Origin of the sequence: Actinoplanes sp. NPDC051411, from assembly GCF_040682075.1 — a bacterium.
Classification (GTDB): Bacteria; Actinomycetota; Actinomycetes; order Mycobacteriales; family Micromonosporaceae; genus Actinoplanes.
In genome coordinates this window covers 28,025-204,498 of the sequence record NZ_JBFBAD010000002.1, presented here as the reverse complement: position 1 = coordinate 204,498, position 176,474 = coordinate 28,025, and the positions used below count along the sequence as shown (strand labels likewise).

163 protein-coding genes, 3 tRNA genes and 1 pseudogene are annotated in these 176,474 nt (G+C 69.8%); 73 read left to right on the top strand and 94 right to left on the bottom strand.

Going from position 1 to position 176,474, the window contains the following annotated elements:
• The coding region (locus AB0M88_RS01915) for a polyprenyl synthetase family protein (RefSeq protein WP_364093980.1) at positions 1-913 on the bottom strand (913 nt) is incomplete at its 3' end.
• A gap of 98 nt (positions 914-1,011) precedes the next feature.
• Here AB0M88_RS01915 and AB0M88_RS01910 point away from each other — a divergent pair.
• Entirely contained in the window at positions 1,012-1,872 is an 861-nt protein-coding gene (locus AB0M88_RS01910; RefSeq protein WP_364093906.1) for a phytoene/squalene synthase family protein, read from the top strand.
• Positions 1,872-3,179 (top strand): deoxyribodipyrimidine photo-lyase, encoded by a 1,308-nt coding sequence (locus tag AB0M88_RS01905; protein ID WP_364093903.1) that lies wholly within the window; start codon positions 1,872-1,874, stop codon positions 3,177-3,179. Before AB0M88_RS01910 ends, AB0M88_RS01905 begins: the two co-directional genes overlap by 1 nt.
• A gap of 582 nt (positions 3,180-3,761) precedes the next feature.
• Here the strand turns inward: AB0M88_RS01905 and AB0M88_RS01900 are convergent.
• Both AB0M88_RS01900 and AB0M88_RS01895 read right to left on the bottom strand, forming a co-directional pair.
• The gene (locus tag AB0M88_RS01900; protein WP_364093901.1) at positions 3,762-4,973 is read right to left on the bottom strand and encodes a sigma-70 family RNA polymerase sigma factor; all 1,212 of its coding nucleotides are present in this window, start codon (positions 4,971-4,973) and stop codon (positions 3,762-3,764) included.
• Positions 4,961-5,332 carry a YciI family protein gene (locus AB0M88_RS01895; protein ID WP_364093898.1) on the bottom strand — a complete coding sequence of 124 codons (372 nt, stop codon included), beginning with the start codon at positions 5,330-5,332 and terminating at the stop codon, positions 4,961-4,963. The genes AB0M88_RS01900 and AB0M88_RS01895 overlap by 13 nt, the downstream gene beginning before the upstream one ends.
• 104 nt (positions 5,333-5,436) lie before the next feature.
• Between AB0M88_RS01895 and AB0M88_RS01890 the strand changes: the two genes are divergently transcribed.
• Positions 5,437-5,859, top strand: a complete 423-nt coding sequence (locus tag AB0M88_RS01890) for a nuclear transport factor 2 family protein (protein ID WP_364093896.1) — start codon at positions 5,437-5,439, stop codon at positions 5,857-5,859.
• Positions 5,860-5,870: 11 nt separating this feature from the next.
• On the opposite strand, the gene AB0M88_RS01885 is transcribed toward AB0M88_RS01890, so the two are convergent.
• From AB0M88_RS01885 to AB0M88_RS01870, 4 genes are all read right to left on the bottom strand, one after another.
• The gene (locus AB0M88_RS01885; RefSeq protein ID WP_364093893.1) at positions 5,871-6,578 is read right to left on the bottom strand and encodes a class I SAM-dependent methyltransferase; all 708 of its coding nucleotides are present in this window, start codon (positions 6,576-6,578) and stop codon (positions 5,871-5,873) included.
• 14 nt (positions 6,579-6,592) lie between these two features.
• On the bottom strand, positions 6,593-7,117 hold the full coding sequence (locus AB0M88_RS01880; RefSeq protein ID WP_364093890.1) for a hypothetical protein: 525 nt from the start codon (positions 7,115-7,117) through the stop codon (positions 6,593-6,595).
• Between the two features lie 116 nt (positions 7,118-7,233).
• Positions 7,234-7,731: a hypothetical protein gene (locus AB0M88_RS01875; protein WP_364093887.1), complete on the bottom strand. Its 498-nt coding sequence runs from the start codon at positions 7,729-7,731 to the stop codon at positions 7,234-7,236.
• A gap of 21 nt (positions 7,732-7,752) precedes the next feature.
• Positions 7,753-8,601, bottom strand: a complete 849-nt coding sequence (locus AB0M88_RS01870) for an alpha/beta hydrolase fold domain-containing protein (RefSeq protein ID WP_364093885.1) — start codon at positions 8,599-8,601, stop codon at positions 7,753-7,755.
• Between the two features lie 87 nt (positions 8,602-8,688).
• On the opposite strand from AB0M88_RS01870, the gene AB0M88_RS01865 reads away from it, so the two are divergent.
• Entirely contained in the window at positions 8,689-8,997 is a 309-nt protein-coding gene (locus tag AB0M88_RS01865; protein WP_364093882.1) for a hypothetical protein, read from the top strand.
• On the opposite strand, the gene AB0M88_RS01860 is transcribed toward AB0M88_RS01865, so the two are convergent.
• The 3 genes from AB0M88_RS01860 to AB0M88_RS01850 form a co-directional block, all read right to left on the bottom strand.
• Positions 8,984-9,661 (bottom strand): DUF2786 domain-containing protein, encoded by a 678-nt coding sequence (locus AB0M88_RS01860; RefSeq protein ID WP_364093881.1) that lies wholly within the window; start codon positions 9,659-9,661, stop codon positions 8,984-8,986. The genes AB0M88_RS01865 and AB0M88_RS01860 overlap by 14 nt on opposite strands.
• Positions 9,658-10,047 carry a hypothetical protein gene (locus AB0M88_RS01855; protein ID WP_364093879.1) on the bottom strand — a complete coding sequence of 130 codons (390 nt, stop codon included), beginning with the start codon at positions 10,045-10,047 and terminating at the stop codon, positions 9,658-9,660. Before AB0M88_RS01855 ends, AB0M88_RS01860 begins: the two co-directional genes overlap by 4 nt.
• A gap of 62 nt (positions 10,048-10,109) precedes the next feature.
• Positions 10,110-10,481, bottom strand: coding sequence for a hotdog fold thioesterase (locus AB0M88_RS01850; protein ID WP_364093977.1), 372 nt, complete (start codon positions 10,479-10,481; stop codon positions 10,110-10,112).
• A 138-nt stretch (positions 10,482-10,619) separates the two neighbouring features.
• Here AB0M88_RS01850 and AB0M88_RS01845 point away from each other — a divergent pair, with 138 nt between their 5' ends.
• Positions 10,620-10,868, top strand: a complete 249-nt coding sequence (locus AB0M88_RS01845; RefSeq protein ID WP_364093877.1) for a hypothetical protein — start codon at positions 10,620-10,622, stop codon at positions 10,866-10,868.
• Between the two features lie 4 nt (positions 10,869-10,872).
• Here the strand turns inward: AB0M88_RS01845 and AB0M88_RS01840 are convergent, their stop codons facing one another.
• The 5 genes from AB0M88_RS01840 to AB0M88_RS01820 all read right to left on the bottom strand — a co-directional run bounded on the left by AB0M88_RS01840 (position 10,873) and on the right by AB0M88_RS01820 (position 15,104).
• Positions 10,873-12,141, bottom strand: a complete 1,269-nt coding sequence (locus AB0M88_RS01840; protein WP_364093875.1) for a PrsW family intramembrane metalloprotease — start codon at positions 12,139-12,141, stop codon at positions 10,873-10,875.
• A complete protein-coding gene (locus tag AB0M88_RS01835) occupies positions 12,138-12,704 on the bottom strand; it encodes a hypothetical protein (protein WP_364093873.1) in 567 nt (188 codons plus the stop codon). The genes AB0M88_RS01840 and AB0M88_RS01835 overlap by 4 nt, the downstream gene beginning before the upstream one ends.
• 113 nt (positions 12,705-12,817) lie before the next feature.
• On the bottom strand, positions 12,818-13,594 hold the full coding sequence (locus tag AB0M88_RS01830) for a methyltransferase domain-containing protein (RefSeq protein ID WP_364093871.1): 777 nt from the start codon (positions 13,592-13,594) through the stop codon (positions 12,818-12,820).
• A 178-nt stretch (positions 13,595-13,772) separates the two neighbouring features.
• On the bottom strand, positions 13,773-13,982 hold the full coding sequence (locus AB0M88_RS01825) for a BldC family transcriptional regulator (RefSeq protein WP_014687221.1): 210 nt from the start codon (positions 13,980-13,982) through the stop codon (positions 13,773-13,775).
• A gap of 282 nt (positions 13,983-14,264) precedes the next feature.
• A complete protein-coding gene (locus tag AB0M88_RS01820) occupies positions 14,265-15,104 on the bottom strand; it encodes a hypothetical protein (protein WP_364093870.1) in 840 nt (279 codons plus the stop codon).
• 152 nt (positions 15,105-15,256) lie between these two features.
• Between AB0M88_RS01820 and AB0M88_RS01815 the strand changes: the two genes are divergently transcribed.
• Positions 15,257-16,336, top strand: a complete 1,080-nt coding sequence (locus tag AB0M88_RS01815) for a Glu/Leu/Phe/Val dehydrogenase dimerization domain-containing protein (protein ID WP_364093868.1) — start codon at positions 15,257-15,259, stop codon at positions 16,334-16,336.
• Positions 16,337-16,528: 192 nt separating this feature from the next.
• Positions 16,529-16,741, top strand: coding sequence for a DUF3073 domain-containing protein (locus AB0M88_RS01810; RefSeq protein ID WP_364093867.1), 213 nt, complete (start codon positions 16,529-16,531; stop codon positions 16,739-16,741).
• Between the two features lie 145 nt (positions 16,742-16,886).
• Here AB0M88_RS01810 and amcA read toward each other — a convergent pair whose 3' ends face one another.
• The 5 genes from amcA to AB0M88_RS01785 form a co-directional block, all read right to left on the bottom strand.
• Positions 16,887-17,141 carry a multiple cyclophane-containing RiPP AmcA gene (amcA, locus tag AB0M88_RS01805; protein ID WP_364093865.1) on the bottom strand — a complete coding sequence of 85 codons (255 nt, stop codon included), beginning with the start codon at positions 17,139-17,141 and terminating at the stop codon, positions 16,887-16,889.
• Positions 17,107-18,213 (bottom strand): cyclophane-forming radical SAM peptide maturase AmcB, encoded by a 1,107-nt coding sequence (amcB, locus tag AB0M88_RS01800; protein ID WP_364093975.1) that lies wholly within the window; start codon positions 18,211-18,213, stop codon positions 17,107-17,109. Before amcB ends, amcA begins: the two co-directional genes overlap by 35 nt.
• 163 nt (positions 18,214-18,376) lie before the next feature.
• Entirely contained in the window at positions 18,377-19,522 is a 1,146-nt protein-coding gene (purM, locus tag AB0M88_RS01795) for a phosphoribosylformylglycinamidine cyclo-ligase (protein ID WP_364093862.1), read from the bottom strand.
• Between the two features lie 34 nt (positions 19,523-19,556).
• A complete protein-coding gene (purF, locus tag AB0M88_RS01790; protein ID WP_364093974.1) occupies positions 19,557-21,146 on the bottom strand; it encodes an amidophosphoribosyltransferase in 1,590 nt (529 codons plus the stop codon).
• A gap of 81 nt (positions 21,147-21,227) precedes the next feature.
• On the bottom strand, positions 21,228-21,641 hold the full coding sequence (locus AB0M88_RS01785; RefSeq protein ID WP_364093859.1) for a sterol carrier family protein: 414 nt from the start codon (positions 21,639-21,641) through the stop codon (positions 21,228-21,230).
• Positions 21,642-21,798: 157 nt separating this feature from the next.
• Here AB0M88_RS01785 and AB0M88_RS01780 point away from each other — a divergent pair, with 157 nt between their 5' ends.
• Entirely contained in the window at positions 21,799-23,946 is a 2,148-nt protein-coding gene (locus tag AB0M88_RS01780; protein ID WP_364093856.1) for a carboxypeptidase-like regulatory domain-containing protein, read from the top strand.
• A 587-nt stretch (positions 23,947-24,533) separates the two neighbouring features.
• Here AB0M88_RS01780 and purL read toward each other — a convergent pair.
• The 6 genes from purL to AB0M88_RS01750 all read right to left on the bottom strand — a co-directional run bounded on the left by purL (position 24,534) and on the right by AB0M88_RS01750 (position 31,709).
• A complete protein-coding gene (gene purL, locus AB0M88_RS01775; RefSeq protein ID WP_364093854.1) occupies positions 24,534-27,266 on the bottom strand; it encodes a phosphoribosylformylglycinamidine synthase subunit PurL in 2,733 nt (910 codons plus the stop codon).
• Between the two features lie 2 nt (positions 27,267-27,268).
• Positions 27,269-27,976, bottom strand: a complete 708-nt coding sequence (gene purQ / locus AB0M88_RS01770) for a phosphoribosylformylglycinamidine synthase subunit PurQ (RefSeq protein ID WP_364093971.1) — start codon at positions 27,974-27,976, stop codon at positions 27,269-27,271.
• The gene (gene purS, locus AB0M88_RS01765; RefSeq protein WP_364093852.1) at positions 27,973-28,212 is read right to left on the bottom strand and encodes a phosphoribosylformylglycinamidine synthase subunit PurS; all 240 of its coding nucleotides are present in this window, start codon (positions 28,210-28,212) and stop codon (positions 27,973-27,975) included. The genes purQ and purS overlap by 4 nt, the downstream gene beginning before the upstream one ends.
• Positions 28,213-28,489: 277 nt before the next feature.
• Positions 28,490-29,911 carry an adenylosuccinate lyase gene (gene purB, locus AB0M88_RS01760; protein ID WP_364093849.1) on the bottom strand — a complete coding sequence of 474 codons (1,422 nt, stop codon included), beginning with the start codon at positions 29,909-29,911 and terminating at the stop codon, positions 28,490-28,492.
• Positions 29,908-31,158: an MFS transporter gene (locus tag AB0M88_RS01755; RefSeq protein WP_364093846.1), complete on the bottom strand. Its 1,251-nt coding sequence runs from the start codon at positions 31,156-31,158 to the stop codon at positions 29,908-29,910. Before AB0M88_RS01755 ends, purB begins: the two co-directional genes overlap by 4 nt.
• Positions 31,158-31,709, bottom strand: coding sequence for a helix-turn-helix domain-containing protein (locus AB0M88_RS01750; protein ID WP_364093844.1), 552 nt, complete (start codon positions 31,707-31,709; stop codon positions 31,158-31,160). The genes AB0M88_RS01755 and AB0M88_RS01750 overlap by 1 nt, the downstream gene beginning before the upstream one ends.
• A 126-nt stretch (positions 31,710-31,835) precedes the next feature.
• Between AB0M88_RS01750 and AB0M88_RS01745 the strand changes: the two genes are divergently transcribed.
• On the top strand, positions 31,836-32,288 hold the full coding sequence (locus tag AB0M88_RS01745) for an SCP2 sterol-binding domain-containing protein (RefSeq protein WP_364093842.1): 453 nt from the start codon (positions 31,836-31,838) through the stop codon (positions 32,286-32,288).
• A gap of 85 nt (positions 32,289-32,373) precedes the next feature.
• On the opposite strand, the gene purD is transcribed toward AB0M88_RS01745, so the two are convergent.
• A complete protein-coding gene (purD, locus tag AB0M88_RS01740; protein ID WP_364093840.1) occupies positions 32,374-33,615 on the bottom strand; it encodes a phosphoribosylamine--glycine ligase in 1,242 nt (413 codons plus the stop codon).
• Positions 33,616-33,733: 118 nt separating this feature from the next.
• On the opposite strand from purD, the gene AB0M88_RS01735 reads away from it, so the two are divergent.
• The 3 genes from AB0M88_RS01735 (at position 33,734) to AB0M88_RS01725 (ending at position 38,923) form a co-directional block, all read left to right on the top strand.
• On the top strand, positions 33,734-35,026 hold the full coding sequence (locus AB0M88_RS01735; RefSeq protein WP_364093837.1) for an adenylosuccinate synthase: 1,293 nt from the start codon (positions 33,734-33,736) through the stop codon (positions 35,024-35,026).
• A gap of 1 nt (position 35,027) precedes the next feature.
• Positions 35,028-35,981, top strand: coding sequence for a diacylglycerol kinase family protein (locus AB0M88_RS01730; protein WP_364093835.1), 954 nt, complete (start codon positions 35,028-35,030; stop codon positions 35,979-35,981).
• A gap of 794 nt (positions 35,982-36,775) precedes the next feature.
• The gene (locus AB0M88_RS01725; RefSeq protein WP_364093968.1) at positions 36,776-38,923 is read left to right on the top strand and encodes a chromosome partitioning protein; all 2,148 of its coding nucleotides are present in this window, start codon (positions 36,776-36,778) and stop codon (positions 38,921-38,923) included.
• Positions 38,924-38,929: 6 nt separating this feature from the next.
• Here the strand turns inward: AB0M88_RS01725 and AB0M88_RS01720 are convergent, their stop codons facing one another.
• Together AB0M88_RS01720 and AB0M88_RS01715 are read right to left on the bottom strand one after the other, a co-directional pair.
• Positions 38,930-39,352, bottom strand: coding sequence for a DUF3151 domain-containing protein (locus AB0M88_RS01720; protein WP_364093833.1), 423 nt, complete (start codon positions 39,350-39,352; stop codon positions 38,930-38,932).
• 58 nt (positions 39,353-39,410) lie between these two features.
• Positions 39,411-40,403: an ADP-ribosylglycohydrolase family protein gene (locus AB0M88_RS01715; RefSeq protein WP_364093832.1), complete on the bottom strand. Its 993-nt coding sequence runs from the start codon at positions 40,401-40,403 to the stop codon at positions 39,411-39,413.
• A gap of 18 nt (positions 40,404-40,421) precedes the next feature.
• Between AB0M88_RS01715 and AB0M88_RS01710 the strand changes: the two genes are divergently transcribed.
• Positions 40,422-41,594 carry a hypothetical protein gene (locus AB0M88_RS01710; protein ID WP_364093829.1) on the top strand — a complete coding sequence of 391 codons (1,173 nt, stop codon included), beginning with the start codon at positions 40,422-40,424 and terminating at the stop codon, positions 41,592-41,594.
• Here the strand turns inward: AB0M88_RS01710 and AB0M88_RS01705 are convergent.
• Complete coding sequence (locus AB0M88_RS01705) at positions 41,591-42,106, bottom strand: hypothetical protein (RefSeq protein WP_364093828.1); 516 nt, start codon at positions 42,104-42,106, stop codon at positions 41,591-41,593. The two genes, AB0M88_RS01710 and AB0M88_RS01705, sit on opposite strands and share 4 nt — an antisense overlap.
• A 111-nt stretch (positions 42,107-42,217) precedes the next feature.
• Entirely contained in the window at positions 42,218-43,243 is a 1,026-nt protein-coding gene (gene fbaA / locus AB0M88_RS01700; RefSeq protein WP_364093827.1) for a class II fructose-bisphosphate aldolase, read from the bottom strand.
• Positions 43,244-43,435: 192 nt separating this feature from the next.
• Here fbaA and AB0M88_RS01695 point away from each other — a divergent pair, with 192 nt between their 5' ends.
• From AB0M88_RS01695 to AB0M88_RS01680, 4 genes are all read left to right on the top strand, one after another.
• Complete coding sequence (locus tag AB0M88_RS01695) at positions 43,436-43,594, top strand: hypothetical protein (RefSeq protein WP_364093825.1); 159 nt, start codon at positions 43,436-43,438, stop codon at positions 43,592-43,594.
• 32 nt (positions 43,595-43,626) lie between these two features.
• Positions 43,627-44,997, top strand: coding sequence for a 3' terminal RNA ribose 2'-O-methyltransferase Hen1 (locus AB0M88_RS01690; RefSeq protein WP_364093824.1), 1,371 nt, complete (start codon positions 43,627-43,629; stop codon positions 44,995-44,997).
• A complete protein-coding gene (locus AB0M88_RS01685) occupies positions 44,994-47,525 on the top strand; it encodes a polynucleotide kinase-phosphatase (protein ID WP_364093821.1) in 2,532 nt (843 codons plus the stop codon). Before AB0M88_RS01690 ends, AB0M88_RS01685 begins: the two co-directional genes overlap by 4 nt.
• A 74-nt stretch (positions 47,526-47,599) precedes the next feature.
• Positions 47,600-48,439 carry a DedA family protein gene (locus AB0M88_RS01680; protein WP_364093966.1) on the top strand — a complete coding sequence of 280 codons (840 nt, stop codon included), beginning with the start codon at positions 47,600-47,602 and terminating at the stop codon, positions 48,437-48,439.
• Between the two features lie 10 nt (positions 48,440-48,449).
• On the opposite strand, the gene AB0M88_RS01675 is transcribed toward AB0M88_RS01680, so the two are convergent.
• The 4 genes from AB0M88_RS01675 to AB0M88_RS01660 form a co-directional block, all read right to left on the bottom strand.
• A complete protein-coding gene (locus tag AB0M88_RS01675) occupies positions 48,450-49,139 on the bottom strand; it encodes a class II aldolase/adducin family protein (protein WP_364093819.1) in 690 nt (229 codons plus the stop codon).
• A 100-nt stretch (positions 49,140-49,239) separates the two neighbouring features.
• A complete protein-coding gene (locus tag AB0M88_RS01670; protein ID WP_092549981.1) occupies positions 49,240-49,617 on the bottom strand; it encodes a metalloregulator ArsR/SmtB family transcription factor in 378 nt (125 codons plus the stop codon).
• Positions 49,618-50,451: 834 nt separating this feature from the next.
• Positions 50,452-52,056 carry a hypothetical protein gene (locus tag AB0M88_RS01665; protein ID WP_364093816.1) on the bottom strand — a complete coding sequence of 535 codons (1,605 nt, stop codon included), beginning with the start codon at positions 52,054-52,056 and terminating at the stop codon, positions 50,452-50,454.
• A gap of 82 nt (positions 52,057-52,138) precedes the next feature.
• On the bottom strand, positions 52,139-53,383 hold the full coding sequence (locus AB0M88_RS01660; protein WP_364093814.1) for a hypothetical protein: 1,245 nt from the start codon (positions 53,381-53,383) through the stop codon (positions 52,139-52,141).
• Positions 53,384-53,734: 351 nt separating this feature from the next.
• Here AB0M88_RS01660 and AB0M88_RS01655 point away from each other — a divergent pair, with 351 nt between their 5' ends.
• Complete coding sequence (locus tag AB0M88_RS01655; protein WP_364093812.1) at positions 53,735-53,911, top strand: hypothetical protein; 177 nt, start codon at positions 53,735-53,737, stop codon at positions 53,909-53,911.
• Positions 53,912-53,961: 50 nt separating this feature from the next.
• Here the strand turns inward: AB0M88_RS01655 and clpB are convergent, their stop codons facing one another.
• The gene (gene clpB, locus AB0M88_RS01650) at positions 53,962-56,550 is read right to left on the bottom strand and encodes an ATP-dependent chaperone ClpB (RefSeq protein WP_364093809.1); all 2,589 of its coding nucleotides are present in this window, start codon (positions 56,548-56,550) and stop codon (positions 53,962-53,964) included.
• Between the two features lie 110 nt (positions 56,551-56,660).
• On the opposite strand from clpB, the gene AB0M88_RS01645 reads away from it, so the two are divergent.
• The 4 genes from AB0M88_RS01645 (at position 56,661) to AB0M88_RS01630 (ending at position 60,133) form a co-directional block, all read left to right on the top strand.
• A complete protein-coding gene (locus AB0M88_RS01645) occupies positions 56,661-57,911 on the top strand; it encodes a sugar efflux transporter (protein WP_364093806.1) in 1,251 nt (416 codons plus the stop codon).
• Positions 57,859-58,347, top strand: coding sequence for a cation:proton antiporter regulatory subunit (locus AB0M88_RS01640; RefSeq protein ID WP_364093805.1), 489 nt, complete (start codon positions 57,859-57,861; stop codon positions 58,345-58,347). Before AB0M88_RS01645 ends, AB0M88_RS01640 begins: the two co-directional genes overlap by 53 nt.
• Before the next feature lie 8 nt (positions 58,348-58,355).
• Complete coding sequence (locus AB0M88_RS01635; protein ID WP_364093803.1) at positions 58,356-59,540, top strand: cation:proton antiporter; 1,185 nt, start codon at positions 58,356-58,358, stop codon at positions 59,538-59,540.
• Between the two features lie 149 nt (positions 59,541-59,689).
• Entirely contained in the window at positions 59,690-60,133 is a 444-nt protein-coding gene (locus tag AB0M88_RS01630; RefSeq protein ID WP_364093800.1) for a hypothetical protein, read from the top strand.
• A 137-nt stretch (positions 60,134-60,270) separates the two neighbouring features.
• On the opposite strand, the gene AB0M88_RS01625 is transcribed toward AB0M88_RS01630, so the two are convergent.
• The 5 genes from AB0M88_RS01625 to dnaK form a co-directional block, all read right to left on the bottom strand.
• Complete coding sequence (locus tag AB0M88_RS01625; RefSeq protein WP_364093797.1) at positions 60,271-61,371, bottom strand: NAD(P)/FAD-dependent oxidoreductase; 1,101 nt, start codon at positions 61,369-61,371, stop codon at positions 60,271-60,273.
• Between the two features lie 125 nt (positions 61,372-61,496).
• Entirely contained in the window at positions 61,497-61,934 is a 438-nt protein-coding gene (locus AB0M88_RS01620) for a MerR family transcriptional regulator (protein WP_364093796.1), read from the bottom strand.
• A 22-nt stretch (positions 61,935-61,956) separates the two neighbouring features.
• Positions 61,957-63,144, bottom strand: coding sequence for a molecular chaperone DnaJ (dnaJ, locus tag AB0M88_RS01615; protein WP_364093793.1), 1,188 nt, complete (start codon positions 63,142-63,144; stop codon positions 61,957-61,959).
• Positions 63,145-63,211: 67 nt separating this feature from the next.
• Positions 63,212-63,838 (bottom strand): nucleotide exchange factor GrpE, encoded by a 627-nt coding sequence (grpE, locus tag AB0M88_RS01610; protein ID WP_364093791.1) that lies wholly within the window; start codon positions 63,836-63,838, stop codon positions 63,212-63,214.
• Positions 63,835-65,730, bottom strand: a complete 1,896-nt coding sequence (gene dnaK, locus AB0M88_RS01605; RefSeq protein ID WP_364093789.1) for a molecular chaperone DnaK — start codon at positions 65,728-65,730, stop codon at positions 63,835-63,837. Before dnaK ends, grpE begins: the two co-directional genes overlap by 4 nt.
• Positions 65,731-66,153: 423 nt before the next feature.
• On the opposite strand from dnaK, the gene AB0M88_RS01600 reads away from it, so the two are divergent.
• Genes AB0M88_RS01600 through AB0M88_RS01590 form a run of 3 tightly spaced genes read left to right on the top strand, consistent with a single transcriptional unit; the run spans position 66,154 to position 70,789 of the window.
• The gene (locus tag AB0M88_RS01600) at positions 66,154-67,881 is read left to right on the top strand and encodes an ABC transporter (protein WP_364093964.1); all 1,728 of its coding nucleotides are present in this window, start codon (positions 66,154-66,156) and stop codon (positions 67,879-67,881) included.
• A complete protein-coding gene (locus tag AB0M88_RS01595; protein ID WP_364093786.1) occupies positions 67,878-69,548 on the top strand; it encodes a GTPase in 1,671 nt (556 codons plus the stop codon). Before AB0M88_RS01600 ends, AB0M88_RS01595 begins: the two co-directional genes overlap by 4 nt.
• 35 nt (positions 69,549-69,583) lie before the next feature.
• Positions 69,584-70,789 carry a hypothetical protein gene (locus AB0M88_RS01590; protein ID WP_364093783.1) on the top strand — a complete coding sequence of 402 codons (1,206 nt, stop codon included), beginning with the start codon at positions 69,584-69,586 and terminating at the stop codon, positions 70,787-70,789.
• Positions 70,790-70,798: 9 nt separating this feature from the next.
• Here AB0M88_RS01590 and AB0M88_RS01585 read toward each other — a convergent pair whose 3' ends face one another.
• Entirely contained in the window at positions 70,799-71,050 is a 252-nt protein-coding gene (locus AB0M88_RS01585) for a hypothetical protein (RefSeq protein WP_364093780.1), read from the bottom strand.
• Positions 71,051-72,712: 1,662 nt separating this feature from the next.
• Here AB0M88_RS01585 and pdhA point away from each other — a divergent pair.
• The 6 genes from pdhA to AB0M88_RS01555 all read left to right on the top strand — a co-directional run bounded on the left by pdhA (position 72,713) and on the right by AB0M88_RS01555 (position 82,554).
• Entirely contained in the window at positions 72,713-73,852 is a 1,140-nt protein-coding gene (gene pdhA, locus AB0M88_RS01580; RefSeq protein ID WP_364093777.1) for a pyruvate dehydrogenase (acetyl-transferring) E1 component subunit alpha, read from the top strand.
• Complete coding sequence (locus tag AB0M88_RS01575) at positions 73,849-74,838, top strand: alpha-ketoacid dehydrogenase subunit beta (RefSeq protein WP_364093962.1); 990 nt, start codon at positions 73,849-73,851, stop codon at positions 74,836-74,838. Before pdhA ends, AB0M88_RS01575 begins: the two co-directional genes overlap by 4 nt.
• A 5-nt stretch (positions 74,839-74,843) precedes the next feature.
• Complete coding sequence (locus tag AB0M88_RS01570; protein WP_364093775.1) at positions 74,844-76,373, top strand: dihydrolipoamide acetyltransferase family protein; 1,530 nt, start codon at positions 74,844-74,846, stop codon at positions 76,371-76,373.
• Positions 76,374-76,517: 144 nt separating this feature from the next.
• A complete protein-coding gene (locus AB0M88_RS01565; RefSeq protein ID WP_364093773.1) occupies positions 76,518-76,655 on the top strand; it encodes a hypothetical protein in 138 nt (45 codons plus the stop codon).
• Positions 76,656-76,961: 306 nt separating this feature from the next.
• The gene (locus AB0M88_RS01560) at positions 76,962-80,702 is read left to right on the top strand and encodes a hypothetical protein (protein ID WP_364093770.1); all 3,741 of its coding nucleotides are present in this window, start codon (positions 76,962-76,964) and stop codon (positions 80,700-80,702) included.
• Positions 80,703-80,763: 61 nt separating this feature from the next.
• The gene (locus AB0M88_RS01555) at positions 80,764-82,554 is read left to right on the top strand and encodes an NHL domain-containing thioredoxin family protein (RefSeq protein WP_364093767.1); all 1,791 of its coding nucleotides are present in this window, start codon (positions 80,764-80,766) and stop codon (positions 82,552-82,554) included.
• A gap of 24 nt (positions 82,555-82,578) precedes the next feature.
• Here AB0M88_RS01555 and AB0M88_RS01550 read toward each other — a convergent pair whose 3' ends face one another.
• From AB0M88_RS01550 to AB0M88_RS01540, 3 genes are read right to left on the bottom strand one after another with little or no spacing between them, the layout of a single operon-like run.
• Positions 82,579-83,328, bottom strand: coding sequence for a 5-oxoprolinase subunit PxpA (locus AB0M88_RS01550; RefSeq protein WP_364093959.1), 750 nt, complete (start codon positions 83,326-83,328; stop codon positions 82,579-82,581).
• Positions 83,324-84,364 carry a biotin-dependent carboxyltransferase family protein gene (locus AB0M88_RS01545; protein WP_364093766.1) on the bottom strand — a complete coding sequence of 347 codons (1,041 nt, stop codon included), beginning with the start codon at positions 84,362-84,364 and terminating at the stop codon, positions 83,324-83,326. Before AB0M88_RS01545 ends, AB0M88_RS01550 begins: the two co-directional genes overlap by 5 nt.
• Entirely contained in the window at positions 84,361-84,960 is a 600-nt protein-coding gene (locus tag AB0M88_RS01540; RefSeq protein WP_364093765.1) for an allophanate hydrolase subunit 1, read from the bottom strand. The genes AB0M88_RS01545 and AB0M88_RS01540 overlap by 4 nt, the downstream gene beginning before the upstream one ends.
• Before the next feature lie 62 nt (positions 84,961-85,022).
• Here AB0M88_RS01540 and AB0M88_RS01535 point away from each other — a divergent pair, with 62 nt between their 5' ends.
• Positions 85,023-85,700, top strand: coding sequence for a hemolysin III family protein (locus tag AB0M88_RS01535; protein WP_364093763.1), 678 nt, complete (start codon positions 85,023-85,025; stop codon positions 85,698-85,700).
• On the opposite strand, the gene AB0M88_RS01530 is transcribed toward AB0M88_RS01535, so the two are convergent.
• Complete coding sequence (locus AB0M88_RS01530; RefSeq protein WP_364093761.1) at positions 85,691-86,047, bottom strand: helix-turn-helix domain-containing protein; 357 nt, start codon at positions 86,045-86,047, stop codon at positions 85,691-85,693. The genes AB0M88_RS01535 and AB0M88_RS01530 overlap by 10 nt on opposite strands.
• 120 nt (positions 86,048-86,167) lie before the next feature.
• On the opposite strand from AB0M88_RS01530, the gene AB0M88_RS01525 reads away from it, so the two are divergent.
• The gene (locus AB0M88_RS01525) at positions 86,168-87,007 is read left to right on the top strand and encodes an SDR family oxidoreductase (RefSeq protein ID WP_364093759.1); all 840 of its coding nucleotides are present in this window, start codon (positions 86,168-86,170) and stop codon (positions 87,005-87,007) included.
• A gap of 65 nt (positions 87,008-87,072) precedes the next feature.
• Here AB0M88_RS01525 and AB0M88_RS01520 read toward each other — a convergent pair whose 3' ends face one another.
• Complete coding sequence (locus AB0M88_RS01520; RefSeq protein ID WP_364093957.1) at positions 87,073-87,357, bottom strand: DUF6458 family protein; 285 nt, start codon at positions 87,355-87,357, stop codon at positions 87,073-87,075.
• Between the two features lie 87 nt (positions 87,358-87,444).
• Between AB0M88_RS01520 and AB0M88_RS01515 the strand changes: the two genes are divergently transcribed.
• On the top strand, positions 87,445-87,963 hold the full coding sequence (locus AB0M88_RS01515) for a histidine phosphatase family protein (RefSeq protein ID WP_364093757.1): 519 nt from the start codon (positions 87,445-87,447) through the stop codon (positions 87,961-87,963).
• 57 nt (positions 87,964-88,020) lie between these two features.
• Here the strand turns inward: AB0M88_RS01515 and AB0M88_RS01510 are convergent, their stop codons facing one another.
• Entirely contained in the window at positions 88,021-89,877 is a 1,857-nt protein-coding gene (locus AB0M88_RS01510) for an acyl-CoA dehydrogenase (protein ID WP_364093754.1), read from the bottom strand.
• A 504-nt stretch (positions 89,878-90,381) separates the two neighbouring features.
• Complete coding sequence (locus tag AB0M88_RS01505; RefSeq protein ID WP_364093752.1) at positions 90,382-91,497, bottom strand: PP2C family protein-serine/threonine phosphatase; 1,116 nt, start codon at positions 91,495-91,497, stop codon at positions 90,382-90,384.
• Between the two features lie 120 nt (positions 91,498-91,617).
• Between AB0M88_RS01505 and AB0M88_RS01500 the strand changes: the two genes are divergently transcribed.
• Entirely contained in the window at positions 91,618-92,145 is a 528-nt protein-coding gene (locus AB0M88_RS01500) for a phosphoribosyltransferase (RefSeq protein ID WP_364093749.1), read from the top strand.
• On the opposite strand, the gene AB0M88_RS01495 is transcribed toward AB0M88_RS01500, so the two are convergent.
• A complete protein-coding gene (locus tag AB0M88_RS01495) occupies positions 92,142-92,420 on the bottom strand; it encodes a YciI family protein (protein ID WP_364093747.1) in 279 nt (92 codons plus the stop codon). The genes AB0M88_RS01500 and AB0M88_RS01495 overlap by 4 nt on opposite strands.
• A gap of 60 nt (positions 92,421-92,480) precedes the next feature.
• On the opposite strand from AB0M88_RS01495, the gene AB0M88_RS01490 reads away from it, so the two are divergent.
• From AB0M88_RS01490 to AB0M88_RS01470, 5 genes are all read left to right on the top strand, one after another.
• A complete protein-coding gene (locus tag AB0M88_RS01490) occupies positions 92,481-93,350 on the top strand; it encodes an LLM class F420-dependent oxidoreductase (RefSeq protein WP_364093744.1) in 870 nt (289 codons plus the stop codon).
• A gap of 1,255 nt (positions 93,351-94,605) precedes the next feature.
• Complete coding sequence (locus tag AB0M88_RS01485) at positions 94,606-95,001, top strand: hypothetical protein (RefSeq protein ID WP_364093741.1); 396 nt, start codon at positions 94,606-94,608, stop codon at positions 94,999-95,001.
• A 24-nt stretch (positions 95,002-95,025) separates the two neighbouring features.
• Entirely contained in the window at positions 95,026-97,083 is a 2,058-nt protein-coding gene (locus AB0M88_RS01480) for a hypothetical protein (protein WP_364093739.1), read from the top strand.
• Between the two features lie 552 nt (positions 97,084-97,635).
• Entirely contained in the window at positions 97,636-97,971 is a 336-nt protein-coding gene (locus AB0M88_RS01475; protein WP_364093736.1) for a helix-turn-helix domain-containing protein, read from the top strand.
• A gap of 222 nt (positions 97,972-98,193) precedes the next feature.
• Positions 98,194-98,532, top strand: a complete 339-nt coding sequence (locus tag AB0M88_RS01470) for a PIN domain-containing protein (RefSeq protein WP_364093955.1) — start codon at positions 98,194-98,196, stop codon at positions 98,530-98,532.
• A gap of 196 nt (positions 98,533-98,728) precedes the next feature.
• Here the strand turns inward: AB0M88_RS01470 and AB0M88_RS01465 are convergent.
• Positions 98,729-98,799: transfer RNA gene (locus tag AB0M88_RS01465), tRNA-Gly, on the bottom strand.
• Between the two features lie 54 nt (positions 98,800-98,853).
• Positions 98,854-99,354, bottom strand: coding sequence for a pyridoxamine 5'-phosphate oxidase family protein (locus AB0M88_RS01460; RefSeq protein WP_364093734.1), 501 nt, complete (start codon positions 99,352-99,354; stop codon positions 98,854-98,856).
• Positions 99,355-99,429: 75 nt separating this feature from the next.
• Here AB0M88_RS01460 and dcd point away from each other — a divergent pair, with 75 nt between their 5' ends.
• On the top strand, positions 99,430-100,008 hold the full coding sequence (dcd, locus tag AB0M88_RS01455; protein ID WP_364093731.1) for a dCTP deaminase: 579 nt from the start codon (positions 99,430-99,432) through the stop codon (positions 100,006-100,008).
• Between the two features lie 3 nt (positions 100,009-100,011).
• Here the strand turns inward: dcd and AB0M88_RS01450 are convergent, their stop codons facing one another.
• Positions 100,012-100,554 carry a DUF4240 domain-containing protein gene (locus tag AB0M88_RS01450; RefSeq protein WP_364093728.1) on the bottom strand — a complete coding sequence of 181 codons (543 nt, stop codon included), beginning with the start codon at positions 100,552-100,554 and terminating at the stop codon, positions 100,012-100,014.
• 191 nt (positions 100,555-100,745) lie between these two features.
• The gene (locus AB0M88_RS01445) at positions 100,746-101,630 is read right to left on the bottom strand and encodes a LamG domain-containing protein (protein WP_364093725.1); all 885 of its coding nucleotides are present in this window, start codon (positions 101,628-101,630) and stop codon (positions 100,746-100,748) included.
• A 261-nt stretch (positions 101,631-101,891) separates the two neighbouring features.
• On the opposite strand from AB0M88_RS01445, the gene AB0M88_RS01440 reads away from it, so the two are divergent.
• From AB0M88_RS01440 to AB0M88_RS01400, 9 genes are all read left to right on the top strand, one after another.
• Positions 101,892-102,602, top strand: coding sequence for a 4-carboxy-4-hydroxy-2-oxoadipate aldolase/oxaloacetate decarboxylase (locus AB0M88_RS01440; RefSeq protein WP_364093722.1), 711 nt, complete (start codon positions 101,892-101,894; stop codon positions 102,600-102,602).
• The gene (locus AB0M88_RS01435; protein WP_364093720.1) at positions 102,595-102,768 is read left to right on the top strand and encodes a hypothetical protein; all 174 of its coding nucleotides are present in this window, start codon (positions 102,595-102,597) and stop codon (positions 102,766-102,768) included. Before AB0M88_RS01440 ends, AB0M88_RS01435 begins: the two co-directional genes overlap by 8 nt.
• Before the next feature lie 18 nt (positions 102,769-102,786).
• Positions 102,787-103,725 (top strand): VOC family protein, encoded by a 939-nt coding sequence (locus AB0M88_RS01430; protein WP_364093952.1) that lies wholly within the window; start codon positions 102,787-102,789, stop codon positions 103,723-103,725.
• The gene (locus AB0M88_RS01425) at positions 103,722-104,726 is read left to right on the top strand and encodes an amidohydrolase family protein (protein ID WP_364093717.1); all 1,005 of its coding nucleotides are present in this window, start codon (positions 103,722-103,724) and stop codon (positions 104,724-104,726) included. The genes AB0M88_RS01430 and AB0M88_RS01425 overlap by 4 nt, the downstream gene beginning before the upstream one ends.
• Positions 104,716-105,342: a GntR family transcriptional regulator gene (locus tag AB0M88_RS01420; RefSeq protein WP_364093715.1), complete on the top strand. Its 627-nt coding sequence runs from the start codon at positions 104,716-104,718 to the stop codon at positions 105,340-105,342. Before AB0M88_RS01425 ends, AB0M88_RS01420 begins: the two co-directional genes overlap by 11 nt.
• A gap of 136 nt (positions 105,343-105,478) precedes the next feature.
• Entirely contained in the window at positions 105,479-106,441 is a 963-nt protein-coding gene (locus tag AB0M88_RS01415; protein ID WP_364093712.1) for an ABC transporter substrate-binding protein, read from the top strand.
• Positions 106,438-107,214 carry an ABC transporter permease gene (locus AB0M88_RS01410; protein ID WP_364093709.1) on the top strand — a complete coding sequence of 259 codons (777 nt, stop codon included), beginning with the start codon at positions 106,438-106,440 and terminating at the stop codon, positions 107,212-107,214. The genes AB0M88_RS01415 and AB0M88_RS01410 overlap by 4 nt, the downstream gene beginning before the upstream one ends.
• Positions 107,211-107,990, top strand: a complete 780-nt coding sequence (locus AB0M88_RS01405; RefSeq protein ID WP_364093706.1) for an ABC transporter permease — start codon at positions 107,211-107,213, stop codon at positions 107,988-107,990. The genes AB0M88_RS01410 and AB0M88_RS01405 overlap by 4 nt, the downstream gene beginning before the upstream one ends.
• A gap of 9 nt (positions 107,991-107,999) precedes the next feature.
• Complete coding sequence (locus tag AB0M88_RS01400) at positions 108,000-108,797, top strand: ABC transporter ATP-binding protein (protein ID WP_364093703.1); 798 nt, start codon at positions 108,000-108,002, stop codon at positions 108,795-108,797.
• A gap of 10 nt (positions 108,798-108,807) precedes the next feature.
• Here the strand turns inward: AB0M88_RS01400 and AB0M88_RS01395 are convergent, their stop codons facing one another.
• Both AB0M88_RS01395 and AB0M88_RS01390 read right to left on the bottom strand, forming a co-directional pair.
• Positions 108,808-109,860: a hemolysin family protein gene (locus AB0M88_RS01395; RefSeq protein WP_364093701.1), complete on the bottom strand. Its 1,053-nt coding sequence runs from the start codon at positions 109,858-109,860 to the stop codon at positions 108,808-108,810.
• On the bottom strand, positions 109,853-111,187 hold the full coding sequence (locus tag AB0M88_RS01390; protein ID WP_364093698.1) for a hemolysin family protein: 1,335 nt from the start codon (positions 111,185-111,187) through the stop codon (positions 109,853-109,855). Before AB0M88_RS01390 ends, AB0M88_RS01395 begins: the two co-directional genes overlap by 8 nt.
• Before the next feature lie 89 nt (positions 111,188-111,276).
• Here AB0M88_RS01390 and AB0M88_RS01385 point away from each other — a divergent pair, with 89 nt between their 5' ends.
• Positions 111,277-111,948, top strand: coding sequence for a GPP34 family phosphoprotein (locus tag AB0M88_RS01385; RefSeq protein ID WP_364093695.1), 672 nt, complete (start codon positions 111,277-111,279; stop codon positions 111,946-111,948).
• Positions 111,949-111,989: 41 nt separating this feature from the next.
• Here the strand turns inward: AB0M88_RS01385 and AB0M88_RS01380 are convergent, their stop codons facing one another.
• Both AB0M88_RS01380 and AB0M88_RS01375 read right to left on the bottom strand, forming a co-directional pair.
• A complete protein-coding gene (locus AB0M88_RS01380) occupies positions 111,990-114,110 on the bottom strand; it encodes a (Fe-S)-binding protein (RefSeq protein ID WP_364093693.1) in 2,121 nt (706 codons plus the stop codon).
• Between the two features lie 152 nt (positions 114,111-114,262).
• Positions 114,263-114,526 carry a cell division protein CrgA gene (locus AB0M88_RS01375; RefSeq protein WP_364093692.1) on the bottom strand — a complete coding sequence of 88 codons (264 nt, stop codon included), beginning with the start codon at positions 114,524-114,526 and terminating at the stop codon, positions 114,263-114,265.
• A gap of 180 nt (positions 114,527-114,706) precedes the next feature.
• Here AB0M88_RS01375 and AB0M88_RS01370 point away from each other — a divergent pair, with 180 nt between their 5' ends.
• From AB0M88_RS01370 to AB0M88_RS01355, 4 genes are read left to right on the top strand one after another with little or no spacing between them, the layout of a single operon-like run.
• Entirely contained in the window at positions 114,707-115,516 is an 810-nt protein-coding gene (locus AB0M88_RS01370) for a DUF881 domain-containing protein (protein ID WP_364093691.1), read from the top strand.
• Positions 115,516-118,605, top strand: a complete 3,090-nt coding sequence (locus AB0M88_RS01365) for a class E sortase (RefSeq protein ID WP_364093689.1) — start codon at positions 115,516-115,518, stop codon at positions 118,603-118,605. The genes AB0M88_RS01370 and AB0M88_RS01365 overlap by 1 nt, the downstream gene beginning before the upstream one ends.
• A gap of 3 nt (positions 118,606-118,608) precedes the next feature.
• The gene (locus AB0M88_RS01360) at positions 118,609-118,947 is read left to right on the top strand and encodes a hypothetical protein (RefSeq protein WP_364093688.1); all 339 of its coding nucleotides are present in this window, start codon (positions 118,609-118,611) and stop codon (positions 118,945-118,947) included.
• A 34-nt stretch (positions 118,948-118,981) separates the two neighbouring features.
• Complete coding sequence (locus AB0M88_RS01355; RefSeq protein ID WP_364093949.1) at positions 118,982-119,632, top strand: aminodeoxychorismate/anthranilate synthase component II; 651 nt, start codon at positions 118,982-118,984, stop codon at positions 119,630-119,632.
• A 57-nt stretch (positions 119,633-119,689) separates the two neighbouring features.
• On the opposite strand, the gene pknB is transcribed toward AB0M88_RS01355, so the two are convergent.
• From pknB to AB0M88_RS01320, 7 genes are all read right to left on the bottom strand, one after another.
• The gene (gene pknB, locus AB0M88_RS01350; RefSeq protein ID WP_364093685.1) at positions 119,690-121,534 is read right to left on the bottom strand and encodes a Stk1 family PASTA domain-containing Ser/Thr kinase; all 1,845 of its coding nucleotides are present in this window, start codon (positions 121,532-121,534) and stop codon (positions 119,690-119,692) included.
• Positions 121,531-122,892, bottom strand: coding sequence for a protein kinase (locus AB0M88_RS01345; RefSeq protein WP_364093682.1), 1,362 nt, complete (start codon positions 122,890-122,892; stop codon positions 121,531-121,533). Before AB0M88_RS01345 ends, pknB begins: the two co-directional genes overlap by 4 nt.
• Position 122,893: 1 nt before the next feature.
• Complete coding sequence (locus AB0M88_RS01340) at positions 122,894-124,393, bottom strand: penicillin-binding protein 2 (protein WP_364093679.1); 1,500 nt, start codon at positions 124,391-124,393, stop codon at positions 122,894-122,896.
• Complete coding sequence (locus AB0M88_RS01335) at positions 124,390-125,847, bottom strand: FtsW/RodA/SpoVE family cell cycle protein (RefSeq protein WP_364093677.1); 1,458 nt, start codon at positions 125,845-125,847, stop codon at positions 124,390-124,392. Before AB0M88_RS01335 ends, AB0M88_RS01340 begins: the two co-directional genes overlap by 4 nt.
• Positions 125,848-125,928: 81 nt before the next feature.
• A complete protein-coding gene (locus AB0M88_RS01330) occupies positions 125,929-127,305 on the bottom strand; it encodes a PP2C family serine/threonine-protein phosphatase (RefSeq protein WP_364093675.1) in 1,377 nt (458 codons plus the stop codon).
• The gene (locus AB0M88_RS01325; protein ID WP_364093672.1) at positions 127,302-127,787 is read right to left on the bottom strand and encodes an FHA domain-containing protein; all 486 of its coding nucleotides are present in this window, start codon (positions 127,785-127,787) and stop codon (positions 127,302-127,304) included. Before AB0M88_RS01325 ends, AB0M88_RS01330 begins: the two co-directional genes overlap by 4 nt.
• Before the next feature lie 5 nt (positions 127,788-127,792).
• On the bottom strand, positions 127,793-128,572 hold the full coding sequence (locus AB0M88_RS01320) for a DUF3662 and FHA domain-containing protein (protein ID WP_364093669.1): 780 nt from the start codon (positions 128,570-128,572) through the stop codon (positions 127,793-127,795).
• 208 nt (positions 128,573-128,780) lie between these two features.
• On the opposite strand from AB0M88_RS01320, the gene AB0M88_RS01315 reads away from it, so the two are divergent.
• The 3 genes from AB0M88_RS01315 (at position 128,781) to AB0M88_RS01305 (ending at position 130,867) form a co-directional block, all read left to right on the top strand.
• A tRNA-Leu gene (locus tag AB0M88_RS01315) sits at positions 128,781-128,863 on the top strand.
• Positions 128,864-129,308: 445 nt separating this feature from the next.
• Positions 129,309-130,112 (top strand): WecB/TagA/CpsF family glycosyltransferase, encoded by an 804-nt coding sequence (locus AB0M88_RS01310; RefSeq protein ID WP_364093947.1) that lies wholly within the window; start codon positions 129,309-129,311, stop codon positions 130,110-130,112.
• 161 nt (positions 130,113-130,273) lie between these two features.
• Positions 130,274-130,867, top strand: a complete 594-nt coding sequence (locus tag AB0M88_RS01305) for a hypothetical protein (protein WP_364093666.1) — start codon at positions 130,274-130,276, stop codon at positions 130,865-130,867.
• 4 nt (positions 130,868-130,871) lie between these two features.
• Here the strand turns inward: AB0M88_RS01305 and AB0M88_RS01300 are convergent, their stop codons facing one another.
• The 3 genes from AB0M88_RS01300 to AB0M88_RS01290 form a co-directional block, all read right to left on the bottom strand.
• A complete protein-coding gene (locus AB0M88_RS01300; RefSeq protein WP_364093665.1) occupies positions 130,872-131,324 on the bottom strand; it encodes a hypothetical protein in 453 nt (150 codons plus the stop codon).
• 152 nt (positions 131,325-131,476) lie between these two features.
• Entirely contained in the window at positions 131,477-131,701 is a 225-nt protein-coding gene (locus AB0M88_RS01295) for a DUF397 domain-containing protein (RefSeq protein WP_364093662.1), read from the bottom strand.
• Positions 131,665-132,546: a helix-turn-helix transcriptional regulator gene (locus AB0M88_RS01290; protein WP_364093660.1), complete on the bottom strand. Its 882-nt coding sequence runs from the start codon at positions 132,544-132,546 to the stop codon at positions 131,665-131,667. The genes AB0M88_RS01295 and AB0M88_RS01290 overlap by 37 nt, the downstream gene beginning before the upstream one ends.
• A 382-nt stretch (positions 132,547-132,928) precedes the next feature.
• Between AB0M88_RS01290 and AB0M88_RS01285 the strand changes: the two genes are divergently transcribed.
• A complete protein-coding gene (locus tag AB0M88_RS01285; RefSeq protein ID WP_364093659.1) occupies positions 132,929-133,225 on the top strand; it encodes a hypothetical protein in 297 nt (98 codons plus the stop codon).
• A 32-nt stretch (positions 133,226-133,257) separates the two neighbouring features.
• Here the strand turns inward: AB0M88_RS01285 and AB0M88_RS01280 are convergent, their stop codons facing one another.
• Entirely contained in the window at positions 133,258-133,893 is a 636-nt protein-coding gene (locus tag AB0M88_RS01280; RefSeq protein WP_364093656.1) for a PASTA domain-containing protein, read from the bottom strand.
• Positions 133,894-134,359: 466 nt separating this feature from the next.
• On the opposite strand from AB0M88_RS01280, the gene AB0M88_RS01275 reads away from it, so the two are divergent.
• From AB0M88_RS01275 to AB0M88_RS01265, 3 genes are all read left to right on the top strand, one after another.
• Positions 134,360-136,891 (top strand): hypothetical protein, encoded by a 2,532-nt coding sequence (locus AB0M88_RS01275; protein ID WP_364093653.1) that lies wholly within the window; start codon positions 134,360-134,362, stop codon positions 136,889-136,891.
• A 37-nt stretch (positions 136,892-136,928) separates the two neighbouring features.
• Positions 136,929-137,876: a helix-turn-helix domain-containing protein gene (locus AB0M88_RS01270; protein ID WP_364093650.1), complete on the top strand. Its 948-nt coding sequence runs from the start codon at positions 136,929-136,931 to the stop codon at positions 137,874-137,876.
• A 94-nt stretch (positions 137,877-137,970) separates the two neighbouring features.
• A complete protein-coding gene (locus AB0M88_RS01265) occupies positions 137,971-139,167 on the top strand; it encodes a hypothetical protein (protein ID WP_364093649.1) in 1,197 nt (398 codons plus the stop codon).
• 62 nt (positions 139,168-139,229) lie between these two features.
• Here AB0M88_RS01265 and AB0M88_RS01260 read toward each other — a convergent pair whose 3' ends face one another.
• Both AB0M88_RS01260 and AB0M88_RS01255 read right to left on the bottom strand, forming a co-directional pair.
• Positions 139,230-140,705, bottom strand: a complete 1,476-nt coding sequence (locus AB0M88_RS01260) for a glutamate--cysteine ligase (protein WP_364093646.1) — start codon at positions 140,703-140,705, stop codon at positions 139,230-139,232.
• A 187-nt stretch (positions 140,706-140,892) separates the two neighbouring features.
• Positions 140,893-141,471: a YceI family protein gene (locus tag AB0M88_RS01255; RefSeq protein ID WP_364093643.1), complete on the bottom strand. Its 579-nt coding sequence runs from the start codon at positions 141,469-141,471 to the stop codon at positions 140,893-140,895.
• A gap of 111 nt (positions 141,472-141,582) precedes the next feature.
• On the opposite strand from AB0M88_RS01255, the gene AB0M88_RS01250 reads away from it, so the two are divergent.
• The gene (locus AB0M88_RS01250; protein WP_364093640.1) at positions 141,583-142,074 is read left to right on the top strand and encodes a MarR family transcriptional regulator; all 492 of its coding nucleotides are present in this window, start codon (positions 141,583-141,585) and stop codon (positions 142,072-142,074) included.
• A gap of 290 nt (positions 142,075-142,364) precedes the next feature.
• On the opposite strand, the gene AB0M88_RS01245 is transcribed toward AB0M88_RS01250, so the two are convergent.
• From AB0M88_RS01245 to AB0M88_RS01190, 12 genes are all read right to left on the bottom strand, one after another.
• Positions 142,365-144,824 carry a tetratricopeptide repeat protein gene (locus AB0M88_RS01245; protein WP_364093637.1) on the bottom strand — a complete coding sequence of 820 codons (2,460 nt, stop codon included), beginning with the start codon at positions 144,822-144,824 and terminating at the stop codon, positions 142,365-142,367.
• Positions 144,825-144,918: 94 nt separating this feature from the next.
• Complete coding sequence (locus AB0M88_RS01240; protein ID WP_364093634.1) at positions 144,919-146,076, bottom strand: acyl-CoA dehydrogenase family protein; 1,158 nt, start codon at positions 146,074-146,076, stop codon at positions 144,919-144,921.
• Positions 146,077-146,100: 24 nt separating this feature from the next.
• Positions 146,101-147,630: an acyl-CoA carboxylase subunit beta gene (locus AB0M88_RS01235; RefSeq protein WP_364093632.1), complete on the bottom strand. Its 1,530-nt coding sequence runs from the start codon at positions 147,628-147,630 to the stop codon at positions 146,101-146,103.
• Positions 147,631-147,859: 229 nt separating this feature from the next.
• Positions 147,860-149,248 carry a chaplin family protein gene (locus AB0M88_RS01230; protein WP_364093629.1) on the bottom strand — a complete coding sequence of 463 codons (1,389 nt, stop codon included), beginning with the start codon at positions 149,246-149,248 and terminating at the stop codon, positions 147,860-147,862.
• A 324-nt stretch (positions 149,249-149,572) separates the two neighbouring features.
• Positions 149,573-150,643: a hypothetical protein gene (locus tag AB0M88_RS01225; RefSeq protein ID WP_364093626.1), complete on the bottom strand. Its 1,071-nt coding sequence runs from the start codon at positions 150,641-150,643 to the stop codon at positions 149,573-149,575.
• A gap of 153 nt (positions 150,644-150,796) precedes the next feature.
• Positions 150,797-151,678: a hydroxymethylglutaryl-CoA lyase gene (locus tag AB0M88_RS01220; RefSeq protein ID WP_364093624.1), complete on the bottom strand. Its 882-nt coding sequence runs from the start codon at positions 151,676-151,678 to the stop codon at positions 150,797-150,799.
• A 2-nt stretch (positions 151,679-151,680) separates the two neighbouring features.
• Positions 151,681-153,006, bottom strand: coding sequence for a biotin carboxylase N-terminal domain-containing protein (locus AB0M88_RS01215; protein ID WP_364093622.1), 1,326 nt, complete (start codon positions 153,004-153,006; stop codon positions 151,681-151,683).
• Positions 153,006-153,611: a TetR/AcrR family transcriptional regulator gene (locus AB0M88_RS01210; RefSeq protein WP_364093619.1), complete on the bottom strand. Its 606-nt coding sequence runs from the start codon at positions 153,609-153,611 to the stop codon at positions 153,006-153,008. The genes AB0M88_RS01215 and AB0M88_RS01210 overlap by 1 nt, the downstream gene beginning before the upstream one ends.
• A gap of 68 nt (positions 153,612-153,679) precedes the next feature.
• Positions 153,680-156,487, bottom strand: a complete 2,808-nt coding sequence (locus AB0M88_RS01205) for a tetratricopeptide repeat protein (protein WP_364093617.1) — start codon at positions 156,485-156,487, stop codon at positions 153,680-153,682.
• On the bottom strand, positions 156,484-158,226 hold the full coding sequence (locus tag AB0M88_RS01200) for an HSP90 family protein (protein WP_364093615.1): 1,743 nt from the start codon (positions 158,224-158,226) through the stop codon (positions 156,484-156,486). The genes AB0M88_RS01205 and AB0M88_RS01200 overlap by 4 nt, the downstream gene beginning before the upstream one ends.
• 88 nt (positions 158,227-158,314) lie before the next feature.
• Positions 158,315-159,214, bottom strand: a complete 900-nt coding sequence (locus tag AB0M88_RS01195; RefSeq protein ID WP_364093612.1) for a sulfurtransferase — start codon at positions 159,212-159,214, stop codon at positions 158,315-158,317.
• Between the two features lie 5 nt (positions 159,215-159,219).
• Positions 159,220-159,999: an SGNH/GDSL hydrolase family protein gene (locus AB0M88_RS01190; protein WP_364093611.1), complete on the bottom strand. Its 780-nt coding sequence runs from the start codon at positions 159,997-159,999 to the stop codon at positions 159,220-159,222.
• A 135-nt stretch (positions 160,000-160,134) separates the two neighbouring features.
• On the opposite strand from AB0M88_RS01190, the gene AB0M88_RS01185 reads away from it, so the two are divergent.
• The 4 genes from AB0M88_RS01185 to AB0M88_RS01170 all read left to right on the top strand — a co-directional run bounded on the left by AB0M88_RS01185 (position 160,135) and on the right by AB0M88_RS01170 (position 163,444).
• Positions 160,135-161,898, top strand: a complete 1,764-nt coding sequence (locus tag AB0M88_RS01185; protein WP_364093609.1) for a proline--tRNA ligase — start codon at positions 160,135-160,137, stop codon at positions 161,896-161,898.
• Positions 161,899-161,900: 2 nt separating this feature from the next.
• Positions 161,901-162,284: a CBS domain-containing protein gene (locus AB0M88_RS01180; protein ID WP_364093606.1), complete on the top strand. Its 384-nt coding sequence runs from the start codon at positions 161,901-161,903 to the stop codon at positions 162,282-162,284.
• Positions 162,285-162,349: 65 nt separating this feature from the next.
• On the top strand, positions 162,350-162,775 hold the full coding sequence (locus AB0M88_RS01175; RefSeq protein ID WP_364093603.1) for a SufE family protein: 426 nt from the start codon (positions 162,350-162,352) through the stop codon (positions 162,773-162,775).
• A gap of 27 nt (positions 162,776-162,802) precedes the next feature.
• Positions 162,803-163,444: a DsbA family oxidoreductase gene (locus AB0M88_RS01170; protein ID WP_364093600.1), complete on the top strand. Its 642-nt coding sequence runs from the start codon at positions 162,803-162,805 to the stop codon at positions 163,442-163,444.
• A gap of 54 nt (positions 163,445-163,498) precedes the next feature.
• Here the strand turns inward: AB0M88_RS01170 and AB0M88_RS01165 are convergent, their stop codons facing one another.
• Positions 163,499-164,050 carry a YbaK/EbsC family protein gene (locus tag AB0M88_RS01165; RefSeq protein ID WP_364093944.1) on the bottom strand — a complete coding sequence of 184 codons (552 nt, stop codon included), beginning with the start codon at positions 164,048-164,050 and terminating at the stop codon, positions 163,499-163,501.
• A 495-nt stretch (positions 164,051-164,545) separates the two neighbouring features.
• Between AB0M88_RS01165 and AB0M88_RS01160 the strand changes: the two genes are divergently transcribed.
• Positions 164,546-165,004: a hypothetical protein gene (locus AB0M88_RS01160; protein WP_364093597.1), complete on the top strand. Its 459-nt coding sequence runs from the start codon at positions 164,546-164,548 to the stop codon at positions 165,002-165,004.
• Positions 165,005-165,423: 419 nt separating this feature from the next.
• On the opposite strand, the gene AB0M88_RS01155 is transcribed toward AB0M88_RS01160, so the two are convergent.
• The 8 genes from AB0M88_RS01155 to AB0M88_RS01120 form a co-directional block, all read right to left on the bottom strand.
• A complete protein-coding gene (locus AB0M88_RS01155; protein ID WP_364093594.1) occupies positions 165,424-165,819 on the bottom strand; it encodes an NUDIX hydrolase in 396 nt (131 codons plus the stop codon).
• Between the two features lie 113 nt (positions 165,820-165,932).
• Positions 165,933-167,225 (bottom strand): cyclopropane-fatty-acyl-phospholipid synthase family protein, encoded by a 1,293-nt coding sequence (locus tag AB0M88_RS01150; RefSeq protein WP_364093591.1) that lies wholly within the window; start codon positions 167,223-167,225, stop codon positions 165,933-165,935.
• A 148-nt stretch (positions 167,226-167,373) separates the two neighbouring features.
• A complete protein-coding gene (locus AB0M88_RS01145) occupies positions 167,374-167,913 on the bottom strand; it encodes a helix-turn-helix domain-containing protein (protein ID WP_364093941.1) in 540 nt (179 codons plus the stop codon).
• A gap of 83 nt (positions 167,914-167,996) precedes the next feature.
• Positions 167,997-168,629 (bottom strand): DUF6461 domain-containing protein, encoded by a 633-nt coding sequence (locus tag AB0M88_RS01140; RefSeq protein ID WP_364093588.1) that lies wholly within the window; start codon positions 168,627-168,629, stop codon positions 167,997-167,999.
• Positions 168,630-169,500: 871 nt separating this feature from the next.
• Positions 169,501-169,626 (bottom strand): hypothetical protein, encoded by a 126-nt coding sequence (locus AB0M88_RS01135; protein ID WP_364093585.1) that lies wholly within the window; start codon positions 169,624-169,626, stop codon positions 169,501-169,503.
• A gap of 651 nt (positions 169,627-170,277) precedes the next feature.
• Positions 170,278-170,679 (bottom strand): VOC family protein, encoded by a 402-nt coding sequence (locus AB0M88_RS01130; RefSeq protein WP_364093582.1) that lies wholly within the window; start codon positions 170,677-170,679, stop codon positions 170,278-170,280.
• Between the two features lie 2 nt (positions 170,680-170,681).
• A complete protein-coding gene (cutA, locus tag AB0M88_RS01125; RefSeq protein ID WP_364093579.1) occupies positions 170,682-171,017 on the bottom strand; it encodes a divalent-cation tolerance protein CutA in 336 nt (111 codons plus the stop codon).
• A complete protein-coding gene (locus AB0M88_RS01120; protein ID WP_364093576.1) occupies positions 171,014-171,625 on the bottom strand; it encodes a helix-turn-helix transcriptional regulator in 612 nt (203 codons plus the stop codon). The genes cutA and AB0M88_RS01120 overlap by 4 nt, the downstream gene beginning before the upstream one ends.
• A gap of 508 nt (positions 171,626-172,133) precedes the next feature.
• Between AB0M88_RS01120 and AB0M88_RS01115 the strand changes: the two genes are divergently transcribed.
• From AB0M88_RS01115 to AB0M88_RS01095, 5 genes and pseudogenes are all read left to right on the top strand, one after another.
• Positions 172,134-172,439, top strand: a complete 306-nt coding sequence (locus AB0M88_RS01115) for a helix-turn-helix domain-containing protein (RefSeq protein ID WP_364093573.1) — start codon at positions 172,134-172,136, stop codon at positions 172,437-172,439.
• Positions 172,436-172,726 (top strand): hypothetical protein, encoded by a 291-nt coding sequence (locus AB0M88_RS01110; RefSeq protein WP_364093570.1) that lies wholly within the window; start codon positions 172,436-172,438, stop codon positions 172,724-172,726. The genes AB0M88_RS01115 and AB0M88_RS01110 overlap by 4 nt, the downstream gene beginning before the upstream one ends.
• Positions 172,727-172,840: 114 nt before the next feature.
• Positions 172,841-174,409 (top strand): annotated as a pseudogene (locus AB0M88_RS01105) (replication initiator); the annotation flags it as partial.
• Between the two features lie 107 nt (positions 174,410-174,516).
• A complete protein-coding gene (locus AB0M88_RS01100) occupies positions 174,517-174,726 on the top strand; it encodes a helix-turn-helix domain-containing protein (protein WP_364093938.1) in 210 nt (69 codons plus the stop codon).
• Between the two features lies 1 nt (position 174,727).
• A complete protein-coding gene (locus AB0M88_RS01095) occupies positions 174,728-175,954 on the top strand; it encodes a site-specific integrase (RefSeq protein WP_364093567.1) in 1,227 nt (408 codons plus the stop codon).
• Positions 175,955-176,018: 64 nt separating this feature from the next.
• Here AB0M88_RS01095 and AB0M88_RS01090 read toward each other — a convergent pair.
• Positions 176,019-176,091, bottom strand: a tRNA-Ala gene (locus tag AB0M88_RS01090).
• Between the two features lie 12 nt (positions 176,092-176,103).
• On the bottom strand, positions 176,104-176,232 hold the full coding sequence (locus tag AB0M88_RS01085; RefSeq protein ID WP_364093564.1) for a DLW-39 family protein: 129 nt from the start codon (positions 176,230-176,232) through the stop codon (positions 176,104-176,106).
• Positions 176,233-176,474 lie beyond the last annotated feature (242 nt).

Below are 176,474 nucleotides of genomic sequence, written 5' to 3'. Positions count from 1 at the left end.
CGTCGGCGGGGTTGACGGCTCCGGCGGGGTCGAGCGCCATCTCCGCCCGTTGGGCTGGAGTGGCGAGTTCGTGGGCGAGCATGAGCAGCGTGGTGGGCTTGCCTGTCCGCAGGTCGTCGCCGGCCGGTTTGCCGGTGACCGCCGGATCGCCGAACAAACCCAACAGGTCGTCGCGCAGCTGGAACGCTTCGCCGACCGCCCGCCCGTACCGGTCGAACGCGTCGCCGACCGCGGGCAGGGTGAGACCGGCCAGGGCGAGCCCGAACCGCAGCGGCCGCTGCACGGTGTAGCTGGCCGTCTTGTAGCGGGCGACCAGCAGCGCGCGCTCGACCGACCACGTCTCGGGTGTGGTCTCGCCGAGCACGTCGAGGTATTGCCCGGCGACCGCCTCGACCCGCATGCGGTCGTAGCCGGCGCGGACCTCGAGCAGGGTGGCGCTGGCCAGCGGCGTGCGGGCGATCAGCTGGTCGGCCCAGATCAGGCAGAGGTCGCCGACGAGAATCGCCGCTGTGTTGCCGAACCGGTCAGCGTCGCCGCGTCGCCCGGCCCGGGCGTGCTCGCCGGCGAAGAGGCGGTGCGCGGTCGGCCGGCCCCGCCGGGTGTCCGAGTCGTCCATGACGTCGTCGTGGACCAGGGCGAACGTGTGCAGCATCTCGAGGGCGGCGAGCGCCGGCAGCACATCTTCGACGGGTGCGCCGGGGTGGCACACCGAGCGCCAGCCCCAGTACGCGAAGGTCGGCCGCAGCCGCTTGCCACCCGCGAGCACCAGGTCACGGGTGGTGCGGGCGAAGCCGCCGAGCGCCGGGTCGACCGCCTCGAGGGCGACGATCTGGTCGGTCAGGAAGTCGGCCAGGGTTCCTTCGACCGCGTCGATGAGGGGACCGGTGGTGGCGGTCCCGGCTTGGCGGGGTATCCGGGTTCCCTCGAGGGTGTCGTTGACCACGAGCAATACCGTACCCTGGAACTGAAGTTGCGTCGATTCGTGCGTCGATTTTTCTTTGAGGGGCAGCTGTGGAACTGAACACGTCGTACGAGCACTGCCGCGCGCTGCACCGCCGGCACGGCCGCACCTATTACCTGGCCACCCGCCTGCTGCCGGCCTGGAAACGACGGCACGTGCACGCGCTCTACGGCTTCACCCGCTACGCCGACGAGATCGTCGACAACTTCCCGCCCAAGGAACGCGCCGCCCGGCTCGCCGAGTGGTCGTCCTACTTCATGGCCGGCCTGCGCGGCGAGCCGATCGACGACCCGCTGCTGCCGGCCGTGCTGCACACGATCGCGGTCTTCAACCTCGATCTTGACGACTTCGACAAGTTCCTGCGCAGCATGGCGATGGATCTCACGGTCACCCGCTACGCGACCTACGACGAGCTGCTCGAATACATGGAAGGGTCGGCGGCCGTGATCGGCACGATGATGCTGCCGATCCTCGGCTCCTCCGATCCCGCGCCGGCCCGCGAGCCGGCCCGCCAACTCGGGTTCGCCTTCCAGCTCACCAACTTCATCCGCGACGTGGCGGAGGACTTCGAGCGCGGCCGGATCTATCTGCCACTGTCCGATCTGGCGGACTTCGGGGTGACGCCCTCGGACTTCGCCGTCGGAAGCCCAAAGATCAAAAACCTGATCGCGTACGAGGTGGGCCGCGCCCGGGAACACTATGCCGCCGCCGCTCCCGGCATCACGATGCTCGAACCGGCGTCCCAGGCCTGCATGCGCACCGCGTACGCGCTGTACGGCGGCATACTCGACGAGGTCGAAGCGGCCGGTTTCGACGTCTTCGCCCGGCGGGCGACCGTACCGAATCGGCGCCGCGCCGCGGTCGCGGTGCGCAGCCTGCTCACCCGGCCCGGCACCCCGGTGGCCGCCTGATGAGGACGGCCGTCGTCCTGTTCACCCGTGACCTGCGCGTGCACGACCATCCGGCGCTGGCCGCGGCCTGCGCCAACGCCTCGCACGTGGTCCCGCTCTACGTCCTCGACCCCGCCCTGGCCGACATTTCGCCCAACCGCTCGCGCTTCCTCCACCAGAGCCTGGCCGACCTGCGCTCGGCGCTCCGCGACCGCGGCGGCGACCTGGTCATCCGCACCGGCGACCCGGTCGCCGAGACGATCAAGCTGGCCCGTTCCGTCGACGCCGAGGGCATCGGCTTGTCCGCCGACGTCAGCCTCTACGCCCGGCGGCGTGAACAGCGGCTTCGCTCGGCCTGCGAGGAGCATCGGATCGCCCTGAAACTCTTTCCCGGCCTCACGATCGTCGACCCGGGCGCCGTGACACCGGGCGGAGGCGGCTCGGCCTACCGCGTCTTCTCGCCCTATCACCGCGCCTGGCTGGCCGCGAAATGGCGCGACGAGGTGGCCACCCCACGCCAGATCACCCTGCCGGACGGCCTCTCGGTCGGGCACCTGCCGGCGATTCCCGCTGGTGAATCCCCCGATGCCGCCGGTGGCGGCGAAACCGAGGGCCGGCGCCGGCTGAGCGCCTGCAAACAGCACCTTGACGGGTACGCCGATGCGCACGACGACATGGCCGCCGACGCAACCAGCCGGCTCAGCCCGTACCTCCGCTGGGGCTGTCTCTCCCCGCTTTCCGTCGCCAACCAGGCCGAGTCGCACGAAGCCTTCGTCCGTCAGCTCTGCTGGCGGGATTTCTACTACCAGGTGGCGCTCGACTTCCCGCACCTGTCGACCCGCGCCTACCGCTCATCCGGCGACCTGACGTGGCGGGACGACGCCGACGCGCTCCGGCATTGGCAGGACGGGCTGACCGGGGTGCCGATCGTCGACGCCGGAATGCGCCAGCTGCGCGCCGAAGGCTGGATGCACAACCGGGCCCGGCTGATCACCGCCGCCTTCCTGACCAAACACCTCGGCATCGACTGGCGGCCCGGCCTGCAGTGGTTCTTCCGCTGGCTGATCGACGGGGACGTGCCCAACAATTCGGGCAATTGGCAGTGGGTCGCCGGCACCGGCAACGACACCCGCCCCTACCGTCGCTTCAATCCGATCCGGCAGGCGCAGCGCTTCGACCCCGACGGCGTGTACGTTCGGCGCTACATACCCGAGCTCAAGGCCATCGAGGGCGGCGGCGTCCACATGCCGTGGAAGCTGCCGCACAAACTCGATTACCCGGGCCCGCGGGAGTCACACCGGGACGAGGCGGTGTGGCTGCGGCCCTGATCCCCGCCCGGTACGCCCGGGCGGGTCCGGTGGGGTCCGTCGGCCCGGTTGCGTCCGTCAATACGTTTCGGGTCGGCGGACCCTCTCCAGCACGTCCTTGATCTCCACGATCCCCCGCTCGACCCGAGCCTCGACCGCACGTCACCGTCGATCCGCGCATCCTTGACCCGCCCCGGCAACAGCCGCCGGTGCACGGCCCCGACGTCAGCGACCGCCTCCCACACCTCGGCGGCGGGACGCCCCACCCCCACCTCAACCCGAACACTCGCCACACCACACCTCGCAGGTTGTCGTCCGCTCCTGATACGACCAGGCGCATCGCCGTGACCACGCAGAGGACCGACCCGGTCCGCTCGGAGTCCTCGCGTGAGCTATCGGCCTCCGCAGCCTTCACGATATTTTCCGGAACCGCCGGCGCAGCCCTATCCGGCACCGCCGCTCGCTGCACGCCGGCCAGGAACGCTCGGGGAAGATCGCCTTCGACACGGCCATGAGCAAGGGCACTGTGGAGTGTGACGCCCGGTGGACTCGGGGCTGACACGATCGAAGGTCGGCTGAGCCGCCTTGACACCGCGGTCGGGGTCAGCGGCCGTCGGGCTCGGTCAGGCGGGCGGCACGGGATTCCAGGTAGCGCTGTTCGGGCCGGCTCAGGGTGCGTTTCGCGGCCGCCTGGTAGTGCTCGCGTGCCGCCACCGGGTCGCCGGCCATCTCCAGCAGGTGGGCGCGCACCGCGGCGACCCGGTGGTGCTCGGCCAGCGCGGGCTCGGCTTTGGCCAGGGCGTCCAGGGCCACCTTCGGGCCGTCGACCATCGCGATCGCGACGATGCGGTTCAAGGTGACCATCGGGTTGGGGGCGAGCGCGTCGAGCAGCGCGTACAGCTCCTTGATCTGCGGCCAGTCGGTGAGCTCGGGCCGCGTCGCCTCGGCGTGGACCGCCGCGATCGCGGCCTGCAGTTGGAACGGGCCGAGGCGAGTGCTGCTCAGCGCCCGCGTGATGATCTCGATGCCCTCGACGATGGCCGTTTTGTCCCAGAGGGTGCGGTCCTGTTCGGCGAGGGGCACCAGGCCACCGTCGGGCCGGGTGCGGGCCGGGCGCCGCGCGTCGGTGAGCAGCATCAGGGCCAGCAGGCCGGCGGTCTCGCCGTCGTCGGGGCGGGTGGCGTGCAGCTGCCGGGTCAGGCGGATGGCCTCGCGCGTCAGCTCGACGCGGTGCAGGCGGCTGCCCGAGCTCGCGGTGTGACCTTCATTGAAGATCAAATACAACACCTGACGTACGCCGGTGAGCCGCGCCACAAGCTCATCGGGGTTCGGCAGGGCGAAGCGGGCGCCGCTGTCCCGTATCCGTTGTTTGGCCCGGCTGATGCGCTGGCCGACCGTCGGTTCGGGCACCAGCAGCGCCCGCGCGATCTCGGCCGTGGTCAGGCCGCCGACCGCGCGCAACGTGAGGGCCACCTGCGACACCGGGGTGAGCGCCGGATGGCAGCACAGGACGAGCAGGGTCAGCTCGTCGTCGCCGCGTACGTCGGGAAGCGGATCCGGCGGCAGCAGCTCGCGTTTGCGCCGGGCCGCATCGCTGCGAAGCAGCTCGATGCGTCGTCGCGAGGCCACCGTAATCAGCCAACTGCGCGGATTGTCGGGAACGCCGTCGACCGGCCACTGCTGGGTCGCGGCGAGCAGCGCCTCCTGAACCGCGTCCTCGCACGCGTCGAAATCGCCATAGCGGCGGGTCACAGCCGCGAGGACCTGCGGCGCCGCCGTACGCAGCAGATCCTCCAGCCCGGTCAGAACTCCCACCCGCTCATGTCGAGGACCGGCCGCACCTCCACCTCGGTGTTCGCGGCGTCGGGCACCTTGGCCGCCCACCCGATCGCGTCCTCCAGGGTCGGGCAGTCGACCAGATAAAACCCGGCCAGATGCTCCTTGACCTCGGCATACGGCCCGTCGGAGGCGATCGTCTCGCCGTCGCGCACCGAGACCCACTTGGACAGCGACGGGTCGGCCAGGCCCTCCGAGGCGACCAGCACGCCGGCCTCCTCCATCTCGGCGTCCAGCTTCAAGTGGTCGCGGCCGAAGTCCATCCGCTGCTGGTCGGTCATGCGCTCCCAGACCTCGAGGGACCGCGGGTTCGACTGGATGAGAATGAGGTATTTCATGGGTGTCCGCTCCTCCGCTGTTTTTCTCGCTGCTCACCGACATGTCGAAACGGCGGCCGCGACTTCGACGTCCCGGCTGAAAGTTTCTTCCTTAGGAGGGTCACGTGCAGGACATTCAAGATGTCATCGAGAGCCGCTACGAGCGGCTGGCAGCCGGAGATGTGGCGGGCATGCAGGCCTGCTACGCCCCCAAGGTCGTCCAGTTCAGCCTGGCACCGCCGCTGGGCGCCCTGATGGACGGCCGCGACCCGGGGCCGCTCAACGCGTGGCTGGCGACCTTCGAGGCACCGCCGAAGCGAACCGTGACGCAGTTGGAGATCACGACCTCGGGCGACGTCGCCTTCGCGACCAGCATCGACAGCATGACGGCGACCCCGAAGGGCGGCGACTCGCCGTTCACCCTGTGGTACCGGATGACGGTGGGCCTGAGCCGGGTCGACGGGCAGTGGCTGATCGTCCACGAGCACGCCTCGGTCCCGTTTTACATGGACGGGTCGTTCCGGGCCGCGGTCGATCTCGAGCCCTAGGAGGCTCGGGGTCAGAACTGGTGGAACTCTTCGAAGGGCGGCTCGACGAGAGAGTCCGGAAGGCGGACGGCCCGGCAGCGAGCGACCGTCTCGGCTGCCGGGTCGTCGCCGATGTTGCGCGGGGTTCCGCCGACGAAGGCCTCGGGAATCGCCGTCCAGCCCAGGTTCTTCTCGTAGTACCGCAATGCGGTGCGAACCGACGGCGTCCAGTCGTCGTCCAGCAGGATCAGCCCGCCCGGCCGGACGATCTTGCGCAGGAAGTAGAGATCCACGAAGACCTCGTGAAACCGGTGACTTCCGTCCACGAAAGCCGCATCGGCGACGAAACCTTCGGTGACAAGGTCGGGAAGCGCGATGGACGACCACGAGCGGATCAGCGTGGCGATCGAGTCCAGCCCGGCGTCGCGCATCAGCTCCCAGCCGACGTTGGAGTACGCCCGGTCCTGGAAGGGATCGATGATGACGTGCCGCGGGTTCGGTGGGTCGATGGTGATCAGGGCCTCGCCGATGGCCAGGGCCGAACTGGCGTAGGCGAGCCCGACCTCGACCACCGTTGCGACCCGCTCGGAGATCAGCAGATCCCGGAGCAGATCACAGTCCCGCTCCGGCAAGGTGACCGTCTCGAAGTCCCGCTCGTGGTCTCGCGTCCACGGCGGGCCGTCCTGCGCGAGCCGGCGGCGTACTTCCCGAACTCGCGCGCCCCGTTCGCCAGCGTTCATCCAGCCAGTCTGCGTCAGACCATGGGGCGCCAGCGGTTGCGGGGGTCGTCGACGCTGGGGCCGCAGCGGAGCACCTGGCCACGCCGCGTGATGCCGATCGCGCCGCGGGGTGAGCAGAACTGCCCCAGCCGTACGTTTTGCTGGATCCCGCCCGGCGTCGCCGACGTCGACGGCTTGGGTTTGGTCCTGGTCGGCTTGGCCGTGGTCGGCTTCGGCTTGTGGGTCGTCGGGTGCGTGGTCGGCGCCTTGCTGGTCGGCGGCGAACTGGGCGTCGGCGACGGCGTGGCCGTCGGCGCGGGCGGCTGGGGCGCCGCCGACGACGGGATGATCAGCGTCGGCGAGCCGGTCTTGGGGGTGTCACCGCGGAAGAACGACGTGGTCAGCGCGGCTCCGCCGCAGCAGAGCACCAGCAGCCCGACCACCGGCAGGAGCAGCACGACGAGGCGCCGGCGACCGGCCGGCTGGGCGGGCAGCTCGGTGGTCGGCTGGAGCCACGGCATGTCCTCCTCGGGAGGCTCGGCAGGCTCGGGCGTGGTCACCGGTACACCATGCGACAGATGGCCATCGGCGTCGAGGGCTGTCCGGGGACAAACTTCCGGTCGTCAGTGCGCGGGCGGTGACTTTCGGCGAGGCGAGCGGGCGGCCGGGCGTTCTTCTAACCGGCCACCCGAAGTCCGATCTTGGCCGAACCGGTCTTGCGCGTCGCCTGGATGGTCCAGCAGCCCGCGGCCGGGAACGTCCAGCCGGTGCCCCACTCGTCGCCCGGCCGGTGGTAGCTGCTTCCCGAGTGCGGCTCGGGCCCCCACACCGGGCGAAGTGTCCGGCCGCCCGGCCCGGTCGCCACCATGGACAGAGCGCCGTCGCCGGTCATCCGCCAGACCACCTTGATCTGCTCGCCGGCCGTGGCCTGCCCGCTGAAGAAGAGCCCGAACAATGTCGCGCCGCGGCCCACTCCCTGCATCTCGGGCATAGTGCTGTTTTGCGACGGGATGCGCGCGCTGGCCGGGCAGTCGGCCGTGGCCGGCGGGGTCGGGTCGCCCATCTGCGGCGCCGGCGACGACGACCCGGTGGGTTGCGGTGGCGCCGGGGCCGGTGACGAACAGCCCGCGACCAGCAGAAGAAGGCCCAGCGCTAACGCGACGCGACGCGACATGGCCACACCGTAAAGCGAAAGTCAACCGGCGTCGATCCACCTAGTAAGCCGATCTCGAAGGATCCGGCCGGTCGGGTTGTCGTCGTCGAGGGCGACCAGCGTGAAGGCGTGCGGCATCTCGTCGTAGACGTCCACCTGGGTCTTCACGCCGGCCGCGGTGGCCGCCTCGGCGAAACGCAGGGTGTCGTCGAGCAGGGCCTCCGCCCCGCCGGCGATCATCAGCAGCGGGGGCAGTGTGGACAGATCGCCGAGAATCGGCGACTGCGGCGCCCGGTCGGCCGGCGCACCGGCCAGGTATTGCCCGACCAGGAAGGCGAGCGTCTCGCGGTTGACGCCGGCGTCGGTCGGCGCGTTGCCGTCGATCGACGGGCTGGCCAGGCTGAGGTCGGTCACCGCCGACACGGAGACCACACCGGCCGGCACCTCGGCCGAGGCGAGCCCGAGCATCGCCGAGAGAGTCAGCGCGCCGCCGGAGGACTCGCAGTAGAAGACCACCCGGTCGGCCGCGATGTGCACGAGCAGTTCGCGATAGGTCGCGAGCACGGCGTCGAGCGGCGCCGGAAACGGCTCGGCCGGGGCCAGCGGGTAGTGCACGACCAGCACCGGGCGCCGGGTGTCGCGGGAGAGACGGTCGGCGATCAGGTTCATCAGCGGCGGGTTGCGATGACTGAAGCCGCCACCGTGCACGTAGACCACGACACCGTTGGCCACATCGGCGTCACCCGAGGTCACCCAGTGCTCGCCGGCCGGCAGCACCGGCACGGTCGAAGCATCGGCGGGCAGCGTGAGATCGAGCGACCCCAGACCGGTGAGCACGGCGAAGGCAGCGGCCCGATCGTCGGAGGCCGCGGGGATCCGGGTGATGTCCATGCCCGGGGTTTTATCCGGCCGGGCGCCGGTGGACAACCGGATTAACCGCGGTCAGAGTGTGATCCTGGCCGATGAGGAGGAACAGCCGTGCTGACATTCACCAACGCCGCCGAGCAGGCGGCCTGGTCGCTCGCGGAGGCGCTGAGCGAGAAAGGCTTCGCCTGCATGAAACAGGCGGAGGAAGCGGCCGAGGCGTTCCGCTCGGGCAAGATGGCGATGCGGCGGCAGTTCAAGGGCCGCGGACTCTCCGAGGTGGACGCCGACATCCGCTGGTCGGGCATGACGCAGGCGAAGAAGTCACTGGCCGACAACGGGTGGTACATGTCGCAGGCGGCGATGTACAACCAGGCCGCGGCCGCGCAATATGCCAAGGCGAACTATCTCAAGAACCGCTGACCGAGCGTCCGCCCAGGTCAGCGACCTGGCCGGCCCGATAGCCGTGCAGCCGGCCGCCGCCGCTGAGGCGACGTGGCCCGAGCCGGCCGAGCTTCGGATAGGTCTCGTCGCGCCGCCGCTCGACCATCGCCGTACGGTCGACCAGCACGAGCTCGGAGCCGGGCACCGCGGCGGAGGCCGACCGCTCGGCCTCCCACAGGCGAATCTGGATCGCCTCGGTGAAGCCGGCCAGCCACGACCGGCGGAAGGCCGCCGGGTGCTCACCCCACGGCACGTCGCGCGAGGCCAGGCCGTGCGCCGCCTGCACGAGCAGCGAGGTGAAGAGCAACTCGACCCGCTCCAGGTCGGCCGCGTGCCCGAAGAGATGACTCCGGGCCAGGCCCGGACGCGCGAGGTGGACGACACGACAGCGAAGCGGGGCAGCGACCGCCGCGAGCAACACGGCCTTGTCCCGGGCGTACGGCGGGACGACGGTCACCATGCGGTCGCCGATCGGGTCGACGGCCGGATCAGCGACGGCGAGCAGGGCCTGGTCGACGCCGTACTTCGCGATCAGCTCGGTGGCCTTGGCCGTGAACGCCTCCGCCTCGGACTCCGTGCAGGCCGGATCTTCGGCCATGGCGAGCAGCTTGCGTACGCGCTCGAGGAGGGAGTCGTCGCTCATGCCGCCCGGTGCCGCAGCGTCGCAACGGTCGAGCCGGCCAGCGCGAGCAGGCAGTCGGGAAGCTGCCCGTCGGCGGCCGCCGCGGCGAAGAGCGCCTCACCGGTCGAGACGTCGCCGTTGACATAGGCGCTGACGAACCGGGCCACCCAGCGCTTGTCATATCGCGCGTCGTCGATGCCGGGGAAGTCGAGCGTCCAGGCGCCTCCGCGCGGGATGCGGCCGACCATCGTGGCGGCCAGGCACCAGGCCACGTCGTAGGCGCCCACGACGCCGTTGCGGTCGACCACCGCGTCGAAGGTATCGATCACAGCGTCGCTGTCGTCGGTGAGCGCACTCTGAAGGACGAGCGCTGCGTCGTCGAAAGCGTGCTGGGGAACCTCCGTCACGTGTGAAAAGGTACGTGGATCGGTCAAGGTTCGCCCGTCGGCGCGGCAATCAATGCCGGAATTCACGCTCCACGCAGCAGACAGGTGATCCGCGCGGTGCAGACCCGCTCGCCCAGCTCGTCGGTGATGACCACCTCGTAGGTCGCCATCGTGCGGCCGCGGTGGACCGGAGTGGCCACGCCCGTGACCAGGCCCGACCGGGCGCTCTTGTGGTGGGTGGCGTTGATGTCGACCCCGACGCCGAACGGCCGGTCGACGGTGTGGCCGTGCATCACCGCGCCGGCCGAGCCCAGCGTCTCGGCGAGCACGCACGAGGCGCCGCCGTGCAGCAGCCCGAACGGCTGCGTATTTCCCTCGACCGGCATCGTGCCGACCACCCGCTCGGGTGAGGCCTCCAGGATCTGGATGCCCATGCGGGCCCCGAGCTCGCCCATCGCGCCCGTGGGGAGATCGGTGAGGTCGTCGGCTGCCGTATCCATGACGAAGAAGGTTACCGGCGGGGAAAGGTGGAGAGGTTGTGAGTTCGGCCCTACTGTGGGGCCGAATTCGGTTCCCAAGGAAAAGGACCCCTCATGACCGAGCCGCAGGACACCGTCGAGACCCGTGGCGACGACCGCGTCGAACTGATGACCAGCGACGCCAACGGCGACGGCCAGACGGACGTCTGGGTAGTTGACACCGACGGCGACGGCAAGCCCGACCTCTACCAGTTCGACACCGACGGCGACGGCAAGGTCGACGTCACGATGGTCGACCTCGACCAGGACGGCAACCCCGACACCGTGGTCGACGGCGACGGTGGCAGCACGCCGGCAGTCTGACGCCCTAGCCTCCGCCCAGGGCGGAGAGCGCGACGAAGAGCACCGCGATCGCCACTGCGGTGGTGATCGCGGTGGACGCGGTGTGCCGCCACGACCGCGGCCCGGTCACGGCCTCGGGATGCCCCAGGTCGACGAGCACCGCGCGCTGCCGGCGGATCTCGTCGCACGGATGGTCGGTCGACGCCGACTCCCGGCTCAACTCGACGGCCAGATGTGCCTGGGCACGTTGCAGACGGCGTACGGCAGCCTGGGCCGGACGCCCGGCCCGCACCCTCGCATGTCGCCGGGCCGCGGCCCGGCGGGCCCCCGAGCCCAGCACCGGAAGCTCGTCGTCGGTGATCAGCTCGGCGTCGCCGAGCGCGGCCAGCCGGCCGACGTAGTAGTCGGCCTCCCGGTCATGCACCCGGCGCACGATCAGCAGCACCAGCACCAGCGGCGGCAGACCCTTGAGCAGTAGCACCGCGAGCAGGCCGGGCAGGCCGTTGCCGAGCCCGTCGCTGAAGATCGGCGAGTTCCAGAGCACGTGCGAGGCCCAGGCGCCGAACACCGCGAGCAGGGCCACCCCGATCCGGTGGGCGCGGCTGCGGTCGCGATGCACCACCAGATAGCCGAGGCCGGCACCGCCCAGCGCGCCGAACAGGGTGTGGCTCCAGATCCCGGAGAGGAAGCCGCGCACCAGGAACGTCGCGATCACCGGCTGCACCCGGTCGCCCTGCCCGGCCAGCGAGACCGCGGCGAGCGAGAAGACGACGTCCTCGACGATCTGGAACCCGAGACCGACCATCGCGCCGTAGACGATGCCGTCCAGCACGCTGTTGATCTGGGCCCGCGCGATCAGCACGATCGCGACCACGCCGAGCGTCTTCGCGACCTCCTCGACCGTCGGCCCGGCCAGCGCGGCCCCCCAGTCGGCCGCCAGGTGCGGCGACCAGAGCTTGGCGACCAGGTCTTCCAGCGCGGCACTGCCCGGAATCGAGACCGAGGTGGCGACCAGGCCACCCCAGGCGAACGCCAGCACCAGCAGGCCGGTCGGCTCCCGCTCGAGAAAGTCCAGTTCGGTGACGAAAAACCAGAAGGGCACGGCGAGAAGGGCGAAGAGGGCGACCGAGGTCGCGGTCGCGATCGGGTACGCGGTGAAGAACCGTCCCGCGACCTGCGACACGCGCACGGCCGCCGCCGCCAGGGTGCCCAGCACGATCCAGAACGAGGGAACCCGGATCAGTGTGGCCGCCTCGGTGCCGTCGTTCGTCGGCCGCACCACCTCGGTCGTCACTCGGGTTCTCCGTCACGCCGGAGTGTCTTCGCGCTGTCCTCGATCGAGGGCAGGCTGCGGCCCAGGTCGAGGTCGGCGCCACTGACCGTGATCTCGATGGTCAGGCCGCCGGTGACGTAGACCGCGTAGCGCCCGCCGCGGCCCGGTGCGGTGTAGCTGCCCTGCACCCCGGCCAGGCCATCGGCCGTGGTGACGCCCAGCTGGGCGCCGGTCACCTGGTAGCCCGGCGTGCCGGTGATCCGTTTTCGGAACCGTTCGGCGGCCGACGTCAGGTTGCCCTCGAACGGGCGCACATCGATCTCGTATTGCACCGGGCCGAGCCGGAAGAGGGCCTTGCCCTCCTGCGTGCCGGGCCGGGTGCCGGTCAGGTCGACGGTGGAGCCGGCCGGCGGGATCACGGTCACGCCGGCCCCGATCGGATAGGGCTGATCGGACGGCACCGCCCGTTGCGAGGGCAGCGAACGGTCGAGCGCGGGCAGGCCGAACGCCAGTCCGGCGAGCATGACGACAACACCCAGTGCACCGAGGAGATTCGTCAGCTGACGCCGGGTAATCCTCGCCATGTCCCCACGCTAACGGCGAGGACGCCGGGATGCGCCAAAGGCCCACTTTGGAGAGTGGATCAACCAGGGAAATTACGGATTTGTGCGTTTTAGCGGCGACTGGCCCGCATGTCTCACGTCAGCTCCAGAAGCGCGACGAAATAAGGGTGGTCCTCGTCGTCGACCTCCTTGAGGCGCCACCGGGTGTCGGCGACCAGCGACTCCAGCTCGGCGATCGAACAGTTGAGATAGTCGAACCAGTCGGTGGCGACCAGGCGGTAACGCAGGCGCAGCCGCAGCTGGCCGCCCAGCCGGTCGCGCTCCCGATTGCGCTGGTGGTAGGAGACGTGGACCGGGTCCTTGGTGTTGTAGGGATCGGTGCTCTGGGCGATGATCCGGGCACCGGGGTTGGCCAGCCGGGCCAGCGCGTCGAGGAAGACCGGCGTGCGCTCACGGCTCTCGATCAGCCCGAGATTGTTGCCGAGCAGCAGAAACGTGTCATAGCGGGTCTCGGCGCGGGCGGCGAACGCGTCGACCGTCGCGACCACGGTGTCACGCAGGCCGCGGCGGCGGGCGATCTCGATCGCGCCGGCCGAGGTGTCGAGCCCGGTGACCGCCTGCCCGCGGCGCTGGATCTCGAGGGCGGTGCGGCCGGCGCCCACGCCGATGTCGAGAACCTGGCCCCGGCACAGCCGCAGGGCCCGGTGGTCGTGGGCCGGCCACTCGTCGGGCTCGCCCAGATAATGATCGGCCGGCGCGCCGTTGATCAGGCCGTCGTCGCGCTCGATGATCTCGATGACCGGGCGCGGAAGTCGACCGCCGACCAGGGGTCGCGGGCCGATGCCGGTGCGCACCGCATAGGCGTCCCGAACCATCTCGCCGAAGACGTCGCCGATGGGTGGCTCTTGCATGGCTACTACCCTCGGCTCATGTCCTCGCCGGAGCAACCCGGTTCCGAGAAGTACGTCCTACTGACGACCGGCGATACTTGGGGTCTCGGATCTTAGGTCTGGGAAACGACAAGGGGCGATCGCCTTCCCCGGCGCTCGCCCCTTGCAACGATCGTTTCGTGCCGACCGTGGTTCGTTTTCAGTCGCCCTGACGCTGCGTGGGAATCTGTCCCTGCAGCAGGGCACGAACCTCCGACTCCCGGTAACGGCGGTGGCCACCCAGCGTGCGAATTGCGCTGAGCTTGCCGGCCTTCGCCCACCGGGTGACGGTCTTCGGGTCGACGCGGAACATCGACGCCACCTCGGCCGGCGTTAGTAGCGGCTCAGGATCGTGCGTACGCGATGCCATCGGTCACTCCTCCACAGGTACCTAAAGACATCGGCCGGGGTCCCGCCGGCCGGTGCGTCTCTCATGGTCCGGCTAGTCCCCGATGTCCGACATGGGCCGAACGGACGAACGTCCCCAGATAGACGGATGAAGCATGCCCGATTTTTGCGTGTTTTCTACGCCAGATAGTGTCTCGTTTAGGCCGATTATCACGCTTCGACGGTCGCCGATTACGAAGAGTGTTCGCCTAGAAAGCGCTCTCCGGGCCGCGAATCCTGCCCGTCTGTCCCCTATTTCCGCAGCTCAGTTGCACCGCTCAAGAAGCTGGACGGAACGCCAGCGAGCGACCAGCTTTTCGTATGCCTCAGACGCCGCCTCGGCGTCTCCACGCGACAAAGCGGACAGCCCAGCGGCCACCAAACCGGGTGAATCGTCCTCTTCGAGGACGTCATCCGGGAGAAGGTTGACGAGGCCGCCATAGTCAAGTTCGACGATGGACCGGGGGTGGAACTCCTCCAGCCAGCGAGTGCCCTCCTCGACCGCCTCCGTGATCGGCGCGTCGCCGAGCGACTTGCGCAGCACCGAGACACCACGGTGCGCCCGCCGGCGGGCCTTCGAGATCTCCGTGCGGTAACGCAGCGTGCGCCGGCCGTCGGCCAGGTCGATCTCCCGCTCCTCCAGGTCGACGAAGACGAACCAGCGCAGCGGGACACCCCAGGTGGCGATCTGCTCGTGCACCCGCGGAACGCCGTGCTCGAGCACCTTGGCCCCGGAACGCCAGTCCTCGACGATCGCCTTCGCCTGGCCCGCCAGCACCGGCGGCACGAACGCGTCGGCCAGCACGGCGGGCACGCCGTCCCGCGCGTTGAGCGCCGCCTCGGCGACCCGCAGACGCAAATTCCACGGGCAGACCAGCAGCGTCTCGGCCCACTGCAACACGTACGCCTCGTCGGGCAGGTCGGGCAGTCGCGTCCAGCCCGCCCCGAGCGCCTCGAGCACGGCGGTGCGCTGCTTGACCGGGCCGTCGACCGGTCCGAGGGCACGACCCTCACGGGCGTACTTGCGCCAGAAGACCTGGCGGTCACGGTCGAAGGCGGTCAGCGGCTCGTAAACCCGTAGGTACGACGCGAACAGTGACGGCACGGCGCGATCCTTTCACGAAATCCGCGGTTCGGAACTTCCCGCGCGGGCGTAATCGCGTCACCCTTCGCGCGACTAGGGTGACAAATGTCCGGCCGACCCCGCCGGATGCGGCGGCCCCACGAAGGCCTCACCAATTTCAGAGGAGCACAGCGATGGGCGTGTTCGATTCCGACGGCACCGACGCCAGCGGTCACGAACAGGTCGTCTTCTGTCAGGACCGGCTCACCGGCCTGAAGGCGATCATCGGCATCTACTCGACGGCCCTCGGGCCGGCACTCGGCGGCACCCGCTTCTATCCGTACGAGAGCGAGGAGGCCGCTCTCGCCGACGTCCTCAAGCTCTCCCGTGGCATGGCCTACAAGAACGCGCTCGCCGGCCTCGACCTGGGCGGCGGCAAGGCGGTGATCTGGGGCGACCCGCAGCGGGTGAAGTCCGAGGCCCTCCTCCGGGCGTACGGGCGGTTCGTCGAGTCGCTGCACGGTCGCTACTACACGGCGTGCGACGTCGGCACGTACGTACCCGACATGGACCTGGTGGCCCGCGAGACCCGCTACGTGACCGGCCGCAGCGTCGAGCACGGCGGGGCCGGTGACTCCTCGATCCTGACTGCCTGGGGCGTCTTCCAGGGCATGCGGGCCGCGGCCGAGCACACCTGGGGCAGCCCGACCCTGCGCGGCCGCACGGTGGGCGTCGCCGGGCTCGGCAAGGTCGGCAAATATCTGGCCGGGCACCTGCTCGAGGACGGCGCCCGGGTGGTCGCGACCGACGTCAACCCGGCCGCCCGCGACTGGGCCCGCACCACGCACCCCGAGATCGAACTGGTCGACGACACCCACACGCTGATCACTTCCGACATCGACGTGTACGCGCCGTGCGCGCTGGGTGGCGCCCTCGACGACGGCACCGTGCAGGTGCTGCGGGCCAAGGTGGTGGCGGGTGGCGCCAACAACCAGCTGGCCCATCCCGGCATCGAGAAGGCGCTGGAGGAGCGGGGCATCCTCTACACGCCCGACTATCTGGTCAACGCCGGCGGCGTGATCCAGGTCGCCGACGAGATCGAGGGCTTCAACTTCGAGCGGGCCAAGCTGCGCGCGACCGGCATCTTCGACACCACCCGGCGCATCCTGAGCATGGCGGCCGAGGAGGGCGTCTCGCCGGCCGTCGCGGCCGACCGGCTCGCCGAGCACCGGATGGCCGAGGTCGGGCGGCTGCGGGCGATCTACCTCGGCTGAGACCGTTTGGTGACCTGCCGTGCGGCGCCGAAAGTCAGCCGTCAGAGAAAACCGCGACGCGCGGCAGTGTCACACGCAACCCGAGGTGCCGAAGGCGGCCTCGTCCATGTACCGTAAGACCCACGAGAGATGCCTGACGTCATCGGGGCCCGCCTTCGGGCTGCCCCGAATTCTGTGCGAGGGGGTCGAGCCATGGGGCGCGGCCGTGCTAAGGCCAAGCAGACAAAGGTGGCCCGGGAGCTGAAATACCACTCCCCTAACACCGACCTCACCGCCTTGCAGCGCGAGCTGGCGGGTGCTAGCCCGCCCGACCGTCACTTCGACGACGACAACGAAGAGTTCGTCGACGATGACGAGGATGACGCTGAGGACGACCAGGATTCCTGGTCGCCAACAAGGCGTTGACCCGCAACGCACAGAGCACGCGGCATAGCCGCGTGCTCGCGTGTGCCGGTAGTCACAATTTCCACGGTTGAATCGAAGCCCACGCGGGCTGTACCTCGCGTGGGCTTCAACCGGGCGACCGGTTAACCGGAGCAGTGCGCCACGTTCAGCGCGGCCGGTTGTTCCAGTTATAGAACGTGGGGATGTTCTCGAAGTGGTTCCAGGCGCACACCGCCGAGCCGTCCTCCGCGCTGCCCTCCTTACCCAGGCCCTCGTCACCGGGGCTCTCCTCGCGCCGCCGACGAGCCGTCTCGGCCTCCTCGAGGAGCGTGGCCAGCCCGGCCCGGGTTTCGTGCACCCGCGCCGTTACCGGATCGTTCCCCGGCTCATCGGATCGCTGCGGGTTCATGATCTCGGGCATGGTCCAGCACTCCCTCCAGTAGGCGAATCTTGCTGTTGCGGCAGTGGTCGGTTTCGGTCACATCGAACCGTCCGTGCTCGAAATACCGGTTGGCCGCGTGGGCCCCGCCGCAGAAGCCGAAATATGCGCAGGACGAGCGGCAGGCTTCCACCCCGCGCAGGAACTCGGCGATCCACGGCGTCTCGGCCGCCCCCGCCAGGATCTCACCCAAGCGGGTGGTCAGGACGTTTCCGCTGGTGAAGTCGCCGTACCGCGGATCTTTGAAGCCGGCCAGCTCGGGGGAGAGCAACACCACCGAGCCGTCCTGGGCGATGGTCGGAATCGGGTCAAGACGCCGGGGCAGCACCTCGTCGGCCGTGCCGTCGAGCACCGACGCGGCGAAGCGGAGCGACCACTCGACCTCGCGCAGATGAATGCGGGGATCGCTGCGCCAGGCCGACACCAGCTCGGCCCAGAACGCGGTCACGTCGGCCGCCTCATGCCGGTTCGTACGCCGGTTGACCCCCTCCAACTCCTCGACGTTGACGCCGAGCACCTCGCAGCCGAGGTCGAGAAAGTAGGAGTAGAGCTCGGTCGCCAGCCCCGGCCGCGGGTCACCGACCACGCAGAGCGCCGAGAACGGGATCTCGTGCCGGTGTAGCGCTTCGATGCCGCGCCGGATCCGGTCGTACGCCGGCTTGCCGCCCCGCGTGACCCGATCACCGTTGCGCTCCCGCGGCCCGTCGACGCTCACGCTGACCCGCACCCGGTGCTCGGTGAAGAACTCGCACCAGGCGTCGTCGATCAGCGTGGCGTTGGTCTGGACGTGGTGCTCGATCCCCGGCCCGAACGGCTCGATCAGGGCGGCGAGGTGATCACGACCGGCGGCGAGCGGCTCGCCACCGTGCCAGACGATCGAGAAGCGGCCGCCGCGGGCCCACGGCTGAACCGCCTCGGCGACGGCCGCGGCCACCTCGACCGGCATCCGGCGGTCGTCGCCCCGAAACGGGAGATAACAGTAAGCGCAGTCGAGGTTGCAGAGAGTGGTCGGCTGCATCACGACGTACGTCGGGGTCGTCGAGATGCCACGCATCCCGCTCCACCGGTCGGCCATCCTCCGCACCCCCGTCCGGCGTTCCCGTTCCACGCCTGGGGTCAGGCTAGGCCCGACGGTCCACCCGTAGACGAAAGATCCGCATGTGCCGGACATCGACACACGTGGATCATTTCACGTTTGCCCAATGATCAGCCAGCGGTCAGCCCCGGGTGTACTGCCCCATCATCTGGACCTGGCCGGTGCCGTCGATGACCTCGCCGACCTGCCACGCCTCGACACCGCGGCCGGTCAGGTAGGCCATCGCGCGGTCGGCGTCGTCGGAGGAGACGATCGCGAACATGCCCACGCCCATGTTGAACGTGGCCTCCATTTCCGAATCTTCGATCCGGCCCTTGGCCTGGATCAGGTCGAAGATCGGCTGCGGCCGCCAGGTCGCCCGGTCGACCACCGCGTCGAGGTGCTCGGGCAGGACCCGGACCAGGTTGCCCGGGATGCCGCCGCCGGTGACGTGCGAGAACGCCCGGACGTCGGTCTCCTCGATCAGGCCCAGGCAGTCCTTGGCGTAGATCTTGGTCGGGGTCAGCAGCTCTTCGCCCAGCGTGCGCTGGGTGCCGAAGTCGTCGACCACCGAGTCGAGCCGCATGCGGCCGGCGCCCAGCAGCACGTGCCGGACCAGCGAGTAACCGTTCGAGTGGAGGCCGGACGAGCGCATCGCGATCACCGCGTCACCCACCTCGACCCGCTCGCGGCCCAGGATCTCGGTCTCCTCGACCACACCGACGCCGGTCGCGGAAACGTCGTACTCGTCGGGGCGCAGGACACCGGGGTGCTCGGCGGTCTCGCCGCCGAGCAGGGCGCAGCCCGCGTAACGGCAGCCGTCGGCGATGCCGGCGCCGATCTCGGCGACCTTGTCCGGTACGACCTCGCCGCAGGCGATGTAGTCGAGCAGGAACAGCGGCTCGGCACCGCAGGCGACCAGATCGTCGACGACCATGGCGACCAGGTCGATGCCGATCGTGTCGTGGATGTCGAGCTGCTGGGCGATCACCAGCTTGGTGCCGACACCGTCGGTCGACGAGGCCAGGATCGGGCTCTTGTACTTCGCCGTGTTCAGCCGGAACAGCCCGGAGAAGCCGCCCAGGTCACCCATCACCTCGGGCCGGGTCGTCCTCTTCACTTTGGACTTGAGCAGCTCGACCGCCCGGTCACCGGCCTCGATCGAGACGCCGGCATCCGCGTACGTCGCCGTGCGCTTGCGGCCCCCGCGGCCGGAACCGGCCGTCCAGGGCAGCCGTTCTCCTTCCGCGCCGTTGGATCCGGCATTGCGCTCGGACACGTGCGTCACGGTTCTCCCCTTAGCGGTGTATTACGGCCGAAAGTCACGGGTGGTGCAGGGCGTTCAAGCCGCCCGGGCTGGCGACCAGCGGCTCGGCGGGACGCTCGTCCTCGCTGTATTCGCGAGCGTCGTAGTCGGTCTCAAGCTCGGCGACCGCGGCCTCGGTGGCCGATGCCGCGCGTTTCCCGACACCCTCCAGCAGATGCTTGCCGATGAGGTTGCCGGCCGGCAGTTCGATCGGGTAGTCGCCGTCGAAGCAGGCCATGCAGAGACGCGATTTCGGCTGCTCCGTCGCCTGGATCAGGCTGTCCATGGAAACATAGCCCAGACTGTCGGCCCCGATCGAGCGGCGGATGCCGTCGATTTCCAGGCCGTTCGCGATCAGCTCGGCCCGGGTGGCGAAGTCGATGCCATAGAAACAGGGCCACTGCACCGGGGGCGCCGAGATGCGCACGTGCACCTCGAGGGCTCCGGCCTCACGCAGCATGCGAACCAGCGCGCGCTGGGTGTTGCCGCGCACGATGGTGTCGTCGACGACCACCAGGCGCTTGCCCCGCACAACCTCGCGCAGCGGGTTGAGCTTGAGCCGGATGCCCAGCTGGCGAATCGTCTGCGAGGGCTGGATGAAGGTGCGGCCGACATAAGCGTTTTTGGTCAGACCGGCGCTGTAGGGGATGCCCGACGCCTCGGCGTAACCGATCGCGGCCGGGGTGCCCGACTCGGGAACCGGGATGACCAGGTCGGCGTCGACCGGGTGCTCCTTGGCCAGCCGGCGGCCGATCTCGACCCGGGCCGAATAGACGTTGCGCCCGGCGATCGTGGTGTCGGGACGGGCGAGGTAGACGTATTCGAACAGACAGCCCTTGGGCTCGGGCGCGGCGAACCGGGTCGACCGGAGGCCGTGCTCGTCGACCGCCAGCATCTCGCCGGGCTCGACCTCGCGCACGAAGCTGGCGCCGACGATGTCGAGCGCGGCCGTCTCGCTGGCGATCACCCAACCGCGCTCCATGCGGCCGAGCACCAGCGGGCGTACGCCCTGAGCGTCGCGGGCCGCGTAGAGCGTGCTCTCGTCCATGAAAACAAAGCTGAAGGCGCCCCGCAGGCGCGGCAGCACCTCGAGCGCCGCGGCCTCGACCGACAGGTCGGGATGGCTGGCGAGCAGCGTGGTCACCAGCGCGGTGTCCGAGGTTGCGCTGTCGGCCTCGAGGCCCCGCTCGGCGACCTCACGGGCCAGCTCGGCGGTGTTGACCAGGTTGCCGTTGTGGGCCAGCGCGATCGTGGTGCCGGCCGTCGTGGCGCGGATGGTCGGCTGGGCGTTTTCCCAGTTCGACCCGCCGGTCGTTGAGTAACGCGTGTGGCCGATCGCCAGGTAGCCGCGCAGGCTGGCCAGCGTCGGCTCGTCGAAGACCTGCGAGACGAGCCCGAGATCCTTGTAGACCACCACGCCCGAGCCGTCACTGACGGCGATGCCGGCGGCCTCCTGGCCGCGGTGCTGCAATGCGAAGAGGCCGAAGTAAGTAAGTTTCGCGACCTCTTCCTCCGGAGCCCAGACGCCGAAGACGCCGCAGGCATCCTGGGGGCCGCGCTCCTGGGGGTCGAGATCGTCGGTCAACCGGCCGTCGCCTCGGGGCACCTGTCGCTCCCTCATGCTGATCTGCTCGAACTTGCTGGTCTGCTCCGACCGCCCAGTGTACGCGAGCGGACAGGAGGCGGCTCAGTGCTCGGGCGTCGTGCCACCCTCGCCGGCTTCCCCCCGGTTGCCGCCGGGATCGCGATCTAGTGGAAGGAACTCGGTGAGGTCGGTCCGGATGCCGCTGGCTCGGAGACGTCCGTCACTCAGCGCATTCGCCCAGGTCACACGCTCCGTGGCGACGAGCAGCCAGGTGACCGGGTCCGTTTCGACCACATTGGGCGGTGTGCCGCGGGTGTGGCGCGGGCCCGCAACGCACTGAATCGCACCGAAAGGCGGAATTCGCACCTCCACCGATCGGCCAGGTGCACGACGGGACAACTCGGCCAGCAGTGCTCGCACAGCGTCACGCAGGTCCGTACGCTCTGGTTCCGCACCGCGATCCAGCGCGTCCAACGCTCGGGTGACCGACTCGGATTTAATGTGCGCAGGGGACACGTCGGGACGATACGACCCGCTCTGCCGAGATTGGTACGCGCCCCTGGGTCGCGCGATGGACGTTTGACAAGGCATAGTGGCCGACGGTGTTTTAGTCGCGGGATCTTTCCGGCACCAAACGAGACGGCCGGAACCGTGCGACCGGAAGGCGGTGGACGTGACGACGCACCTGAGAGCCCGGGCGGCACAAGCCGTAGGGCTCCTGGCCCTAGTGGTCGGCGGTATCGCCGTCGCGCCCGGAGTTGCCCTGGCCAACGCGCCAAATGTACAGGTCAACGGCGTGTCACCCGACAACGTCCTGTCCGGAGGCAAGGTCACTCTGCAATACACGGTGACCAACAACAACGGCGGCCTGGGCGGCGGCAACGACCAGAACAGCCTCACCGTCGACTTCGGTCTCCCCTCCGGTGTGCAATGCAGCGATTGTGGCCAGCAACATCAGGTCAACATCGCGCCCGGACAAAACCAGACTTTCACCGTTCATCTCACCATGCCGCAGGTCGGAGCCGGCCAGTCGCAGAAGTTGTCGGTGACCGTCACCGCCTCGTTCGGTAAGGAGGCGAACACCGACCAGGGGCAGGTCACGGTCCAGGGGCCGGACAAGCCGCAGAGCGTCCGCGCGATCACCGGCAAGGTCAAGGACACGGCCGGCAAGGGCGTCTCGGGCGCCACGGTCGCGGCCCAGGACAGCGCCGGCAAGCCCTTCCAGACGACGACCACGGGCTCCGGATCGTTCTCCATCCTGTCCAGCGACGCCAACCCGATCACACCCGGCCGGATCCAGGTCGGGGCGGGCAAGAACGGCTTCGCCGACGGCACCTATGTCTCCGTGCAGGGTGAGGCCGGCAAGACGGTCAACGTGACGCTGGTGCTCAAACCGGAGGCCGCGTCGTCGGCCTCGGCCAGCGCCTCGGCGACGCCCACGCCGTCGGACGGAGGCAGCCTCGACCCCGGCTCCATCCTCGACACCAACGCGCCCGCCGGCCCGTCCGCCAACCTGCAGAACGACGACGCGACCAAGAACGCGAGCCAGGACAGCGGCTCCGGCTCGCTGCTCTTCGTGGTCCTCGGCGGCCTGCTCGTGGCGGCCGGCATCGGCGCGATCGTGCTGGTGCTGATGCGCCGTAAGAACGCGTCCAAGACCCCCGGCGGCCCCGACGGCGGCGACCCGACCGCGATGGGCGGCGGGCCCGGCGTGGTGCCACCCAGCCAGGGCCGGTTCAACGACGCCACCCGGGTGGGCGGCGCCCCGATCGGCGGCATGGGCAACCCGGCGGCGGCGACCATGGTCGCGCCGCGCTCCGGTGCGCCGTCGATGTCCGACGCGCCGACCATGCTGCACCGCCCGGTGCCGGCGGTCGCGCCCGAGGACGAGTTCCCCGACCCCTACGGCGCTCCGCTGCCCCAGCCGGGCGGCTACGCCGGTGCGGCGGCGGGCGGCTGGGACGACCAGGACGCCGGGCAATACTCCCCGCCGAACCAGTACGGCGCGGCCGACGACTACGCCGGCACCGGGCAGTACGGCGGAGGCAACGGGCAATACGACGGCGGTCCGTACGGCGCCGGCGCGCCGGCCGGTGGCCAGCCGCGCTTCGACGAGCACACCAGCCTCTACCAGCCTGAGTCCGAGCCGGACGGTTACGGCGACTACGGCCAGGGTGGCTACGGCGGCGCGGCAGGCGGCGGCGCCTACGGCGGCGGCCAATACGGTGGCGCGGCGGCGGGTGCCGGCGCAGCCGGTGGTGCGGCGGGCGGCGGTGAGTACGGCGGCCAATACGGTGGCGGCGCGTACGGTGGCGGACGCCAGGACGACGACTACGGCACCGGCGGCGGCTACCAGAGTGGCGGCGGCTACGGTCAGGAGCAGCCCGAGCAGGGCGGCTACGGCTCGTGGGGCGCGCCGGCCGGCGGCGTCGACAGCGGCAACGGCTACGTCCCGCAGGGCGGCCCGGGCCAGGGTGCCGGCGGCCAGTACGGCGGCGGCGCCTATGGCGGCAACGGCGGCGCGGCTAACGGCGGCGCGGCTAACGGCGGCGGTGCCTATGGTGGTGGCCAGTACGGCGGCGCCGGCGGCTATGACCAGGGCGGCTACGAACAGGGCTACGAACAGCAGCCTGGTCCCGCTGCCGGCCAGTACGGCGGCGGCCAATACGGCGGCGCCGCGCGGCCCCCGCAGCAGCCGGGCGGCGGCCATGGCTACGAGCCGCAGGACGAGGAGAACGGCGGCTATGGCGGCCGGCGGGGCTACGAGGACGACCAGCAGCCCAGTCGTCGCGGAGGCCCTCGGCGCCCCGGCGGTTACTGACCCGACAGCTTGAACGAGAGCGGCCCCGCGCGACCAATTCGCGCGGGGCCGCTTCGTTTCTGTCCCCGCCCGCCAACAGCGCTTCCCGAGCCGCTCGGCGACCGCCAACGTCCCGAACCGCAATCGCTAGCGCCCCAAATGCCCGCGCGTCGACCTCCCGCCCGAGCGCCGACCTCCCGGCGGGGCGTGCGCCAACGTCCCGGCTGGCCGCGCGCCAACGTCCCGCCCGCGCGAGCGCCGACCTTCCGGCGGGGCGCGCGCCGACCTCTCGGCTGGGCGTGCGCCCAACGTCCCGGCGCGGCGCGCGCCCAACGTCCCGGCGCGGCGTACGCCCAACGTCCCGGCGCAGCGCGCGCCCAACGTCCCGGCGCAGCGCGCGCCCAACGTCCCGGCGCAGCGCGCGCCCAACGTCCCGGCGCAGCGTGCGCCCAACGTCCCGGCGCGGCGTACGCCCAACGTCCCGGCGCGGCGTACGCCCAACGTCCCGGCGCGGCGCGCGCCCAACGTCCCGGCGCAGCGTGCGCCCAACGTCCCGGATGTGAAAGAAGCCCGATCGCGGGCGACCGGGCTTCTTCACGTTCGGTGGATCAGTCTTCCGAGCGCTCCGCGTCGGTCGGGCCGCTCGCGGGCGGCTCGTCGGCGTCGGCGGCGGGCTCGGGCTCGGTGGCGGCGGGCTCGGTGGCGGCGAACTCGGTGGCGGCGAACTCGGTGGCGGCGGGCTCGGTGGCCGGCTCGGTGATTTCGAGCTCGACCGAGCGCACCTCGTCCTTCACCTCAGCCACCGCGGCCGCCGGGATGCCGTCGGCCTCGATCGGGGCCGACGACTCCATCGCCGCGCCGGCCGCTGCCGTCTCGAGCACCTCGTCGGCGTCGTCGCGGCCGGCCGGGGCGGTCGGGTCGGCCGCGTGCTCCGGGTCGCCGTGGCGGTTGGCCAGTTCGGCCGGGCCGCCGAAGAGGCCGGGCAGGGTGGCCGACCAGACCTCGCGCACCTCGTCGAGCGGGATCGAGAACTCGCCCCGCACGTCGAGGACCGGCTCGGCCGTGGTCGTGCCGACGGGGGTGCAGGCCACGCCGTATTCCGCGGCGAGAGCGGCGAACGCCTGCTCGTGCCCGCGCGGGATCGCGACCAGCACCCGCCCCGAAGACTCGCTGAACAGGTGCACGAACGCCGAGTTGTCGTCCTGCGGCAGCGTGATGTGCGCGCCCACGTTGTGCCGCAGGCAGCTCTCGACCAGCACCTGGGCGAGACCGCCGTCGGAGAGGTCGTGCGCCGCCGCGACGTGGCCGGCGACCGAGGCCCGGGCCATCAGGTGACCGAGGCGCTGCTCGGCAACGAGGTCGACCTTGGGCGGGCGGCCACCGAGGTGCCCGTGGGTCACCCAGGCCCATTCGGAGCCGGACAGCTCGGCGTGGGTCTCGCCGAGGAGGAACAGCTGGTCGCCTTCGGCGGAGGGGGAAAGCGACGGGAAGCCCATCGGAATCCGCCGGGCCACGTTGTCGAAGACGCCGAGCACGCCGACCACCGGGGTCGGGTGGATGGCGGCCGCGCCGGTCTGGTTGTAGAAGCTGACGTTACCGCCGGTCACCGGGGTTCCCAGCTGCTGGCAGCCGTCGGCGAGGCCACGGACGGCCTCGGCGAACTGCCACATCACGGCCGGGTCCTCCGGCGAGCCGAAGTTGAGGCAGTCGGTCACGGCCACCGGCTCGGCGCCGGTCACGGCCACGTTCCGGTACGCCTCGGCGAGCGCGAGCTTGGCCCCCTCGTACGGATCGAGGCGGGCGAATCGCCCGTTGCCGTCGACCGACAGGGCGACACCGAGGCCGGTCTGTTCGTCGATGCGCAGCACGCCGGAGTCTTCCGGCTGGGCCAGCACGGTGTTGCCGAGCACGTAGCGGTCGTATTGCTCGGTCACCCAGCTCTTGTCGCAGAGGTTGGGTGACCCGGCCATCCGCAGAAGCGTCGCGCGAAGCTCCTCGCCGGTCTGCGGCCGGGGCAGCGTCTCCGCCTTGTCGGCCTGCAGCAGGATCAGGTCGGCGGGCTCGCGGATCGGGCGGGCGTAGACCGGGCCGTCGTCGGCCAGCGAGCCGGGCGGCACGTCGACGACCATGTGATCGTTCCAGGTGATCACCAGGCGGCCGGGTGAGCCGTCGGCCTGGTGCGGGGTGACCTCGCCGATCGCGGTGGCCCAGACGCCCCACTTCTCGGCGACCGCGAGGACCGCCTCGAGGTTTTCCGGCGTCACGATGAGGAGCATCCGCTCCTGGGATTCGCTGGCCAGGATCTCGGTCGGCGACATCGAGGCCTCGCGCAGCGGCACCCGCTCGAGCCAGACCCGCATGCCGGTGCCGGCCGCCGCCGCGGTCTCGGTGAGCGCGCAGGTCAGGCCGGCCCCACCGAGGTCCTGGATGCCGGCGACGAGGCCGGCGTCGTAGAGCTCGAGGCAGCTCTCGATCAGCAGCTTCTCCATGAACGGGTCGCCGACCTGCACCGACGGGCGGCGCTGCTCGGCCTCCTCGTCGAAGGTCGCCGACGCGAGCACCGAGACACCGCCGATGCCGTCGCGCCCGGTGCGGGCACCGAGCAGCACGACGACGTTGCCGATGCCGGCCGCCTCCTTGTGCTGCAGGCGCTCGACCGGCAGCACGCCGATGCTGAGCGCGTTGACCAGCGGGTTGCCCTGGTACGTCGGGTCGAAGACGATCTCGCCGCCGATGTTGGGCAGGCCCAGGCAGTTGCCGTAGCCGCCGATGCCGGCGACCACGCCGGGCAGCACCCGGGCGGTGTCGGGGTGGTCGGCCGCGCCGAACCGCAGCGGGTCCATCACCGCGATCGGCCGCGCGCCCATCGCCAGGATGTCGCGCACGATGCCGCCGACGCCGGTGGCCGCGCCCTGGTAGGGCTCGACGAAGCTGGGGTGGTTGTGCGACTCGACCTTGAAGGTCACCGCGATGTCGTCGGAGATCTGGACGACGCCCGCGTTTTCGCCGATGCCGGCGAGCATGCGCGTGTTTTGCGGCACTTTCTCGCCGAACTGGCGCAGGTGCACCTTGCTCGATTTGTACGAGCAGTGCTCGCTCCACATGATCGAATACATCGCCAGTTCGGACGCCGTCGGACGCCGGCCGAGGATCTGACGGATGCGGTCGTACTCGTCGTCCTTGAGTCCGAGGTCGGTGTGCGGCTGCAGCTCCTCCGGCGTACTCAAAGCGCGCTGGACCGTGTCGGGCCCGCCGTCGAACTCATTGACCAGCACGTCCGTCGCGGCGAAGCCGGAAGGCTTCGCTTCTGGCGCCTCCGCCGTCTCCGGCTGGGTCGTCATTTTCAGTGTCCCCCTGCGTGCTGTCCACCCGCGGACGCCCCCGCCAGGGCCCGCAGGACGGAGGTGAAGAAGCCGAGGCCGTCGAGCGACGGACCGGTGAGCGCCTCCACCGCGTGTTCCGGGTGCGGCATGATGCCGACGACGTTGCCGGCCTCATTGGTGATCGCGGCGATGTCCCGCTGGGACCCGTTGGGGTTGCCGTTGATGTAGCGGGCGACGACGCGGCCCTCGGCCTCGAGCGCGTCGAGCGTGTGCTCGTCGGCCACGAAGCAGCCTTCGCCGTTCTTCACCGGGATCAGGATTTCCTGACCGGCCTGGTAACCGTTGGTCCAGGCGGTGTCGGTCGACTCGATGCGCAGCCACTGGTCGCGGTTGCGGAAGTGCAGATGCTGGTTGCGGGTGAGCGCGCCCGGCAGCAGGTGCGCCTCGCAGAGAATCTGGAAGCCGTTGCAGATGCCGAGGACCGGCATGCCGCCGCGGGCCGCGTCGACGATGGAGTCCATCGCCGGGGCGAACCGGGCGATCGCGCCGCAGCGCAGGGCATCGCCGTAGGAGAAGCCGCCGGGCAGGACGACCGCGTCGACCCGGTGCAGGTCGGCGTCGCCGTGCCAGAGACGGACGATGTCGGCGCCGGCGATGCGCGCGGCCCGGGCCGCGTCCCCGTCGTCGAGCGAACCCGGGAAAGTGACCACACCGATACGCATGGTCAGGCGTCCTCCACCTTGATCGAGAAGTCTTCGATCACCGGGTTGGCCAGGAGCTTGTCGGCGATCTCCCGAGCGCGCTCGGCATCCGGCTCACCGGTGAACTCGATCTCGATCCGGCGACCGATGCGGACCGAGGAGACATCGGTCACGCCGAGCCGGGGCAGTGCGTTTGCGACCGCTTGGCCCTGCGGATCGAGGATCTCCGGCTTGAGCATGACGTCGACCACGACGCGAGGCACGGGCACTCCTGACTGGTGAGGTGTGAGCACCGCGAAGCCTACCTTGTGAACCCGGCGCGGAAGGCATCGGCCGGTGTCGGCAGACCGACGCTCACGGCGCTGAGCAGGCAATCTCGGTGGTGATCTCAACCACCCGGTCGGTAAAGCCTTCAATAGTCATCACGTCAAGGGGATGGGGTAGTTGAGGTCTTGGCGGGCATCGACGCCCGCAATTACCGTCGAGAAAGCAGCTGGGGCGCGACGCGAGGGTCGAGCTCCGTCGTGCCCCGGCGGCCCATCACAGAATGGGTGCGGGCTGATATTTCGCCGCCGCCGGGTGCGCCGCCACGATCGCCGCGATCCGCTCCGCGAGCGCCCGCACCTGCGACGGCGCCGCCCCGACGAACGCGGCCCGGTCGGCGACGAGCGAGTCGATCTCGCTGCGGCTCAGCTGCAGCCGGCCGTCGGCCGCGAGCCGGTCGAACAGATCATTTTCCACCGCGCCCTTTTCCCGCATGGCGAGAGCGACGCCGACCGCGTGCTCCTTGATCACCTCGTGCGCGACCTCGCGGCCGACTCCCTTGCGGACCGCCGCCACCAGGATCTTGGTGGTCGCGAGGAACGGCAGGAAACGGTCGAGCTCGCGGGCGATCACCGCCGGGTACGCCCCGAACTCGTCGAGCACGGTGAGGAAGGTCTGGAACAGCCCGTCGGTGGCGAAGAACGCATCCGGAAGGGCGACCCGCCGCACCACCGAGCACGAGACGTCGCCCTCGTTCCACTGGTCGCCGGCCAGCTCGCCGACCATCGACAGGTAGCCGCGGACGATCACGGCCAGCCCGTTCACCCGCTCGGACGACCGGGTGTTCATCTTGTGCGGCATCGCCGACGACCCGACCTGGCCCGGCTTGAACCCCTCGGTGACCAGCTCCTGGCCGACCATCAGGCGGATCGTGGTGGCGAGCGAGGACGGTCCGGCGACGATCTGGGCCAGCGACGAGATCACGTCGAAGTCGAGCGACCGCGGATAGACCTGGCCGACGCTGGTCAGCACCCGGTTGAACCCGAGGTGGCCGGCCACCCGCTGCTCGAGCTGGCCGAGCGCCTCGAAGTCGCCGTCGAGCAGGTCGAGCTGGTCGGCCGCGGTGCCGACCGGGCCCTTGATGCCGCGAAGCGGGTAGCGCCCGATCAGGTCGTCGAGCCGCTCGTACGCGATGAGCAGTTCCTCGGCCGCCGAGGCGAACCGCTTGCCCAGCGTGGTCGCCTGCGCCGCGACGTTGTGCGAGCGGCCGGTGATCACCAGGTCGGAGTGCTCGACCGCGAGCGCCGCGAGCCGGGACAGGGTCGCCACGGCCCGGTCGCGGATCAGCACCAGCGACGCGCGGATCTGCAGCTGCTCGACGTTTTCGGTCAGATCGCGGGAGGTCATGCCTTTGTGGATCTGCTCGAAGCCGGCGAGCGCGCTGAACTCCTCGATGCGCGCCTTCACGTCGTGCCGGGTGACCCGTTCCCGCGCGGCGATCGACGCGAGGTCGACCTGGTCGAGAACCGACTCGTACGCCTCGATCGCCCCGTCCGGCACCACCACGCCCAGGTCGCGCTGGGCCCGGAGAACGGCGATCCAGAGGCGTCGCTCCATCCGGATCTTTTCCTCGGGCGACCAGAGGCCGACGAGTTCGGTGGAGGCGTAACGGGAAGCGAGGACGTTCGGGATGGTCACGCCAGTGATTCTTCCACGGGCTCGACGACCGGCTCCGACCGCTTGTGCGGCAGAGTGCGCACGTCACGGCTGCTCAGCATCCCGATCACGGCGAGCACGATGAGCACGCCCGCGCCGAACACCGTCGTCTCGACGCCGGCCAGCTTCGAGATCGGGCCGACCGTGACCTCACCGACCGGCATCGCGAGCAGCGAGCCGAGCATGTCGTAGGAGTAGACGCGGGCCAGCTTGTCGGCCGGGACGTGTTCCTGCATGGTCGTCTCCCAGGCGACCCCGAACTGCTCGATCATCAGGCCGGCCACGAAAGCGCACGGCACCAGCACGTAGACCCGGGGGTAGGTGCCGAGCGCGAGCAGCGGCAACGCGTACGGAAAGCAGCTGGCGACGCCGAAATAGAGCATGCGCCGCAGGCGCAGTCGCATCGCGATCAAGCCGCCGATGATCATGCCGGCGGTCTGCGCGCCGAGGATCAGGCCCCAGCCCTGACTGCCGAAGCTCTTGCTGGCGATCACCGGACCGAGCACGGCCACACCGCCACTCCAGGCGGCATTGCTGACGCAGAAGCCGACCACTACGACCCAGAGCCACTCCCGCGAGCGGAACTCGGACCATCCGGTCCGGAGATCGGCGAAGATGTGGGGTCGCTCGACCGGTCCGGTCACGGTCGGCTGAGGTACGCGAAGGAGCGCGAACGCCCCCGCGGCCAGCGCGAACGACGTGGCGTCGACGACGATGCCCCAGCCCGGTCCCACCGCCGCCACGACCACGCCGGCGATCGGCGCGCCGAAGATCTGCGCCGAGTTGAGCAGGATGCGGCTCAACGCGTTCGCCTGCTGGCGGATCTCCTCGGGCACCGTCCGTGGCAGCAGAGCCGAACTGGCCGGCATCGACAGCGCCGCGGCGGTGCCGTTGACCGCGGCCAGGCCGATCAGCATGGGGATGGTCGCCGTGTGACTGAGCACCAGAACGGCCGCGGCACCCTGCGAGAGCGCGGCGACCAGGTTGGAGCCGACCATCAGCAGGTGCTTGGGGAGACGGTCGGCGAGCACCCCGCCGAAGAGCAGGAAGATGACCATGAGCAGCGTGCGGGTGCCGACCACGAGGCCGAGGTCGCTGGCCGACCCGGTGATGTCGAGGACGGCGAAGGCGAGCGCGACGGCGGCGAACGAGTTGCCGAACGCGTTGATCGTGCGTCCGGCGACCAGCCACCGGAAGGCGTGGTGGCGCAGCGGGGCCAGGGCGGACATCACTTCTCCGTCTCGGGGGGCAGCATCTCGAACATGGCGACGGTCGTGCCGGTGCGGATCGTGCCGGGGGTGCGGGGCGGCTGGGCCGCGTCGTGCAGGTCCTGGATCGCCTCGTGGACCCGGGTGCGGATCGCGCGCCAGGTCTCCTGGTCGATCCAGAGCTCGGCGTCGGCGAGCAGCTTGCCCTCGGTCGCGACCCTGGCGATCCTCACCCGGCGGATCAGTTCCTCGGCGACGGCGCTGAAGTCGGCGCGCAGTTGCTCGTGGGGCACCGGGCCGAGGCCCTCCTCCCGGTGCGCGTCGTAGCGGTAGCGCTTGGCGATGCCACCGCGGATCTTCTCCTCGCCGGCCGAGACGATCAGGCCGCCGGTGAGCAGGTTGCGCAGGTGGTAGCTGGCGTTGGCGTGGCTGATGCCGAGCTCGCGGGCGACCTCGGCCGCGGTCAGCGGCGCACCGGTGAGCAGCGACATGATGCGCAGGCGGATCGGATGGGCCATCGCCCGCAGGGCCGCCGTCCTCTTCTTCGCCGCCTCACCATCTCCCAAAGACATGTTTGGGAGTGTGACACAGCGGGAGTCGACTGTCCAACGGTCATTTGGGAGTGGCAGACTGCTCGTCGAGGCGGCATTGTCGCTAGGGTTACCGACGAGTAGGTTCCACGCCTGAAAGGTCCACCGATGACTGATTTCAACGTTGAGTCGCTCTCCGCGATCGGCCCCAAGGAGTTCGCTCAGCTCGTCAAGACCACCCCCGACTCGAAGCTCGCCGAGGTCATGGCCGGCGACTCGCGCGGCAAAATCCTCGACGAGGTCTTCGGCCGCATGCCGACGCTCTTCCGCGCCGACAAGGCCGGCTCCACCTCGGCCGTGATCCACTGGATCCTCACCGGCGGCGCCGGCGGCACGAGCGACACCTACGAAACCGTGATCGAAAACGGCGCCTGCACGGTCACCAACCAGCCGGCCCGCGACCCCAAACTGGCCATGACCATGGACCCGGTCACGTTCCTCAAGGTCGTCTCGGGCGACGGCAACCCGATGATGATGTTCATGACCGGCAAGATCAAGGCCAAGGGCGACCTCGAGCTCGCCGCCCAGGTCGCCAAGCTCTTCGACATCCCGAAGGCCTGAGCCGCAAAGCCAAGAGGGAGCCGGCCCAGCGGGCCGGCTCCCTCTCACTTTTCCGTACGAAGTCAGCGACCTCGACGCCAGCGGGTCAGAGCTTGATTCGGTCCTCGACGGCGCCCAGGGCGATGTCGGTGCGGTAGTGGGCGCCGTCCAGGCGCACGCCGTCGACCAGGGCGTAAGCCGCCTCGCGTGCCTCGGCCAGGTCGGCGCCGGTGGCGGTCACGCTGAGCACCCGGCCGCCGGCCGAGATGAGCGCGCCGTCGGCGCGGCGGGCGGTGCCGGCGTGGATGATGCCCGGGCGCTCCGCGCCCTCGATGACGTCTCCCGTACGCGGCGTGCCCGGATAGTCCTTACTGGCCACCACGACCGTGACCGCCGCGCCCTCCTGCCAGCGCAGTGGCGGATGCGCGGCGAGCGTCCCGGTCGCGGCCGCCTTGAGCAACCCGCCCAGCGGCGTGTCGAGCAGCGCCAGCACCACCTGGGTCTCCGGGTCGCCGAACCGCGCGTTGAACTCGATCACCTTCGGCCCGTCCGGCGTGAGCGCGAGTCCCACGTAGAGCAGCCCCGCGAACGGCGTCTCCCGCTTGCGCATCTCGGCCAGCGTCGGCTCGACCACCTCGCGCATCACCTGCGGGACGAGGTCGTCGGGCGCCCAGTCGAGCGGCGCGTACGCCCCCATGCCGCCGGTGTTCGGCCCGGCGTCGCCGTCGGCGAGCCGTTTGAAGTCCTGCGCCGGCATCAGCGGCCGCGCCGTCGTGCCGTCAGTGACCACGAAGAGTGAGACCTCGGGGCCGGGCAGGTACTGCTCGATCACGACCTTGCCGCAGTCGGCGGCGTGTTTCTCGGCCGTCGCGCGGTCGTCGGTGACGACGACGCCCTTGCCGGCCGCGAGCCCGTCGTTCTTGACCACGTACGGCGTGCCGAGGTCGTCGAGCGCGCGCCGCACCGCCGCCTCGTCGGTGCACGCATAGGACAGTGCGGTCGGCACACCGGCCGCCGCCATCACGTCCTTGGCGAACGCCTTCGAGCCCTCGAGCCGGGCCGCGGCCGCGCTCGGCCCGAAACAGGCGATGCCCTTGGCCCGGACCGCGTCGGCCACCCCGGCGACCAGCGGCGCCTCCGGCCCGACGATGGCCAGGTCGGCCGCCACCTCGACCGCGAGGGCCGCCACGGCCGCCGGGTCGGTGGCGGTGACCTCGTGCAACTCGGCGACCCGGGCGATGCCCGGGTTGCCGGGCGCGGCGGCCAGGAAGTCGACGGACGGGTCGGCGGCGAGGCCGAGGGCGATGGCGTGCTCGCGGCCGCCGGAACCGATCAGAAGTACGCGCACGGCGAGGGATCCTACCGGCGGTGTCCTTCCGCACGTCGCACAGCAGGGCCTTCGCGTAAACTTCGGCAGTACCCGGGCTTCCCCTGGTACGAGCCGTTCGACGGAAGGCGTCACGGAAGTGCCGGTGATCGTGTTGGTCGGCGCCCAATGGGGCGACGAGGGCAAGGGCAAGGCCACTGACCTGCTGGGAGACCGGCTTGACTACGTGGTCAAGTTCAACGGTGGCAACAACGCGGGTCACACCGTGGTGATCAACGGCGAGAAGTACGCCTTGCATCTGCTGCCCAGCGGCATTCTCACCCCGGGTGTGACCCCGGTGATCGGCAACGGCGTGGTGGTCGATCTCGGTGTGCTGTTCCACGAGATCGACGGCCTCGAGGCCCGCGGCATCGACACGTCCCGCATGCGCATCAGCGCGAACGCGCACGTCATTCCGTCGTACAACCGCTCGCTCGACAAGGTCAGCGAGCGTTATCTGGGCGCCCGCCGCATCGGCACGACCGGCCGCGGCATCGGCCCGACCTACGCCGACAAGATGAACCGTCTCGGCGTCCGCGTCCAGGACCTCTTCGACGAGTCGATCCTGCGGCAGAAGGTCGAAGCGGCACTGAGCTTCAAGAACCAGGTCCTTTCGAAGATCTACAACCGCCAGGCGGTCAAGCCCGGCGACGTCGTGGCCGAGCTCCTTTCGTACGTGGAGCGCCTGCGGCCGTACGTCGGCGACACCGCGCTGGAGCTGTCCGAGGCGATCGACGCGGGCAAGGTCGTGCTCTGCGAGGCCGGCCAGGCCACCCTGCTCGACGTCGACCACGGCACCTACCCGTTCGTGACCAGCTCCAACGCGACGTCGGGCGGGGCGTGCACGGGTTCCGGCATCCCGCCGACCCGCATCGACCGGGTGGTGGCGGTGCTCAAGGCGTTCACGTCGCGGGTCGGCGAGGGCCCGTTCCCGACCGAGCTGCACGACAAGTTCGGCGACTACCTGCGGGAGGTCGGCCACGAGTACGGCACGACCACCGGCCGCCCGCGCCGCATCGGCTGGCTCGACCTGGTCATCGGGCGCTACGCGCAGCGCATCAACGGGGTCACCGACTTCGCACTGACCAAGTTGGACAATTACGACGGTCTGGACGAGATTCCGGTCTGCGTGGCCTACGAGGTCAACGGCGTCCGCCACGACGAGATGCCGATCAACCAGACCGACTTCCACCACGCCGTACCGATCTACGAGACGCTGCCCGGCTGGAAGTCCGACATCTCCGGCTGCCGCCGCTTCGAAGACCTGCCCAAGGACGCCCAGCGCTTCGTCGAGTTCGTCGAGGAACGCATCCGCGCCCGCGTCTCGATCGTCGGCGTCGGCCCCGGCCGCGAGGCGGTCATCGAGCGCCACTCGGTGCTGAGCGGCTCCTGACGTGTACGACGTCATCATCCTTTCGCTCGCCGAAGGTTCGTCCTGCGGTTCCTCGTGCGGAGGCGCTTGCTCGACTCTGGAGCGCGACCCTTGCGCTCCGAGGGTGCCGGTGCTGCGCTGCGCCGAGGCGCTGACCAAGGCCGGCGCGCGCGTCGAGACGATCACCGCTCAGTCGGACGCCGAGATCGACGAGGTGATCGCCCGCTTCGACGGCCCACCCCGCCCCGACGGCCTGAGCTGGCCCGACGCCGACAGCAAACTGCGGCTGATCGTCGCTTCCGCTTCCGACGGACAACTGCGGGCCGTCGTGCGACGGCTCGTTCGGAGGTACGCGCCCCCGCCGAGCAAGCGGCCGGCCGACCTGGCCGAGGACCGGACCGTTCCCGACCTCCCGGCACTGGCGATCCTTCCGCTCGACCCGTCGTCGACCGACGATCTGGCCGCTCAGCTGGGCCTGCCCCGCGATCCTTCCGCGGTTGCTTCCGCCGTCCTCAACGGTTCGGCCCGGCGCCTCGACCTGCTCCGCAACGACGGCGGCTCGGTCACTGTGGACGGCGCCCTGGTCGGCGGGGCGGGCGCCGACGGGCGGGCCCTGCCCTGGCGCGGGCGCGTCGAGGTCGACTCGACGGTGCTCTCCGACGGCAACGACCCGATCATGGCGTGCGCGATCGGCAACGGCGGCGCCTACGCCTCGGTCGACGGCTTCCGGCTGCTCGCCGAGGGCAACCCGACCGACGGCGAGGTCGAGGTCGCGGTGGCCGTCTCCCGCGTGGTCAAACAGCGCTTCCGCGGCACCAAAGTCCAGATGGAGGTGCGCCGCGCCCGCGGCCGCGCCGTGTCCGTACTCCCCCGCGACGGCGAACTGCCCTTCCTCGACGACGGGGTGGCCGGCTCCCTCAACCGCAAGCGCTCGTGGTGGACCGAACCCGGAGCCTGGGCGGTGTACGCAGGCTGACCGGCTGTGCCAGTCTGGAGATAGAGATATAGGTCTACGGGGAGGATCCATCCGTGGAGGACGAGCACGCCGACCGCGTCTACGTCCCGGGCAACAACCCCACACCGCCCGACCGTGACGTGGAACCGTTCTGGGCCGAGGACGAGCTGGAAGCGCCCGTGCACGGCCGGCCCGTACCCCACGAGGCGCCGCCCGCCATCCCCCTGCCCCCGCCGGGCGGGGTCTATCGACCGGGAGCGATCCCCCAGCAGCCGGCCCACCCGCCGATCCCGGTCCCGCCGCCGGCCGAGGCCCTGAGTTTTCCGCCGCAGCCGCCGTCGGCCCAGCCTTTCCCGTCGGCCCAGCCTTTCCCGCCGGCCCAGCCTTTCCCGCCGGCCCAGCCTTTCCCGCCGGCCCAGCCTTTCCCGCCGACCCAGGCTTGGCCCAACCTCGAGCCGGCCGCCAACGGCTTCGCCGACCCGTCGACGGGCTACGCCCCGCCCCAGCCCGCGCCGCCCGACCAGTCGGGCGCGCACAGCCGACGCGAGCTCGGCGCCGGTCATCCGACCGACCTCACCGCCGATCATTCGGGGGCGCACACCGTGCCTTCGTTTGCCGCCGCGCCCACCTCAGGCCCGTCGGCGCCGCCACCGCCCAGCCCCGGCGAGGGCGACCAGCCGAATGCCGGCCACAGTGATTCGCCCTGGTCGCAGCCTCCTCACCGCCCGTCACCGCCAGCCGGTCCCGCCGAAACACGGGCTACTGCCTCGGCCGCGGTTCCCGGCGGCGAGCGCCCCGGCTATTACCCGACGGTGATGCCGCGCGACGCCTCCGACGACGCCTCGAGCGACGGCGCCCACAACGGCGCGATCTACCGACCCGAGACGCCGCCGTCGGCACCGACCTCGAGTTCGGCTTCCGGCCCGATCTACCGCCCCGGAAATTCCACGGCCGCGCCGACCTCCGGTCCAACCGCCGCGCCCACCTCCGGTCCGGCGGTTGGATCAGCCGCCGCGCCCGGCCCGGCCGCCGCCCCTGCCTCCGGCTCGGCCACCGCACCCACCTCCGGTCCGGCCGGCGTTCCAACTTTCGGGTCCGCGACCACGCCAACTTCCGGACCGACGGCCGGCCCGGCTTCGGGCCGGGCGGGAGCCCCGGCTTTCGGCTCGGCGGCCGCTCCGACGTCGGGCCCGGCTAGCTCCCCGAGTTCGCGATCGGGTTCCTCCCCGACTTCCGGGCCAGGAGCTGGGCCGACCACCGGTTCCGCCCGCGGCAGCACCGCAGCGGGCCCGGCCACCGGGTCCGCCCAGGGCAGCACCCCAGCGGCCCCGACCACCGGGTCTGCCCACGGCAGTGCCCACGTGCCGACGCAGCCAGGCCCTCACCCGACCAGCGCCCTGCCGGCGCCTGCCGCTCCCGGTCACCCGGGCCACGTTCAGACCGCCGGGATGCACGCCAGCGCTTCGGGCACCTACTCGACCCAGCCGCACGGGGCCCAGCCCGGCCAAACCCAGCCCGGCCAAACGCAACCCGACCAGACGCAGGCCGGCCAAGCGCAGCCCGGCCAGACGCAGGCCGGCCAGACGCAGGCCGACCAAACGCAGCCCGGCATGCCGCCCCAACCCGGCCCCGCGCAGGCCAACCCCACAGCCGCGGGCTTGGCTCAACCGCACCCAACCCCGCCCGGCACCGCCCAGCCCCACCCGGGCGCAGCCCCGCAGCACCCCAACCAGCCCCACCCCACCCACCCACAAACAGCCCAACCGCACCCAGCACCCCCCGGCATCCCTCAGCCCCATCCCGCACCCCCCGGCACCCCCCAACCCCCCGGCCCCTACGGTTACGGCCAAGCTCCCTACGTCGGCGCCCCCACCCAGCAGCCCATCCCCGGTCAACGGCCGCCCGGCCCCTACCCGCCTACGGTCGACCCCCGGGCCCTGCCGCCTCATCCGCAGATCAACCAGGGCGCCGACCCGACCGCACCGCCCGGCCCGAGCGTCGACCCGTTCCAGGACCTGCCCTGGGTCTCCGACACCCCGACGGCCGAGGAGTTTGCCCGGCGGCGGATGGCCAAGCAGGCCGAACCGACCGCCACCATGGGTGCCCGTGCGCTGCTCCGGAAGGGCACGATGGGCCTGGTCAAGCTGGCCCCGGGCCGGCATGAGGTCGAGTTCAAGCAGGATGTCGAGATGGTCCGCCGTAACTTCGGTGGCCTGCGACAGGTGACCGTGGTCAACCCCAAGGGTGGCGCAGGCAAGACCATCGCCGTTCTGCTGCTGGCGATGACGTTCGGGCAGAAGCGGGGCGGCTATGTGCTGGCCTGGGACAACAACGAGACCCAGGGCACCCTCGGCATGCGGGCCCAGCAGGATTTCCACGCCCGTACGGTGCGGGACATGATGCGCGACCTGCACCTGTTCCGGGGCGCGCACGGCCGCGTGGGCGACTTGTCGCAATATGTTCGGGCGCAGGGCGAGGGCATGTTCGACGTGCTGGCGAGCGACGAAAGCGCTACCGCCGGCGAGATGCTCACGGCCAGCGCGTTCGCCGAGATCCGGGAGATTGTGAGCCGGTTCTACAAACTGATCTTTGTGGACACCGGCAACAACGTTCGGGCCCAGAACTGGCAGGCGGCCATGGACGCCACCGATCAACTGGTGATCACGATGTCGGCCCGTAACGACTCGGCCGAGACCGCCGCCCGGATGCTCGACCACCTGGAGCAGAGCGGCCGCCAGCGGCTCGTACGCCAGGCGGTCAGCATCGTCTCGATGCCGCCGACCCGCAAAGACATCGACCTGCCGGCGATCCAGCGGCACTTCGCGGCCCGCACCCGGGCGGTGCTGCTCGCGCCCTACGAGAAGATGATCGACTCCGGCGAGCCGCTGCGCTACGGCCAGTTGTCCGCCGGCACGAAGGACGCGTGGCTCAAGATCGCGGCAGCGGTCGCCGAAGGTCTGTAAGCGAGATCAGGCGAGGGCGTCGGCCGCCGCGGGGTCGCTGTCGCGCAGGAACTGGGCACACCGGGCCGCCTCGTCCGCCTCGCCGATCTCGGCCGCGGCCTTCGACAGTGCGTACAGGCAGCGCAGGAAACCCTGGTTGGGCTCGTGCGACCACGGGATCGGCCCGTGGCCCTTCCAACCGTTGCGGCGCAGCGCGTCGAGGCCGCGGTGGTAACCGGTCCGCGCGTACGCATAGGCGGTGACCGGCTCGCCGGCCTCGAGTGACCCGGCGGCGAGGGCGCCCCAGGCGCCGCTGAAAGCGGGATAGGCCGCCGCGACGGCCTTGAGTGCGTCGGTGGTGCCGGCCGCCTCGGCGTCGGCGAGGGCCTGGTCGGCAGCCTGGTCTGCGGGAAGCAGGGTGGCAGGAGGCTCGGGAAGGAGGTTCTGCATGCCCCCATTCAACCGGTCCGACCGGCGTGAATTCCCCCGGGGCCGGAAACGGATGATCTCAGTCCCAGGTGCTCCCGAGACGGGTCAACCGATCCCGATATTCGATCCGCTGCGACCACGAATCGGGCCAGGCCGGCATTCCGAGCGCCGCTCCCGCGAATGACCCGGCGAGGCACGCGATCGAATCTGAATCACCCGACGATGCCGCCCCACGGGCCACCACCGCAACCGGGTCGCCGGGCGAGATCAGGTAGCAGTACAGCGCGGTCGCCAACGCCTCCTCGGCCACCCAGCCGGCCCCGGTGACCAGGCACGGGTCGCCCTCGAAGGGCCCGGCCGCCAGCCCTTCGGCGACCCGCTCCAGCGCCGCCGCCGACTCGTCCCAGCCGAGCGCGATGAACTCCTCCGCCGACCGCTCCCGCGAACGCTTCCACAGGTCACCGAGCCAGTCGCCGCGGTAGACGGTCCGCTGCTGGGCGCTGCGCGCCCGCAACGCGGCGATCAGGTCGTTCGGCGCCAGGCCGTCACGCAACAGCTTGATCGCGTACGCGGTGAGCTCGCTCGCCGCCAGCCCGGTCGGATGCCCATGGGTGAGCCCGGCCTGCAGTTGGGCCCCGCCGGCGAGCTCGTCGTCGCTCAGCCCGGGCACCAGCGCGACCGGCGCCACCCGCATGTTGGCCCCGCAGCCGTTGGACCCGATCTGGCTCGCCTCGACCCAGCCGCGGCCCTCGGCGAGCATCCCGCACGCCCGCAGGCAGGTCATCCCCGGCGCCCGGTTGTTGTCGGGGCTGGACGCCCAGGCCACGAACGCGTCCCGCCAGGCCGGCGCCAGAGCCTCGGGTGTGAACGCGCCGGCGGCCAGGATGCCCTCGCCGACCGCGAGCGTCATCTGGGTGTCGTCGGTGACGAGCGCCGGCTCGCCGGTCAACTCGCGCGGACCCTGCGGGCCGTATTCGGCGACGATCTCGGCGTACGTCTGGAATTCGGTGGGCTTGCCCAGCGCATCGCCGTAGGCGAGGCCGAAGAGCGCGCCCGAGGCGGTGTTTTTCATGGTGGCTACCCTACGGGCATGCCCGTGGATCTCCCTTTTGACGACACTGCCTTCGAAGTCGAGTCGCGGGCCGAATTCGATCTGCACCTGGCCCGGCACTCGCTGGCCGGCCTGGTCATCCTCGGGCTCCGCCTCGACCTGGAGCCGCCCGACTTCACCGGCGTCGACGTCTCCGACACGCTCTTCGTCGGCTGTCGTCTGTCGACCGCCGAGGTCGAGATCGACCTGCTCCGCCGCGGCGCGCACCTGGTGCCTCCGTTCGACACGCGGCCCTATCCGACCCACCCGGCGACCCTCTACACGCCCGAGGATCTCTCGTTCGGCTTCGCCCAGGGCGGCTTCGCCGGCATGTACGACAGCCAGGTCTACCAGCACTTCCTCGAGCACGGCGGCGCCACTCCGGACATCCGCGAGGCGCTCGCCCAGCGACTGCACGACGCCGGCATCGACAACGCGCTCGGCAAGGCGGTCGACGCGTGGGTCCACACCCACGGGGCGAAGCGCGCGGTCGGTATCATGGGCGGGCACGCGGCGCGGCGCGGCTCCGACGCCTACCGGATGGCGGCCACGCTGGCCTGGCGGCTGGCCACGGTGGGCCGGCTCATCGTGACCGGTGGCGGCCCGGGCGTGATGGAGGCGGCCAACCTCGGCTCCTACTTCGCCGCCCGCCCGGCGACCCAGTTGCAGGCGGCGATCGACCGGCTGGCCGCGGCACCGCACTTCGACGACCACGACCCGTACACGGCGGCGGCCCTCGATGTGCGCGCGGCCTTTCCGGCCCCGCCGACCGCGGCCACCGATGTGCTGGGCAAGCTGCGGCACGGCGGCCTGGCGCTGCCGACCTGGTTGTACGGCCACGAGCCGGCCAACCTGTTCGCCGGGCAGATCGGCAAGTATTTCTCGAACGCGGTGCGCGAGGACTCGATCCTGCGCCTGGCCCGCGGCGGCATCGTGTTCGCGCCCGGCTGGGCCGGCACGGTCCAGGAGGTCTTCCAGGCCGCGACGAAGACCTTCTACCAGACCGACGGCCCGTCCGGCGCCTTCGTCTTCCTCGACCGGGCACACTGGCGCGACCTGCCGGTGGAGGCCCTGCTGCGGCCGCTGCTGGCCAAGTCACCCCACGGCGACCAGTCCCACCTCGTCGTCGTCACCGACTCCCTCGACGAGGCCATGGCGGCGCTGTCCACCTAGGCGACGTGGACGCGGCGCCAGTTGGTGACCGGCAGTTCGTCCTCGGGCACGTCGGTGAGGCCGTTCTCGTCCATCGCGTTGTAGATCGCCAGCCGGGCGTCCTCGAAGAGGAACTCGACCGCGTGCAGGATCCGCGGCCGCCAGTCGGCCACGGTGATCAGTTCGATGATGTTGACCGCGCGCAGGATCTGGCCGCGCGCGTTGCGCAGCGCCGGGTGCGGGTCGGGCCGCCAGTCGAAATGCTCGTACCAGTCGATGGGGACGTTCATGTCGATCTGGTCCCACGTGATCGCGCACTCGTCGAACTTGCGGTGGGTGATTTCGACGTTCGTGTTTCCGAAGTCGAGAATGACCGGGCCGTCGGCGAACCAGCCCCGCTCGGCCATGTCCCACATCAGCCAGCCGGAACGCAGTCGGCGGCCGATGAGCCGCACGAACCGGGTGCGATGGACGGCGGCGAGAGCCTCGGCGTCGTGGTGCCACGCCGGTTCATAGCCCTCGATACCGAGCACGATCTTGAACCTCCGTTTACGGGGAGGGACGATCGTACCCACGGGTATCAGTGGTCCGGCAACACGAACAGGGTCGGTCCCCGCGAACGAGGACCGACCCTGACGTGGCGTTTACTTCGAGAGGGTGGTGCCGGTCGAGCGGAGGTTTTCGCACGCCTCGACAACGCGCTTGGCCAGGCCGTTCTCGGCCAGCTTGCCCCACGCCCGCGGGTCGTACGCCTTCTTGTTGCCGACCTCGCCGTCGATCTTCAGCACGCCGTCGTAGTTCTTCAGCATGTGGTCGGCGACCGGGCGGGTGAACGCGTACTGCGTGTCCGTGTCGATGTTCATCTTGACCACGCCGAAGTCCAGCGCGCCCTGGATCTCCGACAGCAGCGAGCCCGAACCACCGTGGAAGACCAGGTCGAACGGCTTCTCCTTGCCGTACTTGGCGCCGACCGCGTCCTGGATCTCCTTGAGGATCTCGGGGCGCAGCTTGACGTTGCCCGGCTTGTAGACGCCGTGCACGTTGCCGAAGGTCAGGGCGGTCATGTAACGGCCCTTTTCGCCCAGCCCGAGCACGGCGGCGGTGGCCAGGCCGTCCTCGACCGTCGAGTAGAGCTTGTCGTCGATCGCGCCGACGACGCCGTCCTCCTCGCCGCCCACGACGCCGACCTCGATCTCGAGGATGATGTGCGCCGCCGCCGCGTCACGCAGCAGCTCCTCGGCGATCCGCAGGTTCTCGTCGATCGGCACGGCCGAGCCGTCCCACATGTGCGACTGGAACAGCGGCGCGCGGCCGTTGGCGACGCGCTCCTTGCTGAGCGCGAGCAGCGGGCGGACGTACCCGTCGAGCTTGTTCTTGGGGCAGTGGTCGGTGTGGAGAGCGACGTTGACCGGGTAGTTCTTGGCGACCTCGGTCGCGTACTCGGCCAGGGCGACCGCGCCGGTGATCATGTTTTTGACGGTCGGGCCGGACGCGTACTCGGCGCCGCCGGTGGAGATCTGGACGATGCCGTCGCTGCCGGCCTCGGTGAAGCCCTGCAGGGCCGCGTTGAGAGTCTGCGAGGACGTCACGTTGATCGCCGGGTAGGCGAACGCGCCGGCCTTGGCGCGGTCGAGCATCTCGGCGTAGACCTCGGGAGAAGCGATGGGCATCGGTGCGCTCCTTGCTCAGTTGCGTCTTTAAAAAAGATCTAGAGGGCCAGGACCGCGCTGTCCTCCTTCCGGCAGTATTCCGCAGTCGCCGGCGGGGGTGGAAACCGCCCCGAAACTCGCGGCCGGAATTCCCGGACCCTCCCGGAGGACGCCCGGTTTGTGCTACTGAGGGACGGGGGAAGGAGTCAGGACATGACCTACCCGGAGAACGACGACCTGGAGACACCGCTCGAAGATGCGGCCGAGCAGGCGACCAGCGCCGTCCCGGACCGGCCCGACGACGACGAGGCCGACGAGGCGGCGGGCGACGACGAGGCGCGGGTGGTCGAGTTGGACGATGAATACCGTTGAGCGGTAGGACGGCCCGGGTTGATCATTAGCCCGTGCTGCTTACCGTATCGACCACTCATCGACCGGCGACCGATCTCGGCTATCTGCTGGTCAAGCACCCCGACAAGGTGCACGCCTTCGACGTGCCGACCGGCACGGCGTACGTCATGTACCCGGAGGCGGGCGAGGAGCGCTGCACCGCGGCGCTGCTGCTCGACGTCGATCCACAGCGGCTGCGCGCCCAGCAGGACACCTTCGAGCTCGGGCAGTACGTCAACGACCGCCCGTACGCGGCGTCCAGCCTGCTCGCCGGCGCGATCGCCAAGGTCTTCCGCACCGCGCTGCGCGGCGCCTCCCGGGACCGTCCCGAGTTGGCGTCCGAGCGCATCCCGCTGGAGATCGGCGTACCCGTGCTCCGCGGCACCGAGAGTCTGACCGTCCGGCTCTTCGAGCCTCTCGGCTGGCAGGTCGAGGCCACCCCGATTCCGTTCGAGCCGGAAATCGGCGGCGACAGCCGCTACGTCGAACTCCGGCTCACCGGTCACCTCAAGCTTTCCGACGCGCTCAACCACCTGTACGTCCTCCTGCCCGTCCTGGACGACGCCAAGCACTACTGGGTCGCGCCCGACGAGATCGACAAGCTCCTGCGGTCGGGCGCGGGCTGGCTCGCCGGCCACCCCGAGAAGGTGCTGATCGCCCGCCGCTATCTCGCGCACCGCAAGGCGTACGCGACGAGCGCCCTGGCCCAGCTGGAGGCGGCCGAGCCGGCGACCGAGGAGGAGGCCGAGCTGCCGGTCGCCCGCAAGGTCACGCTGGCCGAGCAGCGACGCGACGCGGTGCTGGCCGCGCTGGCCGAGGTCGACGCGGCCCGGGTGCTCGACCTCGGGTGCGGCGGCGGGGCGCTGCTGACCGCGCTGGTCAAGGACCGCCGGTTCACCGAGATCGTCGGGGCCGACGTCTCGTCCCGGGCGCTCGAGATGGCCGGCCGCCGGCTGCGGCTCGACCGCCTGCCCGACCGGGAGCGCGACCGCATCACGCTGCGCCAGTCCGCGCTGACCTACCGGGACGACCGGCTGCGCGGCTACGACGCGGCCGTGCTGATGGAGGTCATCGAGCACGTCGACCCACCGCGGCTGCCCGCCCTGGAGGCCAACGTCTTCGGGCACGCCCGTCCGCGGGCCGTCGTCGTGACCACGCCCAACTCCGAATACAACGTGCACTACGAGGGCCTGGCCGGCATGCGGCACTCGGACCACCGCTTCGAGTGGACCCGGGCCGAGTTCGAGGCGTGGGCACAGCGGGTCGCCGCCGAGCACGGTTACGCGGTGTCGTTCCGCGGGGTCGGCGAGGCGCACGACGACACCGGCGCCCCGACCCAGCTCGCCCTTTTCACCGAAAGCACCGAAAGTGACGTGACAGCATGATCGACATCCCGGAACTCGCGCTCGTCGCGCTGGTCGGCATCTCCGGCTCGGGCAAGTCGACCTTCGCGCGCGCCCACTTCGCCCCGACCCAGGTGCTCTCCTCGGACTTCTTCCGCGGCCTGATCGCTGACGACGAGAACGACCAGTCCGCCTCGGCCGACGCCTTCGACGCGCTGCACTACGTGGCCGGCAAGCGGCTCGCCGCCGGCCGGCTGACCGTGGTCGACGCGACCAACCTCCAGCCGCACGGCCGGGCCGCCCTGGTCAAACTGGCGCGCGAGCACGACGTACTGCCGGTGGCGGTCGTCCTCGACGTACCGGAATCGGTGGCCTGGGAACGCACCCAGGCGCGACCGGACCGCCTGTTCGACCGCCGGGTTCTCACCCGGATGCACGGCGACCTGCGCCGTTCGCTGCGCTCGCTGTCCCGCGAGGGCTTCCGCAAGGTGCACGTGCTGCGCGGCGTGGAAGAGATCGAAGCGGCCGAGATCCGCTACGAGAAGCTCTTCAACGACCGGCGCGACGAGACCGGGCCGTTCGACATCATCGGCGACGTGCACGGCTGCCGCCAGGAATTGGAGACCCTCCTGCAGAGGCTCGGCTACCACCTCGTACGGGATGAAGCCGCCCGCCCGGTCGGCGGCACGCATCCGGAGGGCCGCAAGGCCGTCTTCGTCGGTGACCTGGTCGACCGCGGTCCCGACTCGCCGGGCGTGCTGCGCCTGGTCATGGGCATGGTCGCGGCCGGCACCGCGATCTGTGTGCCCGGCAACCACGAGCAGAAGCTGGCTCGCAAGCTGAACGGCCGCAACGTGCAGCTCACCCACGGCCTGCCGGAGACCCTGGCCCAGCTCGAGGCCGAGCCGCCCTCGTTCACCGAGGAGGTGCGCGTCTTCATCGAGGGCCTGGTCAGCCACTACGTGCTCGACGAGGGCCGGCTGGTGGTGGCGCACGCCGGCCTCAAGGAGGCCTATCAGGGCCGCACCTCGGGCCGGGTGCGCAGCTTCGCGCTGTACGGCGAGACCACCGGCGAGACCGACGAGTACGGCCTGCCGGTCCGCTACCCGTGGGCCCGCGACTACCGGGGCCCGGCCGCGGTCGTCTACGGCCACACCCCGACGCCCAAGCCGGAGTGGATCAACAACACGATCTGTCTCGACACCGGTTGCGTGTTCGGCGGCTCGCTGACCGCGCTGCGCTGGCCGTCCCGCGAGCTGGTCTCGGTGCCCGCGGCCCGCGAGTACTACGAGCCGGTCCGGCCACTGGCTGAGCCCGCGCGCGTCGACGAGGGCCTCGACCTGGCCGACGTGGTCGGGCGCAAGCATCTCGACTACGGCTACGGCCGCACCACGGTCGCGGCCGAGAACGCGGCGGCGGCGCTCGAGGTGATGAGCCGGTTCGCGCTCGACCCGGCGACGCTGGTCTGGCTGCCGCCGACCATGGCGCCCTGCTCCCATCCAACCGCCCCGCCCACCGCCCTCGATCAGACTAAAGGCTCGCCTTTCCTCGACGGCTTCCTCGAGCACCCGGCCTCGGCCTTCGCCGACCTGCGCCACGCCGGAATCGACCGGGTGGTGTGCGAGGAGAAGCACATGGGCTCGCGGGCGGTCGTCCGTGTCTCGCGCGACGGCACCGGGGACGCGATCTGGACCCGGACCGGGCGGCCGTTCTTCGGTCCGGCCCTGGACCAGCCGCTGCTCGCCCGGGTCCGGAAGGCGGCCTCTTCGTTGTTCGCCGACCTCGACACCGACTGGCTGCTGCTCGACACCGAGCTGCTGCCCTGGTCGGCCAAGGCGGGCGGCCTCATCCGCGACCAGTACGCGAGCGTCGGCGCGGCCGGCCGCAGCGCACTCCCGGCGGCCCTGGGCGTACTCGACCGGGCGGCCGCCCGCGGGCTCGACGTGGCCGCCCTGCGCGACCGCATCGAGCTGCGCTCGTCCGAGATCGACAGCTACTCGGCCGCCTACCGGGCGTACGTGAAGCCGACCGACGGCCTCGCCGGGGTGACCCTGGCCCCGTTCGCCGTACTGGCCGGCGCCGGCGTCTCCTACGCCGACCGCGACCACGGCTGGCACCTGACCCTCGCCGACCGGCTGGTCACCACCGACCCGGGCCTGTTCACCCCGACCCGGCGGATGGTCGTCGAGCTGGCCGACCCGGCGTCCGAGGCGGCGGCCACCGACTGGTGGCTGGCGCTGACCGCGGCCGGTGGCGAGGGCATGGTCGTCAAGCCGTACGCGGGCCTGGCCGTCACCAACGACAAGGGCCGCCTCGTGCAGCCCGGCGTCAAGTGCCGTGGCCGCGAGTACCTGCGGATCATCTACGGACCCGAGTACACCCGCCCGGAGCAGCTGGAACGCCTGCGCAACCGGCGTCTCGGCCGCAAGCGCTCGCTGGCCCTGCTCGAGCACGGGCTCGGCCTGGCCGCGCTCGACCGGCTGGCCGAGGGCGCACCGACCTGGCGCGTCCACGAGCTGGTGTTCGCGATCCTGGCGGCCGAGTCGGAGCCGGTCGACCCCCGCCTCTGACGCGGTGTCGGTGTTTCCACAGGAATCGAACAGGTACCGGCCGGTGTCCGGCCGGTACCCTGCTCTCCGTGGACATGCGTACGGTCGCCGAGCAGCTCGCCTTCAACCCGCTGAACGCGAAGGATCTGCTACACACCTTCGGTCTGTTCGGCGTCTGGGCGATCATGTTCGCCGAGACCGGCCTACTGGTCGGGTTCTTCTTCCCCGGCGACTCGCTGCTGTTCCTGGCCGGGGTCGCGGCCTCGCCGGTCGCCGACTCGATCTTCGGTCCGGGCACCCAGATCTCCTACACCGGTCTGCTGATCGGCGCACCGATCTGCGCGATCCTCGGCGCTCAGCTCGGGCACTGGCTGGGCGCGCGCTACGGCCGGCGCATGTTCGAGAAGCCCGACTCCAAGCTCTTCAAGCGGGAGTACGTGGAGAAGGCCGAGTACTACTTCGAGAAGTTCGGCCCGGCCAAGGCGGTGGTGCTGGCCCGGTTCATCCCGATCGTCCGCACGTTCCTCAACCCGGTCGCGGGCACGCTGGGCATGTCGGCCGGCAAGTTCCTCCTGTGGAACGCGGTCGGCGGCATCATCTGGGCCGACGGCGTGTTGATCATCGGGCACTCGCTGGCCCAGCAGATCTACGACGCCATCGGCGACAAGATCGACCACTACATCCTGCCGGTGGTCGCGCTGATCGTGCTGATCTCGCTGCTCCCGATCCTCATCGAGATCATTCGAGAGCGCCGGGCGAAGAAGCGCGGCGGCGATGCCTCTAGCCTGCAGAGCAGCAGCGCGGCCTCCGGCGGGCCGGACGCCGCCGCCGCGATCGGTGTGGTCGCCGCGGCCAGCATCGCCGGCCTGGCCGAGGCCGTACGCGATGAGGACGATGAAGACGACCGGCAGCCGCCGAGGTCACACCGCCGTTGAGCGGTCGTGCTCAGACCGTGACGCGGTCGAGCCGGTTCACGAATTCGTCCGGGCAGTCCCGCAGGTTTTCCAGCCGGCCGGCCTGAACGGCACGATAGGTCAGCTGGGCGGCTTCCTCGAGGTTGCGGGCCCGCTTGTGGGCCATCTCGACCGAGTCGCCGAGGACCACGCTTCCGTGGTGGCTGAGCACCAGGCAGTCGGTGCCGTCGGCCGCCATCGCCGCGGCCAGGCTCGCCAGCTCGATGCTGCCCGGCAGGCGGAACGGCACCGTCGACACCCGTCGCAGATAGAAGGCGTGATCGGTGGTCACGATCCGGATGTGTTCGCCCAGGGCGTCGAGCAGCAGCGCCGTCTGCGGGTGCAGGTGGACGATCGCGTTGACGTCGGGCCGGGCCCGGTAGAGGGCGAGGTGCAGCGCGAGCTCACTGGTCGGCTCGATCCGCGGCGCCGTCTGCTGGGCCGTCTGCTGGGCCGGGACGTTGCCGACCGTGGTCGGCGCGCCGTCGGAGGCCCGCACAGCGGTGAAGGTGGTGCGGCTCAGCCGGTCGAGCCAGCTGCCGGCGGCCGTGACCCAGATGGCGTCCTCGTCGGGGATCCGGGCGGACAGATTGCCACCGGAACCACAGACGAGACCGGCCTGGACCACGTCGTACCCCACGTGCGCGAGTTGATCGCGCAGGTCGCCGGGAACGTAATTCACCCGTTTCTCCTCGGGTCCTGGGGGTGGACTGGAGACGGAGTCGTCGGCCTGGCGTCACGCGGTCTTCAGGTGACGCCAGGCGTTCCCTTTACGGGTGCGGTCAGCGCGCCTTCTTCGTAGCCCGCTTGCGCGGCGGGGTAAGCAGGTCGGCGATCGTCGCGATGGCCGACGGGACCAGGCGGTAGTACGCCCAGACACCCCGCTTTTCGCGCTCCAGCAGACCGGCCTCGGTGAGGATGCGCAGGTGATGGCTGACCGTCGGCTGCGAGAGCCCGAGAGGAGCGGTCAGGTCACACACACAGGCTTCGCCGTCCGTTGCGGACTGAATAAGGCTGAGCAGCCGCAGCCGGGCCGGATCGGCGAGTGCCTTCAGCACTCCCGCGAGCCGCTCGGCGTCGGCACGTTCAATTGGCTCGCCGGCAAGCGGCGAGATCTGAGGCATTGTCATTTCCGCCAACGCAGTTCCCACGATCTCCATCCTTCCACCAACTGCATCGATTCTCCTGCATGTGCGCAGGAACGAACCGGCTAACTTTCAGGCCGTAAGGCCGAGATCAACTGCCGTCTCGGTCGATCGATGGACAGCCGGTAACCCGGCCCCCTGACCAACCTTTACGGCGACACCGACTTCGGTCTCTGCCTCCTGCAACGCCTCAGCCGCCGTCTGGTCGCTGCCCATCCGTGTCGAGCTCTCGATCCCCGCCCCCGGAGTGAGACGCCCCACATTGTCAATTCGTCGATCTGTTTCGAGCCACTGATCCGGTTTTCCGGTGACTCTTACCACCTAGCGGTTGTCGTGCCACCACCCTGCGCGATCTTCTAGACCGGGTACCTCGGACCCAGAAGTTCACGACCCGATGAAAGCACGGCGCCACGCTCTGCGACGGTCAATTCAGTGATGAATTTACCCAGGTCGTGGCGTGCTTCCATGTATCGAGCGTACTGGCTGGAACGAAACCGGAACCTTTCGCCCCACCGGGCCCGAAGGGAACGATTGACCCGCAAGCCTGAGAGGATCTGAAAACAAAGTTTACGGTTCAGGCGGTCCCTTTCGCCCGTTCCGGAAAGCATCGATGCAGCTCAAAGCCCGTATGTCTCGCGTCACATGAGGCGGGCGCGACAGATCACCCGGACGGGGGGCTGAGAAGGTCCTGTGAATCGTGTGACGGGACGTTTACCCATCCAGCAAAAAAACCCCTCCGACCGGCCAGGGCAGAGATATCCGGACGACCGAAAGGGGGACAACTTGGGGGGTCAAACGTACCCGTTCGGGTGACCCACGATCGTCTATGTGTTACCACTCGACCGGGGACTAGTCGGACGGCCGCTTCCAGTACTCGTCCTCCGAGGCCGGAGCCTTGCCGACGGCCGGCGGGGCCTCCGATGGGATCGCTCCCGGGCCGGCGTCGCCGACCACCGGCCGACCGTTATCGGCCGCCGTCGCGCCATGGTAGCTCGCCTCATCCGACCCCGAAGCCGCCCCGGACGGCGCCGAAACGGCCTCCCCGGCGGTCATTTCGGAAGCCGTCGGTGCCGCATTCTCATCACCGGAATCACTCTCCCGGGGTGCCTCGACCCCAGTTTCCGAAACCCCGGCGGCCGCCGACCGCTCCTGATTACCGCCATCGCCCGCACCGAAGGCGCCGCCGACGGGCCCTGAAGCAGCCGCACCGCTCCCGCCGACCGGCCCCTGGTCGACACCGCCGGCCTGGCCCGGATGGCTGCCGGGGGCCGCGTATTCGCTCGGCTGACCCGGGTAGCCACCCGGATAGCCGGGCTGCCCAGGGTAGGTGCCGGCGTGGCCCGGCTGGCCCGGGTAGGCGGCGTAGCCGGGCTGCCCGGCGGCGTTACCCGGCCCGGGGAACCCCGGCTGCCCTTCCCCCGGCCCAGCCGGCTGACCCGGCGCCGCGTATCCAGCGTGATCCGGCGCCGCATGGCCAGGCTGGCCGGGCACGGCATGGCCAGGCTGGCCGGGCACGGCATAGCCAGGCTGGCCGGGCACGGCATAGCCAGGCTGGCCGGGCACGGCATAGCCAGGCTGACCCGGCGCCGCGTATCCAGGCTGACCCGGCGTCGGCGCGGCGTAACCCAGTTGCTCGGGGGCCGAGGGCGGGTAGCCAGGCTGGCCGGGAGCCGGCGCGGAGTAGCCGGACTGACCCGGCGCCGAAGCCGCGTAACCCGGCAGGCCGGACGTCGGGGCCGCGTAGCCGGACAGGCCGGACGTGGGGGCGGGATAGCCGGGCTGGCCCGGAGCCGGATAGCCGGGCTGCGCCACCCCCGGATAGCCGGGCTGAGCGGGATAGCCGGGCGGATATGACCCGCCGTAGACCGGCGGCATCTGCGCGCCGGCCGGCATGCCGAGGAAGAAGGCGCGCGGTGCGCGCAACACCAGGACCAGAACGATCGCGTACGCCACGATCTGCGCCACCGCGAGCCCGACGTTGGTGCTGATCCACCCGCCGGGGTACGCACCGCTCAACCGCTCGCCCAGCGACCCGGCCGGCTCGTTCCCGCTCCGCTCCAGGCCCACCGTGATCGCCGCGATCGCGCCGCCGAGCACTCCGAGCGCGCTGATCACCAGCGTCGCGATGCGGGCGCCGTTGCTGCCGCGGCGCAATCCCACCCCGAGCACGACGTAGAGCGCGAACAGGATGACCGCCACGGCCAGCGCGACCGCGGCCCCGAGCCAGATCACCGACACGTAGGTGTCGATGTCGTCGCTGCCGGCCACCCCCGAACGGAACCGGTGCACGACGCCCGGCACGACCGCGAGCGTGACGCCGGCGTAGATCAGCCCGGCCGTGGCCATCACCCAGAGCAGGGCGGACGCGGCGGTCACCACCGACGGCGGGCCGCTCGGTTGTGGCGGGGCCGGCGCCGGTGCGGTGGGCTGCGGCGGCTGGGCTGGGTACGACATCGACGACTCCCCGCGGATTGTCCGTTGGGCAAGAAACTACCCGCGCTCGCCGGCGAGCGCGGGTAGACGGTCGGAGCTGCGATCAGGCCGGCGGCCGGGATCCCTCATCGGGGTCGGCCGGCGGCTGCTGATCCCGGTGGGGCGGCTGGTCCGGCGAACCGGGCTGGCCGGGGTGGGGCGGCTGGTCCGGCGAACCGGGCTGGCCCGGATAGGGCGGCTGAGCCGGCGAGCCCGGTGCACCCGGCTGCCCCGGGTAGGGCTGGCCCGGGTAAGGCTGGCCCGGGTAAGGCTGGCCCGGGTAAGGCTGGCCCGGGTAAGGCGGCTGAGCGGGCGACCCAGGAGCGCCGGGCGGCCCGGGGTAGGGCTGGCCCGGGTAGGGCGGCGCGCTGCCCGGAGGCGGCGGCGGGGTGCCGGGGCCACCCGGGTACGGCGGAAGACCGGGAGCCGGCTGACCGGGCTGCCCGTAACCACCGGGCTGCGGCGGCTGGCCGGGCGCCGGCTGACCGGGCTGCCCAAAGCCGGGCTGCCCATGACCGGACTGCCCGTAACCGGACTGGGGAGGCTGGCCGGGCGCCGGATAGGGCGACTGACCCGGGGCCGGGTAAGGGGGCTGACCGGGCGCGGGGTACGGCGACTGGCCCGGGGCCGGATAAGGCGACTGGCCAGGCGCGGGGTACGGCGACTGGCCGGGCTGGCCGGGGTAGCCAGGCTGGCCGTAGGCGCCCGGGTAGTACGGGTCGAAGCCGGCCGGCTGCTTGCGGAAGAACTGGTTCGAGGCCGGCAGCGCGAGCAGGATGATCACGGCCAGGACCGCCAGCAGCGAGACCACCGCGATCGTGACCGTGGTGCCCTCGTACCAGGAGGGGAGCGCCGCGTTGATGCGGTCCTGGACCTCGGCCGAGGACGGCCCGCCGCTCGTGGTGTCGCTGGTGTTGACCGAGCTAACCAGGGCGTTGCTGCCCAGGCCGGCGCCGAAGCAGCAGAGGGAGAGACCGCCGACCACCCAGGTGATGATGCGGGCGACGTTGCGGCCGCGGCCGTCGAGGATGCCGAGCACGGCCAGACCGCCGGCGAACAGCAGGCTGATCACCGCGCCGATGACCGAGCTGACCGCGGCGATGCCCTCGGCGCCTTCGACGCTGGTGCCTGCGTAGGCGTCCTTGATCGCGTCGGAGATCTTCGGGTAGACCGAGAAGGCGACGATCGCGTCCACCAGCTCGAAGAACGCGACGAGGAACAGCAGGTACATGGCGACCGTGACGATCGTCGGTCGCGACTTCGGCGCCGGTGCGGCTCCGGGGTATCCCGGGTAGGTCGGAACGGTCACGATTCCCCCTTATAGATCCACTTACGGTATCGGTCGGTCGCCATATCCGCGACCGCGGGGCGAGCACCGGCCGGCTGCGGCAACATCGGGCGACGATGACGGAAATATCCGGAAATAGGTCGCCTGATCAGGGGGCGACACGAGTCGACGCCCCGACCTATAGTTCCCTCCGTGGCGCCGAGCGGGCAGCAGAGAGCTTCCGCGACGCCGCGTGCCCGCATCACGGGTCGCCCGCCCCGCCACCGCATCGCCGGGGCCGAGGCAGACCGCATTCGGGCGCCAGATCCCTGAGCGCCGGCCGCGTGACCACGCCGCGGCGGCCCCAAGACCTGTTAAGGACCGGTGAGTCCCATGCCACACGCCGACACACTGACCGTCGTTCACCATGACGACACGAGGACCAGGTTCAAAGACGTCCGCTATCAGCTCCACCGCGACGGCATCCGCATCTGGTCCTCCGACGGAGAACACCTCGTCACCGACGTACTGATGACGCAGGCCTACCGCCAGCGGGAGGCGACGCAGTAAGCAGTGAAGAAGGCCCCGGGAGAAATCCCGGGGCTTCTTCATGGGTGAAATCAGCCGCGGAAGACCGTCAGCCCGTCCTTGGTGTCGCGGAGGTCGGCGACCACCGTGTCGCCGTCGCGGATCTCGCCCGCCAGCAGCGCCTTGGCCAGCGAGTCGCCGATCGCCGACTGCACGAGCCGCCGCAGCGGCCGGGCGCCGTAGATCGGGTCGTAGCCGTGCTCGCCCAGCCACTCGACCGCGGGCCGGGTGACCTCGAGCGTGAGCCGCCGCTCGGCGAGCCGGGCCCGGAGCCGCCCGAGCTGGATGTCGACGATCGCCGCCAGGTCGTCCTTGGTCAGCGCGTGGAAGACCACGATGTCGTCGAGCCGGTTGAGGAACTCGGGCTTGAAGTGGGCCCGCACCACCGCGAGCACCTCGTCGCGGCGCTCCTCGTCACCCATCGTGAAGTCGGCCGCCTGCGACCCCAGGTTGGAGGTCAGCACCAGGATCGCGTTGCGGAAGTCGACCGTCCGCCCCTGGCCGTCGGTGAGCCGCCCGTCGTCGAGCACCTGGAGCAGCACGTCGAAGACGTCGGGGTGGGCCTTCTCCACCTCGTCGAGCAGCACCACGCTGTAGGGCCTGCGGCGCACCGCCTCGGTCAGCTGGCCGCCCTCCTCGTACCCGACGTAACCGGGAGGGGCACCGACCAGCCGGGCCACCGAGTGCTTCTCGCCGTACTCGCTCATGTCGATGCGGACCATCGCCCGCTCGTCGTCGAAGAGGAATCCGGCCAGCGCCTTGGCCAGCTCCGTCTTGCCGACACCGGTCGGACCGAGGAAGAGGAAACTACCGGTCGGACGGTCGGGGTCGGCGATGCCGGCGCGCGAACGGCGTACGGCTCCGGCGACGGCCGCGACGGCCTCGCTCTGCCCGACCACCTTGGCCTGCAGCGACTCCTCCATCCGGAGGAGTTTGTGGGTTTCGCCCTCCATCATCCGGCCGGCCGGGATGCCGGTCCACGCGGAGATCACCTCGGCGATGTCGTCGGCCGCGACCTCCTCCTTGACCATGGGCGGCTCGGCGGAAGCCTCCTCATCGGCCGCGGAGGCGGTGGCCAGCTCGTGCTCCAGCGCGGGTATCTCCTGATATTGCAGCCGCGACGCCGTCTCCCACTCGGCGTCCCGCTGGGCACGCTCGAGCGAGGCCTTGACCTCGTCGAGCTTCTTCTTCAGCTCGCCGACCCGGTTGAGGCCGCCCCGCTCGCGCTCCCACCGGGCGTTGAGCGCGGTCAGTTCCTCCTCGCGGTCGGCCAGGTCACGCTCGAGGCGGTCCAGCCGGTCGCGGGAGGCCGGGTCGGTCTCCTTGTCGAGCGCCAGCTTCTCGACGCGCATCCGGTCGACCTGCCGCTGGAGCTGGTCGAGCTCGACCGGCCGGGAGTCGATCTCCATGCGGAGCCGCGACGCGGCCTCGTCGATCAGGTCGATCGCCTTGTCGGGCAGGAACCGGTCGCTGATGTAGCGGTCGCTCAGGCTGGCTGCCGCGACGAGCGCGCCGTCGGTTATCTGTACGCGGTGATGAGCCTCATATCGGCCCTTGAGCCCGCGCAGGATGCCGATCGTGTCCTCGACCGTCGGCTCGCCGACCACGACCGGCTGGAAGCGCCGCTCGAGGGCCGGGTCCTTCTCGATGTGCTCGCGGTATTCGTCGAGCGTGGTCGCGCCGACCATGCGCAGCTCGCCGCGGGCCAGCATCGGCTTGAGCATGTTGCCGGCGTCCATCGAGCCCTCGCCCTTGCCCGCGCCGACCACGGTGTGCAGCTCGTCGAGGAACGTGACGACCTGCCCGTTGGAGTTGCGGATCTCCTCGAGGACGCTCTTGAGCCGCTCCTCGAACTGTCCGCGGTATTGCGCGCCGGCCACCATCGCGCCCAGGTCGAGCGAGACCAGCCGCTTGTCGCGCAGGGTCTCCGGCACGTCACCGGCCACGATGCGCTGGGCCAGGCCCTCGACGATCGCGGTCTTGCCGACACCCGGCTCGCCGATCAGCACCGGGTTGTTCTTGGTGCGCCGGGAGAGGACCTGCACGACCCGGCGGATCTCGGTGTCGCGCCCGATGACCGGGTCGATCTTGCCGTCGCGGGCGAGCGCGGTCAGGTCGACGCTGTATTTCTCCAGGGCCTGGTAGGTCTGCTCGGGATCGGCGGTGGTCACCCGGCGTTCGCCGCCGCGCACCTGCGGATAGGCCGCGACGAGCGCCTCCTCGGTGGCTCCGACGTCCTTGAGGACCTGCCCGACCGGCCCGCCGACCCGGGCGAGCCCGCCCAGCAGGTGCTCGGTCGAGACGTATTCGTCGCCGAGCGGCTTGGCGATGAGCTCGGCCTCGCCGATGGCGTTGACGAACTCGCGCGAGAGGCTGGGCTCGGCCCGGCTGGATCCGCGGGCCGAGGGCAGCTGCTCGATCGCGCGCACCGCGGCCCGCCGGACGTCGGCCGGGTTGGCCCCGACCGCGCGCAGCAGCGCGGGGGCGGTCGATCCGCCCTGGTCGAGCAAGGAAAGCAACATGTGCCACGGTTCGACCGTGGCGTGGCCGCGCCGCCCGGCGTCGGCGACCGCTCCGGTGATGACGTCACGGCTCTTGGTGGTCAGACGTTCGGCGTTCATCCGCTCCCCTGGGCTTCCCGCAAACTTGAGCGTTGTGCGCTCAACTCTAGAGCCCCGGAGCGCCATCGACAACGCGGATCGGAAGACATCTCCGGGTACGGTAACGACTTGTGAGCCCGCCGCCCTTTACCCTCGCCCGGCGGCTGCTCCCGCTCGGCCTGGCCTTTCTCGCCGCCGGGCTGTCGCTCGCGCTGGTCGGCCCGTTCCTCGCACTGTTTCTCGCCACCTCGGTCGACGCCGGCCCGGTCAAGGTCACGGTCTTCCTGGTCGCCGGCCCGCTGGCCGGCGTGGCCTCGTCCTGGGTGATCGGCCGGCTCTCCGACCAGCGGCCGATGCGCCGCCTCTTGCTGATCATCGCCGCGGTGGCCGGCGTGATCGGCTGCGGGCTCACCGCGGTGATCCGCGACTACTGGACTCTGCTCGCGCTCACGACGACGGTCACGGCGGTCGCCGGGGCACTCTTTCCGCAAACCTTCGCGTACGCCCGGGAAGTCCTGCAACGCGACGACCCGGCCCGGGCCGCGCTGGGGATCAGCGCCCTGCGCACGGTTTTCTCCCTCGCGTACGTCGGTGGGCCGCCGATTGCCGCGCTGCTGCTCGGCCACGGCGGCTTCACCGCGGTCTTCGGCACCGCCGCCGCCATGTACGCCCTGGCCGCCTTCGTCGCGTTCGGCTGGCTGTCCGAAGTAGAGGCGCCGGCCGTCGACCCGGAACAACCGCCACCGGTCCCCGCACCGGCCGCCCCGCGGGTCACGATCTGGCTGACCGTGCTGGCGTTCACCCTGATGCAGGCCCCGATGGTGCTCGGCGTGCAGGCGCTGGCCCTGTTCATCGAGCACGACCTGCACGGCTCGGTCGGCAGCGCGGGGCTGATCCTCGGGCTGTGCGCCGCCCTCGAGATTCCGCTGATGCTCGGGTTCGGACTGCTGACGCGCCGGATCTCCGTACGCGCCCTGATCCTGGCCGGTTCCGCCTGCGGGGTGATCTATTCGGCGATCGTGTTCGGCGCGCCCGCGGTCTGGGTGCTGCTCGCGGCCCAGATCGTCAACGCGCTCTATATCGCGTCGGTGTCGAGCCTCGGCATCACCTACGTGCAGGACATGATGCCGGCCGAGCCGGGCCGGGCGACCACATTGTTCACCAACACCTTCCCGATCGGGCAGATCCTGGCCGGCCCGCTGCTCGGCCTCGCCCAGCACACCGACTACCGCTGGGCGTACGCCATGAACTTCGCGTTGTGCCTGCTCGGCGTGCTGTTGCTGCTGGTGACCCGGCCCGCCGCAAGTGGATCGACGCTACGGTTGAGGCGTGCGCGTGCGAGTGGAGCAGACGTCCCTGCCGGGGATAGGCGTCCGGCATGACCTGGTCACCGCCTCCGGCCGGACGGTCGGCGTGGTCTCGCACCGCAACGGCCGCCGCGACCTCGTGCTGTACGCCGAGGACGACCCCGACGCCTGCCTCGCCTCGATCCCGCTGACCGACGACGAGGCGTCCGCGCTCGCCGACGTGCTCGGCGCGTCGCTGATGCTCAGCCAGCTGGCCGGGCTTCGCCAGCAGGCGGCGGGGCTGCTCACCGAGCAGATCGCCCTGCCCGCCGGCTCGCCGTTCGTGGGCCGCAAGCTCGGCGACACCCGCGCCCGCACCCGCACCAGCGCGTCCATCGTCGCGGTGCTGCGCGACCGCGACGTGATCGCGTCGCCCGGCCCGTCCTTTGTCTTCGAGGCCGGCGACGTGGTGGTCGCCGTCGGCACCCGCGAGGGGCTCGACGGCGTCGGCGCGATCCTCGCCGGCGACTAGGCCGGCCCATGCACGTAACGACCCTGCTGATCGAAGTCGGGGCGCTGCTGTTCGCGCTCGGCATGCTCGGGCGGCTGGGTCGCAGCGTCGGCCTGTCGCCGATTCCGCTCTATCTGCTGGCCGGTCTCGCGTTCGGGCGCGGCGGGCTGCTGCCGCTGTCGGCCAGCGAGGAGTTCATCCGGGTCGGCGCCGAGATCGGCGTGGTCCTGCTGCTGGTCATGCTGGGCCTCGAATATTCGGCCGACGAGCTGGTCGGCAACCTGCGGGCGGCCGCTCCGGCCGGGCTGCTCGACGCCGCGCTCAACGCGCTGCCCGGGGCCGGTTTCGCACTGCTGCTGGGCTGGGACTGGCGGGCCGCCCTGGTGCTGGCCGGCATCACCTGGGTCTCCTCCTCCGGCGTGATCGCCAAGGTGCTGGGCGACCTGGGCCGGCTCGGCAACCGGGAGACCCCGGTGATCCTCTCGGTGCTGGTCATCGAGGATCTCGCGATGGCCTTCTATCTGCCGGCCGTGACGGCCGTGCTGGCCGGGATCGGGCTGGCCGGTGGGCTGAAGGCACTCGGCGTGGCCGTCGTCACGGTCATCGCGGTGCTGGTCGTGGCGATCCGCTACGGCAGCACGATCAGCCGTCTCATGTCGGTACGCGACCCCGAGGCTCTACTACTCAGCGTGCTCGGCCTGACCCTGCTGGTCGGCGGCGTGGCGGCCGAGCTCAAGGTGTCGGCCGCGGTCGGCGCGTTCCTGGTCGGCATCGCGATCTCGGGCCCGGTCGCGCACCACGCGACCGAGATGCTGTCTCCGCTGCGCGACCTGTTCGCGGCCGTCTTCTTCGTGTTCTTCGGCCTCTCGACCGACCCGCGCGACATACCGCCGGTGCTGCTTCCCGCCCTTGGACTGGCCGTTCTGACGATGTTGACCAAGGTCGTGACCGGCTACCTGGCCGGCCGGCGGGTCGGCATCGCGCTGCCTGGCCGGTTGCGGGCGGGTCTGGCCCTGATGCCCCGCGGCGAGTTCTCGATCGTGATCGCCGGACTGGCCGTCGCGTCGGGCGTGCAACCGCGGCTGGCGCCCCTCGCGACCGCCTACGTATTGATCACGGTAGTGTCCGGGCCGCTGCTCGCCCGCCTCCCCGACTACGTCTGGTTCAAGACACTTGTTCGCCGGCGAATGGCTGCTCAGCGGGCACTTCAGTAACTCTGAAGATCAACTGCCTCGATGGCAGCACTATGTTACTTCCCAGTATCCGAATGTGATCCGTAGAGACTTTCATCTCCCGCCTCAGGCGCGCTACCGTTCCGGACCGACGACTGTGTGTTAGCGGGGATTCTTAGGGAGGCGGTAGCGTGGCAGTGCGTGAGTCGACTTTCTACGGATTCTCCAACCCGGCCGACCCTCGGCCGGAGGAGATTCAGGCGTGGGCCTACCACCCGGAGTCGGTGCCGCTCGACAGCATGCCCCCGGACTGGGACCTTCTGATCGCCGGAGACGTGCTGGCGCCCACGCTCTTCGAGCTGGCGATGGACCGGCAGTGCCCGGCCCGGCGTTTCGCCCAACACTGCATGTACATCTACGCCGCTGACGGAGTGCGACAAAACGCGACCAATCAGCGCAAGCGGCGGCTCAAGAAGTACGTCGAGCGGGCCGAGGAGGTCGGCGACGAGCCGATGTCCATCTGGGCCCACAACTGCCGCGTGCTGATGAACCGCCCCGAAGTCTTCGAATACGCCGAGTGGATCGAGGGCGGCCTCGTCCGCCACCCCCGCCGCCTCGGCATCTTCGGTCGCTAGCCGGCCAGATCACCCGCCGGGCCGTTCTCGCGGCCGGGCGATTCCGCGTGGCCGGTGGATATCCCGGCGCCATTGTCGTACCCGCCTGCTTCACTCGACCCCACCCGAAACAGGGGTGGGGGGCCGCCGGCTGCCGATCAGCCGGTCGGCATGCTGCTGAAGAAGTCGGCCAGGCGGCGGCCCGCGCCCGGCTGGAACAGGTCGACCAGATTGCGCATGGACTCCTCGGCTGCCCCGCGCGCCCGCGGGAACATCGCACTCTCGTAGGCGCCGAGTGCCGCCTCGAGGTCGGCCGGGTGCGCGACGATCGCCCGCGCCAGCTCGGCGGCGTCCTGCATCGCCAGGTTGGCGCCCTCGCCGGCGAACGGTGACATCAGGTGGGCGGCGTCCCCGACCAGGGTGACCCCGGGCACGCGGGGCCAGCGCTGCCCGATCGGCAGGGCATAGATCGGCCGGGGGATCAGCGCGCCCTCGCTCTCCGACACCAGGGACCGCAGGTCGGCGTGCCAGTCCGGGAACAGGGCGAGCAGCGACTCGCGGCTGACCTCGCCGCCGGTCGCCCACTCGGCCGGCTTCTTGATCGCGACGTAGACGCAGAGCTCGTCGTCGCTCTCGCGGTGGGCCAGGAAGCCGCGCTCGTCGTCGAGGGCGAAGAGCATGCCGTCGCCGACCACGTCGGCCAGCCGCGGGTGGTCGGCCCGGGCCCGCGGCACCCGGATCTCGACGAATGAGAGCCCGGCGTAGACCGGCTGGTCGCCGGTGAGCAGCGGCCGCACCCGCGACCAGGCCCCGTCCGCCCCGACCAGCAGCTCGGTCGTCTCGGTGGGCCCGCCGGCGAAGGTCAGCTCGTAGCCGCCGGAGGTCGGGCGGACCCCGGTGACCCGGGCACCCCAGCGCACCGTGCCCTCGGGCAGCGAGTGGAGCAGCAGGTCGCGCAGGACGCCGCGGTCGATCTCGGGCCGCCGGCCGTCGCCCGGCTGGTCGAGCAGCACCGCGCCGTGTTTGTCGAGCACTCGGCTGGCGTCGCCGCCGGGCAGGACCGCCGACTGGAACTCGGCGAACAGGCCGGCCGCGCGCAGCGCCATCTGACCCGACTCCTCGTGCATGTCGAGCATGCCGCCCTGGTGGCGGGCGGCCGGTGAGGCGTCAAGGTCGTAGACGACGGTTTCGACGCCGTGCACGCCGAGCACGCGGGCCAGGGTCAGACCGCCGAGTCCGGCGCCGACAATCGTGATCATTTTTGGTCTCCCGTAGCTGGAGGGCGGGGGGAATGCCCAAAGCTCACGGTACAAGAACGAGTTCTTGACGAACATGTTCGTCAAGACACAAAAGAAAGGCGGCCAGGCCACCTTTCTCCAGCTACCTACTTGTTGTCGGCCGAGCGGCGCGGGCGCCAGACGACCAGGGCGGTCGACGGCGGCTCGTGCCGCACCAGATCTCCCCGGGTGTACGGGCTCTCGAGCTGGGCGATCCGCGTGTACGCCTCGTCGAGCTGGTGCTCGAGCTCGCGCAACCGCTGCTGGAGATCACCGACCAGCTGCTCGAGACCGATGATCCGCTTGATGCCGGCCAGGTTGACGCCCTCTTCCTGGCTCAGCTTCTGCACTTCGCGCAGCAACGCGACGTCGCGCTGGCTGTAGCGCCGGCCCCCGCCACCGGCCCGGCCGGGCTGAACCAGCCCGAGCCGGTCGTACTGCCGGAGTGTCTGCGGGTGCATCCCGGCCATCCGAGCGGCGACCGAGATGATCAGCACCTTGGCCTCCGAGGACTGCTCCACCGAGATGTTGAGCTCTTCATACATCGGGCCCACCTCCTGCTGCGGGTCAGCCGGCCCGGCGCAGGCGCGCCTCGAGCCGTTCACGCCCGATCGGCGGAGTCAGCTTGGCGAACCGCTCCAGCGCATCCCGGGCTTCCCCCGTGACACCGTCGGGCACCTGGACCTCGACGGTGACGATCAGATCTCCCGACTTGCCGTCCTTGCGGGCGACCCCCTTGCCGCGCGCCCGCAGTTTGCGGCCGCTCGGCGTGCCCGGCGGCACCCGCAGGGTGACCGGGCTGTCCAGCGTGGGCACTCGCAGGTCGGTGCCGAGCACCGCCTCGGCGATCGACACCGGCACGGTCAGTGTCAGGTCGTCGCCGCTGCGTCCGAACAACTCGTCGGGCCGCACGTTGACCTGCACATAGAGGTCACCCGCGGCACCGTTGCGCTCGCCCGGCTCGCCCCGGCCCGAGAGCCGGATGCGCTGCCCGTCGGAGACCCCGGCCGGGAACCGGACGTTGATCGTGCGGGTCTTGGTGACCCCGCCCGTGCCCCGGCACTCCGGGCACTTCTCGTCGACGATGCTGCCCGCGCCCTGGCACTCGCGGCACGGCTCGGAGAAGCTGAACGAGCCCTGGTTACGCGAGGTCAGGCCGGAACCCTGGCACTGCGGGCACGTGCGGGGCTGGGTGCCCGGCTTGGCGCCGGTGCCGTGACAGGTGTCGCAGGCACCCGGCGACCGCAGCGTCAGTGGCAGGGTGGTGCCGCGGACCGCCTGCGCGAAGTCGAGCGTCACCTCGGTCTCCACGTCGCGTCCGCGCTGCGGGCCGCGCCGGGCCGGGCCGGTGGGCCCGCCGCCGGAGAAGATCGAGCTGAAGATGTCGGAGAAGCCGGCCCCGCCGAACCGCCGGTCGCCGGCCGAGCCGGCGCCGGTGCCACCGGTGAAGCCGCCGAACAGGTCGGAGGGGTCGAACTGGCCGCCGCCCGACCGGGCCCCGCGCCGGAACGCGCCCGAGCCGAACAGCGAGCGCATCTCGTCGTATTCCTTGCGCTTCTTGTCGTCCGAGAGCACGTCGTACGCCTCGGACGCGGCCTTGAACTTCTCCTCCGCCTCCCGGTTGTCGGGATTGCGGTCGGGGTGCAGGTCGCGGGCCAGCTTCCGGTACGACTTCTTGATCTCGTCGCTGGAGGCGGACTTGCTCACACCAAGTACGGAGTAGAAGTCCTTTTCGAGCCAGTCCTTCGAGCTCATCTCGTCCGCCCCCTTCAGTGGCCGGTCCCGCCCACCGCGGCGCGGCGGGCGGGACTAACGTGTGAGATCACTCCGGGTCGGCTACCGCGACCAGGGCGGGCCGCAGCAGCCGCTCGCCCAGGGTGTAGCCCCGGCGCATCACCTCGACGCAGGTCGGCTCCGTGACGTCGGCTGACGTCTGGTGCGCGACCGCCTCGTGGCGGTTGGGGTCGAACGCGTCGCCCTTCTCTCCGAAGGCCGCCAGCCCGAGCTTGCCGGTCACCGCGGTGAGTGACTCGGCCACCGAGGCGAACGGCCCGACCAGGTCGCCGTGCTCGCGCGCCCGATCGATGTCGTCGAGCACCGGAAGCAGGGCGGTCAGGACCGCACCGGTGGTCAGCTCCGCCGCCGCACCCCGGTCGCGGTCGACCCGCTTGCGGTAGTTGGCGTACTCGGCTGTGACCCGCTGCAGGTCGTGGGTGCGCTCGTCGAGTTCGCTCCGCAGTGCCTCCAACTCGGCACCGAGAGCCGGCGTGGCCTCCACGACCTCGGGCGTGGCCTCCTCCGGGTCGGCCGCGCGGTGCGCGCCGGGCCCGGCGGAGGTCTTGCCCGCCGAGGCCTTGCCGGCCTCGGACTTCGCATCGATCTTGCGGCGGTCCCGGATGACGACCCGCTCGGTCGCCTGACCGTCGTTCTCGTCGTCCGCGGCAGTCACTTCTTGTCGTCCTCCACGATCTCGGCGTCGACGACGTCGTCGGCACCTCCGGCCGCCGGCCCGCCGGCCGCCGGACCCCCGGTGGCCGCGCCACCCGGAGCACCCTGGGTGCCGTCCGCGCCCGGGGCACCCTGGGTGCCGTCGGACGGGGCGCCGCCCTGCTGGTTGTAGAGCAGCGAGCCGGCCTCCTGGGAGACCTGGGACAGCCGCTCGTGAGCCGACTTGATCTTCTCGATGTCGGTGCCGCCGAGCGCGCCACGCAGCTCGCCCAGCGCCTCGCTGATGTTGTTCCGGCTCTCCTCGGGCAGCTTGTCGCCGCTCTCGGCCAGGAACTTCTCGGTCTGCCACTGCAGCTGCTCGGCCAGGTTGCGGGTCTCCGCGTCCTCGCGGCGCTTCTTGTCCTCGTCCGCGTGGTCCTGGGCGTCGCGCATCATGCGCTCGATGTCGTCCTTCGGCAGCGCGGAGCCCCCGGTGATCGTCATCTTCTGCTCCTTGCCCGTGCCCAGGTCCTTGGCGGACACGTGCACGATGCCGTTCGCGTCGATGTCGAACGAGACCTCGATCTGCGGGACCCCGCGGGGGGCCGGCGCGATGCCGCTGAGCTCGAAGGTGCCGAGCTTCTTGTTGTACGCCGCCATCTCGCGCTCGCCCTGGAAGACCTGGATCAGCACGGACGGCTGGTTGTCGTCGGCCGTGGTGTAGACCTCGGAGCGGTGCGCCGGGATGGTCGTGTTGCGCTCGACCAGCTTGTGCATGATGCCGCCCTTGGTCTCGATGCCGAGGGACAGCGGGGTGACGTCGAGGAGCAGAACGTCCTTGACCTCGCCCTTGAGCACGCCGGCCTGCAGGGCGGCACCGACCGCGACGACCTCGTCCGGGTTGACGCCCTTGTTGGGCTCCTTGCCGGTGAGGCTCTTGACCAGGTCGGTGACCGCGGGCATGCGGGTCGAGCCGCCGACCAGGATCACGTGGTCGACGTCGGAGAGCTTGACGTCGGCGTCCTTGATCGCGGACTCGAACGGGCCCTTGCAGCGGTCGAGCAGGTCCTGCGTCATGCGCTGGAACTCGGCCCGGCTCAGGTTCATGTCGAGGTGCAGCGGCCCGTCCGGGCCGGCCGTGATGTAGGGCAGGTTGATGCTGGTGGTGGTCGCGGCGGACAGCTCGATCTTCGCCTTCTCGGCGGCCTCGCGCAGACGCTGGAGGGCCATCTTGTCCGAGCCGAGGTCGATGCCGTGCTCACCGCGGAACGTCTTGACCAGGTGGTCGATGACCCGCTGGTCCCAGTCGTCGCCGCCGAGGTGGTTGTCACCCGAGGTCGACTTCACCTCGATGACGCCGTCACCCAGCTCGAGCAGCGAGACGTCGAAGGTGCCGCCGCCGAGGTCGAAGACCAGGACGGTCTGCTCCTTGGAGCCCTTGTCGAGGCCGTAGGCCAGGGCGGCCGCGGTGGGCTCGTTGACGATGCGCAGGACGTTGAGGCCGGCGATCTCGCCCGCCTCCTTGGTTGCCTGGCGCTGCGCGTCGTTGAAGTAGGCCGGCACGGTGATGACCGCGTCGGTCACCGTCTCGCCGAGGTATGCCTCGGAGTCGCGCTTCAGCTTCATCAGGACCCGCGCGGAGATCTCCTGCGGGGTGTACTTCTTGCCGTCGATGTCGATCGACCAGTTGGTGCCGACCTCGCGCTTGACCGAGCGGATCGTCCGGTCGGGGTTGGTCACCGCCTGGCGCTTGGCGACCTCGCCGACGAGCACCTCGCCGTTGCGGGCGAAGGCGACGATCGACGGGGTCGTCCGGGAGCCCTCCGCGTTGGCGATGACGGTGGGCTCGCCTCCTTCCAGAACGCTGACGCAGGAGTTCGTGGTGCCGAGGTCGATGCCGACCGCACGTGCCATGGTTGGTCCTCGCTAACTGGGCTGCTTCGTAAGAGCACGGCTACTCAAGGTTGAGTGGAACCGACTCAATGATGCCACGGCCGCGCAGGTCGTCAAGTCGAGGTTGAGCCGACTCGGCGCAACTAAGGGACGGCGCGCCGGGAGCGGTACCGTATCGGTCACGGCATACCGGCTGCTGTTGTCCTGCATGCATCGATCGGGCACTCTTTACCCGTGACGACGCACGGTGACGCGGTCGGTCCGTCGGCCCTTTCCGCCGTCCCCGCCGCAGGTAGGAAGGACCCCGCCGCCAGCACGAAGGACGCAGCCGGGCGGGACAGCGCGATCAGCCACTCTGATCGTACGGATGCCGTCGTGCCTCGTCAGCCACATTCCGATCTCCCCGTCAAGGCCGGCACCACCCCTCCTCCGGAATGGCCGCCGATGGCCGAGCCACCGCCCGCACTGAGTGATCTAGCTAACGCCCTGAGCCGCCTGCGCGCGGCGATCGGTGGCGCGGGCTACCCGCTCGTGATGCCCTCGGCCGAGGAGGCCCGCAAGGTCGGCACGGCGTTGGTCGCCCAGCTCGACGACTACCTCCTTCCCCGCCTCGCCCGGCTCGACGCGCCGCTGCTCGTGGTGGTCGGCGGCTCCACCGGCGCGGGCAAGTCGACACTGGTCAACAGCCTGGTGCGGGCCCCGGTCAGCACGACCGGGGTGCTGCGCCCGACCACCCGCTCGCCGGTCCTGGTCAGCAACCCGGCCGACCTGGGCTGGTTCCAGCGCGGCCAGCTGCTGCCCGGGCTGGTGCGCACCGCCGAGTCGAGCGCCGACCCGCGCACGCTCCAGCTGGTGTCGGCCCCCGCGCTCGGCGCCGGGCTGGCCTTCCTCGACGCGCCCGACATCGACTCGGTGGTCGACCGCAACCGGGCGCTGGCCGCGCAGCTGCTGGCCGCCGCCGACCTCTGGCTGTTCGTGACCACGGCCGCGCGCTATGCCGACGCGGTGCCGTGGGAGCTGCTCACCACCGCCCGCCTGCGCGGCACCGTGATCGCCCTGGTCCTCGACCGGGTGCCGGCCGACGCGGCCGGCGACGTCACCGCCCACCTGCAGGAGATGCTGGCCGGCCGCGACCTCGGCGGGGCGCCGCTGTTCGTGCTGCCCGAGGCCACCCTCGACGGCCAGGGCATGCTGTCGGAGGACGTGACCCGGCCGCTGCACGACTGGTTCGCCCAGCTCGCGGCCGACTCCGACGCCCGCGGCACGGTGGTCCGGCAGACCCTCAACGGCGCGCTGATCGCCCTCAGCCCGGCGGTGGCCGGACTGGCCGAGGCGGCCGACGAGCAGATCATCGCGGCCAAGGCCCTCGAAGACCGGGTGCAGCAGGCCTACCGCAACGCCAAGCGCACTGTTAGCGACGGGCTGCGCGACGGCCGGCTGCTGCGCGGCGAGGTGCTCGCCCGGTGGCAGGAGTTCGTCGGCACCGGCGAGTTCCTCAAGGCCCTGGAAAGCAAGGTCGGCCAGCTGCGCGACAAGCTCCTCTCGGCGCTCACCGGGCGGCCGCTGCCCGGGCGCAACCTGCAGTCGGCCCTCGAGTCCCAGCTGGTCACGCTGTTGCGCGGGGTCGCTTCCGACGCGGCCGAGCAGGCGTACGGGTCCTGGCAGGCCCACCCGGCGGGCGCCGCGCTGCTGGTGCCCGAGCTGCAGAAACCCGGCGCCGACCTGCCCGAACGCGCCGACCGCCTGGTCCGCGACTGGCAGCAGCGGGTGCTCGACCTGGTGCGCGAGGAGGGCGGGGAGAAACGCGTCGTGGCCCGCGGCGCGGCCTACGCGGTCAACGGCGTCGGCCTGGCCGTGATGATCGCGGTCTTCACCTCGACCGCGTTCCTGCCGACCGGGCTCGAGGTCGCGGTCGGGGCGGGCACTACGGTGGCGGCGCAGAAAGTGCTCGAGGCGATCTTCGGCGACCAGGCGATCCGGGCCCTCGCCACGCGCGCCCGCGAAGACCTTCTGGCCCGGGTCGACGAGCTGCTCGACCAGGAGTCGGCGCGGTTCACCGACCGCACCGCCGCCGTCGGCATCGAGGCCGATCCGGGCAGTGAGCTGCGGCGGGCCGCCGCGGCGGTGGAGAGCGCCCGCGCTGACCTGGCGCTGACGGGGAGCACGAAGTGAGTCTCGTGGAAAAAGTCGTCCGAGATTCCGATCGGGTGAAAGCCGAACGCCTGGTGCTGCGCCTGGAGGCGCTGGCCAAGTTCCTCCGGCTCACCGACCCCTATCTGCCCGACGGCGAACTGGTCGCCGCGCACACGCTGGTCGAGCGGGCCGGCACCCGCCTCGCGCTGTCGCGGGACCACACCGTGGTCGCGCTCGCCGGGAGCACCGGCAGCGGCAAGTCCAGCCTGTTCAACGCGCTGGCCCGGCTCAAACTCTCGCCGGTCGGGGTGCGCCGGCCGACCACCGGCGCCGCCCACGCCTGCGTCTGGGGCCCGCTCGAACCGGCCAACCAGCTGCTCGACTGGGTGGGCGTGCTGCCGCGGCAGCGGTTCATCCGGGAGAGCGCGCTCGACGCCGACGACGAGGCCTCGCTGCGCGGGCTCGTACTGCTCGACCTGCCCGACTTCGACTCGATCGAACGCGGCCACCGGCTCGAGGTCGACCGCCTGCTCGGCCTGGTCGACCAGATCGTGTGGGTGGTCGATCCGCAGAAGTACGGCGACCGCATCCTCCACCAGGCCTACCTGTCGCAGTTCCGGTCGCACGCCGACGTGACGATCGTGGTGCTCAATCAGGCCGACCGGCTCACCGCCGCCGACACCGAGATCGTGCTGACCGACCTCAAGCGGCTGCTGGAGGACGACGGCATGACCGGGGCGCCGGTGCTCGCGACCTCGGCCAAGCAGCCGGGCATGCTGAGCGACCTGCGGTCGGCCCTGGAGCGCACGGTCGCCGAACGGCAGGCCGCTCTGCGCCGCCTCGGCGCCGACCTGGAGGCGGTCAGCGGGCAGCTGGTCGACATGATCGGGCCGCCGGCGGCGGAGGACGAGATCGACCGCGCGACGGTCCGGCAGCTCTCCGACGCGCTCGCCGCCTCGGCCGGGGTGCCCGCGGTCGCCGACGCGGTCGCCGGCTCCTACCGCCAACGGGCGGTCGCGTCGACCGGGTGGCCGCTGGTCCGCGGCCTGCGCCGGTTGCGCCCTGACCCACTACGTCGACTGCACCTGGGCGTCGAGCCGACAACGGACGCCGTGTCCACCGAGGTCACACCCCGTACGTCCGTGCCCGAAGCCAACGCGGCGCAGAAGGCCGCCGTCGGCCTTTCGGTCCGCGCCGTCGCGTCTCGCGCGGCGGCGCCTCTCCCCGAGATCTGGGCGCCGGCCCTCAACAACGCGGCCCGGTCCCGGGCCGGCGACCTCTCCGACGCGCTCGACCGCGCGGTCGCCAAGACCGAGTTGGGCATGAGCCGGCCGCCGCTCTGGTGGCGCGGCGTCGGGCTGCTGCAGTGGCTGCTGACGCTGATCGCCGCCGGCGGGCTCGGCTGGCTGATCGTCGGCTACCTGATCCAGCTTCTGGCGCTGCCCGACCTCGATTACCCGCAGGTCGGCGCGGTGCCGATGCCGACGTTGATGCTGCTCGGCGGCCTGTTGCTCGGGCTGCTGCTGGCGGTCCTGCTGCGGCCGATCGTCGACTGGGGTGCCCGGCGGGCCCGGCGCAAGGCCGAGGGGCGGCTGCGCTCGGCGATCACCGAGGTCGCCCGTGAATACGTCGTGGCGCCGGTTCGTGAGGTGCTCAACGCCTACGCCCAGGCGCGTGAAGCGTTGACCGTGGTGCGTTCGGAGTAGGTTCTCCACGCTCCCGGCCGGGTAACGTCGCGGTCATGGCGGCACCACAGACTCCATATGAAGCTGTCCTCCACGCCGCCCGCGACGTGGCCAAGCTCGACTGTGCCCTCGATGCCGAGATGCTCGGCACCGCGCTCCTGGGCAGCGTCTATTCGGTGGCGACGGCCGACCGGGCGGCCGCGGTCCGCGACTTCGTCGGCGACTTCCTGGGAGCCACCACACGCCGCCGCACGGCGGCGGCCACGACGATCCGCGAGGTTTTCGCGGCGCTGGTGCCCGACGCGGCGGGCGCTTCCGACGTACGCCGGGGGCCGCAAGCCCCGGCGTGGGCCGCCCAGCTGGGGCGCGTGCGGCCCACCGGGTGCTGGGCGTACGGCGACGTGTACGGCGATCAGACGTCCTATCTGGTCACCTTCGCCTACGAGGACGTCGACGACGGCGGCCCCGAGCACGCGGTCGTGGCCCTGGTCGACCACAACATCGGCATCACCAAGGACGTGTTCGTCGGCTCCTCGGCCTCCCGCATCCTCGAGCAGGTACGCGAGATGTGCGACGACGACGAGCTGACCTGGTTCCGCGCCGAAGACCCGGGCCGCGTCCGCGGCGAGGTCAACCGCCACCTGGAGATCACCGACGGGCTGGGCGACCTGCCCGCCGACGGTTCGCTCGCCACCGACCGCGCGCTGGCCGCGGCCCGCCTGGCCCTGCTGCCGGCGTCGACCACCCCGCCGCTGGCCGAGCCGCCCACGCCCGCCCCCGCCGACCTCTCCCGCGACTTCCTCGGCTCACCCGAGGCGGCCCGGTTCGGCCTCGACAAGGTCGCCGCGGACGACGAGGTGGCGTCCCTGCACTTCTGCGTCAGCCTGATCCTCGACCACGCGGCGAGCCTGCCGTCGGCCGACCCGCTGCGCTGGAGCCCGGCGGTGGCCGGTCTGTTCCTGCTCGACTGGGTGCACCGGCGGGCGGTCCTCGACATGGACGACGCCGCGATGCTGCCCCGGGTCACCCGGGCCTGGTCGGCCTATGCCACCCGCCGGCGCGGACTGCCCGAGGCGGCGATCGCCCAGACCGACGAGATGGTCGAGGAGATGATCCCCGAGTTCGCCCGCCTCTACGCGACCGGCGAGCGGCGCAGCCCGGCCACCGCCGCGGTCGCCCAGCTGATCTCGGAGGGCGTCGACCCCAACGACACCGACGCCATCGACGCCTGGATCGAGGCCAACCGCGACCATCTCGACTAGCGGCGTCGCTCAGCGGTTGATAAAGCCGTCCTGCGGATCGGCGTGGTGCCGGCCGACCCGCGAGCTGCGCTGCTGGGCCGGGGTCTGATGGTCGAGGTGGTGCAGGCCGGCGGCCCGGTGGTTCCCGCGGTAGGACCGGTTCTGGTTGTCGTCGGCGCGCGACTCCGGGACGCGGGCCTCCGGGATCGGACGGCGGGTGTTCTGGCCGCCGCCGTTCACGTAGGGGCGGGCGGTGCGGATGTTCTGCGGGCGTTCGGTCACTGCGGACCTCCGGCGGTGTGCGGACCGGTCGCGAGACCGGTCGATCTGGACGGTGCGGTGATCTGAGCTGGTGGCCCGGCGGGTCGCGCTGTCGCATCGGCGGTCGCCGGTGAAGTCCGGGCGGTGATGGTGGGACGGGCGGGCGCCGCACTTGCCGCGCTCATGGCAGGCCGGGCGGTCGTTCCAGGCCGGCGGCTCATCGGGTTCGACCGGCGCGTCCGGCGAGCTGGACGCGGGTTTCTTGTGCTTGTGCCTGGTCGGGTCCGGGGCGTTGAAGCCGGGCAGTTTCGGGAAGCCGGGGACCGAAGGGAAGCCGTCACCGTCGACCAGGCCCGGGACCAGGGCGGACAGGTCCGGCCCGGACGGCGAAGGAGCCGACTGCGAAGGAGCCGGCTTCGAAGAGTGGGGCTTTGACGGGCCGGACGCCGTGGACCCCGACTTCGACGGGCCCGGCTTCGACGGGCTGGGCTTGGATGAGCCGGGCTTCGACGAGCCAGAGCCCCGCGAGCCAGAGCCCGACGAGCCAGAGCCCGACGCGCGATGGCGTGCTGGATGGGGCTTTGACGGATGGTCGTTCCGGGAACTGCCCGAGTTGTAGCCGTCGTCCGGCGGGGCGGCCTGACCGCGTACGGAGGAAGGCGGAGCCGCTCGCGGCTCTCGCCGGCCCACCTGGCCGAGAATGCGCCCCGCCCGGATCGCGGCCTTGGCGCCCTGCGATGCCCCCAGAACCGGCGGCGGGACCGTCGGCACCTCCGTCGGGGAAGGCCCCGGCCCGAAAGAGGACGACGGCTCCGGCGAGGAAGACGCGGACACCCCGGCGGACACCCCGGCTGACACCCCGGCGGCCGGCCCATTGGGCGGCCCGGCGGACGGCCCAGCCGGTGATGACGGCTCGGCTGACGCCGCCCTGGAAGATCCAGCGCCCGGTGAACCGGCTCCGGGCGCCCCGCCGTCATATACATGCGTTGGACGGCGGCTTCCGATCGGGCCCGGCGAGGCCGGTGGCAGGAACGGCACGTCGAGCGTGTGGGTCGTGCCGTCGGAGAGTTCGTTGGAGCCGGCGGTGATCGCCGCCAGGGTGGGAATCGAGGCCAACCCGACCAGAAGCGCCACAATGAGCACATAACGACGGGTCGGGCCGGAAAATCCGCTGTCCGCTCGATAGACGCCGTTCAGACGTTTCCGCATGACCTTGAGCGGCGGCACGAGGTCGTCGTCTCGCTCGTCCGGCACGGCCGGTCCCCTCCCTGGGCGCGATAAGGCAATGATCAACATGGATCAGTCGCGGTCACAGGGGTGAACGAAGCTCCGGCATATCGGCAGCGGCGGGATGGACCCATTCGTACGGTAGTGACCGTACGAAAACCACTAATACGGACAAATACGGGCAGCTATGTGGCCTTGGAATTTCCTGACTGTGATCGACCTGATCTGTAACGACGCTCACGTTCTCTGTCAGGATTGGGGGCGACGGCACCGCCGCCGTCGCCTTCGCCGATCTTCAGCGGGGCGTGGTGGGGGCCGTCACTCCTCGGCGGGGTCCCGACCCCCGCTGGGAGGCCGCGCGGCAACCTCACCCGGGTCAGGCGCGGCGACCGAGCGGTTCGTCGCGCGGACGGGCAACACCCGCCGCGGGCGCAGAGATGAAACAGGGAGACACGGATGGCGAACGGCGGAAGCGAGGCCGGGCTTGATGCACCGGCCGGCGGCTTCGTCCAACTGCTCACCCCCGATGGCGAACGCGTGGACAGCGTCACCACCGACGAAGGCGTGACGTATTCGGTCGATTTCACCGACGACGAGTACCGCGAGCTGTACAAGGACCTGGTCACGGTCCGACGGCTGGACGCCGAGGCGACGGCTCTGCAGCGACAGGGCGAGCTGGGGATCTGGGCGAGCCTGCTGGGCCAGGAGGCGGCCCAGGTCGGCTCCGGGCGGGCGCTGCGCGAGCAGGACATGGCCTTCCCGACCTACCGGGAGCACGGCGTCCTCTACACCCGCGGCATCGACCCGATCATGCCGTTCGGCCTGTTCCGCGGGGTCGACCAGGGCGGATGGGACGCCAACAAGCACAAGTTCAACGGCTACACGATCGTCATCGGCTCGCAGACGCTGCACGCGACCGGCTACGCCATGGGCATCACGATGGACGGCAAGACCGGCAGCCCCGACGGCGAGGCGGTGATCGCCTACTTCGGCGACGGCGCGACCAGCCAGGGCGAGGTCAACGAGGCGTTCGTCTGGGCCGGGGTGTTCCACGCCCCGATGGTCTTCTTCTGCCAGAACAACCAGTACGCGATCTCCGAGCCGCTGGAACGCCAGACCCGCATCCCGCTCTACCGGCGGTCGGCCGGCTTCGGCTTCCCGGGCGTCCGGATCGACGGCAACGACGTGCTGGCCAGCTTCGCGGTCACCCGGGCGGCGCTCGACAACGCGCGCAACGGCCAGGGCCCGACGCTGATCGAGGCGTACACCTACCGCATGGGCGCCCACACCAGCTCGGACGACCCGACGCGCTACCGCATCGCCAGCGAGGTCGAGGCCTGGAAGGCGAAGGACCCGATCAGCCGGCTCAAGGCGTTCCTCGCCAAGCAGCAGCTGGCCGACGACACCTTCTTCGCCGAGGTCGACGACTCGGCGAAGACCCTCGCGCTCAACCTGCGCGAACGGGTGCTCGCGATGCCCGACCCGCAGCCGCTCACCCTGTTCGACAACGTCTATCCGAACGGCTCGCCCGAACTCGACGTTCAACGGCAGAGGTTCGCCGACTACCAGGCTTCGTTCGAGGGGAGCGCGCACTGATGCCCGAAACGATCACGCTCGGCAAGGCCCTCAACCACGGCCTGCGCCGCTCGCTGGAAAACGACCCCAAGGTCGTCATCATGGGCGAGGACGTCGGCAAGCTCGGCGGCGTCTTCCGCATCACCGACGGCCTGCAGAAGGACTTCGGCGAGCAGCGGGTGATCGACACCCCGCTGGCCGAGGCCGGCATCGTCGGCACCGCGGTCGGCCTGGCCATCCGCGGCTACCGCCCGGTCTGCGAGATCCAGTTCGACGGGTTCGTCTTCCCGGCCTACAACCAGATCGTCGCCCAGGTCGCCAAGATGTTCTACCGCTCGAAGGGCAACGTGCGGCTGCCGATCGTCATCCGCATCCCGTTCGGCGGTGGCATCGGCGCGGTCGAGCACCACTCCGAGTCGCCCGAGGCCTACTTCGCGCACACCCCCGGCCTCAAGGTCGTGACGTGCGCCAACCCCGCCGACGCCTACTCGATGATCCAGCAGGCGATCACCTCCGACGACCCGATCATCTTCTTCGAGCCCAAGCGGCGCTACTGGGAGAAGGGCGCGGTCGACCTCGACGCCGACCTGTCCGGCGCCCAGCCGCTGCACGCGGCCCGGGTCGCCCGCGAGGGCACCGATGCGACCCTGCTCGCCTACGGGCCGATGGTGCGCACGGCACTCGACGCGGCCACCGCGGCCGAGGAGGACGGCCGCAGCCTCGAGGTCATCGACCTGCGCTCGCTCTCGCCGGTCGACTACCCCACGATCTATGGCTCGGTGCGCAAGACCGGCCGGGCCGTCGTCGTCCACGAGGCCCCGGGCAACATCGGCCTCGGCGCCGAACTGGCCGCCCGGATCACCGAGGAGTGCTTCTATTCGCTCGAGGCCCCGGTGCTGCGGGTGACCGGCTTCGACGTTCCCTACCCGGCGGCCCGCGTCGAGGAAGATTATCTGCCCGACCTCGACCGGGTGCTGGACGCCGTCGACCGTTCGTTCGGCTGGTGACCGGCATGTCGCGAGTCAAGGAATTCAACCTGCCCGACCTCGGCGAGGGCCTGACCGAGGGCGAGATTCTGACCTGGCTGGTCAAGGTCGGCGACACGATCGAACTCAACCAGCCGATCGTCGAGGTGGAGACGGCCAAGGCGGCGGTCGAGATCCCGGCCAAGTGGGGCGGCGTGGTGACCCGCATCTTCCACGAGGCGGGCACGACGGTCGAGGTCGGTTCGCCGATCGTCGCCATCGACACCGATCCGTCGGCGGGCCCGCTGCCCTCATCCGAGGGCGGCTCCAGCGCGGGCGGCGGACCGGCTCCGTCGGCCGAGTCGCTCGCGGCGGTCGAGCTGGCGCCGGAGGAGGGCTCGGTCGAGCCCGGCATGATCGGTGGTCCGGCTCCGGGTGGACGCACGGCCGTCCTGGTGGGTTACGGTCCGCGGACGACTTCCGCCAAGAGGCGGCCAAGATCTTCCGGTACGCCGTCGGTGTCCCCGCCCACGTCGTCGCCTCCAGCCGCCGCGGCTCCCGCGGTCACCCTTCCGTCGCCGGTCACGCCGGCGCCGGCCCAGGCCGGGCCCGTTCCGGCCGCCGCGGCCCCGGCTGCGGGCAGCTCCGCGGCGGCTCCGGCCAATGGGCACCGCGGCGGGCCGGTGCTCGCCAAGCCGCCGGTTCGTAAGCTGGCGCGCGATCTCGGGGTCGACCTGAGGGCGGTCGCGGGAACCGGCCCGATGGGGTCGGTGACTCGGGACGACGTACATCAAGCGGCCGCGAGCCCGGCGGAAGCGCAGGGCGCGGCAGTGAGCACGGTCACCGCGCCGGCCGCGGCGGTCTTCGACGCCTCCCGCGAGCAGCGGATCGCGATCAAGGGCGTCCGCAAGCTGACCGCGGAAAACATGGTCGCCTCGGCGTTCACCGCACCGCACGTCACCGAGTTCCTGACCGTCGACGTGACCCGGTCGATGCGGGCGCTCGAAAAGATCAAGGCGCGGCCGGAGTTCCGGGACGTCCGCATCTCGCCGCTGCTGCTGGTGGCCAAGGCGGTGCTGCTGGGCGTCAAGCGGCATCCGATGGTCAACTCGACCTGGTCCGGCGCGACCGGCGAGATCGTCGTGAAGGAATACGTCAATCTCGGCATCGCGGCGGCCACCGAACGCGGCCTGATCGTTCCCAACGTCAAGGACGCCGGGCGTCTCACCTTGCGGGAGCTGGCCGAGTCGCTCAACACACTTGTCCAGGTCGCGAAGTCGGGGAAGACCCCGCCGGCCGACATGTCGGGCGGAACGTTCTCGATCACCAACGTCGGAGTGTTCGGTGTGGACACCGGCACGCCGATCCTTCCGCCGGGCGAGTCGGCCATCCTGGTCTTCGGCGCGATCCGCGAGATGCCCTGGGTGCACAAGGGCAAGATCAAGATCCGCCGGGTCACCACGCTGGGGCTCTCGTTCGACCACCGCATCGTCGACGGGGAACTGGGCTCGAAGTTCCTGCGGGACGTCGGGGCGTTCCTCGAAGACCCGGAGGCCACCCTGCTCGCCTGGACGTAGGTCTTTCGCTCGGAAAACCTTCGATCGTTAAGCCGGTGCCGCGCATCACCCCATATTTAGTTGGTAAGACGGATTACAGACCCGCACAATGGTGTTGTCTGAGATGACGTCGAACCACCGAAGTTCAGGGAAGTGAGCAGCACCATGAAACTGATCGACCGCGCCCGTCAGCGTCGTCTGATCAACCGGCAGAACCGCGCCATCGACCGGGCGTGGATGTCCGCGCCGAGCCAGTCGATGCGCGACGAGATCGCCATCTTCGCCCAGCGCCAGCCGGTCTGACCCACGACCACACGACGCCCCGTCCGGAACAATCCGGACGGGGCGTTTCTCGTTGCAAGACAGGCTTAAAGATCAGTTAGGCGTCCCCTTCCGGACGTACACCGGGATTCCTCCCACCGGCTCGGCCCGGTACGGTTGGGCACGGTCACCGCCCCGGCTCCCCCCGCCGGAAATGGAGACCGGGGCTTCCGACCCGCGCGGAGTGTCCCGAACGGCCTGGCCTGAGAGCTGGCACGGCCGTCGGCGAAGTGCCGGCGGACCGCGTCCGTGCAAAGCTGGCACGGCCGCATGGATGAGGAGGCGATCATGACGTCCGAGGGGCAGTACGCCGGCACGCAACCGGCCGAGGCCACGTCGGGCGGACCGACAGCGGACGGCTTCCCGCCGGACGCTGACGGCCGGCGCGCCGCCGGTCGCGCGACCGCCCAACCGCCCGCCGACAGTTTCCCCAGCTCGTACGCTCCGCCGCCGCAGGCGACGCCGAACGGTGGCTCACCCTTCGTGGTGCCGGCCGTGTCGTCGTTCGGCCCGAGCTCGGAGCAGGCCGCTCGCCCGGCCGGCACGCAGTACGGCTCCGCGCGCGTTCCCGAGCCGTCGCCGTTCGCCCCTCCCGGTGGTGAGCCGTTCGCTTCCTCCAACGGTGATTCCCGGCCCGACTGGGCGTCCGCTTCCCCGTCACATTCGTCCGAATCGGAAGATCCGTTCGCGCGGCCGGAATCCGGCCTGCCGCAGCGCAATTCGATCGGCGCCGGCGACCCGCTTCCGCAGCGCAACCCGACCTCGCCACCCCAATTGACCGAATTCGACGGTTTCGCGGCGGGCAATCCGGGCCGCGGCCTCGTCGGCAGCGAACCCGCCGACCCCGAGGTCGGCCCGGCCACCGCCCGCCCGCCCGGCATCTCCGCCTTCGGCGACCAGCGCATCCGCGTACCCGGTGCGAGCCTGACCGGCCTTCCCGACGCCCCACCACCGGCCCGCCCCGACGACAGCGGGCCGGCGAGCGGCGGTTTCCCGCTGCGCGGCGGCGGCCAGGGCGCGTTCCCGACCCGGCGCGGCGACAGTGGCGGCTTCCCGTTGCGCTCGCCATCCGGGTCCGACACGCCGCCCGGCACCGACCTGCCGGCACGCGGCCAGCCGTCCCCATTCGGCGCGTCCGAGTTCGGCTCGGCGTCCCCCGAGTCGGCGCCACACCCGTACGGGCAGCCGTCGTCCGGCGAGCACCCGTTCGGCCAGGCCGCGCTGTCGCCCGGATCTTTCGACCAGGAGCCGTTCGGGCAGAACGCTTCGCCGTACGGCCGCGACCAGGAGTCATCGCCGTTCGGCAGTGCCCGCCCGGCGACCTTCGGCAGCAGTCAGGCCGAGCCGCCGTCCGGCACCGCCGCGAGCCCGAGCGGCTCGACCTACGGCAGCCCGCCGCCCGTCGGCAACGCCCCGATGGGCGACCCCGTTTCGTCCGCGCCGGGCACCGATTCGTCCCCGTTCGCACCCAGCGCCAATTCGCCGTTCGCACCCGGCCCCGACGCGTCGCCATACCCATCGAGCCCCGACTCGTCGCCGTTCGCACCCAGCCCTGATTCGTCGCGGTTCGCGTCCGGCCCAGACTCGTCGCCGTTCGCGGCCGGCTCTGATTCGTCGCCGTTCGCGGCCGGCTCTGATTCGTCGCCGTTCGCGGCCGGCTCTGATTCGTCGCCGTTCGCGCGACCCGAGAGCGGTGCCTCGCCGTTCGGCGGATCCGACAACGGGCGGTTCAACCCGGGCGGGGCCGACGACCAATCTCCCTACCCGCGTTCCGAGTCCCCCGCCGGCGACCCGTCCGGCATCAGCGGCGGCTACCCGCAGCGGGTGCCCGGCGCCGCCCTCAGCGCAGCCGGCGGCCCCGACGACTCACCGAGCAGCCCCGCCACCTACGGCACACCGCCAAGCAGCCCGGCCGGCTATGGCACACCGCCCGGCTCGCCAAGCAGCCCGGCCGCCTACGGCACCCCGCCGGGCGCGCCGAGCAGCCCGTTCGGCGCCGCCCCGGTGAGCGGCTCCGTGCCGCAACCCCGCGACTCCGCCGAACGCTCCGGCCCCGCGGTCGGCTCCGCCCGCCCGGTGACGGCGAGCGCCTCGGTGCCGTCGGCCAGCCGCGCACCGGTCGACGCGTCCGAACTCCCGCCGCCGGCCCCGACGCCACCACAGGCCCGCGTCTATGGCCGCCCGGCGAGCGAGCCGGCCGAGGAGGACGACCTGGCGCCATCGACACCTGAGCCGGAGAACCCCTCCGACTCCCCGTTCCGGCCGCCGTCCCAGTTCGGCGCCGCGCCCTTCGGCGAACGCCCCGACCACAGCCGCAACGCCTTCGGCTCGGATTCCCCCGGCTCGGCCTTCCCGGGTGCGCCCAGCTCGGACAACGGCTCGTTCCCCGGTTCGGGCTTCCCCGGCGGCCCCGGCCCGGACAACGGTTCAGGCTTCCCCGGCGGCCCCGGCCCGAGCAACGGCTCGGGCTTCCCCGGCAGCCCCGGCCCGAGCAACGGCTCGGGCTTCCCCGGCAGCCCTGGCTCGAGCAACGGCTCGGGCTTTTCCGGCGGCCCCGGCCCGGACAACGGCTCGGGCTTCCCGGGCGGTCCGGGGTCGGGCAACGGCTCCTACTCGAGCGCGAACGGCTCCGCTTACCCGGGCGGCCCCGGCGCCTCCGGCCAGCCTTTCCCGGGCGCGCCCGGCTCCGACAACGGTTCCTTCCCCGGCGCACCCGGCTCGGCCTTCGCGGGCGGCCCAGGCTCCGACAACGGCTTCTACCCGGGCTCCAACGGATCGTCCTCCCCGGGCGGCCCCGGCTCGGCGTTCCCCGGCGGCCCCGGTTCCGACAACGGCTCGAACGGCCCTGCCTTCTCCGGCGGTCCCGGCTCGGATAACGGCTCGTTCCCCGGCTCGGACGGCTCGGCGTTCCCTGGTCGGCCCGGCTCGGACAACGGCTCGTTCCCCGGCTCGGACGGCTCGGCGTTCCTTGGACGGCCCGGCACGGACAACGGCTCGTTCCCCGGCGGACCCGGCTCGGGCCTCCCGGGTGGACCCGGCACGGACAACGGCGTGTTTTCGGGACCGGGTGGGCCCAGGTCCGACAACGGGTCCTACCCGGGCGCACCCGGGTCCGACGGTCCGTTCCCCGGGGCGGGTAATCCGCCGTTCCCGGGTGGTCCGGGCAACCCGCCGTTCCCCGGCGCCTCGGTTCCGGGTGGGCCCGGCGCCGACCAGAACCCGGGCGGCGGCATCGGGTCTTCCACGGCCTACCCCGGGCAGCCCGGCGGCGACCAGAATGCCGCGGGCGGGTTCGGCTCCCCCGCGTACCCGGGAAGGCCGAGCGACGCCGAGCCGAGCCGCGGCGCCGCGCGTGCCTCGGCAAGTGCTCGCGTCAGCCCGCCCGGGGCGCAGCCGGCGCTCCCGCAGCGGCCCAGCGGGATGCCGCCGTTCGGTGAGCCGACCACCGACGTCGCCCGTCGCGGCCCGGAGCAGTACAACGAGCTCACCACCGACGTGGCCGGCCGGGGCGAGCCCTATGTGCCCGCGCCCGCGCTGCCCAGCTTCCCGCCGCCCGGTCAGCTCGAGACCGACCGGCCGCCGATGGGTGGCCTGTTCCCCGGACCGGCGACCCGTGCGACCGTCACCCCGCCGACCCCGGAAGACACCACCAGCTGGCCCGGTGTCGAGGCGCAGGAGAACCAGGCCGCGCCGGCCAAGCCGGAGACGCCGCACGTCCGCATTCTGCCGACCCTGCTCGCGGTCGTCGTGGGGGCCGCCCTGCTGGTCGGTCTCGCGTTCGGCATCGTCTACCTGGTCGCCGGTGGTGACAAGGGCAGCGACAACGCCACCCTGAGCGTCAACACCGGTGACTGCGTCAAGAAGTCGGATGACAAGGCGGTGAAGGCGGACTGCAGCGACGCGTCCGCGTTCCAGGTCGTGTCGATCGCCGACGACAAGTCGAAGTGCGCCGACCCGCAGCAGCCCTACGTGCTCAATCCGACGTCGGACGGCAAGACCCAGGTGCTGTGCCTGAAGCCCAATAGCTGACGGTTGTTGTGCTGACCACCTTCGTGCCGGGCCGGGCGGTCCGATGCGGCACGATGGTGCGATGACTGCACGCGTACGCGCTCCGGAACTCAAGGGCCGCGGCTGGCTCAACACCGGTGGTAGGGATCTGACGCTGGCCGACCTGCGCGGCAAGATCGTGCTGCTCGATTTCTGGACGTTCTGCTGCATCAACTGCCTGCACGTGCTCGACGAGTTGCGGCCGCTGGAGGAGAAGTACGGCGACGCCCTGGTCGTCATCGGCGTGCATTCGCCCAAGTTCGAGCACGAGCGCGACCCGGCGGCCCTCAAGGCGGCGGTCGAGCGCTACGGCGTGCACCACCCGGTCGTCGACGACGGCGACATGCACCTCTGGCAGCAGTACGCGGCGAAGGCCTGGCCCACGCTCGCGGTGATCGACCCGACCGGCTACCTGGTCGCCTCGATGGCCGGTGAGGGCCACGCCGAGGGGCTGTCCCGCCTGGTCGACGAGCTGATCGCCAGGCACGAGGCCGACGGCACCCTGCACCGCGGCGACGGGCCGTACGTTGCGCCCGCCCCGGCCGACACCCTGCTGCGGTTTCCCGGCAAGGCGATCGAGCTGCCGGGCGGCAATCTGCTCGTCTCCGATTCGGCCCGGCACTCGCTGGTCGAGATCGCGCCGGACGCCGAGACCCTGGCCCGCCGGTTCGGCACCGGTGAGCGTGGCCGCCCGTTCAACGAGCCGCAGGGCCTGCTTCTGCTGCCGCCCGCGGTCGCGTCAACCGCCGGCTACGACGTCCTGGTCGCCGACACCGTCGCTCACCAGCTGCGGGGCCTGGTGTTGAGGACCGGCGAGGTGACCCTGGTCGCCGGTTCGGGGCGCCCGTGGCGTTCCACCGTGGACGATCACCCGCACGACGCGCTCGCCGCCGACCTGTCCTCGCCGTGGGATCTGGCCTGGTTCGACGACAAGGTCATCATCGCGATGGCCGGCATCCACCAGCTGTGGTGGTTCGACCCGATCAAGCGCACGGTCGGCGTGTACGCCGGCACCACCGTCGAGTCTCTCCGCGACGGCCCGATCCCGGACGTCTGGATGGCTCAGCCGTCCGGTTTGTCGGTCGGGGGTGACCGCCTGTGGATCGCCGACAGCGAGACCTCGGCGCTGCGCTGGATCGCCGACGGTGAGATGCATACGGCTGTCGGCCAGGGTCTTTTCGACTTCGGCCACGTCGACGGTCCGGCCGCCGAGGCGTTGTTGCAGCACCCGCTCGGCGTGGCGGCTCTGCAAGATGGCTCGGTGCTGATCGCCGACACCTACAACGGGGCCGTACGCCGTTATGACCCGTCGTCACAGACCGTGTCGACAGTGGATTCCGGCCTGGCCGAGCCCAGCGACATCGTGGTCACCGCCGGCGGCGAGGTGATCGTGGTCGAGTCGGCCGGGCACCGGCTGACCCGCCTCGCCCCCGGGGTGGTCAAGACGGTGACCGGTGAGCGCCACAAGACCGAGCGCCCGGCGTCATTGCTGGCCGCGGGCCCGGTCACGCTCGATGTCGTGTTCACGCCCGCGCCGGGCCAGAAGTTGGACACCCAGTTCGGCCCGTCGACGCGCCTGACCGTTTCGGCTTCGCCGGCCGAGCTGCTGCTCGAGGGCGCCGGCAGCACCACCGACCTGTCCCGCAAACTGGTGATAAATCCGGCCGTGACCGCGGGCGTCCTGCAGGTGGTGGCCCAGGCCGCCACCTGCGACGTCAACGTGGAGAACGCCGCCTGTCACCTGACCCGGCAGGACTGGGGTGTGCCGGTGACGGTGACGGCCGACGGCCCGTCCCGCCTCCCGCTGATCCTCCGCGGAATGGATGAAAGCTAGCGGCCTGCGGCTCGATGCCGGGCTTCAGCTGAACGGGGCGAGATCGATCCCGGCCGCGCCGAGCCCCGCGCGTACCCGGCCGGCCAGGGTGACGGCGCCCGGGGTGTCGCCGTGCACGCAGATCGAGGCGACCCGGCAGGAGACGACACCGCCCTCGGCCGTCTCCACCTCGCCGTCGACGGCCATCCGCACGGCTCGGGCGACCACCGTGTCGGCCTCATGGATCACGGCGCCTTCGCGGGACCGTGGCACCAGCGTGCCGTCGACCTGATAGCCCCGATCGGCGAACCCCTCCGCGATCACGGTCAGCCCGGCCTCCCGCGCCGACCGCGCCAGCACCGAACCCGGCTGACAGAGCACGGGCAGTCCCCGGTCGTAACCGGCGACGGCCGCGACGACCGCCGACGCCTGCCCCGGATCGACGGCCGCTGTGTTGTAGAGCGCCCCGTGCGGCTTCACATAGCGCACCCGATCACCCGCGAGACGGCAGAACGCCTCCAACGCGCCGATCTGATAGACGATGTCGTCCCGCAACTCGTCGAGGTCGTAGTCGATGCGCCGCCGCCCGAAGCCGGCCAGATCGCGGTAGCCCACCTGAGCACCGACCGCGACGCCCTTCGCCACTGCCGCCACGCACAGTCGCCGCATCGTCGTGGGGTCGCCGGCGTGGAAGCCGCACGCCATGTTCGCCGAGGTCACGACGTCGAGCAGGGCCTCGTCGTCGCCGAGTTGCCAGCGGCCGAAGCCCTCGCCCAGGTCGGCGTTGAGGTCAATGGAGTTCACGAAACCGAACGCTAGTCCCCGGCCGCGCCTGCGCCAGCGGAGCCACGTCATCGACCACGCCGACCACCGGGTAGCCGCCGGTCGTCGGATGATCGGCCAGGAAAATCAACGGCTGCCCGTCCGGCGGCACCTGGATCGCGCCGAGCACCAGCCCTTCCGGCGGCAATTCGCCGGCCCGGGTGCGTCTCAGGGCGGTGCCGGCCAGCCGGCACGCGACGCGGTTGCTCATCGGGCTGATGACGTACGCGTCCCCAAACAGTCCCGCCACTTCCACCCACGCGTCCCGCGGCCCGGCCCACACCCCGAGCACAATCTCGGCCCGCCCCGCGGAAACGCCCGAGCCCTCGAGCTCCCGTGCAGCCTGCCCCGCCCCGCCGGAGCGCCCCGGCTCCCTCGGGGGCGTTGCGGAGCCCGGCCGCTCCGAGCCGCCGAGTCGCCCGGCCGGGCCCGACTGACCCGGCCGATCCACAAAGCTCGCCTGTCCCGGACCGCGCACCTGATCTGCGGAGTCCCGAGCGGCTTCCGCCACTCGACGGGCCAGCAGTTCGGCCGGTTTGTCGGGGTTATTCGGCATCGGACCGATCGCCAGCGTCTGGCCGTCGGTCAACCGTGGCGGGCCCAGGCCGGAGAGCGTGTCGGTGGACCGGCTCCCGAGAACCGGCTCGACGTCGATCCCCCCGGCCACCGCCAGATAGGACCGCACTCCGCCGGTAGCCCGCCCGATCTCCACCACCGCTCCCGCCGGCACCGCGATCGGCCCCGGGCCGCCCGCCAGGCCGCCGTCGATCTTCACCGTGCAGACAGCCCCGGTCACCGCGATCGTCGCCGGCGACTCGAAGCGGAGCCGGCACCCCATCAGGGTCGTCTCCAGGCCGGCCGCCGACGCGTCGTTGCCGACCAGGGCGTTCGCCAGCCGCAGCGCGGGCTGATCCAGCGCCCCCGCTCGCGGCACTCCGAGGTGGGCGTAGCCGGGACGGCCCTCATCCTGCACGGTCGTGAGCGGCCCCGCCCGGAGCACCGTGATCAACGGGCCACCGCCAGGCGCACGCGTGTGCCCGGGGCGAGCAGGGCCGGGGGCTCACGGCGTACGTCGAAAAGGTTTTGATCTGTCCGCCCGACCAGCCGCCAGCCGCCCGGTGAGGCCGTGGGATAGATGCCGGCGTAGGCGCCCGCCAGGGCGACCGAGCCGGCCGGAACCCGCGGGCGAGGCGCGTCGAGGCGCGGGACCGCCGGCGAAGGGGCGAGCCCGCGCATGTAGGCGAAGCCCGGCGCGAAGCCGCAGAAGGCGACCGTGAACTCCGTCTCGGTGAGCCGCCCCACGACCGCTTCGACCGAAATATCCCAGTGCGCAGCGACGAAGCCGAGGTCCTCGCCGTCGAACACGGTGGCAATCTCGACGAGCGTCTCGCCAACAAGCGACAAATCGGAGTCCGGTCCCCAGTCTGCGAGATCGCCCGCGAGGTCGGAATCCACGCCGTCGAGCAGCACCGTGCGCTCGCCCGGCACGATCTCGTCGGCGGAGAATAAGCCCTGCTCACGGCGCCGCCAGAGCGCCGAATGCCAGGCTTGCGGGTCGGAACATTCGATCAGCAGCGCGCGGGGGCCGGCCCGAAGTACCCTCATGCCGTCATCCTGCCTCACCAGATCTACCTGCCAGTAACTTACGGTGCCGTAACCTAGGAGCCGTGACGACCACCGCCCAGTTCCGGATGAAGCCGGCCGACCTCGGCAAGCCGCGCCTGCGCGGGCGGCTCCATCAGTACGCGTTCTTCGTCGCCCTGATCTGCGGCGTCGTGCTCTGCTCGATCGCCCTGAGCCGGCCCGGCATCTCGCCCTTTCTGAGCTGCCTGATCTACAGCACGACGGTGTGCGGCCTGTTCGGCATCAGTGCGCTCTACCACCGGCGGGTCTGGAGCGAAAAGGGCTACCAGATCATGCGCCGGCTCGACCACTCGATGATCTTCATCTTCATCGCCGGCACCTATACGCCGTTCTGCGTCGAGCTGCTCAACCCGGGCAAGGCGACGCTGATGTTGAGCCTGATCTGGGCCGGCGCGCTCGGCGGGGTCGCCCTCAAGACCATCTGGCCGCATCTCCCGCGCTGGGCCGGCGCGCCGCTCTATCTCGCTCTGGGCTGGGGCGCGATCGCGATCCTGCCCGACGTGCTGCACCACGGCGGCGCCACCTGCCTGGTGCTGCTGTTGGTGGGCGGCGCGGTCTACAGCATCGGCGCGGTCTTCTACGCCCTGCGGCGCCCCAACCCGTGGCCGGCCGTCTTCGGGCACCACGAGTTTTTCCACGCCTGCACGCTGGTCGCCGCGGTCAGCCACCACATCGCGATCTATTTCGCGCTTTACGCCTGATTGTCGTAGTTGGACCGGGCGGCCTGCACGTCTTCGATGTGCGTCTCGGCCCAGGTCTCCAAGGCTCCCACCAGGTCGAGCAGGCTCACGCCGAGTTTTGTGAGCTCGTAGTCGACCCGGGGCGGCACCACGGCGTGCACGGTTCGTGAGATCAGCCCGTCGCGCTCCAGGGCGCGGAGCGTCTGGGTGAGCATCTTCGGGCTCACCCCGCCGATCCGCTTCGCGAGCTCGGTGTAGCGCATCGGGCCCCGCGCGAGCGAGGTGACGACAAGCACGCTCCAGGTGTCGCCGACGCGGTCGAGAACTTGCCGGCTCGGACAGTCGCGGTCGTACACGTTGCCTTTCACCTGGACACTATCTCTCAGGTACGTACTGCACTTCAAGGTGCCCTGTATCTGTTGGGAAGTGATCTCTGACCAGGCATGTTGACTCAATACGACAAGCCGTCATCAGCCAGGGAGATCAGCATGAGCATCGTCGTCACCGGAGCCACCGGACAGCTGGGCCGTCTCGTCGTCGAGTCGCTGCTCGCCAAGGGAGTACCGGCCGCCGACATCGTCGGGGTGGGGCGCGACATCGACAAGATCGCCGACCTCGGCATCACCACCCGGAAGGCCGCGTACGAGGACGTCGAGGCGCTCAAGGCCGCCTTCGCCGGCGCCGACGCGGTCCTGCTCATCTCCGGCAGCGAGGTCGGCAAGCGCGTCGATCAGCACCGCAACGCCATCCAGGCGGCCAAGGAGGTCGGCGTCGGCCGGATCATCTACACCAGCATCTCCAACGCCGGCACGAGCGCGATGAAGCTGGCGGCCGAGCACCAGGAGACCGAGCGCCTCCTCGCCGAGTCCGGCGTGCCGCACACGCTCCTGCGCAACAGCTGGTACATCGAGAACTACCCGATCGCCCAGGCGGTCGAGCACGGCCTGTTCGGAGCGGCCGGCGACGGCCGGATCTCGGCCTCGCCACGCCTCGACTACGCCGAGGCGGCGGCCGCCGCGCTGATCGGCGAGGGTCACGCCGGCAAGGTGTACGAGCTGGGCGGCGAGGCGTTCACGATGCCCGAACTGGCGGCCGAGATCGCCCGGCAGTCCGGTCGCGAGGTCACCTACACCGACCTGGGCGAGGAGAAGTACACCGAGTTCCTGGTCGGGGTGGGCCTCGACGCCTCGTACGCGGCGGTCCTGGCCGACTCGGACTCGGCCGCCTCGCGGGGCGATCTGTTCGTGCCGAAGACCGACCTGGAAGGCCTGATCGGCCGCCCCGCCACCCCGCTGGCCGAGTCCGTCGCGGCAGCACTTCGCCAGTAGAAGGACGCGCGACGCCGGCGGCTGCTAGGGGGGAGCAGTCGCCGGCGCCGCGAGCTTGGCGGGGATCAGTAACCGGGCGGAGGCGGCGGCGGAACGTCCTGCCGCGTCTCGTGATATTCCGCCCGCTCGGCCGGGTACGCCGTGCCGGCCGTCGGAACCTGCGTCCGTCGCGTCACGACGGTGCGCCGGCGGCTGTTCCAGTACCAGAGCGTGATGATCAGGCCGACGAGCCCGCACGCCATGAGAATCCAGCCGATGATGTTGATGTCGAGCCCGCTGATGTGCGCGTTGACAGCGAACGCGAGGATCGCCCCCACCGCGAGCAGGAAAATGCTTGCGCCGATGCCCATCGGATCCTCCTCGGTCCTGACCACGATCAATCCGTCCGATGAGGTGTTACCCACGCGGATTGATCCTCAATCAGGCAAGCTGTTCCTATGAGCGCTCGGACCCTCGTCCTACTCCGCCATGCCAAGGCCGAGACCCCCGGTGAGCTGCCCGATTACGAGCGTCGCCTGACGACGGTCGGCGAATCGGACGCGGACGCGGCCGGCGCCTGGCTGGCCGACGAGCGGCTGCCTCCCGATCTCGTCCTCTGCTCGCCGGCCACCCGCACCCGGCAGACGTGGCAGGGCGTCTCGATCGCCCTCGCGCAGGCGCTGCCGGACACCCGGGCGCCCGAGGTGCGCTACGAGAAGGGGCTGTACGACGGTGGGCGCACCGAGGTGTTCGACCTGCTCCGCCGGGTGCCCGACGAGGTCCGGACCGTGCTCGTGGTCGGACACAACCCCACTATGTCCGATGTGTCGGTGTTGCTCATTCCCGATGCGCAATACGACGGCAACGAGGTCGGGCTGAAGACCAGCGGCCTGGCCGTGCACCGCACCGAGGACTCGTGGTCGTCGGTTTCGCCCGGTTCGATGCGCCTGGTGGAAAGACACACCGCACGCGGCTGAGCCGGCGGACACCCTTGTCCGCCGGCTCGACCGTTTCCAGGAGAGTGGGAAAAGCTTCTAGAACGCGTCCTCGTCGAGCTCCATCGCGTCGAGCGTGGTCGCCTCGACGATGCGGCGGTCGGCACCGACGCGCGGCAGCACCTCGCGGACGAAGAACCGGGCCGAGGCGATCTTGCCCTCGTAGAACTTCTTGTCGGCCGGCGAGACCTCGCCGCCGAGGGCCTTGAGGGCGACGTCGGCCTGCCGCATCAGCAGCCAGGCGAGCACCACGTCACCGAGGGCGAGCAGGATGCGTCGCGAGCTCAGGCCGACCTTGTAGAGCTCGGTCGGCTCGCCGCCCTGCGCCCCGGCCAGCCAGGTCATCACGGTGCCGAGGATCTGCTGGAGGTCGCCGAGCGCCTTGCCGAGCGCCAGCCGCTCCACCTTGAGCTGCCCGTTGCCGGTCTCGCTCTCGATGAACGCCTGCATCTCGCCGGCGAGCGCGCCGAGTGCCCGGCCCTGGTTCTTCACGATCTTGCGGAAGATCAGGTCGAGGCTCTGGATCGCGGTCGTGCCCTCGTACAGGGTGTCGATCTTGGCGTCCCGCACGTACTGCTCGAGCGGGTAGTCCTGCAGGAAGCCGGACCCGCCGAACGTCTGTAGCGCCTCGTGACCGAGCAGCTCGTACGCCCGCTCGGAGCCCACGCCCTTGACCAGCGGAAGCAGAAGGTCGTTCATCGTGGAGGCGGCCCTGGCCGCCACGGTGTCGCCGCTGGCCTCCGCCATCGCGACCTTGTCCTGCCAGGTCGCGGCGTAGATGGTCAGCGCGCGCAGCGCCTCGGAGTACGACTTCTGCAGCAGCAGGGAGCGGCGCACATCCGGGTGGTGGATGATCGTGACCCGGGGGGCGGCCTTGTCGTCGTTCTGCACCAGGTCGGCGCCCTGCACACGGTTCTTCGCATAGTCCAGCGCGTTCAGGTAGCCGGTGGACAGGGTGGCGATCGCCTTGGTGCCGACCATCATCCGCGCGTACTCGATGATCATGAACATCTGGCGGATGCCCTGGTGCACGTCGCCGAGCAGCCAGCCCTTGGCCGGTACGCCGTGCTCGCCGAAGGTCATCTCGCAGGTGTTGGAGACCTTCAGGCCCATCTTGTGCTCGACGTTGGTGGCGTAGACGCCGTTGCGCTCGCCCAGCTCGCCCGTCTCCGGGTCGAAGTGGAACTTCGGCACGATGAACAGCGACAGGCCCTTGGTGCCCGGACCGCCCGCGCCCTCGACGCCGACCGGACGCGCCAGCACGTAATGGATGATGTTGTCGGTCAGGTCGTGCTCACCCGAGGTGATGAAGCGCTTGACGCCCTCGATGTGCCACGAGCCGTCGGCCTGCGGGATCGCCCGGGACCGGCCGGCGCCGACGTCCGAACCCGCGTCGGGCTCGGTGAGCACCATGGTCGAGCCCCACTGCTTCTCGACGAAGAGCTTGGCCCACTTCTTCTGCTCCTCGGTCCCCTCGGTCTCGACGACGTGGGCGAACGAGGGGCCGGACGAATACATCCAGACGGGCGCGTTGGCGCCGAGCACGTTCTCGGCGAGCGACCACCAGAGGGCGCGCGGGGCGAGCGTGCCGCCGAGCGACGACGGCAGGTCGAGGCGCCAGAACTCGGCCGCCATCCACTGCTCGAACGACTTCTTGAACGACTCCGGCAGCGGCGCGGTGTGCGTTTCGGGGTCGAAGACCGGCGGGTTGCGGTCCGCGTCGGTGTAGCTGGCCGCCAGATCCTCGGTGGCCAGGCGGTTGACCTCGGAAAGAACGTCGCGCGCGGTTTCCGCGTCGATCTCGTCGTACGGCGCCTGACCGAACGCCCGGTCAGCCCCGAAGACCTCGAACAGGTTGAACTGCTGGTCCCGGAGGTTGCTCTTGTAGTGAGTCATGGCTCGGCCCCAAACGCGAGTTACCCGTCAGTAATAACCACTCTATTACCCATCGGTAGACAGCGACAAGGCGCCAGCTGATCTGTGACCAACCACCGGATTAGGGGTCGGTATCCACCGGGTCGCACATCAAGCGGCCCCGATCGGCCAGCCAGCAGGACAGCCGTTCGGCTATTTGCGAGCTCCAACGCCTCGTCGACGTATCGAGGTGCCCGGAGGCTCGTTTCACCCCATAGACACGAAGCTCTCGCCTTCTGAGGAGGCGCACATGTTCGCCACGATCAAAAACCTGATTCCCGAGCCGCGCCAGGCGGACCAGCCCCGCCGCTATGTCGGACGACACCGCCGCCCGGACCCGGTCACTGCGGTCAGCCCGGTCGCACCGGTCTCACCCGCCCCGATCGGGACGACGACGCCGGAACAGGCAGCGGTCTCGCTCCCGGCCTCTTAGCTCCGGGCTCTTAGCTCCGGGCTCTTAGCTCCGGCCTCTTGACTTCCGGCCTCTCAACTTCCGGCCGCGCCGACTTCCCAGCTCGGCATCGGCACCGTCGGCTCCTCGTCGGTGCCCGCATATTCCAGCAGAACCAGCGCGATGTCGTCCTCGAGACGACCGTGCACCCAATCGACCAGGGCGGTCTCCAGCGAGGCCAGCCCGTCCCCCACCGTGCCATGACCGAGCAGCCGCCACGCCCGGTCGGCGGTCGGGAAGAACTCGCCCTCGCGGCGCGCCTCACCCAGCCCGTCGGTGAACAGCAGCAGCCGGTCACCGCGCTCCAGGCGCTCGACCCGCGGCGTGACCTCCGGCATGAAACCCAGCGGCGGGGCCGGCGCGGGCGGATCCAGCGAAATGACCTGGCCACGGCGCAACAGCAGCGGCGCCGGATGTCCACAGTTGACGATGGTGAGGGTGCCGCCACGCTCCTCGACCAGGGCCGCGGTCACAAAGTCCTCATCGCCGACACTCCGCGCGACCGCCCGGTCCAAATCGGTCACGATCGTCTTCAGATCGGCCCGCTCATAGGCCACGTGACGGTACGAACCCAGGACGATGCTCGCGAGACGGACCGCATCGAGACCCTTCCCGCGGACGTCGCCGATGATGATGCGTACGCCGTAGGGCGTGTCCAAGGCCTCGTAGAGGTCGCCGCCGATGTCGGCGGCGGCCGTCGCCGAGATGTACCGCCCGGCGACCGCGAGGGCGCCGACCTGCGGACCGACCGGACGCAGCACCGCCTGCTGGGCCACCGCGGCCAGCCGCTGCAACTCGACGATGCGGTCGGCCTGGCGCTGCCGGATCGTGGCGACCACGGCCGCGATCGCGGTGGCCAGCACAATGCCCAGGATGTTCGCCATTCCGGACACGGTGGGCGTACCGCCCTCGGCGCCGACGAAGGCCATCCCGACGACCGCCGCCAGAACCCCAACGAGCAGCACGGTCTGCCAGAACGCGAAAACGGCGGCGAGGAACGGAACCGCGGCGAGCAGGCCGACGAAATTCGCCTCGCGACCGTCCGAAAGCTCCACCGCCGACACGAACGCGAGCAGCACGAGGGCCGCGCCGAGACCGACGCGGGATCCTGGGCTGACCGGGCGGCGACGACCCGGCGAGAGATTAGGCATGGCTACGCGCAACAGCATGCCCGATCGGAACGATTCGCTGCATCAACTTGACCCGTAGTCTGAGCGGGTTCTGACCGGTCGGTGCCCGACAGACCCCCACGCCGGTGGCACTATGTCGCGGTGACAGCCGATCTGCGTGATCGTTTGCGGGCCGCCTTCCGCTGGACCGACCCCGGCGAGGGCTATCTGGTCAGCGACCGCTCCGGCTGGTGGCGCGACCCGGCGATCCTTTCCGGCCTCGGCGACGCGCTCGCCGACCTCTTCCGGGCCGACCGCCCGACCGTGGTGATCTCGCCCGAGGTCACCGGCTTCCTGGTCGGGCCGCTGACCGCGCGGTCGCTCGGCGCCGGCTTCGTCGAGGCCTACCGGGCGGGCGCCCGGCGGCCCATCGCCGAGGCGATGGACTGGACCGAGGTGGTCGATCACCGCGGCGAGGTCCAGCTTCTGGGCGTACGCCGTGAGCTGTTACGCCCCGACGACCGCGTCCTCGTGGTCGACGACTGGGCGGCGACCGGCGCCCAGGCCGGGGCGCTGAAGGCCCTGGCCGGGGACCGGTACGTCGGCACCGCGGTGATCGTCGACGAGTGCCCTTCGGCGGTCGCGGCGGGGCTGGGCCTGCGTGGCCTGCTCACCGGCGCCGACCTCTAGCCGGCCGGCGTCCAGCCCTGCAGCACGCCGCGCGACGGGTTGAACCCGACCGCCTTGTATTCGCCGACCTTGCCCTTGAGGTAAGGATCGTCGGCCATCACGGCGAACGCCTCGGCCTCGGACGCGACGTCGAGGATCACCACACCGCCGTTCGGCGGGTCCTGGCGGCCGGCCGAGACGACGAGGCCCGCGGCCTCCTTCTCGTCCAGGAACGCGAGATGCGCGTCCCGCAGCTTGTCGACCTCTTCCAGCGGCACGGTGTAAGTCGAAATCATCAGGTACACAGTGGCGTTCCTCTCCGGCGGCGACTCCCCGTCAAACGTACGATCTACATCATGAACGACTTCGGGCGTTATGGAGTCTGGGTGAGCCGGCGGTTCTGGCCGGACGATGCCAATCTCATCGCCTCGGCCGCTCAGGAGCTGGAAGGCCTCGGCTTCGGTTCGGTCTGGATCGGCGGCAGCCCGCCCGACGATCTGCACCTGGTCGAGTCGATCCTCGCCGCCACGACCCACCTGGTCGTCGGCACCAGCATCGTCGACATCTGGCGCAGCCGCGGCGAGGTGCTCGCGGCCAGCCAGCACCGGCTCGACCGCCACTACGCGGGCCGCTTCGCCCTCGGCGTCGGCTCCGGCCACGCGCCCACGGCCGAGTCGCTCGGCCAGGCGTACGTGAAGCCCCTGACCAAACTGCGCGACTTCCTCACCGACAAGCTCCGCTCGGTCCCCGTCGACGAACGCATGATCGCCGCCCTGGGCCCGAAGGCACTGGAAACCGCCCGCGAACTGACCGCCGGCGCCCTGCCCTACCTGACCCCGCCCGCCCACACCGCCGACGCCCGCCAGATCCTCGGCCCCGACCGCCTGCTCATCCCCGAACAGAAGGTCTTCCTCGGCACCGACCCGACCGAGGCCCGAGAAGTGGCCCGCCGCATCACCACCTCGTACCTGGCCCTCCCCAACTACACGACGATGCTGCGCAACTACGGCTTCACCGACGACGACCTGGCCGGCGAGGGCAGCAACCACTTCGTCGACACGGCGGTCATCTGGGGCGACGAGGCGGCCGTCCGCAAGGGCGTCGACGCCCACCTCACCGCGGGTGCCGACCACGTGGCCCTCCAGGTCCTGTCGGCCGACCCGAGCCCCCACCTCCCGTTGGAGGAGTGGCGCCAGATGGCCGCAATCTTCCTTGGTCAAAACTAGGCAGCCGAGCCGCCCGCTCCATCCGTACGGTCTCCGGGGAGCCGGCCTGCACGAGCAGGGCGGCCAGCCTTCCGGTCGGATACCCAGCCCACCAACGCTGCCGCCCGCCCCATCTCAAACGCGATCTCCGGGCGCCGCTCCCGCGCCACCTCAACCATCCACGGCGAGAGGTCGATCCCGATTTGTCCAGCTCCTCATAGTCCCCGGCGACGACGTCATAGGCCGCCCGCATCGCTCCACATAGCTCGCCTCACCACGCCGCTACCCCGCCATCGATGACTTCACGCGCGGGACGCGACCGAGCCGGCTTCAAGCGGCGCCCGGAGGTTCTGAAGCTGCCGGTCGTGCCGCTGACCCGTCGCGGCTATCCGGCCCCGCCCGACCACACCCTGGCCGAGTCTCAGCCGCATCTCCTGAGCGATAGCACCGGAAACGGACTTCCGCGTCTCCTTCGTCCAGCCTCTGCCCGCCGGGCGAATCCCACTGGCCGCTGCACGAAGCCGACGTGCCGCCCCCAACGGCAGGCGTGCCGCCCCAACGCCGAGGTCTGGGTCAGCCCGACGGCACCGCGGCCCAGCGCCTCCGCTACACCGGCCGCGCCCCCACCTACACGCCATCACCTGGCGCCAAGCCATCCTGCCGCCCCGCCCACCTAGCCCCACAATCGGCGCCCGTAACCAGCTGCGCGAAGCCGGAGCGAACCGCGTGAAGCAGACCCGCACCGATCCACGGCGCGCACCCACCGCAACGCGGGGTCTGAGGGCTCGGCCCCCAGGAAAAATGCGAGGAGCCCCGGTCCGCGCAGTGTGCGGACCGGGGCTCCCAACGACGAGCGGGTGACGGGAATCGAACCCGCACTGTCAGCTTGGGAACGTACAAGATCGCCACTTCGATTACTCTGGCTGCTGGTAGAAGCGGCACCGAGTGGCCTGGAGAGACCACCCGTGGCCTGCCGCAATGGCCCTTCAATAGCCGTCGATCTTGTTGCCGGGTGATTCATTCCGCCTCCTTCGTGCGCTAGGTCTGTCGATCATCGCCGCGTGGTGCCCGTTTGGTGGTTCCTGTCCGGCGTTGCCAGGTGTAGGCAGATGTCATGGATGTCGATGTTGCGTAGACTGCAACTGCGGTTATGCCGTACGTGAAGCCATATGCCGGGCTCTCAAGCGCAGTTGAGCAAGTCAGGCCTGCACGCCCGCAACGACCTAAAGCGGCCGCATCACAACTTTGGATTTGTCGACTCTCTGGAGGTCTCGCTATGGCTGCTGTTGATGCGATGTCGGTGATCGTTGGGGCATTGGCCGCCGGTGGGGTGGCCGGGGCGAAGGATGTGGCTTCAGCGGCCGTGAAAGATGCCTACGCTGGTCTGCGCGGTCTGTTGGTGCACCGAGTATCGGGTACACCGCAGGAGGCAGAGGTGTTAAATGTGCTCGACACCAACCAAGTCGAGCCGGCCGTCTGGGAGAGCCAGTTGCGCCAGGCGCTAACCGCGACAGGTGTCGACGACGATGCCGAGTTGTTGGCAACGGCGCAGCGGTTGCTGACGCTCGTGGACCCAGCCAGCGCAAGATCTAGGAAGTTTCACGTCGACGCCTCACAGGCTAAGGGCGTCTACATCGGCGACGGCGGAACACAGAGCAACACCTTCTCCTGACCACCTAAGATTGGCCACTCGCAAATGGATACCGGGGAGCAATCGACCAGCGGGGATGCAAGGTACAGTGTGGAAGCCCCACACGCTGACGGCCTTTACACCGGAGATGGTGGAACTCAGCACAACCATTTCTACGCCAATCGAGGTTTGGACCCGGATGAAGCCGCCGATCTAGTTGGGCACATCGCTGAAGCTCTCCAACCGCGACCAGCGGAGTCATCCTCTCCGCTGGTCGGATGGGTGCGCATCACGGAACAGTTCCTGGCGAAGAAAAAGCCACGTGCGGATCTTGCGGAGTACTTCGACGGTCTGGCACCAGATTGGAGGGACGTATGTCACCCGGAGCTACGTCCTCGACCAGTAGTAAAGAAAGTCTTAAAGGCCTTCGAACTCAACGATCTCGAAGACCGAAGTATTCTGGTCCGCATTGGTGGAGCCACTGGAGATGGCAAGTCGACAGTTCTCCTTCAGGCCATCAGGCTACTCGCGGAAGAGAATTACTTTGATGCGATCTACTGGCGGAGCGCCGCTGAGGCGAGGCTTACGCCTGACAATCTAGCCAAAATGAGGGAATCACGAACGACGATTCTCATTGCCTCCGACGATGCCGAGGCGCTTCTTACGGACATCGACAGATTAGCCGGAAGTAAGTTACATGAGGAAGGTCTCTTCCTGCATTTCCTATTGGCTAGTCGGGACGTGGACTGGAACGGAGAGCGGGATCTACTCGGATGGAAATTCAGTACAGCTGATCGGTGGGCTCCATCATTTAGAGTTCTCCCTCCGCTGCCGTTGGATCGAGTTGACCAAGCCGATGCCCAAATCGTGGCCGAGAACTGGGTTAATTGCTCACTCAGTCGACCCACGCGCCTCGCCACCGGGAACGTTAAACAGATATCGCAAGACATGCTGGATGCCAGCCGCGCGACCGAGGGACGTCAGGCGTTCATGGGCGGCCTTCTTGCCATGCGTTTCGACTCGGAACGCTTACGGTCACGTCTAACTTCTCTCTTGTCTCGGCTAGCCGTGATTCATCCAGGCGGCTCCAGCATGTCGCTGGCGGAGTTCCTGGTGGTGCTCGCGGTGGTGGACCTAAGCGGGCTTGAGGGTGTACCGCGGGATATTGCCGCCCGATTTCTCGGAGTTCCAGTGTCTGACTTGCGGCCGTTGGTCGAGGCTCCGATGAAGCGAGAGTTCTTCGTAAGCACCTCGTCGCGGGCCTTCTTTGCGCGGCATCCCAGTATTTCCAAGGGGATGCTAGAGCTTGCTCTCACCGAGGAGTCGAACCTTCAGGTCGAGTCAAGCTTGGAGAAGTTCCTCGGTGATGTTCAGTACGTCGGAGGGGTAAACGGCTTTCGTGGGGGCTTCGGCAAACTGAAGGATATCGGACGGCGGTTGATGAGCAGCAATCTCTCCCGCGACTTGACTGGGCCCCTAGCACTCCAGTTGTGCCGAACTGTTTGCGCGATTGCTCCCCAGGACCTAAACAGCTTTATTGCCCTTTCCGGGGTGCTACGTGACCTAGGACAATCGCAGGCCGCTTTGACGGAAGTCTGGGAGATTCATGCAACACGGCTCGATGACTCTGCGCAGTGGGGTCAACACGTTAGTCAAACTCGCGGTGCATGGAAGGAGATGGCTGCGGCACTGGGAACGTCCGGCTATTGGTGGCCAGCGTACTGGGCAGCCCAGGTTTCCATCTCAGACCGCCTTACTCCGAAGCTAAATCCAGAAGACGTCATTGTCTCAATGAGCCTGCTCGCCCTGAATGCCAAACGTGTGTACGAGCAGGGCATAGAGCAAGATAGTCTCCGCCCGTTGCTGACGCAGGCAGCAGCGCTAACATGCATGCCCGGATCGCCCTTCTATGACGAAGAGCAATACCCGTCACGATCCCGCGAATCTCTCGGCATCGACCCCCGCGAATTCGGTGGCGCCGACGCATTGGTGACGGCACTCCTGCAAGCGTCGAGAGCACTTGGAAATAGCCAGCCATCACTACTTTGGTGTGATCGCCTTGCGGATTACAAAGATAAATCATTTATTGCGTTAATGGAGCTCATCGAGCGATTGGTTAGATGAGGTCGATAACGAAGGCACCGCCAAGCCGTGCGGGAGGCCGGACGGCCAACAAACCGCACTCTTCCTGTAATCCGCTACGACCGCCGAGGAGGGTGACAAACCCCCTGGCGGTGACGAGACGAGCGGTGACGGGAATCGAACCCGCACTGTCGGCTTGGGAACCGTAAAAGATCGCTGGATGAACCCCCGGGTCGCAGATCAGCGTGGCATCGAGTGGCCTGGAGTTACCTCCGATGACCTGCGCTATTGGCCCACTAATGGCCCAGGGCTCGCAAGATCGTGGGCGGCTGGCAGGGATGTTGCGCCGCGCTCTGGACGGTCGACCGCCAACGCAGCACGCCCACCGCGCCGCTCCTGACCAAACTTGGTGCTGCACCTGACGCAGAGCTAGACATAACCGTCAAAACGAATCGTGGCGTCCCTACCCGAAGCCGCTGGGGTACCGACCAACGCTAGGTGGCCGGATGCGGCCGCCCTTGGCCCCGATTGATGGCTCTGCCCCGCGTGCAGAATTATCTCCGCCGGCACACCGAGGGGCCTGCGGTGGTCCGAGTGGTCGATGGCGAGGACGGCGAGCAATTGGTCGTGCCGCGCGGCGCCGTGGAACTGCTCGCACGAGTGTTGGCGCACATGGCCAACGGGCACAGCGTCTCGGTGGTGCCGGCTCACGCCGAGCTGACCACACAGCAGGCGGCGGAGCTGCTGAACGTTTCGAGGCCCTACCTCATCGGCCTGCTGGAGGCGGGCGAGATCGAGTATCGAAAGGTCGGAACTCACTGCAGAGTGCTGGCCGGCTCGGTCTTGCGCTACAAGCACCGAGACGACCTGCGACGACGCTCTGCAGCCGATGAACTGGCGGAGCTTGCGCAGGACATGGACCTGAGTTAACTCATGGCCTTCGTTGTCGTCTACGACGCAAGCGTCCTTTATCCGAGTGCTCTGCGGGACTTGTTGATCCGGATCGCTCGGTCGGGTCTCGCGCAGGCAAAAATGGACCGACCACATTCTTGACGAGATGTTCGATGCTCTTCGGAGGCAACGACCGGATCTCGACAGTTCGCGGCTCGCCAGAACTCGAGAGTTGATGGGGCGCGCGGTTCGCGACGGAAAATTACGGACTACGAGATCCTCATCGACTCCCTGAAGCTGCCGGACCCTGACGATCGACACGTGCTGGTGGCTGCGATCAAGGCGAAGGCGCAGGTCATCGTGACCGCGAATTTCCGCGACTTCCCAGCCGACGCACTGCGTTCTTGGGAGATCGATCCGAAGTCACCCGAGGAGTTCGTTCGCGACCAGATCAGTCTTGACCGCAGCGTCATCTACGCAGCTGTCCAGCAGATCGCCGACTCATGGCGGAACCCGCCTGGAAGCGTCGACGACGTACTCGATCGGCTTGAGCGTTCCGGTCTGGCAATCAGCGTGGCCGAACTCCGCGCCAGCGGCTGACCACCCCGACAGTGTCGCTCGACGTCGCGCCTAACGAAGCGGACCACCAAGGCGTGAATGAACACCGTAGTGGCACGAAGCCGATTCCACGCCGCCCAGAGCGACCACCGCACCGTGGGGTCTGGGGGCTCGGCCCCCAGGAGAAATGCGAAGAGGCCCGGTCTGCGCTTACCGCAGACACAGACCCCTGCCTCTGAGCGGGTGACGGGAATCGAACCCGCACTGTCAGCTTGGGAAGCTGATGTTCTGCCATTGAACTACACCCGCGGCGCCGCTCACTGTACCCGATCCCGGGGCGACTTGGCGGCACCGGCACGGCCCTCAGCTGGCGACGGCGAAGGGGCGGGCTAACTCGGCTCGCCAGGTGCGGGCCATCGAGCGTACGGCTGGAGTTGCGGCAAGCGGAAGCGCGCCGACCGGGCCGTGCCGGCGCAGGGTTGCCGTGTCGATGAGCAGTTCGTAGAGGCGCCAGTCGACGGCGTGGGAGGCGCGGAGGGAGTCGGCCAGGGTGTTGATGACGCGCTGGTCTCGGACGGGGATGGCGCGGCCGGACAGGTAGGCCTCGTCGTCGTTTTCCTCCGGGGGATAGGAGTGCAGGGCGTAGCGGCCGTCGCGGTCGAGGTCGCGGCGCTTCGGGGAGTTGACGATGAAGCAGTAGAGGCCCTCGTCGGTGATCACCGGGGAGACCGGGTGGATGCGCGGGGCGCCGTCGGCGCGCACGGTGGCCAGGTAGGCCATGCCGGGACCGTATTGCTGGAGGAGCGCGCGGATGCCCGCCGCGAGCGTCGGTTCGGCGGCGGCGAAATCGGACCAGGAAGCCATGCCGTGATTCTATCGAACATCTGTTCGAGATGCCCACCAAAACACCCGGAAGATGCAGCTAGGTATGGTGTTGCGATGCTGCTCTCCGACCGCGACCTCGTCTCCGAGATCAAGGCTGGCGATCTCGCCCTGGAACCGTTCGAGCCCGCGCTCATGCAACCGTCCAGCATCGACGTGCGCCTCGACCGGTTCTTCCGGGTCTTCAACAACCACCTTTACACCCACATCGACCCGGCCGAGCAGCAGGACGAGCTGACCGCGCTGGTCGACGTGCCGGAGGGTGAGCCGTTCGTGCTTCACCCGGGCGAGTTCGTGCTCGCGTCGACCCTCGAGGTGATCACCCTCGGCGATCAGCTGGCGGGCCGGCTCGAGGGCAAGAGCAGCCTGGGCCGTCTCGGTCTGCTCACGCACTCGACGGCGGGCTTCATCGACCCGGGCTTCTCGGGGCACGTCACGCTGGAGCTGTCCAACGTGGCCAACCTTCCGATCAAGCTCTGGCCGGGGATGAAGATCGGGCAGCTCTGCATCTTCCGCCTGTCGAGTCCGGCCGAGCATCCCTATGGTTCGGCCGTCTACGGCAGTCGTTATCAGGGCCAGCGCGGCCCGACTCCGAGCCGCTCGTCCCACAACTTCCGCACCTGGCCCACCACCTGAGGGCTAAAGCACCGCACGCTTGGGGAAGAGCGCGTGCAAGCCGGGCAGCCGGGTCGGGATCAGCGGGACGTCGGCCCGCGTGAAGTGCGGCGCCGGGTGGAGAATCGGCAGGTCAGCCCGGTCTTCCCAGTAGCGGTCGCCGTAGGTGTCGGAGGCGGCCGACTGCAGGCGTTCCGCGTGGACGGTGAACGGGGACGCGTGGCCCGCCGCGATGGCCTGCACCACCGGCAGCGCGGCCAGCCCGGCGTCGGGTTCGGCCAGCACGCGGTGGAAGTCGGCGCGGCCCAGGGCCACCAGCCCGAAGCGAAACTCGGCGAAGCCGTCCTCCGAGACGTAGCCGCTGAACAGGTAGCAGGCGGCGCCCAGTTCCCAGTGGTCGGCCATCGCGGCCTGGCCTCGGAGCCACAGGTCGAACTCGAGGATCTGCACCGGCTGCAGGCCGGGAAGCCGGCGGGCGACCGCGTCACCGACCTGCATGCCGCTCGGCCATTCGGCCATGTGCGCGGCTTCGGCGCGGGCCGCGTCGATCAGGTCCCAGAACTCCACTTCTGGAGCTTCTCACCGAGGTCCGACCTATTTCCGGCGCTCCGCCGGATTGACCCCGGGAAGGCGGCCCAGGAAGAGGCGGCCCAGGAAGAGGCGGCCCAGGAAGAGGCGGCCCAGGAAGAGGCGGCCCAGGAAGAGGCGGCCCGCGGAAGGCGGCCCAGGGCAAGGCGGCCCGCGGAAGGCAGGACCATTCAGTTGATCGACACGAAGACGTCGTCGATCTCACCCGCGAACTGGTCGTTCCCCTTGGCCGGGCCCTTGCCGCCGACCCGCAACGGCTCCGGGTTGGCGATCGACAGGCCGGGCGGCACGCGGACCCAGGCCCGCTCGACCCCGTCCACGGTGATGGCCAGCCGGTCCGAGGTGCGGGAGCAGGTCAGGTCGTGCCAGCGGCCGTCGGCGACGTCGATCCACGGTTCGGCGCGGTAGATCCAGTGCCGCTGGCCGGCGATCACACAGCTGGGGTGGCCGAGCAGGTGGTCGACCTGGAGCTTGTACTGGCTGCCGCCGCCGACCGAGTAGCCCTTCTGCACGACGTTGGCGCCGTCGGCGAGGTCGGAGCGGGTCATCAGCACCGACGCGCCGTACTCCATTGGCCGGGTGCCCGGGTTGAGGCTGTCGTCGCGCAGACCCTGCAGGATCGCCCGCGGGCAGTCCCGGTCCCGGGCCAGCGTGCACCGGCGCGGGTAGGCGACGGCGAACCCCGAGCCTTGGGGGACGAGCCGCAGTTCGCCGCCGTTCTGGCCGAGTGGCAGCAGTTCGTGCGCGCCGCTGGTGTCGGTGATCGGCCGCCGGACGCCGCCGTCGAAGCTGTAGTGCAGGCTGACCGGGCCGCCGGCGACGGCGACCTTTCCGGTCGGCAGCGGCGGCGCGAAGGATCCCTCGTTGGGCAGGATTCCGGCCACGGCCGGGCTGGTCGGCTTGACGGTGGGCGGGGCCGACACGGGCATTACGGAGGGGAAGAGGGCGGTGGCGGCCGGGCGGGGGTCGAAGGCGGCGCTGGACCGGCTGAGGGTGAGCCCGGCCGCGATGAGAAGCGTCCCCGTCAAACCGAAGCACCACCAGATGCGTGACATGGGTTTATTGTCCGGATTGACCGAGAACACGGAAAACCACCCCTCGGGCGGCTGAGTGTGATATCGCCCCGAGCTGATAGCACGGCGAAGGCGGGCGATGTTGTCAACAATCTGCAGATCCGCAGGTCAAGATGCTTCTGAACCTCAATAGTTAAGGGCCGTACCGATTTCTGTCGGCTAAATTGTTGACAATCCACAGCCACCACCTAGGCTCGGGAACGGAAGAACGAGGGAACGGAAGACAAGATCTGGGAGGTCCGGATGAGGACCGTCGTGGTGACCGATCCCCCGCGGGCCGACATCGGCGAGGCCGCGACTCTGGGCGGCTTCGGCGTCGCCACCGTCCACGAGGCCGTGGGCCGCACCGGCTATCTCGGGCCCGAGTTCCGCCCGGCGTGGGCCGGCGCGCAGATCGGTGGCACCGCGGTCACCGTGCTCTGCTGGCCCGGCGACAACCTCATGATCCACGTGGCGGTCGAGCAGTGCCGGCCCGGCGACGTGCTGGTCGTGGCCACCAACTCCCCGTCGACCGACGGCATGTTCGGCGAGCTCTTCGCCACCTCGCTCCAGCAGCGTGGGGTGCGCGGCGCGATCCTCGCGTGCGGTGTCCGCGACGTCGCGGCGCTGCGTGAGATGCGGTTCCCGGTCTGGTCACGGGCGGTGAGCGCACAGGGGACGGTCAAGGCGACCGCGGGCGCGGTCAACGTGCCGATCGTGCTCGGCGGGCAGGTCGTTCACCCGGGCGACGTCATGCTGGGTGACGACGACGGGGTCACGGTGGTGCCGCGCGGCGACGTCGCGAGAGCGCTCCGCGCCTCGCAGGCCCGGATGGAGAAGGAAGAGGTTTCGCGGGCCGCCTTCGCGGCCGGGGAGCTCGGCCTCGATCGGTACGGCCTGAGGTCGCGCCTGCCCGAGTTCGGCCTCGAATACCTGAGTTACGAGCAGTACGTCAAGGACGGCGACGGTGCGTAGCTCGACGGCGTACGAGGAGACCGGCGTGCGCAAGACCGGCAAGGCCGCCGTGATCAGCCGCCCGCAGCACCCGGAGTCCGATGTCGACTTCCTGTTCCCGCAGCTCGGCACCGCAGTCGGGGGCGTCGTTCGCAGCGCCCGCAAGCTGTTTCCGCGCACACTCTAGGGAGACGCCGTGCCCCCGATGCACCAGATCGCCCACCTGGCCCACATCGAGATCCGCACCCCGGTTCCCGAGCAGAGCCTCGACTTCTTCACCCGCTATCTCGGGCTGACCGAGAACGGTTCGGCCGGTGACTCGGTCTTCCTGCGGGCGTGGGACGACTACGAGAACATCACGGTCAAATTGACCGCGCACGCGACCTCGGGAGTCGGGCGCACGAACCTGCGGGCGGCTGACCCGTCGGCGCTGGCCGCTCTCGTCGCCAAGATAGGTGAAGGCGCCTGGCAGGACGGCGATCCGGGGTACGGCCCGACGTATGTCTTCACCGACCCGGACGGGCACGAGTTCGGGCTGTACTACGAGACCGAGTGGTATCGGCCTCCGGCCGCGGTGAAACCGGCGTTGAAGAATCAGGCTCAGGCCTACCCGGCCCGCGGGGTGAGCGTGCGCCGGCTCGACCACATCAACTTCCTCGGCGTCGAGGTCGAGTCCAACCGCGACTTCCTGCGTGACACGCTCGGCGCGATGGTCACCGAGCAGATCGTGCTCGACGACGGCACGGTCAACGGCAGCTGGACGACCTTCACCAACAAGGGCTACGACGCCGTCTACACGAGGGACCGCACCGCCACTGCGGGCCGGCTGCACCACATCGCGTTCGCGACCGACTCCCGCGACGACATCCTGCGGGCCGCCGACATCGCTCTCGAGCAGGGCGTCTTCATCGAGACCGGCCCGCACAAGCACGCGATCCAGCAGACCTTCTTCCTGTACGTCTACGAGCCCGGCGGCAACCGCATCGAGCTGTGCAACGCGGGCGCCCGGCTGGTGCTGGCGCCGGACTGGCAGCCGATCGACTGGACCGAGGCCGAGCGTGCCCGCGGTCAGGCGTGGGGCCTGCAGACGATCGAGTCCTTCCACACGCACGGAACGCCGCCGCTCGAGGGGAACCCCGCATGATCATCGACTGCCACGGCCACTACACGACGGTTCCCGCCGCGCACACCGAATGGCGTGTCGCTCAGCTGGCCGCCTGGGAGGCAGGGTTGACCGCTCCGAGCTATCCGGACATCTCGGATGGCGATCTCCGGGAGTCGATCGAGGGCAGCCAACTCAAGCTGATGCGCGAGCGCGGCGTCGACCTGACGATCTTCTCGCCCCGCGCCTCGGCGATGGCCCACCACCAGGGCGACGAGGGCGTCAGCCGGGCCTGGGCGGAGGCGTGCAACAACCTGATCGCCCGAGTGGCCGACCTTTATCCGGACAACTTCGTCGGGGTCGCCCAGCTGCCGCAGTCGCCCGGCGTTCCGATCGCCAACTCGATCGCCGAGCTGCGGCGCTGCGTGCTCGAACTGGGCTTCGTCGGCTGCAATCTCAATCCCGACCCGAGCGGCGGCCACTGGGACTCACCCCCGCTGACCGACCGCAGCTGGTATCCGTTCTACGAGGCGATGGTCGAGCTGGACGTGCCGGCCATGGTGCACGTCTCGGCGGTGACCAATCCCAACTTCCACGCCACCGGGTCGGCCTATCTGAACGCCGACACCACCGCGTTCATGCAGTTCCTGCAGTCCGACCTGTTCAAGGACTTCCCGACGCTTCGGATCGTCATCCCGCACGGCGGTGGCGCGGTGCCCTACCACTGGGGACGCTTCCGCGGGCTGGCCGACATGCTCAAGCGCCCGCCGCTCGACGAGAGCGTCATGAACAACGTCTTCTTCGACACCTGCGTCTATCACCAGCCCGGCATCAACCTGCTGTTCGAGGTCATCGACGTCGACAACCTGCTGTTCGGCTCGGAGATGGTCGGGGCGGTCCGCGGCATCGACCCGGAGACCGGCCACTACTTCGACGACACCAAGCGCTATGTCGAGACGCTCAAGCTGCCGCCTTCGGATCTGGACAAGGTCTATGAGCTCAACGCCCGGCGGGTCTACCCCCGCCTCAACCGTGCCCGCTGAGGCCTACGACCTGCTGCGGGATGCCATTCTGCGGGGCGAATACCTGCCCGGCGAGCGTCTGGTCGAGGCCCAGCTGTGCGAGCGGCTGGGGGCCAGTCGCTTCAACGTACGGGCCGCCCTGCAGGATCTGGCCGCCGACGGCCTGGTCAAGGTCGAGCGGAACAAGGGCGCCCACGTACGCAAGGTCCCGCTCGACGAGGCGGTCGAGATCACCGAGGTCCGTATGGTCATCGAGGGTCTCGTCGCCGCCCGCGCCGCCGCCCGGGTGACCGACGAGCAGGCGAGCGAGCTCGACGAGATCGGCCTGCTGATGCGCCGCGCGGTCGGCGCGGGCGAGTTCCGCCGCTACAGCGACCTCAACGAGCGCCTGCACAGCCTGATTCGCCGCATCGCCGGGCACCGCACCGCCGAGGGGATCATCGAGACGCTGCGCGGCCAGCTGGTGCGCCACCAGTTCATGGTTTCGCTGCATCCGGGCCGGCCGACGGTCTCGCTGCCCCAGCACGAGCGGATCATCGCCGCCATCCAGGCGCATGACCCGGTGGCGGCCGAGGCGGCGATGCGGGAGCACATCGCGAGCGTCATCACCGCGCTGCGGGAGATCGATGCCCCTTAGTCGGCCCGATTGTTGACAGTCGTTTCGGCAGGCCATCGCGACTCTGAGCAGGATCGTTGACAATCCTGTCGGCGAGTTCTACGGTTCTCGATATGTAGCGCGCATCACACCTTCGCCGAAAAGGTTGCTGATAGCCATGCCGAGAAAACGGCTCGCCTCATTGATTACCATCGTCGCTCTGGCCGCCGCCACGGCCGGTTGCGGTGGCTCGAACAGTTCCTCCGACCCCGGAAAACCGGGCACCGTCGACAAGATCAAAGTCGGGGTCATCCCGATCGTCGACGTGGCACCGATCTACATCGGAAAAGAGCAGGGCTTCTTCGCCAAGCGCAACATCGACCTCACCCTCGAGCAGGCTCAGGGCGGCGCGGCGATCGTGCCGTCGGTGGTCAGCGGCCAATACCAGTTCGGCTTCAGCAACGTGGTCTCGCTGATGCTGGCCCAGTCCAAGAACGTGCCGATCAAGGTGGTGGCCAACGGCAACAACGCGACCGGCGACCCGAAGAAGGACTTCGGGATGGTCGTGGTCAAAGACCCGGCCATCAAGTCGGGCAAGGACCTGGCCGGCAAGACGGTCGCCACCAACACGCTGAAGAACATCGTCGACACCACGGTCAAGCAGATCGTCCGGAAGGACGGCGGCGACCCGGCCCAGGTCAAGTTCGTCGAGCTGGGCTTCCCCGACATGGCCGCCGCTCTCGACGCCGGCCGGGTGCAGGCCATCTTCGTGGTCGAGCCGTTCCTCTCCTCGGCACTGGCCAAGGGCTGGCACACCGTCGGCTCGTTCGCCGACGTCCAGCCCAACCTGACCATCTCGAGCTACTTCACCTCGCAGCAGGAGATCGCGAAGGACGCCGATCTGGTCTCGCGCTTCGGTGAGGCGATGAAGGAATCGCTGAGCTACGCCGACGCGCACCCCGACGCGGTCCGGCAGATCGTCACGACCTACACCACGATCAAGTCGGACGTGGCGGCCAAGATGACCTTGCCGAAATACTCGACCGACATCGACAAGGCGTCGCTCGACAAGCTGAGCAGCCTGATGGTCGGCGACGGCCTGCTCAAGCAGCCGGCCGACACCGCGAAGCTCCTCCCGTGAGAGGAGGAAGGTCGCTGCTGGGGGTCCTCGGGCTCGTCCTGTTCGGACTGCTGCTCGAGGTCCTCCCGCGAATCGGCGTGCTCCCGGCCGAATACTTCCCGCCGACCAGCCGCATCGCGCGGGCCCTGGTCGACGAGTTCGGCCGGGGCGCGTTCTGGCAGGCGGTGCTGGGCACAGTTGTGACCTGGCTGATCGGGCTGGCGATCGCGGTCGTCGCCGGCATCCTGCTCGGGCTGCTGATCGGCTCGGTGCCGGTGCTGCGCGCGATCACCTCGTCGACCATCGAGTTCCTCCGGCCGATCCCGTCGGTGGCGCTGCTGCCGCTGGCGGTCGTGCTGTTCAGCGCGCCGATCCGGTCCATCCTGCTACTGGTCGTCTACGCGTCGTTCTGGCAGGTGCTGATCCAGGTGCTGCACGGCGTCACCGACGTCGACCCGGTCGCGAGCGAGACCGCGGCCTCCTATCGGCTCACGCGCCGGCAGCGCGCGTTGCGCCTGGTCTGGCCGACCACCCTTCCGTACGCGATGACGGGCATCCGCCTCGCGGCGAGCGTGGCCCTCGTTCTGACCGTCACCGGTGAACTGCTGATCGGCGGCACCAAGGGCATCGGCGAGTTGATCGCGGTGGCCCAGACCAGCAACTCCGTGCCCCCGATGTACGCGCTGGTCGTCGTCGCCGGACTGATCGGGCTCGCCGCCAACCTGGTCACGCGGCGGGCCGAGCGGCTGGTGCTGGCCTGGCATCCCTCGGTACGAAGGGAGCTACCGCTGTGACTCTCCTGCTCCGCCGGGCTGGTCTCGCTCTCGGCCTGCCGGTCGTGCTGCTGGTGACGTGGTGGTTCGCGAGCGCCGGCAGCCAGAGCTTCTACGAGCCTCCACTTCGGAAGATCATCGAGGTCTTCCCCGACACGTGGACCGCCGACCGGCTGCGCAGCGACGCGCTGCCCAGCGTCGTACGCCTGCTGGTCGGTTTCGTCCTGGCCGTTCTGATCGGGATAGCGCTCGGCGTGCTGATCGGCGGGAACCGCCGGCTGCGCGCCCTGGTCGAGCCGACGCTGGAGTTCCTGCGGGCCATCCCGCCGCCGGTGCTGGTGCCGATCCTGATCCTGATCGCGGGCATCGGCGACGCCACCAAGGTGCTGGTCATCGTCGTCGGCGCGGTCTGGCCGGTGCTGCTCAACACGGTCGAGGGCGTACGCGGTGTCGACGAGGTGCTCGCCGACACCTGCCGCAGCTACCGCATCACCGGCCGGCTCCGCCTGCAGAACTTCATCCTGCGGGCGGCCAGTCCGCATATCGTCGTCGGCGCCCGGCAGGCCCTGTCGATCAGCATCATCATGATGGTCATCGGCGAGCTGCTCGGCACCACCAACGGTCTCGGCTACACCGTCATCGAGTTCCAGCGCGGCTTCCAGATCCCCGAGATGTGGAGCGGCGTCTTCGTCCTCGGCCTGCTCGGCGTGCTGCTGGCGCTCGTCTTCCGCCTGATCGAGCGGCGGGTTCTGAACTGGTATCACGGCGCCCGCGCCGCCGAACGCAGCGGCAACTAGGGGGATCCCTTGCTCGAGATCAATACTTTGCGCAAGATCTATGACGGTCACGGCCGCCAGGTCGAGGCGCTGCGCGACATCACACTGACCGTTTCGGACGGCGAGTTCGTCTGCGTCGTCGGCCCGTCCGGCTGCGGCAAGACCACGCTGCTGCGCTGCCTGGGTGGCCTGCTCACGCCGACCTCGGGCGACGTCCGGGTGGCCGGGCGGCCGGTCACCGGGCCGCCGGACGGCCTGGCCATCGTCTTCCAGGAGTACGGCCGGAGCCTCTTCCCCTGGATGCGGGTGGCCGAGAACGTCGAGTTGCCGCTCAAGTCGAAGGGCCTGCCGCGCGGCGAGCGCACCCGGCTGGTCTCCGAGTCGCTGGCCGCCGTGGGGCTGGCCGACGCGGGAAAGGCCTATCCGTGGCAGCTCTCCGGCGGCATGCAGCAGCGGGTGGCGATCGCCCGGGCGATCGCCTTCCAGCCGCGGGTTCTGCTGATGGACGAGCCGTTCGCGGCGGTCGACGCGCAGACCCGGGCCGACCTGGAAGACCTGGTCCGCACGGTCTGGCAGGCCTCCGGCGTGACCCTGCTCTTCGTCACCCACGACATCGACGAGGCGGTCTACCTCGGTCAGCGGGTCGTGGTGCTGTCGGCGTCGCCGACCCAGGTCCTCGAGGACCTCGACATCGACCTGCCCTCATCCCGCGACCAGCTGACGACCCGGTCCGACGCCCGATTCGTCGAGTTGCGGTCACACGTCTACGCCCGGATCCAGGAGGCGAAGCGCTCCGGCGGCGGAACCCCGGTCTCGGCCGCGCCCTGAGACACGCTCTTCAGCGGCCGGACGCCGGCGCTGACCGCACGGGTGCGGCCACGTGCGCGGGCTCGCCGACCACGGCGTGGATCACGTCGTCGAGGGTGATCACTCCGAGCGGGCGGCGCCCGTCGCTGACCAGCACGATGTGCAGCCGGTCGCGGCGCATCGCGAGCAGCAGGTCGGCCAGCGAACGGTCGGGCGCCATCACCGCCAGCGGCCGGATCAGCTCGGCCGGAATCGGCAGGCTGCGCTGGGCCGACGAGTAGCCGAGGATGTCCTTGACGTGCACGAAGCCCAGCACCCGGCGGGTCTCGCGCTGCACCACCGGGAAGCGGGACCGCCCACTGCGGGTCGACAGCGCCTCGATCGTCGCCGGCGAGACGTCGTCGGCCACCGTGGTGACACTTGACCAGGGCCGCAGCGTGTCGGCTGCCGTACGGTCGTTGAGGTCGAGCGCGGCGTGGATCCGCGCGTACTGCTCGGTGCCGAGCAGGCCCTCGCTGCGGGCCTGGGTCACCATGCCGGCCAGTTCCTCGGCCGTGAAGACGGTCTTCACCGCGTCGGTCGGCTCGATCTGCCAGATGCGCAGGATCGTCCGCGAGGCCCAGCGCATCGCGTTGAGCAGCGGCTTGGTCGCGGTGCAGAAGGCCAGCATGAACGGGCCCAGATAGAGCGCGGACCGCTCCGGCCCGGCCAGCGTGATGTTCTTCGGCACCATCTCGCCGAGCACGGTGTGCAGGAAGACCACGATCACCAGGGCGAGCACGAAGCCGACCGGGTGCACCGCGTCTTCCGGCAGGTGGGCGGCGTGGAACGGATGCTCCAGCACGTGGGCCAGCGAGGGCTCGGCGAGCGCGCCCAGGCCGAGCGAGCAGACCGTGACGCCCAGCTGGGAGCCGGCGATCACCAGCGGGATCTGGTTCATGGCCGACAGCGCCCAGCGGGCCCGCTTCGAGGCGGCGGCGAGCGGCTCGATCGCCGTCCGCCGCGACGCGATCAGCGCGAACTCGCCACCCACGAAGAGCCCGTTGCCGATCAGCAGCAGGATCGTGACCAGGACCTTAGTCATCGGCCGGCTCCGGGGGCGCGACCATGCGCACCTGTTCGATGCGGTGGCGGTCGACCTCCATCACGGTGAACTCCCAACCGTTGACCGCCAGAGACTCGCCGACCACCGGGATGTGGCCGAGCCGCGACAGGAGGAAGCCGGCCAGCGTCTCGTACGGCCCCTCGGGGAGCGCGAAGCCGGTCTGCTCGGCCAGCTCGTCCTCCCGCAGCAGGCCGTCGACCAGGTAGGTCTTCTCGCCGCCGGGCGCGGTCAGCTCGGTCGTGCCGATCTCGTCGTCATCCATGTCGTACTCGTCGGTGATCTCGCCGACCAGCTCCTCGATCAGGTCCTCGACCGTGACCACGCCGTCGGTGCCGCCGTACTCGTCGACGACGATCGCCAGGTCGGCGTCGGCGGCCCGCAGCGCGGCCAGCACCTTGTCGAGGCTGAGACTCTCCGGCACGTACACCGGCTCTTTGGCGATCGCCGAGACCGGCGTGCCGGCCCGGCGCTGGGGTGGGATGCCGAGGGCATCCGGCACCCCGGCCACGCCGGTGACCAGATCGATCGTGTTTTCGTAGACCGGGAAGCGGGTGTGCCCGGATTCGCGGGCCACCGCGATCAGGTCGGCCACGCTGGCCGCGTTCTTCAGGCCGACCACGTCGACCCGCGGGGTCATCGCCTTGGCGGCGCGTTTCTCGCCGAAGCGGATCGTGCGGCGCAGCAGGGTCGCGGTCTCGGTCGGCAGCGCGCCGGCCCGGGCGCTGATCGCGGCCAGCAGGCCGAGCTCCTCCGGCGAGCGGGCGCTGGCCAGCTCCTCCTGCGGCTCGACCCCGATGCGGCGGACCAGCCAGTTGGCCGTGCCGTTGAGCACGCCGATCAGCCAGCGGAAGGTGCGCGCGAACGTACGCAGGCCGGCCGCGGTGGCCAGCGCGACCCGCATCGGCCGGGCCAGGGCCGCGTTTTTCGGCACCAGCTCGCCGAAGAGCATCGAGAACAGCGTCGCCGCGATCAGCGCGAGCGCGTGCGTGATGCCGTCGGTCGCGTCGCCGGCGATCGGCCGGGCGAGCGGGTCGAAGAGTTTGGAGAGGGCGGGCTCGGCCAGATAGCCGGTGAGCAGGGTCATCAGCGTGATGCCGAGTTGAGTGCCGGAGAGCTGGAACGAGAGCTCGTGCAGGGCGTGGTTGACCCGGCGGGCCCGGCGGTCGCCCGCTTTGGCCCGGATGTCGATCTCCGATCGGTCGACCGTCACCAGACCGAACTCGGCCGCTACGAAGAACGCGTTGCCCACCGTGAGCAGCACGAACGCCGCCAACGGGAGCACCGCGGTCAACACTATGCCGCCCATGATCGGTTCACCTCGGCCCTTATTCTGCCGGACCGCGCATGGACACGAGTGAACACGGGTCGGGCAACCGACCCGATACCGTCGTGTCCATGAGCCTTGCCGAAGAGTTCCTGCTTCTCGCGTACGCCGACGACGGCACCCCGCTGACCGACGGCATGCACCTGGACAACGGTCTCGGCGGCGCCGTGCTGCTCGACCTGGCGATGGCCTCGCGGATCGACGTGGTCGACAAGCGGGTGGTCGTTCTGAACGCGGCACCGACCGGTGAGCCCCTGGTCGACCAGGCTCTCGAGCGGATCGGCCGCGCCTCGGACGACAAGCCTCGCAAACCAGGCTATTGGGTATCGAAGTTCGCCCAGGACACCAGGCCCCGCGTGCTCGAGAAGCTGGTCGCCGACCGCGTGCTGACGATGGAGAAGGACCGGGTGCTCGGGGTCTTCCCGCGCACCCGCTACCCCGCGGCCCAGGGCACCGAGCCGGCGGTCGAGACCGACGCCCGGCAGCGGATGCGGGTCGCGGTCCTCGGGGACGGGACGGTCGAACCGCGTACGGCCGCGCTGTGCGCGCTCGTCGCGGCAACCGAGCTTGATCGCAAGGTCTTCGCCGATCTCGACCGCAAGCGGGTCAAGGCGCGGCTCCAGGAGATCAGCCAGGGCGAGTGGGCGGCCAAGGCGGTGCGGGCCACGATCGAGGAGATTCAGTCCGCGATCCTGATCGCGATCGTCGCGGCGACGACCACCGGAGCCGGCGCCAGCTCGTAGAGGTCCAGCGCGTAGGGGTCCAGCTCGTAGGGGTCCAGCTCCTAGGCGTCCTGCTTGAGCGACCTGAGCAGCACCGTGGCGACGTCGACGACCTCGACGTTCTCCTGCTCGCCCTTCGCCGTCACGCCGTCGCCGAGCATCGTGAAGCAGAACGGGCACCCGACCGCGACCGTCTTGGCGCCGGTGGACAGGGCCTCCTCGGTGCGCTCGATGTTGATCCGCTTGCCGATCTTCTCCTCCATCCACATGCGGGCGCCGCCGGCGCCGCAGCAGAAGGAGCGTTCCCGGTTGCGGGGCATCTCTGTTATCTCGCCGAGCACCTCGCGGGGAGCGTCGAACACCCGGTTGTGGCGGCCGAGGTAGCAGGGGTCGTGGTAGGTGACGCCGCCGTCGATCGGCTGGACCGGGGTCAGCTTGCCGGTCGCCACCAGGTGGGCCAGCAGCTGCGTGTGGTGCACGACCTCGACCTTGAGCCCCAGCTGTTCGTATTCGTTGCCGAGTGTGTTGAAGCAGTGCGGGCAGCTCGCGACGATCTTCTTGACCTTCGCCTCCTGCAGGGTCTCGACGTTCTGCTGGGCCAGCATCTGGAAGACGAACTCGTTGCCGATGCGCCGCGCCGGGTCGCCGGTGCAGGTCTCGCCCTCGCCCAGGATCGCGAAGTCGACGCCCGCCTCGTGCAGCAGCGTGGCCACCGCCCGGGTCGTCTTCTTGGCGCGGTCCTCGAACGCGCCCGCGCAGCCGACCCAGAACAGATATTCGAAGTCCTCGGTCTCGCCGGCCCGCTTGATCTCGAAGTCGAGGCCCTTGGTCCAGTCTTCCCGCGTGTTCTGCGGCGCGCCCCACGGGTTGCCCTTGTTTTCCAGGTTACGCAGCATGACGCCGGCCTCGGACGGGAAGCTCGACTCGATCAGCACCTGGTAGCGGCGCATGTCGACGATGTGGTCGACGTGCTCGATGTCGACCGGGCACTGCTCGACGCAGGCGCCACACGTCGTGCACGACCACAGCACGTCCGGGTCGATCACGCCCTGCTCCTCGGCGGTGCCGATCAGCGGGCGGTTGCCCTCGGCCAGCGCGAGGACGTCCATGTGCGCGAGCTGGGCCTCGGTGGCCTTCTCCTCGCCGGTCAGATCTTTGCCGCCGCCGGCCAGGAGATACGGCGCTTTCGCGTACGCGTGGTCGCGCAGCGACAGCACGAGAAGCTTGGGCGAGAGCGGCTTGGCCGTGTTCCAGGCCGGGCACTGCGACTGGCAGCGGCCGCACTCGGTGCAGGTCGTGAAGTCGAGCAGACCCTTCCAGGTGAACTGCTCGACCTGGGCGACGCCGAACTGGTCCTTCTCCGGGTCGGCCTCTTCGAAGTCGAGCGGCTTGCCCTGGCTCATCATCGGCCGCAGCGCGCCCAGGCCGCTGCCGGCCGGCTTGTCCGGGCTGCGCTTGAAGTAGATGTTGAAGAACGCCAGGAAGCGGTGCCAGGCCACGCCCATCGTCGGGTTGAGGCCGATCGTGATCAGCCAGCCCATCGAGATCAGCAACTTGACCAGCGCGACCCAGGTCGGACCGTCATGGGCCGCCGGCAACGCGGAGCCGACCGCGTGCGACAGCGGAGTCGCCCAGGTCGGGAACTCGAAGGTGTCGTTGGCGACCTTGAACCCGCGGATGAGGAAACCGCAGATCAGCACGCCGATGATCACGGCCTCGACGAAGTAGCCCTGCCACATCGTCGAGCCCCGGAAGCGGCTCACCTTGGCCCGCCGGTCCCGCTGACGCCGCACGATCAGGTAGACGATGCCGAGCAGGCCGAGGATGCCGATCCACTCGGTGACGAACCCGTACACGATCCAGCCGCCGATCAGCGGCAGGCTGTTCTCCGGGTTGACGACCTCGAAGTAGGCCTCGAGCACCAGCAGGAACAGCAGGATGAACGAGACCATCACGAACCAGTGGGCGGCGCCGATCGCGCTCCACTTGAGCATCCGGGTGTGACCGACGGTCTCCCGGAGCATGGTCGTGGTGCGTTTTTGAGGATCGGAGAAGCGCGCCGGGTCGGGCTGGCCCCGGCGGATCACCGAAGTGATGGTCAGGACGGCCCGCACGGCGAGCACGATCGCGGTGACGGTGACAACACCCGTCAGGACGGTGGCAACGATCTGCGCGGCGCCCATGCGTCTGAACCTCCTCGATCGGCCACCATGTTACCCATGAGTAATAGACGGCCACGAGGCGCCGGTCAAGAGCGCGCGCACCCCACACCGGAGCCCGGGGTGCGCGCTGTTCAGACGTTGATCATTTTACCCACCGGAGGCGGGCGGAATGCCTAACGCCAGCGCGACAGGATGCCGAGCGAGGCCACCATGCAGCCGAAGCCGACCGCCAGGTTCCAGTACGACCAGGCCGCCACCGGGTATTCCTGACTGGAGAGGTAATAAACGACCAGCCAAGCAATGCCGACCACGATCAGCGCAACCGCGGTGACCGGCAACCACACCGGACTCGGCTTGCGGGAAGCCGCAGTCGCCGCCGGACGGATATCCGTCGGCGGGGTGTAGACCTTCTTCTTACGAACCTGGGACTTCGGCACGGTGGTCTCCTGAAGGGCAACAAGTGGTGAACAACCCACCGCTGAGCGGCTCGGGTGAGACCCGTTTGCTGCCCGTGGCGAATACTGTTCGACAGCTAGCGTAGTCAAGGCAACGCTCAGACAGGCACCCGCCGGGCGAGGAAAATGTCCGGCGCGGCCCATCCGAGGAGGAAACGCAGCGTGGAGTACACCAGCGGCGCAGCTTCGTGGCGGGTTGTCCTGCGCCGCGCACTGGGCGGACTGCGGCCACGCCGGCGAGGTCAGCGCACCCGCGGATGGTCGGTCGGCGTGCCGCTGATCGCCTTGGCCGCCGGGCTCCTCTTCACCACCTCGGCCCGCACCGCCGACGGCACCGCGCTGCGCGACGACCGCCGCCCCCAGCTGGCCCAGCTGATCGCCGACGAGCGCACCCGCGTCGCCGCCCGGCAGCAGACGGCCGACCAGCTCAACGCGCAGGTCGAGCAGGACACGGCCCACCTCGCCCAGGTCGACCAGCCGGTCAAGCAGGCCCGCGAGCAGGCCGACTCGATGCGGCAGGCGGCCGGCTTCACCGCGCTGCACGGCCCCGGACTGACGGTCACGCTCAACGATTCACCCCGCCGGGCGAGTGAGTCCGATCCCAATGGGCCCGACAACGACGACCTGGTGGTTCACCAGGGCGATGTGCAGGCCGTGGTTAACGCGATGTGGGCCGGCGGCGCCGAGGCAATGTCGATCATGGATATCCGCGTGATCTCCACGAGCGCGGTACGCTGTGTCGGCAACACGCTGCTGCTTCATGGCCAGGTCTTCTCGCCACCGTTCAAGATCACCGCGATTGGCGAACCCACAGCGATGCATAGCGCGTTGGAGTCCGCGGAGGGAGTCCGACAGTTCCGCGATGCGGTCGCCGACTTCGGCCTCGGTTATACGGAAACCGTCGAGAGGAACGTGACAGTGCGGGCGTACGACGGATCGAGCGACCTGCGATCCGCGCAGGTTGCGCAGTGATGGCGGACAACAACTCGGGCCGCCACCGCGCCCCCGACGGCGAAGCCAACACTGCGTACATCCCTCGCATCACCGACGCCTCACCCGACGGCGTGCCCGGCGGACCACTCGCACCCCCGATCGGCCTCGGCTCCGCAGCGGAGCAGCCTCCCGCCGTACGCGGTGAGCACTCCCCAACCGCCGCGGCGGCCCCCCAGGGCCCGGCCGACGCCGCCCCGCCGGCAGCCGACACCGCAATCCTGGAAGCCGACGAGGAGATCCGCCGGCGTGTCGCGGCCGCCCGCGCCCTCCCCCAGCCGGCGGCCCCATCCGGCCCCGCGTCGGCCGCCGGCGAAAAGACGGCCGACGAGGTCAGTGCAGCCGCGGCCGCCGCCCGTTCCCGCCAAGCCGGGCCGCCGACCGAACTCCCCCCGGGCGAGTTCGACTTCTTCGCCGCCGGCCACGCAGCCCAGCTGGCTGCCCAGGCCCAGGCCGCCCAGGCCCAGCAGCAAGCCCAGGCCCAGCCCGCTCCGGCACAGGCTGCCCTGGCGCAGGCCGGCCCGGCACAGGCCACGCGCCCGCAGACACAGCAGCAACCCCAGATCCAGCCGGCCCAGATCCCGCCAGCGCAGATCCAGCCGGCCCAGATCCAGCCGGCCGGTCGCCTGCAGCCGCAGGTGCCGCAGTCACAGGCTCAGCTTCAGCACCCGCAGGGCCAGCCGCCCACGCGTTTGCAGGTCCAGCCCGGGCAGAGCCAGTTTGCGCAGGCCCAACCCGCACAGAGCCAGCCCGCGCCTGCCGCGGGGCACGCCCAGCCCATGTCTGGGCAGTCCGCATCGATGCCCGCCCAGCCGGTGTCCCCGCAGGCGCAGGGCCGGCCGACGGCTGCGCAGCCAATGCCCGCTCAGCCAATGCCCGGCCAGTCGCTGTCGGCTCAGGCCCAGCCGATGCCCGGCCAGCCGCTGTCGGCTCAGGCCCAGCCGACGTCTGCGCAGCCAATGCTCGGCCAGCCGATGTTCCCGCAGGCCCAGCAGACATCTGGCCAGCCGATGTCGACGCAGGCCCAGCCGACGTCCGGCCAGCCGATGCCCGGCCAGCCGCTGTCGGCTCAGGCCCAGCCGATGTCCGCACAGGCTCAAGCCGCAGCATCGCAGTCCGCGCGACCCGGCCTGGCGCCGCCCGCCCGGCCGCAGGTCACGCACACGACCGCGCCGGTCTCCCCGACCCCGCAGCTCCAGTCGCCGGCGGAGACCCAGCAGCTCCCGGCCCCCGTCGGCGCCGCGGCCAGTCGGTCCGCGGGCCCCCAGGCGGTCTCGGTTCCGGCCAACCAACTCGCATTCGCCCAGGCAGGCTCGGGTTCGACCAACGGCCGCTCCGCGCCGCAGGGCTACGGCTCGGTGAACGGCCAGGAAGGCGCGCAAGGCTACGGCCAGGTCGCCGCGCCAGGCTACGGAGCCGGCCAGGCGGGTGAGCCGGGTTACGGGCACTCGAACGGTCAGCCCGGCGGCGCACCGGCCCAGGGCGCCACGGCCGGTCAGCCCGCCTACGGGTTGGTTGGCGGGCAGGCGGCTGCCCCTAGCCAGGGGTCCGCGAACGGACACTCGGCCCCCGAACTGAACGCCCTGGCCAACGGCGCATACCCCGCAAACGGCTCCAACGGCCACGGACAGCCCGAACCGGCCCGAACCGGCGGTTCGCCCTACGGGAGCCCGGTCGCGGCCGCGAGCAGCGGCCTCGGCACCGCCTCCCGGCCCGCCGGTACGGCACCGGACGGTCTCGGTCCGTCCCGGCGCAGCTCCGAGGGTGGCTTCCAGCCCAACCCGTCTACGGCGACTCCGACCTCACCAGGCACGTTCGGCTCGCGGACGGCCGGTGGGCCCAACGGCGCTCCGGGCCTGCGTAACCCGTCGTCGACCGTGCCGGGCCGAGGCTCCGCGGTCCCGGGTGGGCCGGGCGGCGCCCCCGGCCCGGGCTCCGAGGACCCCGCCGCCACTCGCCAACTGCCGGCCCCCGACGTCAGCAAGACGCAGGTCAACGGGGCCAAGGCCCGTGGACTCTGGGATCGCCCGGAGACCAACTTCATCGAGCAGCCCTCGGGCGGCCTGGGGTTTGCCGACGGGCGGCAGGATCCCAGCGAGACGGCGATCATCCGTACCGCTGACGCCCCGACCGGCCTGCTTCCCTCGCTGCGGAAACCGACCAGGAAGGTGGGTGTTCCGGGCGCGGCGGCGGAGGCCGCCAAGGCCGCCGCCGATCCGGATGCCGTTCTCGGCGCCGTCCCGGTCACCGAGGTGCGTCCGGGCAACCCGGACGAGGACGAGGTCCCGGCCGAGGACGGCGAGCCCAAGCGCGGCGAGAAGGTCGTCAAGCTTCGCCCCGAGCAGACCGAGGACGGCTACGAGAGTGTTTATTCGAAGCTGACCCGCCCGACTCTGGGATCCCGCATCCGCGGAGGCATCCGGGTCTCCGGCGAGCTGATGATCACCTTCGGGTTGATCGTGTTGTTGTTCGCGGGCTACGAGATCTACGGCAACGGCGCCAAGGTGCAGAGCGAGCAGGACAGTCTCAACAGCAAGCTCGATCAGGACTGGGCCGACCCGACGGTGGGCCCGACCAAGGCGGGGCCGGCCGCGCCCGGTGACAGCCTGGTCGGCCGGCTCTACATCCCGAAGTTCGCCAAGGAGTGGGTGGTTGTCAACGGCGTGCTGCCGGACAACATCAAGTACGCCCCGGGCCACTACCCCGACACGGCGATGCCCGGACAGATCGGTAACTTCTCGGTCGCCGGCCACCGGATCCCGAAGATCTTCTGGCGGATCAACGAGCTCAAGAACGGCGACGTGATCGCCGTGGAGACCCGGGACAGCTGGTTCATCTACAAGGTCTACAACCAGGAGATCGTCAGCCCGAGCGCCGTCCAGGTGGTCGAGCCGGTGCCGGATCAGCCGGGCGTCAAGCCGACTAAGGCGGTCCTCACGCTGACGACCTGTAACCCGAAGGGCAACAACTACCAGCGGCTCATCGTCCACGCCCAGCTGGCGTCCCAGGTCAAGCGCGACTCGACCAAGCCGGACGCCGGAATGCCGGCCGAGATGAAGGCGAAGTACTAGGCGATGTACAGGTGGATCTGGCGAAAGCTCCCGTTCGGTTTCTGGGGGAAGCTGACCAGCTCGTTCGCGCTCGGCGGCGTGACCGTGGCCCTGCTCTGGTACGTCATCTTCCCCTGGGCCACGCCGCTGCTCCCGTTCGACGACGTGCAGGTCGGCGCCGACACCCAGCAGGGCCCGGCCCAGGAAGACCCCAACGTGGTCGACTCGAACGCCGACGACGGCCCGGATGCCGGTTCGAACGAGATTCCATACAGCACGGTGTCGAACGAGCCCGACCCGACGTCGACCAAGACGCCGACCAGCCACAAGACCTCGTCCTCCGTCGTTCTGCCCGGTGACTGAGAGCCCGGCGACCGAAAGCCCGGTGACTGATCCGATGCGCATCCTGGTTCTCGACAACTACGACTCGTTCGTCTTCAACCTCGTGCAATATCTCGGCCAGCTCGGCGCCGAGTGCGTGGTGCGACGCAACGACGAGATCTCGGTCGACGCCGTCGGCTCCTTCGGCGCCGACGGGCTTCTGCTTTCGCCGGGGCCGGGCACGCCGGAACGCGCCGGCATCATGATGGAGACCATTGAGGCGTACGCCGGGAGACTCCCCATGTTCGGCGTGTGCCTGGGTCATCAGGCGATCGGGGCCGCGTTCGGGGCGACGGTGACGCGCGCGCCCGAGCTGCTCCACGGCAAGACTTCCGAGGTGCACCACACCGGCGCCGGCGTGCTGGCCGGGTTGCCCGACCCGTTCACGGCGACGCGCTACCACTCCCTGGCCGTGGTCCCGTCGACTCTCCCGGACGAGATCGAGGTGACCGGGCGTACGGATTCCGGCGTGGTGATGGCGATGCGCCACCGCACGCTCCCGATCGAGGGTGTGCAGTTCCACCCCGAATCGGTGCTGACCGAGGGCGGCCACACCATGCTGGCCAACTGGCTGGCGTCGTGCGGCCTGCCCGAGGCGCTGGAGAAGGCGCCCGCCCTGGCCGCCGAGGTGGAGACGCGCCGGCGCTCCGCGTTCGCGACGGTCTGACCGCGTACGGAAAAGCCCGCTCCCGGATCTCCGGGAGCGGGCCGTTTCTCAGCTCCGTCAGTTTTTGCGGCTGACCGCGCCGCCCAGCGAATCGTTGAAGATTCCGCCGTTGCCACCGCCGTTACCGCCGCCCGGCGGCGTGGTGCCCGAGCTCGGGCCGTTGCTCGGCGTGTCGTCGCTGACCACCGTCAGCGTGATCTTGTCGGCGGGCGAGATGGGCGTGCCCTTCAACGGGTTCTGCTTGATGACCGTGCCCGCGGGCTGGCTGCCGTCGCCCGGCGCCTGGCTGGTGACGACGGTGAAGGATCCGAGGTTGTCGAGGATGCCCTGGGCGACGTCGAGCGACTTACCGGTCAGGTCGGGCATCGGCACCTGGTTGCCCTTGGAGACCTTCACGGTGATGTGGGTGCCCGGGTCGACCTGCTTGCCCTCGCTCTCGACGTTGAGCACGGTGCCCGGCTGTTTGATGCTGTCAACCTCCTTGGGCTCGGTGACGAGGCCCTTGGCGGTCAGCGCCTGCCGGGCGTTGTCCAGCGTGCCCCCGACCAGGTTTTCCGGCACCGTCACCTGGGCCGGCGGCTGGCACAGCTGGTAGGTGATCTGGCTGTCGGCCGTTACCTGCTCACCCGCCGCGGGGTTCTGGTTGAAGACCTTGCCGTCGCAGTCCGTGCCGGTCGACGGAGACAGCGCTGTGTATTTGGTGAGCTTCAGCTCGTCGAGCTTGGCCCGCGCCTGTTCGTCGGAGAGCCCTTTCAGGCTGGGCATCGACACCGCGGCGGTGGTCGTGGTGGTCGTGGTGGTCGGCTTGTTCTTGTCGCTGTTGTTCATCGCCAACGCGACCCCGAGCACGACCACGACCAGCACACCCAGGCCGGCCAGCGCCGCCATCACCCACGACGACGAGCGCCGCTCGGGCGGCCGCGGCATGCCGCCACCCGGCGGAACCGGGCGCTGCAGCGTGGTGGCGCCCTGCGGCTGCCACTGCCGCGTCGCCGCGGCCTGGCCCTGCATCGCCATCGTCTCGGCCTCGCTCATCACCGGGGTGGCGAGGACCGGCCGCCCGGCGACCGCGCGCAGTGCGTCGGCCCGCATCTCCTGGGCGCTCTGGTAGCGGTTGATCGGGTTCTTGGAGAGGGCCTTCAGCACGATCGCGTCGACGTCCGGCGGGACGTCGTGGTTGATCGAGGACGGGGCGCGCGGCTCCTCGCGGACGTGCTGGTAGGCCACGCTGACCGGGCTGTCGCCGACGAACGGCGGGTGCCCGACGAGCAGTTCGAAGAGCACACAGCCGGCGGCGTACACATCGGAGCGCGCGTCGACCGGTTCGCCCCGAGCCTGCTCGGGGGAAAGGTATTGAGCCGTGCCGATCACGGCACTGGTCTGCGTCATGGTCGTCGCGCCGCTGGCCAGTGCCCGCGCGATGCCGAAGTCCATGACCTTGACCTGGCCGTTCGGGGTGATCATCACGTTGCCGGGCTTGATGTCCCGGTGGATGATCCCGTGCCGGTGGCTGAACTCCAGCGCGGCGCAGATGTCCGCGATGATCTCGAGCGCACGACGGGTCTGGAGGCGTCCCTCCTGGCCGAGGACTTCCTTGAGAGTCTGGCCGTTCACGAACTCCATGACGATGAACGGCAGCTTCTCGCCGGTCGACGAGATCTCTTCGCCGGTGTCGTAGACCGCGACGATGGCCGGGTGGTTGAGCGCCGCCGAGTTCTGCGCCTCACGACGGAATCGCTCCTGGAACGTGGCGTCGCGGGCCAGGTCGGTGCGCAGCATCTTGATCGCGACGTCCCGGCCGAGCCGGAGGTCACGCCCCTTGTGCACCTCGGCCATACCGCCATAGCCGAGCAACTCGCCGACCTGATACCTGCCACCGAGCAGGCGGGCCTGCGCCGTCATAGCGTCTGTCGTCCTTCGTTAGCTCGGATCCAACCGGGTTTGGCGCCCGTCTGCCTGCTTAGACGGTACGACGTCCCCGGCGGTGCCCCGTCGGAGACGCCCGTGTGGACGACGGTCGCAATCCTGCGCGTGTCACCGAGCGACGCGTTGCCCTTGTCCTTGCCCTGCTTGTAAAGGAACGAGATCACTCCAGCACAGAGCAGGACCAGCAGTGCCAGCACGACGGCGAGAACGATCAGCACCTGGCGTCCGCCTGATCCCTCCGGCCGGGCCGCGGGAGCGGGCTGGTGATACTGACCGAACGGCGGCGCCGACGGCGGCCGGTAGCCCTGAGGCTGAACCGGCGGTCCCGAGGGTACCGAGGCCGCCCCCCGGGCACCCGACACGGGGCGGGGCATCGGCGGATAGGGCGCATGGCCGTTCCCGGCCGGCGGAGATCCGGGCACGCTCGGGCCGAGCGGCGGATGGCCGTTGACCGGGCCGGCCGCGCGGACCGGCTGACTGGCCGGGTGGGGTGACACCGGCTGGGCGGTGGTGTTGGCCAGCGCCGCGGCGGCCTGCCGGGCGACGTTGGCCATCGCGGCGGCCGTGGGCCAGCGGGCGGCCGGGTCCTTGGCCAGCGCCCGGTCGACGATCGCGCGCACGTTGGGCGGGATGTCGGCCGGCAGCGGCCGCGGGGTGTCGCGGACGTGCTTCATCGCGATCTCGATCGGGGTCGCCCCGTCGAACGGCCGGTGCCCCGAGAGACATTGATAGGCGACGACACCCAGCGCGTACACGTCGGAGGCCGCGGTGGCGACGCTGCCGGCCGCCTGCTCGGGCGAGATGTACGAGGCGGTGCCGAGCACCGACCCGGCCGCGGTCAGCTGGCCGACCAGAGCCGAGCGGGCGATGCCGAAGTCGGTCAGAACCAGCGTGCCGTTCGGACGGACGAGCAGGTTGCCCGGCTTCACGTCACGGTGCACGATGCCGTTCGCGTGGGCGGCCTGAAGCGCGTCGGCCGCCTGGGCGACCAGCGCCATCGTGCGGGCCGGGGTGAGCCGGCCGACCCGGCTGAGCGTACGCGACAGCGCGTCGCCCTCTACGTATTCCATCACCAGGAAGGCGAGCTGCTGGTCGCTGCCGTAGTCGTAGACGTCGACCACACCGGGGTGGTTGATCGTGGCCATCGTGCGGGCCTCGCCCCGGAACCGTTCGGCGAAGCCCGGCTCGTCGAGCAGGGCCGGGAGCAGGATCTTGACGGCCACCGTCCGGCCCAGCACCTCGTCGGTGCCGCGCCAGACGTCACCCATCCCGCCGCCGGCGATCCGCTCGTCGAGACGGTATCGGCCGCCGAGGGTCACCCCAGGGCTGATCATGTCAGTCCCCTCCCCCACCGGCCGCGGCCTTCATGATGAGCCCGGCGATCCGGGCCGCCTCGGCGCTGGCATGGCCGCCGGGCACGTTCTCCAGCATGACGCAGACCGCCGAGACCGGTTCGCCCTTGGAGTTGAAGGCGAACCCGATGAACCAGCCGTGCGGGTCGGCGCCCTCGGCGTTCTGCGCCGTACCGGTCTTGCCGCCGACCTTGAAGCCGTCGATCTTGGCTTTCTTGCCGGTGCCGTCGGAGACGACGCTCTCCATCATGTCCTGCAGCTTGCTCGCCACATCGCCGCTGATCGGCGTCCGCAGCGACTGCGGGCTGGCCGTGTAGATCGCCGACCGGTCCGAGCCGAGCAGCTGCTGCACCAGGTACGGCCGCATCTGCTTGCCGCCGTTGGCGACCGTGGCGGCCATCAGGGCGCCCTGCATCGGGGTCATCCGCACGTCGCGCTGGCCGATCGACGACTGGGCGAGCGCGCCCTTGTCGGTGCTGCCGTCCGGGTTGGCGATGGCACCGGTGTGGCTGGCCGCCACCGGCAGGCCGGTGTTCTCCTGCAGGTTGCCGATCGTGAGCTTGCTGTCCTCGAAGCCGAACGCCTGGGCCATGCTCTTCACCTTGTCGGCCCCGAGCTTGACGCCGAGCTGGGCGAACGCGGTGTTGCAGGAGACCGTCAGCGCGTCCTTGAGGGTGGTCGTCGCGGTCGGGCAGACGTCGTCCTCGTCGTTGTGGATGACTGCGCCGCTCTCCTTGTATTCCTCGCCGGCCGGGATCGAGGTGTCCTCGTCGTAGCCGTTGGACAGGGCGGTCGCCGAGATGATCGTCTTGAACGTCGAGCCGGGCGGCAGCGTCTCCTGGGTCGCCCGGTTGAGCAGCGGCTGGTCCTTGTCCTTGAGCAGCTTCTGGTATTCCGCGGCGGCCGCCTTGAGATCGTGGCTGACCAGGGGGTTGGGGTCGTAGCTGGGCATCGACACCATGGCCTGAACGGCGCCGGTGCGCGGATCGATCGCGACCGCCGCGCCCTTGTCCACGCCCTTCTCGTTGTGGGTCAGCTCTTTCCACGCGACCTGCTGAGCCTGGGTCTTCAGAGAGAGCACCACGTTGCCGCCACCGGTGTTGTTGCCCGTGAACATGTCCTTGATCCGGTCCGCGAAGAGCTTGTCGCTCTCGCCGGACAGGAAGTCGTTCTCGCTCGCCTCGATGCCGGTCGCACCGATGTTGACCGGGCGGTAGCCGAGCACCGGGGCATAGGCCTGCTTGTCGGGGTAGACCCGCAGGTACTTCAGTGTGTCGCTGGTGACCTTGTTCTGCGCCAGGAACTCGCCGTCGGCCTCGATGTCGCCGCGCGGCCGCGAATATTGCGCGACCACCACGCGACCGTTGTGCGGACTGGTGCGATAGGCGTCGGCCTTGTACGCCTGGATCCAGTTCAGGTTGGCGAAGAGGAGACCGAACAGGACGAGGATGACCACGCCGGCCCGCCGAAGGGGAGCGTTCACGGCTTGAACACCTCCGTCGGGGCGCCGTGCAATTGAATGGGTGCCTTTCGTGGGCCGCCGAGGCGATCGCTGCCCCCGCTGCTCGCCGCCGGGCCGCGTGCCGCGTTCGAGATGCGCAACAGCATGGCGACCAGCAACCAGTTCGCCATCAGGGAAGAGCCGCCGGCGGAGAGGAATGGTGTCGTCTGGCCGGTCAGCGGAATGAGTCCGGTGATACCACCGAGGATGACGAAGACCTGCAAGCCCAGCGTGAACGCCAGACCGCCGCCGACCAGTTTGCCGAACGAGTCCCGCACGTTGAGGGCCGCCCGCAGGCCCCGCTCGACGATCAGCAGATAGACGACGAGCAGCGCCGACAGGCCGAAGAGACCGATCTCCTCGCCCATGCCCGCGAAGATGAAGTCGGTGGGAACGGCCGGGACGAGGCCGGGTGAACCGGCACCCGGGCCCGATCCGAAGAGGCCACCGGTGCCCAGCGCCAGCAGACCCTGCACCAGCTGATAGCTGCCGCCGGTCCGGTTGTAGAACGTCTCGTTGAACGGGTCCAGCCAAATCGAGGCCCGGTCGTAGAAGTTGGCGAACGGGCCGCCGATCGACGCGCCGAGCAGATAGGCCACGTAGACGCCGCCGAAGAACAGCAGCAGGCCGATGATCAACCAGCTGGCCCGCTCGGTGGCGACGTAGAGCGTGACCACGAACAGGCCGAAATACAGCAGCGCCGTTCCCAGGTCCTTCTCGAAGACGAGGACCAGGAGGCTGAGCAGCCACACCGTGACGACCGGACCGAGGTCGCGGCCGCGCGGGAAGTCGATACCGAGGAACCGCCGGCTCGCCAGCGACAGGACCTCCCGCTTGCGCACCAGGTAGTAGGCGAAGAAGGAAACAAGCGCCAGCTTGGCGAACTCACCCGGCTGCACCTGGACCGGGCCCAGTTTGATCCACAGCTTGGCGCCGTTGACCTCGGACAGGCTGCCGGGCAGGACCGCCGGGATCATGACGAGCACGATGCCGACCAGGCCCAGGGTGTACGCGTACCGAGAGACGATCTTGTGGTCGCGGATCACCAGCAGCAGGATCGCGGCCAGGATCAGCGAGGCCAGCGTCCAGATCAGCTGCCGCCCGCTGGTCGCCGAGAAGAGTCCCGGGTGCGGCTGCTTGTGGGTGATCGCCTTGGCAATGTCGAGGCGACGCAGGAACGCGATGCCGAGCCCGTTGAGCAGGGCGACCGCCGGGATCAGCACGGGATCGGCGTACGGCGCGGTGAACCGCACCACGAAGTGCAGACCGAGAAACAGCACCCCGAGCAACGCCGCGGGCAGCCAGAACGTAGGGGTGATGGTGTCGTACTGGTTGGACTCCACCACCGCGCTGTAGATCGCGACGATCGCCATCGCCAGGGCGAGCAGCCCCAGCTCGGCGTTGCGATGCGTCTTCAACCCCGGAACACGCGACATCTCACCCGTGGAAGCGGGGTTGGGAGCCGGTACAGCGGGCGCGGTCACGAGAGAGGTTCCCCAGACGTGTCGGGCCGGAGCTCAGTTGGCGGTCCGACACCCGACCGGATCGACGCCCGGCGGGACGGAATCGGAAGCCTGAGCACCCGGATTGCTGGCAGCGGTGTTCGGCGCCGACGGGAGAGTCGACGGCGCACCGGTCGCGGACGTGGTGGGCGCGGTGCTGGTCGAGTTACAGAGAGGCTTGAGGTTGGGGTTGGTCGGCACGTCGTTGGTCAACTCAGTCAGGCGATGCTGGGCGTCGGACTGGTTTTCGGCGTGGATGCCCTGCTTGACCCGCTCCTGCGCGACCGTGGTGAGGTCGTCGAGGCGAGCCGTGCTGGTGTAGCTGACCTTGGACAGGTCGAGGCCGGCGACCTGACCCGGCACGCCGCGGAAGACGGCGAGCTGGCCGGCGTCGGTCGCGCCCACGTAGTACTGATTTTGCGTGTAGCGGTAGCCCGTCCAGAGACCGCCGCCGAGCACCGCCAGCAGCGCCACCACCAGCAGCGTGGTGCGAACCGGGTGGCCCTTGGGACCCGGCTCGTCGGGCGGATTGTCGGCCGGCTCCTCCGGCAGCGGCGGACGTGGCGCCTTGAGCGCCGCGGCCCGGGCGGCCGAGGTGGAGCTGTCGGCGACCGTCGTGTTGCCGCGGTCGAGGGAAGCGGCGCCGCCCACGATCGGGGCCTGCTCGACGATGTCCTTGTCGATCGCGTCGGCGATCACCACGGTGATGTTGTCTGGACCGCCGCCGCGCAGCGCCAGCTGCACGAGACGCTCCACACACGCCTGCGAATCGGCGATCTCCCGCAGCGTCTGTCCGATGGTCTCGGCGCTGACCACCCCGGAGAGCCCGTCGCTGCAGATCAGGTAGCGGTCGCCGGCCAGCACCTGACGAACGGAGTATTCGGGGTCGATGTCGCGACCGTCCAGCGCCCGGGTGAGCAGTGAACGCTGCGGGTGGCTGCTGGCTTCCTCCGGGCTGACGCGCCCCTCGTCGACCAGCATCTGCACATAGGTGTCGTCCTTGGTGATCTGGGCGAACTCACCCTTGCGCAGAAGGTAGGCGCGGCTGTCGCCGATGTGCACCATCCCGAACTTGCTGCCCGAGAAGAGCACCGCGGTCAGCGTGGTGCCCATGCCTTCGAGCTGCGGGTTGGCGTCGACGGTGTCGCGCAGGTGTTGGTTGGCGTTGCCGACGGCGTGACGCAGGGCGTCGACCATCGCGTCACCGGGAACGTCCTCGTCGAGAGGAGCCATCGCGGCGATGACGATGTTGGACGCCACGTCACCGGCGGCCATGCCGCCCATGCCATCGGCGACAGCGAGAAGTCGCGGCCCGGCGTAAACAGAGTCCTGGTTCAGGTCTCGGATCAGTCCGCGGTCGCTCTGAGCGGCATAGCGCAGGGTCAGGGTCATGGCCGTAACTCGAGGGACGTGCGACCGATCCGGATCGGTTCGCCAAGGGGGACGGGAGTAAGTCCCGAGACCTTACCGCGATTGAGGTACGTCCCGTTCGTCGAGCCGAGGTCCTCGACAAACCAGTTACCGTCGCGCGGCACGAGCCGGGCGTGCCGCGCCGAGGCGAAGTCGTCGGTGATGACGAGCGTCGAATCCTCCGCACGACCGATAGTGATCGGGACATCGCCCAACGTGATGCGCGTGCCGGCCAACTGACCGGCGGTCACCACGAGTTGCCGCGCCGCCTTCCCACGCTTCGCCTTCGCCGCCGGGGCACCCTGCATCGCGGGCGCACCCACACCCCGCGGGCTGGCCACGATGCTCTTGGACCGGACTCCGGCAAAGAGATCCCGGCGGATCACCCCCACCACCGTGAACACGAAGATCCACAGCAGGATGAGGAATCCGAATCGGGCAACGGTCAGGACGAATTCGGGCAAGGTGCCTAGCCGTCCACTCGGAAGGTCAGCGTGGTGGTGCCGAGCTGGATCATGTCACCCGGGTTGAGCGCCACCGCGGACACCCGCTGGCCGTTGACCATCGTCCCGTTCGTCGAACCGAGATCGGTCAGCACGACCTGGTTGCCGTCGTAGTCGAGCCGGGCGTGCCGGCGCGAGATCCCGACGTCGGGCAGCCGCAGATTGGCCTGGTCACCCCGGCCGATCACGGTCGAACCCATCTGCAACGGATAGTTGCGCCCATCGCCCGAAACCAGGCCCACGGTGCGCCCGTTCGGCGCGCCGTGCTGCTGGTAACCACCCTGGTCATAGGGCGAATATTGCGGGCCCGCGTCATAGGCCGGCTGCTGCACCGGGGCGACCTCGCCACCGGTGTAGACCTCAGCCGTCACCCGGAACATGCCCGTGTCGAGACCCTCACCCCGCTCGATCTCGACAATGACGTCGCCATAGACCGTCCACGCCTGCTCACCGATGAACTCGGCCTGCGACTGCGCCAGCTCCTGTGCGAGCGCGGCCGCATAAGGCGCCAGACGACTGTGGTCATATGGCGAGAGGTCGATCACATAGCGGTTGGGCACCAGGGTGCGGCCACCGGCAAGGATGGCCTTGTGCGCCTCGGCCTCCCGCTGCATGGCATTCAGGATCTCCACCGGGTGCACAACACCCTTGAACACCTTGGCGAAGGCCCCTTCAACCAGGCCTTCCAATCGCTTCTCAAAGCGCTGCAGCACGCTCACCGGCTCCTCCTCGGCTTCCGAGGACATGATGGTATCCGGCCGCCGCTTGTGCATCCCTAGCTCAAGTGCAGCCGGCACTTCTGACCCTCGTATGACGCCCCTTGACGCCGTGCTAGTCTTCCCTGGCGTCACGGGCGATATCAACTCGTAAGTAGTTGAGTCACCTGGGTAGCGACTCGCTTAGTAACGTGCGACAGCGTAGTCTGTCGCAGCCAGTTACGAGCAAGTGCCACATGGGGATGTGGCGGAATGGCAGACGCGCACGGTTCAGGTCCGTGTGTCCGAAAGGACGTGGGGGTTCAACTCCCCCCATCCCCACGAGCGTGATGGGTGGCGAGTGTCCGCGGAAAGCGCGGACCTCGTCACCCTCGTTATTTTGCTCCGGGGGCCGAGCCCCCGGACGCCCCGCGGTGCGGTGGCTGGGCTCAGACCATGCGGTGGGCGCGGTTCGAGCAGGCCGCCCTGGTAGCTGGGCTCAGGGCCATGCGGTTGCTGGGCTTAAACCATCTTGGCGGGCGGGCTGGCGGAACGGGCAGTTCTGGCGGGTTGGCACGTTGGGTCACGCTTTGGTTAATCCCAGGCTGTGGGTTTGGGTGGTGCCATTTGTCACCCTTGTTTCTTGTACGCCGGGGGGCACGGAGTCGTGAAGGCTGTTTAGTCGCCTGTTCGGGTGATGAGGTGGGGCGGGCTATGCTCGGCGCCGCCCATCGGGTTTGTTGGGCGGTTGGGAGTGTCGGGCGTGGCTGGTGGGTCGGTGGTTGAGGTGGCGCGGGGCAAGCGCAGCGTGTTGGGCGTGCTGGTCGATGTGACCGACTACGCCGACGCGACCGCGCGCGTCATGGCCGCGGCCCGGGAGCGGCGGCCATACGCCGTCACCGCGCTCGCCGTGCACGGGGTGATGACCGGTGTGCAGGATCGGGCGCACGGGGCGCGACTCAACTCGTTCGATCTGGTGACGCCCGACGGGCAGCCGGTCCGCGGCGCGCTCAACCTGCTCTACAACGCCGGCCTCGGCGACCGGGTCTACGGGCCGACGCTGACGCTCAAGGTGATCGAGCAGGCGGCGGCCGAGGGCCTGCCCATCTATCTGTACGGGTCGACCCAGCCCACTCTCGACAAGCTGATCCCGGCGCTGGAAGAGATGTTCCCCGCACTGAAGATCGCGGGCGTCGAGCCGTCGAAGTTCCGGGCCTCCCAGCCGGGCGAGCCGGAAGAGATCGCCGAGCGGATCAAGGCATCCGGCGCCCGCATCGTCTTCGTCGGCCTCGGATGCCCGCGCCAGGAAGTGTTCACCTACGCGATGCGCCCGCTGCTCGACATGCCGCTGCTCGCGGTCGGGGCGGCGTTCGACTACCACGCCGGCCTGCTGAAAAACCCGCCCGCCTGGATGCAGAAGTACGCGCTGGAGTGGCTGTGGCGGCTCGGCCTCGAGCCCAAGCGCCTCTGGAAGCGCTACGTGTTGCTCAACCCGGCCTACCTGACCCGGCTCGCCCTGCAGAAGAGCGGGCTGTGGAAGGCGACCCCGCCGGCCCCGGCCACGACGCCCGTCGAGTCGTTCGCGGTCTGAGCAGCTGAGACTGGGCAGCTGAGACTGGCCTGAGCCTGGCATCACGATTCGGCTAACGCCGGCCTAACACCTGTCCATAGGTGCTGGTCGGGGCCCCCTACGGGTTCTGGTCCGGGCATAACCCGGTTTCGCGCTCGTCACCATGGGTGAACGCTGTCGATGTGAACACCGCTGTCGACCTCACCCTGATCGGCGCCCTGGCCGGCGTCTGGCTGGCCGCCGGGCTGCTGGTCGAGACGCTGCCGGCCTCGCGCACCGCACTCGAGCTACGCCGCCGGGCCGTTCTGCTGTCCACTGTGATCGCGCTCGGCGCGGCCGTCTTCGTCGCCGTCCCGATCGTCGCCGCCCTGGTGCCCGGTCAGTCCGCGGCACCGTCGGCGGCCCTGCTCCCGGCCGTGCCGGCCCTGTTCGTACTGCTCATCAGCGTCCGCCGGCTGACCCGGGTGCGCCAGGGGGCGGGCGCCTTCGTGGCCGCGCCGCATACCCCCGCCCCGCCGGCCCTGCGAGCCGTCGCCGCCCATCCGCTCATCACCACGCCGGTGCAGGTCACCGGCCTGGCCGCCCTGGTCGGCCTGCCGATCGCGGCCGGCTTCGTCCGGCTGCCCGGCGCGAGCGTCGCCGGAATTCTCATATCCGTCGTCGGCGCTGCGGTCTTGGTCATCGGCATCCGCGCCGCGATCCGCCACAGCCGACTGAGCCTGCTCGCCCTGGCCCCGATCCGCAGCACCCGCCGCACCCCGGTCCGGACCCGTTGAGAGATCAGCTCCTGCGTGCTTCCTGCACATAGAGCAGTTCCAAGATGGATCGCGCCGCCTCGAACCACCGGTCCAGCCACTCCGACGGCGGCAGCGTCCCCCGCGCCGGCAGCTCCATCAGCAGGCCGCGCAGCAGCGGGTGGTCGGCCATCGACTGCGAGGAGGTCGAGTCCGGCCAGCCCGACGACGGGAAGACCGACTCGCTCAGCCCCGGCAGGTCGAGCGACGGCAGTGAAGGGGCACGGTCGAGCACACCGGTCGGCTCGATGCTGTGCGAGCGGCCGGGCGAGCGGGTCGGCAGTCCGGAGGAACTGCTCGACCGCGAAGTCAGTTCGCCGTCACTATCCCCGGACAGCGCGGACTCCCGGCGCCCCTGCCGGTACGCGCTGACCCCGCCGCTGAACCGGTCCTGCGCCGTGGCGGAGCCGTTGCCCAGGTTTTCCGAACCAATCGTCATATTCTGCCTTGCCTCGTTCGGTGATTTCCCCGCTCGTGAGCGCGGTCACGGCCGCGCTTACGGCGTTCAACGAGGAGGGCGGCGAAATGACTACGGCCGGCCGGGCGCCCACCGCGCGGCGGGGCCGGCCGTGACAACCGGGCCGGAGCCGGTCAGACGTCGAACTCGCCGTCCTTGGCACCGCCGACGAAGGCGTCCCACTCCGCCTGGGTAAAGATCAACGCCGGGCCGTCAGGGCGCTTGGAGTCCCGCACCGCGATGATCTCGTCGACGAAGGCGACCTCGACGCAGTTGTCGGAGTTCGGGCCGCTACGGGTGCTCTTGAACCACTGCGCCCGGCTCAGATCGATCCGGAAACCCTTCGCTTCAACTTCCACAATGGCTCCTCTACCAGCATCTCGATCATCTCGATGGACTCCTCGGGAGGGAGGGCGGTTGCCCGGATCGTCTCGAAGATGGAGTAGTACTTGCGAAGCTCCTCGGCCTTCTCCAGAAACAGCCCACCGGTGGCGTTCTCGGCGAACACTACGTCGGCGTCCTCGTCCTCCTCGAACTCGAGAATCGCGAAGGTGCCGTCCATGCCGGCGTGCGGTCCCGCCGCGAACGGCAAGATCTGGATTATCACGTTCGGCAGCCGGGCCGCGTCGACCAATCGTATTAATTGATCTCGCATGACCTTGTCGCCGCCGACCGGCCGGCTCAACACCGCTTCATCAAGCACCACCCGAAGATCGATGGGATCGTCCTGAGTCAATAACGACTGTCGTGCCATGCGGACGTGCACCCGTTGCTCTATTTCCGAGTCGGTGTCCCCCAACCGGGCGGCCCGAATCATCGCAATTGCATACTCTTCGCTCTGCAGCAGACCGGGAACTACCTGCTGTTCGTACGTCCGAATAGATCTTGTGGCCGCCTCGAGCCCGACATACGCACTGTTGAGAACCGTCGAAAAAGGATGCCACCACCCCTTTTGCCGGGCTTCCCGGGCAATTTGGACGAGCTCCTCCTTGACCGATTCCGGTACGCCGTAAATGTCCAATATGTCACGGACATCGCGCGGAGCAGCCCCGGTGTGACCCGTCTCAATTCTGGACACTTTGGACGCCGAGCAGCCCAGCCTCTCGGCCACCACGTCGATCGTGATCCCGGCCGCCTCCCGGTGCCGGCGCAACTCGAACCCCAGGCGCCGGCGACGAATGGTCGGACTACGGGGGGTATTCATGCTCACAGTCTCTCTGTTGATCATTGAACCGTTCAAGCGAGATGAGTGAACATCAACAATCACGGAAGGCTGACATGCAACTTGCATCGGCAGCCACCGTGGTGCAATCTTTCGGTATGGCCCGCGTCACTTAATGCACTTGTGAGTGACGGGGCCGCAGTCCGGCTCAGGCACTGGATGTTGCCGTTAACGGGGAGCCGACGCAACCGTTCGTCCGAGGTGGACACCCACCTTACGGCGACGGGAGATCGGCGATGGTGACGTTCCGCGACTTTCGACGAATATTGGCATCGTCGGAGGTTTGCCATGGTGTTTCTCCCGGGCACACTGGTCCACCTGTGTCAACGTGCACCCCGAGACAAGTTTCAGGGCAGGAGATGACGTGCTTCCTCGGTCCGGTGATGTCATACATGTGACGAAGGCGGCGAGCGTCCAATTCGCGGCGCCGATGCTCTTCCGCGTGATCCGGGTCCACGACTGGCCGACCTACGAGGGATGGATCTGGCTCGACGGCTACGAGTTGAACGCATCTGGGGACGCGGTCGAGCGACGCTCCATCTTCGTGCAGGTCGGCGGCCTGCGAGCGGTCGGCAAGGCGCCCGACCCGCGCGCCCGCAACGGTCGCCAGCCCGGCATCGGCTCGGGTTCGGTCGCGGCCCGCATGCGAAGCAACCGCTGATCTCCGACCGCTGATCTTCTACCGCTGAACCGCTAGTTGCCGTCCGCCGGGTCGGTAGCGGTCGCCGTCGTCGCGGTGCCCGGCTCCGAAACGAGCAGCGTGACCCTGGTGTCCGGTGGAACCTCCTGCCCCTCCTCCGGATCACTGTCGATCACGGTGTCCGGCTCCGCGTCACTCGACCGATAGATCACGCGGGTCGACGTGATGCCGACCCCCTTCAGCGCCGCCTTGGCGTCCGCCACCGACAGACCCCGCAACGCCGGAATGGCGACCGCGTCGTCCGTCGGATCGGTCGTGGTCGGCTCCGTCGTCGGTGTGGTCGTGGTGGGCTCGGTCGTCGGCTCCGTGGTTTCGGCCGTCGTCGCCACCGTGGTCGGCGCCGCGGCCGAGGTGGTGACCGCGGGTGCCGGGGAGTTGTCGTTCCCCGAGTTCTGCACGATCAGATAGATGCCCCAGCCCAGCGCGGCCAGCAGCACGAGCACGATGATCCCGACGACGATCGGCATCCACCAGCGGTCGTTGCGCGGCGTCTCGGGCGCGGCCGGCCAGTCCGTGACCTGCTGATATTCGGTGCGCCCCGGCTGCGGGGCCCGCACCTCGGCCCGCCCCGACCAGGCCGCCCCGCCCTCGGCCGGCGGCATCACCGCCGTGGCATCCGCCGGCGGCACAGCCGGTTGAACCGGCGGCACAGCCGGTTGAACCGGCGGCACACCCGGTTGAACCGGCGGCACACCCGGTTGAACCGGCGGCACACCCGGTTGAACCCGCGTCCGGCCATCATCCGGCGTCTGGTCCTCACCTCGGGCCGGCGGCGCGACCTGCGTCCGGTCGTCATCCCGAGCCGGTGGCTGCTGACCCGTCCGGTCATCACGGGCCGACGACTGAAATCGGGTGGCGTCGTCCGGAGGCCGGCGGCGACCCGGACCGGCGTCCTCGGCCCACGTGGCATCGTCGAACGGAGAGAAACTCCGCGTCTCGTCACGCTCGTCGGACATCGCCACTCCCAACCGTCACCCGCACGGGTCAACGTATCCAATCTTGAGTGAGAAGTGGCACCCCCGCGGGACAAAGGCGCCGGTGGCGCCCCATGTGATGGATTCGCAGGCATCGGCGCCGACCGCTACAGTGCCCGGCATGGCCGATATGGGCTGGACAGCACGAGTCGCCGCCGCGGCGGGCGCATCCGCGGGCACCGGCGCCGCGCAACTGGGCCTCGGCTACGGCCTCGGCGTGGTGGTCTGGCCACTCACCGACACCCCCGACGACAGCGTCTGGCTGGGCAGCCTCGGCTGGGCCATCTGGATCACCGCGAGCGCCACCGTCCTCGGCGCGGTCATCGCGAGCCGGATCGGCGGCGGCCCGAAGCCGCGCCCGGTGGGTTCCGCCGGCGCGGTCCGGCTGAGCGGTCCCTGGCGGCTCACTCTCGCCGCCGCGGCGGCGATCGGAGCCCTGGTGGCGGTCGCGCTGATCGCGCTTCCCGCCCGTTCGGCCGTACGCGGTGACACCTTCTCCCCCCAGGTCATCGCCGCCGGTTATGCGATCGTCGGCGTGCTTCTGGGCCTGGTGGTGGCCTACTGGGCCGTGGTCTCCCGCCCGGTGGCCGCCAACCTCATCACCACCGGCCTCTGGCTGTGGGCCCTGGCGATCAGCGCGGTCGTGGTCGAGCTGACCATCCACCGCCCCTCGGCCACCTATCTGACAAGCTGGCAGTTCACCGGCGGCACCGGCCACCTCTACGGCACCATCTTCTGGCCGAGCGCCGTGCTCACCCTGGCCGCCGCCTTCATCATCGGCATCATCTCGGTCACCCCGGCCGCCCGCCGCGGCCACTTCGGTCTGGGCGCCGCCACCTCGGGCGCGGTCGGCCCGCTGCTGGTGGCGGCCGCCTTCTTCCTCCTGGCGCCCCAACTGACCGGCGCCCTGGGCCCCCTTGAGTCGGCCTACCTGATCGCCCCGTACGCCGTGGTCGCCGGCCTGGCCGGCTCAGCCATCACCGTCTCCCTGGCCCAGTCCCTCCACACCCGCCTGATCCCGGCCCTCCCCGCCGCCCCCCGCCCCACCGGCCGCAAGGGCTTCCGCCTGACCCGCTCGAAGTCCCCAGCCCCCACTTCGGACGACCTCGACAACCCCAGCAGGACAGGCCGCGCGCCCAGCACGAAGGAGCCAGGCAAACCTCGCCCGACCAGGAGCAGGGGCGTCGCCTCAACCAGCGCAAACGACCCCGACGCGGTCACCACGGACAAGCCCGACCAGTCCGATCCGAACAGCCCCGCCCCGGCCGCCCGGAAAGGCACCGTCTCAGGCAGCGCGCGCGAGCCCCGCCCGGTCGCCTCAGGCGAGTGGCCCCGAACCGACTCGGACGAACCTCGTCCGACCAGCGCGAGGGAGCCCTCGGAGGAGCCCGACCAAACCGACTCGGACGAACCGCGCCTCAGCGGCCGGAAGGGCTTCCGTCTGGGTCGCTCCAAGGGCTCACGGCCGACCACTTCGGACAAATTCCAACAAAGCGCCGCAGACGAGTCTGGCTCGAAGGACCGCCCCACCGGCACACCCCAGGCCGGCCGGACCGGCGCGCCGCAGGCCAGCCCGACCGGCACTCCCCAGGCCAACCCGTCTGGCGCGCCGCAGGCCAGCTCGACCGGCACGCCGCAGGCCGGCCGGACCGGCTCGGACGAGGCGGGCCTGGGGGCGACCGGCGTGGCGACGGTTCCGGCTGCCGACCCGGCGACGTTTCCGCCCGAACCGGCCAAGCAGAAGAGCAAATTTTCCCGGTTCCTCTTCGGCCGGAGGGCCCCGGCTCAGCCGACCGCCGACACCGCCTCGGATGCCTCTGCGGACGACCTCACCAGGCAATCCGGCAATGACCCCGCCGGGCGAAATGTCCCCAGCCAGACGTCGGCCGCAGCCCGCTCGGCGTCGCGGCCGACCGATTCTGCGACACCGGCCGGCAGCCCTTCGTCTTCACCCGCGGCGGCTCCGAAGCCGTCCGCCGCCTCCCGAGCCGGCAATCCGTCACGCCCCGGCCCGCCGGCCGGCAGCCCGTCGCCCACCAATGCCCCACCCTCGGCCCCCTCACCGGTCAACCCAGCGAACGCCAACCCGTCGCCGGTCACCCCTTCGACCGCTAGGCCGTCGCCGGTCAACCCCCCGAGCGCCAAGCCGTCGCCACTCAACCCGGCGACCGGCAAGCCCTCGCCGGTCAACCCGCCCGGCGCTCAACCATCGCCACTCAACCCGGCTAGCGCTAAGCCGTCGCCGGTCAATCCAGCGACCGGCAAGCCGTCGCCGGTCAACCCGTCCGGCGCTCAACCGTCGCCGGTCAACCCGTCCGGCTCAAGGCCGTCGCCGGCCAATCCGGGGCGCGCCAATCCACCCAGCCCGCGGCCGTCGACGGCCAACCCGGGCGCATCGGGTGCATCGGCCGGAAGGACGGCGGCTGCGGCGGCGGGAGGGGCCGACGACCGTTCGAAGCCGGCCTCGAACAGCAGCCGGTCGAGCTCCGCGGGCGCCGACCCCGAGCTCGCGGCCGCGGCCCGCCCCCGTGGCCGGGCCAAGAAGGCCGCCCCCAAGGCCCCGGAAAGCGACAAAACCCCACAATCGACAGTCACGCCGCCTCCGGCCAGTCCGACCGTCGCGCGGATCAATCCCCGGCCCGACGTCGATTGACCCGCGTCGTTCGATGAAACGCTGGTAGAACGGCAGCATGCATCCGTTGGCCGCGCTGGGAATCTCGGATGCGGCGATGCGCGCCTACGCCGACCTGGTCGAGCACGGCGCCGCCTCGCCGGCCGAGTTGGCCGGCCGGGTCGGGCGTGAGCTGGGCGAACTCGAGCCGCTCCTCGCCGACCTGCGCCGCCTCGGGCTGGTCGAGCCGCGGGCCGACCGGGTTCTGCCGGTTCCGCCGCACCTGGCCTTGGAGGAGCTGGCCCAGCAACGGGCGCGCGAGGCCGCCCTGGCCCGGGAGATCGCGGGTGGGCTGAGTCAGCTCTGGGCGCGCGGCGCCGGGCAGAACACCTACCTTGAGCTGCTTCCCTCGCCGGAGGCCGCCCGCGCGGTGCTCGACCGCGTGCAGGTCGACTCCCGTGAGCAGGTGCGGGCCATGACCGTCGGCAACCTGGCTTCCAACCATCACACGATCGTCGGCGGGCTCTTCGAGGCGCTCGCGCGGGGCGTGCGCTACCAGGTCATCTACGGCACCAGCGTGCTGCACGACCCGGAGGCCCGCCGCATGGTCGAGCTCTGCGCCGACGCCGGTGAGCAGGCCCGGGTGGTGCCTGACGTGCCGATGAACCTGGCGATCGTCGACGACCGCTGGGCGCTGGTGGCCGCGCGCGCCTCGGTGGCCGGGCATCATCGGGTGGCCGCCCTGGTCGTTCACGACTCGCCGTTGCTGGCCGGGCTGGTCGGGGTCTTCGAGGTGTTCTGGAAGATGGCGGTGCCGATCACCGGCGAGTCCGACGCCGGCCCCGATCCGGAGACCCGGCGGCTGCTCGGCTATCTGAGCGCCGGCTTGACCGACGAGTCGATCGCGCGGGAGCTGGGGGTCAGCGAGCGTACGGTGGCGCGCCGGATCAGCCGCCTGCAGGAGATGGCCGGGGTGCAGACGAGGTTCCAGCTCGGGGTGCAGGCGAGCCGGCACGGGTGGCTTTAACTCGACATGCCGGTTTCGGACATCCGGCGCGCGTACGCATCGCCTTCGAGCCTGTCGATACTGGTCGATATCGACGAGCTCGAAAGGAGCACCCGTGCGCAGACTCTTCACGCTGGGTGTCGCCGCGGCCGCCTCGGTCCTGTCGCTGAGTCTTATCTCGGCGCCGGCTCAGGCTGACGCCGGCGGCAACCTCACCCAGACCCAGTCGCGGGCCCTCTACGAAAAGATCAACGCGCTGCTGCCGGCCGATGCCCGGAGCGAGGTCGCGGCGCTGGGTGACCGGCTCGGCCTGACCGAGGACAGCACGGCCCAGGACGTCATCGACGCGGTCATCGACCCCGCCGACTACAAGTGCGGCGATACCCCGGCCACCGCGTACGTGCAGAGCCTGACCGCCGGGCTGACCCAGGACGACCTGCTCAACCTCGCGGTGATCCTGATCTACGACCCGGTCGACTACGACGCCCTGCTCTTCCCCGAGCCGGCGGCCAGCCGCCACTTCGGACTGGACGGCGAATACACGACGCGCCTGCAGCGCCGCTTCGCCGGGTTGAAGGGTTTCTGGGACATCAAGTCGTCCGGCATCGAGCTCGTTCCGGTGCACGGCAGCACGCTGCTCGACACCACCCGGGTCGCTCGCGCCCTCAAGGCCGAGCTGCCGACCCTGACCGACGACGTCGCGGCTCAGCTCGCGGACGCGTTCCGGCAGATCGCCGACCAGGACAAGTTCGACCACGGCGACTTCCCGCTCTTCACCTTCAACGCCTTCGCCTTCTCGGCCAAGGGTGAGCCGGTGCCGGGTGTCGGCACGGTCACCGACAAGATCCTGGTCGGTGACGGGGTGCTCGAGGGCATGAAGACGCTGGGCCTCGACGACATCGCCCCGGACGCGATCCTGTCCCACGAGTTCGGCCACCACGTGCAATATCAGGACGGGCTCGACACGGCGACCACGCTCACCGGCCCCGAGGCGAGCCGCCGGCTCGAGCTGATGGCCGACACGTTCGGCTCCTACTACCTGACCCACCTGCGTGGTGGTCACGTCGGCATCAAGCGGGTGCAGGACTTCGTGCAGATGTTCTACGACCTGGGTGACTGCCAGTTCACCAACGTCAGTCACCACGGGACGCCCGACCAGCGGCGTAAGGCGGCCGAGTTCGGCGCCGTGAACGCGCTGCTGCCGGCCACGCGGGTGCTGCCCAGCCGCACTCTGGACGCCCGGTTCGAGAAGGCCCTCCCGAAGATCGTTGCTCCGGACGCCTCGTCGATGACGGTGGCCGACGTTTCCTGATCCTTCCCGGGCGACCGGCCGGCGATGCCCCGGGGGGCGGCAGCGCCGGCCGGTTCTTTTCCTCAGATGGCCGGCCAGGTGTGGACCGGCGCGTTCGACTGCTGGAGCGACCGGTAGCGAAGCACCATCTCCTGCAGCGCCGCGGTGCGGTTCAGCCCTCGGCGGTGCTCGGCCGCCCACACCGCCTCGGCCTGCCAGCTGGCCCCGTTGCGGCCCAGCCGGCAGCGGTCCTCGATGACTCCGAGCAGACGATCACGATGGACCTGGTCGACGCCGAAGCGCGCCAACCCGGCGTACGCCTTGGGAAGCAGGACCGATCTGACCAGATCGACCACCGGGGTTTCGCCGATGCCGGGCCAGAAGACCGTTGCCTCGATGCCGCGGCGCGCGCCGACGTGGAAGTTGTCCTCGGCCGCGGCGAACGTCAGCTGCGACCAGATCGGGCGTTCCTCCTCGGCGAGTTGCCGGATCAGGCCGAAGTAGAACGCCGCGTTGGCCAGCAGGTCGACGACGGTCGGGCCGGACGGGATCACCCGGTTTTCGACCCGCAGGTGCGGACGGCCGTTCATCACGTCGTAGACCGGGCGGTTCCAGCGGTAGACCGTGCCGTTGTGCAGGCGCAGCTCGCCGAGCCGGGGCACCCCGCCGGCCTCCAGCACCGCCACCGGATCTTCTTCCTCGAGGATCGGCAGCAGCGGCGGGAAGTAGCGCACATTTTCCTCGAACAGGTCGAAGACCGACGTGATCCAGCGCTCGCCGAACCAGACCCGGGGGCGTACGCCCTGCGCCTTGAGCTCGTCCGGCCGGGTGTCGGTGGCCTGCTCGAACAGCGCGATCCGGGTCTCCGCCCAGAGCCGCCGCCCGTGGAAGTAGGGCGAGTTGGCCCCGATCGCGACCTGAATGCCGGCCACCGCCTGGGAAGCGTTCCAGTAGTGCGCGAACCTGTCCGGCGGCACTTGCAGGTGGAACTGCACGCTGGTGCAGGCCGCCTCGGGCGCGATCGAGTCGCTGGCACTCTGTAGGCGCTCGACGCCTCTGATGTCGAGGTGGAACTGCTCGCCGCGGGCGCCGACCATCTCGTCGTTGAGCAGGCGGTAGCGGGCGTTGGCCGACAGGTTGGCGAGCACCAGGTGGTCGGGGGCGAGCGTGGGCAGCATGCCGATCAGCACCAGTCCGGCCTCGCTCGCGGCGGCACAGTCGGCGCGCCGGAGGCTGTCGAGGACGTCCCGCTCGTACTCCCCGAAGCCGTCGCCGGAAATCCGGCGCGGCCGTGTGTTGAGTTCGAGGTTGAACTGTCCGAGTTCGGCCTGGAAGGTGGGATCGCCGAGGCCGGCGAGCACTTCGGCGTTGCGCATGACCGGCTGCGCCTGGGCGTCGATCAGATTGAGTTCGATCTCGAGCCCGGTCATGCCGTTGTCAGTTTCGAACGATTCCCGGTCGAGCATGATCGCCAGGGCATCGAGGCAGCGCCGCACCTTTTGTCGGTATTGGACACGATCCTCGGGTGCGAAGACAGCGGTTAAAAGATCCTTGCCCACTTACCCCTCCAGGCCCACTGACCTTCTGAACAGCCCGGGCGTTCAATAACTAGGACAAAATGGACGTTTGATCACCACTCTGTGAGCGCGTATACGCGCTCGGTCTACCTTGCCATTCACGATGAACCGGCGCTAGATACGAAAGAGCCGCCGTCCGATATCCGGACGGCGGCTCGATTGTGGAAGGTCAGTCCTGGCGGATGGCCTCGCCCTCGATCTCGATCTTGACCTTCTTGCCAACCATGACGCCACCGCTCTCGAGCGCCATGTTCCAGGTCAGACCCCAGTCCTCACGGTCGATCTCGGTCGTGGCGGTGAAGGCGAAGAGCGACTTGCCATAGCCGTTGACCGCGGCGCCGTCGAACTCGACGGTCAGCTCGACCGGCTTGGTCACGTCCTTGATCGTCAGCTCGCCGTCGAGCACGAACTCGGCGCCGGCGTGCGACTTGATGCCGGTGCTGCGGAACTCCATGGTCGGGTACTTCTCCGACTCGAAGAAGTCGCCGCTGCGCAGGTGGTTGTCGCGGTCGACCTGGCCGGTCTCGATGCTCTGGGTGTTGATGGACGCGGTGACGGAGGACTGCAGCGGGTCCTCGCCAACCGTGATGGTGGCGGTCGCCTCGGCGAACTGCCCGCGCACCTTGGCCACCACGAGGTGGCGCGCCACGAAGCCGACCCTCTTGTGCGCGGCATCGAGCACGTAAGTGCCGGCAACCGGGATGTCGAGGCCATCGAACTTGCGGGTGCCGACTGCGGACTCGGTCATGACGTTTCCTTCTCTCGAAGAGCTTGGTCAGGTGGGGAGTTGTTGTGTGACACAGCAACTATATGCCAAGCAATATTCCGCTTGTCAAGTGGTTGAGGTAGGATCGCACCCGTGAGTACGGAACTGGACGACCCTCGCTTCACCGCCTTCGGCCTGTTCGCGGAGGCTTTCACCGGGCTGACCAACCGCTTCGCCGGGCAGTTCGAAGAGCACCGGCTGTCCCAGGTCGAGTTCGAGGTCCTGATGCGTCTGGCCCGCTCGCCCGGCAGCCGCCTGCGCATGACCGACCTCGCCGGCCAGACCTCGCTGTCGACCAGCGGCGTGACCCGGGTGGTCGACCGGATGGACCGCGACGGCCTGGTCCGCCGCGAGGCATGTGCGAGTGACCGCCGCAGTTCCTATGCGGTGATCACGACCGAGGGCCGGCAGCGTCTCGACGAGGTGCTGCCCGGTCACCTCGAGCTCCTGCAGCAGTGGTTCATCGGTCAGTTGACCCCCGAACAGCTCGACGTTCTTCTCGACGCGATGCGCGCGATCCGCGATGCGGTGAACCCGTGCGCGACGGCCGGTAGCACCGACGAATCGCAGTCTGACGCAGCGTAACGGGGTTTACCGGGCAACCGGCAGAACTACCGGCAGAACAGGGCGACTCGGCCGGGTAAACGGACATATTGCCCTGGTAGGCCGTGCTTCCGCGGCTACTGTGATCCGCGCAAGGGGGATGCGGCGCGACCGAGGCGACGGACGCGGGGCTGACGGGGGAGCTATCGTTCTCGCCGCGTTACTGGTGGGGCGTTGTGATGGCCGGCGCGTGGGGGGCACGCTTTGCCGGCCGTCCGCGCCACGCCGGTGGGCCGCTCCCCCTGCGCAAACCTCTACCGCTGGGCGACTTTCTACAGCTGGGCGACGACTTCCGGTCCCAGGCGATCGAGTTCCCGGGCGACCAGCGTGATGCCGTTCGAACGCAGGAGCTCGGCCAGCCGGCGGATGCCCGCGGCACGTTCCTCCGCGTCGGGCGTGCTGACGATCAGTCCGACCAGGGCCTCCACGACGTCGCGAGGGTCGTGGGCCCCCTCGTACGCATCGGCGGCGCGACCGAAGAACTCGGCCGCGAGTTTCTGATCGCCGCGTCGCAGCGCGATCGCGGCCTCGACCACCGCGGCCGGGCCGTCCGGCGTGATGTCGTCCGACACCCGCAACCGGGTCAACACCTCCTCGGCCTCGCTCGAGTGACCCGCCTCGGCCAGCGCCAGCCCGATCGTCGCCAGCAGCCGCCGCCGGTGGTTGGGATCGCCGATCCGCTCCAGCTCGATCATCGCCCGCCGGCCCAGCCGCTGCGCCTCGTCGGGCCGGCCCTGAAGCCGCGCCACCTCGGCCAGGTTGGCCAGCGCGACCGCGCGCAGCCGATCGTCGCCGCCGTCGCTCGCCAGCTGGTCGACCGCGGCCAGCCGGCGCCGGGCCGCGGCCAGGTCGCCCTCGCGGATCTCGTGCCAGATCAGGTTGTTCTCGGCCACCGCCATGTCGCGGACCTTGCCGCTGCGCTGCGCCAGCGCGAGGGCCGCCTCGCCGTGCCGGCGGGACGCGCTGTAGCCGCCGGTCGTCATCCACAGGGCGGCCAGCATCGTGTGTGCGGTCGACTGCCCGGCCGCCAGGCCGAGGTGCTCGAACTCGGCCACCGCCGACTCGACCGACTCGATCTCCTCGGCCCCGGCGCCGTGCTCCAGCGCCAGCTGCGCCAGCCCGACCTTGGCCCACGCGCGGACCGCCGGGTCGGCGTCGGCGGTGCGCGGGTCGTCGAGCAGCCGCCGCAGCCACTGCCGGCCACTGACGTCGCGGCCCCGGAACCGCCACCAGCGCGGCAGCGACGCCGCGATGCGCAGCGCGACCTCGGGCTCCTCGCGGGCGGCGAAGGCGAGCGCGGCCCCCAGATCGCCGGCGACGTCGTCGAGCCGGCTCGCGGCGTCGAACAGCCGGTTGCCGACCAGGTCGGGCGCGATGTCCTGGGTGAGCTCGGCGAGCAGTTCGGCGTGCCGGCGCCGGCCGTCGAGCAGCTCGCCCTCGGCCGCCGCCCGCTCGGCGCCGTAGTCGCGCACCACGTCGAGCAGGCGGAACCGGAACGTCCGGCTGCCGCGGACGCTGAGCAGACCGAGTTCGAGCAGCCGGTCGAGCAGGTGCACGACGTCGGAGCCGTCGGTCTGGGTGCCCGCGGTGATCTGCTCGGCGAGCGCCAGCGACCAGCGGTAGCGGAACATCGACAGCCGCCGCAGCGCGTGCTGCTCACCGGCGTTGAGCAGGCGATAGCTGGCCGCCACGGCGTCGCGCAGCGAGACCACCGTCTCGGGGCCGGCGCCGCCGGGGCGGGAGAGGTCGAGGACGCGGTCGCCGTACCGGTCGAGGATCTCGGGCACGGTCAGCACGCGGCTGCGCGCCGCGGCCAGCTCGATCGCCAGCGGCAGGCCGCCGAGCCGGCGCACCAGGGTGGCCAGCGGCGCGATCTCCTCGGGTTCCAGCGGCGTGCGGCGCACCCGGCTGAGACGTTCCAGGAACAAACCAACGGCCGGGTACGCCGAGATCTCCGCGAGCGTGGTTTCCGACTCGGTCGGCGGCGTGAGCAGCGGCGCCAGCGGCCAGACCCGTTCGCTCGGCAGGCCCACCGGGTGCCGACCGGTGGCCAGGAAGCGCAGCGTCGGGATGCGCCCCAGGAGCTGAGCGAGCATCTCGGCCGCGGCCTCGGGCGCCCGCTCGACGGCGTCGACGAAGACCAGTGCCGGCCGGCCGCCGAACCGGGGCGTCAGGTCTTCCGGGCGGCCGACGCCGAAACCGGCCGCGACGCTGGCCGCGAGCTCGCCGGCCGAGGCGTTGTCGGTGACCACGATGCCGGCGACGCCACCCGGATAGAAACCGGCGACCCGGTGGGCGACCACGAAGCCGAGGCTGGTCTTGCCGACGCCCGCGATGCCGACCAGGGTCACGCCGCGCGGCCCGTCGGTCGCCGAGAGACGGCCGGCCAGCTCGTCGAGATCTTCGTCGCGGCCGACCAGCTCGAAGGCGGGTGGCGGTGGCATGCGCAGGAAGGCGGTCGGCGGCAGCGCCTCGTCGGGGGCCTGCCCGCGCGCGGCGGCCAGGAAGGCCTCCCGGTCGGCGGCGGCCAGGCCCAGGGCGGCCGACAGCAACTCCACCGTCGTGCGCTGCGGCCGGGACGCCCGGCCACGCTCGAGATCACGGACCGTCCGGACGCCGATCGCGGCCCGGACGGCCAGCTCCTCCTGGGTCAGACCGGCCCGTAACCGGTGCCGGCGCAACACGACGGCGAAGCCGGAACCGCCCTGGTCCGCCCCCTCGTCCGCTGCCATGATTCGAACCTAGGCACCGCTGTCTATACGCGGCGAGCCAGGACCCGTCGTTGTCGGGAAGCGGACGCATTCCCTGCCCGAAAAAGCCGGAAAGTTACAGTCCGAGTCCGCGGGCGATCAGCATGCGCTGCACCTCGGAGGTGCCCTCGCCGATTTCCAGGATCTTGGCGTCGCGGTAGAACCGGCCCACCGCCGACTCGTTCATGAAGCCGTAGCCACCGTGCACCTGAGTGGCATATCGACTGTTCTCCATGGCCGCGTTGCTGGCGTTCAGCTTGGCGATCGCGGCGTACCGCTTGAAGTCGTCACCGGCCAGCATGCGGGCCGCCGCGTCGTAGTAGCCCAGCCGGGCAGTATGCGCCCGCAGCTCCATGTCGGCGATCAGGAACTGGACAGCCTGGTAGTTGCCGATCGTGCGCCCGAAGGCCTGGCGCTGGCCCGCGTATTTGACCGACTCGTCGACGCAGCCCTGGGCCAGACCGACCGAGAGGGCGGCGATCGCGATCCGGCCCTCGTCGAGGGTGCGGAGGAACTGGGCGAAGCCGCGGCCGCGCTGGCCGAGCAGATTTTCCGCCGGTACGCGTACGTCGTCGAAGGACAGCTCGTGGGTGTCCGACGCGCACCAGCCGACCTTCGAGTAGCCCGGCGCGACGGTGAACCCGGGAGTGCCCGTCGGGACGATGATCGTGGAGAGTTCCTTGCTGCCGTTCGGGTTGGTGCCGGTCGCCGCCATGACGTTGACCAGGCACGTGATGTCGGTGCCCGAGTTGGTGATGAACGCCTTACTGCCGTTGATCACCCACTCGTTGGTCGACTCGTCGAGGACCGCGCGGGTGGCGATCGCCGCGGCGTCGGAGCCCGAACCCGGCTCGGTCAGGCCGAACCCGGCCAGCGCCTCGCCGGCGATCAGGCGGGGCAGCCAGCGGGCCTTCTGCTCGGCGGTGCCGAAGCGGTGGATCGGCATCGCGCCGAGCGAGACCCCCGCCTCGAGGGTGACGGCCAGCGAACTGTCGACCCGGGCCACTTCCTCCAGGGCGATGCAGAGCGCGAAGTAGTCGCCGCCCATGCCGCCGTGCTCCTCCGGGAACGGCAGGCCGAACAGGCCCATCTTGCCCATCTGGCGGACCAGGTCGTAGGGGAAGGCCTTCTTCTCGTAGAAGTCGGCGATCACCGGCGCGACCTGTTCCTGGGCGAACTCACGCACGGACTCGCGCAGGGCTTCCTGTTCCTCGGTGAGGCGGAAGTCGACCATGACTGCTCCTTGGGGCGGAGAGGATCAGACGGGCGTGACGCCGTGGCGGCGCCGGGAGAAGCTACGGTCCTTGCCGCGCGCGGCGGCGTAGCGGCGGATGAGCTCGTCGCGCAGGTCGGCCGGCTCGACGACCGTGTCGACGACGAGTTCGCTGGCCAGGCGCATGATGTCGATGTCGCGCTCGTATTCGGCTCGGCGCTCGGCAACGAACTGGGCCCGCTCCTCGTCGGAACCGAGGGCCGCGATCTTGTTGGCGTAGACCGCGTTGACCGCTGCCTCCGCGCCCATCACCGCGATCTTGGCGGTGGGCAGCGCGATCGTGGCGTCCGGGTCGAAGCCGGGGCCGGCCATCGCGTACAGGCCGGCGCCGTAGGCCTTGCGCACGATCACGCAGATCTTGGGAACCGTCGCCTCGGAGATCGCGGTGATCATCTTGGCGCCGTGGCGGATGATGCCCTGCTTCTCGACCGCCGAGCCGACCATGAAGCCGGGCACGTCGGAGAGGAACAGCAGCGGCACGTTGAACGCGTCGCAGAGCTGCACGAACCGGCTCGCCTTGTCGGCCGAGTCGACGAAGAGCACGCCGCCCTTGAACATCGAGTTGTTGCCGACCACCCCGATGACCTCGCCGTCGAGCCGGGCGAAACCGATCGTGAGCTCCCGGGCCCAGAGCGCCTGGATCTCGAAGAACGAGCCCTCGTCGACGATGCCCTTGATGTAGCGCCGCATGTCGAAGGCCTGGCGCTCGCTGGCCGGCACCAGAGCGGCAATGTCCATTTTGCCCGGTTGACCGGCCTCGGCCGACGGCGGCTGCTGCTGCCAGTTGGACGGCAGGTAGGAGAGGTAGGAGCGGACGACGTCGAGCGCTTCCTGCTCGGTCTTGCAGAGGAAGTGGCCGACACCCGACTCGGCGGTGTGCACGCGGGCGCCGCCCATCGCCTCGAGCGTCGTCTTCTCCCCGGTGACCATCTCTACCATCCGGTCGGATCCGAGGTACATGCTGGCGTTGCCCTCGACCATGGCGACCACGTCGCAGAAGGCCGGAATGTAGGCTCCGCCGGCGGCCGACGGACCGAACAGGGCACAGACCTGCGGAATCGCGCCGGAGGCGCGAACCTGGGTGTGGAAGATCTTGCCGGCCCCGCGACGGCCCGGGAACAGGTCGACCTGGTCGGTGATGCGGGCTCCGGCCGAGTCGACGAGGTAGACCATGGGAACCGAGGTCTGATAGGCGCGCTCGATGATTCGGATGATCTTTTCGACCGTACGCGCGCCCCACGAGCCCGCCTTGACCGTCGAGTCGTTCGCCATCACGCAGACGTCGCGGCCGTCGATCCGGGCGATTCCGGTGATCACGCCGTCGGCGGGCAGCCCGTCGGCCAGGCTGTTGGCATAGAGCCCGTCCTCGACGAACGAACCGTCGTCGACCAGCAAGGCGATCCGCTCGCGGGCGAAGAGCTTGCCCTTGGCCGCGTTGGCGGCGTGGTAGCGCTCGGCGCCGCCCGCCATCACGCGCTTGCGTGTCTGGGCGAGCGAATCGTCGTCGATCGTCACACGACCTCCCGAACCTGAACGATCGTTCCTACTTAACGATCGTTAGGGTATCCCATCCGGGAAGACCGGGGCAACGACGGGCGGGAGCCCCCGCCGGTTGCGGAGACTCCCGTCCGTTTTCACTGCTACCGATGCCGTGGAGGGGCACCGGGTGGTACCCGACGTCGCGTGACGTCGGCTCGAGTCGCGCCCGGGACCGGCGCAACCCGGGTTTCCGCTATCGCCCCGTTCAGCGCAGCGTGTTCAGGAGGCCCAGGCCACCGAGGCCCGAGCTGTCGCTCATCCCGCCGACGGTGTCGGTCAGGCTCGCGACCGGCGACGCCTCGGTCGACTTGGACTTGCCACGGGTGTCCTTGTCGCCGTACTTGCCGTTGTCGTCCTTGTTGCCCTGGTATCCCGCGGTCGCCGGCTCGGTGCCGTTGCCGTAGCCGCTGGTGGCGGGCTCGGTGCCGTTGCCGTAGCCGCTGTTCGCCGGCTTGGTGCCGTTGTCGCCCGCGTACTGGCCGTTGTCGTCGCCCTGGTTGCCGTTGTCGCCGTCGTTCTGGCCCTTGTGACCGCCCTTGTGGCCATTGTCGCCACCGAGGACACCGTGACCGTCGTGACCGTCGTGACCGCCGTGGTGGCGGCGACCGTTGCCGTCGATCCACACGTCGTCGCCGCCGAAGACGTCGTTACCGCAGGCCGCGGCCGAGCTGGCCCCGCCGAGGATGCCGAGCGAGTTGCCGCAGGCGTTGATCGGGATGCTGATCGGCGCCGCGATCTGGGTGCCGTTCAGGATGCCGTTGTTGTCGCCGTTGCTCTGGTTGCCCCAGCCACCCTGCGCCGACTCGATCCGGTTGCCGGAGACGGCGTGCGAGTTGGCCGAGCCGAGAGCCGCGATCGAGTTGCCGGACAGGTTGACCGGGAGGCTGATCGGCGCGTACAGCTGGGTCCCGTTGAGGATCCCGTTGTTGTCGCCGTTGCTCTGCCAGGCGCTCTCGGTGACCTTGCCGCTCTCCCGGTGGAACCGGTGCACGCGGGTGCCGCCGAAGACGTCGTTGCCACAGAGGGCCTGCGAGTACGCGCCGCCGAGCAGGGCGATCGAGTTGCCACAGGCGTTGATCGGAACGCTGATCGGCGCGTAGATCTGGGTGCCGTTGAGGATCCCGTTGTTGTCGCCGTTGAACTGGCCGCCGCCGTTGCCGCCCCACCCGCCCTCGGTGGTGTGGCCGCTCTCGGCCCGCCGGCTGTGGACGTCGTTCGCCGCGGCCGCGGCCGAGTTGGCCTCGCCGGCCACCGCGACCGAGTTGCCGGCGATGTTCAGCGGCACGCTGATCGGCAGGTACGCCTGGGTGCCGTTGGCGATCCCGTTGTTGTCGCCGTTGAACTGGCCGACGTGCGTGCCCTCGACCCGGTTGATCCCGGTGCCGAAGGAGTTGGCCTCGCCCAGGATGCCGACCGAGTTGCCGACGATGTTCACCGGCACCTGCACCCCGGTGACCAGCTGGGTCCCGTTGAGGATGCCGTTGTTGTCACCGTTGCTCTGGTGGGCGTCGGCGTGCGCGGCGCCCGGGGCGAACAGCAGGGCGCCGGCGGCCAGGACACCGACGCTCAGAGTCTTGCGAACCCAAGTCTTCATAAGAAGAAGTGCCTTTCAGAAATGTACTTCGAATTGGGGGCGTACATATTCAGTTGGAATGGCGTTCCGGAACTGCATTTCGGGCGCAGCGGTGCCCTGGCGCGATTTCTCCTGCCCTGACCCCGCTTGTCGACGTGCGCCCATTCGGCGCCTTCGGTACGGGTGTTGTGACGGTTTTGGCGCGTGCCGACTCGCCGCTCGTTCGCGAGCGGTCAGGGAATCGGTCTGCGGACGCCTGGGCCGGCGTCAAACGCTTGTCACAGCGAACCTTCTCAACCTGACATCGGGCCGAGTTCAGGCCCTCGTCATGGTGAGAGAGCTTCGCTAGTCAGGTGAGACGGTCGGGGCCTCGGCGTCGTGACGCCGGACCTCGACATCGGACGCGATCGGGAGCAGATGGCTCGCCATCGTGCTGTCCGCGATCGCCGCCGGAAGGAAGGCCGGAGCCCCACCCTCCGTCGGTGTCCCCGACCCACTGGTGGCCGGAGTGCCGCTGGCGTCCCCGAGGTGCAGCTGCAGAGGCGCAGCCGGTACGTCACCCCCGGGGTTCTCCTCGCTGACCGTCGCCGGCGCGTGGATCGCCGAAGCGACACGGTGCCGATGGTGGACGGACGGGAGGGAGACGACCTTGACGTGCCGCGTCGGCGCACTCGCCCGGGGGACGGTGGCCGCGGCCGGCAGGGTCGGCGGGATCGGGTTGCTCGCGCGGTTCGTGACGGGAGCGGTCCGCGGCGTCCCGGCGGCCGGCGTGCGTGCCACCGGCGCCGGTTCTTCGTCCGGCCGCACCGGCTTCGCAGCCGGATCGGGCGGCAGGTCGGTGACCGGGCGCGAATCCGAGACGGCGGGTTCCGTCATCGAGGCGAGCAACTGGTGGGTGGTAGCGGGACCGCCGGTGAGGCGGATAGGCCCGGCCACCTCCCCCAGGACGTGGTCGACAGCGCCGATGGCGGCGCCGACCGGGGTTCTGGCGTGATCGTGGCCCGTTGCACCGTGCTTCCTCGCCGGGCGGGTCAGAACCTGCCTCGGTAGATCGAGAACGGCGGCCACGACGTGGTGCTGATGGACCGGGGAGACGGACTCCAGCGGCTGGGCGGCCGCTGTCAGGAGTCCGGAGACTCCAGAGGATTCGCCGTCGCCGACGATGGACCCGAGCAACGAGCCGGACGGCCCGTCGGTCCGGTCCGCGGCGTGCGCGGCGGCACCGGTGAGCAGCCAGGCCGCTCCGGCCAGGCCGCCGACGACGAGAACGCGCAGTCCCCATCGGGTGCGTCGGGCCCGGCGCCCCGTCCGCCGCTCCGCCCCCTGGATGTGAGGCGGCATGAGCGCGGAGACACCGGTGGGCGGCACCGACAGCGGGAACGCCGTGCGCAGGCGCTCGACCCCCAGCCCCGTCATGATCCGCCCCTCGTCGCCGAATTCCGACCGGTGGCGAATTCGTCGCGTTGGAAGATCGCGACGATATCGGCCACTCGGTATTGGTAACGAAGCGGCCTTGCGGGGGTCACGCCGCCAAAAGGGAAAAATGATCGCAGTGTGCTGCGGCAGAAATCACACCAATCGGGTGCGGGGGCCGGCTCGCAGAACACCCGACGGCAGCGTACGGCCGAGCATCTTCTCCGCCATCTCGGCCGTTTCGATTAGCCGATCGAGATCTATTCCGGTGTCTATGCCCATGTCATGCAGCATGTGGACGACCTCTTCGGTGGCCACGTTGCCCGACGCGCCGGGGGCGTAGGGGCAGCCGCCGATGCCGCCGACACTGGCATCGAACTCGGTGATGCCGAGATCCAGGGCGGTCAGGATGTTCGCCAGACCCGTGCCGCGGGTGTTGTGGAAGTGCAGCAGGTCCGGGCGTACGGAAGACAGCAGATCACGCACCCGGCGCGGAGTCGCCATGCCGGTCGTGTCGCCGAAGGCGATGCGGTCCGCGCCGTCGGCGCGGACGCGAGCCACGATGCCCGCGACCCGGTCCGGGTCGATGTCGCCCTCGAACGGACAGCCGAAACTCGTTGCGACGATCACCTCGAGCGTCGCACCGGCCGCGTGGATCAGCGGGATGAGCTGGGCGATGTCCTCAAGGGACTGTTCGGTCGAGCGGTTGAGGTTGCGCTGGTTGTGGGTGTCGCTCGCCGAGACGACGACCTCGATCTCGCGGAAACCGGCGGCGATCGCCCGCTGCGCGCCGCGCGTGTTGGGGATGAGCGCCGAGTAACGTATGCCCGGATTTTTCGCGACCCGCGACCAGACCTCGTCGGCGTCGGCCATCTGCGGGATGGCCCTCGGGTGTACGAACGAGACCGCCTCGATCCGCCGGACGCCCGTGTCGCTCAGCGCGTCGATCAGCTTGACCTTGGCCTCGGTCGGGACGGGTTCCTCGTTCTGCAGCCCGTCCCGCGGGGCGACCTCGCGAATACTCACCGACGACACCATGATCACCTCATCCGCGAAACGATGCCGGTGTCGTAGTCACCGGACCGGAACTCGTCGTTGTCCAGCAGCTCGGCGAAGAACGGCAGGTTGTTTTTCGGCCCCGCGATCTGGAAGCCGGCCACCGCGGCCCGGGCCCGGGCGATCGCGTCGGCCCGGTCGCTGCCGAAGACGATCAGCTTGGCCATCAGCGAGTCGTAGTGCGGCGTGACCGTCGTGCCCTCGGCATAGCCGGAGTCGACGCGTACGCCCTCGCCGGACGGCTCGGCCCAGGTCACGACCTTGCCCGGGCCGGGCAGGAAACGCTTCGGGTCCTCCGCGTTGATCCGCAGCTCGATGGCGTGGCCGGTGGTCGGCCGGTCGACGTCGAAGTTGGGTGCGAGGCCGGAGGCGATGCGCAGCTGCTGCTCGACCAGGTCGGTGCCGTGGATCAGCTCGGTGATCGGGTGCTCGACCTGCAGGCGGGTGTTCATCTCGAGGAAGAAGAACTCGCCGGTCGCCGGGTCGAGCAGGCATTCGACGGTGCCGGCGTTGCGATAGCCGACCGCCTCGCCGGCCTTGACCGCGGCGGCCAGAAAGCGTGCTCGCAACCCGGGGTCGACCGCGGGCGACGGCGCCTCCTCGACCAGCTTCTGGTTGCGGCGCTGCACCGAGCACTCGCGCTCGGAGAGGGCGACCACCCGGCCGTCGGCCAAGCCGAGAATCTGCACCTCGACGTGCCGCACCCGGGGGAAGTAGCGCTCGATCAGCACCGAGGCGTCGCCGAACATCCGCTCGGCGAACGCGCGCACCTTGGCGTACTCGGTGGTCAGGGCCGCCTCGTCGGCCGCGACCGCCATGCCCATGCCACCACCGCCGGCGGCCGCCTTGACCATGACCGGATAACCGATCGCGGTCGCCGCCTCGATCGCGGCCTCCACAGTGGCCGCGGGGTCATGGCTGCCCGGGGCCACCGGCACGCCGGCCTCGGCCATCAGGTTGCGCGCGTTGATCTTGTCGCCCATCGCGGTGATCGCGGCGGCGGGTGGCCCGACCCAGATCAGGCCGTTGGTCTCGACCGCGCGGGCGAAGTCGGCGTTCTCACTGAGAAAGCCGTAGCCGGGGTGGATCGCCTGCGCCTTGGTCTCCTTCGCCGCGGCGAGGATCACTTCGGCATTGCGGTACGCCTGAGGCGCGCCGATGCAGATCGACTGGTCGGCCTCGGCCACGAACGGCAGGCCCGTGTCGGCTTCGGAGTAGACCGCGACAGTTCTGATGCCCAGCCGCTTGGCCGTCCGGATGATCCGGCGCGCGATCTCGCCCCGGTTGGCGACGAGGAGCGACTCGATCATCAGTGACCCACCAGCGCGTGGACCGTCGCCTCACGCAGCAACGCGGCGCGGCGCCGGCGGTCGACCTCGCCGCCCAGGAACGGCGTCGAGTTCATCAGGCCGAACGCCGAGTGAGCGAGCACCCGGGCCTCGGGCGCGTCGAGATCGGGCCGCAGCTTGCCCAGCACCTCCACCCACTCCTCGACATAGAGACGCTGCAGACGACGGATCTGCCGGCGTGGCTCCTCGGGCAGACGGTCGAGTTCGTGCAGGTGCAGCGCGATGACGGCCGGGTTGGCCAGCGCGAACTCGACGTGGAAGTCGATCAGGTCGGCGAGCGCGGCCTCGGCGTCGTCGGGATGCAGGGCGACCCGGGCCTTACCCCCGTGCAGCAGGCCCTCGCTGACCGGGATCAGCGCGGCGACCAGCATCGCCTCTTTGCCCGCGAAGTGGTGATAGAGCGCCGGTCCGGTCACCCCGGCCGCCGAGCCGATATCGTCCATCGAGACGCCGTGATAGCCGCGGGCCGCGAACAGGCCCACGGCGATCTCGAGGATCTCGTCGCGGCGCGAGCGCCGCCGAGGTGCGGGCGGGCCCGGCCGCTGGTGCTGATCAACCGTCGTCACGAGGCAACTCTAACCCGATGTCAAGCCATCGCCTTAACGGACGTTCAGGCGCTCGTCGATTACCTTCGTCACGACCATGGCCACCGCCGGCCCGGGCGCTTGGGCTGGTCCTTGGCCGCCTGCGCGGCCTCGGCCTGCAGCTCGATCAGGCCCGGCCGCTCCGGCGCGTCGGCCGGCAGCCGCTCGAGCACGCCCTTGAGCAGGGCCTCGGCCTCGGCCGGTTCACCCGCCCGGAGCAGCACCTCGGCCAGCATGCTGGTCAGACGGTCGGCGTCGGCGAGGGCTCCGAGATCACGCAGCCCGGCCACCCCGGACCGCAGTTCGGCGATCGCGTCGTCCCACCGCTCGGCCGACATGAACACCCGGCCGCTCTCGAACGCGGTCATCCAGCGCTGCCAGATCGCGTTGGGCACCTGGGCCATCTCGGGCGGCAGGGCACCGAAGAGGTCGGTCACCCGCTGCGCGGCCGCCTCCGCCTCCTCCGCCCGGCCGGCGAAGTGCAACGCGCTGACCTGCCGGCGCAGCGCCCGCAACTCGCCGATCAGGTCGCCGGCCTCGTGCAGATCGGCCGCCGCGGCCCCGAACGCCGCGGCCGCGTCGGCGTCACGGTCCTTGCGATAGAGCAGGTCGGCCAGGGACTCGCCGACCGGGGCCCGGCCGGCCGGGTTGTCGGTCAGCCGCTCGATCAGCTCGCGGTAGCCGGCCAGCGCGCTCTCGTCGTCACCCAGCGCCCGATAGAGGTCGGTGAGCAGGAAACGGACGTCGTTCGCCGGCTCGTTCAGGCCGAGCCGTTCGAGCCGCAGCAGCGCCTCCTCCGCCACCTCGGCCGCCTCGACCGGCCGGTCGGCCAGCCGGTAGGCGTGGGCCAGGTCGATGCGGGCGAAGGCCGACGCCTCGGGCAGGTCCTCGGCGGCGGCCAGCGCCACCGCCTCGACCAGGTCGTCGATCGCCTCGGCCGGCCGTTCCAGGCTCATCAGCGCACGGCCGCGACCCGCCCGGGCGGCCAGCGCCGGACCACGGGCGCCGCTCACGATCGTCTCGCCGAACAGCGACACCTTTTCCTTCGGGTCGTCGATCAGCTGGGCATAGAGGGTCGCGACCTCGCCACGACGCGAGGCCGGGCCGTGCGCCCGATAGAACTCCCAGGCGAAATGGGCGGATGAACGGGCCTCGTCGATGCGCTCGGCCGCGACCAGGGCCCGGGTGCGCAGCAGCGCGGCGATCGCGGCCAGACGCGGCCGGCCGGCCTCGGTGGCGAACTGCTGGCCACGCTCGGCCGCCGCGACCGCCTCGTCGACGCGGCCCTGGTGGAAGCGCAGGCTGCTCAGCCGGCTGAAGGCGCCGCCCCGCTCGAGCGGGCCGCCGTGCTCGTCCTGATAGGCGATCTCGGCCAGGGCCGCGGCGTCGTCGGCCTCGCCGCCCTCCCGCGACGCGTGCTCGAGGGCGATGCGGGACCGGGCGACCAGCAACTGCTCGGTGGCTCCGGCCTCGGCGAACAGCTTCTCGGCCTGCTCCCACGCGGTCAGCATGCCGGCCGGATCACCGGCGTTCTGCCGCACGTCGCCGCGCATCATCAGCCGGCGGCCGGCCAGCACCGGGTCGTCGAGCTCGCCGAACCGGGCGTCCAGCTCGTCGAGGGTCGCGGCCAGCGCGGCGTCGCGATCCTCCCGGGCGTGCTCGCGAGCCAGATCGAGCAGCTCGGCGGCGGTCGCCCCGGCGGGGATCTCGGGCCGAGGCTCCGGCGCCGCCTGCGCCACGGGGGCGGCGGACGGCCGCCGGCTCGGCGACAACACCAGGTCGATGCCGTACGGCTGAGCACCGATCTCGGCCTCGACCAGCCCGCTCTGGTGATCAGTCCCGTTACGGGCGTCGAACCTCGCGGCCATCGCGCGCGCCCGGGCCGCCATCTCGGGCGCCAGCTCGGCCACGGTGATCTCATCGCGGCCGGCCCGGCGTACGGTCAGCTCGCCGTGCCCCAGCTCGGTCAGCCGGCGCAGCAGCAACGCGGCGTCGGCGGCGAACATCATCTCGGCCCCGGGCGACGGCGCCTTCTCCAGCCAGTCGATATGCCGCTGGAGGATCTCCAGACCGCGGTGCTCGTTGCCGGTGCGGGCGCAGAAGCCGATGTGCGTGCCGATCTCCCACAGGTCGGCCAGCCGGGTGCGCTCCAGCCGATAGGCCCGCCGGTGCGCGTCGGCCGCCTTCTCGGCCTCACCGGTGCCCAGATAGGCCTCCATCAGGTTGTTGAGGATCTGCTGCGGCTGCTCGCTGCAGGTCAGCCGCCCGGCCAGCACCGGCTCGGCCAGCGCGACCGTCTCGGCGAAGCGCCCACGATCGTTCAAATAGGACGCCACCGACGTCGGGTCGCACCCGGCGCAGTCGGACAGCTCGTCGCGCGGCGTCGCCTGCCAGCGCTCGAACCAGGCCGCCGTCTCGTCGGCCCGGCCCACGTGCGAGGCGACCAGATAGCGATGCTTGTAGACGGCCTGGAGACTGTGCCCGCCCTCGCGGTAGCGGCGCTCCATGTCGTCGAGCACCGCCCGGGTGCGCTCGAGCGGCACCTGCGGGAACTTGGTCATCGTGCTGACCATGGTCTTGAACAGCCACAGCAGCGTGTGGGTGTGCCGGCCGTGATGCGGACCCGGGTTGTTGTCGAAGTCACTGACACACCAGGAGAAGGTGACGAACGCCTTGGCCGGCTCGCCACCGTAGATGTACGCCTGGGTGGAGAGCAGCCGGGCGGTGAACGCCAGATCGGCGTCGCCTGCCTCGTCGACCTGCCGCAGCAGTTCGTCGTAGACGGCGATCTGACCCGCGCCGTACGGCATTTCGTAGGCGCGCTCCAGGAGCTCCCACAGTTCCTGAGCGGTCCTCATCGGTTCTCCCCCTCCGGCATCGCCCGGTCGAGCAGGCCCATGAACGACGTGGTGAGCAGGGCGGCGTCGGCGGGCCGGATCGGGTGGTGGCCGAGCATCAGGGCCTGGCCGTAGAGCGACTCGACGGCCAGGCCGGCGAGCTCCGGGTCGGCCAGCGCGACCACGCGGCGCACCAGCGGATTGCGATAGTTGAGCACCAGTTGCGGCCGGTCGGGCGGGGCGGTGGCGGCCAGCGCGTCGAGCACGCCGCCCCACAGGTCGTCGGCCTTCTCGCGGCTGGTCGTGAACTGCTCGTGGAACGCGGCCGCCCGGCTGACCAGATAGAGCGCGGGGAGGTTGGCCGGATCGAAGGTGCGGATCACCACCTCGCAGCCGAGCCGGTCGAGGCGCCGCTGGGCCACGGTCAGGAACGGGTGCAGCTGGAACTCGATGTCGGGGTCGAGGCCGGTGAACCGGGTCGAGAGGTCGGTCGGGTCGAGCCGCTCGGCGCGGACCTCGGGGTCGGCCGTGGACAGCCGCTCGATGATCTCGGCGTCGTACACGTAGCCGCCGTTGATCAGGCCGACCTCCTGGGCCGCGGCCACGGCGGCGAGCTGGCGGAACTCGTCGGTGGTGGCCGCGTAGCGCAGAACGCCGTGACGGGATCGGAAGTCGGCCAGGGTGACCTGGCCCATGTTGGTCTCCATCGGGTACCACTGCTCGACCAGGCGCAGCATCTCGTCGTCGTGCAGGGCGAGCGCCTTGACGCCGAGGTGGTGGATGCCGAGGAACCGGCCCAGCCGGTGCGGGTCGGTCGCGGCCAGCCGCACCAGCCAGCCGCGCAGCTGGTCGGCGATCGCGTCACGCGTGTCGTTGAGCAGGCCGTCGTCGTAGAGCGCCTCGCGGCTGGCGGTCGGGCGCAGCTCGGTGCTGTCGACCACGCAGCGGGCGAAGAACGCCCAGTCGGGGAGCAGGCCCTCGACGCTCTCGGCCAGGAGCATGCGCTTGAGGTAGACCCGGTGGCCACCGCGAACCGCCGGGTTGACCGGGGTGGGCAGCACGAACGCGGCCCCGGTCAGGCCGGCCTCGGGCACGTTCAGCTCGATCACGTCGAACGGCTGGAAACCGAAGACGCGCTCGCCGTACGCCAAAAGACCGTTGCGCCCCATCTCCCACGGCAGCCGACCGGCCGTCACCGACTCGCCGTCGACGGTCACCGCGACGGGAAGCAGCGAACCGTAGAGCTCGGCCAGCTCGCGTACGGTCGTACCGGAAAGAAGCGACTCGCTGCCGCGCCGCGGCAGCAGGGTGACCGTGGTCCCCGGCTCGCGTTCCTCGCCTGGGCGCACCTCATAGCGACCGTCGGACGAGCCGATCCACAGGACGGCCGGAGCGCCCGCCCGGCGGGTGTGCACGTGGATCTCGTCGGCCACCAGGAAGCACGAGAGCAGGCCGATGCCGAACTGGCCGAGGAACTCGTGGCGCTGGAAGCCCAGCTCATCGCGCTTGGAGCTGCGGCCGATCGTGGCCAGCAGCTCGTGGACCTGCGCCTCGGTCAGCCCGATGCCGTTGTCGCTGACCCGCAGCCGGCCGTCGCCGGTGACCAGGTCGACCCGGCCCTGCTCGGCGTCGCCGGTCGCGGTGATCGCGTCGACCGCGTTTTGCAGCAGCTCACGGATGTAGACGCGCGGGCTCGCGTAGAGATGGTGGCTCAGGAGGTCGACGATGCCCCGGAGGTCGACCTGGAACGTGTTGCTCACGGCGGAGAAAGTACCGGTTCCCTCCGACAAAAGCGGGGCGCCTTGATCCTTTTGAGAAAATCGAGGCCACCCCGTTCAAAGATCGAGATCAGGCGAGCTTGCCCGGCTCGGCACCCTTCACGATCGGGGCCTTGACCAGATTGCCCCACTCCGTCCAGGAACCGTCGTAGTTACGAACCTGGGGATAACCGAGCAGGTGCTGCAGCACGAACCAGGTGTGACTCGACCGCTCGCCGATCCGGCAGTACGCGATGATGTCGTCCGACTCCCGCAGCCCGAGCTCGTCGCGATAGATCCTGGTCAGCTCGTCGGCCGCCTTGAAGGTGCCGTCGTCGTTCGCCGCCGACTTCCACGGCTTGCTCGCCGCGCCCGGGATGTGACCGCCGCGCAGCGCACCCTCCTGCGGGTAGGCCGCCATGTGGGTCAGCTCACCCGTGTATTCCTGCGGGGAACGCACGTCGACCAGCGGCCGGCCGCTCGCGATGTGCGACATGACCTCGTCGCGGAAGGCCCGGATCGGCTCGTCGCTGCGCACCGGCACCGGGTAGGACGCCGCCGGGCGGGCCGTCTTCTCCCGGGTCAGCTCGCGGCCCTCGGCCGCCCACTTCTGCCGGCCGCCGTCCAGCAGGCGAACGTCGCGGTGGCCGAAGAGGGTGAAGACCCAGAGCGCGTACGCCGCCCACCAGTTGAAGTTGTCGCCGTAGAAGACGATCGTGTCGTCGCGCCCGATGCCCTTGGCCTCGCACATCGCCGCGAACGCCTCCGGGTCGAGGTAGTCGCGGGTGACCTGGTCGTTGAGCTCGAGGTGCCAGTCGACCTTGACCGCCCCCGGGATGTGCCCGGTGTCGTAGAGGAGCACGTCCTCGTCCGACTCCACCACCACGAGGCCGGGGGTGTCCAGGTTGGCGGCCAGCCACTCGGTCGTGACCAGCTTGTCGGGGTGCGCGTACGCCTGCAGCTGCGGCGCCGGATCGTTCGGAATCGACATGGTTGTCACGCTATCTCTCTGTCGCTCACAGGACTCAGGGTCGGCCGCTTGGCCGTGATCATCGCGCCCGACGACTGCCCGCGCAGGTGCCGGCGGAACCAGGGCGCCAGGTGGTCGCGGGCCCAGCGCAGATCGGCGCCGCGGGCGAGCAGCCACGGTGTGGGCTCGGGCATCGGCGGCACCAGCATCCACTGTTCGTCGACGCCGACACCGAGCACGTTGAGCACGTGACCGGCGACCCGGCGGTGGCCGGCCGCCGAGAGGTGCAGGCGGTCGGGGGCCCACATCTCGGGGTGGTGGAAGGCGTCGTCGGCGAACAGGTCGATCACATAGGCACCGTACTTCTCGCCCAGCTCGGCGACGCCGTCGTTGAGGATCGCCGCGCGCGGCCCGATGATCCGCTGGGCCGGCAGGTGGGCGGTGACGTCGGCGAACCGGAAGAGGATCACGTCGGCGCCGCTCTCGCGCAGCCGTTTGACCATCGGCTCGAAGCGGTGGACCAGGTCATGGGTGTCCATCACCGGCCGGAGCACGTCGTTGCCTCCGGCCGCGACGCTGACCAGGTCGGGGTGCATGGCCAGAGTGGCCTCGAGCTGGTCGTCGACGATCTGGTCGAGCACCTTGCCCCGGATCGCCAGATTGGCGTAGCCGAAGTCGGGGCCGGCGTCCACCGCCAGTCGGGCCGCCACCAGATCGGCCCAACCGCGATAGGTGCCGTCGGGGTAAGGATCGTTGAGACCCTCGGTGAAGCTGTCCCCCATCGCCACGAAGCTGCGCCAGGTCATCGCGCCTCCTGAACGTCTCTTCACCGGTAGTTGCTCCAGCAGTTTTCCACCGGACAGGGAGCATCGGCAGCGTGATGATGGCGACACACGGATAACCGGTCGCTACCCTACGGCGGCCTCGCTACGGTGCACCCCATGCTGTTGCGGATGTCCAGGCTGCTGCTCAAGACCCTGCGCGAGGAGCCGGCCGACGCTGAGGTGCCGAGCCATCGGCTGCTGCTCCGGGCCGGCTTCATCCGCCGCGCCGCGCCGGGCGGCTACACCTGGCTTCCGCTTGGCAAGCTGGTGCTCGACCGGGTGACCTCGATCGTCCGCGAGGAGATGACCGCGGTCGGCGGTCAAGAGGTCTCGTTCCCGGCACTGCTGCCCCGCGAGCCCTATGACGTCAGCAACCGCTGGACCGAATACGGCTCGTTGCTGTTCACTCTTCAAGATCATCGCGGCGGCGACTACCTGCTCGCACCGACCCACGAAGAGATGTTCACCCTGCTCGTGCAGGACATGACCAGCTCCTACCGCGATTTCCCGCTGGTGCTCTTCCAGGTGCAGACCAAATTCCGCGACGAGGCGCGGCCCCGGGCCGGCCTGCTGCGCGGCCGCGAATTCCTGATGAAGGACGCCTATTCCTTCTCGCTCACCGACGGTGAGCTCCAGCAGACGTACGCGGTGATGCGTGCCGCCTACCAGCGAGTCTTCTCGCGCCTGGGTCTCTCGCACGCGATCGTCGCCGCGGTGTCGGGGGCGATGGGCGGTTCCGCCTCAGAGGAGTTCCTGGCTCCGGCCGACGTCGGCGAGGACACGTTCGTCGGCTGCACCTCGTGTTCGTACGCGGCCAACACCGAGGCCGTCGTGGTCTCCTCGCCCACCGTTTCGGACTCGTCGTGGCCGGCGCTGGAGGAGCACGACACCCCCGACACTCCGACCATCGCGTCACTGGTCGACCTGGCCAACTCCCGGGCCCTCGGCGGCCGCTCCGACTGGACCGCCGCCGACACGTTGAAGAACGTCGTGGTCACGGTCAAGCACCCCGGCGCCCGGTCTGCGGAGCTGCTGATCATCGGAGTGCCGGGCGACCGCGAGGTCGACATGAAACGCCTCGAGGCCGCGCTGGCCCCGGCGACCGCGACCCTGTTCGACGACTTCGCGTCCCGGCCCGACCTGGTCAAGGGCTACATCGGCCCGCAGGGCCTCTCGGCGCGCTACCTCGCCGACCCCCGCGTCGCCCCCGGCACGGCCTGGCTGACCGGCGCCAACGCGCCCGGCCGGCACGCCACCCACGTCGTGGCCGGCCGCGACTTCACCCCCGACGGCACCATCGAGGCGGCCGAGGTGCGGGCCGGCGACCCCTGCCCGGCCTGCGGCGACGGCTCCCTGACACTGCGCCGCGGCGTCGAGATCGCGCACATCTTCCAGCTCGGCCGGCACTACACCGACGCGTTCAAGGTCGAAGTGCTCGGCGCCGACGGCAAACCGGTGCGCCCGACCATGGGCTCCTACGGCATCGGCCTCTCCCGCGCGGTCGCCGTGATCGCCGAGCAGCACCACGACGACCACGGTCTGCTGTGGCCCGACGAGGTCGGCCCGGCCGACGTGCACGTGGTCGCGGCCGGCAAGGACGGTCAGGTCGAGGCCGCCCTGTCGCTCGCCTCCTCGCTCGTCGAGGCCGGCCTGCGGGTGCTCGTCGACGACCGCCCCAACGTGTCGGCGGGCGTCAAATTCACCGACGCCGAGCTCATCGGCATCGCCCGGTCCGTCGTGGTCGGCCGCCGTTTCCCGGACGGGTACGCGGAAATCCGCGACCGCCGCAGCGGTGAGCGACACGATGTGGCACTCGACGAGGTCCCGGGTGTAATCAAGAAGTCACTCGGGTACCGCACAGGGAACGGGCGGGAGGTGTGACCATGGCCAGACTGGTTGCTGACGTGATGACGCGCCGGGTGGTTTATCTACCCGAGGGCACCATGCTCGACGAGGCCGCCCAGGCCATGCGCGACCAGGGCATCGGCGATGTCGTCGTCACCCACGGCCCCACCATCATGGGCCTGGTCACCGACCGCGACATCGTGATCCGCGCGATCGCCGAAAACCTGCCGCCCAAGACCACCACGCTCGGCTCGATCAGTTCGCACGAACTGCTGATGATCGAGCAGTCGGCCACTGTGGACGAGGCCGTGCACGCGATGCGCGAGCGCAACGTTCGCCGCCTCCTGGTCTGCGACGCCGACCGCAAGGTGGTCGGCATCATCAGCCTCAGCGACATCGCCCTCGCCCCGGCCGCCGCCTGACCCGGCGTTTCAGGGCGCTGGCCTCCGTTTTCGGGCTTCCGCTGCTCCGGCGTAGGGTCGTTTCCGTGAGTGACATGCCCCCGAAGCTGACCGAGATCGTCGACGAGTTCGCCTCCGCCCCTCGCGACGTGGTGCTCGAAATGCTGCTCGAGTTCTCCGACGCGGTGCCCCCGCTGCCCGCCGAGCTGACGCACGAGGGCATGGAGCAGGTGCCGGAGTGCCAGACCCAGTTCTTCCTGAAGGCCGAGGTCCAGCCCGACGACACCGTGGTCAGCTACTTCGACTGCCCACCCGAGTCGCCGACCACCCGGGCGTTCGCCGGCATCCTCTCCGAGGGCCTCGCCGGCGCGACGGCCGAGGAGATCCTGGGCGTCCCCGACGACCTCTACGCCCGGATGGGCCTCTCCCAGGCGATCAGCCCGTTGCGCATCCGCGGCGGCGCGGCGATCCTGGGCCGCCTGAAGCGGCAGATCCGCGACCAGTTGGGATAGGCGCGGTCACGGCCTACCGTGTGATCCGTGGATATTCAGGTCTGGTCCGATGTCATCTGCCCCTGGTGCTACCTCGGCCGGCGTCGCCTGGAGCGGGCGCTGAGCGAGTTCCCGGGCGACGTGAAGGTGACCTATCGGGCCTATCAGCTCGACCCCTCGCCGGTGCCGCAGCCGCTGCCGATCAAGGAGGCGCTGGCCGCCAAGTTCGGCGGTTCGTCCCGCGCCGACCAGATGTTCGAGCACGTCACCGGCGTCGCCGCGGCGGACGGATTGAGGCTCGACTTCGACCACGCGATCGCCGCCAACACGTTCGACGCCCACCGGCTGATCGCCTGGGCCGCCGGACAGGACCGCCAGCCCGACATGCTCGACGCGCTCCAGCGGGCCCACTTCCAGAACGGCGTCGACATCGGCTCCCGCACCGCCCTGGCCGACATAGCGGCCGGCCTCGGGCTGAGCCGCGACGCCGCCCTGGCCTACCTCGAATCGGACGCCGGCACCAACGCCGTCAACGCCGACCTCAACGAGGCCCGCGAACTCGGCATCACCAGCGTCCCGACCTTCGTCATCGACGGCAAATACGCCGTCCAGGGCGCCCAGGAGTCCGCCACGCTGGTGGCCGCCCTGGAAGAGATCACCCGCCGCGAAGCCGTCGACGCCGGTCGATAGCGTTTCACGTGGAACCACCTGCCATAGGCCGCCCTTTCGACGGCAGGCCGCCACTCACGCGACCTCGCGGGCCAGCCCGTCGATGACCTCGGCACCGGGCAGCGCACCGAGAGCCGGCCCGGCAATCGCGATCTTGCTGTGCCGCACACCCGAGCCGATGATCACGTGCGGGGTGGCCACAACCCGCGAATCGACGAGGATCGGCCAGTCCGCGGGCAGCCCGATCGGCGTGATGCCGCCATATTCCATGCCGGTCTTCGCCACCGCGTCGTCCATCGGCGCGAAACTGCACTTCCGCACGTCCAGGTGGCGCCGCACGACCCCGTTCACGTCGGCGCGGGTCGTCGCCAGGATGATGCAGGCCGCGTAGCGCGTGATCTCACCCCGGCGACCGGCCACGATCACGCAGTTCGCCGACTCGTCGAGCCCGATCCCGTAAAGCTCGCAGAACGCCGCCGTATCGGCCAACTCAGGATCGATCGGCGCGACCATCACCTGGTCGGCGTCGACCGGCGCCTCAGCCGGCCACACCTCCAGCGCCTTCGCAACCGGCGCCGCGAGCAGGTCGGGGCGGGACTGGGCAGGTTCGAGCTTCAGGCTTCCCATCACGATCGCCATCCTTGCTCAATCCCGGCCCACCAGAAACCTCGCCACACCCCAGTGGCCCAATCCCCATGGCCCCGAGCAGACCCGGCGGCGCACCCACCCGGCCAAGCCGCCTCTTGCGCCCAACCCACATCCTGGGCTTCACCAGGCCAGCCAATCACGTCCAAGCTCGCCCACACCGCCGGAGTCAGGAGCCGCGTCCGCCCGCCGGACCGTTCCCAGCCGACCTGATTCACGCCGCCACCTCGATCCCGAACGTCCAGCCGCGGCCGGCCACTCGACCATCCCCCCAAACCGACCTGAATCACGCCGCCACCGTCGATCCCGAACGTCCAGCCAGAATCAGGTGCCGCAGCCGGCCACTCGACCGTTCCCAGTCGACCTGAGTCACGCCGCCACCGTCGGCCCCGTTTCGCTCAGCCCGAGTCAGGCCCGGCGACCTGCTGCTGGACCGTTCGCTCAGCCGCAACCGGATCCTGCCGATCGTCAGGAGATGTGAAGGAGCGACGCGGCGGCCACATCGGAACCATCAGTGGTCTCGCATTGCTCACCGGCACCACAGCCCTGGCCGCGGTCGCCGGCGGTCAGCATTCGATTTTCGCGACGATGCTCCTCGGCCTGCTCTCGCTCGGGATGGCCCACTCCCTCTTCGTCGAGATCCGCCGTCAGGCCCGCCGCCGGGCGACCTGGAGCCGCCACGACACGGTCAACACCGTCGTTCTGGCCGCCTTCGGCGAGACCGCCCTGCTCATCACCATCATCGCGGGCAACCCGGAGCCGGTCCGGACCGTTGGCCCGATCCTCTCCCTGACGTACGCCGCCGCCTGCGCCCGCTTCGTAACCGACCGCCGCCGGGCGATCGCCACCGCCCAGCCGACACCCGCGCACTCAGATCAACGTCGAGCCCGCTCGGACGAAGATCGAGGACGAGCAGCCACCCCCACCCGTCTCTGAGGTTCGAGGGATCGTCGCAACACCCTGAATATGGGGATCAGGGATCGTTCGGTCAACGGTGGTGGCGGCCGGGGCATCGGGCAACATCCGAACCGGAAAGCGGCGACGTCACGACCGAACCGCTCGGATCGCCCGCGTGACGTCCGTCGCGCGGGCGGCACCTCACCGAGGACGAGCCTGTGCAGATCGCGGACGGCGGCGTGAACATACGACGATGCGGCAGATCGCTGTCGAGCCGAACCGGAAATCCGTCGCCGATCAGCCGGGGAACGGCGGCGCAACGAGCACCCGCCAGTGGGTCCTACCGGCCGCAACACGATCGGCCCTATGTCCTGCTCGTGCATCTTCCGTCCGGGCCCGGACCCCCGGCACTGGCCCGTGATGCCCTGGTCGCCGCTGTCGGCCTGCTACCCGGAGCGCTACGTCGGCAGGACCACGATCATGGGCGGGACCAGGACGCCCTGGGTCTCCAGCGGGAGTTCCGGGGCGGGCAGCCAGTCGAGGCCGAGCGCCTCCGGACCGACGCCGTCGTCGGCGCCCAGGCGCGGCTCGCCGTCGGCCACGGTCACCGCGAAGACTGACGTCATCCCCGACGGGTACGGCATTTCGAGGACGTATCGAGCGTCGCCGACAATCAGCCCGGTCTCCTCGAACACCTCCCGCCGCACGGCCTGCTCGGGGGTCTCACCGGGCTCGATGCCACCGCCCGGCAGGGTCCACCACTCGCCGCCACCGGATCGCCGGCTCCGCTCGTGCACCATCAGCACACGGCCATCCCGCACGATCACGGCGGCGGCCCGTTTTCGTTCGCTCACGATCGCAGGCTAACCGGCGCCCGGGGCAGCCCGCAGGACCACGTTGGTAGGTGTGAATAAGCCGATGGTTTACCGTGGTGCCCGATCTCGGGCACCACGGCATCACCTGTGAATTACGCCAGGTAGTCGCCGCGGGTCGGCGGCATCTCGCTGGTGCCGTCGCGGTGACTCTTTACCGCCAGGACCTGGTTGACGTTGATGCGCGCCTGCTCGAAGGCGAGCGCGGACGCCGCCATGTACAGCCGCCAGACCCGGGCCCGGCCGGGGCTGGTGAGGCGTACGGCGGTCGACCAGTCCGACTCCAGGTTCGCCACCCAGGCGCGCAGCGTGCGGGCGTAGTGCTCCCGTAGCGCGTGCACGTCGCGTACCTCGAAGCCGGCCTCCTCTAGGAGGGTGACCGTCGTGCCGATCGGCGCCAGTTCCCCGTCGGGGAAGACGTACGCGTCGATGAAGGACCGCTGCTCGTGCGGCTGCTTCGGTGGCAGGTGGAGGCGGCCGATCTGGTGGTTGAGCAGGCGGCCGCCCGGCTTCAGCTGGCGGTGGAGGATCTTCGCGTAGTCGAGGTACGGCGCCGTGCCGACGTGTTCGGCCATGCCGACGCTGGAGATCGCGTCGAAGGGACCGTCGTCGAGGTCGCGATAGTCCTGGATCCGGATCTCGACCTGGCCGGTGAGACCGGCCTCGGCGACCGCCTTGCGGGCGTAGTCGGCCTGCTCGCCGGAGAGCGTGATGCCGAGCGCCTGTACGCCGTAGTGCTTCGCCGCGTGCATGGCCAGGCTGCCCCAGCCGCAGCCGACGTCGAGCAGCCGCATGCCGGGCTTGAGGCCGAGCTTGCGGCAGATCAGGTCGAGTTTGTCGCGCTGCGCGTCGGCGAGGCCGTAGTCCGCCTCGTCGTGCATCCAGTACGCGCACGAGTAGACCATGCTCTCGCCGAGCACGATCCGGTAGAAGTCGTTGCCCACGTCGTAGTGCTGGCTGACCGCCTGCTTGTCCCGGCGTTTGCTGTGCTGGTCGCCGGTGACCTGCATCTCTTCCGGTGGCGGCTTGGGCTGGGTGCCGATGATGCCGAGCTTGAACGCATCGGTGACGACCGTACGCAGCGGCACGTCCTTGATGTCGGGCGAGCGCCAGACCAGGTCGGCGAGCCGGTTCAGCGCGTCGTACAGGTCGCCCTCGAGATCGATTTCGCCCGAGACGTACGCTCGGGCGAGCCCGAGTTCGTTCGGCTGCCACATCAGGCGGCGCAGTGCTCGCTTGTGCCGGACGATCAGAGTCGGAGCGTCCTCCGGGCCGGCTGTGGAGCCGTCCCAGGCGCGCAGCCGTACCGGCATGAGCGTCTGCAGGAGACTCTCGAGGAGGCCTTTGATCTTCGCGGCGACGCTCGGGGCGGGGGTGGTGGTCGGCATAGGAAACCTCCCAGGTGGAGCCGGTCACGCTGGGGGTATCGGCGTGACCGAATCTTGAACCGACTCACTATCCGCCCGCTGCGGCAAATTACATAAGGTCCTTCTATTGTTTTGTGACTGACGACTCACAGTGTGCGAACTGGGCCGGTCACACCACGCGTAACACCCGTTCCAGAGTCTCCGCGCGCATCGGTCGGGCTCGCTCCCTCCGGGTGTCGGCGAGGGCGTCGAGCACGATCCGTCGCTCTACTTCGGACAGGATTCCGACGAAGGGTGACGTGCCGCGCAATTCCACCGCGTAACCGGCGGACGACGTGAGCGCCTCCAGCACCGCCTCCGGACCCTCGTCGAGCACGGCCTGCCAACGATCGATCCACTCCCAGGAATGCCCCTCGGGGTGCAGCCGTGTCAGGCGGCGCAGGTTGATCGTGGCCGCGGCCAGGATCGCCGCCGGGTTGGCGACGAACTTCCCGGCGATCGCCCGGTGCAGCCACAGCTGCTCGGTCTCGGTGCGGCTCAGGGCCGGCCGGATCAGAGCTTCGATGTCGGCCCGGCGCAGCTTGCGCTGGGTGCCGATCGAAACGTACGGCAGGAGGCCGCGGGCACACAGATCTGTCACCTGCCGCCGCGACGACCGGAGGAGGATCGCCGCTTCGCCGATGCTCAGTAGTTCGGGGGAGGTGCGCATCGCCACGCGAGGATGTTCCCGCCCGCCATCCCGCAATGCAACAACCGAACGGCTCTTGACTCTTTCGGCCGGACTGCGTTGACCTAACTGGCGCGCACGCTCGTCAGCAGATAGGTGAGCCGCTCCAGCAGGTCTTCGGTCATCGCGACGCCGGTGACCCGCTCCACGAACGCGAACGCCGACAACATGCAGTACTTCCGATATTCGGCCTGGTCACCCGACCGCAGGTCCCGAGCCACCGCGAATCCGGCCGCGTCGGCGACCGTCGCCAGCTCGGAGGCGCCCCAGCCGCTCACCTTCTCGCTGGTGAGCGGATCGAAGTCGACGCGATAGCTCGCGTCCTCGAGCACCAGCACGCGCCCGAGCCCGCGGGCCTTCCAGGAGAACGACACCAGGGTCGTCCCCCGGCCCAACGTCCGCGCCTGCAGGTCGGTGGTTCCGAACGTCCCGTTGTCTTCCACCAGCAGCGCCCACTCCCCGACGTGGGCAACCCCGTAGAAGTACTGCTCGGCTCCCATCTGCTGCCCGTCCCCCGACCCGACGAGCTGCTCCCACCCGATCCGCTCGAGCTCTTTGCCCTCGCTGACCTTGATGACCTGCTCGGGCGTCAGCCCCCGCACCCAGGTGAAACAGAACCCTTCGGCCAGATCATCAACCGCACCGAACCACGCATAGTCCCCCGCCACCGCCGGCCGCCCCAGCAGAAGCGAAGGCAACGGCGCAGGAGTCTCCGAGGCCGAGGACGAGGCCGTCGGACTGCTCGTCGGCGAAGCCGAGTCCTCCGACTCACGTGGCGCGGCCCCCGCACTGACCGCCTGACATCCGGCCAGCAAACCACCGCCGAGAAGCCAAAACAGAGATCGCCGCCGCACCGGGCCAGTAGATCAGCCCAACTCTCCCAAGACCATCCCACTCACGGCTTTCCGCACCCGTCCTCCGCGTACAGAAAAGGCGCGACCATCGGTCGCGCCGCACCCAGCACAGCAAAATCCCCGGCCCGCCACAGCGAACCGGGGATCCAACACTCGTGGAGCCCAGGGGACTTGAACCCCCAAACTGTGATCATGGGTCATGTCGCACTTAACAGGCACCTGACCTGCCGATATCGGTGAACGTCTCTCGACTTCTGACACCGCTTTACAGGCTGGGTTGTGCCCGGCTTGTGCCCGATGATCTTCTGGTGAAGACCAGTAGCTGGGATCCGTCCCGTCAGCGCAACCCAAGGCTTGTAATCGGTGTCGCCGAACTTGCTGTCGTCGTGCATCAGGTTGTGGAACGTGTCGCCGTCGTGCAACTCGCGGAGGACACGGACTGGCCTCCCCAGGCTACGACGGAGAACGCATTCAAGATTCATCCTCGAAAGGTAGTTTTCCCAGCTCAGGACCCATGACCCGCTATCCCAAGTCTGATAAGTGTCGTACCGTGGCCATACTGTCAATCACAGCTTGCCGCGCACGTCTGGCTGACCCGGACGGTCGTTCGGCAATAAGAAGGGGTCCCGCACCCTGTATCCGGTAAGAAGCCGGGAGCGGAACCCCAGGTAGTTGGGATAGGTAGGTGGTCCGGGTTGGGATCTTCTAGTTGACGCTAGAAGTGTTCCAACCCGTTCACCGCGGTGACCAGCGTGGCGACAGATCCAGCGAGCGCGGCGATCGCGTACAAGACGCGAACGAGGATCTCCCACCACCGCGGTCGGCGGGGACGGTTCGGCATCTAACTCCCTTCTTCCGGGGTGAACTCAGTGAGGGTCTCAGAGCCCCCTGACAAAAACGAGCTCTCAGCTTCTGGAAGCGGACATGCATCTCCGCACCTGTGGGATGTCAAGGCTGTCTTGACACTTGCTTGCCCAGGGGCGTTCGTGGCTCAGCGCCATCCCGTCACCGTCGATCCGCCTTTCAGGGAGCGGGCTCGGCCGGCGCCCGCCATGCCAAGACGGCCGTGACCCTAGGCACCCAGGTTGGCGGGCGCCGGCGGAGTCTGCTCGGCTTGCCCCGGAGCGAGGGTGGCGGGGTGCGCGACCATCCCGGAGCCGGAGAGCCCCCGCCGGAGGCGTAGTAACCCCCGGCCATCTACGTCCCGGCTGCGCGCTGCGGCCTGGAGCGGTCAGCTCGTCCGCGTCGCCCAGGCCGTGCCGGTCGGCCGCTCGACCAAGTCCTCACACCCCGGATTTTCGTCAGTCCTTCGGCAGGCCCGACTCTCTTACGCTCTCCACGAGTGTCGCCGAGGAGCGGTTAGCGTGCCGCCGCAGCTTTTCCCTGCTGCGGCGGTGCGCTGCCCTCGGCGACGGAGTGAGCGGCCCGTTTCGGGCCGCCTTGAAGACGTACAGAAAGTTTGCACACGATCCCCGGCGGCCGACCGTCTTACTCAGCTCATTACCGGTCGACTGCTAAGCAGTTCGGGGAATGTTTGCTGTAGCACGCAGAACTCGTTCCCCCACGGATCGCGTAGCACCCAGAAGTCATAGCCGCGCTCTTGTTGGTGATCCCAGCGAGTAGCGCCTAGTCGTTCGAGGCGTTGTACTTCAGCGTCAACGTCGTCTGTCTCGATGTCGAGATGCATCCGTTCCTTCGACGCTTTCTTGTCATCTACATGTTGTAGGAGTATGCGGATCTCTGAATCCGGCAATCGCAACTGTCGGTAGACCTGGCTGCTTGGCGAAGCCAACTGTTCCTCAGAAGCGTCGAGTGCCGCAGACCAAAACTCGGTTGCTGAGTCCAGGTCGGGACAGTCAATTACAAAATGGCAAAGGCGACTGCGGTGGGCCATGGCTAGTCGGAGGCCGTCTCGGCTAGTACCCATTCGATGTAGCGGGGATTTCCCGCTACAACTGGAAGCGCGATGACACACGGCACCTCGTATGGGTGTTCCTTATCTGCCAGGGCGACGATGGCTGGGACGAGAGAAAGTCTTGTGTGCAGGGCCACTCGCGCCTCACCTTCATCCTCAATGGCTCCCTGCCATCGATAGATTGACCGAATCGACGCAATGTTTTGTCCACAGGCGGCCAAGCGATGTTCCACAAGCTCGCGGGTAAAGGTGGCGAGCCATTCGGCTGTTCCCGCCGTTATGATCACTTCGCAAATTTGCTCGGGAGTGTCCTTCACTGGATAGGTTCCCCTTCCTTCAACTCGTGGATTATTGCGAGGGTCTCCTCTTTGGTCCGGGCGATGGCCCCCCAGCCGGAGATTATCGGGCCGTCATAACTTAAGCCGACCCACCGTCCGCTCATCTTTTCGCCGTGCTGATGTAGCACGAAATACATCGTGCCCTTTGAGCGCACCGCGCCTTCGTCCGCGACGTACCAGCCCATTAGGACTTCGTTGTCCCAGAGGCGGAATTCACCCCTCCATAGGTAGCCCCCCTCCTCGAACGACTGCGTTCCGCGAGTGGTAGCTATAACGTCGATTATTTCGCTCTGTTGCCTCATTCGAATTTGGTGGGGGTTCAGGATCTCTCGGCCTTCATTCCATGTTTGCCAGCAGGCCCACCAGTCGCCCGACAGGTCGACACGGTGAACTTCCTCTCCGGCCAACTCCTCGACTGTGATCCCCAGCGCCCTAGCGATGCCGACCGCGACGAGTAGTGCAGGTTGCGTGTCGCCCGCCTCATAGCGGCGAATCTGCCGCGTGTCGATGCCTGCCTTCTGAGCAAGTTCAGCCTGCGTCATGCCCAGCTCGTTGCGGCGTCGGCGGATGACTTCATTCACGTTCACTAGTCCATTGTCCCGGACACAGTCGTCCTAGCCAAACGGACACGCCTGCCCTCAGATAGGGCAAAGACGTCCTTGACACAGGGCGCTTGCGTCCTCATCATAGAGGTCACAAGTGTCCTCACAGCAGGACATGAAAGGCCCCGACGGGCTGGCACCCGTCGAGGCCAGGTGCATCGGTCTCCCTGAGAAAGGACCAAACGATGCCTGCTCAGCGTACCTCTATGTCCGCGTGTCTCGCCTCGGGTCAACTGTCAGACGCTTCCGCTTTGCCTCCCTACACCCGGCTTATGCCGGTCGCGTCGACCCCTTCCGGCTCCACGCCTACCGGACACCTGACCACCTCCGCTGACTCCGGCCCCGCTACCCACTGCACTGCCGCACCGCAACTCACCTGCCCGAACCCCCTCAACCCCCACTGCAACTGCCCCGGTTGTCAATCCGTCATCGACGGCGACGCCCCGCTGACCGTAGGCCGTTTCACCGGCAGCTTCAGCATGAGCGGCTTCTGATGACCGCTCCGACCCTCACCCGCCCGGCCACCCGTCCGGCCATGTGCCCGAACCCGGCCGCACACATGCACCCGCACCCGGTTCCGGTCACCCCGGAACTACCCGCTATCTCCATGGTCGTCCGACGACTGCGCCGCAAGCGCGGGCTGTCGCAGACCGAGTGCGCCGAACTGATCGGCTACTCAGCGTCCTGGCTCTCCCAGGTCGAACGCGGGGAACGCGGCATCGACAGCGTCCGCGCCTTGCGGGAACTCGCTCGTGTCCTGGACGTCGATGTGCACAGGCTCATCGAGGTGGTCCTGTGACCACCCACACCGCTGTCATGCACCCGTGCCGTCAACGGCGGCTTACCTACGGCTGGCAGCCCATGCAGCTCATCGGCCGCATCGAGATCCTCGCCCAACACGCAGGCATCGACGTGCCGAAAACCTACGAGCTGCTGCGGCACCTGTTCCTCTGGGAACAGCACCGCGAACCCATCCCGGAGCCCTACGCCGTACTCATCGAGTACGCGCTACGGCACCCCAACGCGCTCATCCCTGAGCGCACCGCAACACCGCAGAGTGACGCGGAGCACGCCTGTGCCCGCTGACCTCAGCCTGGCGTCCCCCGGCCCGATCTTGCCTCCTTCATGATCGGTACGGGGGGCACCGGACCCACAGACCCGGATCACTCGGCCCCGGCTTGGAGGCCACCAGCGGCCGAGTGGTCCGCCCCCGGCACCGCCCTCACCCGGGCATCACAGCCCGACTACTACAGCTGGCTCCACCACGTCTCCGCTGCCGCAGGCTGCACCCGCCCCATCCGGCTGTCCGGCACTCTGTCGACCGTCGAAGCGGGCACCGGCCGTGTCCTCGACACCCGGCACACCGACGCCATGCCCGACGCTGCGATCTACAAGGCGTGCGGCAACCGGCGCCACTCGGTCTGCCCGTCCTGTGCCGCCACCTACCAGGCCGACGCGTTCCAACTCCTACGCGCGGGAATCGTTGGTGGCAAAGGAATCCCGGACACCGTGGCCTTGCATCCGGCCGTGTTCGCCACCTTCACCGCACCCTCGTTCGGCACGGTTCACACCCGGCACGTCAAAAAGCACACCTGCCGCGACCGGCGGCGCTGCGACTGCCGTCCCGAGCCGTGTCACGCCCGCCGTCAGGTCGGCACCTGCGCCCACGATGCTCCGGCTGTCTGCTGGGTACGGCACGCCGACGACGATCCCGCCCTCGGTCGGCCACTGTGTCTCGACTGCTACGACTACGACCACCAAGCCGTCTGGAACCTGTTCACCGGCAAGCTCTGGCACCGCACCACCCAGAACGCCCTGCGCTACCTGCAACGGCTCTGCAAACGGCGCGGCATCGCCCGCGTCCCCGTCGTCTCACCGACCACCGGCAAGGTCACCATGAAGGCTCCAGTGCGGCTCTCGCCTGGCAAGGCCGCCGAGATGCAACGACGCGGTGCCATCCACTTCCACGCCCTGGTCCGCCTTGACGGCATCGACCCTGACGACCTCGACGCCATTGTGCCGCCGCCCGCCGGCCTTTCCGTCGCCGACCTCGAGGACGCCATCCGGCATGCCGCCACCGTCACCGCCGAGACCAGCCCACCTCACCCCGACCGCCCTGACGGCTGGCCGATCGCCTGGGGCGATCAGGTCGACATCCGGCCCCTGGCCCTGGCCGGAGACGGTGCTGTCTCCGACGCCCAGGCCGCCGCCTACCTCGCCAAGTACGCCACCAAATCGACTGAGGCCACCGGCTACCAGTCCACCCGCATCAACACGGACACCGACGAGCCGATCAACCCTCAGGGCGGCCACATCGCCCGTCTCGTCGCCGCATGCTGGCGACTCGGTCGCCCCATCCGGACACCGATTCACTGTCAACCTGGCCTTGACAACCCACCGGCTATCGACCCGGAAACCGTTACCTACCAACGACTCCGGCGCTGGGCACACATGCTCGGCTTCGGCGGACACTTCCTCACCAAAGCCCGCCGTTACTCCACCACCTTCGGCGCCCTCCGCGCCGCCCGCGTCGACTACCGCCGCGTCACCGACCTCCACCACCCTGACCAGCTGTCCGGCCTCGACATCGTGGACCAGGCCGTCATCGTCGGCATCCTCGGCTTCGCCGGAGTCGGCTGGCAAACCACCGGCGACGCCCTACTTGCCAACACCTCCGCCGCCATGGCACGCGAGCGTCATCGCACCGGCCGCGAAGAACTCGCCCACGAAACCGGAACCCGGACTAACACGGTCCTCCTGGCCGCATAGACGGTTCACCAGCACAACACCTGCACGGCGCAGGAAAAACTACCTTGATCGCCGACAAGCGCGGCTCGATCCGTTGCCCCTTTCGCCACTTCAAAGGAGACACGGACATGACTCGGCTGAACACCGAGACGGCTCCCGCGCCCGTCAGCAACGAGCTGTGGACCGTCGAAGAGACAGCGGCATTCCTGCACACGCCCATCGGCACCCTTTACCAGTGGCGGCACCGCCGTAAGGGACCGCCAGCAGCCAAAATCGGTCGGCACCTGCTGTACGACCCGGCGGATGTTCGCGCCTGGTTCCGGGATCAGGTGGCTTGACATGCCGATCGACGATCTCTGGTACCTCAAGGAACGCGGACGGAACAAGGAACGACTGCCCTCGAAGCGGCACGGACGCGGGAAACGATGGCGAGTCCGATACGTAGACGCCAACGGCGAGAGCCGAGACAAGCACTTCGACCGCGAGACCGACGCGAAGGAATTCGACAAGGCCGCCCTGAAGGGAACCGCCCCGGAAGTCCAGGTGGCCCAGACCGAGCGAAACCTCACCTTCCCTGCATACGCAGAGCGATGGCGGGAGCCACGCGTCATCACCTGGCCGTCGCCGGAAACCCGCCGACGAGTGGAGTCGAACATCCGGCTCCACCTCGCGCCGGCCTTTCCCGGCGGCATCCGAGGCATCAACGAGACGGCCGTCTTGAAGTGGCTGGCGGCCGAGCTGGCCGACGGGACCCCGCAATCGAGCCTGCGGCTCTACTTCGAGTTGTTCGACGCGATCATGGCCGCCGCAGTCCGGGACAAGGTGATCGGTGAGAACCCATGTGATGCGATCAAACTCACACAGATCTTCCGGGATCTCAGTGCAGCACCGAAGTGGGTCCCGGACGACCGGGACGTGGCTCGGCTCTTCGAGGCCGTGCCCGACCGGTATCACGGAGTCCTGTGGCTTGGCAGCGGCGCGGGTCTGCGGATCTCCGAAGCACTCGGATTCGAGGACGGCCCTCGCTGTCTCGACACCGAAGACGAGCAACTTCACGTCGTCCAGCAACTCCGTTACTCGCCGAAGGAGTACGGCGGCTTCTGCCTCACCGCGCCGAAGTCCGGATCGGCGGGAACCGTCGACCTTGACCCGACCGTCCAGGAAGCGCTAAGCGGCCACGTACGGGACTACCCGCCTCAGGAAGTCGAGATGCTCGATCGCACCGGGCGCCTTCCGGTCCGGCGACGCGTACCGCTGCTGTTCACCACGGTGCACGGAAACCCGTTCACCGACCGAACCTGGTCGGGCGAGTGGGTGAAATGGCGGACCAAGGCGGGCTGGCCGACAGATCCCAAGCAGGCGGGCTTCCATGCTCTCAGACACTGGTTCGCCACGACGCTGATCGCCAACGGCGTCGACGCGAAGGAGGTCCAGCGGGCACTGCGACACGCCCAACTACAGACCACCCTCAGCGTCTACGTGCACTTCTGGCCCCGCCAGGACCGCAAGCGCGGGATCGTCGGCGACGCCCTCACGGCAGCAAGAAAAAAGCTGGGCACACGCTGAGTTGTGCCCAGCATGTGCCCAATGATCTTGCGCTTACGTTTGGCCTGGTCAGAGGCCGTATTTGTGGAGCCCAGGGGACTTGAACCCCTAACCCCCGCCTTGCAAAGGCGGTGCTCTGCCAGTTGAGCTAGGGCCCCCGGACCACAAACCTACCGAAGGTCGGGCGCCGTAGTCGCCTCGTGCCACAGCGCCCGCTCATCGCTGGACGCCTTGACCTTCTTGATCACAAACGCCGCAGCCCCGATGAGCCCAGCGACGATAAGGAGCTTCTTCAGCATTGAGACACACTCCCAAACGATTCCCGCGCAAGCAACCCGCTCCGCCCAACCCCACACCCGCGAGCAAGGCAACCGCGCCACAGCCACACCGCAGAGCGAAGCGACCGCGCCGCGGAGCGACCGCCCACCAAAGCGCAACCATCGTCCGTAAGCGCAACCATCGTCCGTAAGCGCAGCCACCGCACCGCGGGGCGTCCGGGGGCTCGGCCCCCGGAGCAAAATGACGAGTGGCCCCGGTCCGC

Excerpts from the sequence above, each read along its gene's own strand:
- AB0M88_RS01850 (WP_364093977.1), bottom strand. The coding sequence starts at position 10,481 with ATGGGCGAGCTCGGGGCCCGCATGGGCATCCAGATCCTGGAGGCCTCA.
- AB0M88_RS01540 (WP_364093765.1), bottom strand. The coding sequence starts at position 84,960 with ATGAGGGTACTTCGGGCCGGCCCCCGCGCGCTGCTGATCGAATGTTCC.
- AB0M88_RS01485 (WP_364093741.1), top strand. The coding sequence starts at position 94,606 with ATGGCTGCTGTTGATGCGATGTCGGTGATCGTTGGGGCATTGGCCGCC.
- AB0M88_RS01745 (WP_364093842.1), top strand. The coding sequence starts at position 31,836 with ATGACTGATTTCAACGTTGAGTCGCTCTCCGCGATCGGCCCCAAGGAG.
- AB0M88_RS01385 (WP_364093695.1), top strand. The coding sequence starts at position 111,277 with ATGAGCCTTGCCGAAGAGTTCCTGCTTCTCGCGTACGCCGACGACGGC.
- AB0M88_RS01750 (WP_364093844.1), bottom strand. The coding sequence starts at position 31,709 with ATGTCTTTGGGAGATGGTGAGGCGGCGAAGAAGAGGACGGCGGCCCTG.
- AB0M88_RS01215 (WP_364093622.1), bottom strand. The coding sequence starts at position 153,006 with ATGATCGAGTCGCTCCTCGTCGCCAACCGGGGCGAGATCGCGCGCCGG.
- purL (WP_364093854.1), bottom strand. The coding sequence starts at position 27,266 with ATGACGACCCAGCCGGAGACGGCGGAGGCGCCAGAAGCGAAGCCTTCC.
- AB0M88_RS01290 (WP_364093660.1), bottom strand. The coding sequence starts at position 132,546 with ATGAATACCCCCCGTAGTCCGACCATTCGTCGCCGGCGCCTGGGGTTC.
- AB0M88_RS01415 (WP_364093712.1), top strand. The coding sequence starts at position 105,479 with ATGCCGAGAAAACGGCTCGCCTCATTGATTACCATCGTCGCTCTGGCC.
- AB0M88_RS01165 (WP_364093944.1), bottom strand. The coding sequence starts at position 164,050 with ATGGGAAGCCTGAAGCTCGAACCTGCCCAGTCCCGCCCCGACCTGCTC.
- AB0M88_RS01380 (WP_364093693.1), bottom strand. The coding sequence starts at position 114,110 with ATGGGCGCCGCGCAGATCGTTGCCACCGTCCTGACGGGTGTTGTCACC.
- AB0M88_RS01570 (WP_364093775.1), top strand. The coding sequence starts at position 74,844 with ATGTCGCGAGTCAAGGAATTCAACCTGCCCGACCTCGGCGAGGGCCTG.
- AB0M88_RS01480 (WP_364093739.1), top strand. The coding sequence starts at position 95,026 with ATGGATACCGGGGAGCAATCGACCAGCGGGGATGCAAGGTACAGTGTG.
- AB0M88_RS01870 (WP_364093885.1), bottom strand. The coding sequence starts at position 8,601 with ATGGACATCACCCGGATCCCCGCGGCCTCCGACGATCGGGCCGCTGCC.
- AB0M88_RS01390 (WP_364093698.1), bottom strand. The coding sequence starts at position 111,187 with ATGGGCGGCATAGTGTTGACCGCGGTGCTCCCGTTGGCGGCGTTCGTG.
- AB0M88_RS01270 (WP_364093650.1), top strand. The coding sequence starts at position 136,929 with ATGCATCCGTTGGCCGCGCTGGGAATCTCGGATGCGGCGATGCGCGCC.
- AB0M88_RS01555 (WP_364093767.1), top strand. The coding sequence starts at position 80,764 with ATGACTGCACGCGTACGCGCTCCGGAACTCAAGGGCCGCGGCTGGCTC.
- fbaA (WP_364093827.1), bottom strand. The coding sequence starts at position 43,243 with ATGCCCATCGCTTCTCCCGAGGTCTACGCCGAGATGCTCGACCGCGCC.
- AB0M88_RS01365 (WP_364093689.1), top strand. The coding sequence starts at position 115,516 with ATGGCGGACAACAACTCGGGCCGCCACCGCGCCCCCGACGGCGAAGCC.
- AB0M88_RS01230 (WP_364093629.1), bottom strand. The coding sequence starts at position 149,248 with ATGAAGACTTGGGTTCGCAAGACTCTGAGCGTCGGTGTCCTGGCCGCC.
- AB0M88_RS01665 (WP_364093816.1), bottom strand. The coding sequence starts at position 52,056 with ATGTCGTACCCAGCCCAGCCGCCGCAGCCCACCGCACCGGCGCCGGCC.
- AB0M88_RS01590 (WP_364093783.1), top strand. The coding sequence starts at position 69,584 with ATGGCGGCACCACAGACTCCATATGAAGCTGTCCTCCACGCCGCCCGC.
- AB0M88_RS01135 (WP_364093585.1), bottom strand. The coding sequence starts at position 169,626 with ATGCCGAACCGTCCCCGCCGACCGCGGTGGTGGGAGATCCTCGTTCGC.
- AB0M88_RS01095 (WP_364093567.1), top strand. The coding sequence starts at position 174,728 with ATGCCGATCGACGATCTCTGGTACCTCAAGGAACGCGGACGGAACAAG.
- AB0M88_RS01515 (WP_364093757.1), top strand. The coding sequence starts at position 87,445 with ATGAGCGCTCGGACCCTCGTCCTACTCCGCCATGCCAAGGCCGAGACC.
- AB0M88_RS01425 (WP_364093717.1), top strand. The coding sequence starts at position 103,722 with ATGATCATCGACTGCCACGGCCACTACACGACGGTTCCCGCCGCGCAC.
- AB0M88_RS01185 (WP_364093609.1), top strand. The coding sequence starts at position 160,135 with ATGCTGTTGCGGATGTCCAGGCTGCTGCTCAAGACCCTGCGCGAGGAG.
- dcd (WP_364093731.1), top strand. The coding sequence starts at position 99,430 with ATGCTGCTCTCCGACCGCGACCTCGTCTCCGAGATCAAGGCTGGCGAT.
- AB0M88_RS01300 (WP_364093665.1), bottom strand. The coding sequence starts at position 131,324 with ATGACGATTGGTTCGGAAAACCTGGGCAACGGCTCCGCCACGGCGCAG.
- AB0M88_RS01600 (WP_364093964.1), top strand. The coding sequence starts at position 66,154 with ATGGCCGAGCCACCGCCCGCACTGAGTGATCTAGCTAACGCCCTGAGC.
- AB0M88_RS01505 (WP_364093752.1), bottom strand. The coding sequence starts at position 91,497 with ATGCCTAATCTCTCGCCGGGTCGTCGCCGCCCGGTCAGCCCAGGATCC.
- AB0M88_RS01115 (WP_364093573.1), top strand. The coding sequence starts at position 172,134 with ATGACCGCTCCGACCCTCACCCGCCCGGCCACCCGTCCGGCCATGTGC.
- AB0M88_RS01710 (WP_364093829.1), top strand. The coding sequence starts at position 40,422 with ATGCCCGTGGATCTCCCTTTTGACGACACTGCCTTCGAAGTCGAGTCG.
- AB0M88_RS01395 (WP_364093701.1), bottom strand. The coding sequence starts at position 109,860 with ATGACTAAGGTCCTGGTCACGATCCTGCTGCTGATCGGCAACGGGCTC.
- AB0M88_RS01335 (WP_364093677.1), bottom strand. The coding sequence starts at position 125,847 with ATGTCGCGTGTTCCGGGGTTGAAGACGCATCGCAACGCCGAGCTGGGG.
- AB0M88_RS01815 (WP_364093868.1), top strand. The coding sequence starts at position 15,257 with ATGGGCGTGTTCGATTCCGACGGCACCGACGCCAGCGGTCACGAACAG.
- AB0M88_RS01440 (WP_364093722.1), top strand. The coding sequence starts at position 101,892 with ATGAGGACCGTCGTGGTGACCGATCCCCCGCGGGCCGACATCGGCGAG.
- AB0M88_RS01145 (WP_364093941.1), bottom strand. The coding sequence starts at position 167,913 with ATGCGCACCTCCCCCGAACTACTGAGCATCGGCGAAGCGGCGATCCTC.
- AB0M88_RS01715 (WP_364093832.1), bottom strand. The coding sequence starts at position 40,403 with ATGAAAAACACCGCCTCGGGCGCGCTCTTCGGCCTCGCCTACGGCGAT.
- AB0M88_RS01320 (WP_364093669.1), bottom strand. The coding sequence starts at position 128,572 with ATGTCCTCGGAAGCCGAGGAGGAGCCGGTGAGCGTGCTGCAGCGCTTT.
- AB0M88_RS01190 (WP_364093611.1), bottom strand. The coding sequence starts at position 159,999 with ATGACCTGGCGCAGCTTCGTGGCGATGGGGGACAGCTTCACCGAGGGT.
- AB0M88_RS01220 (WP_364093624.1), bottom strand. The coding sequence starts at position 151,678 with ATGGTGTCGTCGGTGAGTATTCGCGAGGTCGCCCCGCGGGACGGGCTG.
- AB0M88_RS01150 (WP_364093591.1), bottom strand. The coding sequence starts at position 167,225 with ATGCCGACCACCACCCCCGCCCCGAGCGTCGCCGCGAAGATCAAAGGC.
- AB0M88_RS01670 (WP_092549981.1), bottom strand. The coding sequence starts at position 49,617 with ATGGAGATCGTGGGAACTGCGTTGGCGGAAATGACAATGCCTCAGATC.
- AB0M88_RS01625 (WP_364093797.1), bottom strand. The coding sequence starts at position 61,371 with ATGATCACGATTGTCGGCGCCGGACTCGGCGGTCTGACCCTGGCCCGC.
- AB0M88_RS01695 (WP_364093825.1), top strand. The coding sequence starts at position 43,436 with ATGACCTACCCGGAGAACGACGACCTGGAGACACCGCTCGAAGATGCG.
- AB0M88_RS01255 (WP_364093643.1), bottom strand. The coding sequence starts at position 141,471 with ATGACCGAGTCCGCAGTCGGCACCCGCAAGTTCGATGGCCTCGACATC.
- AB0M88_RS01195 (WP_364093612.1), bottom strand. The coding sequence starts at position 159,214 with ATGTCGATTCCGAACGATCCGGCGCCGCAGCTGCAGGCGTACGCGCAC.
- clpB (WP_364093809.1), bottom strand. The coding sequence starts at position 56,550 with ATGAACGCCGAACGTCTGACCACCAAGAGCCGTGACGTCATCACCGGA.
- AB0M88_RS01275 (WP_364093653.1), top strand. The coding sequence starts at position 134,360 with ATGGCCGATATGGGCTGGACAGCACGAGTCGCCGCCGCGGCGGGCGCA.
- AB0M88_RS01725 (WP_364093968.1), top strand. The coding sequence starts at position 36,776 with ATGCCGCGCGACGCCTCCGACGACGCCTCGAGCGACGGCGCCCACAAC.
- AB0M88_RS01560 (WP_364093770.1), top strand. The coding sequence starts at position 76,962 with ATGACGTCCGAGGGGCAGTACGCCGGCACGCAACCGGCCGAGGCCACG.
- AB0M88_RS01810 (WP_364093867.1), top strand. The coding sequence starts at position 16,529 with ATGGGGCGCGGCCGTGCTAAGGCCAAGCAGACAAAGGTGGCCCGGGAG.
- AB0M88_RS01130 (WP_364093582.1), bottom strand. The coding sequence starts at position 170,679 with ATGGCCCACCGCAGTCGCCTTTGCCATTTTGTAATTGACTGTCCCGAC.
- AB0M88_RS01655 (WP_364093812.1), top strand. The coding sequence starts at position 53,735 with ATGCCACACGCCGACACACTGACCGTCGTTCACCATGACGACACGAGG.
- pknB (WP_364093685.1), bottom strand. The coding sequence starts at position 121,534 with ATGACGGCGCAGGCCCGCCTGCTCGGTGGCAGGTATCAGGTCGGCGAG.
- amcA (WP_364093865.1), bottom strand. The coding sequence starts at position 17,141 with ATGCCCGAGATCATGAACCCGCAGCGATCCGATGAGCCGGGGAACGAT.
- AB0M88_RS01635 (WP_364093803.1), top strand. The coding sequence starts at position 58,356 with ATGCACGTAACGACCCTGCTGATCGAAGTCGGGGCGCTGCTGTTCGCG.
- AB0M88_RS01835 (WP_364093873.1), bottom strand. The coding sequence starts at position 12,704 with ATGGCGAGGATTACCCGGCGTCAGCTGACGAATCTCCTCGGTGCACTG.
- AB0M88_RS01180 (WP_364093606.1), top strand. The coding sequence starts at position 161,901 with ATGGCCAGACTGGTTGCTGACGTGATGACGCGCCGGGTGGTTTATCTA.
- AB0M88_RS01860 (WP_364093881.1), bottom strand. The coding sequence starts at position 9,661 with ATGAGCGACGACTCCCTCCTCGAGCGCGTACGCAAGCTGCTCGCCATG.
- AB0M88_RS01845 (WP_364093877.1), top strand. The coding sequence starts at position 10,620 with ATGACCGAGCCGCAGGACACCGTCGAGACCCGTGGCGACGACCGCGTC.
- AB0M88_RS01525 (WP_364093759.1), top strand. The coding sequence starts at position 86,168 with ATGAGCATCGTCGTCACCGGAGCCACCGGACAGCTGGGCCGTCTCGTC.
- AB0M88_RS01330 (WP_364093675.1), bottom strand. The coding sequence starts at position 127,305 with ATGACCCTGACCCTGCGCTATGCCGCTCAGAGCGACCGCGGACTGATC.
- AB0M88_RS01755 (WP_364093846.1), bottom strand. The coding sequence starts at position 31,158 with ATGTCCGCCCTGGCCCCGCTGCGCCACCACGCCTTCCGGTGGCTGGTC.
- AB0M88_RS01355 (WP_364093949.1), top strand. The coding sequence starts at position 118,982 with ATGCGCATCCTGGTTCTCGACAACTACGACTCGTTCGTCTTCAACCTC.
- AB0M88_RS01460 (WP_364093734.1), bottom strand. The coding sequence starts at position 99,354 with ATGGCTTCCTGGTCCGATTTCGCCGCCGCCGAACCGACGCTCGCGGCG.
- AB0M88_RS01495 (WP_364093747.1), bottom strand. The coding sequence starts at position 92,420 with ATGATTTCGACTTACACCGTGCCGCTGGAAGAGGTCGACAAGCTGCGG.
- AB0M88_RS01225 (WP_364093626.1), bottom strand. The coding sequence starts at position 150,643 with ATGACGGGGCTGGGGGTCGAGCGCCTGCGCACGGCGTTCCCGCTGTCG.
- AB0M88_RS01565 (WP_364093773.1), top strand. The coding sequence starts at position 76,518 with ATGAAACTGATCGACCGCGCCCGTCAGCGTCGTCTGATCAACCGGCAG.
- AB0M88_RS01905 (WP_364093903.1), top strand. The coding sequence starts at position 1,872 with ATGAGGACGGCCGTCGTCCTGTTCACCCGTGACCTGCGCGTGCACGAC.
- AB0M88_RS01685 (WP_364093821.1), top strand. The coding sequence starts at position 44,994 with ATGATCGACATCCCGGAACTCGCGCTCGTCGCGCTGGTCGGCATCTCC.
- AB0M88_RS01245 (WP_364093637.1), bottom strand. The coding sequence starts at position 144,824 with ATGGCAGCGGACGAGGGGGCGGACCAGGGCGGTTCCGGCTTCGCCGTC.
- AB0M88_RS01240 (WP_364093634.1), bottom strand. The coding sequence starts at position 146,076 with ATGGTCGACTTCCGCCTCACCGAGGAACAGGAAGCCCTGCGCGAGTCC.
- AB0M88_RS01360 (WP_364093688.1), top strand. The coding sequence starts at position 118,609 with ATGTACAGGTGGATCTGGCGAAAGCTCCCGTTCGGTTTCTGGGGGAAG.
- dnaJ (WP_364093793.1), bottom strand. The coding sequence starts at position 63,144 with ATGAGCTCGAAGGACTGGCTCGAAAAGGACTTCTACTCCGTACTTGGT.
- AB0M88_RS01205 (WP_364093617.1), bottom strand. The coding sequence starts at position 156,487 with ATGAGGACCGCTCAGGAACTGTGGGAGCTCCTGGAGCGCGCCTACGAA.
- AB0M88_RS01830 (WP_364093871.1), bottom strand. The coding sequence starts at position 13,594 with ATGCAAGAGCCACCCATCGGCGACGTCTTCGGCGAGATGGTTCGGGAC.
- dnaK (WP_364093789.1), bottom strand. The coding sequence starts at position 65,730 with ATGGCACGTGCGGTCGGCATCGACCTCGGCACCACGAACTCCTGCGTC.
- AB0M88_RS01345 (WP_364093682.1), bottom strand. The coding sequence starts at position 122,892 with ATGATCAGCCCTGGGGTGACCCTCGGCGGCCGATACCGTCTCGACGAG.
- AB0M88_RS01825 (WP_014687221.1), bottom strand. The coding sequence starts at position 13,982 with ATGGCATCGCGTACGCACGATCCTGAGCCGCTACTAACGCCGGCCGAG.
- AB0M88_RS01445 (WP_364093725.1), bottom strand. The coding sequence starts at position 101,630 with ATGTCACGCATCTGGTGGTGCTTCGGTTTGACGGGGACGCTTCTCATC.
- AB0M88_RS01490 (WP_364093744.1), top strand. The coding sequence starts at position 92,481 with ATGAACGACTTCGGGCGTTATGGAGTCTGGGTGAGCCGGCGGTTCTGG.
- pdhA (WP_364093777.1), top strand. The coding sequence starts at position 72,713 with ATGGCGAACGGCGGAAGCGAGGCCGGGCTTGATGCACCGGCCGGCGGC.
- AB0M88_RS01875 (WP_364093887.1), bottom strand. The coding sequence starts at position 7,731 with ATGTCGCGTCGCGTCGCGTTAGCGCTGGGCCTTCTTCTGCTGGTCGCG.
- AB0M88_RS01100 (WP_364093938.1), top strand. The coding sequence starts at position 174,517 with ATGACTCGGCTGAACACCGAGACGGCTCCCGCGCCCGTCAGCAACGAG.
- AB0M88_RS01620 (WP_364093796.1), bottom strand. The coding sequence starts at position 61,934 with ATGTATGAAGAGCTCAACATCTCGGTGGAGCAGTCCTCGGAGGCCAAG.
- AB0M88_RS01885 (WP_364093893.1), bottom strand. The coding sequence starts at position 6,578 with ATGAACGCTGGCGAACGGGGCGCGCGAGTTCGGGAAGTACGCCGCCGG.
- amcB (WP_364093975.1), bottom strand. The coding sequence starts at position 18,213 with ATGCGTGGCATCTCGACGACCCCGACGTACGTCGTGATGCAGCCGACC.
- AB0M88_RS01520 (WP_364093957.1), bottom strand. The coding sequence starts at position 87,357 with ATGGGCATCGGCGCAAGCATTTTCCTGCTCGCGGTGGGGGCGATCCTC.
- AB0M88_RS01510 (WP_364093754.1), bottom strand. The coding sequence starts at position 89,877 with ATGACTCACTACAAGAGCAACCTCCGGGACCAGCAGTTCAACCTGTTC.
- AB0M88_RS01895 (WP_364093898.1), bottom strand. The coding sequence starts at position 5,332 with ATGAAATACCTCATTCTCATCCAGTCGAACCCGCGGTCCCTCGAGGTC.
- AB0M88_RS01430 (WP_364093952.1), top strand. The coding sequence starts at position 102,787 with ATGCACCAGATCGCCCACCTGGCCCACATCGAGATCCGCACCCCGGTT.
- AB0M88_RS01680 (WP_364093966.1), top strand. The coding sequence starts at position 47,600 with ATGCGTACGGTCGCCGAGCAGCTCGCCTTCAACCCGCTGAACGCGAAG.
- AB0M88_RS01085 (WP_364093564.1), bottom strand. The coding sequence starts at position 176,232 with ATGCTGAAGAAGCTCCTTATCGTCGCTGGGCTCATCGGGGCTGCGGCG.
- AB0M88_RS01720 (WP_364093833.1), bottom strand. The coding sequence starts at position 39,352 with ATGCAGAACCTCCTTCCCGAGCCTCCTGCCACCCTGCTTCCCGCAGAC.